The 228,760-nt window shown below is 65.5% G+C and carries 207 protein-coding genes, 2 tRNA genes, 1 pseudogene and 2 riboswitches (2 of these 212 cut by a window edge); of the genes and pseudogenes, 96 read left to right on the top strand and 114 right to left on the bottom strand.

Annotation, left to right across the window (positions count from 1 at the left end):
- The 5 genes from J5251_RS10805 to J5251_RS10785 all read left to right on the top strand — a co-directional run.
- On the top strand, positions 1 to 59 hold the 3' end of the coding sequence (locus J5251_RS10805) for an MFS transporter (RefSeq protein WP_208573948.1). The gene continues 1,306 nt to the left of window position 1, outside the view; only the last 59 of its 1,365 coding nucleotides appear in the window; its start codon lies off the left edge, out of view; its stop codon occupies positions 57 to 59.
- The gene (locus tag J5251_RS10800; RefSeq protein WP_205676812.1) at positions 56 to 448 is read left to right on the top strand and encodes a RidA family protein; all 393 of its coding nucleotides are present in this window, start codon (positions 56 to 58) and stop codon (positions 446 to 448) included. The genes J5251_RS10805 and J5251_RS10800 overlap by 4 nt, the downstream gene beginning before the upstream one ends.
- Positions 449 to 451: 3 nt before the next feature.
- Entirely contained in the window at positions 452 to 1,150 is a 699-nt protein-coding gene (locus J5251_RS10795; protein ID WP_244250629.1) for an RraA family protein, read from the top strand.
- Between the two features lie 34 nt (positions 1,151 to 1,184).
- Positions 1,185 to 2,450 carry an ArgE/DapE family deacylase gene (locus J5251_RS10790; RefSeq protein ID WP_208573947.1) on the top strand — a complete coding sequence of 422 codons (1,266 nt, stop codon included), beginning with the start codon at positions 1,185 to 1,187 and terminating at the stop codon, positions 2,448 to 2,450.
- Between the two features lie 163 nt (positions 2,451 to 2,613).
- The gene (locus J5251_RS10785; RefSeq protein ID WP_208573946.1) at positions 2,614 to 2,967 is read left to right on the top strand and encodes a GNAT family N-acetyltransferase; all 354 of its coding nucleotides are present in this window, start codon (positions 2,614 to 2,616) and stop codon (positions 2,965 to 2,967) included.
- Positions 2,968 to 2,991: 24 nt separating this feature from the next.
- Here the strand turns inward: J5251_RS10785 and J5251_RS10780 are convergent, their stop codons facing one another.
- Complete coding sequence (locus J5251_RS10780) at positions 2,992 to 3,483, bottom strand: hypothetical protein (RefSeq protein ID WP_208573945.1); 492 nt, start codon at positions 3,481 to 3,483, stop codon at positions 2,992 to 2,994.
- 138 nt (positions 3,484 to 3,621) lie between these two features.
- On the bottom strand, positions 3,622 to 5,973 hold the full coding sequence (locus J5251_RS10775; RefSeq protein ID WP_208573944.1) for a hypothetical protein: 2,352 nt from the start codon (positions 5,971 to 5,973) through the stop codon (positions 3,622 to 3,624).
- An 804-nt stretch (positions 5,974 to 6,777) separates the two neighbouring features.
- Here J5251_RS10775 and J5251_RS10770 point away from each other — a divergent pair.
- The 3 genes from J5251_RS10770 to J5251_RS10760 all read left to right on the top strand — a co-directional run bounded on the left by J5251_RS10770 (position 6,778) and on the right by J5251_RS10760 (position 9,158).
- Complete coding sequence (locus J5251_RS10770) at positions 6,778 to 7,209, top strand: DUF1772 domain-containing protein (protein ID WP_244250628.1); 432 nt, start codon at positions 6,778 to 6,780, stop codon at positions 7,207 to 7,209.
- Between the two features lie 400 nt (positions 7,210 to 7,609).
- Positions 7,610 to 7,783: riboswitch (cyclic di-AMP (ydaO/yuaA leader) on the top strand.
- A gap of 2 nt (positions 7,784 to 7,785) precedes the next feature.
- Positions 7,786 to 8,679, top strand: coding sequence for a hypothetical protein (locus J5251_RS10765; RefSeq protein ID WP_208573943.1), 894 nt, complete (start codon positions 7,786 to 7,788; stop codon positions 8,677 to 8,679).
- A 107-nt stretch (positions 8,680 to 8,786) separates the two neighbouring features.
- Entirely contained in the window at positions 8,787 to 9,158 is a 372-nt protein-coding gene (locus tag J5251_RS10760) for a hypothetical protein (RefSeq protein WP_208573942.1), read from the top strand.
- A 16-nt stretch (positions 9,159 to 9,174) separates the two neighbouring features.
- Here J5251_RS10760 and J5251_RS10755 read toward each other — a convergent pair whose 3' ends face one another.
- The 4 genes from J5251_RS10755 to J5251_RS10740 all read right to left on the bottom strand — a co-directional run bounded on the left by J5251_RS10755 (position 9,175) and on the right by J5251_RS10740 (position 14,473).
- Positions 9,175 to 10,155 (bottom strand): ribose-phosphate diphosphokinase, encoded by a 981-nt coding sequence (locus tag J5251_RS10755; RefSeq protein ID WP_139005256.1) that lies wholly within the window; start codon positions 10,153 to 10,155, stop codon positions 9,175 to 9,177.
- A complete protein-coding gene (glmU, locus tag J5251_RS10750) occupies positions 10,152 to 11,648 on the bottom strand; it encodes a bifunctional UDP-N-acetylglucosamine diphosphorylase/glucosamine-1-phosphate N-acetyltransferase GlmU (RefSeq protein ID WP_208573941.1) in 1,497 nt (498 codons plus the stop codon). Before glmU ends, J5251_RS10755 begins: the two co-directional genes overlap by 4 nt.
- Positions 11,649 to 11,748: 100 nt before the next feature.
- Positions 11,749 to 11,820, bottom strand: a tRNA-Gln gene (locus J5251_RS10745).
- Between the two features lie 145 nt (positions 11,821 to 11,965).
- Entirely contained in the window at positions 11,966 to 14,473 is a 2,508-nt protein-coding gene (locus J5251_RS10740) for an FdhF/YdeP family oxidoreductase (protein ID WP_244250627.1), read from the bottom strand.
- Positions 14,474 to 14,668: 195 nt separating this feature from the next.
- Between J5251_RS10740 and J5251_RS10735 the strand changes: the two genes are divergently transcribed.
- Positions 14,669 to 15,337, top strand: a complete 669-nt coding sequence (locus J5251_RS10735) for a haloacid dehalogenase type II (RefSeq protein WP_208573940.1) — start codon at positions 14,669 to 14,671, stop codon at positions 15,335 to 15,337.
- A gap of 25 nt (positions 15,338 to 15,362) precedes the next feature.
- Here the strand turns inward: J5251_RS10735 and J5251_RS10730 are convergent, their stop codons facing one another.
- The 3 genes from J5251_RS10730 to J5251_RS10720 form a co-directional block, all read right to left on the bottom strand.
- Complete coding sequence (locus J5251_RS10730; protein WP_348272912.1) at positions 15,363 to 15,809, bottom strand: cupin domain-containing protein; 447 nt, start codon at positions 15,807 to 15,809, stop codon at positions 15,363 to 15,365.
- 128 nt (positions 15,810 to 15,937) lie between these two features.
- Positions 15,938 to 16,315, bottom strand: coding sequence for a nuclear transport factor 2 family protein (locus J5251_RS10725; RefSeq protein ID WP_208573939.1), 378 nt, complete (start codon positions 16,313 to 16,315; stop codon positions 15,938 to 15,940).
- A 177-nt stretch (positions 16,316 to 16,492) separates the two neighbouring features.
- Positions 16,493 to 17,350: an NAD-dependent epimerase/dehydratase family protein gene (locus J5251_RS10720; protein WP_208573938.1), complete on the bottom strand. Its 858-nt coding sequence runs from the start codon at positions 17,348 to 17,350 to the stop codon at positions 16,493 to 16,495.
- 219 nt (positions 17,351 to 17,569) lie between these two features.
- On the opposite strand from J5251_RS10720, the gene J5251_RS10715 reads away from it, so the two are divergent.
- The 4 genes from J5251_RS10715 (at position 17,570) to J5251_RS10700 (ending at position 21,136) form a co-directional block, all read left to right on the top strand.
- Positions 17,570 to 18,484: an AfsR/SARP family transcriptional regulator gene (locus J5251_RS10715; protein WP_244250626.1), complete on the top strand. Its 915-nt coding sequence runs from the start codon at positions 17,570 to 17,572 to the stop codon at positions 18,482 to 18,484.
- A gap of 18 nt (positions 18,485 to 18,502) precedes the next feature.
- On the top strand, positions 18,503 to 18,700 hold the full coding sequence (locus tag J5251_RS10710; RefSeq protein ID WP_139005252.1) for a helix-turn-helix domain-containing protein: 198 nt from the start codon (positions 18,503 to 18,505) through the stop codon (positions 18,698 to 18,700).
- Positions 18,701 to 18,869: 169 nt separating this feature from the next.
- Positions 18,870 to 20,435, top strand: a complete 1,566-nt coding sequence (locus tag J5251_RS10705) for an HNH endonuclease signature motif containing protein (protein ID WP_208573937.1) — start codon at positions 18,870 to 18,872, stop codon at positions 20,433 to 20,435.
- Positions 20,436 to 20,680: 245 nt separating this feature from the next.
- Complete coding sequence (locus J5251_RS10700; protein ID WP_208573936.1) at positions 20,681 to 21,136, top strand: NUDIX hydrolase; 456 nt, start codon at positions 20,681 to 20,683, stop codon at positions 21,134 to 21,136.
- A 111-nt stretch (positions 21,137 to 21,247) separates the two neighbouring features.
- Here J5251_RS10700 and J5251_RS10695 read toward each other — a convergent pair whose 3' ends face one another.
- The 3 genes from J5251_RS10695 to J5251_RS10685 all read right to left on the bottom strand — a co-directional run bounded on the left by J5251_RS10695 (position 21,248) and on the right by J5251_RS10685 (position 29,133).
- On the bottom strand, positions 21,248 to 24,073 hold the full coding sequence (locus J5251_RS10695; RefSeq protein ID WP_244250625.1) for a helix-turn-helix transcriptional regulator: 2,826 nt from the start codon (positions 24,071 to 24,073) through the stop codon (positions 21,248 to 21,250).
- 2 nt (positions 24,074 to 24,075) lie between these two features.
- Positions 24,076 to 26,889, bottom strand: a complete 2,814-nt coding sequence (locus tag J5251_RS10690; RefSeq protein ID WP_208573935.1) for a helix-turn-helix transcriptional regulator — start codon at positions 26,887 to 26,889, stop codon at positions 24,076 to 24,078.
- 726 nt (positions 26,890 to 27,615) lie between these two features.
- Positions 27,616 to 29,133 carry a SulP family inorganic anion transporter gene (locus J5251_RS10685; RefSeq protein ID WP_244250624.1) on the bottom strand — a complete coding sequence of 506 codons (1,518 nt, stop codon included), beginning with the start codon at positions 29,131 to 29,133 and terminating at the stop codon, positions 27,616 to 27,618.
- A 225-nt stretch (positions 29,134 to 29,358) separates the two neighbouring features.
- Here J5251_RS10685 and J5251_RS10680 point away from each other — a divergent pair, with 225 nt between their 5' ends.
- From J5251_RS10680 to J5251_RS10665, 4 genes are all read left to right on the top strand, one after another.
- Positions 29,359 to 30,327: an ATP-binding cassette domain-containing protein gene (locus J5251_RS10680; protein WP_208573934.1), complete on the top strand. Its 969-nt coding sequence runs from the start codon at positions 29,359 to 29,361 to the stop codon at positions 30,325 to 30,327.
- Between the two features lie 62 nt (positions 30,328 to 30,389).
- The gene (locus J5251_RS10675; RefSeq protein ID WP_432264425.1) at positions 30,390 to 31,142 is read left to right on the top strand and encodes an ABC transporter permease; all 753 of its coding nucleotides are present in this window, start codon (positions 30,390 to 30,392) and stop codon (positions 31,140 to 31,142) included.
- 90 nt (positions 31,143 to 31,232) lie between these two features.
- Positions 31,233 to 31,784 (top strand): hypothetical protein, encoded by a 552-nt coding sequence (locus J5251_RS20360; protein ID WP_244250623.1) that lies wholly within the window; start codon positions 31,233 to 31,235, stop codon positions 31,782 to 31,784.
- A 74-nt stretch (positions 31,785 to 31,858) separates the two neighbouring features.
- On the top strand, positions 31,859 to 32,797 hold the full coding sequence (locus tag J5251_RS10665; protein WP_244250622.1) for a DMT family transporter: 939 nt from the start codon (positions 31,859 to 31,861) through the stop codon (positions 32,795 to 32,797).
- 103 nt (positions 32,798 to 32,900) lie between these two features.
- Here J5251_RS10665 and zapE read toward each other — a convergent pair whose 3' ends face one another.
- Complete coding sequence (gene zapE, locus J5251_RS10660) at positions 32,901 to 34,040, bottom strand: cell division protein ZapE (RefSeq protein ID WP_208573932.1); 1,140 nt, start codon at positions 34,038 to 34,040, stop codon at positions 32,901 to 32,903.
- A gap of 70 nt (positions 34,041 to 34,110) precedes the next feature.
- On the opposite strand from zapE, the gene J5251_RS10655 reads away from it, so the two are divergent.
- On the top strand, positions 34,111 to 34,773 hold the full coding sequence (locus tag J5251_RS10655; RefSeq protein ID WP_171059349.1) for a TetR/AcrR family transcriptional regulator: 663 nt from the start codon (positions 34,111 to 34,113) through the stop codon (positions 34,771 to 34,773).
- Here J5251_RS10655 and J5251_RS10650 read toward each other — a convergent pair.
- Positions 34,770 to 34,952 (bottom strand): DNA-binding protein, encoded by a 183-nt coding sequence (locus J5251_RS10650; protein WP_139005243.1) that lies wholly within the window; start codon positions 34,950 to 34,952, stop codon positions 34,770 to 34,772. The two genes, J5251_RS10655 and J5251_RS10650, sit on opposite strands and share 4 nt — an antisense overlap.
- Positions 34,953 to 35,460: 508 nt before the next feature.
- On the bottom strand, positions 35,461 to 36,039 hold the full coding sequence (locus tag J5251_RS10645) for an NADPH-dependent FMN reductase (RefSeq protein WP_139005242.1): 579 nt from the start codon (positions 36,037 to 36,039) through the stop codon (positions 35,461 to 35,463).
- A gap of 103 nt (positions 36,040 to 36,142) precedes the next feature.
- Between J5251_RS10645 and J5251_RS10640 the strand changes: the two genes are divergently transcribed.
- A complete protein-coding gene (locus J5251_RS10640) occupies positions 36,143 to 36,637 on the top strand; it encodes a MarR family winged helix-turn-helix transcriptional regulator (protein ID WP_208573931.1) in 495 nt (164 codons plus the stop codon).
- 43 nt (positions 36,638 to 36,680) lie between these two features.
- On the opposite strand, the gene J5251_RS10635 is transcribed toward J5251_RS10640, so the two are convergent.
- Positions 36,681 to 37,493: a class I SAM-dependent methyltransferase gene (locus J5251_RS10635; RefSeq protein ID WP_208573930.1), complete on the bottom strand. Its 813-nt coding sequence runs from the start codon at positions 37,491 to 37,493 to the stop codon at positions 36,681 to 36,683.
- A gap of 136 nt (positions 37,494 to 37,629) precedes the next feature.
- Here J5251_RS10635 and J5251_RS10630 point away from each other — a divergent pair, with 136 nt between their 5' ends.
- The gene (locus J5251_RS10630; protein WP_208573929.1) at positions 37,630 to 39,306 is read left to right on the top strand and encodes a helix-turn-helix transcriptional regulator; all 1,677 of its coding nucleotides are present in this window, start codon (positions 37,630 to 37,632) and stop codon (positions 39,304 to 39,306) included.
- A gap of 14 nt (positions 39,307 to 39,320) precedes the next feature.
- Here the strand turns inward: J5251_RS10630 and J5251_RS10625 are convergent, their stop codons facing one another.
- The 5 genes from J5251_RS10625 to J5251_RS10605 all read right to left on the bottom strand — a co-directional run bounded on the left by J5251_RS10625 (position 39,321) and on the right by J5251_RS10605 (position 46,025).
- Positions 39,321 to 41,216: an ABC-F family ATP-binding cassette domain-containing protein gene (locus J5251_RS10625; RefSeq protein ID WP_208573928.1), complete on the bottom strand. Its 1,896-nt coding sequence runs from the start codon at positions 41,214 to 41,216 to the stop codon at positions 39,321 to 39,323.
- Positions 41,217 to 41,277: 61 nt separating this feature from the next.
- Positions 41,278 to 42,213 carry a 4-(cytidine 5'-diphospho)-2-C-methyl-D-erythritol kinase gene (locus J5251_RS10620; RefSeq protein ID WP_139005237.1) on the bottom strand — a complete coding sequence of 312 codons (936 nt, stop codon included), beginning with the start codon at positions 42,211 to 42,213 and terminating at the stop codon, positions 41,278 to 41,280.
- A gap of 29 nt (positions 42,214 to 42,242) precedes the next feature.
- Positions 42,243 to 43,133 carry a 16S rRNA (adenine(1518)-N(6)/adenine(1519)-N(6))-dimethyltransferase RsmA gene (rsmA, locus tag J5251_RS10615; RefSeq protein WP_208576124.1) on the bottom strand — a complete coding sequence of 297 codons (891 nt, stop codon included), beginning with the start codon at positions 43,131 to 43,133 and terminating at the stop codon, positions 42,243 to 42,245.
- Between the two features lie 470 nt (positions 43,134 to 43,603).
- Positions 43,604 to 44,740 (bottom strand): resuscitation-promoting factor, encoded by a 1,137-nt coding sequence (locus J5251_RS20495; protein WP_279633586.1) that lies wholly within the window; start codon positions 44,738 to 44,740, stop codon positions 43,604 to 43,606.
- Between the two features lie 337 nt (positions 44,741 to 45,077).
- Positions 45,078 to 46,025: a TatD family hydrolase gene (locus J5251_RS10605; protein ID WP_208573926.1), complete on the bottom strand. Its 948-nt coding sequence runs from the start codon at positions 46,023 to 46,025 to the stop codon at positions 45,078 to 45,080.
- Between the two features lie 114 nt (positions 46,026 to 46,139).
- Here J5251_RS10605 and J5251_RS10600 point away from each other — a divergent pair, with 114 nt between their 5' ends.
- Genes J5251_RS10600 through J5251_RS10590 form a run of 3 tightly spaced genes read left to right on the top strand, consistent with a single transcriptional unit; the run spans position 46,140 to position 50,981 of the window.
- Positions 46,140 to 47,222: an AAA family ATPase gene (locus J5251_RS10600; protein WP_208573925.1), complete on the top strand. Its 1,083-nt coding sequence runs from the start codon at positions 46,140 to 46,142 to the stop codon at positions 47,220 to 47,222.
- Positions 47,223 to 47,232: 10 nt separating this feature from the next.
- Complete coding sequence (locus tag J5251_RS10595) at positions 47,233 to 48,630, top strand: DUF58 domain-containing protein (protein WP_208573924.1); 1,398 nt, start codon at positions 47,233 to 47,235, stop codon at positions 48,628 to 48,630.
- A complete protein-coding gene (locus tag J5251_RS10590) occupies positions 48,627 to 50,981 on the top strand; it encodes a DUF3488 and transglutaminase-like domain-containing protein (protein ID WP_208573923.1) in 2,355 nt (784 codons plus the stop codon). The genes J5251_RS10595 and J5251_RS10590 overlap by 4 nt, the downstream gene beginning before the upstream one ends.
- 93 nt (positions 50,982 to 51,074) lie before the next feature.
- Here the strand turns inward: J5251_RS10590 and J5251_RS10585 are convergent, their stop codons facing one another.
- Entirely contained in the window at positions 51,075 to 52,562 is a 1,488-nt protein-coding gene (locus J5251_RS10585; protein ID WP_139005231.1) for an NAD-dependent succinate-semialdehyde dehydrogenase, read from the bottom strand.
- A gap of 168 nt (positions 52,563 to 52,730) precedes the next feature.
- Positions 52,731 to 53,597, bottom strand: a complete 867-nt coding sequence (rsmI, locus tag J5251_RS10580; RefSeq protein ID WP_244250621.1) for a 16S rRNA (cytidine(1402)-2'-O)-methyltransferase — start codon at positions 53,595 to 53,597, stop codon at positions 52,731 to 52,733.
- Between the two features lie 179 nt (positions 53,598 to 53,776).
- On the opposite strand from rsmI, the gene J5251_RS10575 reads away from it, so the two are divergent.
- Both J5251_RS10575 and J5251_RS10570 read left to right on the top strand, forming a co-directional pair.
- Complete coding sequence (locus J5251_RS10575) at positions 53,777 to 55,420, top strand: dolichyl-phosphate-mannose--protein mannosyltransferase (protein WP_208573922.1); 1,644 nt, start codon at positions 53,777 to 53,779, stop codon at positions 55,418 to 55,420.
- Positions 55,421 to 55,494: 74 nt separating this feature from the next.
- Positions 55,495 to 57,306 carry an AMP-dependent synthetase/ligase gene (locus tag J5251_RS10570; RefSeq protein WP_208576122.1) on the top strand — a complete coding sequence of 604 codons (1,812 nt, stop codon included), beginning with the start codon at positions 55,495 to 55,497 and terminating at the stop codon, positions 57,304 to 57,306.
- Between the two features lie 43 nt (positions 57,307 to 57,349).
- Here the strand turns inward: J5251_RS10570 and J5251_RS20605 are convergent, their stop codons facing one another.
- Together J5251_RS20605 and J5251_RS10560 are read right to left on the bottom strand one after the other, a co-directional pair.
- Entirely contained in the window at positions 57,350 to 59,167 is a 1,818-nt protein-coding gene (locus tag J5251_RS20605) for a TIGR01906 family membrane protein (protein WP_348272911.1), read from the bottom strand.
- A 161-nt stretch (positions 59,168 to 59,328) separates the two neighbouring features.
- Positions 59,329 to 60,321, bottom strand: a complete 993-nt coding sequence (locus J5251_RS10560) for a stage II sporulation protein M (protein ID WP_208573921.1) — start codon at positions 60,319 to 60,321, stop codon at positions 59,329 to 59,331.
- Between the two features lie 91 nt (positions 60,322 to 60,412).
- Here J5251_RS10560 and J5251_RS10555 point away from each other — a divergent pair, with 91 nt between their 5' ends.
- Positions 60,413 to 61,216, top strand: coding sequence for an RDD family protein (locus J5251_RS10555; RefSeq protein ID WP_139005229.1), 804 nt, complete (start codon positions 60,413 to 60,415; stop codon positions 61,214 to 61,216).
- 48 nt (positions 61,217 to 61,264) lie between these two features.
- Here J5251_RS10555 and J5251_RS10550 read toward each other — a convergent pair whose 3' ends face one another.
- From J5251_RS10550 to J5251_RS10535, 4 genes are all read right to left on the bottom strand, one after another.
- A complete protein-coding gene (locus tag J5251_RS10550) occupies positions 61,265 to 62,374 on the bottom strand; it encodes a pyridoxal-phosphate-dependent aminotransferase family protein (RefSeq protein ID WP_208573920.1) in 1,110 nt (369 codons plus the stop codon).
- Between the two features lie 408 nt (positions 62,375 to 62,782).
- The gene (ahcY, locus tag J5251_RS10545; protein WP_208573919.1) at positions 62,783 to 64,285 is read right to left on the bottom strand and encodes an adenosylhomocysteinase; all 1,503 of its coding nucleotides are present in this window, start codon (positions 64,283 to 64,285) and stop codon (positions 62,783 to 62,785) included.
- A gap of 19 nt (positions 64,286 to 64,304) precedes the next feature.
- Positions 64,305 to 64,559 carry a Trm112 family protein gene (locus J5251_RS10540; protein ID WP_139005226.1) on the bottom strand — a complete coding sequence of 85 codons (255 nt, stop codon included), beginning with the start codon at positions 64,557 to 64,559 and terminating at the stop codon, positions 64,305 to 64,307.
- A gap of 104 nt (positions 64,560 to 64,663) precedes the next feature.
- On the bottom strand, positions 64,664 to 65,053 hold the full coding sequence (locus J5251_RS10535; RefSeq protein WP_139005225.1) for a DUF3499 domain-containing protein: 390 nt from the start codon (positions 65,051 to 65,053) through the stop codon (positions 64,664 to 64,666).
- Between the two features lie 90 nt (positions 65,054 to 65,143).
- On the opposite strand from J5251_RS10535, the gene J5251_RS10530 reads away from it, so the two are divergent.
- Complete coding sequence (locus J5251_RS10530) at positions 65,144 to 65,635, top strand: metallopeptidase family protein (protein WP_208573918.1); 492 nt, start codon at positions 65,144 to 65,146, stop codon at positions 65,633 to 65,635.
- Between the two features lie 36 nt (positions 65,636 to 65,671).
- Here the strand turns inward: J5251_RS10530 and J5251_RS10525 are convergent, their stop codons facing one another.
- The 3 genes from J5251_RS10525 to J5251_RS20490 all read right to left on the bottom strand — a co-directional run bounded on the left by J5251_RS10525 (position 65,672) and on the right by J5251_RS20490 (position 71,696).
- Positions 65,672 to 67,507, bottom strand: a complete 1,836-nt coding sequence (locus tag J5251_RS10525) for a DUF5719 family protein (protein WP_244250620.1) — start codon at positions 67,505 to 67,507, stop codon at positions 65,672 to 65,674.
- Positions 67,508 to 67,509: 2 nt separating this feature from the next.
- Entirely contained in the window at positions 67,510 to 71,025 is a 3,516-nt protein-coding gene (locus J5251_RS10520; protein WP_432264396.1) for a glycosyltransferase, read from the bottom strand.
- A gap of 116 nt (positions 71,026 to 71,141) precedes the next feature.
- The gene (locus tag J5251_RS20490) at positions 71,142 to 71,696 is read right to left on the bottom strand and encodes a WhiB family transcriptional regulator (protein WP_139005223.1); all 555 of its coding nucleotides are present in this window, start codon (positions 71,694 to 71,696) and stop codon (positions 71,142 to 71,144) included.
- A gap of 398 nt (positions 71,697 to 72,094) precedes the next feature.
- Between J5251_RS20490 and J5251_RS10510 the strand changes: the two genes are divergently transcribed.
- Entirely contained in the window at positions 72,095 to 72,799 is a 705-nt protein-coding gene (locus J5251_RS10510) for a TIGR03089 family protein (RefSeq protein WP_244250619.1), read from the top strand.
- A 185-nt stretch (positions 72,800 to 72,984) separates the two neighbouring features.
- On the opposite strand, the pseudogene J5251_RS10505 reads toward J5251_RS10510, so the two are convergent.
- A pseudogene (locus J5251_RS10505) lies at positions 72,985 to 73,491 on the bottom strand (GtrA family protein); the annotation flags it as partial.
- 172 nt (positions 73,492 to 73,663) lie between these two features.
- On the opposite strand from J5251_RS10505, the gene J5251_RS10500 reads away from it, so the two are divergent.
- The 5 genes from J5251_RS10500 to J5251_RS10480 are packed head-to-tail and all read left to right on the top strand — an operon-like array spanning position 73,664 to position 79,452.
- The gene (locus tag J5251_RS10500) at positions 73,664 to 74,857 is read left to right on the top strand and encodes a 5-(carboxyamino)imidazole ribonucleotide synthase (protein ID WP_208573917.1); all 1,194 of its coding nucleotides are present in this window, start codon (positions 73,664 to 73,666) and stop codon (positions 74,855 to 74,857) included.
- Complete coding sequence (purE, locus tag J5251_RS10495) at positions 74,854 to 75,366, top strand: 5-(carboxyamino)imidazole ribonucleotide mutase (RefSeq protein ID WP_074699217.1); 513 nt, start codon at positions 74,854 to 74,856, stop codon at positions 75,364 to 75,366. Before J5251_RS10500 ends, purE begins: the two co-directional genes overlap by 4 nt.
- Positions 75,363 to 77,039, top strand: a complete 1,677-nt coding sequence (locus tag J5251_RS10490; protein WP_208573916.1) for an LCP family protein — start codon at positions 75,363 to 75,365, stop codon at positions 77,037 to 77,039. The genes purE and J5251_RS10490 overlap by 4 nt, the downstream gene beginning before the upstream one ends.
- A gap of 56 nt (positions 77,040 to 77,095) precedes the next feature.
- Entirely contained in the window at positions 77,096 to 78,370 is a 1,275-nt protein-coding gene (gene manA / locus J5251_RS10485; RefSeq protein ID WP_208573915.1) for a mannose-6-phosphate isomerase, class I, read from the top strand.
- 32 nt (positions 78,371 to 78,402) lie between these two features.
- On the top strand, positions 78,403 to 79,452 hold the full coding sequence (locus tag J5251_RS10480; protein WP_208573914.1) for a lipid II:glycine glycyltransferase FemX: 1,050 nt from the start codon (positions 78,403 to 78,405) through the stop codon (positions 79,450 to 79,452).
- A gap of 236 nt (positions 79,453 to 79,688) precedes the next feature.
- Here J5251_RS10480 and glpX read toward each other — a convergent pair whose 3' ends face one another.
- Positions 79,689 to 80,726, bottom strand: coding sequence for a class II fructose-bisphosphatase (gene glpX, locus J5251_RS10475; protein ID WP_139005217.1), 1,038 nt, complete (start codon positions 80,724 to 80,726; stop codon positions 79,689 to 79,691).
- 196 nt (positions 80,727 to 80,922) lie between these two features.
- On the opposite strand from glpX, the gene J5251_RS10470 reads away from it, so the two are divergent.
- The 5 genes from J5251_RS10470 (at position 80,923) to J5251_RS10450 (ending at position 86,309) form a co-directional block, all read left to right on the top strand.
- Positions 80,923 to 81,534, top strand: a complete 612-nt coding sequence (locus J5251_RS10470; RefSeq protein WP_208573913.1) for a DUF4245 domain-containing protein — start codon at positions 80,923 to 80,925, stop codon at positions 81,532 to 81,534.
- Positions 81,535 to 81,594: 60 nt separating this feature from the next.
- Complete coding sequence (locus J5251_RS10465; protein ID WP_208573912.1) at positions 81,595 to 82,209, top strand: carbonic anhydrase; 615 nt, start codon at positions 81,595 to 81,597, stop codon at positions 82,207 to 82,209.
- Positions 82,210 to 82,231: 22 nt separating this feature from the next.
- Positions 82,232 to 83,662 carry a class II fumarate hydratase gene (locus tag J5251_RS10460; RefSeq protein WP_208573911.1) on the top strand — a complete coding sequence of 477 codons (1,431 nt, stop codon included), beginning with the start codon at positions 82,232 to 82,234 and terminating at the stop codon, positions 83,660 to 83,662.
- 208 nt (positions 83,663 to 83,870) lie between these two features.
- Positions 83,871 to 84,524 carry a TetR/AcrR family transcriptional regulator gene (locus J5251_RS10455; protein WP_208573910.1) on the top strand — a complete coding sequence of 218 codons (654 nt, stop codon included), beginning with the start codon at positions 83,871 to 83,873 and terminating at the stop codon, positions 84,522 to 84,524.
- A 60-nt stretch (positions 84,525 to 84,584) separates the two neighbouring features.
- Entirely contained in the window at positions 84,585 to 86,309 is a 1,725-nt protein-coding gene (locus J5251_RS10450; RefSeq protein ID WP_208573909.1) for an MDR family MFS transporter, read from the top strand.
- A 50-nt stretch (positions 86,310 to 86,359) separates the two neighbouring features.
- On the opposite strand, the gene J5251_RS10445 is transcribed toward J5251_RS10450, so the two are convergent.
- Both J5251_RS10445 and J5251_RS10440 read right to left on the bottom strand, forming a co-directional pair.
- Complete coding sequence (locus J5251_RS10445; RefSeq protein WP_139005211.1) at positions 86,360 to 86,830, bottom strand: NUDIX hydrolase; 471 nt, start codon at positions 86,828 to 86,830, stop codon at positions 86,360 to 86,362.
- A 10-nt stretch (positions 86,831 to 86,840) separates the two neighbouring features.
- The gene (locus tag J5251_RS10440; RefSeq protein ID WP_139005210.1) at positions 86,841 to 87,353 is read right to left on the bottom strand and encodes a prepilin peptidase; all 513 of its coding nucleotides are present in this window, start codon (positions 87,351 to 87,353) and stop codon (positions 86,841 to 86,843) included.
- Between the two features lie 60 nt (positions 87,354 to 87,413).
- On the opposite strand from J5251_RS10440, the gene J5251_RS10435 reads away from it, so the two are divergent.
- The 5 genes from J5251_RS10435 (at position 87,414) to J5251_RS10415 (ending at position 92,766) form a co-directional block, all read left to right on the top strand.
- Entirely contained in the window at positions 87,414 to 88,262 is an 849-nt protein-coding gene (locus tag J5251_RS10435) for a hypothetical protein (RefSeq protein ID WP_208573908.1), read from the top strand.
- A 377-nt stretch (positions 88,263 to 88,639) separates the two neighbouring features.
- Positions 88,640 to 89,581 (top strand): AfsR/SARP family transcriptional regulator, encoded by a 942-nt coding sequence (locus J5251_RS10430; protein WP_240793059.1) that lies wholly within the window; start codon positions 88,640 to 88,642, stop codon positions 89,579 to 89,581.
- Between the two features lie 191 nt (positions 89,582 to 89,772).
- Positions 89,773 to 90,438: a response regulator gene (locus J5251_RS10425; RefSeq protein WP_139005208.1), complete on the top strand. Its 666-nt coding sequence runs from the start codon at positions 89,773 to 89,775 to the stop codon at positions 90,436 to 90,438.
- A 244-nt stretch (positions 90,439 to 90,682) separates the two neighbouring features.
- On the top strand, positions 90,683 to 92,023 hold the full coding sequence (locus J5251_RS10420) for a sensor histidine kinase (RefSeq protein WP_208573907.1): 1,341 nt from the start codon (positions 90,683 to 90,685) through the stop codon (positions 92,021 to 92,023).
- An 86-nt stretch (positions 92,024 to 92,109) separates the two neighbouring features.
- Positions 92,110 to 92,766, top strand: a complete 657-nt coding sequence (locus J5251_RS10415; RefSeq protein WP_208573906.1) for a GNAT family N-acetyltransferase — start codon at positions 92,110 to 92,112, stop codon at positions 92,764 to 92,766.
- Positions 92,767 to 92,790: 24 nt separating this feature from the next.
- Here the strand turns inward: J5251_RS10415 and J5251_RS10410 are convergent, their stop codons facing one another.
- Together J5251_RS10410 and J5251_RS10405 are read right to left on the bottom strand one after the other, a co-directional pair.
- Positions 92,791 to 94,197 (bottom strand): PhoH family protein, encoded by a 1,407-nt coding sequence (locus J5251_RS10410; protein WP_244250942.1) that lies wholly within the window; start codon positions 94,195 to 94,197, stop codon positions 92,791 to 92,793.
- A 267-nt stretch (positions 94,198 to 94,464) separates the two neighbouring features.
- Positions 94,465 to 95,226, bottom strand: coding sequence for an isoprenyl transferase (locus J5251_RS10405; protein ID WP_139005205.1), 762 nt, complete (start codon positions 95,224 to 95,226; stop codon positions 94,465 to 94,467).
- A gap of 161 nt (positions 95,227 to 95,387) precedes the next feature.
- On the opposite strand from J5251_RS10405, the gene trhA reads away from it, so the two are divergent.
- Entirely contained in the window at positions 95,388 to 96,131 is a 744-nt protein-coding gene (gene trhA / locus J5251_RS10400; protein ID WP_208573905.1) for a PAQR family membrane homeostasis protein TrhA, read from the top strand.
- Here the strand turns inward: trhA and J5251_RS10395 are convergent.
- The 3 genes from J5251_RS10395 to mca all read right to left on the bottom strand — a co-directional run bounded on the left by J5251_RS10395 (position 96,128) and on the right by mca (position 99,659).
- Positions 96,128 to 98,248: a thioredoxin domain-containing protein gene (locus J5251_RS10395; RefSeq protein WP_208573904.1), complete on the bottom strand. Its 2,121-nt coding sequence runs from the start codon at positions 98,246 to 98,248 to the stop codon at positions 96,128 to 96,130. The two genes, trhA and J5251_RS10395, sit on opposite strands and share 4 nt — an antisense overlap.
- Positions 98,249 to 98,254: 6 nt before the next feature.
- The gene (locus J5251_RS10390) at positions 98,255 to 98,644 is read right to left on the bottom strand and encodes a hypothetical protein (protein ID WP_205676810.1); all 390 of its coding nucleotides are present in this window, start codon (positions 98,642 to 98,644) and stop codon (positions 98,255 to 98,257) included.
- Positions 98,645 to 98,726: 82 nt separating this feature from the next.
- Positions 98,727 to 99,659: a mycothiol conjugate amidase Mca gene (gene mca, locus J5251_RS10385; RefSeq protein WP_432264395.1), complete on the bottom strand. Its 933-nt coding sequence runs from the start codon at positions 99,657 to 99,659 to the stop codon at positions 98,727 to 98,729.
- A gap of 84 nt (positions 99,660 to 99,743) precedes the next feature.
- On the opposite strand from mca, the gene J5251_RS10380 reads away from it, so the two are divergent.
- Both J5251_RS10380 and greA read left to right on the top strand, forming a co-directional pair.
- Entirely contained in the window at positions 99,744 to 100,196 is a 453-nt protein-coding gene (locus J5251_RS10380) for a DUF4307 domain-containing protein (protein ID WP_244250618.1), read from the top strand.
- Positions 100,197 to 100,479: 283 nt separating this feature from the next.
- A complete protein-coding gene (gene greA / locus J5251_RS10375; protein ID WP_139005202.1) occupies positions 100,480 to 100,971 on the top strand; it encodes a transcription elongation factor GreA in 492 nt (163 codons plus the stop codon).
- Between the two features lie 63 nt (positions 100,972 to 101,034).
- On the opposite strand, the gene J5251_RS10370 is transcribed toward greA, so the two are convergent.
- From J5251_RS10370 to J5251_RS10355, 4 genes are read right to left on the bottom strand one after another with little or no spacing between them, the layout of a single operon-like run.
- On the bottom strand, positions 101,035 to 101,646 hold the full coding sequence (locus J5251_RS10370) for a rhomboid family intramembrane serine protease (protein WP_208573903.1): 612 nt from the start codon (positions 101,644 to 101,646) through the stop codon (positions 101,035 to 101,037).
- Positions 101,647 to 101,648: 2 nt separating this feature from the next.
- Positions 101,649 to 102,887: a threonine ammonia-lyase gene (ilvA, locus tag J5251_RS10365; RefSeq protein WP_074699237.1), complete on the bottom strand. Its 1,239-nt coding sequence runs from the start codon at positions 102,885 to 102,887 to the stop codon at positions 101,649 to 101,651.
- The gene (locus J5251_RS10360) at positions 102,884 to 104,290 is read right to left on the bottom strand and encodes an AI-2E family transporter (protein ID WP_208573902.1); all 1,407 of its coding nucleotides are present in this window, start codon (positions 104,288 to 104,290) and stop codon (positions 102,884 to 102,886) included. Before J5251_RS10360 ends, ilvA begins: the two co-directional genes overlap by 4 nt.
- Before the next feature lie 19 nt (positions 104,291 to 104,309).
- Positions 104,310 to 105,245 carry an aldose 1-epimerase family protein gene (locus J5251_RS10355; RefSeq protein ID WP_208573901.1) on the bottom strand — a complete coding sequence of 312 codons (936 nt, stop codon included), beginning with the start codon at positions 105,243 to 105,245 and terminating at the stop codon, positions 104,310 to 104,312.
- Positions 105,246 to 105,284: 39 nt separating this feature from the next.
- On the opposite strand from J5251_RS10355, the gene galT reads away from it, so the two are divergent.
- Positions 105,285 to 106,394 carry a galactose-1-phosphate uridylyltransferase gene (gene galT, locus J5251_RS10350; RefSeq protein WP_208573900.1) on the top strand — a complete coding sequence of 370 codons (1,110 nt, stop codon included), beginning with the start codon at positions 105,285 to 105,287 and terminating at the stop codon, positions 106,392 to 106,394.
- Positions 106,391 to 107,569, top strand: a complete 1,179-nt coding sequence (gene galK, locus J5251_RS10345; RefSeq protein ID WP_208573899.1) for a galactokinase — start codon at positions 106,391 to 106,393, stop codon at positions 107,567 to 107,569. The genes galT and galK overlap by 4 nt, the downstream gene beginning before the upstream one ends.
- Before the next feature lie 84 nt (positions 107,570 to 107,653).
- Here the strand turns inward: galK and J5251_RS10340 are convergent, their stop codons facing one another.
- Positions 107,654 to 108,496 carry a Bax inhibitor-1/YccA family protein gene (locus J5251_RS10340; RefSeq protein WP_171059346.1) on the bottom strand — a complete coding sequence of 281 codons (843 nt, stop codon included), beginning with the start codon at positions 108,494 to 108,496 and terminating at the stop codon, positions 107,654 to 107,656.
- Between the two features lie 265 nt (positions 108,497 to 108,761).
- Between J5251_RS10340 and J5251_RS10335 the strand changes: the two genes are divergently transcribed.
- The 5 genes from J5251_RS10335 to J5251_RS10315 all read left to right on the top strand — a co-directional run bounded on the left by J5251_RS10335 (position 108,762) and on the right by J5251_RS10315 (position 113,421).
- Entirely contained in the window at positions 108,762 to 109,058 is a 297-nt protein-coding gene (locus tag J5251_RS10335) for a GroES family chaperonin (protein WP_240793075.1), read from the top strand.
- Between the two features lie 233 nt (positions 109,059 to 109,291).
- On the top strand, positions 109,292 to 110,620 hold the full coding sequence (locus J5251_RS10330) for a branched-chain amino acid ABC transporter permease (RefSeq protein WP_208573898.1): 1,329 nt from the start codon (positions 109,292 to 109,294) through the stop codon (positions 110,618 to 110,620).
- A 10-nt stretch (positions 110,621 to 110,630) separates the two neighbouring features.
- Positions 110,631 to 111,611: a branched-chain amino acid ABC transporter permease gene (locus J5251_RS10325; RefSeq protein WP_139005194.1), complete on the top strand. Its 981-nt coding sequence runs from the start codon at positions 110,631 to 110,633 to the stop codon at positions 111,609 to 111,611.
- A 65-nt stretch (positions 111,612 to 111,676) separates the two neighbouring features.
- On the top strand, positions 111,677 to 112,669 hold the full coding sequence (locus J5251_RS10320; protein WP_171059357.1) for an ABC transporter ATP-binding protein: 993 nt from the start codon (positions 111,677 to 111,679) through the stop codon (positions 112,667 to 112,669).
- Entirely contained in the window at positions 112,666 to 113,421 is a 756-nt protein-coding gene (locus J5251_RS10315; RefSeq protein ID WP_139005192.1) for an ABC transporter ATP-binding protein, read from the top strand. Before J5251_RS10320 ends, J5251_RS10315 begins: the two co-directional genes overlap by 4 nt.
- A gap of 63 nt (positions 113,422 to 113,484) precedes the next feature.
- Here the strand turns inward: J5251_RS10315 and J5251_RS10310 are convergent, their stop codons facing one another.
- Complete coding sequence (locus J5251_RS10310) at positions 113,485 to 113,934, bottom strand: HNH endonuclease (protein ID WP_208573897.1); 450 nt, start codon at positions 113,932 to 113,934, stop codon at positions 113,485 to 113,487.
- A gap of 145 nt (positions 113,935 to 114,079) precedes the next feature.
- Between J5251_RS10310 and J5251_RS10305 the strand changes: the two genes are divergently transcribed.
- A protein-coding gene (locus J5251_RS10305) for an IS3 family transposase (RefSeq protein ID WP_139007412.1) occupies positions 114,080 to 115,269 on the top strand; the annotation gives its coding sequence in 2 pieces (ribosomal slippage) (positions 114,080 to 114,350 and positions 114,350 to 115,269; 1,191 coding nt in all).
- A 30-nt stretch (positions 115,270 to 115,299) separates the two neighbouring features.
- Here J5251_RS10305 and J5251_RS10300 read toward each other — a convergent pair.
- From J5251_RS10300 to J5251_RS10200, 21 genes are all read right to left on the bottom strand, one after another.
- Positions 115,300 to 116,463 (bottom strand): DUF222 domain-containing protein, encoded by a 1,164-nt coding sequence (locus J5251_RS10300; RefSeq protein ID WP_244250617.1) that lies wholly within the window; start codon positions 116,461 to 116,463, stop codon positions 115,300 to 115,302.
- 213 nt (positions 116,464 to 116,676) lie between these two features.
- Positions 116,677 to 118,059 (bottom strand): ABC transporter substrate-binding protein, encoded by a 1,383-nt coding sequence (locus J5251_RS10295; RefSeq protein ID WP_208573896.1) that lies wholly within the window; start codon positions 118,057 to 118,059, stop codon positions 116,677 to 116,679.
- Between the two features lie 194 nt (positions 118,060 to 118,253).
- Positions 118,254 to 118,326, bottom strand: a tRNA-Leu gene (locus J5251_RS10290).
- 86 nt (positions 118,327 to 118,412) lie between these two features.
- Complete coding sequence (locus tag J5251_RS10285) at positions 118,413 to 118,925, bottom strand: GNAT family N-acetyltransferase (RefSeq protein ID WP_208573895.1); 513 nt, start codon at positions 118,923 to 118,925, stop codon at positions 118,413 to 118,415.
- Positions 118,926 to 119,097: 172 nt separating this feature from the next.
- Entirely contained in the window at positions 119,098 to 120,534 is a 1,437-nt protein-coding gene (locus J5251_RS10280) for an NAD(P)/FAD-dependent oxidoreductase (protein ID WP_139007311.1), read from the bottom strand.
- Between the two features lie 102 nt (positions 120,535 to 120,636).
- Complete coding sequence (locus tag J5251_RS10275) at positions 120,637 to 122,142, bottom strand: S8 family serine peptidase (RefSeq protein WP_208573894.1); 1,506 nt, start codon at positions 122,140 to 122,142, stop codon at positions 120,637 to 120,639.
- Positions 122,143 to 122,252: 110 nt separating this feature from the next.
- Positions 122,253 to 123,197: a Ppx/GppA phosphatase family protein gene (locus J5251_RS10270; RefSeq protein ID WP_208573893.1), complete on the bottom strand. Its 945-nt coding sequence runs from the start codon at positions 123,195 to 123,197 to the stop codon at positions 122,253 to 122,255.
- The gene (locus tag J5251_RS10265) at positions 123,194 to 123,883 is read right to left on the bottom strand and encodes a DUF501 domain-containing protein (RefSeq protein ID WP_139007314.1); all 690 of its coding nucleotides are present in this window, start codon (positions 123,881 to 123,883) and stop codon (positions 123,194 to 123,196) included. Before J5251_RS10265 ends, J5251_RS10270 begins: the two co-directional genes overlap by 4 nt.
- Positions 123,884 to 124,064: 181 nt before the next feature.
- Positions 124,065 to 124,781, bottom strand: a complete 717-nt coding sequence (locus tag J5251_RS10260) for an FtsB family cell division protein (protein ID WP_244250616.1) — start codon at positions 124,779 to 124,781, stop codon at positions 124,065 to 124,067.
- A 179-nt stretch (positions 124,782 to 124,960) separates the two neighbouring features.
- On the bottom strand, positions 124,961 to 126,241 hold the full coding sequence (eno, locus tag J5251_RS10255) for a phosphopyruvate hydratase (RefSeq protein WP_139007316.1): 1,281 nt from the start codon (positions 126,239 to 126,241) through the stop codon (positions 124,961 to 124,963).
- A 96-nt stretch (positions 126,242 to 126,337) separates the two neighbouring features.
- Positions 126,338 to 127,009 (bottom strand): MazG nucleotide pyrophosphohydrolase domain-containing protein, encoded by a 672-nt coding sequence (locus J5251_RS10250; protein ID WP_208573891.1) that lies wholly within the window; start codon positions 127,007 to 127,009, stop codon positions 126,338 to 126,340.
- A gap of 7 nt (positions 127,010 to 127,016) precedes the next feature.
- A complete protein-coding gene (locus J5251_RS10245; RefSeq protein WP_139007318.1) occupies positions 127,017 to 128,162 on the bottom strand; it encodes an adenosine deaminase in 1,146 nt (381 codons plus the stop codon).
- Positions 128,163 to 128,241: 79 nt separating this feature from the next.
- Positions 128,242 to 128,940 (bottom strand): DedA family protein, encoded by a 699-nt coding sequence (locus J5251_RS10240; protein WP_208573890.1) that lies wholly within the window; start codon positions 128,938 to 128,940, stop codon positions 128,242 to 128,244.
- Between the two features lie 374 nt (positions 128,941 to 129,314).
- Positions 129,315 to 130,601, bottom strand: a complete 1,287-nt coding sequence (locus tag J5251_RS10235) for a thymidine phosphorylase (protein WP_208573889.1) — start codon at positions 130,599 to 130,601, stop codon at positions 129,315 to 129,317.
- Between the two features lie 30 nt (positions 130,602 to 130,631).
- Entirely contained in the window at positions 130,632 to 131,117 is a 486-nt protein-coding gene (locus J5251_RS10230) for a cytidine deaminase (protein WP_139007325.1), read from the bottom strand.
- 10 nt (positions 131,118 to 131,127) lie between these two features.
- Entirely contained in the window at positions 131,128 to 132,417 is a 1,290-nt protein-coding gene (locus J5251_RS10225; protein WP_208573888.1) for an ABC transporter permease, read from the bottom strand.
- Positions 132,414 to 133,781, bottom strand: a complete 1,368-nt coding sequence (locus tag J5251_RS10220; RefSeq protein ID WP_139007322.1) for an ABC transporter permease — start codon at positions 133,779 to 133,781, stop codon at positions 132,414 to 132,416. The genes J5251_RS10225 and J5251_RS10220 overlap by 4 nt, the downstream gene beginning before the upstream one ends.
- A complete protein-coding gene (locus J5251_RS10215) occupies positions 133,778 to 135,331 on the bottom strand; it encodes an ABC transporter ATP-binding protein (protein WP_208573887.1) in 1,554 nt (517 codons plus the stop codon). Before J5251_RS10215 ends, J5251_RS10220 begins: the two co-directional genes overlap by 4 nt.
- Positions 135,332 to 135,485: 154 nt before the next feature.
- Positions 135,486 to 136,592 carry a BMP family lipoprotein gene (locus J5251_RS10210; protein WP_240793278.1) on the bottom strand — a complete coding sequence of 369 codons (1,107 nt, stop codon included), beginning with the start codon at positions 136,590 to 136,592 and terminating at the stop codon, positions 135,486 to 135,488.
- Positions 136,593 to 136,832: 240 nt separating this feature from the next.
- The gene (locus J5251_RS10205) at positions 136,833 to 138,011 is read right to left on the bottom strand and encodes an amidohydrolase (protein ID WP_240793281.1); all 1,179 of its coding nucleotides are present in this window, start codon (positions 138,009 to 138,011) and stop codon (positions 136,833 to 136,835) included.
- A 105-nt stretch (positions 138,012 to 138,116) separates the two neighbouring features.
- A complete protein-coding gene (locus J5251_RS10200) occupies positions 138,117 to 139,265 on the bottom strand; it encodes a mannose-1-phosphate guanylyltransferase (RefSeq protein ID WP_208573886.1) in 1,149 nt (382 codons plus the stop codon).
- Between the two features lie 355 nt (positions 139,266 to 139,620).
- On the opposite strand from J5251_RS10200, the gene sdhC reads away from it, so the two are divergent.
- The 5 genes from sdhC (at position 139,621) to J5251_RS10175 (ending at position 144,103) form a co-directional block, all read left to right on the top strand.
- Positions 139,621 to 140,004: a succinate dehydrogenase, cytochrome b556 subunit gene (gene sdhC, locus J5251_RS10195; RefSeq protein WP_139006899.1), complete on the top strand. Its 384-nt coding sequence runs from the start codon at positions 139,621 to 139,623 to the stop codon at positions 140,002 to 140,004.
- A 2-nt stretch (positions 140,005 to 140,006) separates the two neighbouring features.
- Entirely contained in the window at positions 140,007 to 140,477 is a 471-nt protein-coding gene (locus J5251_RS10190) for a succinate dehydrogenase hydrophobic membrane anchor subunit (RefSeq protein ID WP_139006898.1), read from the top strand.
- A gap of 135 nt (positions 140,478 to 140,612) precedes the next feature.
- Positions 140,613 to 142,400 (top strand): succinate dehydrogenase flavoprotein subunit, encoded by a 1,788-nt coding sequence (sdhA, locus tag J5251_RS10185; RefSeq protein WP_139006897.1) that lies wholly within the window; start codon positions 140,613 to 140,615, stop codon positions 142,398 to 142,400.
- Complete coding sequence (locus J5251_RS10180) at positions 142,400 to 143,188, top strand: succinate dehydrogenase iron-sulfur subunit (protein ID WP_139006896.1); 789 nt, start codon at positions 142,400 to 142,402, stop codon at positions 143,186 to 143,188. Before sdhA ends, J5251_RS10180 begins: the two co-directional genes overlap by 1 nt.
- Before the next feature lie 135 nt (positions 143,189 to 143,323).
- The gene (locus tag J5251_RS10175; RefSeq protein ID WP_208573885.1) at positions 143,324 to 144,103 is read left to right on the top strand and encodes an alpha/beta hydrolase family protein; all 780 of its coding nucleotides are present in this window, start codon (positions 143,324 to 143,326) and stop codon (positions 144,101 to 144,103) included.
- Between the two features lie 75 nt (positions 144,104 to 144,178).
- Here the strand turns inward: J5251_RS10175 and J5251_RS10170 are convergent, their stop codons facing one another.
- The 10 genes from J5251_RS10170 to J5251_RS10125 form a co-directional block, all read right to left on the bottom strand.
- A complete protein-coding gene (locus J5251_RS10170) occupies positions 144,179 to 145,324 on the bottom strand; it encodes a YihY/virulence factor BrkB family protein (protein WP_208573884.1) in 1,146 nt (381 codons plus the stop codon).
- On the bottom strand, positions 145,266 to 145,895 hold the full coding sequence (locus tag J5251_RS10165) for a 2'-5' RNA ligase family protein (protein ID WP_208575998.1): 630 nt from the start codon (positions 145,893 to 145,895) through the stop codon (positions 145,266 to 145,268). Before J5251_RS10165 ends, J5251_RS10170 begins: the two co-directional genes overlap by 59 nt.
- Positions 145,896 to 145,897: 2 nt before the next feature.
- A complete protein-coding gene (gene trpS / locus J5251_RS10160) occupies positions 145,898 to 146,968 on the bottom strand; it encodes a tryptophan--tRNA ligase (protein WP_139006892.1) in 1,071 nt (356 codons plus the stop codon).
- A gap of 15 nt (positions 146,969 to 146,983) precedes the next feature.
- The gene (locus J5251_RS10155; protein WP_208576113.1) at positions 146,984 to 147,805 is read right to left on the bottom strand and encodes an exodeoxyribonuclease III; all 822 of its coding nucleotides are present in this window, start codon (positions 147,803 to 147,805) and stop codon (positions 146,984 to 146,986) included.
- A gap of 86 nt (positions 147,806 to 147,891) precedes the next feature.
- Complete coding sequence (locus J5251_RS10150) at positions 147,892 to 148,422, bottom strand: hypothetical protein (protein WP_208575997.1); 531 nt, start codon at positions 148,420 to 148,422, stop codon at positions 147,892 to 147,894.
- Between the two features lie 134 nt (positions 148,423 to 148,556).
- The gene (locus J5251_RS10145) at positions 148,557 to 148,916 is read right to left on the bottom strand and encodes a VOC family protein (RefSeq protein WP_139006902.1); all 360 of its coding nucleotides are present in this window, start codon (positions 148,914 to 148,916) and stop codon (positions 148,557 to 148,559) included.
- A gap of 121 nt (positions 148,917 to 149,037) precedes the next feature.
- A complete protein-coding gene (locus tag J5251_RS10140) occupies positions 149,038 to 149,889 on the bottom strand; it encodes an ABC transporter permease (RefSeq protein WP_208575996.1) in 852 nt (283 codons plus the stop codon).
- Positions 149,886 to 150,812 carry an ABC transporter permease gene (locus J5251_RS10135; RefSeq protein ID WP_208575995.1) on the bottom strand — a complete coding sequence of 309 codons (927 nt, stop codon included), beginning with the start codon at positions 150,810 to 150,812 and terminating at the stop codon, positions 149,886 to 149,888. Before J5251_RS10135 ends, J5251_RS10140 begins: the two co-directional genes overlap by 4 nt.
- Positions 150,805 to 151,758 carry an ABC transporter ATP-binding protein gene (locus tag J5251_RS10130; RefSeq protein ID WP_240793245.1) on the bottom strand — a complete coding sequence of 318 codons (954 nt, stop codon included), beginning with the start codon at positions 151,756 to 151,758 and terminating at the stop codon, positions 150,805 to 150,807. Before J5251_RS10130 ends, J5251_RS10135 begins: the two co-directional genes overlap by 8 nt.
- A gap of 36 nt (positions 151,759 to 151,794) precedes the next feature.
- Positions 151,795 to 152,733 (bottom strand): LysR substrate-binding domain-containing protein, encoded by a 939-nt coding sequence (locus J5251_RS10125; protein ID WP_244250899.1) that lies wholly within the window; start codon positions 152,731 to 152,733, stop codon positions 151,795 to 151,797.
- Between the two features lie 139 nt (positions 152,734 to 152,872).
- Here J5251_RS10125 and J5251_RS10120 point away from each other — a divergent pair, with 139 nt between their 5' ends.
- From J5251_RS10120 to J5251_RS10110, 3 genes are read left to right on the top strand one after another with little or no spacing between them, the layout of a single operon-like run.
- On the top strand, positions 152,873 to 154,072 hold the full coding sequence (locus J5251_RS10120; protein ID WP_208575994.1) for a cytochrome P450: 1,200 nt from the start codon (positions 152,873 to 152,875) through the stop codon (positions 154,070 to 154,072).
- A gap of 47 nt (positions 154,073 to 154,119) precedes the next feature.
- Positions 154,120 to 154,446: a 2Fe-2S iron-sulfur cluster-binding protein gene (locus tag J5251_RS10115; RefSeq protein ID WP_139006887.1), complete on the top strand. Its 327-nt coding sequence runs from the start codon at positions 154,120 to 154,122 to the stop codon at positions 154,444 to 154,446.
- 30 nt (positions 154,447 to 154,476) lie between these two features.
- Positions 154,477 to 155,808, top strand: coding sequence for an NAD(P)/FAD-dependent oxidoreductase (locus J5251_RS10110; protein WP_208575993.1), 1,332 nt, complete (start codon positions 154,477 to 154,479; stop codon positions 155,806 to 155,808).
- 7 nt (positions 155,809 to 155,815) lie between these two features.
- On the opposite strand, the gene J5251_RS10105 is transcribed toward J5251_RS10110, so the two are convergent.
- Positions 155,816 to 156,724 (bottom strand): LysR family transcriptional regulator, encoded by a 909-nt coding sequence (locus J5251_RS10105; RefSeq protein ID WP_208575992.1) that lies wholly within the window; start codon positions 156,722 to 156,724, stop codon positions 155,816 to 155,818.
- Between the two features lie 169 nt (positions 156,725 to 156,893).
- Here J5251_RS10105 and J5251_RS10100 point away from each other — a divergent pair, with 169 nt between their 5' ends.
- A complete protein-coding gene (locus J5251_RS10100) occupies positions 156,894 to 158,300 on the top strand; it encodes an MFS transporter (protein ID WP_139006884.1) in 1,407 nt (468 codons plus the stop codon).
- An 88-nt stretch (positions 158,301 to 158,388) separates the two neighbouring features.
- Here J5251_RS10100 and J5251_RS10095 read toward each other — a convergent pair whose 3' ends face one another.
- The 5 genes from J5251_RS10095 to glyA all read right to left on the bottom strand — a co-directional run bounded on the left by J5251_RS10095 (position 158,389) and on the right by glyA (position 163,112).
- Positions 158,389 to 158,676: an SHOCT domain-containing protein gene (locus tag J5251_RS10095; protein WP_074699276.1), complete on the bottom strand. Its 288-nt coding sequence runs from the start codon at positions 158,674 to 158,676 to the stop codon at positions 158,389 to 158,391.
- A gap of 192 nt (positions 158,677 to 158,868) precedes the next feature.
- The gene (locus J5251_RS10090) at positions 158,869 to 159,552 is read right to left on the bottom strand and encodes a response regulator (RefSeq protein WP_208575991.1); all 684 of its coding nucleotides are present in this window, start codon (positions 159,550 to 159,552) and stop codon (positions 158,869 to 158,871) included.
- The gene (locus tag J5251_RS10085; protein ID WP_208575990.1) at positions 159,549 to 160,712 is read right to left on the bottom strand and encodes a sensor histidine kinase; all 1,164 of its coding nucleotides are present in this window, start codon (positions 160,710 to 160,712) and stop codon (positions 159,549 to 159,551) included. Before J5251_RS10085 ends, J5251_RS10090 begins: the two co-directional genes overlap by 4 nt.
- Positions 160,713 to 160,876: 164 nt before the next feature.
- Positions 160,877 to 161,776 (bottom strand): bifunctional methylenetetrahydrofolate dehydrogenase/methenyltetrahydrofolate cyclohydrolase, encoded by a 900-nt coding sequence (locus tag J5251_RS10080; RefSeq protein WP_139006881.1) that lies wholly within the window; start codon positions 161,774 to 161,776, stop codon positions 160,877 to 160,879.
- A 52-nt stretch (positions 161,777 to 161,828) separates the two neighbouring features.
- A complete protein-coding gene (gene glyA, locus J5251_RS10075; RefSeq protein WP_074699280.1) occupies positions 161,829 to 163,112 on the bottom strand; it encodes a serine hydroxymethyltransferase in 1,284 nt (427 codons plus the stop codon).
- 163 nt (positions 163,113 to 163,275) lie between these two features.
- Positions 163,276 to 163,353: riboswitch (ZMP/ZTP riboswitch) on the bottom strand.
- Positions 163,354 to 163,585: 232 nt separating this feature from the next.
- On the opposite strand from glyA, the gene J5251_RS10070 reads away from it, so the two are divergent.
- The 11 genes from J5251_RS10070 to J5251_RS10020 all read left to right on the top strand — a co-directional run bounded on the left by J5251_RS10070 (position 163,586) and on the right by J5251_RS10020 (position 174,217).
- On the top strand, positions 163,586 to 164,707 hold the full coding sequence (locus J5251_RS10070; protein ID WP_208575989.1) for an FAD-dependent oxidoreductase: 1,122 nt from the start codon (positions 163,586 to 163,588) through the stop codon (positions 164,705 to 164,707).
- Between the two features lie 449 nt (positions 164,708 to 165,156).
- Positions 165,157 to 165,618, top strand: coding sequence for a DUF6153 family protein (locus J5251_RS10065; RefSeq protein WP_208575988.1), 462 nt, complete (start codon positions 165,157 to 165,159; stop codon positions 165,616 to 165,618).
- Between the two features lie 115 nt (positions 165,619 to 165,733).
- A complete protein-coding gene (locus J5251_RS10060) occupies positions 165,734 to 166,348 on the top strand; it encodes a DUF305 domain-containing protein (RefSeq protein WP_139006877.1) in 615 nt (204 codons plus the stop codon).
- A gap of 138 nt (positions 166,349 to 166,486) precedes the next feature.
- Positions 166,487 to 167,365, top strand: a complete 879-nt coding sequence (locus tag J5251_RS10055; RefSeq protein ID WP_244250896.1) for a F510_1955 family glycosylhydrolase — start codon at positions 166,487 to 166,489, stop codon at positions 167,363 to 167,365.
- Between the two features lie 140 nt (positions 167,366 to 167,505).
- The gene (gene purU / locus J5251_RS10050; protein WP_244250894.1) at positions 167,506 to 168,375 is read left to right on the top strand and encodes a formyltetrahydrofolate deformylase; all 870 of its coding nucleotides are present in this window, start codon (positions 167,506 to 167,508) and stop codon (positions 168,373 to 168,375) included.
- An 83-nt stretch (positions 168,376 to 168,458) separates the two neighbouring features.
- Positions 168,459 to 169,070, top strand: coding sequence for a class I SAM-dependent methyltransferase (locus J5251_RS10045; protein WP_139006874.1), 612 nt, complete (start codon positions 168,459 to 168,461; stop codon positions 169,068 to 169,070).
- Between the two features lie 56 nt (positions 169,071 to 169,126).
- Positions 169,127 to 169,645 carry a gamma carbonic anhydrase family protein gene (locus tag J5251_RS10040; RefSeq protein ID WP_139006873.1) on the top strand — a complete coding sequence of 173 codons (519 nt, stop codon included), beginning with the start codon at positions 169,127 to 169,129 and terminating at the stop codon, positions 169,643 to 169,645.
- Positions 169,646 to 169,710: 65 nt separating this feature from the next.
- Entirely contained in the window at positions 169,711 to 170,904 is a 1,194-nt protein-coding gene (locus J5251_RS10035; protein WP_208575985.1) for an ROK family transcriptional regulator, read from the top strand.
- Positions 170,905 to 171,055: 151 nt separating this feature from the next.
- Complete coding sequence (locus J5251_RS10030) at positions 171,056 to 172,336, top strand: ABC transporter substrate-binding protein (RefSeq protein WP_208575984.1); 1,281 nt, start codon at positions 171,056 to 171,058, stop codon at positions 172,334 to 172,336.
- A 91-nt stretch (positions 172,337 to 172,427) separates the two neighbouring features.
- Positions 172,428 to 173,333 carry a carbohydrate ABC transporter permease gene (locus tag J5251_RS10025; RefSeq protein ID WP_139006870.1) on the top strand — a complete coding sequence of 302 codons (906 nt, stop codon included), beginning with the start codon at positions 172,428 to 172,430 and terminating at the stop codon, positions 173,331 to 173,333.
- Positions 173,333 to 174,217 (top strand): carbohydrate ABC transporter permease, encoded by an 885-nt coding sequence (locus J5251_RS10020; protein ID WP_208575983.1) that lies wholly within the window; start codon positions 173,333 to 173,335, stop codon positions 174,215 to 174,217. Before J5251_RS10025 ends, J5251_RS10020 begins: the two co-directional genes overlap by 1 nt.
- A 119-nt stretch (positions 174,218 to 174,336) precedes the next feature.
- On the opposite strand, the gene J5251_RS10015 is transcribed toward J5251_RS10020, so the two are convergent.
- Complete coding sequence (locus tag J5251_RS10015) at positions 174,337 to 174,849, bottom strand: hypothetical protein (RefSeq protein ID WP_208575982.1); 513 nt, start codon at positions 174,847 to 174,849, stop codon at positions 174,337 to 174,339.
- A gap of 310 nt (positions 174,850 to 175,159) precedes the next feature.
- On the opposite strand from J5251_RS10015, the gene J5251_RS10010 reads away from it, so the two are divergent.
- Positions 175,160 to 176,251 (top strand): Gfo/Idh/MocA family protein, encoded by a 1,092-nt coding sequence (locus J5251_RS10010; protein WP_208575981.1) that lies wholly within the window; start codon positions 175,160 to 175,162, stop codon positions 176,249 to 176,251.
- Positions 176,252 to 176,275: 24 nt separating this feature from the next.
- On the opposite strand, the gene J5251_RS10005 is transcribed toward J5251_RS10010, so the two are convergent.
- The 3 genes from J5251_RS10005 to J5251_RS09995 form a co-directional block, all read right to left on the bottom strand.
- Positions 176,276 to 177,259, bottom strand: coding sequence for a bile acid:sodium symporter family protein (locus J5251_RS10005; RefSeq protein WP_208575980.1), 984 nt, complete (start codon positions 177,257 to 177,259; stop codon positions 176,276 to 176,278).
- Positions 177,260 to 177,406: 147 nt separating this feature from the next.
- Positions 177,407 to 179,158, bottom strand: a complete 1,752-nt coding sequence (locus J5251_RS10000) for an LPXTG cell wall anchor domain-containing protein (RefSeq protein WP_208575979.1) — start codon at positions 179,156 to 179,158, stop codon at positions 177,407 to 177,409.
- Between the two features lie 87 nt (positions 179,159 to 179,245).
- A complete protein-coding gene (locus J5251_RS09995) occupies positions 179,246 to 180,271 on the bottom strand; it encodes a hypothetical protein (RefSeq protein WP_208575978.1) in 1,026 nt (341 codons plus the stop codon).
- A gap of 240 nt (positions 180,272 to 180,511) precedes the next feature.
- Here J5251_RS09995 and J5251_RS09990 point away from each other — a divergent pair, with 240 nt between their 5' ends.
- Both J5251_RS09990 and J5251_RS09985 read left to right on the top strand, forming a co-directional pair.
- The gene (locus tag J5251_RS09990) at positions 180,512 to 180,973 is read left to right on the top strand and encodes an Hsp20/alpha crystallin family protein (RefSeq protein ID WP_208575977.1); all 462 of its coding nucleotides are present in this window, start codon (positions 180,512 to 180,514) and stop codon (positions 180,971 to 180,973) included.
- 127 nt (positions 180,974 to 181,100) lie between these two features.
- The gene (locus J5251_RS09985; RefSeq protein WP_208575976.1) at positions 181,101 to 182,582 is read left to right on the top strand and encodes a glutamate--cysteine ligase; all 1,482 of its coding nucleotides are present in this window, start codon (positions 181,101 to 181,103) and stop codon (positions 182,580 to 182,582) included.
- Between the two features lie 8 nt (positions 182,583 to 182,590).
- Here the strand turns inward: J5251_RS09985 and J5251_RS09980 are convergent, their stop codons facing one another.
- Positions 182,591 to 183,841, bottom strand: coding sequence for an AI-2E family transporter (locus tag J5251_RS09980; protein WP_208575975.1), 1,251 nt, complete (start codon positions 183,839 to 183,841; stop codon positions 182,591 to 182,593).
- 94 nt (positions 183,842 to 183,935) lie between these two features.
- On the opposite strand from J5251_RS09980, the gene J5251_RS09975 reads away from it, so the two are divergent.
- Positions 183,936 to 184,322 carry an ester cyclase gene (locus J5251_RS09975; RefSeq protein ID WP_208575974.1) on the top strand — a complete coding sequence of 129 codons (387 nt, stop codon included), beginning with the start codon at positions 183,936 to 183,938 and terminating at the stop codon, positions 184,320 to 184,322.
- 85 nt (positions 184,323 to 184,407) lie between these two features.
- Here the strand turns inward: J5251_RS09975 and J5251_RS09970 are convergent, their stop codons facing one another.
- From J5251_RS09970 to purH, 3 genes are all read right to left on the bottom strand, one after another.
- Complete coding sequence (locus J5251_RS09970; protein ID WP_208575973.1) at positions 184,408 to 186,627, bottom strand: NADP-dependent isocitrate dehydrogenase; 2,220 nt, start codon at positions 186,625 to 186,627, stop codon at positions 184,408 to 184,410.
- 167 nt (positions 186,628 to 186,794) lie between these two features.
- Positions 186,795 to 187,052, bottom strand: a complete 258-nt coding sequence (locus J5251_RS09965; protein ID WP_139006858.1) for a hypothetical protein — start codon at positions 187,050 to 187,052, stop codon at positions 186,795 to 186,797.
- A 109-nt stretch (positions 187,053 to 187,161) separates the two neighbouring features.
- On the bottom strand, positions 187,162 to 188,829 hold the full coding sequence (gene purH / locus J5251_RS09960) for a bifunctional phosphoribosylaminoimidazolecarboxamide formyltransferase/IMP cyclohydrolase (protein ID WP_208575972.1): 1,668 nt from the start codon (positions 188,827 to 188,829) through the stop codon (positions 187,162 to 187,164).
- A 641-nt stretch (positions 188,830 to 189,470) separates the two neighbouring features.
- Between purH and J5251_RS09955 the strand changes: the two genes are divergently transcribed.
- Positions 189,471 to 190,823 (top strand): MFS transporter, encoded by a 1,353-nt coding sequence (locus J5251_RS09955; RefSeq protein ID WP_139007287.1) that lies wholly within the window; start codon positions 189,471 to 189,473, stop codon positions 190,821 to 190,823.
- Positions 190,824 to 190,884: 61 nt separating this feature from the next.
- Here the strand turns inward: J5251_RS09955 and J5251_RS20345 are convergent, their stop codons facing one another.
- The 3 genes from J5251_RS20345 to purN form a co-directional block, all read right to left on the bottom strand.
- Positions 190,885 to 191,733 (bottom strand): hypothetical protein, encoded by an 849-nt coding sequence (locus tag J5251_RS20345; protein WP_244250893.1) that lies wholly within the window; start codon positions 191,731 to 191,733, stop codon positions 190,885 to 190,887.
- A 101-nt stretch (positions 191,734 to 191,834) separates the two neighbouring features.
- A complete protein-coding gene (locus tag J5251_RS09945) occupies positions 191,835 to 192,443 on the bottom strand; it encodes a DUF6318 family protein (protein ID WP_208575971.1) in 609 nt (202 codons plus the stop codon).
- Between the two features lie 231 nt (positions 192,444 to 192,674).
- Positions 192,675 to 193,244 (bottom strand): phosphoribosylglycinamide formyltransferase, encoded by a 570-nt coding sequence (gene purN / locus J5251_RS09940; protein WP_208575970.1) that lies wholly within the window; start codon positions 193,242 to 193,244, stop codon positions 192,675 to 192,677.
- A 40-nt stretch (positions 193,245 to 193,284) separates the two neighbouring features.
- Between purN and J5251_RS09935 the strand changes: the two genes are divergently transcribed.
- Positions 193,285 to 193,701: a hypothetical protein gene (locus J5251_RS09935; protein ID WP_139007283.1), complete on the top strand. Its 417-nt coding sequence runs from the start codon at positions 193,285 to 193,287 to the stop codon at positions 193,699 to 193,701.
- 51 nt (positions 193,702 to 193,752) lie between these two features.
- Here the strand turns inward: J5251_RS09935 and J5251_RS09930 are convergent, their stop codons facing one another.
- The 5 genes from J5251_RS09930 to J5251_RS09915 all read right to left on the bottom strand — a co-directional run bounded on the left by J5251_RS09930 (position 193,753) and on the right by J5251_RS09915 (position 199,233).
- Positions 193,753 to 195,078, bottom strand: coding sequence for a cell division protein PerM (locus tag J5251_RS09930; protein WP_139007291.1), 1,326 nt, complete (start codon positions 195,076 to 195,078; stop codon positions 193,753 to 193,755).
- Between the two features lie 104 nt (positions 195,079 to 195,182).
- The gene (locus J5251_RS09925; RefSeq protein ID WP_139007282.1) at positions 195,183 to 196,361 is read right to left on the bottom strand and encodes a zinc-dependent alcohol dehydrogenase; all 1,179 of its coding nucleotides are present in this window, start codon (positions 196,359 to 196,361) and stop codon (positions 195,183 to 195,185) included.
- A 152-nt stretch (positions 196,362 to 196,513) separates the two neighbouring features.
- Positions 196,514 to 197,881: an FAD-binding oxidoreductase gene (locus J5251_RS09920; RefSeq protein ID WP_208575969.1), complete on the bottom strand. Its 1,368-nt coding sequence runs from the start codon at positions 197,879 to 197,881 to the stop codon at positions 196,514 to 196,516.
- 326 nt (positions 197,882 to 198,207) lie between these two features.
- The gene (locus J5251_RS20485; protein WP_276608416.1) at positions 198,208 to 198,339 is read right to left on the bottom strand and encodes a hypothetical protein; all 132 of its coding nucleotides are present in this window, start codon (positions 198,337 to 198,339) and stop codon (positions 198,208 to 198,210) included.
- Positions 198,340 to 198,480: 141 nt separating this feature from the next.
- Positions 198,481 to 199,233 (bottom strand): sulfite exporter TauE/SafE family protein, encoded by a 753-nt coding sequence (locus tag J5251_RS09915; protein WP_208575968.1) that lies wholly within the window; start codon positions 199,231 to 199,233, stop codon positions 198,481 to 198,483.
- 149 nt (positions 199,234 to 199,382) lie between these two features.
- On the opposite strand from J5251_RS09915, the gene J5251_RS09910 reads away from it, so the two are divergent.
- The gene (locus tag J5251_RS09910) at positions 199,383 to 200,543 is read left to right on the top strand and encodes a glycosyltransferase family 4 protein (RefSeq protein ID WP_208575967.1); all 1,161 of its coding nucleotides are present in this window, start codon (positions 199,383 to 199,385) and stop codon (positions 200,541 to 200,543) included.
- A gap of 104 nt (positions 200,544 to 200,647) precedes the next feature.
- Here the strand turns inward: J5251_RS09910 and J5251_RS09905 are convergent, their stop codons facing one another.
- Together J5251_RS09905 and hpaH are read right to left on the bottom strand one after the other, a co-directional pair.
- Positions 200,648 to 201,475 carry an aldolase/citrate lyase family protein gene (locus tag J5251_RS09905; RefSeq protein ID WP_139007278.1) on the bottom strand — a complete coding sequence of 276 codons (828 nt, stop codon included), beginning with the start codon at positions 201,473 to 201,475 and terminating at the stop codon, positions 200,648 to 200,650.
- On the bottom strand, positions 201,460 to 202,245 hold the full coding sequence (hpaH, locus tag J5251_RS09900) for a 2-oxo-hept-4-ene-1,7-dioate hydratase (RefSeq protein WP_074699314.1): 786 nt from the start codon (positions 202,243 to 202,245) through the stop codon (positions 201,460 to 201,462). Before hpaH ends, J5251_RS09905 begins: the two co-directional genes overlap by 16 nt.
- A 318-nt stretch (positions 202,246 to 202,563) precedes the next feature.
- On the opposite strand from hpaH, the gene J5251_RS09895 reads away from it, so the two are divergent.
- The 4 genes from J5251_RS09895 to J5251_RS09880 are packed head-to-tail and all read left to right on the top strand — an operon-like array spanning position 202,564 to position 207,779.
- Entirely contained in the window at positions 202,564 to 204,225 is a 1,662-nt protein-coding gene (locus J5251_RS09895) for an ABC transporter substrate-binding protein (protein ID WP_208575966.1), read from the top strand.
- Complete coding sequence (locus J5251_RS09890) at positions 204,206 to 205,237, top strand: ABC transporter permease (protein WP_244250891.1); 1,032 nt, start codon at positions 204,206 to 204,208, stop codon at positions 205,235 to 205,237. Before J5251_RS09895 ends, J5251_RS09890 begins: the two co-directional genes overlap by 20 nt.
- Positions 205,234 to 206,151 (top strand): ABC transporter permease, encoded by a 918-nt coding sequence (locus J5251_RS09885; protein ID WP_208575965.1) that lies wholly within the window; start codon positions 205,234 to 205,236, stop codon positions 206,149 to 206,151. The genes J5251_RS09890 and J5251_RS09885 overlap by 4 nt, the downstream gene beginning before the upstream one ends.
- Positions 206,148 to 207,779, top strand: coding sequence for a dipeptide ABC transporter ATP-binding protein (locus tag J5251_RS09880; RefSeq protein WP_208575964.1), 1,632 nt, complete (start codon positions 206,148 to 206,150; stop codon positions 207,777 to 207,779). The genes J5251_RS09885 and J5251_RS09880 overlap by 4 nt, the downstream gene beginning before the upstream one ends.
- Before the next feature lie 86 nt (positions 207,780 to 207,865).
- Here the strand turns inward: J5251_RS09880 and J5251_RS09875 are convergent, their stop codons facing one another.
- Positions 207,866 to 208,447, bottom strand: coding sequence for a dihydrofolate reductase family protein (locus J5251_RS09875; RefSeq protein WP_208575963.1), 582 nt, complete (start codon positions 208,445 to 208,447; stop codon positions 207,866 to 207,868).
- Positions 208,448 to 208,821: 374 nt separating this feature from the next.
- Here J5251_RS09875 and J5251_RS09870 point away from each other — a divergent pair, with 374 nt between their 5' ends.
- Positions 208,822 to 210,240, top strand: coding sequence for a stealth family protein (locus tag J5251_RS09870; protein ID WP_432264424.1), 1,419 nt, complete (start codon positions 208,822 to 208,824; stop codon positions 210,238 to 210,240).
- A 200-nt stretch (positions 210,241 to 210,440) separates the two neighbouring features.
- On the opposite strand, the gene J5251_RS09865 is transcribed toward J5251_RS09870, so the two are convergent.
- Positions 210,441 to 211,346: a phosphodiesterase gene (locus tag J5251_RS09865; RefSeq protein WP_208575962.1), complete on the bottom strand. Its 906-nt coding sequence runs from the start codon at positions 211,344 to 211,346 to the stop codon at positions 210,441 to 210,443.
- 308 nt (positions 211,347 to 211,654) lie between these two features.
- Between J5251_RS09865 and J5251_RS09860 the strand changes: the two genes are divergently transcribed.
- Positions 211,655 to 212,077, top strand: coding sequence for a hypothetical protein (locus J5251_RS09860; protein ID WP_139007273.1), 423 nt, complete (start codon positions 211,655 to 211,657; stop codon positions 212,075 to 212,077).
- 89 nt (positions 212,078 to 212,166) lie between these two features.
- Here J5251_RS09860 and J5251_RS09855 read toward each other — a convergent pair whose 3' ends face one another.
- Genes J5251_RS09855 through J5251_RS09845 form a run of 3 tightly spaced genes read right to left on the bottom strand, consistent with a single transcriptional unit; the run spans position 212,167 to position 215,315 of the window.
- Positions 212,167 to 213,672 (bottom strand): tripartite tricarboxylate transporter permease, encoded by a 1,506-nt coding sequence (locus J5251_RS09855; protein ID WP_208575961.1) that lies wholly within the window; start codon positions 213,670 to 213,672, stop codon positions 212,167 to 212,169.
- Positions 213,673 to 214,227, bottom strand: a complete 555-nt coding sequence (locus J5251_RS09850; RefSeq protein ID WP_208575960.1) for a tripartite tricarboxylate transporter TctB family protein — start codon at positions 214,225 to 214,227, stop codon at positions 213,673 to 213,675.
- A gap of 53 nt (positions 214,228 to 214,280) precedes the next feature.
- Positions 214,281 to 215,315 (bottom strand): Bug family tripartite tricarboxylate transporter substrate binding protein, encoded by a 1,035-nt coding sequence (locus J5251_RS09845; protein ID WP_244250890.1) that lies wholly within the window; start codon positions 215,313 to 215,315, stop codon positions 214,281 to 214,283.
- Between the two features lie 149 nt (positions 215,316 to 215,464).
- Here J5251_RS09845 and J5251_RS09840 point away from each other — a divergent pair, with 149 nt between their 5' ends.
- From J5251_RS09840 to J5251_RS09830, 3 genes are all read left to right on the top strand, one after another.
- Positions 215,465 to 215,854 (top strand): universal stress protein, encoded by a 390-nt coding sequence (locus tag J5251_RS09840; RefSeq protein WP_208575959.1) that lies wholly within the window; start codon positions 215,465 to 215,467, stop codon positions 215,852 to 215,854.
- Between the two features lie 91 nt (positions 215,855 to 215,945).
- Entirely contained in the window at positions 215,946 to 216,551 is a 606-nt protein-coding gene (locus J5251_RS09835; RefSeq protein ID WP_208575958.1) for a GNAT family N-acetyltransferase, read from the top strand.
- A gap of 369 nt (positions 216,552 to 216,920) precedes the next feature.
- Positions 216,921 to 218,540, top strand: coding sequence for an HNH endonuclease signature motif containing protein (locus tag J5251_RS09830; RefSeq protein WP_208575957.1), 1,620 nt, complete (start codon positions 216,921 to 216,923; stop codon positions 218,538 to 218,540).
- Between the two features lie 241 nt (positions 218,541 to 218,781).
- On the opposite strand, the gene J5251_RS09825 is transcribed toward J5251_RS09830, so the two are convergent.
- Both J5251_RS09825 and J5251_RS09820 read right to left on the bottom strand, forming a co-directional pair.
- The gene (locus J5251_RS09825; protein ID WP_208575956.1) at positions 218,782 to 220,536 is read right to left on the bottom strand and encodes an ABC transporter transmembrane domain-containing protein; all 1,755 of its coding nucleotides are present in this window, start codon (positions 220,534 to 220,536) and stop codon (positions 218,782 to 218,784) included.
- A gap of 15 nt (positions 220,537 to 220,551) precedes the next feature.
- Positions 220,552 to 221,652, bottom strand: coding sequence for a DUF1611 domain-containing protein (locus tag J5251_RS09820; RefSeq protein WP_208575955.1), 1,101 nt, complete (start codon positions 221,650 to 221,652; stop codon positions 220,552 to 220,554).
- Between the two features lie 264 nt (positions 221,653 to 221,916).
- Between J5251_RS09820 and J5251_RS09815 the strand changes: the two genes are divergently transcribed.
- Positions 221,917 to 222,459, top strand: coding sequence for a histidine phosphatase family protein (locus tag J5251_RS09815; protein ID WP_139005159.1), 543 nt, complete (start codon positions 221,917 to 221,919; stop codon positions 222,457 to 222,459).
- A 1-nt stretch (position 222,460) separates the two neighbouring features.
- On the opposite strand, the gene J5251_RS09810 is transcribed toward J5251_RS09815, so the two are convergent.
- Entirely contained in the window at positions 222,461 to 222,949 is a 489-nt protein-coding gene (locus J5251_RS09810) for an NADPH-dependent FMN reductase (RefSeq protein WP_208575954.1), read from the bottom strand.
- A 237-nt stretch (positions 222,950 to 223,186) separates the two neighbouring features.
- Here J5251_RS09810 and J5251_RS09805 point away from each other — a divergent pair, with 237 nt between their 5' ends.
- Positions 223,187 to 223,468, top strand: coding sequence for a hypothetical protein (locus J5251_RS09805; RefSeq protein ID WP_139005157.1), 282 nt, complete (start codon positions 223,187 to 223,189; stop codon positions 223,466 to 223,468).
- A 50-nt stretch (positions 223,469 to 223,518) separates the two neighbouring features.
- Here J5251_RS09805 and J5251_RS09800 read toward each other — a convergent pair whose 3' ends face one another.
- Entirely contained in the window at positions 223,519 to 223,962 is a 444-nt protein-coding gene (locus J5251_RS09800; RefSeq protein ID WP_208575953.1) for a hypothetical protein, read from the bottom strand.
- Positions 223,963 to 224,317: 355 nt separating this feature from the next.
- On the opposite strand from J5251_RS09800, the gene J5251_RS09795 reads away from it, so the two are divergent.
- Genes J5251_RS09795 through J5251_RS09785 form a run of 3 tightly spaced genes read left to right on the top strand, consistent with a single transcriptional unit; the run spans position 224,318 to position 226,365 of the window.
- Complete coding sequence (locus tag J5251_RS09795) at positions 224,318 to 224,695, top strand: MarR family winged helix-turn-helix transcriptional regulator (protein WP_139005155.1); 378 nt, start codon at positions 224,318 to 224,320, stop codon at positions 224,693 to 224,695.
- Positions 224,696 to 224,742: 47 nt separating this feature from the next.
- Entirely contained in the window at positions 224,743 to 225,486 is a 744-nt protein-coding gene (locus J5251_RS09790) for a hypothetical protein (protein WP_208575952.1), read from the top strand.
- A gap of 9 nt (positions 225,487 to 225,495) precedes the next feature.
- Positions 225,496 to 226,365, top strand: coding sequence for an MSMEG_6728 family protein (locus tag J5251_RS09785; protein ID WP_348272976.1), 870 nt, complete (start codon positions 225,496 to 225,498; stop codon positions 226,363 to 226,365).
- Here the strand turns inward: J5251_RS09785 and J5251_RS09780 are convergent.
- Together J5251_RS09780 and J5251_RS09775 are read right to left on the bottom strand one after the other, a co-directional pair.
- Positions 226,362 to 227,264 carry a macrolide 2'-phosphotransferase gene (locus J5251_RS09780; RefSeq protein ID WP_208575951.1) on the bottom strand — a complete coding sequence of 301 codons (903 nt, stop codon included), beginning with the start codon at positions 227,262 to 227,264 and terminating at the stop codon, positions 226,362 to 226,364. The genes J5251_RS09785 and J5251_RS09780 overlap by 4 nt on opposite strands.
- An 85-nt stretch (positions 227,265 to 227,349) precedes the next feature.
- Complete coding sequence (locus J5251_RS09775) at positions 227,350 to 227,871, bottom strand: IclR family transcriptional regulator domain-containing protein (RefSeq protein WP_244250888.1); 522 nt, start codon at positions 227,869 to 227,871, stop codon at positions 227,350 to 227,352.
- A gap of 335 nt (positions 227,872 to 228,206) precedes the next feature.
- Here J5251_RS09775 and J5251_RS09770 point away from each other — a divergent pair, with 335 nt between their 5' ends.
- A complete protein-coding gene (locus J5251_RS09770; protein WP_208575950.1) occupies positions 228,207 to 228,674 on the top strand; it encodes a LapA family protein in 468 nt (155 codons plus the stop codon).
- On the opposite strand, the gene J5251_RS20600 is transcribed toward J5251_RS09770, so the two are convergent.
- On the bottom strand, positions 228,662 to 228,760 hold the 3' portion of the coding sequence (locus J5251_RS20600; RefSeq protein ID WP_348272983.1) for a universal stress protein. Its footprint extends 291 nt past the window's final position; the window shows 99 of its 390 coding nt (coding positions 292-390); the start codon falls outside the window, past its right edge; the stop codon is at positions 228,662 to 228,664. The two genes, J5251_RS09770 and J5251_RS20600, sit on opposite strands and share 13 nt — an antisense overlap.

Below are 228,760 nucleotides of genomic sequence, written 5' to 3'. Positions count from 1 at the left end.
CCGTCTACGGCGGCCCGGTCCGTGGCGACGGTTCCGAGAGTGCAGAGGTTGCCCGGTGACCATCCGGCGCATCCACGCGGCCACCGGCTCGATCGAGCCGGTGGGCCCGTACTCACAGGCGGTCGTCGCCAACGGCTTTGTCTTCACCGCGGGCCAGGTACCCGCCAAGTCCAGTTTGGAAGACCAGCCGGACACGTTCGCCGAGCAGGTCCGCCAGACCATCCGGAACCTGGAAGCCGCGCTCATCGAAGCCGGCTCCGGCCTGGAACACGTGGTCAAAGTAAACACGTACCTGACCGAACCGGACCAACTGGCCGAATACAACGCGGTCTACGAGGAATTCTTCGGCCCCCACAAGCCGGCCCGCACCTCGGTGTGCGTCAGCTTGTGGGGCGTAAGCCTGGAGATCGAATGCGTGGCGGTAGTGCCCGCACAGGAGGAGAAGTAACCCATGGAAATGTCCGCCACCGGAACCCTGGCCACCGCCACCCCGGGCCAGCCGGCCGAGCTGCCGGAGTTGCCGGAGCTGGCCGAACTGCTGGACCAGCTGCGCAGCGTCAGCTTCCCCACCCTGGGCCACTTCCTCGAAGAGGGGTTCTGCTCCTCGGAGATCCACGCGATCGTGCCCGGCGCCCGGATGGTGGGCATTGCTACCACGGCCCGGATTCCCGACGCCGATGCGGTGGCGGTCAACCACGCGCTGCTGCGCCTCCACCCGGGCGAGGTGCTGGTGCTGGACATGGACGGCGACCGGCAGCACGCTCCGGTCGGCGCGGTCACCGGTGCTGCCGCCCGTGACCGTGGCGCGGCCGGCATCCTGGTGGACGGCCCGGTGACCGACGTGGTGGAACTCAACGAAGCGAACGACGGCGGGGCGCTGCCTGTGTTTGCCCGCGGCACCACCTGCCTCACCACCAAACGCCACGCATCCGGCCGTGCGCAGTTCGACGTCCCCGTAAGCGTCGGCGGTGTCACTGTACGGCCGGGCGACATTGTCCTCGGCGACGACAACGGAGTGGTGGTGCTGGCACCCGAGGTGGCCGCCGCCGTCGTTCTTCAAGCCGTTGAATCCGATGCCGCCGAACCGAATATCCTCAGCCGGATTGCTGCCGGTGAGCCGCTCGAAGGGATCCTGTACCTTGGCCAGTAACGCGCCCGCGCCAGCCTCGACTGAAGGAGCAACCATGCCGGATCCGGACATCAGACAACGCATCCTGGCCGCCGTCGACACCGCCTTCGACGAGCAGCTCGCGTTCACCGCCGAACTGATCGCCGAACCCTCGCTGCGCGCGGACGAGGCGGACGCGCAGGACCTGCTCTACCGGGCGATGGAGTCCCGCGGCCTGGAGATGGACCGCTGGGAAATCGACTCGGAGGAACTGCGCAATCACGTCGGCTACGGCCCGTCCACTGTGTCCTATGAAAACAGCGTCAACGTGGTCGGCACATACAAACCGCGGACGACGGCGGGGCGCTCGCTGATCCTCAACGGGCACGTGGACGTGGTGCCCACCGGGCCCGAGGACACCTGGTCCCGCTCCCCCTGGCACGCCGAGATGAAAGACGGCTGGCTGTACGGACGCGGCGCCGGCGACATGAAGGCCGGGCTCGTGGCCAACCTCTTCGCGCTCGACGCCGTCCGCGCCGCCGGGCTGGCACCCACCGCCGAGATCATTGTCCAGTCGGTAGTGGAGGAAGAGTGCACCGGCAACGGTTCGCTGGCCGCCCTGCTGCGCGGCTACACCGCCGATGCCGTTCTCATTCCCGAACCGGAAGAGAACATGCTGGTCAGGGCCAACGTCGGTGTGCTCTGGTTCAAGGTGCGGGTGGCCGGCGAGCCCACCCATCCGCGTGAAATGTCCACCGGCTTCAACGCGATCGACTCGGCCTACACAGTGATGGCCAGCCTGCGGAAGCTGGAGGAGAAGTGGAACAAGCAGCGCAGCTCGCACCGCTACTTCGAGGACCTCGAGCACCCGGTCAACTTCAACTTCGGCAAAATCGTCGGCGGCGACTGGCCCTCGAGCGTTCCGGCCTGGTGCGAGATCGACGTGCGCGTGGCCATCTACCCGGGTACGACGGCGGACCAGGCCTGGCAGGAACTGCAGGATTGCCTTGACTCCACGGGACTGCCGCTGACGGCCACGAAGACCGGCTTTTACTCCGAGGGCTACGTACTGGAGGAAGGCTCCGACGCCGAAGCCGTGCTGGCCGGCGCCCACCGGGAGGCTTTCGGCGAGGAGCTGCAGAGTTTCACCACGCCAGGGTACCTGGACGGGCGCGTATTCACGTTGTACGGCAACACTCCTACCCTGGTCTACGGTCCGGTATCGGAGGCGATCCATGGGTTCGACGAGCGTGTGGAGATCGAGTCCGTCCGACGGATCACCAAGGCCATCGCCCTGTTCATTGCGGAGTGGTGCGGCGTGGAAGATGACCACGCAGGCTGAATTTCGGGTACGTCTTTATCACCTTCGGTGTCTGGGCACATAGTTTGAACATCATTTTGACCTCGAAAGACCGGAAACCAGCTCTCTGTGTTGCATGAGGGATAGTAAGCATGCTTGGCTTCAACCTGTAGCAGGATCAATTCTTGAACAGAGGAGAGATGGCATGCAGGTAATCACCAACAACTACGGTGCTTCCCAATACGACGCCTATGTGGACGGAGCGGTGGCCGCGTCACTGCACTACCAGATCCAGGACGGCGAGATGTGGCTTCTCTGGACCACCGTGAGCGCCAGTTGCGAGGTAGAAGGTCTTGCCGAGCGCCTGATCCGCGACGCCCTCGCCGATGCGCACAAGAGGCGGTTGGCCGTGCGCCCGTTCTGCCAAGAGGTACGCAAAATCATTTCCGCGCACCCCGTGTATCTGAAGCTGGTTCCGGCCAACGAAGTCAGGCGCCTTCACCTGACCGCGGTTCCCGCACCGAAGGAATCGAAGGAACTGGCGACCGCCGCCGCCTGAGTCCTTATTGCCGGGTGCGCGTTCCTATTTCCCGGAACCGGCACCCGGCTGCGGAAACCCGGAAGCGGCCAAGTCTGAAACCCATTGCGGCGTCGCCCTGCCCAGTCGCCTATCAGTGGTCACGCACAGCCGGGCGGCGTTGGTCTTGACGCAATGGTCTTCGCTAGCCCGCTGCGGCAGTGCCGCGGGCAGCGCTGCTTCCTGCAGCGGCCTGATGGCTGCAGTGGCCAGGATTTCGATCTCTTCATCTGTGGCCAAATGGCTCTTTGCGAGCAGTGCCAGCACACCCAGTCCCGTGGCCTTGCGCTCCATGTCAGCCGACAAGGAAGCGTCCAGCGCCCATTGCGCACGCGACCACCACTCGGCACGACGGTCCGCCAGCGCCCGCTCCTTCAGGGCCTGCCATGCAATGAAACCCGCGACGGCGGCCGCCAGCAACGTGGCCAGCGGCCCCAAGGCCTCAAGGACGTTCCACCATTCCGACTGCTGGACAATCACTGCGTCCGGTACCGTCATAGGCTCATCCTAGAGCTTGCGGCAGCGTACGGCCGGTTCCGAAACCGCTCCTTCACCGGCATATTTGAGGCCGTTGCCGGCATCAACCGCTGGCAACGGCCTCACGTTATATGGCCCCCAATGATTGGGCCTGGCAACTCAGCCCTTCTTACGGCGCGAGAGGACTGTGGCCGCGGTTCCTGCTGTCATCAGCAGCAGCGCCGCCGAAATCAGTCCCATGGATTCCGTGCCGGTCATGGCAAGGCCACCTGCCTGCGGGTAGAACACTGGTGCCGGTTCCGGATTAGGAGCCGCTGCACCCGGTGCAGGCGGTTCTTCCGGTACCATCGGCGGTTCCTCGGGATTGGCCGGCGGTTCTTCCGTTTCCGGGTTCGGCTTGGCCGGAGTCTCCTCGTCCGGGGCCTCGACCTCGGCACAGGCTTCGGCGGAGTACTTGCCGTTGAGCAGGACCTCGTTCAACAGGCCCGTTCCTTCGTCTTCCTCCAGCCGGCAGTCCAGCTGGTCCTCGGAGGCGTCGGAATCAACGACGACGCGCGCCCAGACGATATAGAGGTCGGTGGAGTCCGGTTCAATGCCGCGGGCGTCTGCCAAGGTGGTTGTAGTGTCCCCCTCGGGATCCTCCCAAACCCCTTCCTCGCCGTCGTTATCCCGAATCCATTCAGCGTTGGTGACCCTGATGCCATCGCCGAACTTCAGCGTGTCGGTCAGGTCGTAGTCGCGCCAGGCGATCTTGGAGTTGTTGGTCACGCTGACTTCGTATTCGATTTCCCAGATGCCGGCACCGACGTCGATCGCCTCGTAGGCGGTTTTGTCGACGTACAGCCCCTCGGGGTCGAGCGAGTTCTCGATAACACAGCGGATGTCCTGGCCGTACGTCGGCGTGATCTTGTCGCCGTCTTGGTGGATCTTGCCTTCGCCGTAGACCAGTTCGCAGACCCAGTCGCCGGCGGTGAACTCGTCCTGGCCTTCGAAGTCCGCTTTCTCGGCGAGGGTGTAGGTGACGTCCGGATCCACGCTGCCGCTCGCCAAGGAAGTGCCCTCAAGCGTGGGCTCATCGTCGCCCTCTGCGGTAGCGGTCAGCGTCCACTTCTCCGCGTAATCCCAGTAGTCCTCGGGGTCGATGTCCTTGGCCAGGGTCAGGTTTTGTTCACACTCAACATGATTTACCACGGTGAAGGCGGTGTCCTCGTGCTCGAGCTGCCGCTCGCCGAGGCCCTGCCGGTCCTCCACCCAGCAGCCCTCAGGGACAGTGACTTCCTCTTTGAGGTAGACGTAGTCGCCCTTGTAGAAGTCCGTGGACTGCGTACCCCATTCTGCGTCCGCGACTTCCTCGCTGTCCGGGCCGAGCTTGAGCCAGGCGTCGAAGCCGTCGGGCTGCTTGCCGTGATTGAAGTACTCCCCGTCGATGACCCACTGCTTGTCCACTTCGAGGCTGGCGCGGTACTTGGGTGCGTGCGGGATGTCGGCACAGGCAGAATCGGCGTAGTTGCCGTCCACATATATCTTGTTCAGCAGGCCGCCGGAATAGCCGTCCTTACAGGTCAGTTCGTATTCGGGGGTGTCGTCTGCGACCTTGACCGTGGCGTACACGTGGTAGAAGTGGCTCTTGCCTTCGCCCAGTTCGACGTCGTCGTCCTTGCTGACGAGTTCGGCCGTGTTGCCCTGGAACTGGTTTTCCTTGTTGCCCTTGCTCCAGGTAGCCCTCTCGACCTCGATGCCTTGGCCGAACGAGAGCGTGTCCGAGAGTGTGTATTCCTCTTCGTCCTTGTAGTCGCCGTCGCCGTTGGGCTGGTTGACTACCTGGATGGTGTAGCTGATGTACCAGCGACCTTCGGACTCGTCGCCGAGGGCCTCCACCGAATTGGCCCTCTTGGTGGCGACGATCGGGCTGGCTTCGTCCTCGTGTTCGCCCTCTTCGTGCTCGGCTTCTTCTTCGTCTTCACCTTCTTCTTCGTGCTCAGTCTCGGCTTCTTCGTCCTCGACCTCTGCTTCCTCGGTCTCTTCCTCGACCTCGGGCACTTCGTCTTCGTGCCCGGCCTCGTCGTCGCTCCCTGCAATCGCGGCCAGAGGTGCGGCGGGCTGGTTGGCCGGCGCGGCAGCCTGGGCGACCGGGGCCGGGGCGGGTTCCTGGCCGGGGGCGGGCGCCGGCTCAACGGGCTGTTCGGCTGCCGGTTCAACAGGTTCGGGGGCCTCCGCGGCTTCAGCTTCAGCCGGCTCGTCTGTTCCCTCCGCGGGGTCTTCCGTTCCGGCCAGTGTGGCTTCGGCAGGGGCCGCCTCGGCCAGCCCCGCGATCTCGGTGGCTGATCCCGGTAACTCTGCTCCGCCGTCGTCCGCTAGAACAGGCAGGGCCAGGCCGGCTGACATGAGCGTGCCGGCGGCCACCGCGGCAAGTCCTCCGCGCAGCCGCCTCACGGCGTCGCGCCTCTTCGGGCGCGCTTCCTTGGGCGGTTTCGGATTGGACGCCGCTGACTGCGCTGGCTTGTCTGTCATCTTGTTCCCCCAAAAAAGGCCGGCACACGTCGGGTGCCAGTGCAGGTGCGAGTGTCGGACCGTCTCCCCTGGTCCGTTATTGCCGTGAGCGCCCATGCGGACGCTGCGGCAGCCCGCTCCCCAACGGGCTGCCGCACGCGCAGTCCCTCATAAAGAAAACTGCTTCCCCCCCAGGGTCCTCGCCATTGAGAACCCGCTCCGCTGCCTTCGTGCCCTGACAGCCGCCGGCAACGGAGGCGGTGGTGGCTGTCAAGTACGGCTAGCCTAGGCGAGGGGTTAGTGCGGGCGCTAGGGATAAACGTTGCTTTCGGCCGGATCGGCGCCGTTTTCCAAGGTATTTGCAAGGTCTCTTGATGAATTCAGGTCCGGTGGTTTGGCATGGGCAGCCCGACCAGACTCTACGGTTTTGCGGGACCTGGCCAGAGGCTCCGCTCTGGCCAGGTCCATCCATCCCGTGCCTTGGGGAGGGTGGCATGCGCTGGGATGACTTATTCAGCCTAGGCGCCCATGGGTGGGACACGCCATGGTTTGGTGAAAAGATTCATCTTGGAATCTGCGGGCATGCTCAACAAGCTGGATGCTTAGAGGCAAGGGCGCGCCGCTTGTCCCGGATCCACCCAACCACCTGGATGTCGAGGATGACGTTGCAAGTGGTCTCCCCGCACCGCCGCACCGCCAGCACGATACCAGCGAGGATTCTCAGACTGTCCTCAACGTTTTTCCAGTGTCGATGCAGACAGATTCAGTTCATGTGCCGGCAACCACCTGTCGCTATGGTTCTCGCATGACAGTGGGGAGCATGGGGTGACACTCGGGGAGATGGCCGGGGTCGGCTCTGCAATCGTGGGCGGTTTTTACGTTGCGTTTTCCCTCACCGTCATGCCGGCACTCCGACGCAGGCCGGACCGTGAAGCCGAGGCCGCGATGGTGTCGATCAATCAACAGGCCGTCCGGCTACCTTTTATGGTGTTGTTCTTCGGCACCGCTCTCTTGTGCGTCGGCACATTTGTCCAGCATCTCGTGAGCCCTCCGACGGAAGACCTGTTTACATCAACGCTCGGCGCCGCCTGCTACCTGGCGGGATGGCTGGCAACGATGGCCATCAACGTGCCCCTTAACGGGCGGCTGGCGCGGTCAGACATCGGTTGGGCTGGATTCGAGCAGTCTTGGAGCCGGGCCAACCTCGCACGGGCCATCCTTTCCGCGGTGGGCGCCGTCCTGCTGATCCTCGGTTGAGGTCAGGAGCAGGATGCCCCCATCATGTAAGCGATCAAAACATTCGGCTACCGACCCGGACATGCACCATTCCGCTGTCCAGGCCCACCTGTCCGGGCAGTACGTCAGGGAACGCGCCCGCAGGTTCATCGCTGCCTTTGAAGCCGCCCGGTAGCACGTCGTCGTCATCATCTTCTCCGCATCCGGCCGAAAGCGTACCGAAAACGAGCATCTCAGGGTCCCCACATGACATATGCGCAGGTCAGGATGCGCATGGGCATGCAGAGCCGGTGCCGCCCATAATGGCGTGACAACAAACACATGTCACGGGTTTGTAACGGTTCAGTGTGGCCGATACGTTTAATCGCGCCGTAGCCCTAGGGAAGGGTTATGGCCGGGTCCGCACGCCGAGCTCTGCCAGCGTACCTGTCCGTTCAAATTCACTGGCAGAGGTGGAGGAACCAGAAGTGGCGCCAGCGGCGCCTTGGGGTGAAGTGCGGCTAGTTGTCCGCGGCGTTCTGCTGCGGTTCCGGCCGCGCCGAGATGCTCCGTCTCGAATCCGACAGCTAACTTCGCAGGCGTGTAGAGAGGAATCCCGTGAAGAACCCTTCAGCCCGTGGACGCCGGCGTGCCGGCCCCACTATCTCGTCGCATGGTGTCACCAGTCTGGTCCGCGGTCGCCGCCGCGCCAAGGACGAAGCCCCATCCGCCGTCTCCTTCCGCGGTGTCGGCGCACTCGCCAGCCTGGCCGTGGTTGCCACGGTGGCTGCTGCGGCTGCCCTGCCCTTGGATCAGGTTGGATCCCAGGAAGCCAGCGCTGGCCGTCCCCAACTGCAGACATCCGTGAAAGCCTGGCCTATTTCAGCGCCGTCCAATGAAGCCGAGCCGACGTTCAGCCGGCCGACAACAGACAGCACGGCGGCCGCGCAGAAGGACACACAGGTCGCCCCGAGTGCGGCGACCCAGCCGACTCTCGAAGGGGACGCTATCGAGCAACCCGTTCCGAGGACAACCGAGTCCGCCGGAGAAGCTGCCGCTCCACTTACCGGCGTCGTCGGGGAAGCAACCGGGGCCGCTAAAGACAAGGTTGCCGACGCTACCGACGCCGCCACGGATGCGGCCGACAAGGCCACAGCGGCTGCAACGGATGCGGCCGACAAAGCCACAGCGGCCGCCACGGATGCAGCTAAGCCGACAGCCTCGCCTACCGCCGACGCCGCGGTACCGACAAGTCCTGCCACCACCCCTCCGGCCAAGCAGAGCGCACGAGCTGTGCCCGAAGACCCCGAACCCACCAGATCAGGCGCCCGCAGCCGCTCAGCGGCGCCCGTCGAACCGGCTCCGACCAGCGAAGCCGCCGATCCGGAGGAAGAGCCCACACCCGAGGCTTCGCCTACTGCGGAGAGAAAGAAGCATCGCCAACACTCCGACCGCACCGTTGACGATGCAGAGTGGCTCTGGATCCTCTTGGGTGAGGACGGCAGCCGGTAGACCCTGACCCAGCTCTCTCCTGGGCTGGCAGGCAAAGAGAGAAGGGTGGCGGAACCCGTGTTCCGCCATCCTTCTCTCTTTTCGAATATGTGTTCTATTCTTGTTGTATGGATCGGGATGCTGCGGCGCGGATGGCAGCCCGTTACGCCAAACGTGCGGAGCCGGTATCGCTGACCGCCGAGGAGCTCGATCTCGAGCACCACAACGTGACGCGGGTCGTCCCGGGTGTGCCGGTGTGGGCCTGGATCCGTTTCCCCGGTGCCGCCGAGCTGGTCCAGGGCGAGGCGTTCGGCTGGACGTCGCGGGCGGTGCAGGTGACCTGGGAAGACGCCGGCATCCGGCGGACAACGTGGGTGTGGGCCTCGGCCGTGCAGCGGCGGACCGATCCGGGGCGCAAGACATCGTTGGGCGAGAGGACTGCGGCCAACGACGACGCAGCGCCGGCCAGGTCTCAAGGAGACCGGCCGACGCCGCGCTGACAGTCAGGACGGAGGCTTAGGCCTTGCCGTCGAAGAGGCTGGTGACGGAACCGTCCTCGAACACTTCGCTGATGGCACGGGCGATCAGCGGAGCGATGGACAGCACGGTCAGCTGCGGGAACTGCTTGTCCGCGGTGATGGGCAGCGTGTTGGTGACCACCACTTCACGGGCGCCGGACTCAGCCAGACGGCGGGCCGCCGGGTCCGAGAAGACGGCATGGGTGGAGGCGATGATGACGTCCTTGGCTCCGGCGTTCTTGAGCACCTGGACGGCGCCGGCGATGGTTCCGCCGGTGTCGATCATGTCATCGATCAGCACGCACTCGCGGCCTTCAACCTGGCCGACAACCGTCTTGGCCACGGCCTGGTTGGGCACGTTGACGTCGCGTGACTTGTGGACGAAGGCCAGCGGGGCGCCGCCGAGGCGCTCGGCCCACTGCTCGGCCACGCGGACGCGGCCCGTGTCCGGGGAGACCACGGTGACGTTGTCCAGGTCCACACGGGTGCGGACATACTCGGCCAGCAGCGGGATGGCCATCAGGTGGTCCACGGGGCCGTCGAAGAAGCCCTGGATCTGGGCGGTGTGCAGGTCAACCGAGATGAGGCGGTCGGCGCCGGCGGTCTTGTACATGTCCGCCACCAGACGGGCCGAGATCGGCTCGCGGCCGCGGTGCTTCTTGTCCTGGCGGGCGTACGGGTAGAACGGGGCAATCACGGTGATGCGCTTGGCGGAGGCACGTTTCAGCGTGTCCACCATGATCAGGTGCTCCATGAGCCATTCGTTGATCGGGGCCGGGTGTGCCTGGATCACAAAGGCATCGGTACCGCGGACGCTTTCCTCGAAGCGGACGTAGATCTCGCCGTTGGCGAAGTCGTATGCGCTGGTGGGAAGCAGATCGATCTCGAGCTCTTTGGCGATCTCTTTGGCGAGTTCCGGGTGTGCCCTGCCTGAGGCAAGGACCAGCCTCTTTTCGCCCTGGGCCTTAATACCGGTCATGAATGGTCACTTTCTGCATTGGTGGGGGTTTGGGAAGAAGTAGCGGCATCGGCCGCCTTTGCAGCTGCAGTACCGGCACGGTTCTGCTGGACCCAGCCTTCGATGTTGCGCTGGGCCGCGACGTTCAGCGCCAGCGCGCCGGCCGGAACGTCCTTGCGGATCACCGCGCCCGCGCCCGAATACGCGCCGTCGCCCACCTGAACGGGTGCAACGAAGACGGTGTTCGATCCGGTGCGGACCTCGGAGCCGATGATCGTACGGTGCTTGGCCACGCCGTCGTAATTGGCGGTGATGTTGCCGCAGCCGATGTTCGAGTTCTCGCCGATCTCGGCATCCCCGGCGTATCCGAGGTGGCTCAGCTTGGAGCCCTTGCCGATGATGACGTTCTTGGTCTCGTAGAAGGCGCCGATCTTGCCCTTCTCCCCCAGCTGCGTGCCCGGGCGCAGGTAGGTGAACGGACCCACCGTCGCCTTCGGGCCGATCCGGCTGTCCGAACCGTGCGTGCGGATGACCTTGGCGCCCTCGCCCACCGTGACGTTTGTCAGGGTGCAATCGGGACCAACGACGGCGTCGCTCGCCACGTGTGTGCTGCCGTGCAGTTGGGTGCCGGGCAGCAGCGTGACGTCCGTGCCGAACGTGACCGTGGAGTCGATCCAGGTAGTGGCAGGGTCGACGATGCTCACGCCGGAACGCATGGCGGCTTCGAGCACGCGCTTGTTGTGCTCCGCGCCGAGCTGGGCCAGCTGGACGCGGTCGTTCGCGCCCTCAACCTGCCAGCGGTCGGTGGTGACTACCGCGGCCACCCGGCCCCCGCCGTCGTTAGCCAGGCCGAGCACGTCGGTAAGGTACTTCTCGCCCTGCGCATTGTCCGTGGTGATCTCCTTGAGCGCATCGCGCAGGACCTTCGCGTCGAAGGCGTAGATGCCGGAGTTGATCTCGCGGATTTCGCGCTGCGCATCGCTGGCATCCTTGTGCTCCACAATGCCCTGCACGGTGCCGTTTTCGGTGCGGACAATCCGCCCGTAGCCGGCGGCGTCATCGAGGACCGCAGTCAGCACGGTCACCGCGTTGCCGTCCTCGGTGTGGGTCCGCACCAGCTCCTGCAGCAGGGCGGTTGTGAGCAACGGAACATCGCCGTAGGTCACCACAACGGTGCCCTCGAGGTCCGCGGGGAGGGCTTCGAGCGCGGCTTCCACCGCGCGGCCGGTGCCGGGAATCTCGTCCTGGTCCACGATCAGCGCCTCCGGATCCAGCTCCTGGATATGGGCGGCCACGCGGTCGCGCTCATGGCGTACGACGGCGGCCAGCACCTTGGGCTCGAGGCCCCGGGCTGCGGCCAGCGCGTGGCCGACCATGGAAATCCCGCCGATTTCGTGGAGGATCTTCGGTTTCTGCGACTTCATCCGGGTGCCCGCGCCTGCGGCGAGAACGATGACTGCGGCCGGCTGGATCACCGGTACTGCGTTGTCTGGACTGTTGTCTTGGGGGCTCACGAAGTGGCACTCCTACCCGGACTGAATCCGTGTCAAAGCTAAGCAAGGGTTAACGCCATGCTACTTGCCGGGACTTGCTCCGTTTACCGGAGGGTCCTCGTTCCGCCCATAGGATTCGAACCTATACTCCACAGCTCCAAAGGCTGGGGTGCTGCCATTACACCAGAGCGGACCGTGCCGGGGGCACAAGAAATCATTTTGCCACGTTTGCCGAGTTCCGCGCGACTTGAGCGCGCCGGAGCCGCAAAGTAGCCCGGAAGCGCATGTCCAGCTGCCCGTCCCAGCACTTGCGGAGGCGGGTGATGGCAATATCAGGACTATTGCCCGGTGCCGGTCCAGCCGGCATCCGGATCGGGAGTCTTCCCGTCGGTGGGGGTCTTGGCTTGCTCGGGCGTCTTGGCCTCGTCGGGGAGCGTGCCACCCTCGGGTTTCTTGGCTTCCTCCGAGGCTGTGCCAACGGTTGGGGCCTTGACGCGACCGGACATCTTGGCTCCGGTGTCTTCCTGCCTGCCACCGTCCGACACGGGCTCCTCCGGCACCGGTTCCAGACGGACGATCACCTGCTTGGAGACGGGCGTATTGCTGACTTCTGCCACGCTGTCCAGCGGGACCAGCACGTTCGCCTCCGGATAGTAGGCCGCCGCGCACCCCTGGGCAGTGGGGTACGCAACAACACGGAACTTGCGCAGCACACGCTCGCGGCCGTCGTCGTGCTCGCCGTGGACGTCAACCAGCTGGCCGTCGTGGATCCCCAGCAAGGCCAGGTCCTGCGGGTTCACGAAGACCACGTGGCGGCCCTTTTTGATGCCGCGGTACCTGTCGTTGTAGCCGTAGATGGTGGTGTTGAACTGGTCATGCGAGCGCAGGGTCTGCAGGATCAGCCGACCGGGCGGGCAGTCCAGCGCCTCCAGGTCACCGACGCTGAACACCGCCTTGCCGGTGGGCGTGTTGAAGGTGCGCGAATCCCGCGGGCCGTTGGTCAGCATGAAGCCGCCCTCCTGCCGGATGCGCTCGTTGTAGTTCTCGCACCCGACCACCACGTTGGAGATATGCCGGCGGATCAGGTCGTAGTCCTGCTCGAAGCCGATCCAATCCACGTTGACCTTGTCCCCCAGCACCGCGCGGGCCAGCCGGCTGACGATGGCAACCTCCGAGAGCAGGCCGGGCGCCACGGGTTCCACATGGCCCCAGGACGGGTGCACCGCGCTGACGGTGTCCTCCACCGAGACGAACTGCTCGCCGGTGGCCTGCCGGTCAATTTCGGTGCGACCCATGGTGGGCAGGATCAGCGCTTCCTTGCCGATGACGGTGTGCGAGCGGTTGAGTTTGGTGGAGATCTGGACGGTCATCTCCGTGTTTTCCATGGCCTCCTCAGCCGCTGCCGTGTCCGAAATGGCGGCCACAAGGTTGCCGCCGAGCGCGATGAAAACCTTGATCCCGCCGTCGCGCATTTTGGCAATGGCCTGGACCGCGTCCACCCCGTGTTCCCGCGGCGGGTTGAAGCCGAATTCCTTCTGGATGGAATCGAGGAACGACGGCGGCATCTGTTCCCAGATACCCATGGTCCTGTCACCCTGCACGTTGCTGTGGCCGCGGATGGGGGATGCACCGGCGCCGGGCTTGCCGATGTTGCCGCGCAGGAGCAGCAGGTTGATGATCTCCTTGATGGTGGAGACCGCTTTCTTCTGCTGGGTCAGTCCCATGGCCCAGGTGATGATGACCTTGTCCGCCTTCAGGTAGCGGGCGGCGAGTTCGTCGATCTCCTCGGCGCGCAGGCCGGTGGCTTCCAGCACGGCCTGTTCGTCCAGCTTGTCCAGGTGCGCCTTGAGCTCCTCGAGACCCTCGCAGTGGGCCTGGATGAACTCGTGGTCCAGCACGGTGCCGGGATGGGCGGCTTCGGCACCGAGCACCCGCTTGGAGAGGGCCTGGAGCAGAGCCATGTCCCCGCCGAGCCGGATCTGCAGGAACTGGTCCGCGATCTCGGTGCCGTGGCCGATGATGCCCTTGACCTTCTGCGGGTTCTTGTACCGGCGCAGACCGGCCTCGGGCAGCGGGTTGACGGCAACAATCTCGCCGCCGTTCTCCTTGCACTCCTCCAAGGCGGTGAGCATGCGCGGATGGTTGGTGCCCGGGTTCTGGCCCATGATGATGATCAGGTCCGCTTTGCCAAAGTCGTCATACTTCACCGTGGCCTTGCCGACGCCGATGGTCTCTCCCATCGCCCAGCCGGAGGATTCGTGGCACATGTTGGAACAGTCCGGCAGGTTGTTGGTGCCGAAGGCGCGCACAAACAGCTGGTAGGCGAAGGCGGCCTCGTTGGATGTGCGGCCGCTGGTGTAGAAGGCGGCCTCATCCGGCGAGGCCAGGCCGTTGAGTTTCGCGGCGATGATCCTGAAGGCGTCGTCCCAGCTGACCGGGATGTAATGGTCCGCGCCGGCCGGCTTGTACACCGGCTCGGTCAGGCGGCCCTGCATGCCCAGCCAGTACTCGCTGCGGCCGTGCAGCTCTTGAACGGTGTGCTCGGCCCAGAACTCGGTGGCGATGGTGACCGGCGTCGCCTCCCAGGTGACGGCCTTGGCCCCGTTCTCGCAGTACTCGAAGGGCTTGCGGTGGTCCGGATCCGGCCACGCGCAGCTCATGCAGTCGAACCCGTCCTTCTGGTTCATCGCGAGCAGGGTCTTCCGGCTGCGGTCCACCCCCATGTGTTTCAGCGCCGGCTGCATGGAATGCACGACGCCGGGGATGCCGGCCGCCCAGGATTTGGGCTTCTCCACCTCGAGATCGTTCTCGTCGGCTTCCTGAACCTCAGGATTGTTGCGCGTCATTTGCCGCACGTCCCTTCTTCACCACAAACGCAGGTCCGATTGATGTGCTCATAGCAGGAGTTTTGCGAGTACCTTAGGCCTAACAGTTATCCCACGGGGCCGCAAGCATTTTGGCTGATTCCAGCAATACTCTGGATGGTCCGGGTGCCCTCCCGTAGGGTCGTGAGCGTAAGTCGTCAGCAGAAAGGAGTTGCCATGAAACCGTCCATTGTCGTTTTCGATGTCAACGAAACGCTCTCCGACCTTTCTGCCCTGCCGGCCAAATTCACCCAGACCGGAGCACCGGCTTTCCTGGCGAAAGTGTGGTTTGCCGGGCTGCTGCGCGACGGCTTTGCCCTGGCCGCCGCGGGCAACAACGAGAAGTTCGCCCGCATCGCAGCGGAATCCCTGCGCGGCCTGCTCCAGGACACTCCGCTGAACCGCGACCTTGACGAGGCCGTGCAGCACATCATGGACGGCTTTTCTGCCCTGTCCCTTCATCCCGATGTGGCCGAGGGCATCAGCGCTCTCCGCGGCGCGGGGCTGCGCCTGGTCACGCTGAGCAACGGTTCGGCGGACGTGGCGAGGAACCTTCTGGATTCGGCGGGCCTGCTGGAGCAGTTCGAGCAACTCCTGTCCGTGGAGGACGCGCCCGCGTGGAAGCCGGCCCGCGCTGCCTACGACTACGCCGCGTGGGTCTGCGAGACGGACCCGGACCAGATGATCCTGGTGGCCGTTCATCCGTGGGACATCCACGGCGCCAAGCGGGCCGGCCTGCAGACGGCCTGGCTCAATCGAAGCGGCTCCGCTTACCCGGGCTACTTCGAAGCACCGGACTATACGATTACCAGCCTGGGGGAGCTAGCGTCCGCCCTGGAGCGGTGACATCCTGATCCCCAGCGTTCTGCCGCTAGCTTTTCTCCGACAGGGCCGGGGCGGCAGTCTCGTCCAGGTCAGACCCGGAAACCGGCAGATCGCCCTCTTCTTTGGGCTCCAGCATCTCCCGGACGGCTGAGCCGGCATCCGGACGCTGGTGCAGCCGGTCCGTTTTGGCCACGGTCAGCAGGACCACCGAATCCTCCGTCGCCATGACCGAGTACAGCCCTGGGGGAACCACGAGGAGATCGCCGTCGCGGCCGTCCCATCGGTCGGCCTGCGTCGCCAGGCGGATGCGCCCGGTGAGCACCAGGACGGTAGCCTCACCCGGGTTCAAGTGTTCGTTCAGCTCCTGGCCGGCGGCGAGCGCGATCACGGTCTGGCGCAGGACGTGTTCGTGCCCGCCGTAAACCGTGCTGGCGCTTCTGCCGCTGGTTACCCGCCGCGCAGTGTCGAGATGACGGCGTCCGATTGCGGTCAAAGAAAACTTCTTCACATCTGCCTCCCGCACTGCGTGACCATGCTGTCCGCTCAGGATCCTGGACAGCGGATTCCCACCATCCTAGGCCTTTTCGACGCAGCTTGTGGGATGGGTCACAGGCTGAGCGGTCAGCGCCGGGTGGAATAGTGGATGGTCTGCGCAGTGATCCGGCCATCGCGGACCACGAAGCTGTCCACGCCGTCGTGAATCTTCAGCTCGTCTGTCGAACCGGTCCATACCAGCATGCCGATCTCGCCGTCGGTCAGCAGCTTGTGGAACTGGTACGACCCGTCCTGAATGTAGCTTTGCAGAATGTCAGCGAGGTGGCGCACGCCGTCGTGGCCGCGGTGCACCCCCTCGGCCGACAAAAGTACGACGTCGTCCGCGTAGTTTTCGCGCAGGTCACCTTCCAGATCCCCCACGGTGCGGTGGTGGAGATGCGAGTTGAGCACCTCCTGGATCGTGCGCGGTGCCTCTGCCCCGTACCCGGATTCTTGCTGTGTCATGAACATCCCCTCGCTGCTCGCAACTCTCGCCCCGCGGCTTCGGCTTTCCGCACCGGCTTTCGGCCTCGGATCCGGACTATTCGCAGGGCCTCTCTCATATTCTGTACCCGCACCGGTGACTATCCAGACATGCCGACAGCGCATTTTCTGCAGGGCGCGCCTCGCAGAAAATGCGCTTCAGGAGTGGCGCATGCCCTCGCCCGCGAGGACGGCGCGATAACCCTCGCGGAATGACGGATAGCGGAACGGAAATCCGGACGCGACGAGCCTGTGGTTGCTGCAGCGCTTATCCCCGCCGCGCGCAGTGTTCGCGCTCTGCGAGGCCGCGCCGGTGGGCGGTGCCGCCACACGCAGTTCGGCGGCCAGGAACCGCAGCACTTCCCCCAGTTCTGCCGGTTCGGAGTCGACCCCCAGATACAGCGGCTCCGGTGCTTCGACGGCCGTGGTCAGGTGCACGATCGCTGCGGCGGCATCGTCCCGATGGATCCGGTTGGTCAGCCGGGGCGGATCCGGAATCACCGCGGTCCCATTGCGCACCTGGTCGATCAGCCGCGTCCGCCCCGGGCCGTAGATCCCGCCCAGCCGCAACACGATTGCGGAGGGCTGCCGGGCGTGCAGCAACTCCTCCGCCTCGCGCAGGATCCTGCCGGTCGCCGACGATGACCGGGCGGGCGTATTTTCGTCGACCTCGCCCCCGTCGTTCTCCCCATACACCGCAGTGGAAGACACGAACAGCACCCGGCGCGGCCGGACGCCGTCGCGCTCCAGTGCATCCAGCAGGTTGGCCAGAGCGTCAACATACGCGCTCCGGTAGGCCGCCTCCGTCCGCTCGGCGGCCGCCGTTGCCATGACCACAACCTCCGTGTCGGCCGGGATTGCGGGCAGCGGCCCGGTGAGGTCGACGGCGGCGCCCTCCAGTTGCGCGGGCAGCTTCTCCGGCGAGCGGCGCCAGCCGATCACGCGGTGGCCGGCGGCCGCGAAACGCAGCCCCGCTTCCGTGCCCAGGTCGCCGCATCCTGCTATCAGCACTGTCATCTTCAGCTACCTCTCCCTTGCTTATGCCTCAGCATCTTTATTCGGGCAACCCCCAATTTTGGGCGCCCGACATGCCTCAACTGCACCATTGAAACTCAATCGTTACCAGTCATGATGGATAAAGCATTCGTGGGGAATGCGCGCATTGGGGGATGCGAAGTGCAAGGGGGATGTGTGGAGCAATTAACAGCCGGGCACGCCACGCCCATATCGGTACAAATGATTGGCAACCTTGAAGTCCGTCGGGGCAAAACCGTCCTGACGTCTTCCACCCTCGGCAGCCCGAAGGCCAGGCAGATCTTCGAAATTCTGCTGCTGAGACTCGGCTCGCCCGTTTCCAAAGGCGAGCTCATCGAACTGCTCTGGGGCGACAGACCGCCTGGGAAGGCGCAGGCCACGTTGGAAAGCTACGTCAGCCTGCTGCGGCGCAGCCTGCAGCCCGGCGACGCCAAAACCGGCCCGCTGCGTACCGCAACGGGCAGTTATGTCCTCGATCCAGACCTGGTGGAGGTGGACTTGGTCCGCTTCAACCAGCTGGTCGCGCAGGCCGACGACTGCTCACCGGCGGAGGCCTATCCCCTGCTGGCGCAGGCGCTGAAGCTCGCGTCGGCACCGCTGCTCGGTGACGAGTTGGCGGCGGAATGGGTTGACGAGGCGCGTGTCCACCATGCGTCGCTGGTGACGTCGGTGCAGATCCGGGCGGCCGAAACCGCTGAGTACCTGGGACGCACACAGGATGCGCTTCACTGGGCCGGGCAGGCCGTGGCGTCGGAACCGCTGAACGAACGGGCGTGGTCCACTCTGGTCACCGCGCTTGAGTCTGCCGGCCGCTACGCCGAGGGCCTCCAGGCCTACGACAAGTGCCGTCGGCTGCTGGACCGGGAGCTGGGCTGCACGCCGGGGCCAACCCTGCGCGACGCCCACGCCCGGCTGCTGCAGAAAACCGTAGAGGACGACGGCGAACTCTCCGAAGTTCTCGCGGCCCTGCTCTACCTGAACGACCGCATGCGCTCGCAGCCGGCGCACCAAAACACGCGGGCCGTCACCAAACGCGTGCAGGGGGCGTCGTCGTACACAAATACTGCAGGCCGGGTCATCAGCGCCTTCCTGAACAAGGCGTTGACCGTCGGCTGACACTAGGAGGGGATCCACATGGATAACCAGATCGACAGCAACAAGACATTTCTATCCGTCGCCCAGGTCGCCGGGCACCTGAACGTCTCGAAAATGACCATCTACCGGCTGGTCCACACCGGAAAGCTGCCGGCCGTCCGGATCGGCCAAAGCTACCGGGTCAGCGAAGACGCGGTAGCCAAGTATCTGGAAGGCGGAACGGTGCGGGCCACCTAAAAGGCGGCCTCACCTACCCCGGCCCTACAGGAGTGACATATAAGGCCGTGGAGTCGCCGTCGGCGTGGATTTCAGCTTGCCGGCGGCACTGCCCCTCCACAATGGGAACTTATACACATAAGCCAGAAGAACCATCCTCATCGAACAGACGTTCTAATAACGTTGATGTATGGCCATTGGAATGCTGGCGGAAACGGACGGAGCAGGCAGCTCACTCGTCGCCCTGCGCTCCGAAGTGCTCCGGATCGCCGAGGAGTTCGTCCAGGATTCCCTGCTGATGTCCCGCCGCGACCTCGCTGACAATGTTGCCGCCATTGAAAGTGTGTCCAAGACCGTCGAATTTCTGCAGCTGGCCGCTGCCCGTGCGGTGGAAGACCAGAACGTTGCTGCGCTCGGCGAATCCAGCGGCCACCTTGGCTGGTCGGAACCTGCCGCGTCTGCGGACACGTCCGCTTCCACCGCCGCTGCATCAGTCGAAGCATCGGACACTGCAACTGCCACTGGTCGGAAGAAGCCGTGCCCCGAGTTCAAAGACACAGCCGACTATCTTCGGAGGCGCCTCGGCATCAGCCGGACGGAGGCGCGCCGCCGGCTCCGGGTAGCGGCGGACACTTTGCCACGGCGCCAATTCAATGGCGAGCCGCGGGCAGCGAAACTGGAACATCTCGGCGAAGCGCTGGCCGAAGGAGCCATCAGCGGCAAGGCTGCCACGATGATCCGCGATGCGGTGGACCGCGTCAGCCAGGTAGCGGCCCCTGAAGCCCTGGTCGCCATGGAGGAGAACCTCACCCGTCAGGCCCAGGAGACTAATGTAGACGTGCTGTTTACCCTCGTGGCCACTTGGGAAGCAGCGCTGGATCAGGACGGGGCCGAGCCGTCCCCCGAACTGCTCAAGGCTCGACAAGGCGTGTTCTACAAGGGCAAGCGAAACGGTCTCCACAAACTCGAGATCGCGGCCACCGACGAACAGCATGAGTACATCGCCACGGTCATGAACGTAGCCACCAATCCGCGCATTGCCGCAAACCGCGCCCCTTCAGAACACGGTGTGTCCCCTGAAAACCCTGAAGCTATCGGAGCCGAGCCGGAGAACGGACAAGACAACGGCCACGTATGGCAGGACCCGCGCACCAGAGAACAGCAATTGCTTGACGGCCTCGTCGCAGGCTGCAAACTGGCGCTGGCCACCGACGAGCTACCGGACACAGGCGGGCACCGCCCCCAGGTCATGGTCACGATCGGATACCAGGAACTGTGCAGCGAAATCGCGGGAAGCGGCCATGCCGTGTTCGGCGGGCTGGTCACTTCCAAGACAGCCCGCCGGATCGCCTGCGACGCGGATATTATCCCGGTGGTGCTCGGCTCAAAGGGCGAGATTCTCGACGTCGGCCGGAAGCAGCGGTTCTTCAACCGCGCGATGCGCCGTGCACTTGTCGCAAGAGACAAAGGCTGTGCCTTCCCCGACTGCTGCATACCCGCTGTCTGGGCCGAGGCCCACCACATCAAGCCTTGGTGGGATGGCGGCCTTACGGAGGTCGCCAACGGAGCCTTGCTATGTTCGTTTCACCATGCCCTTATGGACAACGGGAACTGGGAAATCGAGGTCCGGCAGGGCATCCCTTGGTTCATTCCGCCGGCCTATCTCGACCCGGAACGAAGAGCGCGACGCAACCTGTATTGGCACGCGGGAATCCCCGAGGCGCTGTCAGCCGCCCAAGCCGCCGTACGCACCTAACGCTCACCCTGAGTGGTGTTCATGGCATCTTTGTCGCTATTCCTGACGAACTTTTCCCTGGCGCTGCTGTGGGCCACAGCCTCGGCCGCCGCTTGGCTGCCACATCTTCACCGACCTACAAGGTCGCCCCGCTGGGACTGGCCCGAAGCGGGACGGGATCTGGCGTGCCAAAGTGGAGGCACGGGCTTGGGCAGTCATGATCTGCTCTGCGGCGAAGGGGCAGGCAGCGGCGATACGATTTGCAGGTGCCCACCGTACTGACGCTTTCTGCCCTGGTTATCCGTGACGACGCCGGCCGGCTGTTGTTGGTCCGCAAGCGCGGCACTTCCAAGTTCATGCAGCCAGGCGGCAAGCTGGAGCCGGGCGAGAGCTTCGCAGCGGCGGCCGTCCGGGAACTGAAGGAGGAGCTGGGCATCCGGGTGGCCGAAACGGAACTGACCGACATGGGGCGCTGGTACGGGGCCGCGGCCAATGAAACAGACACCTTTATCGACGCCGGTATCTTCAGCTGCGAGACACACCAACCTCCGGTAGCGGCGGCCGAGATCGAAGAAGTTCTTTGGCTGCACCCCGATGAAGCGAGGGCACGGAACGATCTGGCTCCGCTGTTGACCGACCATATCCTCCCGCTCCTGGCAGAGGCGACTGCCTGGGCCGCTCATGGCGATGCCAACTCGGCTGCAGGCGGCGCGCGGGACTGACCCACACGCCGCTGGTTTTCCGGGGCCGGGCTTGCACGGCGGTAACCAGGCAAACCGTGGCATCAACCAGCCGCACCAGCGGAAAGACCAGTCCCAGCAGAAGCAGGCCGGTCAGTCCAGGTGCTCCGCGATCAGGTCCTCGCGGTTGCTGATCTGCAGCTTGGCGAACATCCGGTAGATGTGGCCCTCCACGGTGCGCACCGACAGGCTCAGCCGCGCGGCGATGTCCGAATTGGCCAGCCCATCCACCACCAGGCGGCCAATTTCCCGCTCACGCCTCGTCAGCCTGGCTGGCACGGTGGCGGCGCCGGCCTGGCCGCCGTTCGCCCCACCCATTGCCCAGCCGGCCCCGGCGGCAGGCAGACCGAAAGCCGACGGTCCGGACCCGGACGATCCACCGAAGAGTCCGCCGGCCGGTAGTCCGCCCCCAAGCAGTCCGCCTGCCCCGCCCGGCTGCGGCCCGCCCGCGGAATCCGTCACCAGGGATAGTTTCTGCAGCTGCCGTTTGACCTGCTGCAGGAAGTCCTGCCGGCCGGCGGCTCCCCCGGTGTGCTGGGGCAGCAGGTCCCGCTGCTGGAGACTCTGCAGGGTCAGCCGCAGGCCGTGCCCGGCCGAGGGATCGCGGCTGATCCGCAGCACGGCGTCCATGTCTTCGTCCCGCAGGGCCCGGGCGAACGCGGTCAGTTGTGCGGCGGGCGTTCCCTCGGTCAGGTCCGCGGCTTTCACCAGTTCGTCCAGCTCCGTCAGGTCGCCCAACCGCAGGCTCAGCTGCCGCAGGTCCAGCTCCGTGCTGGCCAGGCCGCGCTTCCTGGCGTCGCGGCTGAGCGATCGCAGCTTCCCGAGTCCGCCGTCGTCGTTTTGAATGAGGTAGCCGGCAGCGGCCACGTAACCCCGGCTCAGCAGCTGCAGCTGCGGCACGGATGCGTACGGCACGGCGGCGTACGCGGCCAAGTACTCGCCGGCGAGCGCGGCCAGGCCGGCCATGGCGGAGGCATATGCCCCGGACGCGAGGGCGATGGGCAGCAGGTGTTCCAGGTCGGACTGGCGCAGTCCCTCGATGGCGGCATTGAGCATCTGCAGCCCGCTGGCCGTGCGGCCCTGCAAGATCTCCCGCATGGCATAGGCATAGCTGACGGCGCCGCCGAAGTAGAACAGCCCGCGGTGCCCGGTGCCGGCGTAACGCTCCAGTTCGATCCGCACCTCATCCCATTCGGCAAGCCGCACGCAGGCCGTGATGTGCGTGGTCAGGACGTATTCGTAGTACCCCAGCAGCTCTTCTTCGTTCCGCTGCAGCAGCGCCAGCGCCCCGCGGGTCAGCGCCGCCCCACTGACGAGCCGGCCGGTGGCGGCATAGACGTCGCCGAGCAGGGTTTTGATGACCAGCTCGGTCTCGGGAAAGCCGTCCGAGGCCGCCTGCAACTCACGCAGTTCGGCTTCGGCTTCGGCCAGCTGGCCTTCGGAGAGCTTGGCATGCACGCGCATCAGGCGGTATCCCTGCTCCGCAATAACGACGGCGCGGCTCGCCTGCAGCCTCGGATTCGCGCCTTTGATCCGCTCCACCGCCCGCGACCATTGGTCGGCCAGGTCATACAGCCCGGTGGGCCCGCCATGCAGGTGCAGATGCAACTGGGCGGCCAGCAGTGCTGCCTGTTTGGCCGTGCCCAGATCACCGGTCCGGGCCAGCACGCCGGCCAGCATTTCGCCGGCTCGTTCATAGTCGCCGGAGTGGAAATGGGCGCGGGCCAGGGCCATCTGCGCCGCGGGCCGGTATGCCGGATCCCTGACCGCTCCGGCGGCGCGCAGGGCAAAGCGTGAATGGAACAGGCTGTTGGCTACCTGGGCAGCCTGCAGCAGCTGCTGGTCCGGCACCGGCACGCCGCAATCAAGCGACCAGTCCACCGAGCGCAGCAGCGTCTCCACGCGGAACGGCCGTGAGGCCAGCCGGCCGAGGTAGGCAGCCATGCAGCGCCGGATCCGCAGGCTGCGCCCGGCGGGCACCATGGCCCGCAGCACCTGTGCGTAGATCGGGTGCGCCACGCGGACCAGCTGTTCGGCGTCATCGCCGATGGTGATCAAACGGGCTTCCACCAGCGCGTCGACCTGATCCCCCGCGCCGGTCTGCAGCAGGACCTGCAGCGGCACCGGGTCCACCAAGGCCACCGTCTCCAGCAGCTCGCGTTCGGTCTCCGTGCAGCGGCTGAAATGGCCCTTGATCAGATCGGTCAGGCGCAGATCCGGCGGCAGCGGCTCGCCGCCCAGCAACCACACACCGTTGCGTTCCACCAGCGTGCCGTCCCGGCGTACCTGGGCCAGCAGCGCCAGCAGGAACATCGGGTTACCGCCGGAAGACTGGACCAGGGCTTCGCTGATGCTGGGCAGGATTTCGCCGTGCAGCATCTGGCGGCAGAGCTCATGGGCCTGCGCCCGGTCCAGCGGCTGCAGGGTATGCCGCAGGATCAGCCCGTCTGTGGCCAGCGACTGGATTTCGGGCGGCGGGGCCTGGCTGGTCCGGCTCATCGCCAGCAGCCTGACCGCTCCGGACGCCACCAGCTGCGCCGCCAGCAGGGAGCTGGACTCGTCGAGTTCGTGGACATCGTCGATCACCATCAGCACGGGCGCCTTGCCGGCTGACAGCCGGTGGATGTGCGCGAGCACGGACCGCATGGCCGGCAGCACGGAGTCCTTCCGCTCCACCTGCAGGGAGGACAAGTACGGGGCCAGCGCGCCGAACGGAATGCACGCGAGGCTGGGGCTGGCGTAGACCAGCAGCGGGGTCATCTCGCCGCCTAGCTCCGCAATGACCGCGCGGGCCAGCGCGCTTTTGCCCAGGCCCTGGTTCGCCACCAGCAGGGCGCCCCCGGTGGTCCGGATGGCGTGCAGGACTATGCTGAGGTCCCGGTCCCGCCCCACCAAGCCGATGCTCCCGAATCCCTCCATGGTCAGATGAGCAGTTCGGCAAGCTCGGTGCGGCTGGAGACATGCAGCTTGCTGTAGATCTTCCCCAGGTGCCAGTCCACCGTGCGCGGCGAGAGGTTCATTTGCTCGCCGAGCTCCACGCTGCTGCGGCCCCGTGCGGCAGCCACGGTCAGTTCCTGTTCGAACCTGCTCAGCGTTTCGAAGCTGCGGTGCAGATCGTGGTGCCGACGCAGCCTGCGGTAGCTGGTGTTGGCCAGCTCCCGCGCCTGCCGGGCCGTCAGCGGATCCGGTGCCGCGGCGTGGGCGGCGGACGCGGCCTCATAGGCGAGCAATTCGTTGCCGTTCCCGCGGGCAAGCTGCGCGGCCTGAAGCAAGGCGGCGCCGTCGTTGTTGAGCATTCCCGCGGCGAAAAGCCTGCCGGTCCTCGCCAGCTGGCCCGCCGTCTCCGGAATCCGATCCAGGATTATGACGGCGGCTTCGCGGTCCCCCAGCCTCGCGGCCGCGGTCAGGAAGAGCGCACTGTGGGCGACCAGGCCCCGGCCGGCGGCCTCCTGGGCAAGCCGTTTCAGCTCGGCGAGCGCAGCGTCCCGGCCGCCCAGCAGGGCCTGGGCGGTGAGGCGGAAGTAGGCCGCGACCACGCCGATGTTCCAGGGCGGCTGTTCCCCGATGGCAGCCAGCTCGTCGAGGTAACTCCTGGCGCGAGCTGTCTCGGCCTGCAGCGCGCTGCAGTAGGCGGCGGCAGCCAAAGCGGCGGGCTTCGCGCCAGCTGGATCGCGATGCCTGAGTTTGGCCAGCGCCGGCAGCAGATGGTCCAGCGCCTCGTCGGGCAGACCGCTGGAAGCGTGCAACAGACCGGCGGCCAGCTCCCCGCCGGTGCCGGTCCCGGAGCTGCGGGCGAGACTGACTAAACTGGCCCCGCGCCGGGGCGACAGCAGGTCCGCAGCGCGGTGCCAGAGTCCGCAGTTGAAGTAGATTTCAAAAACCCGCACCAGCACGGTATCGCGCAGGGCCGGCGAGAGATCGGGGTCCGCGGTACCGGTTTCCAGCCACGCGACGACGGCGAGCGCGTCCTCGCTCCGCCCGGTGAGGGACCAGCCTTCGGCCAGCAGGCAGCCTGCGTAGAGGCGCATTCCCAGCGGCAGGGTTTCGTCGCCGTAAATGTCTTCGAGCTCGCGGGGCAGCTGTGCGTGCCGGCCCTCGAAGGTGGCGTACTCGGACTCGATCAGCACCGCTTCCCAGCGCAGCGGCGGGCCGCCGTCGTTGTTGGTGGTTCCGCCTTGTTCGGCCTGGCAGTCCCTGCCGATGACGGCCTTGAGCTGCTCGATTACGGCGTGGGCCTCGGCGGCGCGGCCCGGGAGACGGCGGAGCACGCGGTGCCGCTCGACGCACAGCAGGGTCCAGAGCCGCAGGTTTCCGCGTGCCGCCTCGAGAACCGATTCCAGCGCCTCGGCCGCCGCGTTAAGTTCACCCAAGCTGCGCAGGGCGTTGGCTTCCTGGAGCACCATTTCGGGCCGCTTCCGGTGGTCCGGCACGCTGCGGACAAAGCGGAGGGCACCAGCATGGTCGTAGAGCCGGTTGGCCAGCTGCGCGGCCCGCAGTGCGGCCTCGGGCGGGAGTTCGACGCCGCAGTCGATGCTCCAGGAGGCAAAGCCCATCAGCGTGCCGCCGGGAATTGCGTTGAAGTCAATGGTGGCAGCCACGGCCTCCCGCAGTTCCCGGCTGCGCCCCGGCGGCACGGTTTCGCGCACGGTCTCGGCGCTGAGCTGGTTTTGCAGCCGGGCGATCGGCGGCGAGGTGGCAAGCACCCGCATCACGCCGTGCTCCTCCAGGACGTCCAGGTCCTCCGGTGCGGCCAGCCGCTGCAACGCCTCGAGGGGCAGTTCCACCGCGAAAGCCAGCAACTCGATGATGCGGCGCTGCTCGGGGCGGTAGCGGTCCAGCCGGGCACGGATGACCTCCGCAATCTCGCCCGAGCGGACCAGCGGCGCCACCAGGTCCCAGCTGCCGTCCTGCTCAACTAGGGTGCCAGCGTGGCGCTGCTCCGACGCGAGCATGCGCAGGAAGCCCGGGCTGCCGGAAGTGTGGCTGTGAAGAGTTGCGACGGCGGTGCGGACCACCCGCCCGCCGAGCAGTGCCTCCAGGTAGCCGGCGCTCTCCTCCATCGTGAAGGGCGCAAGATCAATCCGCCGGACATGGCCATCGGCCCAGAGCCGGATGAATTCCTCGGCCGCCCCGGTCAGTTCGCGCGCGAGGATCAGCAGCTTCGCTTGCCCGGAGACCGCCATTTGGGTCACGGCCATGACGGACATCGGATCCAGCTCATGGGCGTTCTCGACCAGCAGGACCGGCGTCCGGCCGTCGGCCTGTTCCGTCAGGAGCCGGGACAACCCCTGCATCGCCAGCACCGGGTGGTCCAGCACGTGTTCGGGCAGTTCGCTGAGCAGATAGCCCAGGGCAGCGTAGGGCACTTTGGCGGAGATGGCACTGCCGCGCACCGGGACAATATGGTGGTTGCCGTAGAAGGTCTTGAGCGCTTCCATCGCCAGTGCGGTCTTGCCCACCCCAGGCTCCCCCACGAGCATCGCACCCACCCGCAGGTTGTCCTGCAGTGCGGAACGGACTTCCTCGATCTCTCGCTGCCGGCCCACAAAAACGTTAGCCGGCGCCGCGAGGCCCACCGCTGATACCGGGTTGCCGCCGTCATTTGTCAGGCCGATGGGCGACACCGTTCCTACGGCGAGCCCTGCTAGCTCCGGAACATGGCCGGCCTGGTCCGGCTCCCGCGGAATCCTCGCACCCGGATGCACTGTAGCCGCCCCCAAAACGCGGCCGCGCACAGATCCTTTAACTGGTTCACGCCTCACACCTGCCACACATTCCCCAACGTCGGCGTTCCTGCATTGGGAATCAGCATACTGACGGCGGGCAGAAGTAACCAGTGTCTAGGAAAAACCTGTAACGCCAAATAACGCCCGGCTGTGTAGCAACGGACGGATCCTGACCTGGCTGCGTGGGTGGTGCCAGATCAGGGCGGGCTGATAGCGGTGAACAATGCCCAATTCCGGGGTGCTTTCCTGCGCGCTGATATCAAGTTCAAGGGTTGCTAAACAAGTCCCGTCCTGTCGGTTAAAGCTATCAATTTCCGTAACAAAAACTCGTACGTCGACGCCGGGGACTTATGCATTATTCGAGATCTGCCGGGCGGAGCGGTGGATGGGAGCGTAACCGGCTGGAAGTTGCCCGTTTACGTAGCCCGGTGCCGCACCGAGGGTGCGGCACCGGGCGGTGCGAGGAACTGATTCCGCTGAAGCAAGCGGATTCCTCTTTTCGGGACGGGTAGTCATCGGACCCGGCCACGTCTGGAAAGTGGGCGCATCAGCTACCGCCGCACATTAGTAAACCCCAATGAAAAGATTCTGACGGAACGTTGTACATAGGCAACTTTCCGATGAGAAAAGACTACTCCTGCCCGACGCCAGGGGCCAATAACTATTGGATAAACGCACCGTTCCGGAATGCAACGGTGCGGTCACCGGCTGATAGCGCCTCAGCGGCCGGGCGGGTCAGCCGTTGAGTTTGCCCGCCAGACGCTCGCGCATCAGCACGGACGCTTCGTTCAGCCCGATAATCTCCAGGCTTTTCCCAAGGCTTCGGTACTTCTCCGCGATGGAATCCAACGCGGCGACGGTGGAGGCATCCCACAGATGCGAGGCGTGCATGTCGATGATGATGTGCTGCGGATCCGTGGCGTAGTTGAACTGCGTGTAAAGGTCGTTGGACGAAGCGAAGAACAGCTCGCCGTCCACGCGATAGGTAGCCGTCTCCTCCCCGTTGACCTCCAGCACGGTGCGTTCCACGGTCACGAAGTGCGCCACCCGGCGGGCGAAAAGGACCATGGCGACCAGCACGCCGGCTCCGACGCCGGTGGCCAGGTTGTGTGTCCACACGGTCACGACGACGGTGCTCACCATCACCCCCGTCTCCGACTTGGGCATGTGCTTGAGGGTTGACGGCTTGATGGAGTGCCAGTCGAAGGTCGCTATGGACACGTAGATCATCACGGCTACGAGCGCTGCCATCGGTATCAGCGCCACCACGTCGCCAAGCACGACCACCAGCAGCAACAGCAGCGCGCCGGCCAGGAAGGTGGAGATTCTGGTGCGCGCACCGGACGCCTTCACATTCATCATGGTCTGGCCAACCACCGCGCAGCCGCCCATCCCGCCGAAGAAGCCGGTGACGATGTTCGCCACGCCCTGGCCCCAGGACTCGCGTGTCTTGCTGGAGCGGGTGTCGGTAATGTCGTCCACCAGCTTGGCGGTCAGCAGGGATTCGAGCAGCCCCACGAACGCCATCGCCAGCGCATACGGTGCAATGGTCCGGAAGGTGTCCAGCGTGAGCGGGACGTCTGGGATGAACAGGTTCGGCAGGCTGTCGGGCAACTGCCCCTTGTCCCCCACGGTGGGCACCTGGATGGCGGCCAGCACGGTCACCAGCGTTAGGGCGACGATCGCGACCAAAGGCGCGGGCACCGCCGTCGTTAGCCTGGGCAGCCCGAAGACGATCAGAAGGCCGGCGGCGGTGATGGGGTAGACGAGCCACGGCACGCCCAGAAGTTCCGGCATCTGGGAACCGAACACGAGGATCGCGAGCACGTTCACGAAGCCGACCATGACCGAACGCGGGATGAAGCGCATCAGTCTGGCCACGCCCAGCACGCCGAGCAGCACCTGGAAGATGCCGCCCAGGATCACCGTGGCGATCAGGTATTCCACACCGTGGCTGGCCATCACCGGGGCGATGACCAGCGCCACCGCGCCCGTCGCCGCCGAGATCATCGCGGGCCGGCCGCCGACGAACGAGATGGTCACCGCCATGACGAAGGACGCGAACAGGCCCATGCGCGGATCCACGCCTACGATCACCGAGAAGGCGATGGCCTCGGGAATCAGCGCCAGCGCGACCACCAGGCCGGCGAGCACCTCGGTCTTGAGCAGCCGCGGGGACTTGAGCGTGCGAAGTACGGACTGCCGCTCATCGGGAGTCAGTGCTGGCTTCGTGGCAGGGGCCGGGGCGGGCATGGCTGTTCCTTATATGTGGTGACGTGAGCATGGAGAGGGATGCTTGTGTACAGCAGCGGCCGCGGCATCCACGCCGTTCAACTCTAACCGCCGGAGAGACTATGTCCTTGACCCAGCGCAGGCTGCCGGACGGTTGTTGTCCACATGTGCGCTCGCGTGCATGGACTGGCTCCTGCCGCAGGCGTAGCGTTTTCACATCGCGCATCCCACCAACCAGGGGTCATTGTGATCCACACGAGCAAGCTCACCAAGACCTTTACCGTCAAGAAAGAGAAGATCCAGGCCGTCAAGGGCGTGGATATCGATGTCGAGCGCGGCGAACTGGTCGCGTTCCTCGGGCCCAACGGCGCGGGTAAATCGACAACTCTGCGCATGCTCACCACACTGCTGGCGCCGACCTCGGGAACTGCCCGGGTGGCAGGGGTTGATGTCGTGGCGGATCCCGCGGGTGTGCGCTCGCGCATCGGCTACATCGGGCAGGGCAACGGCGGCGGGCACAGCTACCGTGTGATCGACGAGCTCATCATGCAGGGCCGCTTCTACGGGATGAACACCACCGATGCGCGCGCACGGGCGGACCAGCTGCTCAAGTCGCTGGAACTGGAGGACCTGAAGAAACGCACCGTCAACAAGCTCTCGGGCGGCCAGCGGCGGCGCATGGATGTGGCGCTGGGGCTGATGCACTCCCCCAGCCTGCTGTTCCTCGACGAGCCGTCCACCGGCATGGACCCGCAGAACCGCGCGAACCTGTGGGAACACATCATGCGGATGCGCCACGAGCACGGAACAACCATCGTGTTGACCACCCATTATCTGGAGGAAGCGGACACGATGTCCGAGCGGGTCATCGTCATCGATCACGGCGAGATCATCGCGGACAACACGGCCGGCCGGCTCAAAGCGGAACTGGCCGGCGACCTGCTGGCGGTGGAAGTCTCGGCTGCCGCGGCGCCGGAGGCGCGGGGTCTGCTCGGCCGGGCAGCGGCCGCAGGCGAGCTGGAAGAAACAGCGTACGACGGCGTCATCCGCTTCCGCCTTCGGCTCCCCGACGGCGCCCGGCTGGCACCGGGACTGCTCAAGGACATGGACGATGCCGGTGCGCCGGCCCTGCGGCTGGAGCTGAAACCGCCCACGCTGGACGATGTTTTCCTCGAACTGACCGGCCGCAGCCTGCGCGAAGGAGGCAAAGTCTGATGCAGCTCCAGCAAGCCACCGAGGCCGGCACTGCCGTGAGGAAACCCGGGGTCGGGCGGATCATGCAGGACACCAAATACGTGTTCTGGCGGGAAATGCTTCTGGTCATCCGGGATCCGTTCTCCCTGATCTTTTCACTGGTGCAGCCGCTGGTGTTCCTGGCCCTCTTCGGGCCACTCCTCGGGGCGGCAGTAGGTACAGAGGCCTTCGGCGGCGAGTCCTCGCTGCAGTGGTTCCTGCCCGGCGTCGTCGTCATGATCGCGCTGTTCGGCACCTCCATGACCGGCTCGAACCTGCAGTACGAGCTGATGACCGGCTCCTACGAGCGGATCCTGGCCACGCCGCTGTCCCGTTCCTCGCTGCTGATCGGCCGCGCGCTGAAGGAATGGGCGCCGCTGGTCCTGCAGGGCCTGGTGATTGCGCTGGCCTCCATCCCGTTCGGTTTCGTGTTCTATCCGCTGCACGTGCTTTTCGGACTGGTGGTGATCGGGGTCTTCGGCATCGGCCTCGGCGCGCTCTCCTACGCGCTGGCGCTGGTGACGCGGGGTAAGGAGTGGGTGTTCTGGGGCGTTCAGCAGACACTGCTGTTCCCCCTGATGATCCTTTCCGGCATAATGCTGCCCATCGAAGCGGGTCCGCGCTGGATGCAAGTGCTGAGCCTGTTCAACCCGCTGACCTATATGGTCAACGCCGAGCGGGAGCTGTTCGCCGGCGGGCTCGGCTGGGACACCTTGTGGGGCGTCGTAGCGGCGGTGATTACCGCCGTCGTCGGTCTGGCTGTGGGAGTGAGGGTGATCAAGCAAAGTACCGTGTGAACGTTCGCCAGGTGAAACATTCAATTGGGACGCCGGATTCAACACGCCCGGTCATTGTGACCTTTTCGTGATGGGCTCTACTCTGTATCCATGTCTCAATCAGTCTCAGCGACCAGTTTCTCGGATTTGCCCGACGGCCAGGCGAAATCGGACGCAGGATTCCCTCCGGCCGAGGACCAGCCGGCCACCGCCGTGCCGGGCACCGGAGCTGCAAAGGTCGAGTCCGGTGAAGCCGCCGACCCTGTGAAGGACACCGAGGCCGAGCCCGAAGAAGCGGCTCCCGATCCCGCGGCAGTGAAAGCCGTCCTTGACGGGAAAGTCTTCGCCGCCGTGGCCAACACCGCATCGGGCGAGGTCGGACGCACCACGCGCTTCCACTACCGCCAGGACGGCAGGATGATCTGGGCGGAGTACTCCGGCGGCGCCGTCGTCCGCGGTTATCTGGTGGGAACGCGCGACGGGGACCGGCTGGATTTCCGCTACTCGCACCTGAACATCAACCTGCAGACCGCCAACGGAGTGTGCGCCAGCAAGCTGGAGGTACTTAAGGATGGGCGCATCCGGCTGCACGAAACCTGGCAGTGGGAATCACGCCCGGAACGAGGCACCAGCGTGGTGGAAGAAATCCCCGCGAGAAGCTGACAACTTTCGGCAAGGAACTGCCATCCTCGCCGCCGGCCGGTGTGCCGTCCGGAGGAGTCGGATAATCTGACGGCGTGAGCTCCCCTACGCCTTCCGTGCCGGTCAAACCGCTGACGAAAACGCTGACCCCTCTCGTCCTGGTTGCCGTCGCGGTGACAGTGCTCGCCTGGGCCAGCGCTTTCATCGTCATCCGTGGCGTGGGAACGGACTTCACGCCTGGCTCCCTCACCTTGCTGCGGCTCGGCGTCGGCGCCGCCATCCTGGCCATAGGACTGGTCGGCCGGCCGTGGGTGAAGCCAAGTCCACGGGAATGGCTGCTGATCATCGGCTGCGGCGTGATGTGGTTCGGCGTTTACAACGTGGCCCTCAACACTGCGGAGCAGACGCTCGACGGCGGAACCACGGCCATGATCGTGAACTTCGCACCGATCCTGATCGCCCTCGGTGCGGGCGTTTTCCTGCATGAAGGCATCCCGAAATGGCTCGCGATCGGCGCCGGTGTAGCGTTCATCGGCGTACTGTTGATCGGCTTCGGCACGAGCGCAGACAGCGCAGCGGGCAGCGGAACCGGCGTCATCTGGGCGCTGGTGGCGGCGCTGACCTATTCGGTAGGCGTACTGCTCCAGAAACCGGCCCTGCGTAGAGTACCCGCGACGCAGGTGACGTGGCTGGCCTGCGCTATCGGCACCGTGACCGCCCTGCCGTTCACCGGCGAACTCATCGTTGACCTGCAGGATGCTTCGGCCGCGTCCATCCTGGGCGTCGTCTACCTCGGCGTGGTTCCGACGGCCATCGCCTTCAGCACCTGGGGGTACGCGCTGACCAAGATGCCGGCCGGGCAGCTCATCGTTTCCTCTTACCTGGTGCCGCCTGCCGCCATTGCGCTCGGGCTCCTCTTCCTGGGCGAAGTGCCAACGCTGATCGCCGTGGTCGGCGGGGCGGTGTGCCTGTTCGGCGTTGCACTCTCGCGCCGCCGGAGCCCGGAGCCCGGAGCCCAGAATCACACGCAGTGAAACCGTGAACCAGGAATCGCTGGAATGATCAGGCGCAAAGGCCAAGAGTACGGCCTCCGGGATGGCGCCGGCCGCTGCCTTCAGCTCGAGGAACTGGCGGCCCTCAGCTCATCGCGGCTGCTACCTTCAGTTGGCCTAGCCGGCTGGCGATGCGGGCGATATCGATGGCGGAAGGACTTTCCGTTGGGCTCAGATCCAGCGGTGCCTCGCTGATCAGCGTGAGGGGAAGGTCCGCGTCGTAGAGGATGTCCACGATGTTGCTGAAGCGCTGCCAGCCGTTCATGCTGATCTCCCCGCGGGACGGCACGGCGGTAATCACCCAGTGCCGCCGGTGCCGAACCAACGCCAGGTAGTCCTGGGTGGCGGTGGGCGTCTCGCAGAGCTGCCGGAAATCAAACCAAAGTTCCGTCTCTGTTGCGCGCAGCGCCGCCAGCGGCCACGTGGTGGGCCGCAGCTCCACCGCCTCGTGCGGTTCCGGCATGCACACGCCTGTGCCGTCGAGTGCGCGGGCCAGATCGTCCGCTCCGGCGCTGATCACACTGCCGTCGCTGAACCGCGGACCTTCACCGCCGCCGTCGTTGTTTGAAGGCAGGGAGCGGTAGTCCACCGGGCCCGCGACGCCGGCCACCTGCATGTGTTTTTCGATCAGGGCGATGGTGGGGGCGAACAGATCGTGGAAGAGGCCGTTGGGCATCAGGGAACCCGGCGGGTAGTTGGAGGTGGTGACCAATGCAATGCCGCGGGAGAAAAGTGCGCGCAGGAATCGGGCCAGCAGCTGGCCGTCACCGGGATCGTGCACATGGAATTCGTCCAGGACCAGCAGGGTGCAGTCCTGCAGCAGCGAGTCGATGGCCAGGTCCACGGCGCTGGTACCGGCCGGCCGCGACGGCGAATCCTGGGCTTCGCGGCGGCAGGCATGCAACTCGCGGAAGAAGTCGTGGAAATGCCAGCGTTTCTTGCCTTCCAACGGCAGGGCAGCGAAGAACTCGTTGACCAGCCAGCTCTTGCCTCTGCCAACCGGGCCCCAAAGGTAGAGATTCCGCCGCTTCTTATTGCTCGATGCCAGCGCGGAGGCTACGTTGGGAGCGTGCGCGGTGGAAGCATTAACTGTCATGGCGGCAACCTCCGCCAGTCGCCGGATGGCTTGGAGCTGGTACTCGTCGAGAGCGAAACCAGCCGCTGCCGCACGATGCGCAAAGTGCGCCAGAATTTCCTGCTTGGTCTGCGACTTGCCCCTCAACACGTCATTCCTTTCCCCTCAGACAGGGTACTCTACATCTGTAGAGTACATCGAACGATCAGGAGCCTCCCCCGTGGAAGCAGCATTACCGCAGGTCCATCAAAGCCCGGCACCCTCCGCGCACGACGACAAGGCGCAGCGCCGGACCCTGATGACAGAAGCAGCCACGGAAATCATTGCCCACGAGGGCCTACGGGCCTTGACCCACAGGGCAGTGGACGCGCACCTGAACCTTCCCACGGGCTCTACCAGCTACTACTTCCGGACCAAGGACGAACTGCTGGCAGGCGCCTTGGAGTATCTGCGCGAGCGTTCGGTGGCGGACTTCGAGAACTCGCATCTGGAAGCGCCGCGGACCGTCGAAGAGGGCATGGATATTGAGCATGTGGCCACCCGGATTGCCCAGTACCTCGACCTCCAGCTGAGGACCCGCCCGCATCACATCAAGGCGCGCGTGGCGCTGGCCTTGGAACTCTCCGAGCGCGAAGAGTTCAGGGGAACAATTTCGGACGCACTGTTCTCCCAGTCGCGGGCGCTGGAGCTTTTCGAAGCGCTGGGCTCCACGGAACCGGCCAAGCTCGCCAGCGGCTTTACGGCACTGATCGAGGGCCTCGCCTTCCGCAGCCTGCTTGAGGGGAATTCGTCCCTCGTTCCGGGCAGCCGGCGGGTCGACGTCTTCCACGAGGCCATCGCGTCCTACTTGCTGGGCGTGGGCGACCCCGAACCGCTGGACTAGGCAAAGTCCAGACCGTGCTCCGCGAACGCCTCGCGGAGCACTCTTATGGCTTTTGGCCCCACGCCGTGCATGGCCAGCAATTGGGCCTCCGTATAGGCGGCCGCCTGCTCAAGACTCGTAATGCCCTCGCCGTTCAGCGCACGGGTAGCCGGCTGGCCGATTCCACGGGGTAGCTCCATGGTGGCTCAGCGCCCGAGGAGCACGAAGGCCCAGGCCAATGCCGCGATACCGAAGACGATCAGGACCACCCCCACGGCCAGCACCAGCCGCCGTCGTGCTTCCTGCCGCTCATTCACAGGGACACCTTCCCAGCCGCGCGCGCCGCTGGCCCGAGAGCGCGGGTTGCCTGGCTGAGCTCGGTCGCGCCGGTTGCTGGCGCCGGTACGGAACCGCCCTGTCCTGGTCCTTGCCGCATGCGTGGTTCCTCCCCGTCGAATTCTTCTTCAGCCCTGTCGGCAGTCGGCACGGCCCTCCCCGACCATGACGTTACCCGGTCTGACGCATCGATCGTATCCAATCGATCGGTATGAGGACACGGGCAGCACCGCACGGTGGATTAATAGAAGGGGTGGATTAAAAGAACAAGCGCTCCGCTTCCCCTCATGGGCAGGTGGGGAAACGGAGCGCTTGTGGCTTGGGAGTCCGCAGCACAGGCCAAACGGCCGGCGTACGGAGGGGCCGTCAGCCTTAGCTGGCGGCGACTGCTGCTTCGGCGCGCACGGCTTCCATGGCGCGGGTCCACGGGATGAGCTGATCGAGCATCGGGGCCAGGGTGCCGGCGTTCTGCTCGGTCGGCTTGAACTCGGAGAAGTTCTCGAAGTCAGTGAACAGGGAGAACATGACCTGGTTGCGGACGTGGGCAATCTGCAGCTCGGAGAGCACGTTGCGCAGGTGCTCGGCGGCGCGGGCGCCACCCATGGAACCGTAGGAGACGATGCCGGCTGCCTTGTTGTTGAACTCTACGTTCAGGTACGACAGTGCATTGGCCAGGGCCGGGGTCAGAGTATGGTTGTACTCGCCGGTAACGAAGATGAAGCCATCGAATTCGTTGATCTTGGCGGACCAGGCCTTGGTGTGGTCGTTCTGGTAGTTCTGGTACATGGCCGGGTAAGCCTCGTCCAGCAACGGGAGGTTGAAGTCTGCGATGTCGACAAGCTCGAATTCGGCGTCAGTGCGGCCTGCGGTCTGGGACAGAACCCAGTCAGCCACGCCCTTGTTGTTGCGGCCCGGACGGGTGCTGCCGGTGACGATTGCAATCTTGGTCATGTGGATAACCCCTTCAGGTTGTTGACACGTCATTGATTTGTTGACATGTCAATCATGCACAGGGGACACTTGAAATGTCAACCAAACCGGAGGGGGAAGTATTGTGAGCTCGGACACACGGTGGCTCGATCAGCACGAGCAGGACGTTTGGCGCGCGCTGCGCGAACTGATCTGGGGTTTCGAATCCGCTATGGACCGCCAGCTGATCCGCGACTCTGAACTTTCCGGTGTGGAGTATTCCGTGCTCGCCGCGCTTTCCGAAGCCGAGGGAGGCATCATGCGGGCGCGCGACATCGCCCAGGCGCTGGACTGGGAGCGGAGCCGGCTCTCCCATCTGCTCAAGCGGATGGAGGCCAAGGGCCTGGTGGTGCGGACGGAGTGCGAGTCCGATGCACGCGGATTCAACATTTCAATGACCGACGCCGGACATAAGGCCATAGTGCAAGCGGCCCCGGGACACGTGAGCTTTGTCCGCGAGAACGTGTTCGACCCGCTGACTGCTGAAGAGCGCGAGGCCCTGCACTCTGCGGCCACGAAGATCCAGGCTTCAATCCGCGCGGCCGGACTCTGGGAGAACCGCGGCGCGCCCAAGGGCTAGAGGCATGCGCCGAAGGCGTTGCGCGCCGCGGCTTCCTGGCTTGCTATGGCTTGCGCACCTTCGCCTTGCACCCAATGACTAGGTGTCCCTGCAACGGCACTGTCAGGGAACCGTCGGTTTCGCTGAAAGGTTGCAGAACGGCAGCCGCTTCCGTACGGATGCTGGCAAACTGATCCTTGGTCAATCTCTCCATCAGCGGCGTGCTCTCTACTTCAACCGCCACGAAATCCGCGGCCGAGGAATACTTGGCCTTACCGATGTGCGTATGGGATCTCACCTCCAACAATCCCGCCTCGGCAAAGAGCCGCTCGAGTTTTTCAAGGTCACCACAGGCCCAATAAACGCCTAGAAGGGACATGGCACCGGAACCCGCATGCCGCGAGACCAGCTCCACGAAAGGTCCGTAACCCGGCTGGTCCTCCAGGCGCCCAGGCACCACAACCGCAACTGTTCCGCCGTCGACCGCCGCCCTGCACATCTCCCTCAGCGCCGCCACCGCATCCGGAAAGAACATCAGCGCCATCTGGCAAAGCACGACGTCAAAGGCGCCGTCCTGCACAGGCAGCGCGGACGCATCACCCTGTAGCCAGCTGATCTCCGGCTGGACCCTCGCAGCCACGGCTAGCATGGCGGGGTTAATGTCCACGCCGGTCACCGCTCCCGCACCGGCTATCTCCGCCGCCGTGCGGGCCACAATCCCGGTTCCGCAGGCAACGTCAAGAATGCGTTGGCCAGGCGATACTCCTGCCACGGTCACCACCTGCTGCGCCCACTCCGCGAACATCGCCGGAACGAACTTTGCTTCATAAGCCTCGGCCGCTGCTTCTTCGAGCTGGAAGCTTTCTGTCCTGGCCATAGCCCTCACCCTTTCGCCCGCTCTGTTGTCCACTGCCTTATTGCTACAAGGATGGTCCCGCCCGGGCGCGCCCACATCGGTGCGTGCACCTATCTTCCGGCCCTTTCCTCCCCGCCGGCCGGACGTAAAATAGGTCATGGCTTCCACCCTGGAGCAGCTTCTCGAGGACGGCCGCGCCGCACTCGACGGCGGGGACTGGAGGCAAGCGCAGTCATTCTTCAGACTGGCGTTTGAGCACGGGGCGACTGCCGAGGCCGCCTACGGCTTGGCCAGGGCCATCGAGTGGGCCGGGGACTTCGAGACTGCCATAGGGCTCTACGAAAAGGCCTTCACCCTGTTACGCCGGCGCGGCGAATTCCGGCTTCCGGCTTTGATCGCCGGTCGCGAGCTCAGTTTCCTTTACGATGCGGTCTACGCAAATGCGGCTGCCGCGGACGGTTGGCTCGCGCGGGCTACCTCCCTCATCAGCGACGCGGATGATTGTGTTGAGGCCGGTTGGGTGCATCTGGCCCAGTGCCTTGGCACCCTCGACCCTGACCGGATGCGCGCCCATGCCGCGGCCGCCACCGAACTGGGCCGGCGTTTAAATGAACCCGACTTGGAGTTCTGTGCCCGCAGTTACGAAGGCCTGGCGCTGGTACTCGGCGGGCGTATCGCCGCGGGCTTGCGGCTCATTGATGAAGCCGCGGCGGCTGCCACCAGCGGCGAGGTCCGCGACTACCAAGCTGCAGGCGAAATCTACTGCAAAATGCTGCTCTGCTCGGAGCTGACCCTCGATGTCAGGCGGGCTCAGCAATGGATGGAGGTTGCTGCCGGTTTCGGCCACAACCGGCACGCGGCATGGGTACCGGCGATCTGCGGGATGCATTACGGCGGCATCCTCACCGCCGCGGGCCGCTGGGTCGAGGCCGAGCACCGGTTGGTGCGTGCGATCGAAGATTACGACGGCGGCTTCCGGGCTTTGCGCGGCGGTGCGGTAGTGCGCCTGGCTGACCTGCGGCTACGCCAGGGCAGAGCGGAAGAAGCGGCAACCCTGCTGCGCGGCTACGAGTCGGATCCCGCCGCGGTCCAGCCGCTCGCCCGGCTCCGGCTGATGAACGGCGACGCCGAGTCCGCGGCGGCCGTGCTGCGCCGGCGTCTCCAGGCGGCCGCCGGATCTGTCCTGGTGGCACCGGAAATAGCGCTGCTCGCTGAGGTGCATTTGGCTGCACGGCGTCCGGACGAAGCATCCGGTCTCGGCTGCGAACTGGGCGTTATCGCCGCAGCAACCGGCCTTGGGCAGTACGGCGCGCTTGCTGAATACACCATGGGGCTGTGCCGCCTGGCCACCGAAAGTGCTAACGGCGCTGGTGCCGGGGCGAGCACTGTTGCCCGCGGACATCTGGAGACGGCGCTGGTGGCTTTTGGCGCTGCCGGTCTGCCGCTCGAACAGGCCCGCTGCCGCTTGGCCCTGGCCCGGGCCGTGGCCACAGACCAACCAGAGCTTGCCACCGCGGAAGCGCTCACTGCTTTGCGCGACTTCCAGCAGCTCGGCGCTCATTACGACGCCGATGCAGCTGCCCAGACCCTCCGCTCCCTAGGGCACCGTTCCCAGCATCTCCGCCGGGCGGGCGCCGAGCTGACCACGAGGGAAGACCAGGTGCTTCAACTGATCGCCGAGGGCTTGTCGAATAGCCAGATCGCGGCGCGGCTATTTATCAGCAAGCGCACGGTGGAACACCATGTAGGGAGTATTCTCGCGAAACTGGGGCTCACCACCAGGGCTGAAGTCCAAGCCTATGCAAGCCGGGGCCACACAAATCAGCCCGTCTAAACCCTGTTTGGGACCTACTCGAGGACTTCGGACGCCTCAAGCCACTCCATCTCGAGTTCTTCCTGCTCGGCGCTGATCTCCTGTAGCTTCTTGTTCAGCTCGGCCAGCTGCTCGAAGTCCGCGTCAGCTTTGGAGCCGGCGGCCGTCATCTGTTCCTTGACCTTGTCCGCCTGCTGGGTCAGTTTGGTCAGCTGGCGCTCAATCCGATTCAGGTCTTTCTTGGCCTGCCGCTTTTCCGCTTCGCTGTGCGTAGAGGACGGTGATGAACCGCCGGAACGGTGCTGGGCAGCACCGCTCTCGCCGGCGGGCACCGTTGCCGATGTGGCTCCAGCGGACGACGACGGCCCCACCTTCCCGTCGCCGGCGGCGAGTGCTTCCTCCCGCAGTTCCAGATACTGGTCCACCCCGCCGGGCAGGCCCCGGAGCTTGCCGTCGCCCAGCAGCGCCATCTGGTGATCGGTCACGCGTTCGAGCAGGTAGCGGTCGTGCGAGACAACCACCAGGGTTCCGGGCCAGCCGTCCAGCACGTCTTCCACCGCCGCGAGGGTGTCGGTGTCCAGGTCATTGGTCGGCTCGTCCAGCATCAGCACGTTCGGCTCCCCCACCAGCAGCCGCAGCAGCTGCAGCCGGCGGCGCTCGCCACCGGAAAGATCCCGCACGGGGGTCCACTGCTTCTCCTTGTTGAAGCCCAGCTGCTCTACGAGCTGGCCGGCGGACACTTCCTTGCCGCCCACATTAAAGACCTGGCGTTCGCGCTGGATGACCTCGATGACCCGCAGGTCCGCAACGTCGTCCAGTTCGCGCACTTCCTGCGTGAGGATGGCGGTCTTCACGGTCTTGCCGCGCTTGGCCTTGCCGGAATCCGGCTCGATCTCGCCGTTGAGCAGCCGCAGCAGCGTGGTCTTGCCCGCGCCGTTGACCCCCACCAGGCCCAGCCGCTCGCCCGGCGCCAGCCGAAGGGTGATGTTGTCGAAAAGCGGTCTGCCGCCGTCGTTCTTTGCCTCGACGCCTTCCCGGGGCGGCGGCGTGTAGGAGATGTGCTCCAGATCCAGCACGTCCTTGCCCAGCCGGGCGGTGGCCACCTTGTTCAGCGCCACCGTATCGCGCGGCTCCGGAACATCGGCGATCAGCTCGTTGGCCGCCTCAATCCGGAACTTGGGCTTGGCCGTGCGGGCGGGTGCGCCACGGCGAAGCCAGGCCAGTTCCTTCTTGACCAGCTGCTGGCGTTTGCTTTCAACGACGGCGTTCATGCGGTCGCGTTCGGCGCGGGCCAGGACGTAGGCCGCGTACCCGCCGTCGAACGGGTCCACGATGCCGTCATGGATCTCCCACGTCCGGGTGCACACTTCATCGAGGAACCAACGGTCGTGGGTGACCACCAGGAACGCGCCCTCGGTGGGACGCCAGCGTTCCTTCAGGTGCCGGGCCAGCCAGGCCACGCCCTCCACGTCCAGGTGGTTGGTGGGCTCGTCCAGCATGATGACGTCGTGGTCTTCGATCAGCAGCTTCGCCAGGGCAACGCGGCGCCGCTGCCCGCCGGAGAGCAGGGAGACCTTGGCGTGCCAGTCCACGTCGCCGACGAGGCCGCCCATGATTTCGCGGATGCGCGGGGTGGACGCCCACTCGTGGTCCGCCTGGTCGCCGACAATGGCCTCGCCCACGGGCAGGTCGCCGTTGAGCACGTCCTGCTGGTCCAGGTAGCCGATATTCACGTCGCCGCGCTTGGTTACCCGGCCCTCGTCCGGCGTCGTGCGCTGCGCGAGCAGCCGCATCAGCGTGGATTTGCCGTCGCCGTTGCGGCCGACCATGCCGATCCGGTCGCCCTCGTTCAGGCCAAGGGAAACCGAGTCCAGGACGGTGCGGGTGGCAAAGGAGACGCTGATGTTTTCCGCGCCAAGCAGGTGGGCCAAGGTGAAGATACTTTCTGTTGCTGTGTAGGTGAAGTTATCGGGGCGGGGCCGGCCGGCCGGTTCAGGCCATGATGCGCGCGCCGTGGACCGGGCCGTGGACGGGCAGCGCCGCCACGCCGGCAACGTCGGAGAGCCGCTGGGCAAGGTCCTCGGCTTCGAGCCGGTCCGGCACGAGGAAGGCCAGCGTCGGCCCGGACCCGGAGACCAGCCCGGCCAGCGCACCCTCGGCGACGCCCAGTTCAAGGATATCGGCCAGCTCCGGCGCCAGCGCCATTGCGGCAGCCTGCAAATCGTTGCCCACGGCGTTCGCCAGCGAGTCCACGTCCCCGGCATGCATGGCCTTCAGCACTGCCGGGTCCACGCCCTCCGGCTCGGTGGCCTCGAATCCGGCCTCTTCGCGCAGCTGGTCTGCCATGGCGTAGACCTTTGGGGTGGAGAGTCCGAAGCTCGCTGGCACCAGGACCCAGTTCATGTCCTTGCGGGCCAGCGCCGGCGTCAACTGGTCCCCGATGCCAAGCCCGACGGCGACCCCGCCGAGGATGGCGAAGGGCACATCGGCTCCGAGGTCCGCGGCAACGCGGACGAGCTCTTCGCGGGAAAAGCCCGTATCCCAGAGCGCGCTGCAGGCGACCAGCGCGGCCGCGGCGTCCGCCGATCCCCCGCCCATGCCGCCGGCGATCGGAACGCGTTTGGTGATGTCCAGATGCACGCCGGTGGGCCGGTCGGCCATGGACCGCATCAGCTGAGCGGCCTGGACGGCGAGGTTGGACTCATCCAGCGGGATGTCGTCGAGTTCCAGCGGCAGCGTGGAGCCGTTGCGCACGCTCACGGTGATCCGGTCGTCGTCGCGCACCGTAGCGGTGACTTCCTCGTAGAGCGACACGGCCAGATAGACACTGGCCACGGAGTGGTAGCCGTCCAGGCGCTGCGGGCCCATCCGGAAGGACACGTTGATCTTGCCCGGGGCCATCACCCGAACCGAACGCTTTCTGGACATGCTCATTGCCTCCTCCACCGGGTCTTAGCTCACGCCATCAAGGGCTGTTTGAATTCGGCAATCCGTGCGAAGGCCTGGACATCCAGCACCTCGCCGCGCGCGCTCGGGTCCACGTTCGCCGCGCGCAGGGCATCCTCGGCAGCGGCCGGGCTGCCGGCCCAACCGGCGAGGGCGGCGCGCAGGGTCTTGCGGCGCTGGGCGAAGGCTGCGTCGATCACGGCGAAGACTTCCTTGCGCGTGGCCCTCGTTTCGGGCGGTTCGTGCCGGGTGAACTCCACGAGTCCGGAGGCGATCTTCGGCGCGGGCCAGAACACGTTCATGCCGATCACGCCGGCCTTGCGCATCTGCGAGTACCAGGCGGCCTTGACGCTGGGCACGCCGTAAATCTTCGAGCCCGGTTTCGCCGCGAGCCGGTCCGCCACCTCGTCCTGCACCATGACCAGCCCGTGCTCCAGCGAAGGGAAATGCTCCAGCAGGTGCAGCACCACAGGCACGGCCACGTTGTACGGGAGGTTGGCCACTAAGGCCGTGGGCTGCTGCGGCAGCTCGGTTACCTTCATGGCATCCGCAAGTACGACGTCGAGCCGGGAGGCCGCATTCGGACGGAGCCGGCCGGCGGTGTCCGGCAGCTTGGCCGCAAGTTTGGGATCAATCTCGACGGCGACCACATGCTTGGCCGCGTCCAGCAGGCCCAGCGTCAGCGAGCCCAGGCCCGGGCCCACCTCCAGCACGGTCTCCTGCGGATCGATATGTGCTGCGGCAACAATCCGGCGAATGGTGTTGCCGTCGATAACAAAGTTCTGTCCAAGGGTCTTGGTGGGACGGACATCCAGTTCGTCCGCGAGCCGCCTGATGTCGGCGGCCCCCAGCAAAGGTGCCGTGCCCGCAGCAGCCGGGCGGTCGCCGTCGTTGGCGGACATTGCCGAACCCTCGCGGGTTGGCGACGCCGAGCCGTCGTCGGCCAGCCCTGAGGAAGAATTCGCTTCTGTCACTGTGCCATCGTAGCCGCTGATCTGTGCCGCACCTTAAACGCCCGGCGGCACCGTGACGGATCCGGCCGCCCCGGGGAGACGCTCGAGCATCGATGAGACAGTGGCCGCAGCCCGCGGCGAGCAAAGCAGGGGCTTCAAACCCATGTTCTGAATCGGCCGGCAACATCGGCCCACGTCAGGGCGTTACTTGAAAGCTAAAAACCGCACGAAGCGCCTAAACGTGGGTCCGAACGCCTGAACGTGGGTCTCACCCTGCGGCATATGGGCCTGCTGGAGCGGGGAACAGACGCTGGCCGGCGGGATTTGCAAGGGCTGGACCGGAGCGTCGCCCGCCCTTAAAACGCCGGCAGGACCCGGGTTAGTGCCCGGGTCCTGCCGATGGAGTGATGCTGCTGCGGTTAGAGCAGGCCCAGCTTGGCTGAGCAGGCCGGCCAGTGGCCCCAGCCGCCGTTGCTGCGCAGGACCTCTGCGGTGGCAATCTGCTCGGAAGCGCTGGCCATGTGCGGCAGCGGGGCGTACTTGCCGCCGCCGGCGCCGATCCAGGAGCTCTGGCTGAACTGCAGGCCGCCGTAGTAGCCGTTGCCGGTGTTGATGGCCCAGTTGCCGCCGGACTCGCACTGGGCGAGGGCCTGCCAGGTGCCGCCAACGTTGGTGTTGTTGCTGCCGGAGGATGCCTTGGGCTTGGGCGCCGGGCGTTCCTTGGTGCCGACGCTGACCTGCTGATTGACAGGTTCGCGGGTGATTTCGTTGCTGACCAGCTCGCGCTCGGTTTCTTCGCCGTCAACCAGGACCAGGGCGTAGGTCTTGGTGCGCTCACCGGTAACGCCGGAGCGGGTGATCTCCTGCTCGCCCTCGTACATCGAGGAGTCCTTCTTGGTCTCGGTCTCGAACTCGATCGGCTCGGTGACCTCGATCTTCTGGTCCCGGTCGATGCGGGTGATCTTGAGCTTCAGGTTGTCCTTGATCTCGGTCGACTTCGGGTCGGAGAGCTCGTCGTCCTTGCCCAGCTTGATCTTCTGTTCCTTCAGCAGATCACCGATGGTGGCCGCCGTCGTAATCTTCTTCTTGGTGTCGCCGTCCACCGTGATGGAAACGGTCTTCGGGGTGGTGATGGTCACCGTGCTCACGCTGGCCAGTTCGGCATCCAGCGGGGCGGAAAGTTCGGAGTCCTCTTCGACGCCGAGCTCGTGGAGGAGGTCCTCAACGGTGGCGGAGGTGGAGTGCACTGTCTTGCTGGTGCCGTCCAGGGTCAGCTTGACCGGCTTGGCGGTGATGACCTGGATGGTGCTGCCGTCGGTGATCTCGGCGCTGGCGGACGGAGTGATTTCGTCCAGCTCGCCCACCTGGACATCGGCGTCGTTCAGGACGTCCTGAACGGTGCTGCCGAAGGTCGAGACGCTGCTGGCCTGGCCGTCCACGGTCAGGGTCACCGACTTGTTGTTGCCGACGAAGGCCACGAGCCCCAGAACGAGTGCGGTCATCACGACCATTTGCCCGGCAATTTTTACCCAGCGGTTTTTCAGTGCGTTTGCCACGGTACCCAACTTTTTTAAAGTTCCCCGGGCACGGGGACTTGGACACGAGCAGTCGCGCGCCGAATCGCACGGCACGATGCTTTGTGCAGGCAGCACTAGACGAGAGGGTTTGGGCGTACGAACGGAACGTCCAACTTGCCTCAAGCGAGTGATTTCATGTCCGGTTGCCTTCCCCGACCCCGGCCATTAGCTCCCCACCGTAACCGAACCGTGATGCATCTCCAACTCGAGTGCGGCCAAAATCTCGTTTTGGTGACGCCGGAACGCCCCAAGTCAACCCCGGTGAAACGTCGGAAAACCGGGGCTGACTAGGAAAAATACTTGGCAGTAACTTAGCTCACAAAGTGCCGTAAATTTTTTCTGTGTTTCGTGACACTTCTGTGCATAACTTCGCCAAATCCTTGTCCAAAACCTCGGCCATAGCACGCATTGTGTAGGGAATCATGTAGCTCGCGTTGGGCCTGCCCCGGTAGGGGTGCGGGGTCAGGAACGGAGCGTCGGTTTCCACCAGAACCAGGTCGGGATCGGCGATGGCCAGGGCCTCGCGCAGGTCGCCGGCGTTCTTAAAGGTTACGGTCCCGGCGAAGGACATGCTCCACCCGTTCTCGTTGCAGATCCGGGCCAGTTCCGCGTCACCGGAGAAGCAGTGGAACACCACCTTTTCGGGCGCTCCTTCCTCGCGCAGGACCCGGACCACATCATCGTGCGCGTCGCGGTCATGGATCTGCAGGGCCAGGCCCAGCCGCTTGGCCATGTCGATGTGCCGTCGGAAGGAATACTCCTGCGTTTTCAGGCCCGGCCCCTCCGTGCGGAAGTAGTCCAGGCCGGTTTCGCCGATGGCCCGCACGCGCGGATGCGCAGCCAGCGCTTCGATCTCGGCAAGCGCGTCCTCAAGGGTGCCCGCCTCCCCCAAAGCCGGGGCGTCATTGGGATGGAGCGCGACGGCGCCCAGCAGCCTTGCGTCTGCTTCTACCGCTTCGATGGTGAACCGGGAGGACTCCAGGTCGCAGCCGACCTGGACGGCACCGTGGACGCCCAGGGCCTCCGCGGCGTCGAGTGCCTCCGTGACGCTGACCTGTACGTCGCCGTCGCGGAAATCCAGATGCGTGTGGTTGTCCATCACCGGCACCGGCAGGGGTTCGGGCGCCGGCGGATACTGCAGCTGCCGCCGTCGTCCGCTGTTTTCCTCTTCAGCGCTGCGGGCGCGTCCTTCCGCCGGCTGCTGTGCTTCGGCGACATATGAGGCGGGCGTTTCTCCGGGCTGGACTGCGGGGTTGTTCGGCATGCATCTAGGTTATCGCCGGCGCCCGAAAGAAACGTTTCAGGCCCTACCGTCCGGAAAGTTCTGCCAGTAGTGTTGGTACATCCGGCCCCGGGGGAAGGCTAGCGGAAGGTTTCCATGGACATCCAGCAGCAGGCGGCAGTATCGGACCCCGCGCGGCAGGCAGGTGCAGGCGGGGCAACCGCTGCTGCTGCTGGCACGGCCCCCAACGGACAGGTGAATAACGACGTCGGCCGGTTGGCGCTGGTGGACTTCCACGAGGCGTGCGGGCGCATCCTTTCGGCGATCAACACGGTGATCGACGGCAAGGAAGAGGCCGCCCGGCTGGCGCTGACCGTACTGCTGGCCCAAGGCCACCTGCTCGTGGAGGACGTGCCCGGCGTCGGCAAAACCATGCTGGCCAAAACGCTCGCGCGCACCATCGACTGCAGCGTGCACCGCATCCAGTTCACGCCCGATCTGCTGCCCTCGGACGTCACCGGCGTCTCCATCTACAACCAGGACAAGCACAGCTTTGAGTTCCGGCCGGGGCCGGTTTTTGCCAACATCGTCATCGGGGACGAGATCAACCGCGCATCGGCCAAGACGCAGTCCGCGCTGCTGGAGTGCATGGAGGAACACCAGGTCACCGTGGACGGGCGCTCCTACCGGTTGGAGCCGCCGTTCATGGTGGTGGCCACCCAGAACCCGATCGAGATGGAAGGCACCTACCCGTTGCCGGAGGCCCAGCGCGATCGCTTCATGGCGCGGATTTCCATGGGCTACCCGGACCCGCGGGCGGAGATGGACATGCTGGAAAACCACCAGTCCACCTCCCCGCTGGCCGACGTCCGCCCGGTGGTAGGCATGGCGGACGTACGCGCCATGGTGGCCACGGTGCAGGACGTCTACGTCTCCCCCGCCGTCAAGGAGTACACCGTAAACATCGGCCGGGCCACCCGCGAGCACCCGTACCTACGGCTCGGCGCCAGCCCCCGCGCACTCCTACAGCTGCTCCGGGCCGCGAAGGCCGCCGCGGCACTGGATGGCCGCGACTTTGTGCTCCCGGATGACATCGCAGCGGTCTCCGAGGCGGTGCTCTCGCACCGGCTGATGCTGGACCGCAAAGCCGTGACCGCCGGCGAGGACGCGCCGGGGATCGTGGCGTCGATCCTGGCCAAGGTCCCGGTCAACGGCGAATCCCGCCGTCCCGCTGTGTAGGTAAAGCGCCATGGACCGGTTCGGCTGGCTACCCACCCGCTATGTGACGATGCGCGGCTGGGGACTGCTCGCCGCCGGCGTCGTCGCCCTGCTGCTGGCCCAGATCTTCGGGCGCCGCGACCTGCTGAGCCTAGCGGTCTTCCTTATTGCCCTCCCCCTGCTCGCCGCGGCGGTAATGGTGGTGCTCAAGCCGCGCTTCGCCGTCGAACGCAAATTCCGGCCAGCCTCCGTGGAAACGGGGCTGATCACGCACGTCCAGCTCTCCGTCCGGCGCACCGGCAGCTTCGGCGGCATCGCGTATATGGAGGAGCAGCTGCCGCACCGGTTCGGCCGCTCCCCCACGTTCCGCTTCCCGGCGCGCTACCCCACGCGGACAGGCGAGAGCATCTACGAATACCGGTTGCGCTCCGGCAAGCGCGGGATGTTCGGGATCGGCCCCGTCACCGCGGACTTCGAGGACCCGTTCGGGCTGGCCCGGCACCGGCACAACCTGGGCGAGGTCTCCGCGCTCATCGTCACGCCGGCCCCGTTAGAACTGCCGCCGACGTCGTTGACGGGTGCCCGCGGCACGGACGGCACGGCCAGCACCCGGCGGCAGGCGAACCCGAGTGACGACGACGTGATGACGCGCGAATACCGGCACGGGGATCCGATGCGGCGGGTGCATTGGGCGGCCACCGCGCGGCAGGGCGAGCTCATGGTCCGGCAGGAGGAATCGGTCACCACCCCGCAGGCCACCATCATTCTTGACCAGCGGGTGCATACATTCGGCAGCGGGCTGCTGCCGTCGCTGTCCGCGGAGCACGACGGCGGAGAGCTGCTGCACAGCTCGCCCGCATTCGAATGGGCAGTCACGGCGGTGGCCTCGGCCGCGCATGACTTCATCCAGCGCAACTACACCGTGCGGTTGCTCGACGTCCATGCCGAACCCGGCCTGCTGCGCTCCCCTTCGGCGTCGTGGCCCGAAGACGAAAGCTTCGTCGGCCCTGCCGGCTACCAGAACCTCGCGGAGGGCCTGGCCGCGCTGGGGCTCGCGGAGGACCCGCACCGCAGGTCGGACCGGCCGCAGCCGGGATCGGAGACGTTCGGGGACCGGCTGATGGACAAGCTCGCCGCGCACAAACTCAAGGGCCCGCTGCTGGCCCTGCTGGGCAATATCTCCGCGGCCGAAGCCCGCCTGCTGGCCCCGGCCGCCGAGTTCGGCTCGCATGCCTTCGCTATCCTGGTCACCGAGCACCCGCACGATTCCTCGCCGGTGCTTGAGGCCCTGCGCAATGGCGGCTGGCGAGCGGTGGCGGTCAATGCCCAGGCTTCGCTGCCGGCGGCGTGGAGCTACTTCGATGCGCAGGCACCGGTCACGGCGTCCACCGCCCGGTCCGGCCCCGCTTCCCGGGGAGGCCGGCGATGACCGCCACCTTGCACCGCGGCCGGGGAGACGGCACCCGCTCCGGGAGGCCGGAATACCTCGCACCGGACAACGGCTCACGACGGCGGCTCCCAACCGGCTCCGGGCCCTGGCTCATGTCCGCCGCAATCGCCGCGGCCGTGGTTCTCACCGCCGCCAACCTGAACGGCGTCATCGAAGGCTGGGCCTGGCTGGGCAATATCTTTTTCACCGTCCTCTGCATCGAAGCCGGCACGGCGCTGGGACGGGTGCTGAACTGGCCGGCGGTCGCAGCCACGCTGTTGGGGCTGGCGGGCCTGATTGGTTCCGTTACGCTGATGTTCTTCGCGTCCACGGGTTTCCTGGGAGTGGTTCCCGGCCCGGGAACCTTCCGGGCCTTGGGCCCGATGGTCGACCAGGCGCAGGAGACCGTCATCTCGCAGGTGGCGCCAGTGCTCGCAACGCCCGGCATCGTCATGGTCGCGTGTGTCGGCGTCGGGCTGGTCGCGCTGCTCGTCGATACCGTGGCGGTCCCGCTGCAGATGCCTGCCACTGCCGGGGGCGGCCTGCTCGCCGTGCTGATGGTGCCGGCAATCATCAAGCCCAACAGCCTCGGAGCGGTGGGCTTCGTGGCCGCAGCCATCGGCTTCCTGCTGATCCTCGGCTGTGCACAATGGCTGGCCGGCGACGACCAGGCTCCCGCGGGCACCGTCCGGGCCGGGCAGTTCACCCGGGCCGCTTCCATTGGCGCCGCGGGCCTGGCCGTGACACTGCTGCTGCCGCTGGCCATTCCGGGCTTCACCAGCGGAGCCTTTCCGCAGGGCTCCCGGTTGAACTGGCTGGGCGCGCCCACCGGGCTCAATCCCATCGTCAGCCTGGGCGACAATCTGCGCCGGCCCGGCGCCTTCGGCCGGATGACCTATGCCACCGATTCCGAGGACCCGCTGTACATCCGGTCCGTGACGCTGGAGAACCTTGCCGGCGCCCGCTGGCGGCCCACCGATTCCGACGGCGTACAGCGCCCGGGGGTCGAACGGATCGGCACGCGGAGCACCCGCGACCTGATGGAGCGCGGCGAGGTGACCACCACCATCATCAGCACGGGCTCCTTCACCAGTCCCTGGCTCCCGGCCCCCTACGCGCCCGCCGAAGTGGACGGGCTGAGCGGCAACTGGACCTGGGATCCGCGCACGCTGGCCATCCGCGGCACCGGCAACACCACCAGCGCGGACCAGGAGTACACCGTTCGCAGCGTCGAACCAGTATTGACCAGGGAAGGCCTGGAGTCAGCCGATTCGATCGACGCCCCGGTGGTGGATAACATTTTCATCGAGCTGCCGGACAGTATGCCGGACATCATCGAGGAAACCACCGCCAGTGTGCTCGACGGCCTGACCGAACCCTATGAGCAGGCCATGGCGATCCAGAGCTACCTGCGCGGTCCTGATTTCGTCTACTCCGAAGACGCCCCGGTGGACGGCGGGTACGACCAGAGCGGCTTCGATGTTGTGGGCGCCTTCCTGGAGGAAAAGTCCGGCTACTGCACGCACTACGCCTCGACCATGGCGATCATGGCACGCACCGCCGGCATCCCCAGCCGAATTGCCGTCGGCTACGCGCCCGGTGATGAGACCGGCGAAGTTGTCGAGATGGACGGCCGGGAGCTGACCGAATACGAGATCGATTCCCGCGACGCCCATGCCTGGCCCGAGCTGTACTTCGAAGACCTTGGCTGGGTGGCGTTCGAGCCGACGCCGGGGCGCGGCGCCGTGCCTGACTATGCGCAGGCGGAAGCGGCGCCCGTTCCGAATCCGGCGGAGCAAGAAAACCTCAATCCGCGTGCCGGGCCCACCTTGCCGCTGCCCTCGGCAGGCGCCGAACCGGAAGCCGGAACCGGCACCGAGGTGGAAAGCCTGGCGCCGCGGCTGTGGAGTGCAGCCGGCGCGGCCGCACTGCTGCTGGCCCTCTTGTCCCCGATGCTGCTGCGCACCTCGCGCACGCGGAAACGCCGCAACCAGCTGCTGGCACCGGCCGTGCCGGAGCGCCAGTCGGCCCTGCTCGCCTGGGAGGAAACCCTCGACGTCGCCGCGGACTATGGAGCCCCGTCAGCGCCGGAGGAATCCGCCCGGGCCTTCAACCAGCGGCTGGCTGTCAGCGGCACCCTCGACGGCGAACCTGCGGCAGCGCTGGAACGGCTGCGCACCGGGTACGAACACGCGGCCTACGCCAATCCGCAAACTCCTGCCCGGCCGCCGGTGAACAGCCGCCGCTGGGAGGACGTAACGGCCGTGTCAGAGCAGCTCAAGGCCAGAAGCTCGTGGCAGCAACGCCTGCTGGGGCGGTTCCTGCCGCAGTCGCTCTTCCGCCGCCGGTGACATGCCCCCGTCGTCGTTGGTATTGACGGTACGGGCAGTTAAAGCGCAGCGGGGCGGCAGGCCAACCGGCCTGCCGCCCCGCTCTAGAGCAGGTTAGAGCTGGTCCGCGTACGGATCGGCGATGCCGACGTACTGGGTGTAGAGGTATTCCTCGATGCCCTCGGAGCCGCCTTCGCGGCCGAGGCCGGACTGCTTAACGCCACCGAAAGGAGCGGCGGCATTGGAGATGACGCCGGCGTTGAGTCCGAGCATGCCGGTCTCCATCTTTTCGCTCACGCGCAGGCCGCGGTTGAGGTCCTTGGTGTAGACGTAGGCAACCAGGCCGTACTCGCTGCCGTTGGCCAGGGCCACGGCTTCGTCCTCATCGCGGAACGTGACGATGGGAGCCACCGGGCCGAAGATTTCCTCGGCGAGGATGCGCGACTTCGGCGACACGTTGGTGAGGACGGTCGGCTGGTAGAAGTAGCCGGGGCCGTCCACCGGAGCGCCGCCGGTCACGGCAGTCGCACCGTTGGCAATCGCGTCCGTCACAAGCTCGTGCACGCCGTCGCGGGCCTTGCCGTCGATCAGCGGACCGACCTTGGAGTGCTCCTCGGTGCCGCGGGCCGGGGTTAGCTCGGCGATGCGGGCGGCGAACTTCTCGGAGAAAGCCTCGGAGATGGTGTCCTGCACGATGAAGCGGTTGGCTGCGGTGCAGGCCTCGCCCATGTTGCGCATCTTGGCGGCGAGCGCGCCTTCGACGGCTTTGTCCAGATCGGCGTCATCGAAGACCACGAACGGGGCGTTGCCGCCGAGCTCCATGGAGGTGCGCAGGACCTTGTCGGCGGAGTCGCGGATCAGGGCCTGGCCCACCGGGGTGGAGCCGGTGAACGAGAGCTTGCGCAGGCGGTCATCCTTGATCAGCGGACCGGTGACCTTGCCGGCGGTGGAGGTCTGGATGACGTTCAGCACGCCGGCAGGCACGCCGGCCTCGATCATGACCTGGGCGAAGAGCAGGCTGGTCAGCGGGGTCAGGGTGGCCGGCTTAAGGATGGCCGTGCAACCGGCGGCGATCGCGGGTGCGATCTTGCGGGTTGCCATGGCCAGCGGGAAGTTCCACGGGGTGATCAGCAGGCAGGGGCCCACCGGCTTCTTCTGCACCAGCAGGCGGTTCTTGCCGTCCGGGGCGGTGGCGTAGCGGCCGTTGACGCGCACGGCCTCTTCGGAGAACCAGCGCAGGAACTCGGCGCCGTAGGTAACCTCGCCGCGGGCTTCAGCCAGGGGCTTGCCCATTTCCATGGTCATCAGGAGGGCGAAGTCTTCGGTGCGCTCGGTGACAAGCTCGAAGGCGCGGCGCAGGATCTCGCCACGCTCGCGGGGGGAGGTCTTGGCCCAGTCGGCCTGTGCTGCTGCGGCGGCATCCAGTGCGGCGGCGCCGTCTTCGGGCTGGGCGTTGGCGATGGTGAGCAGGACCTTGCCCGTGGCGGGATCCTCAACGTCGAGCGTCTGGCCGCCGGCGGCGTCGCGCCACTCGCCATTGATCAACAGACCTGTGGGAACCTTGGCGAGCAGTTCTGCCTCGCGGGTTGCGGTTTCACCCATAGCGGTGCCTCCAATTTTTCAGCATTGAATCGACGGGCGAGCTGCCCAACTGTTTTTACGGTAGGTGTTGGCGCTCACGGCTGTAAATGCAGGACTGCACTAGGTCACTTTATTACGTCTGTGCAGGTGTACAAGGGTGATTAGTTCGATAGCTCCGGCAGGGCCTGGTCAGGAACGCGCAGCCAGGACCGCCGAGTAGAGCTCGCGCTTGCTGATCCGCGCGTCCGCTGCGACCGCCGCGACGGCGTCCTTCAGGCGCGAGCCCTGGCTGATCAGCTCATTCACTGCTGCAACATGGCCTTCCGCCTGCTCGGGCTCTGCGTCCGGAGCTCCGGCGACAACGACGGCGATTTCACCGCGCACCTCGGAGGACTCCGCCCACTCCAGCAGCTCGCGCACCGGGCCTCGGAGCACTTCCTCGTGCAGCTTGGTCAGTTCGCGGCAGACTGCCACACGCCGGTCCGGCCCGAACGAGGTGTCCAGCGCCCGCAGCATTGGCTCAAGGCGGTGCGGCGCTTCGAAGAACACCATGGTCCGCTTTTCGTCCGCCAGGTCAGAGAGTCTGGCGCTGCGCTCCCCTGCCTTGCGCGGCAGGAAGCCTTCGAATGTGAAGCGGTCCGTCGGCAGGCCCGACAGGGCAAGCGCCGTCAGTACTGCGGACGGCCCCGGGATGGCAGTGACCACCACACCGTCCTCTACGGCGGCTTCGACCAGGCGGAAGCCCGGGTCCGACACCGCCGGCATGCCGGCATCGGTCACCATGATCAGCGTTTTGCCCCCGCGGATTAGCTCCAGCAGCTCGGCGGTCCGGGTGGCTTCGTTGTGCTCGTGGTAGCTGATGATTTTCCCGGCGGCGGTGATGCCCAGGGCGTGCAGGAGTTTGTGGAGCCGGCGGGTATCTTCCGCGGCCACGATGTCGGCGGTCTGCAGCAGCTCGACCAGGCGAGTCGAGGCATCCCCGATGTTGCCGATGGGCGTGCCCGCCAGCACAATTTGTCCGCGGCCCGCGCTGTCCGGCTTTTCCTGCTCATTCACGCTACAACCCTACCGCCCCGCCAGCAAAGAGACGGAACCTTCACATGTGCACAATGGCGACGTTTCACAGCCCGGTAGATAAGGTCAGTATGTGGCTTCATTGAACAGTCAGCCCTGCCCACAGCGCCCACAAGGTCGCACCACACTGACCCGCACCCCGCAAGTTACCAGCAGGTAACATGTTCGCCGTGACGCAGACCACCAGCCAGCCGCTGCAGGTGCCGGACCGCCCGGCGCACTGGCTTCAGGCGCCGGCGTATGCCTTCAAAGAAAAAGTGCTGAAGCGGCGTCTGCTGGGCGCGCCCGCAGTCTTCGGGATCTGGGGCTGGCTGGTCCCCGTGCTGGCCGCGGCGATCGGCGGAATCCTGCGGTTCTACCGCTTGGGCGAACCCGGCTCGCTGGTTTTCGACGAGACCTACTACGTCAAAGACGCCTACTCCTACCTGCAATCCGGCTACGAGCGGGAGTGGCCGGAAGACGCCAACGATTCATTCAACGCGGGCAACCCGGACATCCTGCTGGACTCCCCCGAGTATGTGGTTCACCCGCCGGTCGGCAAGTGGATGATCGCGTTCGGTATGTGGCTGTTCGGCTCGGACAACGGCTTCGGCTGGCGGTTCGGCGCGGCGCTGGCCGGCACGCTGTCCATCCTGATGATCGCGCTGATCGCCCAGAAACTGTTCAAGTCCCCCGTCCTGGGCGGCATCGCCGGCCTGCTGACCGCCGTCGACGGCCACCATCTGGTCCATTCACGCACCTCGCTGCTGGATATCTTCCTCACCTTCTGGGTGGTCGCGGCGTTCGGCGCGCTGCTGCTGGACCGCGACTACGGACGACGGCGGCTGGCCGGCAAAGTGGCGGCCCTCGCCGGGCCGTCCGGCGTACCTAATAAACTGCAACTGCTCTACGGCCCGTTCGTGCTGTGGCGGCCGTGGCGGCTGGTGGCCGCGGTCTGCATGGGTCTCGCCGTAGGAACGAAGTGGTCAGCACTGTCCTTCGTCGCGGTGTTCTGCGTGATGGCCGTGCTGTGGGATGTCAATGCACGCCGCGTTGCCGGAATCCGCGGTTGGCTCTCCGGCGGGGTCTTCCGCGACGGCGTCCCCGCGTTCTTCACCATGATGCCGCTGGCGGCCGCAACCTATCTGGCCACCTGGACGGGCTGGTTCCTGTCCGAAGACGCCTACCACCGGCAATGGGCCCGCGACAATGCCGGCGGCATCTGGGGCTGGGTGCCGGATCCGCTGCGCTCCCTTGCCGAGTACCACCGCAGCGCCTACACCTTCCACAACGGGCTGGATTCCGAGCACCCGTACCAGTCCAATGCATGGACCTGGCTTTTCATGGGCCGGCCCACCTCTTTCTACTACCACTCGGATGAAAACGGTGTGAACGGATGCGCCGTCGACACCTGTTCCACTGCCGTGACCGTGGTGGGCAACCCGCTCATCTGGTGGGCTGCGGCGCTGGCGCTGGTCGCCGTCGCCTTCGCCTGGCTAGGCCGCCGTGACTGGCGCGCCGGCGCGATCCTGGCAGGCCTGGCCGCAGGCTATCTCCCGTGGTTCCTGTTCCCGGACCGCACCACGTTCTTCTTCTACGCCATCTCCTTCCAGCCGTTCCTGGTCCTGGCCCTGACCTATGTGCTCGGCCTCTTCCTCGGCAGACGGACCGATCCGGTCTGGCGGCGCCGCCAGGGGCTGGTTGTCGTCGGCGGATTCATCATTGCCGTGCTGCTGGTCTCGGCGTATTTCATGCCGGTCTGGACGGCTGAGCAGATCCCCTACGATCAGTGGCGGTGGCGGATGTGGATGCCCAGCTGGGTATGAGCAGACGGGCCGGACCACAGGGAACCCGGGCAACAAAAAACTCGAGCAACACCAACGAGGAAAGCGAGAACGCGGTGCGCGAAGCGTCAACCGAACTGCTGGAGCGCATGCCGGACGGCTCCAACATCACGGACATTCTCATGGCGCGGCACAAGCGCAATCCGCAGCATGCCCTGTATGCCGTGAAGCGGGCCGGCGTGTGGACGGATGTGTCCGCCGCCGAACTCCTCGGCCAGGTTTCCTCGTTGGCCAAGGGGTTGATCAACGCGGGCATTCGGCCCGGGGACAAGATCGCGGTGATGTCCAAAAACCGTTTCGAATGGACCGTGGTGGACCTCGCGGGCTGGTTTGCCGGCGCCGTCGTGGTCCCCATTTACGAGACGTCCTCGGCGCACCAGGTGCAGTGGATCCTCTCCGATTCCGGCGCCAAGCTCGTCTTTGTGGAGGACGAGTCCAAGGCCGCCGTGGTCGGTACGGCCATGCAGGAGCTGCCCGCCCCGCTGCCGGTCTGGACCATGGCCGGAGCCAGCCCGGGCCTGGCCGAACTGCGGGCGCAGGGCGCAGCCGTATCGGATGAGGAACTGGAGCAGGCCCGCACCTCGCGCACCCTGGAGGATGCGGCGTCGTTGGTTTACACCTCCGGCACCACGGGACGCCCGCGCGGCTGCATCATCACCCACGGCAACTTCGCCGAGCTCGCCCTGAACACCACCGAGTTTCTGCCCGCCATCCTCAAGGAGCCGGGCGCCAAGTCGCTGATGTTCCTGCCGCTGGCCCACGTCCTCGCCCGCGCCGTCCAGGTCATCTGCCTCGCCGCCGGCGTGAAAATGGGCCACACGGCCAGCATGGCCGACCTGATCGATGACCTCCGCACGTACAACCCCACCTTTTTGCTGGTGGTGCCGCGCGTGTTCGAGAAGGTCTACGCATCCGCCAAGCAAAAGGCGCACGACGACGGCAAGGGCCGGATTTTCGACGCGGCCGCCGACACCGCCGTCGCCTATTCGCGGGCGGCCGACGCGCGGGACTGCGGCATCGGCTCCGGCCCGGGCACGGTCCTGAAGCTCAAGCACGCCGTCTTCGACAAGCTGGTCTACGCCAAGCTGCGCGCGGTCTTCGGCGGCCGGGTCGGCTTCACGGTCTCCGGCGCGAGCGCCCTGAATCCGCAGCTGGCGCACTTTTTCACCGGCATCGGCATTCCCGTGCTCGAGGGCTATGGGCTGACTGAATCCACCGCGCCCGCCGCCGTGAACCTGCCGGGCCGCAACCGGATCGGCACCGTCGGCCTGCCGCTGCCGGGCACCACCATCCGCATCGCGGACGACGGCGAGGTCCTGATCAAGGGCATCGGCATCACCCCGGGCTACCACAACAACGAGGTCGCCAACCGGGCGAACTTCACGGACGGCTTCTTCCGGACCGGCGATCTGGGCACGATTGACGACGACGGCTTCCTCACCATTTCGGGGCGGAAGAAGGACCTGCTGGTTACGGCCGGCGGCAAGAACGTGGCCCCGGGTCCCCTGGAGGATGCCCTGCGCGAGCACCAGTTGGTGTCGCAGGCCGTGGTGGTCGGCGAAGGGAAACCCTTTGTGGCAGCGCTGCTGTGCCTTGATCCGGAGGGTCTGGCTGCCTGGTGCAAGTCCCGCTCACGCGCTGGCCTCAGCGTTGCCCAGGCCGGTGCGGACCCGGAGATACTGGCGGAACTGCAGGGAGCGGTGGACTATGCCAACAACCTGGTCTCCCGCGCCGAGCAGATCCGGAAGTTCACTGTGCTCCAGCAGGAACTGACCGAGGCCTCCGGACACATGACCCCGTCGCTGAAGCTCAAGCGGACCCAGGTCATCGAGGACTTCACCGAAGAGATCGAGCGTCTCTACAGCTGATCTGACGGCTGATCTGGCGCCCCGCGTGTGGGGCGCCAGATATTTAGAAGTCCTCGCGCAGGTCCTGCAGGTAGCGGGCGCGCGCGGCTGCGAGCTTCTCGGAGCTGCGTTCCCGCCTGGACTTGGTCGGCCAGGTGAAGGCCAGCACCAGCGAGGACACCATCAGCACCAGCACCGCGATCACGATGCCCGCATCCATCCAGAACTGGGCGGGGAACAGCCGGATCAGCGTGTCGTCCACAAAGAACGTCCAGGTACCGTCCGCGAAGAAGACCCCGTGGAACGCGGTGAAGAACCCCTGCCAGTTCAACGCGCCCAGCACGCCGAGCACGATAATCAGGATCAGGGTAGCGGCGGAGCCGGCGAACAGGCCGCGCCGGATGCCGCCGGGATACTTGCGCGCCAGGTAAATCACCGCGAGCACGCTCAGGACCAGCATGGCCGCTCCCGCAATCCACGCGCCCATGATCACGGTCTTCACGTCCGCCATGTGCCCGACCTCGCTGTCGAGGAACAACTGTTCCCCGTCCGGCCCCACGAGCCCGCCGAGGTAGCGCGGCCCGGCCCAGTTCAGCAGGTAATCCACCGCGTACGAGCCGTAGGTCATCCGGTCCTCGGTGCTGAACCCGAAACTGTCCGCCGGGAACCCCGGCCGGTTGTACTCGATCCACAGAAACAGCGGCGTGCACACCGCACGGATTGCCCCGATGATCAGCAGGAACGGGAATAAGACGGCGAGCATCACCTGCAGGATCCGGCCCGCCGGAGGCTTCGCGTTGACGGCTTCCTCGCGCTCGGCCGCCCGGCGCTCCACGTCTGAAAGCACCGGCCGGTTCGGTTTCGAGGCGGCCTGCTTCCCGGCGGCATGCTTCGCGCCGGGCCCGTTGCCAGCTCCCTTGGCAGCTCCGCCTTCGGCCCCGCCCACAACCGCGGACGACGCCGCTGCTGCCGCCACCGAGGTTGCGCCGCCACCTTTATCTCCGGGACGGGTGCGGGTCTTCTCCGCCCGCACTGTCTCGGCTGGGCTCGACTGCCATTCCGACGCCCGATCCGCCCGGGGGTTCGCAGGGTTCTGCTCCGGGGTCGGTTCGGGGGCCGGCTCCGGGTTCGGTCCGGGGGCCGGCTCTGTTGAAGACTGCATGTCTTCCTGCTGTTCGTCCTGGGAGGCCGGCGGAACAGCGGAGTCGGGCGGGACCGCGGCGGTAGCTGTGCTTGGCGAAGCCTTGCTATCAGCAGGTGTCGCAACCGTCGGGGCCACCTTCGTCGAGGGAGCAGCTTCATCCGCAGACACCGGGCCCGCCGAGGGAGCCGCGCCGTCAGTGGATTTTCGCTCTGCCTGGGCAGCCGCGCCGATAACCTGAGCGGCCCGCGGCTCCGGCTCCTTCCCATTCTTTGACTCTGCGATACGGGTTGAGCCTGTCCGCGGCTTGGCTGGCGCCGGTCGATCTGACCGGGGCTGTTCTGCTCCGGAGTGCTCTGTCGCTATCCGATCTGCTCCCGGCTGGCCCGGCTTCGGGGAAGCGTCGACCTGCGCCGAGTCAGTCGGCTTCGGCGCGGGGCTCCCCCAGCCGGGGACGGCGTCCGGTTTGAAGCGCGAGGCGGCTGGAACACCGCCGTCGTTATTCGCTGAGGAGGCACCGCCGTCGTTATTCTTTGCCGTGCCGCGGGATTCCTTGTTGAAGGCGCTCAGATCGGGCAAGCGGCTGGCCTTGCGCATCGGCAGCCGGTTGGACTCGTCAAGGAACCGGCCGCTGGCCGGGACCGGAGGCGCGGGCACCTCGACGGGGTCGCTGTCGGTATCCGGCGTACGATCCGTACGGGGGTTCTCAAAGTTGCCGGAGATCCGGTCCTCGCCTGCCACGTTCTCCCTCTTTCCTCGCGCTGGGCACGTCTGTTAAAGACAGTACCGCCGGTAGGGTTCCGGCTGCGGATGCCACCCCGACGGCACCTGATGAGTCGCCGGGTTACCGGCGGCTCCGGCGGAAGTCGTCGCTGGCGGCCGGACCCAGTTCAGGGAGCGGCTCAGCTGGTCCGGGCAACCTCGCCGGCATCGAAGCGGCCCAGATCGCCGCGTTCCCCGGCGTTGTAGGCGCGGCGGCCGAGCACCAGGGTGTAGGTCCAGTACGCGGCGAGCACCAGCGCGCCGATGCCGATGCGGGCCCAGTGCGGCAGGTCGCTCGGCGTCACGAAGCCCTCCACGAGGCCGGAGATGAACAGGACCAGCACCAGCCCCAGGGCCACGGTGATCAGCGAACGGCCTTCTTGCGCGAGCGACGCGGCGCGGGTCATCCGCCCGGGCGAGATCCAGGACCAGAAGATCCGCAGGCCAGCGGCGCCGGCAATGAAAATGGCGGTCATCTCCATCAGGCCGTGCGGCAGGATGTAGAGGAAAAAGGTGTCCAACTGGTCGTAGGCGGCCATCATTCCGCCGGCCATGCCCACGCCCTGGGCGTTCATGTAGAGCACGTACGGGACCCAGAGACCGGTCACGCCGAAGGCAACGCACTGGGCGGCGATCCACGCGTTGTTGGTCCAGACCATGCCGGCGAAGGAGGCGTTGGGGTTTTCCTTGTAGTAGTTGACGAAGTCCTCTTCGACGTACTGGCGCAGCTCTTCATCGGAACCGATGGCCTTGATGACCTCGGGGTTGCCGGTAACCCAGGCGCCGAAGAGCCAGGACACCAGGATAAAAACGACGCCGATGACGACCGTCAGCCAGCGGATCCTGTAGAACGCCGCGGGCAGCGAGAGCACAAAGAATCCTGCAACATCCTCGGCGAAGTTGGAACGCGCGCCGGTAAATTTGGTGCGCGCGCGGGACAGCCGCGTGGAGAGCGCGCCGGAGATCTGGCTTTCGGGCGCGATCGAGCGGATCATCGACAGGTGCGTGGAGGTGCGCTGGTACAGCACAAGCAGCTCGTCGGCTTCCTCGCCGGTCAGGCGGCGCTTGGCGCTGAGCTCGTCCAGGCGTTTCCAGTCATGCTGGTGCACCGCGGTGAAGGCATCGATATCCACGCCTCCAGCCTATCGGTCTACGGCCGCGCGAGAGCTGGGTTTGGCCGCCGGGCGCTCGGTTGGCTGACCGCGTGCTCGGTAGAGTGGTGGCATGAGCAACATCGTCACGGGCGAGGCCGTCGTCCTGGAACTGCGTCCGGCGTCGTTCGGGGTGCGCGCGCTGAGCTCGATGATCGATTGCATCATCAACTTCCTGCTGCTGATCCTCACCACCGCGTTCCTGGCGGAAACCGTGCAGATCGGCTTCGACCCTGCGGCGGCGCAGGCCCTGGTGCTGACCATGGTGGTGTTTTTCCTCGTGATCGTGCCCGTGACCTTTGAGACGCTCACCCGCGGCAAGTCGATCGGCCGGCTGATCATGGGACTGCGGATAGTGCGCGACGATGGCGGCTCCATCCGCTTCCGGCATGCCTTGATCCGTGGGCTGGTGGGCGTGTTCGAGCTGTACCTGCTGCTCGGTTCCGTGGCGTTCGTCGTCGCACTCTTCAATGACCGGTCCAAGCGGCTGGGCGATCTGCTCGCCGGGACCTACAGCATGCGCGAACGCGTGGGAGTCATCCCGCAGGAACTTCCGCACATTCCGCCCCAGCTGGTGCCGTGGGTGAAGCTGACCGACATGGGGCGGCTGCCGGAGCCGCTGGCCCGCCGGATCTCCCAGTTCATCGTCCAGTCGCCCAAGATGATTCCGGCCTCGCGGGAACGGCTGGCGATCGATCTGGCGAACGAGACCTCGGGCTTTGTTTCTCCCCCGCCGCCAGCCGGGACCGCGCCGGAAATGTTCCTGATCGCGGTCATGGCCGAACGCCGGGAACGCGACTTCGTCCGGCTCAGCCGCCAGTACGAACGGTCCCAGGCCCAAAGCCGGCGGCTGCACTCGCTCCCGTTCCAGGACTGAGCGGTTTCGGTTCCGGACCAACGGCTTGGAACCGAAACCGCAATCAGGTCAGGCCTTGGCGATGGCTTCCTTGAGGGCGCCCAGCAGCAGCGCCACGGAGGCCGGGTTGGCGTTGGGACCCATGAGCCCGATGCGCCAGACGGTAGACGTGAACTCGCCGGCCCCCGCACCGATCTCGACGTTGAAATTCTCCAGCAGGTAGCCACGGACCGCCGCGGCGTCGACCCCCTCGGGAACCTTCACCGTGGTCAGTTGCGGCAGCCGGTGACCCTCGGCCGCGAACAGCTCCAGGCCCATCTCCTGCAGCCCGTCCTGCAAAGCCTTGCCGGCCGAGCGGTGGCGTTCGGTCACCGCGTCGAGCCCCTCCGCCAGGATGCGGTTGATGCCCGCTTCGAGGCTGGCAACCATGCCCACCGGAGCGGTGTGGTGGTAGGCGCGCTGTCCGCCGGGTGCACCATTGGCATAGCCGCCGAGCAGCCCCAGATCCAGGTACCAGGACTGCGGCTTGGGCACACGGCGTTCGAAGGCGCGGTCCGAGATGGTGAACGGTGCGAGTCCCGGAGCCACGCCGAGGCACTTCTGCGTGCCGGCATAACCGACGTCGATGCCCCAATCGTCCGCGCGGAGGGGCATGCCGCCGATGGATGTCACGGCATCGGTAATCAGCAGGGCGTCACCCTTGATGGCGCCGAGCGCAGCGATATCGCTCAGGACGCCGGTGCTCGTCTCTGCGTGGACGGCACCGATCACCGTGGGGTTCGGATACGCAGCGGCAACCCGCTCGGCGTCCACCGGCGTGCCCCATTCGTGGTCTACGCGCACAACCTCGGCGCCTGCGCGCGAGGCGACCTCGCACATCCGCTCGCCGAAGAGGCCGTTCACCGCGATGACGGCGACGTCGCCCGACTGCACGGTATTGACGAAAGCGGCTTCCATGCCGGCCGAGCCGGTGGCGCTCAGCGGCAGGGTCCGGGCGTTCCGGGTTCCCCAGAGCACCCGCAGCCCCTCGTTGGTCCGGTCCATCCGTGCGATGAATTCCGGGTCCAGGTGCCCGATCAGCGGCAGGCCCAGCGCCGCGGTCGCCTCCGGGTAGGGGTTGCATGGCCCCGGCCCAAACAGATGACGGGTGGGAATGATCCGATCCGGACTCATGGTCATGACGTCTGCATCCTAACGTTGTGAGCGGTTCTCGGTGCAGCCTGGCTGCACGCCTCACTTCATCATGCCAGCCGGTCCGGCTTTCGCCCGCCACGGGGAACGGGCGGCACGGCGCAGCGCTGCGAGCGGTGATTTCGGTGGTTCGGTCCTTCGGGAGTCCGTTCGCGCCCACGTTTAGGCACTTTTTCTCCGCTTTAGCATTCAAGCAATGCTCTGACCTGCGGCGATGCCGGCGGCCCGTTTAGTACCTGGGCTCGAAGGGGCTAGGGCAACTTCACATGGGATCGGGCGGCTACAGAAACGTCGCACCGCCGTCAGCAGCAGCAGGGCCCACGAAAAACCGCGGGCCGGGCACCCGAAGGTGACCGGCCCGCCGTCGTTCGCTGGAGAGCGGTGGTGCGTTGGGACTTAGTAGCGGTAGTGCTCCGGCTTGTATGGCCCCGCCACGTCCACGTCCAGGTACTCCGCCTGCTCCTTGTTCAGTTCCGTCAACTCCACGCCAAGGGCGCCCAGGTGCAGGCGGGCAACCTTCTCGTCCAGGATCTTCGGCAGCACGTAGACCTGCTTGGCGTATTCCGGTTCGCCGGTGGTCGAGTCCGCGGCAGGCTTGCCGGCCTTGGTGAACAGCTCGATCTGCGCGATGGTCTGGTTGGCGAAGGAGTTGCTCATGACGAAGGACGGGTGGCCGGTGGCGTTGCCCAGGTTCAGCAGGCGGCCCTCGGAGAGCACGATGATGGAGCGCCCCTCCTTGCCTGCGGCGGGGTCAGCGTCGAAGACCCACTCGTGGACCTGCGGCTTGATCTCGACCTTCTGCACGCCGTCGATCTTCTCGAGCCCGGCCATGTCGATCTCATTGTCGAAGTGACCGATGTTGCCGACGATGGCCTTGTTCTTCATCTTGAGCATGTCGGAGGCCATGATGACGTCCTTGTTGCCGGTGGTGGTGATGAAGATGTCGCCCTGGTCCACCACCTTCTCCAGCGTGGTGACCTGGTAGCCGTCCATCGCGGCCTGCAGCGCGCAGATCGGGTCGATCTCGGTGACGATCACGCGCGAGCCCTGGCCGCGCAGCGCCTCCGCGGCACCCTTGCCCACATCGCCGTAACCGCAGACGACGGCGACCTTGCCGCCCATGAGGACGTCGGTGGCGCGGTTGATGCCGTCCGGCAGGGAGTGGCGGATGCCGTACTTGTTGTCGAACTTGGACTTGGTGACCGAGTCGTTGACGTTGATGGCCGGGAAGAGCAGCTTGCCCTGTTCGGCCAGCTGGTACAGGCGGTGAACGCCGGTGGTGGTTTCCTCGGTCACGCCCAGGATGCCGCCGGCAATGCGGGTCCACCGCTGCGAGTCCTCGGCCAGCGACTTGCGCAGCACGTCGAGGATGATCGTGTACTCGTGGGCATCATCGGCGGTGGCGTCCGGAACGGCGCCGGCGGCCTCGAACTCGACGCCCTTGTGCAGCAGGAGGGTGGCGTCGCCGCCGTCGTCGAGAATCATGTTGGGGCCGAGCTCGGGGTTCTCGGCAGCGCCGGGCCAGTTGAGGATCTGCGTGGCGGTCCACCAGTATTCTTCGAGCGTCTCGCCCTTCCAGGCGAACACGGGCACACCCTGCGGATCTTCAACAGTTCCCTTGCCGACGACGATGGCGGCCGCGGCCTCGTCCTGCGTGGAGAAGATGTTGCACGAGGCCCAGCGGACCTCTGCGCCGAGCGCGGTCAGCGTCTCGATCAGCACGGCGGTCTGCACGGTCATGTGCAGGGACCCGGCGATGCGGGCGCCCTTGAGCGGCTGGCTGGCGCCGAACTCCTCGCGCAGGGCCATCAGGCCCGGCATCTCGTGCTCGGCGAGGCGGATCTGGTGGCGGCCGGCCTCGGCCAGGGAAAGGTCCTTGACCTTGTAATCGAATGACATGTGTTCTCCTGGGCGTTGGTTAGGCGTCGGTTGCCGGGGTATTCGGGGAATTGTCGGTGGCGGGCTGCTCTTTGGCGGGCTGGGCGCCGGCCTGGCCGGCTTCCTGCAGCGCCGGCGGAAGCAGGACGGGGATGCCCTCGTCGATGCGGTAGCGCAGCTGCCGGCCGCTGGCGTCCTTCGCGCTGGAAACCAGTTCCTCGCCTTCCTGGACCAGCGACGAGCCGGTCACCGGACAGCGCAGGACGGCAAGCAATTCAGGGGAAAGATGGGCCATGGTGATAGTTCCTTTGATCCTGTGATCCTGGCGTCAGGACATACCGGCACGCAGACGGCCCGGGCTGGCCGGCGGCGCGGATTTCTTCACTTCAGGTTATCGCCCTACTGCTGTCCGCGCAGAATGCGCAGGTGACCGCGGCGGGCTCCGCCGGGCTCGGCCGGCGGCTCGATCGGTTCGCGCAGGCCGCGCTGGGCCGGAGCTTCGTCCGGACCGGCGGGCACGGTTCCTGCCTCGCGGACCGCCTTGGCCAGGGCCATCAGGTCATCGGTGTTCGGGACCGGAGGCTGCTCGGGCAGGGCCAGCCGCATGACTTCCCAGCCGCGCGGTACGGTCAGCCGCTCCGCGTGCTCGGCGCACAGGTCGTAGCAGTGCGGTTCGGCATAGGTGGCCAGCGGCCCGAGGACAGCCGTGGAATCGGCATACACGTACGTCAAAGTAGCGATGGCCGACCGTTGACAGGCCGAGCGTGAACATTGGCGTATGGATCCCACGACTATGCATCCTACCCGCCTCAGGCCTGAAGAACGTGCAACGGCACGCTTCGCCGTGCTTTTGGCGGCGCACAGGATTAGAGTCAATATATGAAAAACGGACCATCGCTCGACGTCAGGCTGAGTGGTGCAGCGCAGTCCGGCGGCAAATCAAAGCCGTTCGAACAACGACGGCGGAACCGCCACGGGCGCGGACTGCGCGGTGAGCTTCTGCCCGCCCACCTGCCGGGCAACCACACCCGGGAAGAGCGCTTTGAAGGCTGGGTCTCGGACTCCGCGGAACGGCTTCATTATTTGTGGGGGGACCCCATCGAAGCCACCCAATTCGTGGTCGCCGAAATCCCGCCGAACCTGGAGGAACTGGTTGCTGCAGGCGGCCCCGCGCCCCTTGGCAGCTTCACTCCTGCGGCTCCGGGACGGCCCGCCGTCGTTACTGTCTTCCGGCGTCCGGTGGAACGGGAGGCGGACAGCAGGGAGGAGCTGCCGGAACTGGTTCACGATGTCGTGGTGGAACAAGCCGCCGAGCTGCTCGGCATGGCGCCCGAGGCCGTTGACCCCAGCTACGGCCGCACCCGCTCCTGACCTGGTCGGCCCAACTGCCTCAGCAGGCCAGCCGGCTCAGTAGCCCAGGAAGACCGGCACGCTCTGCCGGCCCTGCGTTCCCGGCGGAACAGGCAGCACCGAGACGTTCGGCGAGCTGCCGTTGAAGACCACCAGCGAGCCGTAGACCGGGTCCCCGGTGGCGCCGATCAGGAGGGCCGCCGGATCCGCACCGTTAGCCTTCGGATCCAGCGAGACGGTGCTTCCGCCCGGCACATCGACCACCCGTTCGGTGCCGAGCCGGCCGTTCGCGCTGATCGGCGTCAGGCTGACCTTTGCGTTGCCTTCCGGGGCGATGAAGGAGAACCGGGAGCTGACGCCGCCGGGCACGAGGGCCAGGTGTTCGCTGCCCAACCGGTCGGTGGACGGAGCCCAGCCGAAATCGACGGGGTCGCCCTCGCCCGTGCCCCGGCTCGCTCGTGCCGAAGCCACCACGGAGACGTCCGAGGTCACTTCCACCGAGTACGTTCCCTGCGGAAGCGAGTCGAGCGGGATAGCCGACACCGTTCCCGCCGCCGCGTTGAACACTCCCCCGCCGGGAAGGGCCACCTGGCCCTTCGGACCGAAAACCCGTACTTGAACCGTGGCGTCACTGGCGCCCGGAACCACAACGTTCAGCGCAGGCGAGGCATTCTCGTACCCGGCCTGCCCGCGGATCTGCTGCGCAGTTTTTTCGTCCTGCACGGCAATCCCGGTGAGCACCTGGCTCAGGCCCGCTCCGGCCGACGGCTGCAGCAGTTCCACGCCGCCAGGGGTCAGTTCGCGCAGGATGCTCTGCTGGATGGTCCCGACAATCGGACCGCCGGAGGAACTGACATGCACGGCCAGCGATTCCTGGTTGGCGGCCAGGCCCGCCAGCACAATGGACTTCGATTCGCCCGGGGCGATGAGCAGCCCCCGGCTGCCGGCGGCCTGGATCGGCCCTTCGGCGCCGACTAGTTTAAGGTCCACCGTGGACGCGGTTTCGGTGGCGTTGTAAAGGTTCAGCACGGCGCTGCTGCCCACCGTGGTGGAGGCGCCGAGCAGCCAGAAATCGTTCGATGGCGTCATGCAGTTGGCCGCGGCCAAACCGCGCAGGTCACCGTCTTCGGCGGTGTAGGTCATGGTCGCCCCCGCCTGCGGGTGCTGCTGCCCCATCGGCTCCACCGTCAGTACGGTAGCCGCAGAAATGTCCTGGCTCGGCACCACTTCGGCCAGGACCTTGGTCTCCCCCGCTTCGCTTCGGCCGGTGCTGCCGGCCTCACCGGTGAACTCCGCGATTTCGCGCAGCGGAGAGTCGGAGCCGAGTTCATACAGTGCGCTGCCCGGCACCGTTCCACCCAAATCACTAAGTACGACGGCGCGTGCCCGGGTTTCCGCCGTCGTGGAGAGAGGGCTGAACTCGGGATCCACCTCTTCGGCCGAGCTGTCCAAGAGTTTCAGCGGCTCGGGGCAGACGCCGGTGTACTCGCCCGCCGGAACGGCAGCCGAAACCGGCGGCAGTTCGGCGGCAGCCCGCGGCGGCTGCATGACGCTGCCGGCTACGACGCCACCGGTGCCGAGAACGAGGATGCCTAGCCCGGCGGCAAGGCCAACCAGGCGGCCGTTCTTCTTCCCGACTGCAGGATTGTCTTCCCGGCTGTCCGGGCGCGGCGTTGCATCCGCCGTCGTACCGGCAGCGGGAGCCGCAGCCTTCTTGGTTGCCGGGGACGAATTTGCAGCCGATGACTTTGCTGCCGCGGCTGCTTCAGCCTTGGCGGCCCTCGCCGCGCGGGGCCCCTTGCGGGTCCCGCGTTTGGCCTTGCCGGGCACAGCGTCCTGCGGATCCGCAGGGGCGGAGTGCTCGTCGGGCTGGTTGTCAGGCGTGTCTGCCATGGCTACGGTTCCTTCCCTGCCGTGGCAGGTGCCGCGTCGGCGTGGTGACTGTCGGCGCGGTCGATCTCGTGTGCGGCGATCCGCAGTTCTTCGGGGCTGCTGTCCGTGCCGGTGGTTCTGATGTGGTCGACCCGCCGGGGCACGAAGCGCTGCCGGGACGGGATCGGAATGGCCAGCAGGACGGTGATGCCGAGGAAGATGATCTGCACAATGGCTACCCAAATGCCCCACGGGTTGGTGTAGCTGATCCGCAGTTCGCCGCCGGTTTCGGGCACCTTGAACGCCTGCGCCCAACCGTTCTCCGCCTGCTCGAGCGGCTGGCCGTTAAGGGTTGCAGTCCAGCCCGGGTTCATCCGTTCGGCCAGGACCACCATGCGTCCGGCATTGCCTTCGGGAATGGTGGTTCCGGCGCTGGTCCAGGAGGACGGCACCGTCTGCAGCAGCGCTCCCGTACTGTCGATCACGCGCACGCGGCTGGTCAGCGTGCTGCTGGTGTCGTCTTCGCCGCTCCGGTCCGGAACCACGCGCCACAGCCAGCCCGAATCCGTGCGTCCCACGGCGCTGAGTCCGGGCACGGCGTCGATCCTGTTGGCCAGCAGTTCGGCGGAACTGTCCGTCTGCTGCAGCACCACGAAGCCGACGCCGAGCCGTGCCAGTTCCTCCCGCGGGTCCACTCCGGTGCCGGCGGCGATCACGGCGACTGCGTTCCGTGCGGCCGCGGTGGCGTCGTCGTCCTCCCGCCGTTCAGCGTCGAAGAGGCCGCCGGTAATGGACCGGGCCGCGTAGATCGGGGACAACTGATCCATGGTGGTCCCGCCGCTGTGCATCACGGCGGCGCTGATCGAACCGCTCTCGCTGCTCAGCACCAGCGAGCGGGTGCGTTCGGGCCCGGTGCCCCGGTCCGTGGCCGTGGCCGGAAGGATCCGAGCCTGGCCCGGCTCGAGCTGCATTTCAGCACCGAAGTCGGTCAGGGCGCGCCCTTCGGCGGCAACTGTTTCCTCGGCGATCAGCTGCGGCAGGAGCCAGTGCGCCAGATTCAGCACCGGGCCGGCAGCCAGAACAACGACGGCGGCAACGGCTATGGCGCGGAAGGCACCCTTGCGTTCCTTCCGCGGCTCGTTCAGGGTGTGCAGGCGCTGCATGCCGCTGTCCCCGCCGACCAGGGCCGCGGCCAGGAGCAGGAACAGCGCCAGCGAAACGAACGGGCCGGTGAACGGAGGCACCATGGCACCCGGGGCGATTGCGGTAGCGATCATGGCGGAGACCCAGCTGGCGGCCAGAGTCACGATCGCGCCCAGCCAGGACAACCGGGCAACGCCGGCGCTGCTGCCGGGAAGCAGCACGCCGACGGCGGCCAGCACCAGCATCGGCACGCCGGTGAGCAGTGCGAAGACCAGTGCCCATGGGCCTTGGCCCAGCGACTCGAGGAAGCCTAAGGCACTCAGACCGGCGAAGGTGTCGAACGCCACGGGGAAGCCCATGATCTGCTGCCAGAGCGGGGCGCCGTCGAAGGACAGCGGCACGCCCGGGTCGCCGAGCAGTGCCCGAGGGTTGTCCATCGCAGTCAGGAGCATCGGCAGGGCGAGTACCAGGGGCGGCACCAGCGACCACCACACGGTTTTGGCGCGCCGGCCGCGCTTGAGGCAAATAATGCCGACGAAAATGATAAAGACCGGCAGCAGTGCCGGAGCGGAAGCGGTGATGACGGCCAGGCAGAGACCTGCGGCAGCGGCAGCGGTCCAGGATGGAATGCCGTTGATGCCCGGCTTGTGGATGACCTCGGGCCGCGGCTTGAGCGGATCCGGATTCAGCCGCTGTACCGCAGAGCCGGTTGCGCGGACCAGCCCCAGCACGGCCCACGGAATCATCAGATGGGCGATCAGCGCGCCGAGCCGGCCTGAGCCGAGAGCCACTTGGAGAACCGGCAGGCTGGCCCAGAAGAAAGCGGCCCACAAGCGCAGCGAGCGGCGCTGGGTGAAGGCACCGGCAGCCACCCACGCGGCGAGACCGGCCAGCGGCATCGCCAGCAGGATCAGGGTGAGGACCGCGGCGGAGCCGTTGCCCAGCGCGAGGATTGCCAGTACGGCCAGCACATAGCCGAACGGGTCGCCGTGGCCGGGCATGCCCGAGCCGAGACTGATCCACCAGGCGGAGGCGTTGTGCCAGATCTCGGCCAGATCCGCGGAGACCGGAAGCAGGGCGCCGCCGGCCAGCGCCGGAACGCCGAGGAAGCCGAACATGCCGATGATGGACACGAGCGCCAGCACCAGGGTGGCAACCACGGCGCCGGTGCCTACCCAGGTCCGCAGCGGCGAGGCCATGGACGCGAATTCGTCCGAACCACCCGTGGGTTCGTAGCTGCCGATGGTGTCGGTGCCCGTACCGTCCCCGAGCACATGCTCGGCGCTGACGGATTCCATCAGCGAGCGGCGGTAGGCGAAGACATCCTGCCGCTTGACCATCAGCGGCTTGATGATGCTTCTGGATGACCTGCGGGTGGCGCCGGCCTGCTTGCGCGCCTGCAGGAATTCCCGTGGCCGGAACAGGGCGGACAGCGTGGCCAGGAGTTGCCGCAGGCCGTGGCCGGGGTCCTTGGCAACGGTGCTGATAATGAAGCTGAAGAAACCGCCGAGCAGCGTACCGATCCACAGGAGGGGTAATTGCCACCACGCCGCGTGTTTGAGCCGCAGGTGGATCTGGGAGCGCCGGGCTGCCATGGCCGCAGCATGCGGGTTGCCGCGTGAGGTCGCATGCCGCATTGTCGCCGTCGGCACCACGACTACGCGGTTGCCGGCCAGCCTGTTGCGCCAGCAGAGGTCTACGTCGTCGCCGATGCCGGGCAGCGCCGGGTCGAACCCTCCCAGTTCCTCGAACGCATCGCGGCGGATGAGCATGCCCGCGGAGTTCACGGCGAAGAAGTCGCTGCGGCCGTTGTACTGGCCCTGGTCCATCTCGTCCAGGTCGATCATGGTCAGCCGTTCGGCGCCGCGCGTTACCGTCAGCCCGACGTCGATCAGCTTGCGCGGATTCTCCCAGTCCACCTGCTTGCAGCCGGCGATGGTGACCGACGGGGCGGTCTCCACGGCGAGCAGCAGTTCTTCCAGCGCATCCGGTTCCGGCGCGGAGTCATCATGCAGCAGCCACACCCATTCCTGCACGCGGCCGCCGGCAGCAGCCATGGCCGCGGGAGCGGTAGCGCCGGAAGCGGTTGGGCGTGTAGTGGCGCCGCCGGCAGTCCCCGCCGCAGCACGGGAATCCCCCCGGCCTGTGGCGGCCGGGCGGGAAGCCTCGGCCAACTCGTCCGCCTGGCCCGAAGCCGGGGACGGAACGGAGACGGAGACGGCAGGCGCAACGGAGGCCGGCACGCCGTCGCCGTTCTTCTGGTTCTTGAGCTCGTCCAGGGCAACGCGCACCGCCGTGCCGAATCCGGCCCGCGCAGAGGTCTTGACCACGGGACTGCCCGCCGGCAAGGTCTGTTCCAGGAGCGAAACCGAGGTGTCGGTGGAGCCGGTGTCCACGCCAATATGGAAGTCAGCCGGCCGGGTTTGCGCGTTGAGGGCAGCGAGCGTCTCGGACAGGTATTCGGCGCCGTTGTGGGCGACTACAACGGCGGTAACGCGAACTTGCTGGTGAATTAGACTGCCCGCTTCCTCAGGCGTCGGCGCTCGCGCTCCGAAAGGCCGCCCCAGATTCCAAAGCGTTCGTCATTGGCCAGGGCATACTCCAGGCACTGGGCGCGCACGGTGCACGCTCCGCAGACCTTCTTGGCATCCCGGGTTGAGCCGCCCTTTTCGGGGAAGAACGCCTCCGGGTCCGTCTGGGCGCACAAGGCATCCGCCTGCCAGCCCAGCTCGCCCTCATCGTCAAAGTCCGAACCGAATCCGGGCAGACCGATCCAGACGGGCTGTTCCTTCGGCGGCGCGACCTCATGCAGCATGCGCGGCGCGGCCACTTCGTGTGTTTCGTCGGCCTGCAGATCCTCGACATCGGCAGCAAGTGCCTGATGCGCGGCGAGGAATGCGGTGGCCTGGTTTTCCAGAGACTGCTGGCTTGTTTCGTGGTAACGCTCTGCCGCTGCGGGATCAGCCGGATCCACATACCAGTCCGCTGGTACGCCGCGGGAACCGTACCGGATTGAAGCCTGTGCCTCTAATTCCGTACGGTCCGTTATACGCTCTGCCTGCCCCATGAGCCCTCCCGGTGTCGTTGTCCCAGCGTGTGCCAGAAATGCAATGGCCTGAACAGCCGCTGCGTCTTCATTGCTGTTACAAATCCGATACCTAATTACATTGGTGTAAGTCGTGCAAGTCAAGCCAAAGCGGGAATCTTATCGACTCCGACGGCAAAAAAGCGTGTACGCCACGCCCGAAAGCGTGGGTGGGTTTGCCCGGCGCGCCGGAAGGCCCGTCAGCTCAAGGAATACGCAAGCTGCAGCCCAATTTACTACTCGTGGCTTGTGGTGTCAGCGGGGCGGATGTGATGTGTGGAAAGCGGGCGGTGAAGCAGTCCCGCCCCGATGCCCGCTCGAGTGCCTGCAGATACGCTGGAAGCAAGCCCAACCGTACCGACCCACCTTCAGGAGCACCCGTGCATTCAGTGAGCACCATCGACCAACTGCTGGCAGTCCTGCGCCCGGACTCCTCCCCCGCGCTCATCTGGTACGGCCCGGATGGCGAACGAGTGGAGCTCTCCGGCCGGGTGCTGGACAACTGGGTTGCGAAGACGGCGAACCTGCTCTCGGAGGAACTGGACGCCGAGCCCGGGACGGTCATCCGGCTGGCCATGCCGCCGCATTGGCGGTCCGTGGTGTGGGCGCTGGCCGGCTGGCAGACCGGCGCCACGCTGACCGTGGACGCAGCCGGAGACGACGGCGGCACGGAGCCCGACGTCGTCGTAAGCAATGAGTTGGACCGGCTGGGCGGCGGCCCGGCGTACCAGGTTGCTGTGGCCGAGGGCGCGCTGGCGCTGGGCTGGCCGGGTGCGCTGCCCGAGGGCGTGCTGGATTACGCAGCCGAAGTGCGTTCCTACGGCGACGTGTTTATGGGAATGGGCTCGGCCGAGAACTCGGCAACGGCCTTGGAGTACGACGGCGGCTCGCTCACCTTTGATGCGCTGCTGCACCGCGAGCCTGTCAGCCGCAACATCCTGATTCCCACGAAGTCGGACTGGTTCACCACCTTGACCGAGGCCGTGGCCACCTGGCTCGGCGGCGGAACCGTGGTGCTGTGCCACCAGTCGGTGCACGACACGGCGAAGCTGGTGGCCAACGAACGGATCACCGAGCAGCTCTAGATCGGCGGCTGGGGGCGCCGGGGGCCGGGGCCGGCCACGTGTCCATCGCGGGCCTGGCTGTCGAGTGACTGATCGTCAGAGCTGAATCCGCGACGCTCATTCTCGCTTGGGCTGATTCCACCGGTGGCGGTTCCGCCGCCTGCAGCTCCGCCGTGCCCGCGGCCGCCGCGTTCTTCAACGCGGTCATGCCCTGCACCGGCATGCTCGTGCTCGAAGATCTCGTGGTCGTGCGCAAACTCCGGCTCGGCATCCAGTTCGGCATTGAAGACCAGGAAGCGGTAGGCAAAGAAGCGCATGACCGTGGCGACCACGGTGCCGAAGATGCCGGCGATGAGCAGCTCGGTACGGCCTTCGATGTCCAGCGGGTACTTGGCGATCCAGACACACCCGGCCGAAATGAGCATGCCGATGACGTTAATCACTACAAACATGATCAGTTCGCGGACGGGGTTGGGCTGGCGCCGGTCGCGGAACGTCCAGTAGCGGTTGGCCACCCAGGAAAACAGTGTGGCCACCGACGCCGAAACCAGGCGCGCCTTGACCTCGCTGTCCGACATGGGGCCGTTGATCAGCCACCAGTAGAGGCCGTTGTCGATGACGAAAGCCACGCCGCCGACGGTCCCGAACTTCGCCACCTCCCGCCAGAACAGGGAGATCAGGCCCCGGATACGGTCGGCGATCGTTATCTGCATGAGCTTCAGCGGGATCCTTTTCCTCAACGGGCAGCACCGGATGGCACCGAGGCCCCATTCTAAGTCGGGCGGCTGAATGTTTCCTAGGACATCGGGCCGGGTCAGCGAAGGTTAGCAGTGCCGCACGGCCGGGGATAGGGCTATCGGGGATGTGGTTCGGTACGCTAACTACGTGACTTTCCCAGTAATTGGCGTTGTTGGCGGCGGCCAGCTAGCCCGCATGATGGCCCCCTGTGCAGTAGCCCTTGGCTTCGAACTCCGTGTCCTGGCCGAGGCAGAAGACGTCTCCGCGGTCGCGGCCGTGGCCAACGCTCCGGTCGGCGACTACAAGGATCTGGACACGCTGCGCCAGTTCGCCCAGGGCCTGGATGTGATGACCTTCGATCACGAACACGTCCCCACCGAGCACCTGCAGACCCTGATCGGCGAGGGCGTCAATGTCCAGCCGCAACCGGATGCCCTGATCCACGCACAGGACAAGCTCATCATGCGCGGCGTCGTCGAAAAGCTCGGCCTGCCCAACCCGGCCTGGGCAGCAGTTTCCACCGTCGAGGAGCTGGTCGCGTTCGGCGAGCAGACGGGCTGGCCTGTGGTGCTCAAGACTCCGCGCGGCGGCTATGACGGCAAGGGCGTGCGCATGATTGACGACGCCAGCGCTGCCGCGGCTGCCGCTGACTGGTTCACCGGGACACCGCTGCTGGCCGAGGACAAGGTGGATTTCAGCCGCGAGCTCTCCGCGCTGGTGGCCCGCACGCCTTCCGGCGAAGCCAAGCCCTGGCCGGTGGCCCACACCATCCAGGTGGACGGCGTCTGCGACGAGGTCATCGCCCCGGCCCAGGAACTTTCCGCCGAGGTGGCCGAGGCCGCCCAGCAGGCCGCGCTGCGCCTCGCCGAGGAGCTCGGAGTCACCGGCGTGATGGCCGCCGAACTGTTCGAGACCCCCGGCCAGGGCCAGGGCTTCGTCATCAACGAGCTGGCCATGCGCCCGCACAACACCGGCCACTGGACGATGGACGGCTGCGTGACCAGCCAGTTCGAGCAGCACCTGCGCGCGGTCCTGGACCTGCCGCTGGGCGATACGACGGCACTGGGCGCCGTCGTCGTTATGAAGAACTACCTGGGCGGAGCCAACACGGATCTGTTCGGCGCCTACCCGCAGGCGCTGGCGGCCGAACCGGACGTCAAGGTCCACGGCTACGGCAAGTCGGTGCGTCCGGGCCGCAAAATCGGACATGTTAATGTGGTGGGCCGGCACGCTTCGGACGTAGACGTGCTGCGCACCAAGGCCGCAAGGGTGGCCGCGATCATCCGCGACGGGGTAGACCCGCAGCGCGCCGGGGCAGACCCGCAGGAAGGCAACTTATGAGCGAAAACCCGATTGTCGGCGTCGTAATGGGCTCCGATTCGGACTGGCCCGTCATGCAGGCTGCAGCCGCGGCGCTGGAAGAATTCGGCATCCCGTACGAGGCCGATGTGGTCTCCGCGCACCGCATGCCCGAGGACATGATCCGCTACGGCAAGGAGGCCCAGGGCCGCGGGTTGCGCGCCATCATCGCCGGGGCCGGGGGCGCCGCGCACCTGCCGGGCATGCTGGCATCGGTCACCACACTGCCGGTCATCGGTGTCCCGGTGCCGCTGAAGATGCTGGACGGCATGGATTCGCTGCTGTCCATCGTGCAGATGCCCGCCGGTGTTCCCGTGGCCACCGTCTCGATCGGCGGTGCCCGCAACGCCGGGCTCCTGGCGGTCCGGATGCTGGCCGCCGGAACCGATGACCTTGCCGCCCGGCTGCAGCCGCAGCTGGCTGACTTCGCCGCTGAGCTGCGCCAAAGCGCGTACGACAAGGGTGAAGCCCTGCGGGCAAAATTGTCATGACGCCGCGCATCGCCCCACAGGACAGTCCGCGCCGCGGCAATCGCGGCGACGATGGCTACGGCGTCACCGATCCGGTCCGCTACCCGCAGAGCGCGCCCGCCCCGGTCCGGACCAAGCGCGCGTTCATCCTGCTGCTGCTGACTCTGTTCATCCCGGGCAGCGCGCAGCTGGTGGCGGGCAACCGCAATCTCGGCCACAAAGCGCTGCGGGTGACCTTTACCGTGTGGGCGCTGCTGATCGCCGCGGGCATCGTGGCCCTGGTGAATTGGCCGACGCTGGTCAACATCGCCACCCACCCCTGGGGCTCGCTGGTACTGGTCATCGTGCTGGCGGCGCTGGCGCTGTTCTGGGGGTTCCTGTTCCTGGACACGCTGCGGATCATCCGGCCCGGCCTGCTCGCGCCGGGCATGCGTCCCATTGTGGCGGTCTGCCTGGTGGCGCTGATGGCGCTGACCACCGGCACGCTGGGCTACGGCGCCTACCTGATGAACGTGGGACGCAGCACGCTGGGCACCATCTTCGAGACCCGCCCGGCTTTCGATCCGGTGGACGGGCGCTACAACTTCCTGCTGATGGGCGGCGACGCCGGGGCCGGCCGTGTGGGCCTGCGCCCGGACAGCATCCAGGTGGTGAGCGTGGACGCCAAGACCGGCCAGACCGTCATGTTCGGCATCCCGCGCAACTTCCAGAACGCCCCGTTCCCCGAGGACTCGCCGATGCATGCGGTCTACCCGGAGGGCTTCAACTGCGGCGACGAGTGCATCATCAACGCGCTCTACGTGGACGTGGAGCAGAACCATGCGGACCTCTACCCGGACGCCAAAAACCCGGGTGCCGAAGCCATGAAGGATGCGGTCAGCGGAATCCTCGGCATCGAAATCCAGGCTTACGCGCTGGTGGACATGGGCGGCTTCGAGGCCCTCGTGGACGCCATGGGCGGCATCACCGTGGACGCCGGCGGCTGGGTGCCCATCTCTGACCGCACCATCCCCGGCACCAACCAGCACTACCCGCCGAAGGGCTGGATCGCCCCCGGCGTGCAGGAGCTGGACGGCTACCACGCGCTTTGGTACGCCCGCTCGCGCGAATTCGCCACCGACTATGACCGCGTGCAGCGCCAGCAGTGCGTGATGTCCGCGATGGTCAAGCAGCTTGACCCTGCCACCGTGCTGACCCGCTTCCAGCAGCTGGCCTCCGCCGGCGAAGAGGTCGTGGAGACGGACATTCCCAGCGAACAGCTCGGCAGCTTCGTATCCCTGGCGGCGGACGCCAAGGGGCAGAAGATCAAGCGGCTGACCATCGGCCCGCCGGACTTCGGCACCCCCTCGGACAACTTCGTCACCTTCCCGGACTTCAGCCAGATCCACCCTCGTGTTCAGGAGATGTTCATCCAGGAAGAGGAGACTAAGGAAGCTGGCGGCGACGCGGGCTCCAAGCCGGACAGCGGTTCGGACTCCGGCGCCGGGGAAAACAACGACGGCGGCGCGGATTCGGGCGGCACCGCGGAGGACACTTCGGCTAACGACGGCGGCGCCGAAGCCGCCCCGGCCGAGACACCGGCTGAACAGACTCCGGAGATCACCGAGGAGTACCTGCAACAACTGGCCGTCATCGGCGACTCGGCAACGCTTTCGTCGATCGTGCGCGGGAACGGGGAATGCTCGGTGCCCTAGCATCGAAGACGCCGCACCAGCACGTTCAGGTACCTGCATAGAGAAGAGGCTCCACAATGTACCGGCTGACCAATGTTCTGCGGCCCTATGCCTGGGGATCGCCGATGGCGATTGCCGAGTTGTTCGGCCGCGAACCCTCAGGCAGTCCCGAGGCGGAGTTGTGGATCGGAGCCCACCCGGACTCGCCGTCGTCGGTCCATTTGCCCGACGGCGATGAGCAGCCCCTCACGGACTTCATAGACGACGGCCCCGGGTTGGCGCTCGGCCAGAACGCGCTCGCCCTGTTCGGCGCCAAGCTGCCGTTCCTGACCAAGGTCCTGGCCGCCGATGAGGCGCTCTCGCTGCAGGTCCACCCCACGCTGGAGCAGGCACGCCAGGGCTTCGCGGCCGAGAACGCCGCCAAGGTCCCGCTGTCATCCCCCGAACGCAGCTACCGCGACGACAACCACAAGCCGGAAATGCTCTTCGCCCTGACTGAGTTCCAGGCCCTGTGCGGCTTCCGGCACCCGCAGGATTCCGTCCGGTTTTTCCGTGGACTCCATGGCAAGCTCAGTGCCGCGGACGCGGACACCGCCCTGCTGGAACGGGTGATCAAGTCGCTCGAGGGCCCGGATGAATCCGCGGCCATCCGCGGCGCCTTCGTGACACTGCTCGAAGGCGGCGCCGAGTCCGCTGCCTTGGTCGACAACACGGCCGCGGTGCTGGCGGCCGTCCCCGAAGAGCAAACCGGGCCGGAATTCGCCGCGGTACGCTGGCTGGCCGAGCTCTACCCGCAGGACCCGGGCACGCTGATTTCGCTGCTGCTGAACCTGACCACGCTGCAGCCGGGCCAGGCCCTGAGCCTGCCGGCCGGCAATGTGCATGCCTACCTGCGCGGCCTCGGCATCGAGGTCATGGCCACCAGCGACAACGTGCTCCGCGGCGGGCTGACTCCCAAGCACATCAACATCCCCGAGCTGCTCAAGATCACGGATTTCCGCCCGATCGAACCTCCCCGGGTGGAACGGAAGCTGACGGACGCCGGCCAGGAACTCTACTGCCCGCCGTTCGCCGAGTTCCAGCTCCAGCGCATCGAGATTAACGACGGCGACACGCCCGTACCGCTGGCCCAGCATGGTCCCGTTGTGGTGCTGGCCGTCAGCGGCAGCGCACTGCTGGACTCGCCCGTTACGGATCTGACCCTGCACCGCGGAGATTCGGCGTTCATCCCGGCTTCGGAACAGCCCGTGCTGGTCCATCCGGTGCTCAACACGGACTCCCCCGCCGTCCTTTTCGCGGTCACCTGCGCAGGTAATGCCAGCGAATTCGCCGAGTTTTATGAAAGTCTATGAAGTTCAGTGAATCAACGAACGGATATCGACGCATGAGTTCCTCCATCCTGCAGTCCGCCGCCTGGGCCGAGTTCCAGCGCAGTCTCGGGAAGAAAGTCTTCGAGTCCACCGGGGACGGCTACTCCTTTCTGGCCATCCACGAGAAGACCCCGCTGGGCAGTTACCTCTACGTGCCGTACGGACCCGCCGCCGAGGACAAGCAGGCCCTGACCCGCGCGCTCGACGCCCTGGCCGCGCTGGCAAAGGCCGAGGGCGCCCACTACGTGCGCGTGGAACCGATCCACTCGGGTCTGGCCTCCGGCCCAGGCACCGACGCCGAGGCCGAGCTGGCAGGACTGGGACTCGTCAAGGCGCCCACCGACGTCCAGCCGCACCTGACTTGGATGGTGGATCTGACCCAGGACGAAGACAAGATCCTGGCCGACATGCGCAGCACCAGCCGGAACCTCTACCGGAATATCCACAAGAAGGGCGTGACCTTCGAGATCTCCACCGATCCGAAGGACATCTCCATCCTGCTGGGCTTCCTGCATGACGTGTCGGAGCGGGCCGACTTCAAGGCGCAGTCCGATGACTACCTCACCCGCGCCGCCGAGGCCCTGGTCCCGGCCGGCAATGCCAAGCTTTTCATCGCCAAGCTGGAGGGCACTCCGATCGCCGCGGCCCTGTCCTACGACACGGAGACTACGCGCGTCTACGCCCATGCGGCCGCCGACGACACCTACCGAAAGCTCAACGCGGGCATCCCGCTGGTGGTCACCATGATGATGGACGCCAAGGCCTCCGGCATGACCCGCTTCGATATGTGGGGCGTTTCCCCCGAGGACGAACCGGACCATGCCTGGGCCGGCTTCTCCCGCTTCAAGCGCTCGTTCGGCGGTTTCGAGGTGGCTTACCCGGGCTCCTGGGACCTGCCGGTCAACAAGCTGATGTACTCCGCCTACGGCCTGGCCCGCAAGCTGCGCGATACCGCAGTGCCGGCCCTGCACAAGGCACGCACCGGAGCCGGCCCCGTGCTGGAGAAGGCACGTTCCGCAGCCGGTCCGGCGCTGGACAAGGTGCGCGCCAAGCTCGGCCGCTGACTGCCGTCCGCTGACGGGGCTCCCGGCCCCTCAGCTCCTGCGCTGGGCGGCCGCTACCCCGCTAGCGACCCATGTTTAAAACGGCGCCAAAACATCGCTGCAGGTCAGCGCGTTGCTTGAAGCCTAAACTTGGACAGTTAGGCCTAAACGTGGGCAGATAAGCTCCGCCACCATAAGAAAACCCGCCCCGGCCTGAGCCGGAGCGGGTTTTCTGGGTGCGGGAGCGCCGTGGCAGCCTAGTGCTTGCGCTCGTAGCCTTCCCACTTGTCGGCGCGGTGCTCCCCGTCGATAAAGCGGATGGTGCCGGACTTGGAGCGCATCACGATGGACTGGGTGCGCACGGTGTTGGGCGCGTAGCGGACGCCGCGCAGCAGGTCGCCGTCGGTGATGCCGGTGGCGGCGAAGTAGCAGTTGTCGCTGGTGACGAGGTCATTGGTGGTCAGCACGCGGTCCAGGTCGTGGCCGGCGTCGATCGCCTTCTGCTTTTCCTCGTCGTTGGTGGGCCACAGCCGGCCCTGGATGACACCGCCGAGGGACTTGATGGCGCACGCCGTGACGATTCCCTCCGGGGTGCCGCCGATGCCCATCAGGACATCGATGCCCGTGCCTTCGCGGGCGGCCGCAATACCGCCGGCCACGTCGCCGTCCATGATGAAGCGGGTGCGGGCGCCGGCTGCGCGGATCTCTTCGACCATCGGCTTGTGGCGGTCGCGGTCCAGGATCATCACGTTGATCTGGTTGACCTTCTTGTTCTTGGCCTTGGCGATCAGGTGCAGGTTCTGCTTGATCGGCAGGCGCAGGTCCACCAGGTCCGCGGCCTCGGGACCGGTGACCAGCTTCTCCATATAGAACACGGCCGAGGGGTCGAACATGCTGCCACGCTCGGACACGGCCAGCACGGACAGCGCGTTGTTGATGCCCAGCGCGGTCAGGCGGGTGCCGTCGATCGGGTCCACGGCCACGTCCACCTCGGGACCGGAGCCGTCGCCGACCTTCTCGCCGTTGTAGAGCATGGGTGCTTCGTCTTTTTCACCCTCGCCGATCACCACAACACCGTTGAAGTGGACGGTGGAGAGGAAGGAACGCATGGCGTCCACGGCGGCGCCGTCTGCGGTGTTTTTGTCCCCGTAGCCAACCCAGTGGCCGCCGGCGATGGCGGCGGCTTCGGTCACGCGGACGAGCTCCAGGGCCAGGTTGCGGTCCGGCCCATCGTCGGCGACAGCCAGGGACGGGGAAAGCGTTGAATACTGGGCGGCCGGTGCGGCTTTGGACACGAGAACCTCATCTTCGAGTGGCTTGGGCGCAGTTCCGATCGGGACTGCATCGGTTTTCCTGTACTTCTGATCATAGTCGCCGGGGCGCCCGCCGACTCTGTGATGACAGGCACGTCCGACTTATCCAGCGCAGCCCAAACCCCTTCAAAGCACGACGGCGGTGCGAGGGTGCCGTAGTTTAAGAGACGATAGAGGGGTGAGTGAAGTACGCCCCGAAGATTCAGCCCAGCCTGCCGCAACCCCGGTTCTGACGGCAAAACAGGCCAAACGCGCTAATGCCACCGTGACCGGCATGCTGATTGCCCTGGGCCTGACCATCGCGATCTTCCTGCCGATCTTCTTCCTGAACCCGGCCAGTAAGTCCGAGGTTTACGAACGTAACATTGACGTTCCCGGCACGGCATCGCAGGCCGCGGCCACCGCAGGCTACGAGCCGCTGGCGCTCGAACTGCCGGAGCCATGGCGCGCCAACTACGCCCGCTGGAGCACCGGCGGCACCGGAGCAGTCCCCGCATGGGAGGTCGGCTACCTCACGCCCAAGGGCCAGCACATCGCCCTGACCCAGACGGACAAAGCCAATCCCACCTGGATCGCGCAGACAACCGACAACGCGCCCATCACGAGCGATCGCCAAGCCGGCGGGGAAAGCTGGGAACTGCGCGACCGCGGCGACGACCGCAAGCACCTGGTGCTGGAGCAGAACGGTTTCACCGTGATCCTCAGCGGCGGTGCGGACCTTGACGAGTTCGACACCCTCGGCACTGCCGTCGTGGAGGAGCTGGCCCAGAGCGAGCCGGCCGAAAAGTAACCGGCGTAATGCACTGCAACGGAACCACCCCCTCGGGCTCGGGTCAGTAAAGTAAGCAGGGTGACTACTGACCTCACCCCCGCATTGGCGTGGCAAAAGCTCCGCGAAGGCAATGAGCGCTTCGTTTCCGGCTCCTCGAACCACCCGAACCAGGACGCCTCCCGCCGCAGTTCGCTGGTCAACCAGCAGCATCCCTTCGCCGTAATATTCGGTTGCTCGGATTCCCGGCTGGCCGCCGAAATCATCTTCGATCTGGGCCTCGGCGACGCGTTCGTGGTCCGTACCGCCGGCCAGGTCATCGACGACGCGGTCCTCGGTTCGCTGGAGTACAGCGTCAGCCTGCTGGATGTCCCGCTGATCGTGGTGCTCGGCCACGACAGTTGCGGCGCGGTGACCGCCGCCAAACAGACCGTGGACACGGGCGAAATGCCTAAGGGATTCCTGCGTGACCTGGTCGAACGCATCACTCCCTCGGTCCTCGCCGCCCGGCGGAACGGCTTCGAGGAAGTCAACGACATAGTGGTCGAGCACGTGCAGCAGGTGGCGGAGCGGCTGGTGGACAGTTCGCGCGTCATCTCCGAGTCCGTCGACAAGGGCGAAGTTGCCGTCATCGGCGTCACCTACCGGCTCGCCGAAGGCCGGGCCGAGCTTGTCTCAGGATTTGGTGCGCTCTAACGCCGTGGGAGAAACTGAGGGCATGACTTCCACTACTGCCGACTCCGTTGAGTACCGCATTGAACACGACACCATGGGCGAGGTCCGCGTCCCGGTAAACGCTCTCTACCGCGCGCAGACCCAGCGTGCCGTCGAGAACTTCCCGATCTCCGGCAAGACGCTCGAGCGCGCACACATCGAGGCGCTGGCCCGGATCAAGAAGGCCGCCGCTACCGCCAACGCCGAACTCGGCGTGCTCGACGGCGAGCTGGCCAAGGCGATCGAAGCCGCTGCCGACGAGGTCGCCTCCGGCAAGTATGACGGCGACTTCCCCATCGATGTGTTCCAGACCGGTTCCGGCACGTCCTCGAACATGAACACCAACGAGGTCCTCGCCGAGCTGGCTTCGCGCTCGCTCAAGGAGTCCGGCAGCGACAAGGTGGTCCACCCCAACGACCACGTCAACGCCTCGCAGTCCTCCAACGACGTGTTCCCCACCTCGGTGCACGTTGCCGCCACGTCCGCACTGATCAATGACCTGATCCCGGCACTCGACTACCTGGCCGCTTCACTGGAGCGCAAGGCCGTGGAGTTCAAGGACGTCGTCAAGTCCGGCCGCACCCACCTGATGGACGCCACCCCGGTCACCCTGGGCCAGGAGTTCGGCGGCTACGCCGCGCAGGTCCGCTACGGCATCGAGCGCATCAACGCCTCGCTCCCCCGTGTCGCCGAGGTCCCGCTGGGCGGCACCGCCGTCGGCACCGGCATCAACACCCCCGCCGGCTTCTCCGCCCGCGTGATCGAGCTGCTCGCTGCCGACACCGGCCTGCCGCTGCTCGAGGCCCGCGACCACTTCGAGGCCCAGGCCAACCGCGACGGCCTGGTCGAAGCCTCCGGCCAGCTGCGCAACATCGCCTACTCGTTCATGAAGATCAACAACGATCTGCGCTGGATGGGCTCCGGCCCCAACACCGGTCTCGGCGAAATCGCCATCCCGGATCTGCAGCCCGGCTCCTCGATCATGCCCGGCAAGGTCAACCCGGTCATCTGCGAGGCCGCCATCATGGTTTCCGCCCAGGTCATCGGCAATGACACCACCATCGCCCTGTCCTCCACCAACGGCGCCTTCGAGCTGAACGTGGGCATCCCGGTCATGGCGGCCAACCTGCTCGAGTCCATCCGCCTGCTGACCAACACCAGCCGCGTCATGGCGGACAAGATGATCGACGGCCTGACCGCCAACGTGGAGCGCGCCCGCTTCCTGGCCGAGGCTTCGCCGTCCATCGTGACCCCGTTGAACAAGTACATCGGTTACGAGAACGCTGCCAAGATCGCCAAGCACGCGGTCAAGGAAGGCCTGACCGTCCGCGAGGCCGTCGTGGCCCTGGGCTTCCTCGAGCGCGGCGAACTGACCGAAGAGCAGCTGGACAAGGCCCTGGACGTACTTTCCATGACCACCCCGCCCCAGAAGTAAGCTCAAGCAAGCACAACAGATAGCGCCACCGGCGCAACCTGGCAGCGCCCCTGGTCCACACCGGACCGGGGGCGCTTTGCTGTGCCGCCTGACGCCCTATAGTGCTGCCCGACCCCCTGCTGTACTGTCGCGTGCTTCGCTCTTTCACTGCTGTTGTGGCGCATCCCACTAAATTGCACTATCACGCTAAAAGTGCAAAAATTTGACGGTGGCAGAGAGTACAAGGGACGACGGCGGCGGGAGACGCGAGCGCAAACGCGCGACAACGCGCATGGCCATCACCGACGCCGCGCGCTCCCTCACCGCCGCGCACGGCGTCAACGGATTTACCATCGAGCAACTCTGCGAAGACGTCGGCATCTCCCGACGCACGTTCTTCAACTACTTTCCTGGCAAAGAGGACGCCATCCTCGGCGACCCGATGGACCACATCCCGGAAGCGCTGGCGCGTGTGTTCGTCGAAGGTGGAGCCGGTTTTCCCGCCGACGAAATCTCGCCGACCATGCTGCCCGATTTCATCGAACTCGCCTGCGCCATGATGGACCGCCTGGCCATGAGCCGGGATGACGTCGTCCGGCTCCGGGAGGCCATCACGGCCGAACCTAAACTTCTGGACAAGGCCGTCCACGGGTCCCAGAAGGCCGAGGAAGCCTTCGCCCAACTGCTGGCAGCGCGGGAACGCCTGCTGCCTCAAGACCTGCGGATCCGGCTCGCCGTCGGCGTAATGACCGCCATCTCCAAGCAGGCCGGCGAAGAGTTTTTCGCGCCCTGGAACACCCGCAGCTACCGCGAGGTCCTGACCGATGCGGTAGACGCCGTCCGCGCAATCATCCACCCGGCAGCCCACACGACAACCACCTGACCGCCCAGTCGCCGCAGGCAACCCTGAGTCTGCAGCCACTATCCTCACCAAGGAACCTTCATGACCGCAACCGCTGCACGGACCGAGGGCCCGCTGCTGCTGACCCAGAAACGCATCTGGATCATCTTCTCCGCGCTGATCGCCGGCATGATGCTGGCCAGCCTTGACCAGACCATCGTCTCAACGGCGATGCCCACCATCGTCGGCCAGCTTGGCGGCGTGGAACACCAGACCTGGATTACCACGGCGTATCTGCTGGCCACCACGATCGTGATGCCGATCTACGGTAAGTTCGGCGACGTTATGGGCCGACGCAACCTGTTCCTCTTTGCCATCGCGCTGTTTACGCTGGCCTCGGTGGGCTGCGCGTTCGCCCCGGACTTCTGGACCTTTGTGGTCTTCCGCGCCATGCAGGGCCTGGGCGGCGGCGGCCTGATGATCCTCTCGCAGGCCATCATCGCCGACATCGTCCCGGCCAATGAACGCGGCAAGTACATGGGCCCGCTCGGCGGCATCTTCGGCCTTTCAGCCGTTGCCGGTCCTTTGCTCGGCGGCTACTTCGTGGACCATCTGACCTGGCAGTGGGCCTTCTACATCAACATTCCCATCGGCATTATTGCCTTCCTGATCGCCTACTTCGCGCTGACCTTGCCGAACAAGAAGGCTGAGAAACGAATCGACATTGCCGGCGTCGTACTGTTGTCCGCAGCCACCGCCTGCATGATCTTCTTCACCGACTTCGGTGGCCGCAACGACTACGGCTGGGGCGCCCCGCTGACCTGGCTCTTCGGTGCCGGGATGCTGCTCGCCGCCGTCGCGTTTGTCCTCGTGGAGCGCAAAGCCGAGGATCCGATCATCCCGCTGAGCTTGTTCAAGAACCCGATCTTCATCAACAGCACGGCCATCGGCTTCACCCTAGGCGTGGCCATGTTCGCCGCGCTGGCGTTTGTTCCGACGTTCCTGCAGATGTCCTCCGGCACTTCGGCCGCTGTCTCCGGCCTGCTGATGCTGCCGATGATGGTCGGCATGATGGGTACTTCCATCTGGTCCGGCCTGGCGATCACGAAGTCCGGCAAGTACAAGGCATACCCAATCGCCGGCAGCGCCGTGGTGATCGCCGCGATGCTGTGGATGACGACGCTCGAGGCAGCTACCCCGATCTGGGTCGTCTGCGCCCAGCTGTTCCTGTTCGGCGCCGGCCTCGGCCTGATCATGCAGGTAGTGGTCCTCGTGGTCCAGAACTCGGTCCCGGTGGACCAGATCGGCACCGCCACCAGCTCCAACAACTATTTCCGCGAGGTGGGGGCGGCCCTGGGCGTGGCGATCTTCGGCGCGATGTTCACCTCCCGCCTGTCGGAGTCGTTGACCGACGTGTTCACCGGCTCCGGAGCCTCGCCCGAAGCTGCGGCGAACGCCACGTCAACCCTTGAGCCGGCGGCAATGAGCCAACTGCCCCAGCAGGTCCAGGACGGCATCGTCACCGCCTACGCCGAGTCCCTTGCGCCGGTTTTCTGGTACCTGGTGCCCTTCCTGGTCATTGCCCTCGTGCTGGCCATCACCATGAAGCAGATCCCGCTCTCCGACGTGGCCGGCATGGTCGCCCGCGGCGAGGCGATCGGCGGCGAGGAAGCCGTGCGCCTGGAGGCCGAGCGGGAAGCCGCCCAGGCCGGGCGCAAGGATCCCGGCGCTTCCAAGGATCCCAACGACGACGCCGGGGATCTCGTCGACGCCGGAAACCGCGCGAGTGCGGGTTCATCTCCGGACAGCAGCGAGCCCAGCCGGTAACACGGGCCGGGCTCGCCGCCGGACGGCCTGCGGCCCAACGGCCAGCACGCTCAGCGCACGAATTCCGGCACGCCGTTAGCCCGCATGGCAGCTCTCAGCCGGGCACGGTGGTAGTCGGGCAGCTCCGGCAGGTCATCCAAGGCGAACCAGCCCACTTCGGAGGACTCGTCGTCGTTCACCCGTGCCTCACCCGAGACGTACCGGCAGCGGAAATTCAGTGTCAGGAACTGGGCCTGGTCGCCGTTGACGAACTCCATGGGACCGCCGGCGAACACCTCGGCCAGATGCTCCACTTCCGCCACCACGCCGGTTTCCTCGAACACTTCCCGGACGATCCCGACAGCGGGCTGTTCCCCCGGCTCCAGGATCCCGGTGATCAGCGTCCAGATGCCGTTATCCGCGCGCCGCCCTAGCAGCACCCGGTTGTTGTCATCCAGCACGACCGCGGTGGCGCCGGGCAGCCACAACAGGTCCTGGCCGATTTTTTCGCGCAGTTGCAGAATGAAGTCCGGTGTAGGCATGGTTCCAAGCCTATAAGCCGAGCGGGACCGCCACCGCCGCGAGGGCGCCGAGGATCATGAACGGGCCGAAGGGGATGTTGGACTTCAGGGTTCCGCGCCGGACCAGCAGCAGGGCCACGCCGTACAGGCTGCCCAGCAGGAACGCGGCGAAGGTCCCGCCCAGGAGGTGCCCCCAGCCGAAGTAGCCCAGATACAGCCCCAACACCCCGGCCAGCTTGACGTCACCGAACCCCATCCCTGAGGGGTATACGAAACGAACCGCGAAGTAGAAGATCCACAGCAACGCTCCCCCGGCGAGCAACCGCACCAGCCGGCCCGGCTCGCCCGCGGCGAGCGCCGCCGTCGTTAGCAGTATTCCCGCCACCCCGTAGGCCGGGAAGACGATGCGGTTGGGCAGCCGGTGGGTGCGCAGATCGATCCAGCTCAGCAGGGCGCCGGTAGCCACCAGGTAGACCGCGGCAACCAGCAGCGCGGCGAAAGCCAGCGGGTGGACGCTCCACAGCCGGGCCAGTTCCTGGATCATAGCTCCCAACGTACTTCACCGCCCGGCCCGCGGTGCAGTGTGAAGTCTTACACTGTGGATATGGATGCCGGGGAGATTCTGAACCGTGTCGACGATGTCTCTGCCGAGGGCGCGGAGCTTTTCCGCTGCCTGTGCCGGTCCTCGCCGTGGAAATGGGAAACGCTGCGCTTCGAAGTCTTCGCGCATGACCCCGCGGTACACGCCAACGACGACGCCGAAACCCCCGACACAGGCACCGCGACCAGTCCCACTACTGCCGACGACGGCACCGGCTCCGGGCTCCGCGCCTGGACCCGCCGACCGTCCGCCCTCCGGGTGGAGACGACGGATGGCCGGTTGCTCTTCAGCACCACGGGCATCAACGACTCCAAGGGCGGCTTCTACGTCAGCGCTACCCGCAAGTCCTGGTTGCTGCCGCCGCATCTGGTGACACCGGTGTACAACGACATCAACCTCGTCCGACGGCGACCGGAGGCCGCTTATGGTGAGCCGGTGTTCGGCAACGGGCGCTGGTCCGCGATGCTGGATCCGGTGGAGCTGGCAGGCAATGCACCCGTGTCGTTCGAAGTCCCCTACGCCAACGTCGTGGAAATACTCTCGCTTGCGGAAGTGGACTACAACGGCCGCAAGGCGCTCGAAGCCGTCGTCTCGCCGAACCGGACCTACAAGCCCTTTGACCCTGCGCACCCGCTGATCGGGCCGGGCCGCTCGCTGGTACGGATCGACTGGCAGACCGGTGTCTGCGTTTCCGCGGCGGCACTGGATGGGCCGGATGCCGGCAGCGGCCACACCCTCCGCATCCTTGGCGTCGACGAATACATGCTCGATGACCTTTTCGTTGAGGTCAGCATGAACCTGACCGATGTGCGCGAGCACATCCCTTGGCCGCTGCAACCGCACACCGCGTGACCGCACGCCTGGCAGGCACTGCCAGATCTTGGGGGGTCGCCTGCCGTACAGGCAGGCCCGGACCCCGGCTGTTGGGGGCGGGCAACCGGGGTCCGGGGTCTTACCAGGATGGCGCTCTCAGGCGCCGCACCCTGAGCCGGCGCCGGGCCATCCGTGGGCCGTTTGCAGGATCAAGGTGTAGAGCCACTCTCGCTGGACAGGCTTGGGAAAAACCTCGAAACGGGATGTGACGTACACCACCCCCAAAATTGGGGTAATGGACTAACCCCAATCAGGGCTGTTGCAGAATAGGGACGCACTGGAGGATGGAACCAGCATTCGTTGGGGGTGCTACCTACGAGGGGGACATCGTGGAGCAAATGTTAGCCGGGCATTGCATGCCCATTTCTGTTCGGATCATCGGTAATCTTCAAGTCCGCCGCGGCGACGCCGTTCTGACGGCAGCCACGCTGGGCGGTCCGAAGCCCAGGCAGATCTTCGAAATTCTGCTGTTGAAACTGGGTACTCCGGTTTCCAAAGACCGACTCGTTGAGCTGCTGTGGGGCGGCCGGCCTCCGGGCGAGGCCCTGGCCACACTCGAAAGCTACGTCAGCGTCCTGCGACGCAATCTGCAGCCAGGCTGCGCCAAGACCGGCCCGCTGCGTACCGCCAACGGCGGCTACCTGCTGGAACCGTCCCTGGTGGAACTCGACCTGGCTCGTTTCAATGACCTGGTGGACCTCGCTGAGCACAGCAGCCCGCAGCAGGCCTACGCCGCGCTGACGCAGGCGCTGAACTCCGGTTCCGGAACGTTGCTCAGCGACGAGCTCACCCCGGAATGGGCCGAAGACGCACGCGACCACCACACGGCCGCTGTAACCGCTGCCCAGATCCGGGCGGCCGAAATCGCCGCCGGCCTGGGGCAGGCACACGAAGCTGTCCAGTGGTCCGAACACGCGGTGGCATCGGAGCCGCTGAACGAACGGGCCTGGTCCGCATTGGTCACCAGCTTGGAAAGCGCCGGCCGTTACGCCGAAGGCCTGCAAGCCTACGACAAGTGCCGGCGGCTGCTGGACCGTGACCTCGGCTGCGCCCCTGGCCCCGCCCTCCGGGACGCGCACGTGCGGCTGCTGCAGAAAACCGCAGAGACCGACGGCGAACTGTCCGAGGTCCTGGAGGCTCTGCTGTACCTGAACGAGCGGATGCGTGCCCAGTCGTTGCGCGAGAGCGCGATGGCAGCGGCGAACTCGCGGACGCGCGGCTTCAGGACCGGCAGCAACCACGAATCGGCCAGCAGGGTCATCAATTCGTTCCTGAACAAAGCACTCGCGGTTAGCTGAGCACCAGGTCCGCACCGCTGACGGTGCGAGCGCGGCAACAGGCAGGCTGCGCCGTCGTCAAAGTCTGTAACAGACCCCTGGCGGCGGTGCAGAACCACGGTGCTGCCGCAAAGAAGCTATGTACAAGCGCACGCTGATAGAGCATACTCACTCTATGACCGTGTCGGGGGGCTTGGGTTGGGGACACTGCTATGACCGAAGAAAAAGCACGGGATATAGCCCGTGTTGTAGTTGTTGATGATCACACAACATTTGCGGAACTGTTGTCGGATGCGTTGGACCGGCAGGAAGATCTGGAGAACGCGGGCATCGCGGGCAGCGCCAAAGACGGCGTCGAACTGTGCCGCTCGCTGGAACCAGACGTGGTGGTGATGGATTACCACCTGCCGGATGGCAACGGGCTGGACGCTGCAGAGCAGATACTGGCGCACAATCCTTTGACGCGCGTTATCGTGCTCACAGGGGATCCGTCACCGGAAATCCTCGGACGTGCGGCCATCACCGGAATCTGCGGCTTCCTGCCGAAGGACGGCTCGCTGGCCACCTTGCTGGACACCCTGCGGCATGCCCGCACAGGTTCCCTGGTGATCCATCCGTCCCTGCTGGCGATCGCCAGCAGGGCTTCCACTTCCCAGCCCGCGGACACGCCGTCGCTGACCGAGCGGGAGCGTCAGGTACTGGGGCTGATGGCGGCCGGCCACGACGTGCGGGCCAACGCGAAGCATCTGGGCATCACGGAAAACACGTGCCGCGGCTATGTGAAATCCATCCTGGCCAAGCTGGACGCGCACACGCAGCTTGAAGCCGTGGCCGTCGCCGGACGTCTGGGGCTCCTGACGGCGGACAGGGATGGCTAGCCGGGCCCGCGGGGTAAGCGACGCAGCCTCCGCGGACGAGATCAGTGCTGAAGTCCCGTTCTCGGCGGAGTCCGCTTCGACAGAGTCCGCTCCGACAGAGTCCGCTCCGACGAAGTCCGCTTCGGCAGCGCCGCCATCACCAGCGCCCGCTTCCGTGAGCCCTGCTTCGGCAAGACCGTTTTCGCCCGAGCGCGTTACCGTTGCGCCCGCTTCCGGCCGCCGGACGAGAATACGGCGATGGCCATTGGCGGCGGCGGCCTTGGGCGCCACCGGCACGAATAACCCGGAGGCGCCCCATCTGGTTCCGGAGAACTCCGAGATGCGGCGGGCGATCTGGAAGTTCCTCATCGGCAGCCTGGCGACGCTGCTGATTGTGGTGGTTCCCGTGGTCATCGGCGCCAGCGCCATCTCACGCCAGCAAGCCATCGACCATGCGATCGAAAGAACCCAAAGCACGGCTGACTTCGCCGTGGCCCCGTTCATCGATGAGCGGTTGCTGGCCGGCGAGCCCGGTGCGCTGGACCGGCTGGACCGGCTGCTTCAGCCACGGTTTGAACGCCACCGCATACTGCGGATCAAGGTGTGGAGTTCCGATGGCCTCATCATCTACTCGGACGAACGCTCGCTGATCGGCCAGCAGTTCGATCTGCAGCCCTGGCAGCAGGAGCTTCTCGCCGGTAGCCACCCCGGCATCGCCCACTTCGAACCCCAGACCGGTTTTGAAAACACCTTCGAGAGCGGTCAGGGCGAGATGCTGGAAGTCTATGTAGCCACCGGGACCGCCGGCAGTGAGCCTGTGCTGTACGAGACGTACTACCAGCCCGACGAAGTGCGCGCCGACGAGCGGGAGATGATGCTCGGAATCCTGCCGCCGGTGCTCGGTGCCCTCGCAGTGCTCCAGCTCGTCCAGCTGGTCCCGGCTCTGCGGATGGCCCGCCGCCTGCAGCGGGACAGCGCCACGCGACGTCAGCTGCTCCAGCGCGCCATCGAATCCTCTGAACTTGAACGCCAGAGGCTCGCCCGCGACCTGCACGATGATGTCATCCAGGATCTGTCCGGCGTGGCCTACGCGCTGGAGTCCTTCGAACTGCAGGACCAGCCGCCGTCCAAGGAGTTCCTCGCCCGGACCCGGGCGCTGGTCCAAGACAACATCAGCGCTCTGCGCGGCATCACCACCGAGCTGTACCCGCCGGATCTTGCCGACCTGGGTCTGGCCGGCGCCCTTGAACGCCTCGGTGATCCGGTCCGTGCCCGCGGGCTCGAGTGGCACCTGCGGGTCGTCGGCGACCCCGCACCGGACGCGCAGCAGGCGGCCCTGCTGTACCGTGCGGCACGCGAAGCCATCACCAATGCCATCAAACATGCCCGTGCCAGCGTGATCAGCGTCGAACTCAGCCTAAGCGGTGACCGGCTCCAGCTGGCGGTGTACGACGACGGCGAAGGCTTCGAGCGGGCGGCCGGAGCCCCGGAAGGCCACCTTGGACTGCAGATCCTGCAGGACACCGTGTCGGCCGCCGGTGGGCGTCTGGATCTGCGCACCGCTCCGAGGCAGGGTACCGAGGTCCTGGTCAGCCTGCCCGTCTAAGCCGGCCGCCTCCCGTCTGAATGGGCAGCCTGGACACCTGGCGGAACTGGGCGGCCGCGGAAGGACCGGTGTGGTAGACAAGACCAATGACGCAGCTGACCGATATCTGGCCCGTGCTCGGCCTGACTCTGACCACGCCTCGGCTGCAGCTGCGTCCGGTTGCCGATGAGCACATCCCGGCGATGGTCGACGCGGTGTTGAGCGGGATCCATGATCCGGATGTCTCGCCCTTCTCCTTCCCCTGGACAGATGCGCCGCGCGAGGAGCTGCCGCGCACTACTGCTGCGCATGTCTGGCACCAGCGGGCCAAGACCACGGCCGGCAGCTGGTCGCTGCTGTTCGGCGTCTGGCAGGGGGACGATTTTGCCGGCTGCCAGGAACTGCTGGCCACCAGCTTCGCCGAAACCCGGACCGTGAGCACGGGTTCGTGGCTCAAGCAGTCCGCGCAAGGGCAAGGGCTCGGCAAGGAGATGCGCAGCGCCGTCGTTCTTTATGCCTTTGATTTCCTCGGCGCCGAGGTGGCCGAGTCGGAGGCCTTCGACTTCAACACCGCGTCCCTGGGTGTCTCCCGGTCGCTGGGTTATGAGCCCAACGGCGTCTGGCGGCATTCCTCCGGCCGGGACCACGTGCGCACCATGCAGCGCATGCGACTGACACCGGATCTATTCCGCCGCCCGGATTGGAGTCTGGAGACAGCGGGCCACCGCGCGGCGGCCCGCTTCCTCGGACTCGAAGACGCCTGACACGGCGGCCTCGCAGGTACTCCCCTAGATCTCCGCCCCTTCCAGCAGTTCCGTGACCAGCGCCGCGATCGGCGAGCGCTCGGACCTGGTCAGCGTGATGTGGGCGAAGAGCGGGTGGCCCTTGAGCGTCTCCACCACAGCGGCGATGCCGTCGTGGCGGCCAACCCGCAGATTGTCGCGCTGGGCCACATCGTGGGTGAGGACGATCTTGGAGTTTTGCCCGATCCGGCTCATCACCGTGAGCAGGACGTTCTTCTCCAGCGACTGGGCCTCGTCCACTATCACGTACGAGTCATGCAGCGAGCGTCCCCGGATGTGCGTCAGCGGCAGCACCTCCAGCATGCCGCGGTCCATCACTTCCTCCACCACCTCGGTGGAAACCAGGGCACCGAGCGTGTCGAAGACAGCCTGCGCCCACGGGTTCATCTTTTCCGACTCGGAACCGGGCAGGTAACCCAGTTCCTGGCCACCCACCGCATACAGCGGCCGGAACACCACGACCTTGCGGTGCTCGCGCCGCTCCAGCACCGCCTCCAGCCCGGCGCAGAGCGCCAGCGCCGACTTGCCGGTTCCGGCCCGCCCGCCCAAAGAGACAATGCCGACCTCCGGGTCCATCAGCAGGTCGATCGCCAGCCGCTGCTCCGCGGACCGGCCGTGCAGCCCGAAGACGTCACGGTCCCCCTTGACCAGCCGGACCTGCTTGTCCGCCCCCACCCGGCCGAGCGCCGAACCGCGGTTGGAGAGCATGACTAGGCCGGTGTTGGCCGGCATTTCCGCGGCCGCCGGAATGAACACCGGTTCATGGTTGTAGAGGTTGTTGACGTCGTCTTCGAGCACGTCCAGCTCGGCCACCCCGGTCCAGCCGGAGTCCTTGACCAGCTCGTTGCGGTACTCGTCCGCCTGCAGCCCCATGGCCGACGCCTTGACGCGCATCGGCAGGTCCTTGGAGACCACAGTGACGTTCTTGCCTTCGTCCGCCAGGTTCTTGGCCACCGCCAGGATCCGGCTGTCATTGTCCCCGCCCCGGAAACCCGCCGGCAGCACTTCGGGGGAAATGTGGTTCAGCTCCACGCGCAGCGATCCGCCCTCTTCCCCAAGTGGGATCGCCGTATTGAGCCCGCCGTGTTCAATCCGCAGATCATCCAGCAGCCGCAGCGCCTTGCGGGCGAAGTAGCCCAGCTCGGGGTCGTGCCGCTTACCTTCCAGCTCGGTAATGACCACTACCGGCAGGATGACTTCATGTTCGGCAAAGCGCATCAGCGCCCGCGGATCGGACAGCAGAACGGAGGTGTCCAGCACAAAGGACTGCGCAGGTTCCGGTGTTCCGCCGGCCGGTTCTGCCGCCGTCCGGGCAGCAACAGAAAGACCGTCCGCCGCAGCAGAAACATCTGTTTCGTTTGCCTGGCGTCCGGTCTCGGCGACTTGACTCATGTTCTCAGTGGTGGCCACTTTAGCTCCCGTCCGGAGCGCTGGCGCTCCGAATGATCTGGGTCAGGGTGAGACGGTCCGGCCACCTGGCCGTTACCGGCCTCCCCCGCTGCTTCGTGAAAAGCGGCATATGGTGGCCTCCCGATCAATCTGCGGTCTTGCTGACTGATAGGTCAAAACTACGCCCCTGTTATTTACCGCACAACTACTTGGGGCAACCTGGTGGATAACTCAAAGTGAACGAACGACGACGGCGCGCGGCCGGCTTGTTTATGCGCCGAAACGGCGCTGCCGGCTCGCGTAGTCGCGCAGTGCGCGCAGGAAATCCAGGCGCCGGAAATCGGGCCAGAGTGCCTCGCAGAAGTAGAACTCGCTGTAGGCGCTCTGCCACATCAGGAAGCCCGAAAGCCGCTGTTCGCCGGAGGTACGGATGACCAGATCAGGGTCCGGCAGCCCGCGCGTGTAGAGGTAGCGGGAGATGTCATCCACATCGAGCCCGTCCGCCACGGTGTTCAGGTCCCGGCCGTCCCGGGCCGCGGTGTAGAGCAGGCCCTTGACCGCGTCCACAATCTCCTGGCGGCCACCGTAGCCGATGGCAACATTGACGTGTACGCCGTCGACGTCCTTGGTTTGTTCCGCCAGCCGGCAGACCTTGTCGCTGAGGTATTCCGGCAGCGTTTCGAGCGCGCCGACCGGGCTCACCCGGACGTTCTTCCCCTCGCCGAGCCGGTCCAGGGTGTTGGCGATGATCCCCATGAGCTGTTCCAGTTCCTCACCGGAACGGTTCATGTTGTCGGTGGAGAGCATGTAGAGGGTCACGACTTTGACCCCGAGCTCATCGCACCAGCCGAGGAACTCGAGAATCTTCTCCGCACCGGCCTGATGGCCTTCGCGCGTGGGGGTGCCGGCGAGCTTGGCCCAGCGGCGGTTGCCGTCCACGACGACGCCGATGTGGCCTGGAATCCGCTCCTGTGCCAAGGTTCGCTGGAGCTTGCGTTCGTAGAGGCGGTACACCACAGCCGGAAGTCTCAACTGTGCACCCGCCCTTTCCTCGTCAGCAACCAACGGAGAAAATACTATCGCTTCCGCTGCCGGTCCACGTTCCAGGTTGCCTGCGGCGGGGCTTTCATGCAGCGGCAATGCTGCTCCACGTGGCGGCGAGGTGACACATCCCACTGGAATAGAATGCGCATATGACTCCTCGCGGTACCTTGCCTCCCGACTCCTACGACCGGGATCCGGAACAAAACGACAGACCCCTCGAGTCTGCCGTCGAAGAAGTCGCCGATGCGCTGAACATCAAGCCCAAGCTTCGCGGCTGGCTGCACGCCGGAGCCACGCCGCTCGCGTTGATCGCAGGCATCATCCTGGTTAGCATGGCGCCCACATCGGCCGGGAAGCTGACCTCCGCCATCTACGCTGTGACGGGCCTACTGCTGTTCGGTGTCAGCGCCGTCTACCACCGGGGCAACTGGGAGCCGAAGACCAAGCTGATCCTCAAGCGGATGGACCATACCAACATCATGCTGGTCATCGCCGGCTCCTACACCCCGCTGGCCTGGGCATTGCTGGAACGGCCCAAGGCCACGCTGCTGCTGTGGCTGATCTGGTGCGCAGCCCTCGCCGGGGTCGCCTTCCGGGTGCTGTGGCCACATGCGCCCCGCTGGCTCTATGTGCCGGTCTACATCGGCCTTGGTCTGGCCGCGCTTTTCTATCTCCCGGACTTCTACGCCGCGGACCCCACCGCCGCCATCCTCATCTGTGTGGGCGGTGCCTTCTATATTGCCGGCGCGGTGTTCTACGGTTTGAAGAAGCCGAACCTTTCGGCCGCGTGGTTCGGCTTCCATGAACTGTTCCACGCGTTCACTGTGGTCGGCTTCAGCTGCCACTTCGCCGCCATCATGATGGCCGTCATGGGCAACGGCGCCGCTTCCTAGCCGGCGAGTTCCGCGACGAGCTCCTCCGCCGTGCCGACCGGCCGGCGGCACACCATGCCCCGGCACACGTAAGCCAGGGCGCCCTCCGCGGGCGCCGGCCGATCCACCAGCAGCGGCACAACGGTTTCTGCCCCGGCGGCTCCCCCGCTCCGGCCAGTCCCGCCAGTTCCCCCGCTTCCCCGGGCGACCACCATGCCCGGCTGCCCGGTCTTTCGTGCGGCCCGCACCAGTTCAGCTACCGCATCCGTCTCCCCCACGACGGCAAGTTCCACCGGTCCGGCGAGCATGGCCTGGGCCACGGCCATGCCCCAGCCTGCCGCCCGCGGCACTTGGGGAGCGGCTCGTTCGAGGTACCGCAACAGGTTCTCCGCCAGCCTGCGGTGCCCGGTCGATCCGCTATAGGCGGCATAGGTCAGCAGCACTCCGGCGAAAAGATTGGCCCCGCTCGGGGTGGCGCTTTCCAGTGGATCCGCCGCACCTCGCTCCCCTGCGGCCGCCGAGAGCTGTGCAGGACGGGCCGCGGAATCGCCGAGCACGCCGTCGCGCAGGAAAAGCTCGCGGGTCCGCAACACCAAATCCTCTGCAGCCCGGTACCAGCGTTCCGCTCCCGTGACCGCGTACAGCGCGAAGAAGCCTTCGGCGCAGCCCGCGTAATCTTCCAGCAGCCCCTCGATGCCCTGCGCCGCGCCGTCGTGCGATACCCGGGCCAGCCGTCCGCCGTCGTCAAAGTGAACCCGGAGCAGGTAGTCCGCCGCGGCCTCGGCCGCAGCCAGCAGGTCGGACCGGTCCAGCAGTTCGGCCGTTTCGGCCAGGGCTGCGATCGCCAGCCCGTTCCAGCCGGCGACGATCTTCTCGTCCCGGGCCGGCTGCGGACGGCGGTTGCGCACCTCCAGCAGCGCCGGTTTGAGCGCGTTCCACCGCTTGCGTTCCGCCGGGTCCAGCCTGCGTCCGGGATGCAGCGGCGAGCCCGTTTCGCTGACCGTGCCCCGGACGCCGACGTTCATGGTTTCCGCCGCCCAGGCCCCGTCCGCGCCGAGGACGTCCTCGAGCTCGGCCATCGACCAAAGATAGGTGGCGCCCTCGTGGTGCACCCCGTCCACTACCGTGTCCGCGTCCAGCGACGAGGCGAACCCGCCGCCGGGCAGGCCGAGCCGCGCCACCATCCAGTCCGCCGTCTGCGACGCTACCGCGGCGGCCAGCTCCCGGTCCGGCCCCCGCCCGGACTGCATCGCCCACTGCGCATAGGCCCGCAGCAACTGCACGTTGTCGTACAGCATTTTCTCGAAGTGCGGCACCGACCACTGCCGGTCCACGGCGTAGCGGGCAAAGCCGCCGTCCAGCTGGTCGTAGAGCGCCGAGCCGGCCATGGTTTCCAGCGTCCGCCCAGCGAGCTCGTCCGCCAATCCCGCCGTGGAACTGCCGCCGGCCGCGTGCCGGAGCAGGAACTGCACAACCGACGACGGCGGGAATTTAGGCGCATCGCCAAAGCCGCCGAACTGCCGGTCTTCCTGCTGCGCCAGCAGCCGGACCGCCTGCTCAAGGTGGGCCGGCAGTTGTCCGGTCCATCCGCCGTCGGGCACCTGGACCAGGTCTCCCAGCAGCTGCCGGTTGCCGTCTTCGGCCCGTTCCAGCGCCTCCGCCAGCGCCGCGGCGCTTTCCTCGACGCCGCTGCGCCGCTCTGCCCAGGCCTCCGAGACCGCGGCGAGGACCTGCCTGAAGGAGGGCATGCCGGACACCGGCCGCGGCGGGTAGTACGTGCCCGCGTAGAACGCGCGGCCATCCGGCAGGGCGAAAACGCTCATCGGCCAGCCGCCCTGGCCGGTCACCGCCTGCGTCGCCGCCATGTAGACGGAGTCAACATCGGGGCGCTCTTCCCGATCCACCTTGATGCTGACGAAGTGTTCGTTCAGGTCCTCCGCGGTGGCCTGATCCTCGAAGGATTCGTGCGCCATGACGTGGCACCAGTGGCAGGCTGCGTAGCCGATGGAAATGAAAACAGGCACGTCGCGCAGACGTGCCTGTTCAAAAGCCTGGTCGCCGAACGGCCACCAGTCCACCGGGTTGCCGGCATGCTGGCGCAGGTAGGCCGAGGCCTCGCTGCGCAGTCTGCCGGCCATGATCAGCTACCCCACGCGATCCGGGCCGGACTTGTCCCCGCGGGATTCATCCGGACGCTTGCTGCCGGTGATCCTTTCGTCGAGCCCGTCCTGCAGCCGGAACTCGCGTCCCGTGTCCGCAGCCGAGCCACGCGGCCGGCCTTCGCCGTCGTCGTTCTGGTCTGCTGCCTTCCGCTCCGCTGCGTCGAGCACGGCGGCTTCCTCTACCTGCTGGCGGTAACGCACCCGCCGGATCCGCCGGGCCATATCCCAGATCAGCAGGATGATGGCGGCAGCCAGGAAGAAAGTGGCGAAAAAGCCCCAGGCACCGGGTGTGACCTGGTCGGGGTCAAGGCCCGGACGCAGCGAGGGCTCGTCGTTCGGGGCTGCGGCGGCAAATACGTGCAACAGGTGCAAAGGTCAGTCTCTTTCTGGCAGAACCCGGGACATGTTCCCCGGAATAGGCACAAGGTGCCCGGAAAATCAGGTTGCGCTGTCTCTATCGTATGCCAGCAAAGAAGTCCGTTTCAGGTACCGAGGTTTCCACCCGGGCGTCAACCAGCGTGTAGTCCTCCCATGGCCACACCTTGCGCTGCATATCCGGCGACACCGCGAAGAAGAAACCGTTGGGCTCGATCTGCGTGCGGTGGGCCAGCAGGGCGCGGTCGCGGTGCTCGAAGAAGTCCCCGCAGTCGATCTGCGTAGTGGTCCGGTGAACCGGCATAGGCGGCTGATGCCCCTCGGCATCCGCCTCCTGCCAAGCGGCAATGCGCGCGGCATACGGCGACTGCAGGCCAGCCTCTTCGAGGGCGAAGTGCAGGGCGCGGAACCGCTCGGGGTTGAAGGCACGGTCGAAGTAAAGCTTCAACGGGGTCCAGGGTTCGCCGGCCTCGGGATAGCTTTCGGCGACGCCGGCGGCGTTGTAGGCCTCCACCGCTACCTTGTGCGCCATGATGTGGTCCGGGTGCGGATAGCCGCCGTTTTCGTCGTAGCTGATGATCACATGTGGCTGGAACTCGCGGACCAGGCGGACCAACGGCGCCGCGGCACGCTCGAGCGGCAGCGTGGCAAAGCTGCCGAAGGGCAGCGGCGGCAGCGGGTCGCCCTGCGGCAGACCCGAGTCGACGAAGCCAAGCCAGCGATGCGCGACGCCGAGCTCCTTGGCGGCGTCGGCCATTTCCAGCCGGCGCAGGCCGGGCAGATCGCGCAGGGCGTGCGGGACCGAGGCGACCTCCGCGTTCAGGATGTCGCCGCGCTCACCGCCGGTGCAGGTGACGACCATGACATCGACGCCGGCCGCGGCGTAGCTGGCCATCGTCGCCGCACCCTTGCTCGACTCATCGTCGGGGTGCGCATGGACCGCGAGCAGGCGAAGCCGGCTCCCGGAACTGCTTCCCTTGGGGGCCACGCCGGGCTGTGCGGGGATGCTCACGAAAAACTCCTGATGATCTACGAACGGACTATGACTGAATTCTGAAGGGACCGGGGCGACCCCGGGACACGATAAAGTGGTGGTGTGAGCACCACCGGACCCACTCCCACGGACACCTCGTCCGGGTTAAGCGTAGCCAATCGCTACGGCGCCCCAAAGCGCGGGCTCAGTGGGAAAGCCAAAAAGTGGATGGCCGTCGCCGCGCTGGCTGTCGCCGTCGTCATCGCTGGATGGATGTCCTTCTCCATCCAGGGCTCCGACGACGTCTCTAGCACCGACGTCGGGTTCAATCTTAGCGACGACGGAACAGTGGTGGTGGACTTCCAGGTCATAAAGGATCCGGACGCCACGGCGGAGTGCGCGGTCCAAGCCTTGAGCGAAACCTACGCGATCGTCGGCTGGAAGGTAGTCACCGTGGGCCCCAACGCCGAGGACGAGGGAGCAGCCAGCGGCCGCACGACGGCCCATCGCATTGAACTGCGAACGGAATCCCCCGCGACAACAGGCGGCGTCAACAGCTGCTGGATTGTGGACTGACCGCGCCGGTAGCTCTCCGATGCCCCTGCCCAAACGGGGGTCGAAGTCCGAAGCGAATGTTGCAGCTCGGTCTCGGTTATTGGGATTTGCTTCTGTGATTGACTAGACTTGTTCAAATACATTCCGCCCCGCCCATCAGGTGACTAAGGAAATTCGCTAGACGAGTCACCCGTATGGCGGGGTCTTTGCATGGAAGCGGCTGCCAACCCGGCGGCCGTTTCCTGCAATAAGTAACCGTGCCGGAGTCTCAGCTTTGAAACCGGCAGTAACTAAGGAGAAGTACGTGTCTACATCCAGCGCATCCGTCGCCTGGCTCACCCAGGAGTCCTACGACCGCCTGAAGGCTGAACTGGATCATCTCTCCGGCCCCGGCCGTACGGAGATTGTTGCCCGTATTGAGCAGGCCCGTTCAGAGGGAGACCTCAAGGAAAACGGCGGTTACCATGCAGCCAAAGAGGAACAGGGCAAAGCAGAGGCACGCATCCGGCAGCTGACCGAGCTGCTTCGCAACGCGCACGTGGGGGAAGCACCTGCCGATGACGGCGTTGTCGAACCCGGCATGGTTGTCGAAGCCAACGTCGCCGGCGACAAGGAAACCTTCCTGCTTGGCAGCCGCGAAGTTGCCGGCGATGCCGACATCGACGTCTACAGCGAGCGGTCCGCCCTTGGCGCCGCTATCCACGGTCTCAAAGCAGGCGACAAGACCAGCTACACAGCACCGAACGGCAAAGAAATCTCGGTGGAGATCATCTCCGCCAAGCCGTACAAGGGCTAAAGCAGCTTCCGGCCAGGCCGGATTCGAATGGCGGGTTCCCCTCCGGGGAGCCCGCCATTTTCCTCAGCTGCCCACGCGGCTGTTCCGACGCCGGGAATCCTTGCGCAGCAGGACCGCCGCCAGCACTCCCCCAACCGCGCCGAAAAAGTGGGCCTGCCACGAAATGCCGGACCCCGGCGTCGGCAATACGCCCCACAGGACCGAGCCGTAGAACATGAAGATCACCACGGCCAGCAGAATCTGCTTCCAGCTGCGGTTGTAGAACCCGCGCACCAGCAGGTACGTCAGGAAGCCGAAGACCAGTCCGGACGAGCCGACCGTCAGGCCGGCGCCGGTGAGCCAGACGCCGACGCCAGATACCAGCCAGCTGGAGGCGAGGACTGCGACAAATCGGCGCACACCCTCCAGGAACACCAGGAAGCCCAGCACCACCAAGGGCAGATTATTGCTGAGCAGGTGGCTGAAGTCCGCGTGCAGCAGCGGCGAAAAGATGATGCCGTCCAGCCCGTAGAGCGAGCGTGGAATGTTTCCCAGCAGGAAATTCAGCTCGAGGCCGGTCGACACGTTGACTATTTGGATGCCCCACAGCACGGCGGTGAGGAGACCCAGCACCACCAGTCCCCGCCGGGCCCGCGACGCTTGGGTCCGAGGCGCCTGCCCGCGGTAGCCAGCCATGGCTAATGCACGACGATGGGCTGAAAGCCCTCCGCCCGCAGGTTGTCCAGCACCTGCTTGCAGTGTTCGTGGCCCTTGGTTTCGATGTCGATGGTGATGGCCACGTCGCCCATGCTGATGGACCCGCCGATGCGGGTGTGGTCCACGCGGGTGACGTTCGCGTCCGATTCGGCGATGATGCGCGAGATCTGGGCCAGCGAACCAGGCCGGTCGTCGAGCATGATGCGCACGGACATGAACCGCCCCGAGGCGTACAGGCCGCGCTGGATCACCTTGAGCATCAGCATCGGATCGATGTTGCCGCCGGAGAGAATGACTGCCGTGGTACCGGGATTCTCGATGACCCCTTCCATCAGCGCGGCCACGCCCACGGCACCGGCCGGCTCCACCACCAGCTTGGACCGCTCGATCAGGAAGATCAGGGCCCTCGCGAGGGCATCCTCGCTGACGGTGACCACGTCGTCGACCAGTTCGCGGATGATGGAAAACGGCACCTGTCCGGGCCTGCCCACGGCAATGCCGTCCGCCATGGTGGATACTTTCTGCAGCGGCACCAGGGCGTCAGCGGCCAGCGACGGCGGGTAAGCCGCGGCGTTTTCCGCCTGTACGCCGATGACCCTGATCTCGCGGCCCAGCTCCTTGGCCCGGGCCTTGATCGCCGTCGCCACGCCGGCCAGCAGCCCGCCGCCGCCGACACCCATGACAACAGTGTCCACGTTGGGGATCTGCTCCAGCACTTCCAGGCCGACGGTCCCCTGCCCGGCGATGATGTCAGTGTTGTCGAAGGGGTGGACGAAGACGGCGCCGGTTTCATCAGCGTAACGCTGGGCCTCGGCCAGGGCTTCGTCAACATTGTGGCCGTGCAGGACAACTTCCGCACCGTGGCCGCGGGTGGCTGCCAGCTTGGGCAGGGCGACGCCCATGGGCATGAAAATCCGGGCCTTGATGCCAAGCCTGGCCGCAGCCACGGCGACGCCCTGGGCGTGGTTTCCCGCGGACGCCGCAACCACGCCGCGCGCCCGCTCCTCTTCGTTCAGGCGGGCCATGCGCACATACGCACCGCGGACCTTGAACGAACCCGCGCGCTGCAGATTCTCGCACTTGAAGTAGACGTCGGATCCGGTCATCCGGCCCAGCGCGCGCGACTGTTCCACCGGGGTCAGCTCGATCACGCCGTCGAGCAATTCGGCGGCATCCATGATGTCGTCAACGGTCACGGGAAGTGCTTTGAGATCTATCATTTCCGCAGTTCGTTCCTATCCTCCGGGGCATTACCGCCCGGTTCCCCAATATCAGTCTTTTCGGGCTTTGTATTTTCGACGACGGCGCCCTCCGCAGCCCCGTCCCTGGCATCAGGTTTCACCGCGGTGCCCTGCTTTGCGGTGGCCCCGGCGTCGTTCTTCGCGGTGTCCCCGGATCCGTCATCGCTGTCCGGCGCAGACCCTCCGGCCCCGCGTGCGCCTTTCGTGCCCGGTGGCTCGGCCAGCGGTTCAGTGCGCCGCTGCTGCCCGCCGACTGCGATGTCATGTTCCCAGTCCCGGCCGGCTATGTACTTCACCACCGTGTTGACGATGGCTAGCAGCGGAACGGCGAACAGCGCACCGGGAATGCCCGCCACCATGGTGCCGCCAGCAACGGCGATCACCACGGCCAGCGGATGCAGGGATACCGCTTTACCCATGATCAGTGGCTGGAGGACGTGGCTTTCCAACTGCTGGACGCCCAGCACGATGGCCAGCATGATCAGCGCGTTGACCCAGCCGTTGGCGACAAGGGCCAACAGCACCGCCACGAAGCCGGTGACCAGGGCACCGACAATCGGGATGAAGGAGCCGATGAACACCAGCACGCTCAACGGCAGCGCGAGCGGGACGCCGATGATGGCTGCGCCGGCACCAATGCCGACGGCGTCCACGAACGCCACGAACACCTGGACGCGGATGTACTGGACCAGCGAGTACCAGCCCTTGCGGCCGGCACCGTTGCTTGCCGCGCGGGCCCGCTTGGGCAGCAGACCGACGACGAACATCCAGATCCGCTCGCCGTCGAGCAGGAAGAAAATCAGCGCGAAAATTGCCAGCAGCAGACCGGTCACAAGGTGGCCGGCGGTGGAGCCAACGGAGAGGGCGCTGGAGAGGATGGCGCTGCTGTTGTCCTGCAGTTGGTCCAACAGTTCGTTGATGTAGTCGTTCAGCTGGGCCGATGTCAGCGCCAAGGGACCGTCGGTTAGCCAGCCCTGGATCTGACGCACACCCTCAAGCGCCTGGTCCCACAGTTCGCGGAAGCCGAAGAACAGTTGGCGCCCCACCAGGGACAAGGCCCCGCCCATCAGGCCCAGGAAGCCCAGGATCGTGATGGCGACGGCCAGGCCGCCGGGCACCTTGGCCTTGTGGAGGAACCGGACCACGGGCTGGAGCAGGCCAGCCAGCAGCGCGGCGACCATCAGCGGGATGATGATGAGCGAAATGTAGCTGAGCAGCCAGATCAGCACCCCGATCACCACTATGATCAATCCGAGCCGCCAGGCCCAGGCAGCACTGATCCTCAGGGCGTACGGCACGTCCTCGCGGACATGGTGCGGACCACCGGTTCCGGCGCGCGGACCGGCGGCCGGTGGACGGTTGTCGGGGAAGGGCCGGGTCATAGTGTCAATAGTTTCATATTCACGCCCCGACATTCGTCGAACCGACCTTGGCACTGATGCCCCAGCTGCCGCCGAATTCGGCGCCGGGCTCCAGCCAGACGAGTCCATCCCCGGAGTTGAGCGCATTCGCCGGCGCCGTCATCGGTTCAATGGCCACCGCCTGCACCCGTCCCGGGTACTTGTCTGTCACGAACACATGCGTGTAGGGGAATGTTTCGTCCTGCCACAAAGTCACGGATTTGCCGTCCGGGGCACTCAAGGTGCTCTCCACCCGGCCGCTGGCAGAGGGAACCAGATCGGTGTAGGCACAGTCCATGTCCAGCGAACCCACCTCTCGTCCGGCACGCAGGTCTACCTCTTCTGCTGCGGCTGCTTTGTCCCGGGGAATCAGTGTCTCGTCCGTGATCAGGTACGTCTCGCCGGGGACCGTCAGCGTCAGGCCCGAGGTATCTTCCTGACCAAGCCGCAGGTAGGGATGCGCGCCGAGGGCCACGGGTGCGGCCTCCTCCGAATGGTTGACCAGTGACTGCGTGACCAACAGGTCGCCGTCGTTATCCAGCTCGTAGCGGACGCGGTGGGTGAGGTGGAACGGATAGCCGTGCTGCGGGAAGATCCCGGCCTCCAGCGAAACGGCGGATTCGGTGTGTTCCACCTTGCGGTAGCCGGTGTTCCGCAGCAGCCCGTGGGTGGCATGGCCGCGCTTGAGTTCCGTGATGTCCAGCCGTTGTTCCTTGCCGTTGAGTGTCCAGACCGCTTTGTCCACCCGATTGGGCCACGGCGCCAGCAGGATCCCTACGGCTCCCGGCGGAATCTGGTCGTCGCCGAAAGTCTCGGTCAGTTGCACGGAGTTCTTCTCGAACAACCGCAGGCAAGCGGCCAGTTCCGTAATGACGGCGCGTGAGTCTCCGCGGACAATCTCGAACTGTTCTCCGGTGGCAAAGGTAGGGTGGCTCATAGCTAAAACGTACCGGAGAATGCATCCTCAGGAGCCGCCATGACGACCATGACTTCCACGCGGCTCGCGGACGGGCGGGAACTGATCTATTTTGACAGCGCCCCTGACGCAGCCAAGCGGCGCCGTGACACCGCCCCGAGCGACGGCCGGCAGCTGGATCCGCGCGGCGGCGGGACCGGCGAGGCGCGCTTCGATGTGCTGACCGGCGAGTGGGTGGCCGTGGCCGCGCACCGGCAGAACCGCACCCACCTGCCGCCGGCGGACGAATGTCCGCTGTGCCCCTCCGACGGCGTACGGCAGACGGAGATTCCGTCAGGCTACGAGGTCGCGGTCTTCGAAAACCGCTTCCCGTCCTTCGGTCCGCGGCTCGGCGCCCTGCCCGCCCCCGACGATGCCCCTGCCGTCAGCGCCCCGGCGTACGGACGCTGCGAAGTCATCTCTTTTACCGAAGACCATGTCGGTTCCTTCGGTTCGCTCCCGTTCGAGCGGGTGCGCACGGTGGTGGACGCCTGGGCGCAGCGCACCGAGGCCCTGTCCGCGATGACCGGCGTGCAGCAGGTTTTCTGCTTCGAAAACCGCGGAGCCGAGATCGGCGTGACGCTGCATCACCCACACGGCCAGATCTATGCCTATCCGTTCATAGCGCCGCGCAGCGCCGGCATGGCGAAGCTGGCCCGGCGGCATTACCTTCGCTCCGGCGGCCTGGAAACCTTGACAAGTTCGGCACTGGCGGCCGAGCGGACCGACGGCGAGCGCATGATCGTCGAGGGTAACCACTTCAGCGCCTACGTTCCCTTCGCCGCCCGTTGGCCGCTGGAAATACACCTCGTTCCGCACCGCCAAGTCCCCGACCTCGCCGCCCTGACCGGGGAGGAACGCGACGAACTCGCGGAACTTTACCCGCAACTGCTGCGCCGACTGGACAATCTCTACAACTCCCCCACTCCCTATATCGCCGCATGGCACCAGGCACCTGTCGCTCACGACTTCCGACCCTCCGGCCATCTCCACCTGCAGCTGACCTCCCCGCGCCGAGCCGAGGACAAGCTCAAGTACCTTGCCGGCTCGGAAGCCGCCATGGGCGCCTTCATCAATGACACGGCGCCCGAGGACACCGCCGCGCGGCTTCGGGCGGCGGACACGGCATGACCGGCCGGACAACCGCAGCCGCCGACGCCTTCGCCCAACACTTCGGCCACGCTCCAGACGGCATCTGGGCCGCCCCGGGCCGCGTCAATCTCATCGGCGAGCACACCGACTACAACCTTGGCTTCGCCCTTCCGCTGGCCATCGACCGCTCCACCCTCGCCGCGGTTTCCCGGCGGAGGGATTCAACCGTCCGCGCCACCGCCCTAAATACCGGGTACGACGACGTGACGTTGGCTGCCGCTGACATCGCACCTGGCGCCGTGGCGGGTTGGGCTGCCTATCCGCTCGGCGTCGTGTGGGCGTTCGCCCAACGCGGAGTGGAAATTCCCGGCCTAGAGCTGCAACTGGAGTCCGACGTTCCCATCGGGGCCGGGCTCTCTTCCTCGGCTGCGCTGGAATGTTCCGTGGCCGTTGCCCTCAACGACCTGTTGGGAGCCGGCTTCGAACCGCCGGAGCTGGTCCAAATCTGCCGGCAGGCCGAGAACGAGATGGCCGGCGCACCGACCGGCATTCTCGACCAGACGGCGTCCCTCTTGGGCCGCGGCGACCATGCACTGCTCCTTGACTGCCGCAGCCTGGCAACGCAGCCGGTCCCCCTGCCGCTGCGCGCGGCGGGGTTGCAGCTCCTGGTGGTCGACACGAAGGTCTCGCACTCGCACTCAAGCGGCGGATATTCCGCACGGCGCGCCGACTGTGCCCGGGCTGTGGAGGCTTTGGGCGTGGACTCCCTGCGGGATGTGGAGGAAGGAATGCTTTCGGAGGCACGAGGCCGGTTGGACGAAACAACGTTCCGCCGCGTGCGGCACGTCGTCACGGAGAACCAACGAGTGCAGCAGACAGCCCACCTGCTGATGTCTCGGGGTGATGCATCCGGCCCGACATCCGGGCCCGCAGGAATCGGTGGCCTCTTGACAGCCAGCCACGTCTCCCTGCGCGATGACTACGAAGTGTCCTGTGCCGAGCTGGATCTGGCCGTCGACACTGCACTCCAGCACGGCGCCTTGGGCGCCCGGATGACGGGAGGCGGGTTCGGCGGCTCGGCCATTGCCCTGGTGCCGGAAGAAGCGGCAGAAAAGGTGAGCACCGCCGTCGTCAGTTCTTTCCGCATGGCTGGATTTAAGCAGCCCGATATCTTTCCGGTTGCCCCGGCCGACGGCGCCAGCCGGTTGGCCTGACCACCGCCTGCCAATTCGCCCGTTAAACACAACAGGCCCCGGCATTGCTGCCGGGACCCGCTGGACTCAAACTATGGAATGCGGCTACTCCGTGCCGCGAAGGATCGCGAGCAGGCGCAGGATCTCCACATACAGCCAGATCAGCGTCACGGTCAGGCCGAACGCAGCGGTCCAGGAGTATTTGCGGTCCACACCGGCACGAACGCCCTGCTCAATGGAGGTGAAGTCCATGATCAGCGAGAACGCGGCCAGGCCGATGGCGAACAGGCCGATGATCACGCCGAGGGGAATGCCGATGCCCATGATGTTGATTTCGATGCCGCGGACGCCCCACGGGGTGTCCATTACACCGAACATCTGCAGGCCCAGGTTGACCAAGGAGAACACCGCGTAGCCGATGATGGCGATCATGAAGAACTTCATCGCCTTCGGCGTCGCGCGCACCTTGCCGCTCTTGAAGAGGAGCAGGGTCACGGCGAACACGCAGACGGTGCCGAGCACTGCCTGAGGTGCGACGCCCGGGTACATCGAGTCGAGCACCATGGACAGGCCGCCGACGAACACGCCTTCGGCTCCGGCATACGCCAGGATCAGGGCCTTGGACGGCTCCTTCTTGAAGGCGTTGACCAAGCCGAGCACCAGGCCGACGAGCATACCCGGAATCATCAGGGCCGGAATCATCCAGCCCACGGCTGCACCGGCGAGGACCAGAGCCAGGCAGGCCATGGTCTTCATGATGACGTCGTCGTAGGTCATCCGGCCGGTCTGTGCGGGCCCTGCCGACGGCTGGTTGTACAGATCATTGAGCTGCTGGCTGGACATCTGCGACTGGCCCGCGAGCATGGCCGAGCCGGCGTTCGCCGAGCGCTGTGGCTGGCTGCGGAACGCATTTGGATTGTTGAAGACCGGATTTCCACCCATGGCCATTGTTGTTGTCCTCCATCTAGGGGGTACGAGCTGACTAAACCCTATCAATCACAACGTTTGAAGGTCCGAAATTTATCCCGTTGGGTGAATAATGTCCCGATCGTCCGTTGCAGCGTGCCGAATCGACGTCCAAGTAGGCGCGGGCCTGCAGTGATTCCCGGCAACAGCGGTCGGCGCAGGCTGGCACCATGGCTAGAATACTGGGGTGACCACGCGCCCCGATTCCTCCTCCAGCCGCACCGCCGCAACCAAGCTGCCCCTGCGGATGCTCCATGACCGCATTCTCGTTGCGCTGGACAAGGACAGCAGCGAGCGCCGTTCTTCATCCGGCATCGTGATTCCGGCGACCGCTGCCATGGGCAAGCGTCTGGCCTGGGCCGCCGTCGTCGCCGCAGGTCCCCACGTGCGCCAGGTCAGCGTCGGCGACAAGGTGCTTTTCGATCCGGAGGACCGGGCCGAGGTGGAAGTCAACGCCACGGACTACGTGCTGCTGCGCGAGCGTGATATCCATGCGGTGGCCGAGCCGGAAGAGCAGGACAAGCGCACCGGGCTGTACCTCTGACCTGAGGTTCGTATTCTCCGGCCTTCTCCACGCCCTTCAGGCAGATCCGTTTCACCAAACCTGCACAAGTGTTATCCGATTGCGATGAAAAGCAAGCATTTCGCAACATGTTGAACGGATTCCCCGAGTAACATAAACGACACGTCCGTGATAGAGATCACAGACGACGTCAGCTGCCTGCCGCCGAAAACGTCAGGCCACCCCACACTGTGGAGGTTTGTATTTTGAGAACTATGCCGAAGCTCGCTCGGCTCTGGGGGAAGTTACTCGCAATTCTGGCCATGACGGCGGCAATGCTGTTCATCGCCTCACCCTCGCTGGCTGCCACTACTGCGCCCGCGCCCGCGCCGGCGCCGGATACAACGACAAGTGCTCCGGCCGAACCGTTCCGGGATACCATCAGCGGTGTTCTGCGCAACGCCGAAGGCCCGGTCCCTGGCGTCAGAATCACCGCCACTGGTGAAGGATTCACGGGGGAAGCCGTCACCGGAGAGAACGGTTCCTGGTCCATCGGGGTTCCGGAGCGGGGCACGTATCAAGTGGAAGTGGATGTCTCCACCTTCCCCGAGGGCGTGGAGCTTGCGGAAGGAACGCCCAATCCGCGCGAAGTAACGTTCACCAACACCTCCAACGCGGCAGCGATCTTCCCGCTCGGCGAAGGCATTGTCTTCCAAGGCGCCAGTTTCGGAGAACAGCTGGTGGAACGCCTGATCGCGGGGCTGAGCTTCGGCCTCCTCCTGGCCCTCGCCGCCGTTGGCCTGAACCTGATCTTCGGCACCACCGGCCTGACGAACTTCGCCCACGGCGAGATGGTGACCCTCGGAGCCGTGCTCGTTTTCGGCTTCAACGCCGCGGGCCTGCCTGTCTGGCTCGCGATAGCTCTGGCGATCGTCGGCGGAGCCGTCTTCGGCTACACGCAGGATGCGTGGCTGTGGAAGCCGCTGCGGCGCCGTGGTTCGGGTCTTATCCCGATGATGATCGTCAGCATCGGCCTCGCTCTCGCCAGCCGCTACGTCATCCAGTTCTTCTTCGGCGGTGCAACCCAGCAGCTGCCCGGTGCCAACAGCCCCATTCTCGAATTCGGCTCCATTTCCATCAGCCGCAACACGCTGACGTCCCTGGTGGTCAGCGCCATCGTCATCATCGCCATTGGTCTGCTGCTGCTCAAGACCCGTCTCGGAAAGGCCACGCGGGCCGTTTCCGACAACCCCGCTCTCGCAGCGGCGTCGGGCATCGATGTGGACCGCGTCATCCGGATTGTCTGGACCGCCGGCGGCGTGCTGGCTGCTCTCGGCGGCATCCTCTGGGCCTACTACCGCCCGGGTGTGACGTTCAATATGGGGCAGCAGATCCTCCTGCTGATCTTCGCCGGCGTCGTTCTCGGTGGTCTGGGGACCATTTTCGGCGCCCTGCTGGGTTCCGTGCTCGTGGGCCTTTTTGTTGAGCTGTCCACCCTCTGGCTGGAAGCCGACCTGAAGTACGTAGGCGCCCTCTTGATCATGATCGTCGTACTCCTGTTTAGGCCCCAAGGCATTCTGGGCCGTAAAGAGCGAGTGGGATAGGAGCTTCGATATGGACTTTCTCAATATTCTCGCGAACGCCTTCGGCGAAATCATCAGCCCGACGACGGCGGCGTACGCCCTCGCGGCCCTCGGCCTCGCCGTACACTTCGGCTACTCCGGGCTACTCAACTTCGGCCAGGCCGGCTTCATGGCGGTCGGCGCCTACGGCTTCGCCATTCCTACGATCCTTTGGGACGTGCCATTCGTCGTCGGCCTGTTGATCGCCCTCATCGGCTCTGTCCTTTTCGCACTCCTGCTCGGTATTCCCACCCTCCGGCTGCGCGCGGACTACTTGGCCATCGTGACGATTGCGGCGGCGGAAATCCTGCGCTACATCGTCACAACCAACCAACTTACCCCTATCACTGGTTCCGCCAACGGCCTTGCCGCATTCGAAGGCGGATTCTTCGCTATGAACCCCATCCCCCCGGGCCAGTACGACCTCGGCTTGGTGGACTTTAATGAGCGGGACCTGTGGATCCGGATCGTGGGCTGGGGTGTTGTCGCCGTCTGCTGTGTGATCGTCTGGCTACTGATGCGCAGTCCCTGGGGACGCGTGCTCAAGGGTATCCGCGAGGACGAAAACGCTGTCCGTTCCCTGGGCAAAAACGTGTATTCCTACAAGATGCAGGCCCTCATCATCGGCGGCAGCTTCGGTTCGCTTGCGGGCATGATCTTCACGCTGCCTCGCGGCGCCGTGCAGCCGGCCAACTACGCCACGGAACTGACGTTCTTCCTGTGGACCTGTCTGCTGCTGGGCGGCATGGCTACGGTACTCGGTCCGGTCATCGGCGCCATGATTTTCTGGGTGGTCCTCTCACTGACCCAGGGCGTACTCTATGGTGCAATCGGGGCCGGTTACATCACCTTCCTCACAGCCACCCAAGCCGGGCAGCTTCGCTACATTCTGGTAGGTGTGGCGCTGATGCTGTTGATGATCTTCAGGCCCCAAGGCGTCATGGGCAATAAGAAGGAGCTGGCGTTCGCATGACCGACAACAACACCGCAGTCCCGGCGCCCGTGGGCGGTGCACCGGAGCATGCAGCCTCCGAATTCATGACTGACACCAGGCCCATCGCGGCCGGCGAAACCGCGCCGGGCTGCAAGAAGCGGGATCCGATCCTGATCGCCAAGAACGTGACCCGGACCTTCGGCGGACTCAAGGCGGTCGACGTCGAATACCTGGAAGTCCCGCGACACAAGATCACGGCGTTAATCGGCCCCAACGGGGCCGGCAAGACCACCCTGTTCAACCTCTTGACCGGATTCGACGTTCCGCAAAGCGGCGAGTGGAAGTTCGACGACCACTCTCTGGCGGGCGTCCCGTCCCACAAAGTTGCCCGCATGGGTATGGTCCGTACCTTCCAGCTCACCAAGGTGATGGGCAAGCTCACGGTGATGGAAAACATGCGGCTCGGCGGGGACAGCCAGCCCGGTGAGAGGCTGAGCAAGGCACTCTTCAAAGGCATGTGGAGCGGCCGGGAAAAGGAGATCACCCGACAGGCTGACGTCCTGCTGGAGAAGTTCAAACTGGATACGAAGAAGGATGACTACGCAGCCTCCCTTTCCGGCGGACAGCGCAAGCTCCTGGAGATGGCCCGCGCCCTGATGGTGCGGCCGAAGCTGGTCATGCTCGACGAGCCGATGGCAGGCGTGAACCCGGCTCTCACACAGTCGCTGTTGGACCACGTCAAGAACCTGAAGGCTGAGGGCATGACTGTTCTGTTCGTGGAACACGACATGCAGATGGTTCGCCACATTGCCGACTGGGTTGTCGTCATGGCGGAAGGAAAAATTGTTGCTGAAGGTCCACCTCAGGACGTCATGAAGGACCAGGCAGTAATCGATGCCTACCTTGGAGCTCACCACGACGTGGACCTGGGCGATGCGGAAGGAATCGAAGCACTGGAAGAACAGCTTTCACACGATCAGGAGTCGGTTGTTGGGACAGAGGACGAAGGCGTGATCGGGCGCCATATCACCGAGCTCGACGGCGGAGCTGAACGCCCGGGCGAGCCGGGCTCCGGAGACAGTAAGGATCAGCGATGAGTGAGCAGAGCCGCGAGGCTGCGTCGCAGGAAGCTGTCGTCAAGGTCACGGACCTCGTCGCCGGTTATCTGCCCGGCGTCAATATTCTCAATGGGTGCAGTATTGAGGCCCGACCCGGTGAACTGATCGGCATAATCGGTCCGAATGGCGCCGGCAAGTCGACGCTGCTCAAAGCCATGTTCGGCTTGGTACGGGTGCATTCCGGGACCGTGGTCGTCCGCGGCAAAGACCTGACGGGCCTTAAGGCGAATAAGCTTGTCACGCAGGGCGTTGGCTTCGTGCCCCAGACAAACAACGTCTTCGCTTCTTTGACCATCGAAGAGAACATGCAAATGGGAATGTTCCAGCAGCCCAAGAATTTCAAGGAACGCTTCGACTTTGTCACGAGTCTGTTCCCTGAGCTCGGCAAGCGCCGCACCCAGCGTGCGGGTTCGCTCTCGGGCGGCGAGCGGCAGATGGTGGCCATGGGTCGGGCCCTGATGATGGAACCGGCCGTATTGCTCCTCGACGAGCCCTCCGCAGGCCTCTCCCCCGTTAAGCAGGACGAGACGTTCCTCCGGGTACATGAGATCAACCGCGCCGGGGTCTCCGTAATCATGGTCGAGCAGAATGCGCGCCGGTGCCTGCAGATTTGCGACCGTGCATATGTGCTCGACCAGGGTAAGGACGCGTACACGGGAACCGGCCGTGAATTGATGAAGGATCCCAAGGTCATCCAGCTGTATCTAGGGACTTTGGCTGATACCGCTTAGTTGCAGCGGGGTTTCGGACTTACGCCTGAACCCCGCTTGTCACGCCAATTACTGACTTATAGCTCAGGCGGCGGGGCGGTAGAGGAAGTCGATGCGGCCGAGTGCCTGTTCGAAGACTGACAGCGGCCCCGGCAACTCGTCCGGCTGCTCTGTTGCCGGTGCCGGTGGTGTGCCGGGCAGCGCTGGTGCGGTGGATTGGTAGGTGTGCCCGGTCGGCGTGGTGGTTTCCACGGTGTGCCGTGGCCCGGGCACGGTTTGGGCGTGCCAGCCGTCGGCTTCCTTCGCGAGGTTGCACGCTTCGCATAGGCCTTGCCCATTGACCTCGCTGGTCTGCCCGGCGTTGCGCCAGGGCACGACGTGGTCGTGGTGGCGGATCGGCGCGTCGCACCAGGGGGTGCGGCAGAGCTGGTCCCGGGCCTGGATGACCCGCTGCATTCCGGCCGGCATCGACCGCGCCCGCGAATCCATCCCGAGCAGCTGCCCGGTACCGGGCGCTGTATACAGCCGGCGCACCCACACTTCCACATCTTCCGCATCGGCGGAGGCTCTTCGCCTGAAACCAGGCGGCCCGATCGCCGAACCTGCTGGGGAGCCTAGAGATTTCGGACAGTGGACCCTCATAAAATTAGAGGGACTACTGAAATGAGGAACGTGCAGAATGTCTGCATCACAACGACGGTTCACCCAGGAATTCAAGGACGATCTGTGCCAGGAGGTCATCACAACCTCCAAGACAATCAAATCCGTTGCCGAGGAGAACGGCGTCGGGGCCGAGACTCTGCGGACCTGGCTGAAGAAATACCGTAACGCCGGAAACGTGCCCGATGAGGACGAGGCCCTGAGCGTCTCCGAACGAGCAAGGCTCAAGGAACTCGAGCGCGAAAACCGCGAGCTGAAAGCCGAGGCCGCGTTCCTAAAAAAAGCCGCAGCATACTTTGCACGGGAGCCACGGTAGTGGCGAAGTATGAATTCATCGACTCCCAGCGCAACGACCCTGCCGGCACCAGTCCGGTGGTGAAGATGTGCCGGTGGCTTGGCGTCTCCGCGTCCGGTTTCTATAACTGGCTCTCCCGCCCGCTCTCGGCCACCGCGGCCCGCCGGCAGGCGCTCACCGCCCGCGTGCGGCACTTCTTCACACGATCCGACGGCACCTACGGCTACCGGCGGATCCACGCCGATCTGGCCGACGAGGGCACCGGGTGTTCGCCGGAGCTGGTGCGCCAGATCATGCGCGATGAGAACCTCATCCCGTGCCAGCCGCGCCCGTTCAGGACCACGACCGAGGCCGATGCCGACGCTGCGGCAAAGATCCCGGATCTGATGAAGCGGGACTTCAGCGCGGACCGGCCCGGGACCAAGTTCGTCGGCGACATCACCTATATCCACACCTGGCAGGGCTTCGTCTATCTGGCCACCGTCATCGACTGCTACTCCAAGAAAGTCGTGGGCTGGGCCATCGCCGACCACATTCGTGCGGAACTGGTCGAGACTGCCTTGCGCAACGCCGCCGAGACGAGCGTGATCGAGCCCGGCGCGATCTGGCATTCGGACCGCGGCAGCCAATACACCTCCGCCTCGTTCCGGGCCCTGGTCGCGGGACTGGGCATGCGGTCCTCGATGGGCCGGACCGGGGTTTGCTGGGATAACGCGATGGCCGAATCCTTCTTTTCCGCTCTGAAAAACGAGCGTGTTTACCGCACGGTCTACGCGACGAAGACTCAGGCCCGCAGGGACGTCATCCGCTATATCGAGGGCTTTTACAACTCCCGCAGGAGGCATTCCGCACTCGATTACCGGTACCCCAACAACGTCCACTACAGTTACCAGCAGCCAGCCCTGGCAGCATAGGAAACCGCTAATTCCGCTGTCCGAAATTCGCTAAGCAGCCCATGCTTCCCTTGTGTTTCCGGCGGTTCGGGTGTCTCCGTTCGCGCCAGCAGCATCGGCGACCGGTACCGGTTCGCCTGCGCCTGGCGGACCGGAACCCGTAACACCGGTCCCGTTGCCGGCATCCGCGGGGCCGGCAACGGCTTCGCCAGACCCATTTGCGGCACCTTTGATCAGGCTGCCGACGGTATGTTCCTCGCCGCCGTTCGCGTACTCGTGGTCCGTGTTCTCGGTGCGGAGCAGGTCGCGGGCCCAGTGGGCGGGGACGATGCCGTACCCGGTGAGGTGGGCGGGCTCGGAGTCGCCTTGGAACAGGGTGCGGTCGGTCATGACCAGTTGCACCTCGATTTTCGCCGGGCTCTGGGCGGGCTGGCCGGTGACGCGTTCGACGAGGATGTCGGCCATCAGCTGGCCCCGGCCGCGTTCATCGCCCTGCGCCTTCAACCGGTCTGCCGCCTTGACCAGCGCGGCGGTAACGGCCACGCCCTGCACCACCGGGAGCAGGGCACTCACGTAGGCCATGGTGTCCGGCGCCGGACGGCAGGAAACATGGCGTCCGGTTTCGGCTTTCGCGGCCCGGCGGACCACCGCGTGCGGGTCCAGCCGCAGCGCGGCCTGCTTCGCCAGCGCCCCGATCCGTTGATCCCCGCACCCTTGCAGCGTCGTCGGATCAGCACACAGTTCCCGGTCCACCGCGGCACGGTCCTCCACCCTCAGGCAGGCGGTCTCGCGGACCAGGATGGTCGCCCGCCATTCATTCAGCCGGCCCTGGGCCAGCGCCTGATAGGTGTACGGCATTTCCCTGACCAACGTGGTCGCCAGGCCCAGATGCTTACCGCCCCGGTTCGGGGAGTCCTTCCGGGCCAGGCCGACCTCCTTCGCCAGCCCCCGGCCCCGTTTCTCCGCGGAGATCCCGGCCGCGGCCCGGGCCTCCCGGCGGGAGGCAACAAACGCTTCCGTCTCCCGGGCCTGCGCGGCAGCCAGGGCGGCCTTGAGTTCCTCCATCGCGGTGATCCGGTCAATCCGCACCCCCTCGGAAACCTCCTGATCCAGGTCCGAAAGCCCGGCGGCCCAGCCGCGGACCAGCACTGCACCCGCGTCGCCGGGAACCGGCGTCACCGGACCCATCTCCGCTGGAACGATTGACTCGAACATACATTCGATTTTACCGGGGCGTGATGCAGACCTCAACAGGGTGCTGCGGGGGATGTGGACAAGGAAAAAGCGCTTATCGAAGGGCGGGCTTGCTTGATCGGCTTGGCCCTAGGTCTAGCCTCATGGACCCGGGCCCCGCACGCGAGGAAGCCCCCGCCAAGAGCGGGGGCTTCCTGCGTCAGTGCGAGTGACTGCGAGTGACGTTGTTCTATTTTATAGCTGGCCAAACTCCTCGCGCATCGGCTGCGGCCGGTTCTCAGCGTCGTATTCGTAGATACCGACGTAAGCTTCGGTCGGATCGCCGTTTTCATCGAAGGAGATCGGGCCGGAGATGCCGTCGTAGTCGATATCGGCACCCTCGCGGAGCAGGGTCACGCAACCGGCGAAGTCGTAGCACTTCTCGCCGTCTCGGGACACCGACTGCATTTCTCCGGCGATGTCTTCGCCCTTGGTGCTCCCAGCAGCTTCGGCGGCCAAAGCCACGAGGTTCACGGCATCGTAGGATTCACCGGCATAGGCGTAGGAAGTCAGTCCGTCATCGATCTCCGCGAGAGAGGTCTTGAACTCGTCCTTTGCAAAGGTGCCGGGAATGGTGCCTTGTGCGCCTTCCATAGCGCCCGGGTCCAGATCCTCGCTCAGGTCGGCGGTGTTGCCGTCTACCAGGAACAACTGATCCGGAGTGATGCCCTTGGCCAGCAGAAGCGGGGCAATGGATTTCACCTGATCAAACGTAATCAACGCGATGGCATCCGGGTTCGCCGCTGCGACGGCGTCAACCTGCGAGCTGAACTGCGAATCGCCCTCGTTGAACATTTCCGTAGCGACGATCTGGCCGCCAGCGCCTTCAAACGCGGTCTTTACGTTATCCCGCAAGCCCGTGCCGTAGGCGTCGTTCAGGACGATCATACCCAGCGTCTGAGCTCCACAGGAGACCATGTAGCTGCCCAAAGTACGGCCCTGGAGCACGTCCGAGGGGGCTGTACGCCAGTACAGGTTATTGTCGTCCCAGTCAGTGAAGTCCGGCGAGGTATTCGCCGGCGAGATCTGCAAGACGCCAGCCCCGGTGATCTGGTTGATTACGGTCTTCGAAACGCCAGAGGATGCTGCACCGACAATGGCGTTGACGTCCTGGCCAAGCAGTGCGGACACGGATTGGGTGGCGATATCCGTGGTGGTGTCGCCCGAATCCCGGTGCACGACGTCGACGTCTTCACCGAGAACGCCGCCTGCCTCATTAATCTGCTTGATGGCCAGATCAACGCCGGCAATTTCGGGCGGGCCAAGGTAGGCCAGCGCGCCCGTGGTGGGCAGCAGTGAGCCGATCTTCAGCGGTGTATCCGTGGACCCCTTTGTCTCCGGTACGGCTGCCGGATCCCCCTTGGTTCCGGTGGTCGGACCCGCGCCTTCGCCGCCCTCGGGGCAGACAAGCCCGGCGGCTGCGGGTGCAGAGCCGCCGTTTCTTTCGGTTTCGGTCGAAGTGCCGCCCCCACAGGCTGACGCGAACAGTGCGACGCCGAGACCGAGTGCCGCGAATCTGGCCGCGCGCGCGGTGTTACCGCCGGCGCCAAACAGCACTGCGTTACGTGTTGCAGTCATGAATTTTTTCTCCTCGATCCAAAGGTCCGCGAACCTTCGATGCGAATATCAGGGTTTCCTGATTAGAAGAAAAGCTAGTGCACAAATGGCCGAAAAATAAGACTATTCGGTTACATCCTTGTAACGCTCATCACAGTCGGGGTCTTTTGTCCCGAATGAACCCTTCCGGGACCATTGAGGAACGTGAGGAGTTGTACCCCCGGTGGGACTCGAACCCACACTGGATCGATTTTAAGTCGACTGTCTCTGCCATTGGACTACGGGGGCGTGCCGTGAAAATGCACCTCCTAAGCCTACTCGATACGCCCGCGCCAGGACGAGACGGGTACGAAGGCTTACAGCGGAGCGACGGGTTACAGCCGTGCGAACGGCTCCGCGTAGCGGAACGTTCCGGCAGGAACCTCGCTGCCACCAAGCGGCAGCGCCATAAAATAGTCTCCCCATTTCGAGTCGGGCGCTTGGATCCCGAGCTCGGAGGCCGGCCGGTAACCGAATCTCGGGTAGTAGGACGTGTGGCCAAGAAGCACGATCACTGACTCCCCCATCCCCTTGGCCCGGAGTCTGGTTTCCTCCAGTAGCGCCGCCCCGATTCCCTGCCGCTGACGTTCGGGCAGGACAGAAATCGGGCCCAATCCGAGCGCCGGCTGATGCCCGATAAAACCGCGCGTGGTGATGGAATGCCCGACAACCTTGCCCGCATCGACGGCAACGATCGAGAGCCCGGGCAGATAGCCGTCGCATTCGAACAACTCGTCCAGCAGTGCAACCTCGACCGGCGGGTTGGACCCTTCCTCGGAGGCGAAAGCACGGCCGGTCAATTCCAGGATCGCGGGCCTGTCGCTGATATGTTCGCTGCGAAGTTCCATCATTGCAGTCTAGATCCCCAGCCAACCATCGCCGTCCAAGCAGCCAACCAAGCTAACGACGGCGGGAGCCGGGGGTTCCGTACGAAACCCCGGCTCCCGCCGTCGTTAGGTCCTGCTGCCGCCGCCGTTCGACCCGGATTCCGGATCGTTAGCGGCGGAGGTTGGGCGCGTGTTAGCGCGAATCTGCAGGCGCCTGCTCGTCGGCCTTGTCTTCCGCCTTCTTTTCGGCTGGCTTCGGCTTTGGCGCCGGGGTTGCCGCCGTACGGAAGGCGCGGTACGGAGTTTCCAAGTCGGCGATCTCCGTGGTGTCGCGGCCCAGGACAGCGTTCAGCAGCCAGTCGGCGATAACGCGGATCTTGCGCTCGACGGTCGGCATGGCGAAGCCGTGGTAACCGCGGTGGGCGAGCCAAGCCAGCGGGCCCTTGAGCTTGACACCCATGACCTTCGCCACACCCTTGTTGATGCCGAAGCCAGCCACGGCACCAAGGTTCTTGTGCTTGTACTCCTCGACCTGGCCCACGCCCCAACGCTCGGCGTAGATGTTCTTGGCCAGGTGCTTGGCCTGGCGCACGGCGTGCTGGGCGTTCGGCACGCAGAAGCCGCCCACCCCGCCGCCGGTCAAGTCCGGCACGGCCGCGACGTCGCCGGCAGTCCAGGCGCCTTCAACCGGCTTGCCGTCCGCGTCGATGATCCGCAGTTCCGCATTGGCCTTTACCCGGCCGCGCTCATCCAGCTCGAAGCCGAAGTTGCGCACGACGGGGTTCGCCTGAACGCCGGCCGTCCACAGCAGGGTGTCCGTTTCGAAAGACTGCGCCGGGGTCTTGTCCGGCATGTTGATGAGATCCAGCTTGCCGTCCACGGCGGAGGCGAGGGAAGTGTTCAGCAGCACCTCGATGCCGCGGGAGCGCATGTGCTCCACGACCCATTCGGCCTGGTGTTCAGTAACCTCGGGCATGATGCGGCCCATGGCTTCTACCAGCACAAAGCGCAGGTCAGAGCGCTTCAGGCGCGGGTTGTGCTCCGCAGCGTGGCGCGCCATGTCCTCGATCTCGGTCATGGCCTCGATGCCGGCGAATCCGCCGCCAACACAGACGAAGGTCAGCGCGCGCTTCTTCTCCGGGCCGTCCGGCATGATGGAGCCGGCTTCGATCCGTTCCAGGACGGTGTTGCGCAATTCCAGCGCTTCTTCAATGGTCTTCAGCCCGATGCCCTCTTCGGCGAGGCCCGGAATGGGGAAGGTACGGGTCACCGCACCGGCGGCAATCACGACGTCGCGGTAGGGAACATTGAAGCTGACTTCGCCGTCTTCGGATTCAACCACGGCGGTCTTGTTGGCATGGTCGATCGAGGTCACGCGGCCGGTGATGACTTCGGTCTGCTTCAGGTGCATGCGGTGGGAAACCACGGCATGGCGGGACTCGATGGAGCCGGCAGCAACCTCCGGCAGGAACGGCTGGTAAGTCATGTAGGGCAGCGGATCCACCAGGGTCACGATGCCGCCGTGGGCCTTAACCTTCTTCTGGAGCTTAAGGGCCACATAAAGGCCGACGTAGCCACCGCCGACTACGAGGACGCGAGGACGGTCTGAAAGAGCAGGAGTGTATGCCATACGCAATAGTGTAAACCCTTTTGTGAAAGTTTTCACTAAGTAGCCGGCGCAGGCGCGGAACCGCGTGATGCAGGCGCTGCACGCGGTCAGGCTCCCCTCTGGTCAGCGGTTCTGCGGACCGCTGCCTTTGCCGGTTCCCTGGCCCACGCTCTTGCCCGATTCCTTGAGCAGCGGCTCGCGGATCGGCGGCAGGAAACCCGTGTCTTCGCCGTCGTCGGCCCCACCCTGTTCAGCTGCTGCCACCTGACGGGCGCGCAGCGTCTGCTGGACGCCGAGGCCGATGACCAGGATAAACACGAGGCTGAACCCGATCACGATCACCGCGGGAAGCACGTCCCCTTCAAGCCGCGGCGCCTCTGCCACCGGAGTGGTGGGCTCGGGCACGGCTGGTTCTTCCTCCACCCGGTTGGCGGGGGCCTTGGTTTCAGGTGGGGCCACCTGTCCCCTGCGGTGCACGGTGATCCACTGGGCGATCGAACCCACCGGATTCGCGCCGACAACCGCCACGTCCGCGGTCAGGGCCGCTTCGGCGTCGAGAATTCCGAAACCGTAGATCGGGTCATGACCCGGCACGCCCGCGTCTTTGGCCGTGGAGATGATGCGGTTGACCACCTGCGCCGCACTCATCTCCGGGTACTCGGCACGGATGAGCGCCGCAACGCCAGAGACCAGCGGGGTGGCACCGGAAGTGCCGGACCAGTCAGCGTAGAGGCCGTCGGGCAGGCCGCCCACCAGGTCCTCGGCGGGGGCTGCCACGCCAATCACGATGCTCTGTGCCGAGGCGCCTTCGCTCGCTTCGCCTTCGCGGTTCAGCCCGGCGACCGTCAGCACACCGGGAATGGTGGCGGGGGCGCCGGACTGCTCTGTTCCGCCGGCGCGGTTGCCCGCAGCGGCCACAATAACGACGTCGTTCTGCTCGGCATAAAGGAACGCTTCGTCCCAGTTTTCCGGCCAGGACGTGCTGGAGCTTGTCAGCGACATGTTGATGACCTTGGCACCGTTGTCCACGGCCCACTTCACCGCAGCGGGGATCTGTTCTTCAATGCTCACACCCGCCGGATTCGGCGAGCCGAGCCAAGTGGAGACGGTCAGCAGGTCGGCCTTGGGCGCCACCCCGATAACGCCGTCGGTACCGGCGCCGATGCCCTGGTCCTTGGGCTCGGGCGCCTTCTCGTCGTCGTCCTTCTTGTCTTTGTCCTTGTCGCCTGCTTCCTTGTCCGCATCCTTCTCTTCGGATGCGTGGCCGCGGCCGGCCAGCAAGGTGGCAACGAGGGTGCCGTGTTCAGTAGTCTGGCCGATGCCGCGCTGCCCGTTGGGTGAACCGGCGCCGGAAACATCCGTACCGCCGACGACGGCGCCCTTGAGATCCGGGTGGCTGGCGTCCACGCCGCTGTCGATGACGGCGACCTTGACGCCTTCGCCCTGCGAAGTCTTCCAGGCCTCGCGGATGCCGTAGGAGTCCAGCCAGTACTGCTTGTCCCGGGTGGCATCGGCCATCGCCGCCGGGGCGAAGACTGTGCCGCCTACCAAGGCCAGCACGGAGACCACAGAGAGTGCGGCGGCTCGGACCGTGGCCCGACTGCCCGGTCTTCCGGCCCTGCTGTGCATGCGTGTCCTCTTTCCTGGGTTCCCCGGTGTCCTGCCAGTCCCCTTTACGGGGGCATGGCGGACTATCCTACCGTTGATCGGACCGGCGGCCCTTGTCGGTTACTTCGTGCTTACCCGCGGGCGGCGCTCATGGCGATGCCGTCGAGGATATCGTGCTCGCTGGCGGTGGCCCCGTTGACCCTGCCGGCGGTCAGTTCATTGACACGATTGTTAATGGTGCGCCAGATCAGTGCCCCGGCGCCAATCACGTCCACCCGGCCCGGATGCATGTAGGGCAGCGCGGCGCGTTCAGCGCGCGACATGGACAGCAGCGACGTGCAGGCGGCGGCGGTTTTGGCCGTATCCAGCTCCGCACCGTGGATGGTGTTGGGCTGATATTCGGTCAGCCCAAGGGCATGGGCCGTCACTGTGGTGATGGACCCGGCCACGCCGACCAGCCGGTCCGTGTCAGCGAGCGGGACGTCCGCCAGCACAGCATCGATGTAGGCGTTGATGTCCGTTTCCGCGGCGGCGATTTCGACGGCGGTCGGTGGATCCGATTGGAGGTGCCGTTCGGTAAAGCGCACGCAGCCCATGTCCGTGCTCAAAGCGGCCTGGACTCCCTCGGACGTGCCGAGGACGAACTCGGTGCTGCCGCCGCCCAGATCGACCACCAGCACCTTCTTCCCCGGTGCCGTGGCCAGCACGCTTGCCGCACCGGTGAAGGACAATTCGGCTTCCTCGGCGCCGGTGACGACTTCCGGTTCCACTCCGAGGCGCTCCCGGATCCCGTCGACAAAGACCTGCCGGTTGCCGGCGTCACGGGTGGCGGACGTGGCTACGAAGCGCAGGCGCTCGGCACCGTGCTCCTGCAACAGGCCCGCATATTCCTCCGCCGCGGCGAAAGTACGTGCAAGGGCTTCCTTGGCGAGCATGCCGGTGGCGTCGACGCCCTGGCCAAGCCGGACCACCTTCATCAGGCGCACCACGTCGGTCAGCACGCCGTCGTCGTCGATATCGGCAATCAGCAGGCGGATGGAGTTCGTTCCGCAGTCAATGGCACCTACGCGGCTCATCGGGCTCCTTCTTCCTGATCCGGCGCGCCGTGTTCGCCCGCCGGTTCCTCTTCGGCAGCACGACGGCGTTCGGCCTTCTTGGCCTCGAGCTCTTCCGGGCTGAGGCCCTGGGTCTTGGTGTGGCGGCTCAGGTCCCTTGAGGGGGCCGGAGCCGCGACGTCCCAAGCGCCGTCGCAATAGCAACGGTCCTTGGTCCACCATTCGGCGATCCCGTCCAGAGCCTCGTCGCCCAGCGGGTTCACGCCCGGGCCGACGGCCAGCGAATGGCCCACCAGCACGTGCAAGCACTTGACCCGCGTCGGCATGCCGCCGGCGGAGACACCGGCAATCTCGGGAACAGACCCGACGCCTGTGCGGGCGCCGATTTCATCGCGGACGCGCAGATAGTCCTCGTGCGCTTCGCGGTAGGCGGCAGCCAGTTCCGGATCGTGTTCGAGCCGTTCGGTCATTTCGGTCATGACACCCGCGGCCTCGAGCCGGGACACTGCCGAGGTGATGATCGGATGGGTCAGGTAGAACGTCGTGGGGAACGGGATGCCGTTGCCCAGCCGCGGCGCGGTGGTGGCCACCAGGGGGTTGCCGCAGACACAACGCGCTCCTATTTCCACCACGTCACGCACAGGCCGGCCGAGCTGCCGGCTGAGGGTCTCCAGATCCTGGGGCGTGGGTGTGCGCGGGTCTTCCATGGCGCGGTCCTTCCTGACTGTGCGGACATGCTGGTGCGGGCTGTTTGGTGCGGCGGGCGGGCAGACAGACCGGGCCGGCTTGAATGCTGCCCCGGCTTCCCGACCATGTCCTGTCCCGATGCGGACGACGCTTCGGCGCTGCCTCGGTTCCGTCGGCCGCCGCTGCAGCCGGGCAGACCGGCTATTCCGCTGGTTTCCCGGCCTGTTTGTCCGGCTTTTCCTCGGCCTTTTCTGCGTTCTCTTCCGCCGGCACGTCGGTAGCTGCCCGCTTCACCGAGTCCCACAACGCGTCCACCCACGGCAGGTTGGACGGCGCCGCCACGGACGCATGCTCCTCGGATTCGCTCAGCCCCTCGGTCCCGGTCACCAGATAACGTGTCTCACCCGGCATTACATAGAATATGCGATCGCGGGCCTGTTGTTTGATGTACTCAGGGTCTTCCCAGCGTGCCAGCTCCCGCTCCAGCTTGCTCTGGGTCTTCTGCTCGGCTGCAATTTCGCGTTCCAGCGCGGCGATTTCGGAGCGTTGCTCGATGAAGATCCGCACCGACGGGGCCAGCAGAATGGTGATCGTCACCAGCACGACGGCGAGGGCCAGCATACGTCCGGAGAAACCCCTTGCCGGAACCGGCGTGCTTCCGGTGCCGTCACCGCCGTCCTCCGGCCGATCCTGCGGCGTCGTCCTGCTGATGATGGGTTGCCGGATGGCGCCGGACAGCTCGCGACGTTCGGCTGCACGGGCTTCCGACGGCGACGGCTTCTTTTTGGGGCCTTCGGCTTTGGCTCCGTGGGACTTCGCCTCGGAGCCGCCGAAGTCTGCACGGATGACCTTCGCTTCGGACGGGGCGCTTTGATGCCCCGCTGCACCGCTGTTGGTCCGTCCTGCATTCCCGGACATGGAACCACCCGGCACCCCTGAACCGGAACCTGTTTGCACAGGCCCGTTGCCACTGGCCGGGCGGCCGGCACGTGGCACTCTGGGGCGTCGGGTGGCCATGGAACTCCTAAATCATTCGTCGTCGGGAGGAAATGAGGTTATCAGTCCCCGCTTAAGACGATACAGATTCAGGGGCAGGTTCAGGCTTTGAAACGCGGGAAAGCGCCGGCACCTGCGTAGCGCGCGGCGTCGTCGAGCTCTTCTTCGATGCGCAGCAGCTGGTTGTACTTGGCCACACGCTCGGATCGGGCCGGGGCACCGGTCTTGATCTGGCCCGCGTTGGTGGCCACCGCGATATCCGCAATGGAGGTGTCCTCGGTCTCGCCGGAGCGGTGCGAGGTGATGGTGGTGTAGCCATTGCGCTGTGCCAGCGAGACGGCTTCCAGGGTCTCCGTGAGGGAACCGATCTGGTTGACCTTGACCAGCAGCGAGTTCGCGGTGTTGGCGTCGATACCCTGCTGCAGGCGCTCGGGGTTGGTGACGAAGAGGTCGTCGCCCACCAGCTGCACCTTGTCGCCAATTTCGGCCGTGAGGGTGGCCCAGCCTTCCCAGTCGTCCTCGTCCAGCGGGTCCTCGATGGAGACCAGCGGGTAGTCGGCCACGAGCTGCTTGTAGTACTCGCTCATCTCGGCCGCGGTCAGGGACTTGCCCTCGAACTGGTAGGCGCCGTCGGAGTAGAACTCGGAGGAGGCGACGTCCAGAGCCAGTGCGATTTCCTTGCCCGGAGTGTAGCCGGCCTTGTTGATCGCCTCGGTGATCAGGTCCAGCGCGGCGCGGTTGCTCGGCAGATTGGGGGCGAATCCGCCCTCATCGCCCAGTCCGGTGGACAGGCCCTTGTCCTTCAGCACGGTCTTGAGGCTGTGGTAGACCTCGACGCCCCAGCGCAGGCCTTCGGAGAAGGTGGCGGCACCCAGGGGCACAACCATGAATTCCTGGATGTCGACGTCGGAGTCGGCGTGGGAGCCGCCGTTGAGGATGTTCATCAGCGGAACGGGCAGCACGTGCGCGTTCGGTCCGCCCAGGTACTTGTACAGCGGCAGGTTGGCCGACTCGGCGGCAGCGTTGGCCACGGCCAGCGAAACGCCCAGGATCGCGTTGGCGCCCAGGTTGGACTTGTTGGAAGTGCCGTCCAGGTCGATCATGGTCTGGTCGATCAGGCGCTGGTCGGTCGCATCGCGGCCTACCAGGGCGGGCTGGATGGTGTCGAGCACCGCGTTGACGGCCTGGCTGACGCCCTTGCCCAAGTAGCGGTTCTTCTCGCCGTCGCGGCGCTCGGCCGCTTCGAACGCACCGGTGGATGCCCCGGACGGGACAGCAGCGCGGCCCATGGAGCCGTCCGAGAGCAAGACCTCAACCTCAACCGTGGGATTGCCGCGGGAATCAAGGATTTCACGCGCGTGGATGGCATCAATAAGCGCCATTGATTGCTCCTGTTCATTGGAACGAAAGATGAAACTCTTTACAACAGGCCGCCGGACAGCGCTGTCGGTCTAAGCGTAATCGAGAACGAGGCGTGCTTATGCGCCCGTTACGCTGCGTTGAAACCGGCGGACCGCGCCCCGCAACGCCTGCTCCGCGTCCAGGCCTGCGGCCGAGGCTTGGCGGACGACGGCGAGCAGCAGGTCTCCGAGTTCGGTTTCCGACGCCGGTGGCCGGCTACCTGCCTCGAAGCTTCCCGGCTGCTGGTCCACCGGAAAGCCCGCGCGCCTGGCGCGGTCGATCGACTTCGCCGCCAGGGTCAGTGCGGGCAAGGTCGGCGGGATGCCGTCGAACGGGCTATCCCGTTCGGGGCGCTCACCTTGCTTCACCGCATCGTAGCTGGCGACGATCTCCTCGATGCTTCCGGGGAACGACTCCTGCAGCGAACCATCGGGCTTGAACACATGCCGGTTCCGGCGGACCAGCTTTGCGCTCAGGTACTCGGCCACATCCTCGAAGTTGAAGTTGCCGGCCTCCTCCTGGATCCGGGCATGCAGCAGCACCTGGAAGAGGACGTCGGCCAGTTCGCCTTTGAGTTCGGCGGCTCCAGTGCCCGGCCCGGCCTCGATGACCTCGGCCAGCTCGTGGGACTCCTCGATCAGGTACTCAACCAAGGACTCGTGGGTGAGCGCAGCTGTCCACAAGCAATGCTCGCGCAACTGCGCCACCACCTGCACAAGCCGGCCGACCGCCGTCGTGCTTTCAGCCATGGCAGGTTCAGCCTTGGTAGGCCCTGAATCCTTCGGCGATGTACTCGACGAGCGCTTCACGCTCTTCCAACGGCAGGAAGGCTGCTTCCGCCGCGTTGAGCGTGATTTCGAGGAGGTCATCGAGGTCATAGTCGAAGGTTTCGACCAGCAGTTCGTACTCGTCCGTCAGCGTAACGCCGCTCATCAAACGGTTGTCGGCGTTGATCGTGACCTTGAAGCCGGTCTGGTAGAGCAGGTCGAACGGGTGGTTTTCGATGCCCTCGCCAAAGGGCGCGGTGGCACCGGTCTGGAGGTTCGAGGACGGGCTGCATTCCAGCGCGATGCCCCGGTCCCGAACCCAGGCGGCAACGCGGCCCAGCGTGACGAGGCCCAGGTCGGCGTCGTTCTCTTCGTTCGGCGTGAAGTCCACCTGGATGTCCTCAGCGATGCGCACGCCGTGGCCCAGGCGCAGGGCGCGGCCGCTGACCAGGGCGTCGATGATGCTGTCCAGCCCGGCGGCCTCGCCGGCGTGGATGGTGACCGGGAACTGGTTTTCGGCCAGGTAGGTGAAGGCATCCTTGAACCGGTAGGGGGGAAAGCCGTCCTCGGCTCCGGCGATGTCGAAGCCGACGGCACCCTTGTCCCGGTGCCGGATGGCGAGCTCGGCGATTTCCTGGCCGCGGTCCGCGTGGCGCATCGCTGTAATCAGCTGACCGACCTGGATGGGGCGGCCGCTGGCCTCGACCGCGTCCACGCCTGCTTCAAGCCCGGCCTGGACGGCTTCGACTGCCTCGTCCAGGGTCAGCCCCTTGGTGAGGTGCTGCTCCGGTGCCCAGCGCACCTCGCCGTACACCACGCCGTCGTCCGCCAGATCCTCGACGAACTCCTTGGCGACCCGGTGCAGGCCTTCCTTGGTCTGCATCACGGCCACGGTGTGGTCGAACGTTTCCAGATAGCGGACCAGCGAGCCGGAGTCCGCGGATTCCCGGAACCATTCGCCCAGGGCGACGGGGTCGGTGGACGGCAGCTGGTGGCCGATTTCGGCGGCCAGCTCGATGATTGTCCCGGGGCGGAGACCGCCGTCGAGATGGTCGTGCAGCGAAACCTTGGGCAGGCTGCGGATATCAATGTCGACGTCGGCGGCAGGGTCAGCAGTGTAATTAGGCTCAGTCACAGGCACCACCTTACGTGAGACATCCGAACGGATGCACGCCTCGGCGGCCGTTGTGCAGAGGTCGTGGAAAACGGGGTGTTCAGTGCGAGACCGGGGTGCCGGTGCGCGGGTGAGCGCTCTTGGAGGCGTCTGCTGTATCTTCCGTGGCGGAGGCGGTGTCCTGCGCCTCGTGGCTCTTGCGCACCTTGCGCTTGTAGAGCAGTTTCAGGCCATGGTCCACGACGAGACCCATGGCCAGGGCGATGACGATGGCCAGGCCGGCGGCCAGCAGGCTGTGGTCGTGGAACCACTGGCCGGCGAGGGCGCCGATGCCTACGGAATAGAGCGACCAGGAGATGCCGGCAATGATGCTGAAGAAGACGAACCTGCGCTGGTGGAAGCCTGTTGCGCCGGCGGTCATGTTGACGGCGACACGGCCGATGGGAATGTAGCGGGCGCTGAGGATCAGCAGGGCTCCGCGCCGGTCGAGTTCCTTCCGCGCCCAGGCGAAGGCGGATGCGACGCGCGGCCGCTGCATCCACTTGAAGCGGTTCGAGCCGATACGCCGGCCGATCAAATACGCAATGTTGTCCCCCGCCATGGCGCCGGCGGCGGCGATGGCGATGATCAGCCAGATGTTCGGCACGCCCGCGGAAACGGCCAGCGCGGCCAGGGCAACCACCACGGATTCGCTCGGCACCGGCGGGAAAATTCCGTCAATCAGGCAGAGCGCGAAAAGCAGCGGATACACCCACCATTGGGCGGCCGCATCGATGATGAAGACGTTAAGAGCGTCCATAAAAGCCTGCACGTGAAAGATCCTGTTCGCCGGTTGGTTATTCCAACGATGTCACGTTGCAATAAGTGCCGCTATGGGGTGTTGCCCTGATCAACCCCCTGGGACAACGGTACGGGCCCGCGACCCTGCACGCACCATCCCCGCGTCCATAACGGCAGGTTCTGCGCTGCTGATCACCGCGGCTGCCTCACCCCCCGGTCGAGACAGCCGCGGCTCCGCCACTCCCCCCGGGCGCCGGTATGGCAACAATTATCCTCGCGGCTTGGCAGCTGCGGAAGAGGTTTGTCCATCCGATGTAGTTATCCTCACCCCAGTTTCCGCGCACTGGGGTAGGTGCAGCCTAGAGCGCGTCCGCTCAGGGCCGGCCTGCGGGTTCAGGCGATGCGGTCGGTGACCAGTTGCTGGGCGGGCCTGTCCCCTTCGGGACCGATAACGACGGCGTCTGCCAGCGCCTCCTTCGCCCGGTCGAATTTTTCCGGGATGTCCGTCAGCAGGGTCATGAGCGGCTCGCCCGCCCGGACCAGCGCTCCCGGTTTCGCATGCATCCGCACTCCGGCACCGGCCTGGACCGGGTCTTCCTTGCGGGCGCGGCCGGCGCCCAGTCGCCAAGCGGCGACGCCGACGGCGAGGGCATCCAGTTCCAGCAGAACGCCGTCCGCCGCCGCGTAGACCACTTCGGATTCCTTAGCGACCGGCAACGCGGCCCTCGGATCGCCGCCCTGCGCCTCGATCATGCGGTTCCAGACGTCCATCGCCCGCCCGTCCTTGAGCGCGGCGGCCGGGTCCGCGTCCGACACACCGGCAGCCTGCAACATTTCTTCGGCCAGCCGGATTGTCAGTTCTACCACGTCCTGGGGGCCGCCGCCGGCCAGCACCTCCACCGACTCCGCCACCTCGATAGCGTTGCCGGCGGTCAGCCCCAGCGGAGTCCTCATGTTGGTCAGCAAGGCCACCGTGTTCACGCCCGCATCCTTGCCCAGACCCACCATGGTTTCGGCCAGCTCGCGGGCCATGTCCTCGTCCTTCATGAACGCCCCGGAGCCGACCTTGACGTCCAGCACCAGCGAACCGGTGCCCTCGGCGATCTTTTTACTCATGATGGACGAGGCGATCAGCGGGATGGCCTCGACAGTGCCGGTGACATCGCGCAGGGCGTAGAGCTTCTTGTCCGCCGGGGCCAGGCCGGCGCCCGCGGCGCAGATCACCGCTCCCACATCGGCCAACTGGGCCATCATTTCGTCGTTGGACAGGTCCGCGCGCCAGCCGGGGATCGACTCCAGCTTGTCCAGGGTTCCGCCCGTGTGGCCGAGCCCGCGGCCGGAGAGCTGCGGGACGGCAACGCCGAAGACGGCGACCAGCGGGGCCAGCGGCAAAGTGATCTTGTCCCCCACGCCGCCGGTGGAGTGCTTGTCACTGGTCGCCTTGCCGAGCGAGGAGAAGTCCATCCTCTCGCCCGAGGCGATCATCGCCGTCGTCCATTGGGAGATTTCCTCGCGGCTCATGCCGTTGAGGAGGATGGCCATGTTCAAGGCGGACATCTGCTCGTCGGCAATGGCGCCGCGGGTGTAGGCATCGATGGTCCAGCTGATCTGCTCGGGACTCAGCGTGCCCTTGTCGCGTTTGATCCGGATGATGTCGACGGCGTCGAACTTCTCACTCACGTGGCTCTCCTTCTTTCAGCGTGCCAGGACTCAGCCCAGGTTTTCGGGACCGAAGGCGTCCGGCAGGACCTCTTCCATGGACTTGATGCCGGAAACGGTCATCAGCTGCATGCCAGGCGCCCGGAATTCGTGCAGCAGCTGGCGGCAGCGCCCACACGGCATAAGGATGTTGCCGGCGCCGTCAACGCAGCTGAACGCCACCAGCCGCCCGCCGCCGGACATATGCAGCGCGCTGACCAGAGAACATTCCGCGCACAACGTCAGTCCATACGAGGCGTTTTCCACGTTCGCCCCGGAGACAATCCGGCCGTCCTCGGTCAGGGCGGCCGCTCCCACCGGATACTTCGAGTAGGGCACATAGGCGTGCGCGGAGGCCGCGCGCGCCGCATCCTGCAGGCCCGCCCAGTCCACCTCGGCGCGGTCCGCGTGGGCGCGGCCTGCCTTGGCCCGGTCAGCCTGAGGCGACCCGCCATCGTTTGGTGACGTTCCGCCGTCGTTAGTTGTATTCGCGGGCATCTCCGTCATGTCAGCCCTTGATGTACGGCACGCCGTTGGCGGCCGGAGCCCGGGACCTGCCGACTAAGCCGGCAACGGCAAAGATGGTCACGATGTACGGCAGCATGGCCAGGAACTGGTTGGGTACCGGGGTGCCCAGGAAGCTGAGCACGTACTGCAGGTTGGTGGCGAAGCCGAACAGCAGGGCCGCGAAGAAGGCGCCGATCGGGTTCCAGCGGCCGAAGATCAACGCGGCGAGGGCAATGTAGCCCTGCCCTGCGGTCATGTCGCGGCCGAAACTGGAGACGGACACCAAGGTGAAGAACGCGCCGCCGAGTCCGGCCACCACACCGGCCAGGGACACGTTCATAAAGCGCATCCGGTTGACCTTGACGCCCAGGGTATCTGCCGCTTTAGGGTGCTCGCCGACCGCCCGCGTCCGCAGGCCCCACTTGGTGTGGAACAGGCCCACGTAGATCACCGCGACGGCGACGTACATCAGGTAGCCCACAATGGTTTGCTCGAACAGGATGGGTCCGATGATGGGAATGTCTGAGAGGAACGGAATGGAAATGACCGGCAGGCGCGGCGGGGAGTTCCAGGTTCCGGCATCGGCGCTGAGCACTGTGGAGAACAGGAAGCCGGTCAGGCCGGACACCAGCACGTTGAGCACCACGCCGACAATGACCTGGTTGACCAGATACTTGATGCTGAACACCGCCAGCACCAGCGAGACCAGGACACCACCGACGGCGGCGGCGAGCAGGCCGACAAAGGCGCTGCCGGACAGGGATCCCGCGACCGCCGCGGAGAACGCGCCGAAGAGCAGCTGTCCCTCAATCGCAATGTTGATCACGCCGGAGCGTTCACACAATACGCCCGAGAGCGAACCGAAGATCAACGGCACGGCCAGCGTCACGGATCCGGCCAGCAGACCATAGAGCGCCACGTTGGGAGTGCGCGCGCTGCCGACAATCCAGCTCAGGAACGCCGCCACAAAGACGACGGCGAAGACGGCGATCAGCCAGCCCGGGACCGGCCGTCCGGCCCGGACCTGCACGAAGGCCAGGGCGGCCGCGGCCAGCATGATGACCGCACCGATCCAGCCCATGACCGGGGCGAAGATGACAATCGGCGGGAGCACGATGGCATCCCCCGGGTCGGACAGGCGGAAGGTCACCTCGTTGCCGGGCGCCCCGATGGCGAAGACCAGCAGTGCGAAGACGGCCAGCACCGCCAGCGTGATCGGGGTCTTCCAACTCCGCACCGCGCCGGCGCGGGTGGTGCTCTGCTCGGGCGCGGTGGACACTGCCGTGCTCATGCTGAACCTCCGGTCGTGGCGGGCTTGCGGGATTTGGTTTCCTTGGGGCTCCTGGGCCCCTTGGTCTTGCCGGGTTCGGGCAGGTGGAACAGCGCCCTGACCAGCGGCGGGGCCGCGATGAAGAGCACGATCAGGGACTGGACCACCAGCACAATGTCGATGCTGGTCCCGGTGCTGATCTGCATGTCCACGCCGCCGGCCCGGAACGCGCCGAACAGCAGCCCGGCAAAGAACGTTCCCCACGGCGTCGAACGTCCCAGCAACGCCACGGTGATGGCGTCGAAGCCGAAGCTGGCTGCCACGCCGGAGGACAGGACCTTTTCGGTGCCGGCAACCTGGGCCACGCCGGCGAGTCCGGCCAGCGCCCCGGCAATCAGCATGACGACGACGTAGCCCTTGGTCACGCTGATGCCTGCGGTGCGCGCCGCCACGGGGTTCGCACCCACCGCGCGAAGTTCGAAGCCGATGATCGACCGCTTGAGCAGCCACCAGACGAACACCGTTGCCAGCAGCGCCACGATGAAGCCCCAGTGCAGCCGGAAGGCGTCGCCGAACAGCGGCGGGTACATGGCCGTTTCATCCAGCTGCGGGCTGATCGGGTTGGAGGACCCGGGCCGCTGGAAGGCGGGGGTGGTCAGGAGATAGGTGACCAGGTAGATCGCCACGTAGTTGAGCATGATGGTCAGGATGACCTCGTGCGCACCGGTCTTCGCCTTGAGCAGGCCCACCAGGCCGCCCCAGATCGCTCCGCCGATGATGCCGGCCACGATCACCAGCAGCAGGTGGATGCCCACCGGGAGGTGCAGGCTGAAGCCGACCCACGCTGCGAGCGTGGCACCGATGATGATCTGGCCCTGGGCACCGATGTTGAACAGGCCTGCACGGAAGGCCAGCGCCACGCCCAGGCCGGCGCAGATCAGCGGCGTCGCCACGGTCAGGGTCTGCATCAGCGGAGAGATCATCCGGGAGAAGGTCTCGCCCTCGAAGTCGAAGACGGACCCTTGGAAGAGCGCAAGGTAGGCCTCGGACGCGGCCGACCAGGCCGCCAGCAGCATGTCCTGCGGCCGTGCGAAGAAGTAGGAGGCTGTCTGCGCGACGTCCTCGTCCGTCAGGGCGATCAGGATTCCGCCTGCAATCAGCGAAAGCACGACGGCGAGCACGGCCACCAGGGCATCGCCGCTCATGATGCGCTGGACTACTGTCTGCGAGCTGGCTTCGGGGTGGAGGTCTCCGCTTTGCGCGGTGGCGGGTACGGGCGGCGGAGCAATCCGGCCGTCCTCTGTGTCGACCATGGCTTCAAGGCGTACCTCGGAGGCGTGCTCGTCGGTTTTCTTCCGGGCGTGCTTGTGCTCGTCCTCGCTCATTTGTCCCCGCTTTCAGGATCAGTGCGTGCCGGATCAGTGCCTTGCGCTTCTTCCGCGCCCATCCCCGCCATCATCAGGCCGAGCGTGTCACGCGAGGTGTTGCCGGGAACTATCCCCATCAGCCGCCCCTGGTACAACACGGCAATGCGGTCCGCCAACTCCAGAACTTCGTCCAGTTCCGTGGACACGATCATCACCGGCGTGCCCTGGTCGCGTTCGGCGACGATCCGCTTGTGCAGGAATTCGATCGAACCGACGTCGACGCCGCGGGTCGGCTGCGAGGCGATGAAGAGTTTGAGCGGCCGGGACAGCTCGCGGGCCATCACGACCTTCTGCTGGTTGCCGCCGGAGAGCGTGCCGGCGGCGGCAGTGGCCGATTGCGTGCGGACGTCGAACTCGGCGATCCGCTCGGCAGCGTTCGCCGCTACGAGCGCCGGCTTCATGGCAAGCCCTTTGGCGAACGGCGCTTGGTCGTAGCGGTTCAGAATCATGTTCTCGGCTACCGAGAAGGGACCGACCAGTCCCTCCACGCTGCGGTCCTCCGGCACAAAGCCCACGCCGGAGTTGATGATCTCCTTGGTACCGCGCCCCACCAGCTCCTTGCCCTCAAGTTGGATGGAACCGGACACGTGCTCCTGCAGGCCGAGGATGGCCTCGGTGAGTTCGGTCTGGCCGTTTCCTTGGACACCGGCGATGGCCAGGATCTCGCCCCGGGCGATCTGCAGGGAGATGTTATCCACCACCCGCTGGCCCGTCGGCGACGTCACGGTCAGGCCGTCAATGACAAAGGTTGCTTCGCCCGGCTGGGCGGGTGCCTTGTTAAGGGACAGGCTCACCGAGCGGCCCACCATCATGGAGGCCAGGTCCGTGGTGGAGGCGTTGGGATCCGCATCTCCGACCACCTTGCCGCGGCGGATGACCGTGATCAGGTCGGAGACGGCTTTGACCTCGCGGAGCTTGTGGGAAATGAAGACAATCGATTTACCATCCGACTTCAGCTGGGCGATGATTGCGAGCAGTTCGTCGGTTTCCTTCGGCGTCAGGACGGCCGTGGGCTCGTCGAGGATCAGCACCTCGGCGTCTCGGACCAGCGCCTTGATAATCTCGGCCCGCTGCTGGACACCGACCGGCAGGTCCTCCACCACGGCATCCGGGTCGACTTGGAAGCCGTACTGCTCCGAAATCTGCCGGATTTTGGTCCGGGTCTCGTCCAGGTTGAGGATCCCACCCGCTTTCGTCGCCTCGTTGCCCAGTGCGATATTCTCCGCCACGGTGAACACCGGTACCAGCATGAAGTGCTGGTGCACCATGCCGATGCCCGCTGCCATGGCATCGCCGGGGCCGTTGAAGTCAACCGGTTTGCCGTCGATCAGGATCTGCCCCTCGGTGGGTTCGTACAAACCGTAGAGGACGTTCATCAACGTGGATTTCCCTGCGCCGTTCTCGCCAAGCAGGCTGTGTACCTGTCCCGGTTCGACCACGAGGTCAATGTGGTCGTTGGCAACAAAGGAACCGAATTTCTTGGTAATTCCCTTTAGCTCGAGCTTCAAAACCCCAACCAACCTGTTCTTTGTAGGTGTCAGCGGAACGTTTTAGTGCAACGGGCGAACTGTCTACAGCCTAAACCGCTCGCACCGATTACAGAACGAACCGCCGCCCCATGCGGATGAACGCACGGAGGCGGCGGTCCGGCCGGTTCAGCTGCTACTTGGGGCTTGCCTCGGACTCAACGGTGATTTCGCCGGAGATGATGGATTCCTTGATGGTCTCCAGCTCCTGCTTCAGCTCATCCGGAACGTTGGCTTCCTGATCGTGGAACGGCGCCAGCGAGACACCCTCGTTTTCCAGTGTGCCGACGTACGGGGTGCTGTCGAAGTTGCCCTCGAGATCGGTCCGGAGAACGTCCTCGACGGAGGCAGCCATGCCCTTCATGACCGAGGTAAGGATGAATTCTTCGCCCTTGCCGGCGCTTTCGTAGCCGTCCGAGTCAACCCAGACGACCTTGGCTTCCTTGCCTGCTTCGTTGGCTTCGATCACGGCATCCAGAGTGCCCAGGCCCACCGGGCCGGCGACGGGCATGATGATGTCCGCGCCCTCGTTGATGAAGTTCTGGGTATTGGTCTTGCCCTTGCCCTGGTCTTCGAAGTTGCCGACGAAGGTACCGTTCTGCCGCTCCTTGTTCCAGCCGAGCAGCTGGACGTCCTCGCCCTTCTGCTCGTTGTAGTACTTCACGCCATCGGCAAAGCCGTCCATGAAAATCGTGACGGTGGGAATCTGGATGCCGCCGTACGTGGCGACCTTGCCGGTCTCGGTGACACCGGCGGCCAGGTAGCCGGCCATGAAGGCGGCCTGGGCCGTGTCGTAGACAATCGGCTTGACGTTGTCGGTGAACTCGGGATCCGAGTAGTCGACAATCGCGAAGTTGGTCTCGGGGTTATCAGCAGCGGCTTCCTTGGTCACATCGCCAAGCAGGAAGCCGACGGTCAGGACCATGTTGCAGCCGGACTGCACCATTTCGTCCACGTTCGGCACGAAGTCGGTTTCCGCCTGGGACTCCGCCTGCTGGATCTTGATGCCCAGATCCTCTTCGGCCATCTTCAGGCCTTCGTAACTGGACTGGTTGAAGGAACGGTCGTCGAAGCCACCGGAGTCGGAAACGATGCAGCCGAGGTAATCGGCTCCTTCCGCTCCCGGGCTGCCTTCGGTTTCGGCCGGAGGCGCGCCGCAGCCGGCGAGGACGAGGGCAGATGCGCCGAGCATGGCGGCGGACAGGCCGGTGCCGCGCTTGATGGTGCGCAGTGATTTCTTCAAGGTTCCTCCAAAAAAGAAAGATTGCCCCACTGCCGTAGACCACTGAGTGCATCAGGATCGTGTCCTGTCACCACTGGCGTCCGCGCGGCGGGCGCACCCGTCCTGCAGGTGCGTTACGAGCCTACAATAGTGGCCGCGAGCAGGGCAGAGTATCAATTTCCGGTGCTTGGCCGAACATTGTTGAAAATTTGTTACTTACCGGTATCGCCACAGGACAACGACGACGGCGGGGTCAGGCTGCTAGCCCTGGTCCTTGCCGCGGCAGGCCATGACGGCGGCTGCGGCCATGACGCGCACTCCTACGCCAATGGCGTGCTCATCCGGCGTGTAGTCGCCGCGGTGCAGGTCGAACGTCTCGCCGCCCTTCGTCCGCGTTCCCAGCCGCATCATGGCGCCGGGAACTTCCTGCGTCATCCACGCGAAGTCCTCACCGCCCATGGATTGCGGCGTGAGTATGACGGAACCGGGCCCAAGCTCCAGCCGTGCGGCGGCTTCGATCAAACCGGTTTCCCGCTCGGTGTTGATCACCGGAGGCACGCCGCGGATGTGTTCAAGCTTCACTTCGACGCCGAACGGTGCCGCCACCTGCGTGACCACCTCATCGAGCAACTCCCCCGCGGCATGCCAGGCCTCGCCGTCGAGACACCGCATGGTGCCGGCCATGAACCCGTGCGCGGGAATGGCGTTCGGCGCGGCGCCGGCGCGGATCTGGCCCCAGACCACGGAGACCGCGCTGCGCACGTCGATCCGGCGGCTGAGCACTGCCGGGACGTTGACGGCAATCTCGGCCAGCGCAAAGACCAGGTCCTCGGTCAGGTGCGGCCGCGAGGTGTGGCCGCCGCGTCCGGACAGCTCGATCCGGATGGTGTCCGACGCCGACGTGATCGCGCCGATCCGGGTGCCCACCTGGCCCACATCAACACGGGGGTCGCAGTGCAGGGCGAGGATGCGGGGAACATCCACCAGGACGCCCTGTTCAATCACGGCCAAGGCGCCGCCGGGCATGGTCTCCTCGGCGGGCTGGAAGATGACGCGCACCCGGCCGCCGAGCTCGCCCTCCATTTCCAGCTTGCACAGCACCAGGGCCACGCCGAGCATGACCGTGGTGTGGATGTCATGGCCGCACGCGTGGCTGATGCCCTTATTAACGGAGGCGTATTCCAGGCCGGTCTCTTCCAGGATCGGCAGCGCGTCGATGTCGGCACGCAGACCGATGGCAAGCGGCCCCTCGCCGATGTCCACGTACAGCCCGGTACCTTCGAGCGGCACCGGTTCCAGCCCTGCCTCCCGCAGCCGGGCAATGAGGTTGGCCGTCGTGCGGAACTCCTTGTGGGACAACTCCGGATGCTGGTGCAGATCCCGACGGAACTGCCGCAACCCGTCCACGAACGGGGCCGTCCACACACCTATGCGGGGAATGCTGTCCGAAGTCTCTGAAATAGTCTGCACAGACAAACTCTACCCAGTTGCCGCCGGAAGAGGCGTGTTCAACGTACCCGCGTTAAGCGGATCGAGCGGCCCGGCTCAAAGGACGTCGGTGTCGCCGCTGGCGCGGAGGGATTCGACGGCCTTCTTGACCTGCTGGGCGTGTTCCTTGGTGGTGATCAGCAGCGCGTCCGGGGTGTCCACCACCACGACGTCGTCAATGCCGATCAGCGCGATCACGCGCTTGGTATCGGAGACCACCATCCCGGTGGAGTTCTCCGCATACACCCGCGCACCCTCGCCGAGCACGGTCAGGTTGTTTGTCTCGGACGCGGCGTTCAGCCTGCCGATCGCGGCGAAGTCCCCCACATCGTCCCAGGAGAAGTCGCCCGGAATCATCGCCACGTCCCCGGCCGCGGCCGCCGGCTCCGCCACCGCGTAATCGATCGCGGTCTTCGGCAGCCCCGGCCACACCCGCCGCACCACGTCGCGGCGCTTGGGGGTATCCCAGGCCGCGCCGATCTCCATCAGCCCGGCGTAGAGCAGCGGCTCGTTCGTCTCCAGATGCTTGAGCAGCAGCTGAACCGGGGCCACGAACATGCCCGCGTTCCACGAATACCCGCCCTCGGCCAGGTACGCCTGCGCGGTGTCCGCGTCGGGCTTCTCCACGAACTCGGTCACCCCGAGCGCGTTCGGCGCCGAGCCGATGCCCAGGTTCCCGTTGGTGCGGATGTACCCGAACCCGGTCGAGGGGTGGGTGGGGGTGATCCCGATCGTGACGATGTAGCCCTCGGCCGCGGTATGGATCGCCTCGCGCACCGCGTCCTGGAACTTCTCCACCGGGTTGATCACCTGGTCCGCGGCGAAGGAACCCATGATGATCCGCGGATCCCGGTGGTACAGGATCGCCGCGGCCAAACCGATCGCAGCCGCCGAGTCCTTCGGCTCGGACTCCAGCACCAGGTTGTTCTTCGTCAGCTCCGGCAGCTGCGCCAGCACCGCCTTGCGGTGCGCGGTACCGGTGACCACCATGGTCCGGTCCCCGCACAACGGCTCCAGCCGCGAATACGTCGCCCGGATCAGCGTGGACCCGGACCCGGTCAAGTCATGCAGGAACTTCGGCGCCGCCGCCCGCGAGAGCGGCCACAACCGGGTCCCCACCCCGCCGGCCGGAATAACACCGTAAAAACGGCCCAGCACATTGTCTTCGTTGGCCGGGCCATTGCCCAGCGGCTTATCAGTAGTCATCACTTCAAAGGTAGACCAGTCAGGCGCCGGGTGTACTCATCCTGTGGAGGGATCTGGCGCATGCAGCTGTCAAGTGCCGTCCGCAGGATGAACGCCTGGCCGGAACGCTGCCGGCTGTTTGCGAGCCCGGGAATAGGGCACGTTTTAATGGCCTAAATGCCCGAATTTGCCCCTATTTCGCGCGGATCGGGCGTACATGACAGCCCCGCTGTTAAAAAGCTCACATGTCCATGTCTTCAAATTGAATAAGCCCTGAGCGAAGCCTAGATTAGTCTTGAACGAAGAGCGCTCTCGCATGGCGTAACTCTGCGTGGAAACCACGCTAGCGCCCTTGCGATGCAGGGAGGTTAATTCAGTGTCGAAGACACCAGCAGGCACCCTCTACCGCGGCCGAGAAGGCATGTGGTCATGGGTAGGACACCGCGTCACCGGCGTCGCAATTTTTTTCTTCCTCTTAGTACACGTACTGGACACCGCGCTGGTACGCGTATCGCCGGAGGCATACAACGTCGTTATAGCCACGTATAAGAACCCGTTCATGGCCCTTCTGGAAGCGGGGCTCGTAGCAGCCATCGTCTTCCACGCCTTCAACGGTTTGCGTGTCATCCTCGTGGACTTCTGGAAGAAGGGCCCGAAGTACCAGGCACAGCTGCTGTGGGGCGTTGTCGGGCTGTGGGTTCTCGTCATGGTTCCGTTCCTGATCCGTCACCTTACGCTCGCATTCACCGGGGGTCACTAATCATGGCAGTTACATCTGAAATCCAGGCACCGCGCTCCGGTCGCATTGCACCGAAGTACACCCGCCATGGCAGCTCCCGCGGCAACTTCGAAATGCTCGCATGGCTGTTCATGCGCGTTTCGGGCCTCGTGCTGGTTGTCCTGGTCTTCGGCCACCTGTTTGTGAACCTCATGGTCGGCGAGGGCGTCCACGCCATCGATTTCGGCTTCGTGGCCGGCAAGTGGGCCGACCCGTTCTGGCAGATCTGGGACCTGGCCATGCTGTGGCTGGCCATGCTGCACGGCACCAACGGTGTCCGCACCATCATCAACGACTACGCGGACAAGGACGGCACGCGCTTCTGGCTCAAGTCCGTTCTCTACGCGGCCACGGCCGTCATCATTGTGCTTGGCACCCTGGTGATCTTCACCTTCGATCCGTGCCCGCCGAACGCCGCTGCTGAACTGCTGCCTTCCTTCTGCCCCGCACCGTAGCCCGGTGCCGGCCGCCTCGGAAACGCGGCCGGCAGAACATCCAGCAGGGCGCCGCGGGCGCTGCCGACGAGGCAGCGCCCAAGGCAGCATCAGCCCCGTGAAGAACATTTGGTTTCAACAGAAAGAGCATCTGGTATGCAGGTCCATAAGTACGACGTCGTTATTGTCGGTGCCGGTGGCGCCGGTATGCGCGCCGCCATTGAATCCGGCCAGCGCGCGCGAACAGCAGTACTGACCAAGCTTTACCCCACCCGTTCCCACACCGGTGCGGCCCAGGGCGGCATGTGTGCCGCACTGGCGAACGTGGAAGAAGACAACTGGGAATGGCACACCTTTGACACGGTCAAGGGCGGCGACTACCTGGTAGACCAGGACGCCGCCGAAGTCATGGCGAAGGAAGCCATCGACGCCGTGCTGGACCTGGAAAAGATGGGCCTGCCCTTCAACCGCACGCCCGAAGGCAAGATCGACCAGCGCCGCTTCGGCGGACACACGCGCGACCACGGGAAGTCCCCGGTCCGCCGCGCCTGCTACGCCGCTGACCGTACCGGCCACATGATCCTGCAGACCCTGTACCAAAACTGCGTCAAGCACAACGTTGAGTTCTACAACGAGTACTACGTTCTGGATCTGCTCCTGGTCGACGAGGAAGCACTCCGCGAAGACGGAACCCCCTACATGCAGAAGCGTGTTGCCGGCGTTGTCAGCTATGACCTCGCCAGCGGCGAGATCCACGTTTTCCAGGCCAAGTCCGTCGTCTTCGCCTCCGGCGGCGTGGGCAAGGTCTTCAAGACCACCTCGAACGCCCACACCCTGACCGGTGACGGCATGGGCATCGCGTTCCGCCGCGGCATCCCCCTGGAAGACATGGAGTTCTTCCAGTTCCACCCGACCGGCCTGGCCGGCCTGGGAATCCTGCTCTCCGAAGCCGCGCGCGGCGAAGGCGGCATCCTGCGCAACGCCGACGGCGAACGCTTCATGGAGCGCTACGCCCCGACGATTAAGGACCTCGCACCCCGCGATATCGTGGCCCGTTCAATGGCCAACGAGGTCCGCGAGGGCCGTGGCTGCGGCCCGAACAAGGACTACGTCCTGTTGGACCTGACCCACCTGGAGCCGGCGCACATCGATGCCAAGCTCCCGGACATCACCGAGTTCGCACGCACCTACCTGGGTGTGGAGCCGTACACCGAGCCGGTGCCGGTTTTCCCGACCGCGCACTACGCGATGGGCGGCATCCCGACCAACATCAAGGCCGAGGTTCTGCAGGACAACGACACGGTTGTCCCCGGCCTCTACGCCGCCGGTGAGGTAGCCTGCGTCTCCGTCCATGGGTCCAACCGACTGGGCACCAACTCGCTGCTGGACATCAACGTCTTCGGCAAGCGCGCCGGTATCGCCGCCGCCGAGTACGCCAAGGTTGCGGAGTTCGTGGAGGTTCCGGAAAACGCGGACCAGTTCACAATCGATCTGATCGAGCAGGTCCGCGCGGCCAACGGCACCGAACGCGTTGCCCAGCTGCGCAAGGAACTGCAGGACACCATGGACGCGAATGTCCAGGTCTTCCGCACCGAGCAGACCCTGAACGAAACACTGAATGTGATCGCGTCCCTGCGTGAGCGCTACAAGAACATCGGCATTCAGGACCGCGGCCGCCGCTTCAACCTGGATCTGCTCGAAGCTGTGGAACTGGGCTTCCTGCTGGACATGGCCCAGGTCATGACCGTTGCCGCCCTGCACCGCGAGGAATCCCGCGGCGGGCACTTCCGGGAAGACTTCCCGGACCGCAATGACGAGAAGTTCATGAAGCACTCCATGGCATACAAGGATGACTTGGCCACGTCCGAGTCCGTCGCCGGTATCCGTCTGGAAACGAAGCCGGTTGTATTCACGCGCTACGAACCGATGGTGAGGAAGTACTAATGAGCACCCCGACCGAAATTCCCGAAGGACCATCAAAGGTCGAGCTGGCCCCCGGGGTCGGCGGCGGAGGGGAAGTCCCGAGCTTCGACATCACGCTGAAGGTTCGCCGGTACGATCCCGAGGTTTCGGAAGAAGCCCGCTGGGATGAGTTCAAGCTGACCATGTTCGGTACGGACCGTGTGCTGGATGCCCTGCACAAGGCCAAGTGGGAGCACGACGGCTCGGTTTCCTTCCGCCGTTCCTGCGCCCACGGCGTTTGCGGTTCCGATGCCATGCGCATCAACGGCCGCAACCGCCTGGCCTGCAAGACGCTGCTGAAGGACCTGGACACCTCCAAGCCGATCCTCGTCGAGCCGATCAAGGGCCTGCCGGTGGAGAAGGACCTGATCGTGGACATGGAGCCGTTCTTCCAGTCCTACCGTGAGATCATGCCGTTCCTGATCAACTCCGGCCACGAGCCGACGCGTGAGCGCCTGCAGTCCGCCGAGGACCGCGAGCGTTTCGACGACACCACCAAGTGCATCCTGTGCGCTGCGTGCACCTCGTCCTGCCCGGTCTTCTGGACCGACGGTCAGTACTTCGGCCCGGCAGCCATTGTCAACGCGCACCGCTTCATCTTCGACTCTCGCGACGACGCCGGCGACATGCGTCTGGAAATCCTCAACGATAAGGAAGGCGTGTGGCGCTGCCGCACCGTCTTCAACTGCACCGAGGCCTGCCCGCGTGGCATCCAGGTGACGAAGGCGATCGCCGAGGTCAAGAACGCCGTGCTGAACCGCAAGATCTGATCCGTCCCGGCTTGCCGGGTCCGTCAGGTCCTTGCGACCTGCCAGCATACGTAAGGTGCCGATTCGTCAGGAATCGGCACCTTACGCTTTTAACCATCCGCCCGCATTCCGGCTTTACGGCCAGACAGGAGCACCATGACCACGTTCGAGAAAGTGAACTTCCCAGGGGTTGGCGGCACCACGCTGGCCGGGGTCCTGGATATTCCCGACGGCGAAGTGCGGGCCTGGGCGTTGTTCTGCCACGGTTTCACGCTGGGCAAGAACAGCGCCGCCGCGGCCCGGATCTCCAAGGCACTGGCCCGGCACGGTATCGGTGTGCTGCGTTACGATGCCGCGGGCCTGGGCGGCTCCACCGGGGACTGGTCGGCGGCCACATTCTCCACGAAAATGGCGGACATCAGCAGTGCGGCGGCGTTCATGCGCGAGAGCGGGCGCCGGATCTCGCTGCTGATTGGCCATTCCCTCGGCGGGGCGGCAGTACTGGGCGCCGTTGGCGGCCTCGATGAGGTCAAGGCCGTGGCCACCGTGGCCGCCCCGTTCCGGCCCGACCATGTCACGCACCTATTCGACGAGGAGATTGACGACGTCGAACGCACCGGCTCGGCCGAAATCACCTTGGGCGGCAAACGGCTCGAAATCCGCCGGCAACTCGTGGAAGATCTGCGCCGGACCGATCTGACCGGCTGCATCAGCAACCTGGACCGGCCACTGCTGGTCATGCACTCCCCCACCGACAACACTGTGGGCGTGGAAAACGCCGGCGAGATCTTCGCGGCGGCCAAGCACCCCAAGTCATTCATCTCGCTCGAAGGCAGCAACCATATGCTCACCGACCGGGATCAGACGGACCGCGCCGGCCTCCTGATCGCCGCCTGGGCAAACCAGTACCTGGATACGGAAGACCCGCTGAGCTGATCCAGCCCGGGGAAGCCAGCGGGGCGGAACCAGCGGGGCGCACCGCCAGGGCGGAACCGGCGGAGCGGAACCGGCTCAGGGAACGCTGGCGCCGCCGAGCACGTGCTCGAGGTTGCCATCCTGCTTCAGCTGGGCGCGCCGGCGCAGGGAAAGGAAGCCGCGTGTCCGGCCGCCGGATTGTTCCCGTGCGTGCAGGTCCGCCTTGCCGATGGCGCCCCACGCCGTCGCTAGCAGGTACACCTGGCTGAGGAAATAGAACCAGACAAACAGGCCCAGGATCACCGCGAACGGCGCCAGCAGCGGGTTGTTTCCCACGGTACCCAGCAGATCCGACGCAAAGTACCGCAGCACGGTACTGCCGATCCCCGCGATCAGCGCGGCCTGGAACATGATGCTGCGCGGCATGCGGACACCCGAGGCGATCCGGAACAGCACCACGGCGGCCACCATGTCCAGCAGCAGCATGACCAGCACTGCGGTGATCTTCGTCAGCGGAACCACTGCGCCGCCGTCGAAATGGAGCAGGTTGATGATCAGATCCAGCGCGGTGTTCGCTATGCCGGCCACGGCCGAGGTCAGCATCAGCGCTACCCCCAGCAACAGCAGCGTGCCGACGTCCTTGAGCTTGATCATGACTGGGTTCCCCTGCAGCGGCGGCAGCCCGAAGACGCCGCGCATCCCTTCGCGCAGGCCCGCAATCCAGCCTAGGGAGGTCAGGATCATGGCGGCCGTGGAAATGATCAGCGTGATGCCGAACGCCCCGCTCTGGGAGAAGAGCTGTTCCGGCGTGGCCAGGCCGCCGTCGCCGGTATTGATCAGCCCGGGCGTGGAATCGTTGACCACTTCCACCACGGCCAGCTGCAGGTCGCGGTTTCCGGAGGCAATGAGGCCGAAGATGGAGAATCCCGCTACCAGCATCGCTGCCACGGAGAAGAACATGTTGTAGGCGCTGCCTGCGGCCATGAGCGGTCCATGGCGCATGCTGTAGAGCATCCAGACCCGCATGACCCGCCGCGCGTGGGCTTTCGCCAGCAGGTACTGCATGGCGGCCATCAGGGTCTTGCCCGTGGGGCCTTGACGCCGGGCCCGGACGAAGGCACGCCGCTTTTCCAGCTCGGCGACCTTCAGCTTCTGCCGTTCGAGCGGATGCGGTGTTTCGGTTTTACTTCCGCTGTTGCCCGTCGCCTTGCGCGCTGCCCTCTGCGCCGATTTCTGTCCCAAAGTTCAGCTCTTCCCGCAGTATCCAGACTCCTGACGAATCGTGCTCGTACAGGCCCATGCTACTGACGGTGAAGGACGCGTCATAGTCTGCAAGCTTATTTTCCGCCGCGTCCATGCCGGCGTCGCTGACATCGTGGGCCACGGTGATGTGCGGGTGGAAGTCGAATTCCAGCTCCCGGGCCAACGGTCCCGTCTGCAGCTTCCGGTGCAGTGCAACGATTTCGTCGAAGCCCTCGGCAATGTTGAGGTAGACCACCGGCGACACTGGCCGGAAGCTGCCGGTGCCGCGCAGGGCCACGGTGAAGGGCTGCTGGTTGCGGGCAATCCGGCGGACGTGCTCGGTAGTCGCAGCCCAGTCCGCTACCGGCGTCGTCGTCACGAGCGTGACGTGTGGCGGGATGACGGCGGCCATCGGATCGCCGAAGGAGGCACGCCAGCCCTCAAGGTCGCCGGCCAGCGGCTCCGGAATGCCGATTACGACGCCGGCACAGCCCACCTCGGGCAGGGCAGCCGGACGGACGCCGCTGTCCGGAGCGACGCCAGGGTCCACCTGCAGCCGGTGCTGGCACATTGCTAGCGCCGTGCTCCTGCGGGCAGGAAACCGACCTTGTCATACACATCGGCCAGTGTAGCCGAGGCGATTCCGCGGGCCTTTTCGGCGCCGCGGGCCAGCAGCCGGTCCAGCTCAGCTGGATCGTCCAGCAATTCCTGGGCACGGGCCTGGATAGGCGCGAGCCGCTCGACCACGAGTTCCGCCAGATCCACCTTCAGGTGGCCGTACATCTTGCCCTGGTAATCCGCGACGATCGAGTCGATGTTCTTGCCGCTGAGCGTGGAGTAAATGGTCAGCAGGTTGGACACGCCGGGCTTGGTGTCGCGGTCGAAGCGGATCTCGGTGCCGTCGTCGGTCACCGCGGACTTGATCTTCTTCGCCGCCGTCTTCGGATTGTCCAGGATATTGATCAGGCCCGCCGGGGAATCGGCAGACTTGGACATCTTGGCGTTCGGGTGCTGCAGATCGTAGATCTTCGCCCCCTCCCGCGGGATCACCGCCTCCGGGACCACGAAGGTCTCCCCGAAGCGGTGGTTGAAGCGCTGGGCCAGGTTGCGGGCCAGTTCCAGGTGCTGGCGCTGGTCTTCGCCGACCGGCACGCCGTACGGACGGTAGAGCAGAATGTCCGCGGCCATGAGGACCGGATAGGCGAACAGGCCCACGCTGGAGTGCTCGGCTCCCGATTTCTGCGACTTGTCCTTGAACTGGGTCATCCGGGAGGCCTCGCCGAAGCCGGTAATGCAGTTCAGTACCCAGGCCAGCTCGGCGTGCTCGGGCACATGGGACTGGACGAAGAGGGTGGACTTCTCGATGTCGATCCCGCCGGCAATGTACTGCGCGACGGTCACCCGGGTGCGTGTGGCGAGCTCGGCCGGGTCATGGTCCACCGTGATGGCGTGCATGTCCGGGACGAAGAAGATGGAGTCATATTCGTCCTGCATGCTGACCCAGTTCACCAGGGCGCCGAGGTAGTTCCCGAGGTGGAGCGAATCCGCCGAGGGCTGCATGCCGGAGAGCAGCCGCCGGCGCGAAGTGCTTCCGGCGGCCTTGGTGGTCTCGGCGTCGTCGGTGGTCTGGGTTGTGCTGGTCATATGAGCAGGATCTTTCTAGAAGCGGTAGTCCACTACCAAGGGTGCGTGGTCTGAGAAACGCGCGTCGTACGTCTCGGCGCGGTCAACGACGGCGTCGGACGCGAGGGCAGCGAGTTCCGGGGTGGCCATGTGGTAATCGATGCGCCAGCCGGCGTCGTTGTCGAAAGCCTGCCCCCGCCACGACCACCAGGTGTACGGACCGGGGACTTCGCCGGCGAGGGAACGGTGGACGTCCTGCCAGCCGACCTCGTCGCCGAAGAAGCGGTCGAAGTAGGCCCGTTCCTCCGGGAGGAAGCCGGACTTCTTGACGTTGCCCTTCCAGTTCTTGATGTCCAGGGTGGTGTGGCCGACGTTGAGGTCCCCGACCACCAGCGCGTAGTCCTTGGTGGTCTTCAGCTCCGTCAGGCGCTTGCCCATGACGTCCAGGAAGCGGTACTTGTCCACCTGCTTCGGCGTATCAGCCTGGCCGGCATGGACGTAAGCACTGACCACGGTCAGGGTCTGGGTGCCGCCATCGGACGGGATCTCGAAGTCGGCTTCGACCCAGCGGCCGGAGGTGACGAAGTAGTCGTCGCCGATGTGGTCCCGGGTGGCCACCGGTGCGGTGCGGGAAGCAATTGCGACACCGGCTCGGCCCTTCGCTTCGGCTTCGGCGTGCAGGATGTGCCAGCCGTCGCCGAGCAGTTCGCGCACAATCGCGTCAGGAGCCCGGACTTCCTGCAGGCACAGAATGTCCACGTCGCGCTCCGCCAGCCAGGCTTCCATGCCGCGCTTGTAGGCGGCCCTGATGCCATTGACATTGACGGTGGCGATCCGCAATTTTTGCCTGACCGCGATGCCTGCTCCGCCTGCTGCAGTACCGGATTCCTGAACGATGCCCTCGGGTGCCAAACTCACTCGACTACCTTACCCAAGCCCGCAGCTCAGTTGACAACCGTGCCCGTAACCGGAGCTTCGCCGTCGTTCTTGCGGATCATGCCGCGGCCGTTGTGGGCAGTCACCTCGATGGTATCGAGCGCGCGCTCCACCATGCCCTCGTCCTTGCCCAGATAGTCCCGGACGACCTTGGCCTGGACCTGGACGATCTTGAAGCTGTGGTCCAGCTTCTCGTCCCGGACGGCGTTGGCCTTGGCCACCTGCTCCTCCACCACGGCGGTGCCGCCGGCGGTGCCCTTCGGCATTTGCTGGGCCGCGAAATCTGCCTGGGCCGTGGCGAACTTCTCCTTGGCCTTCTTGGTGGCGCCCCGGACACTGAACACCACGAAGGCAGCCAGCAACAGCCAGCCGAGCGCGATGATGGCCACGATCCAGCCGATCACATCGTTCTGGTTGGCGGCGAAAACAACCGCAAAAAGAAAAACCAGCACCATGACGGCGATGCCGAGATTGCCCGCCTTGAACGGCATGATGCGGTTGGCAGAGGTATTCGCTGAGGGGTTCCCAAGGGATTGCATGGAGCTATTGTCTCAAATCCTGACCCTGCGCGCGGGCTGCTTCCACCGCAGGCGAACGACCGGCCAGCGGGCGATCCCCCCGGTCCAACCTCAGCGCAACAGCAGGCCAACTTGCAGGGGCATGTCAGACAGCGTCACCAGAGCACCAGGCAGAAGGGATGGCCCGCCGGATCAAGATAGACCCGGAAGGTTTTCGTGCCTGACTCCATGCTGGTGGCACCGAGCCTGAGGGCCAGTTCTTCGGCGATGTCCAGGTCCTTGACCCGCACGTCGACGTGCATCTGCTGCGGGTGCTCGCTCCCGGGCCACTGCGGCGGCACGTAATCCTCCACCTTTTGGAAATCAAGGCCAGGGCGGCCCGTCCCGTCGCCAATGCTGATCCAGCCGTCTTCGTCATGCTGGATGCGGATCATGCCCAGCAACTGCTCATAGAACGTGGCCAGGGAATCCGGATCCGGACAATCAATGACCAGTGACTGCCATGTACCTATCATCGCCAACTCCTGAACTTCGTGTAAGCGTTCCATTGGGCACTTTCCATGATCACCCGCCCCCGAAGGGATGGCTACCCTCAGGGGGCCTGTCGGCCGTCCGCTGCAGAAAACAGGCGAACCTTTACTTCAGGAACAGTTTGCGCAACCTCGCCGTGGTCAGGATCAGGCCGAGCACAATCATGACCAGGTAGTAGAGCACGTGGATGCCGGTGGCTGCGGTGAACGTGCCGACGCTGAGCTGGCGCAGCAGCTCCACCCCGTGCCACAGCGGCAGTGCCTGGATCATCCACTGGATGGCCTGCGGGTACACCGACAGCGGGTAGAACGTCGCGCTGAACAGGAACATCGGCAGCATCAGGAAGTTGATCCAGTCCATCTGCTGGAAAGTCTTCATGAAGCTGGTGATGCCCATTCCGAAGGACGCGAAACCGAAAGCTATGACCACCGACGCCGGAATCATCAGCAGCGCCCAGGGCGTGGTGATCAGCCCCATCACCCCCAAAATGGCTGTGAAGCCGGTTGCGTAGAGCGCGCCGCGGAGCAGCGCCAGCGTGATCTCGCCGAGTGCGACATCCAGCGGGCCCAGCGAGGTGTAGAGCATGCCCTGGTACAGCTTGGCGAAGTTCAGCTTGAAGAACACGTTCCAGGTGGAGTCGTACACCGCGCCGTTCATCGCCGACACGGCCAGCAGTGCCGGGGCGATGTAGGCGATGTAGCCGATCTCCTGGCCGCCCGGGCCTTCCACGGTTCCGACCAGCGAGCCGAGCCCGATGCCCATGGCAATAAGAAAGAGCACCGGCTCCACAAAACCGCTGGCCATGATGGCCCAGTTGCTGCCCCACGTCGCCTTCAGACCACGTGCAACGACGGCACGTACGTTCCCCGAGTACAGGGAACCGAAGGGGCGCCCGGACGGCAGGAGCTGGAGTTGCTCTCCGGAGGACGTTTGGCCGCTGCCGGCGGTCGCGCTCATTTGCCCAGCCTCCGTTCATAGATCCGCTGCGCGAAGGCCCAGCCCGCGAGGGCCAGCACCGTCAGGTACAGCACGTGGGTGATGGTCAGCCAGACAGGCTCCCCGTATCCGTAGCTGAGCACCCGGCCCAGCTCCGCGGAATGCCACAGCGGGGAAACCCAGCCGATCCACTGCACTGCCCATGGCATGGAGGCCAGCGGAAAGAACGTGCCGGAAAACAGGAACAGCGGCATGACGATGAACCGCTGGACCATCGCAAACTGTCCGCGGTCCTCCTGGATGCTGGCGGCATAGGCCATCAGCGGCAACCCGAAAGCCATCCCGCCCAGGGCAGCCGTGAAGATCATGATCCAGCCGGTGGAGCCCGGCACTGCCTCGAACAGGAGCAGGAACGCGAAGTAGATGCCGGTAGTCAGCAGCAGCCGGAAGGAAACTCCCAGCGCGTGGCCGTTGACCAGCTGATGGCTGCCCAGCGGGGACGCGTTGGGCCCGTAGTACGTGCGCCGCCATTTGAAGCCGGACATTACGGGATACGTGTTCTCCTCGCTGGCCACCATGATGCCGGCCGTGGCCAGCAGGGCCGGGGCCACAAAGGTGAGGTAGGAAACCACGGCGCCGTTGCCGGCGTCGAGCGTTGCATTGGTGTTGGCATCGACCAGCGAGGCCAGGCCGACGCCCATGGCATACAGGTAGACCAGCGGCGTGCCCACGGCCGTCATGGCCACCGTCCAGCCATAGCCGCGCATGGTCCGGATCCAGTGCTCGGCGAAGTAGAGGGAGCCGTATTTCCGGGCCTTCGCCGCGGACTGCTCCGGGGTCAGGGGAACACGCAGGGACAACAGCGGCGTGGCCGCGTCTGCCTCGCGGGCACTGGCAGATCCCGGGGACGGGGTTGGCCCGGGCTGGAGGTGGTCCTCAGTCAACGAGGCTCCTGCCGGTCAGGCGCAGGAACACGTCTTCCAGGCTCGAGCGGCGCACCAGCGAGGTCACCGGGTGAAGGCCGCGCCCACTGACCTGCTCCAGCGATGTTTCGCCGTCGTGCGTGTAAATCAGCACGCGGTCCGGCAGGATTTCCAGGCGCTCGCCGATCCCTTCGAGCTGGGCGGCCACGGTGGCGTTGCGCTCGGAGCCGAAGCGCAGCTCGAGTACCTCCCGCGTGGAGTATTCGCGGATCAAGGCGGCCGGGGATCCCTCCGCCATGATCCGGCCTTTGTCCACCACGATGAGGCGGTCGCAGAGCTGCTCGGCCTCGTCCATGTAGTGGGTGGTCAGCACCAGGGTCACGCCCTGTTCCTTGAGCCGGAACAGCCGGTCCCACAGGATGTGCCGGGCCTGCGGATCCAAGCCGGTAGTGGGTTCATCCAGCAGCAGGATCTTCGGCTCGTTGATCAGCGAGCGCGCGATGGTCAGCCGGCGCTTCATACCGCCGGAGAGCGAATCCACCTTGGCCTTGGCCTTGTCCGAGAGCTGGGCAAACTCGAGCAGTTCATCCGCCTTGGGGCGCAGGTAGCTGTGCGGCAGGCCGAAGTAGCGCCCGTAGACAATCAGGTTGTCCCGAACCCGAAGGTCCTCGTCCAGATTGTCCTGCTGCGGAACCACACCCAAATGGGCGCGGACCTCGGGGCCATGCTGCTCCGGGTCCAGTCCCATGATGGCAAGGTCGCCGGAGGTGCGCTGGGAGACGCCGCCGATCATCCGCATGGTGGTCGATTTACCGGCGCCGTTGGGACCGAGCAGCCCGAAGGATTCACCGGCGGGCACGTCGAAGGAGATGCCGTTGACCGCAGCGAAGTCCCCGTACTTCTTGGTGAGCCCGCGGGCGGAAATAACAGTTTTGGTCAGCTGCTTCGGCGCGGCAATGTTAGGCACGTCACAAGCTTAATCGAGTTCAGTGATTGAGCAAAGTCAATCACGGCTGCAAGCTGAGGCAGGCGGCGGATTGCGGGCATTCCGTGCGGCGCTGGCGGCGAAGCCAACCATGGCCTCCGCGCGGTCAGTCAGCCTGATCGATTCGGGCCAGACCATCTTCACGGCCACGGGCTTCACCGCCGGCGCGATCGGCTTGGGCACCACCGGCAGCCCCTCGTAGGACGAATCGATCGCCGGCCGCTGCACCAGTACCGAATAGCCGACGCCGCGCCCCACCAGCGAACGGGTCAGCTCGAAGTCCGTAGTGCGGTAGCGGATGGCCGGGCTGACGCCGGCTTGCTCGAACAGCGACATGGTGTGGTGGCTGCTGGGCGGGGCGCCCAGCAGGATCATCGGATCCTCGGCCAGTTCCTGCAGCGAAACCTCCGGCTGGCCGGCCAGTCTGTGGGCCTGCGGCAACAGCACGTAGCCCCGCACGTCATAAAGCTGGACGGAGCCGAGTTCTGGACTCAGGTCCATGTCGTACACGATGGCCAGGTCCAGCTCACCGGCGAAGAGCCGCTCCTGGATCCGATCCTGCGGCCCTTCCACGAAGTCCAGCAGCACCTTCGGATGGTTCACAGTGAAGCCCTCGATCAGCACCGGCAGGATGGTCGGCGCCACGGTGGCATAGCAGCCGATCACCAGCGGCCCGGCCAGCTCCCGCCCACCGCTGCTGGCGTTGAGCTCCAGTTCCTCGGCGGAACGCAGGAGTTCGGCGGCCTGCGTGTAGAGGTACGTGCCGGCCGGCGTCAGCGACACCCCGTGGGCCTTGCGCCGGACCGTCAGCTGCGTCCTGAAAATTCGTTCCAGTTCGGTCACCGCTGCAGCGACGGCGGTCTGGGACACATGCAGTTTGGCCGCGGCTCCGGAAATGGTTCCGGCTTCCGCCACGGCGGCAAAGTAGGAGAGCTGCCTCAGCGTGTAGCGCGCCACCGTTTCTCCTATCCCCCGCTTTTCTGCGGATAAATCAACTATTTATGAACTTTACCCGGGGATATGACTCCTGCCACACTCAAACGAAAGACAGCTGACCTACCTAGCCGGCCCAACCGGCAGCAACAAGGAGTGGACGATGACCGCCGAAGCCATTGCAGCCCGCCCGGTGCCCACCGCGGACTGGGTGACCATCGAGGACCTCTACCGCAACCCCTTCCCGATCTACCGGAAGATGCGTGCAGAAGCGCCGGTCCACTGGGTGCCCGCCGTGAACCGCTACATGGTCACCAGCTACGAGGCCTGCCACACCGTCGAGAATGACCAGGAAATCTTCTCGGCTAACGAAACCAACTCGCTGATGAAGCGAGCCATGGGCCACTCCATGCTTCGTAAAGATGACCCGGAACACGACGTCGACCGCAAGTCCTATGGTTCGGTCTTGCGGCCAAAGGCGATCAAGGAGCACTGGAACGCGATCTTCCAGGCCAACCACGAGAAATACCTGGCCCGGCTCAAGGCCGCCGGCCCCGGCTCCGACCTGATCTGGGAGTACGCCGCTCCGTACGCCGCGGAAAACCTCCGCCTGATCATGGGCTTCCACAACGCCACCCAGGAAGACATGCAGCGCTGGTCCCAGACGATGATCAACGGCACGGGCAACTACGCCGATGACCCCGACGTCTGGGCCGCCTCCGAGCAGTCCTACAACGAGGTCGACGACGCGATCGATGAGATCCTGCCTTACCTGCGAAAAAACCCGGACTCCAGCCTGCTCTCCGGCATGACCAGCATGCCGATCCCGCTGGAAGCCATCCGGGCCAACATGAAGATGACGATCGGCGGCGGCCTGAACGAGCCGCGCGACGTGCTCGGCGTGGCAGTCTGGGCCCTGCTCTCCCATCCGGACCAGCTGGCCCAGGTCCTGGCAGACCCCGCGCTCTTTCCCACCGTGTTCGAGGAGTCCATCCGCTGGGTCGCGCCCATCGGCATGTACCCGCGCGAAACCACCCGCGACACCGTCCTGGAAGGCGTGCAGCTGCCCAAGGGTGCCCGCCTCGGCGTCGTTGTTGGTGCTGCCAACCGGGACCCGAAGGCCTTCGAGGATCCGGAGAGCTTCAACATCAACCGCCTCAAGAAGCCCCACCTGGCCTTCGGCGGCGGCAACCACTACTGCGCCGGCGCATGGGTCGCCAAGGCCTCGGTGTCCGGCATCGCGCTGCCGCAGCTCTTCGCCGAACTGCCCAAGCTGCGCCTGGATCCGGAACGGCCGGCCGTCGACGAAGGTTGGGTGTTCCGCGGCATGACCGCCCTGCCGGTCCGCTGGGACGCGAAGTAACCGGCATATCATCAGACCAGACCACACTTTCACGAAGGAAACCTCCCATGGCTAAAGTCAGCTTCCACCACAATGACGGCAGTGTAGACGTGCTCGACGTCGACCCGGGCACCTCGCTGATGCGCGCTGCCGTGACCAACGGCGTCGCCGGCATCGTCGGCGAATGCGGCGGCCAGGCTATGTGCGCCACCTGCCACGTCTACGTCCGCCCGGAGTACCTCGACGGGCTCCCGGAAATCAGCGAGGACGAAGAGGAAATGCTCGAATGCACGGCGGACCCGCGCGACGAGGACCGCAGCCGGCTGGGCTGCCAGATCAAGGCGGGCGAAGGGTTCGACGAGATCGAGGTCGACGTCCCAGCCAGCCAGATCTAGGAATTCCGCCACCTGTAGAGAAGGGCCACCATGACCGCCGCACCCAGCACCCCGCAGGACCCGCAGGACCCGCAGGACCCGCAGCACCCGCAGCACCCGCAGCACCCGCAGCACCCGCAGAACATTGTCATTGTCGGCAACGGCCAGGCCGGCATCCAACTGGTCGACTCGCTGCGCAAGGAAGGCTACGCCGGAACCATCACCGTCATCGGCGAGGAAACGCACTTCCCGTACCAGCGCCCGCCGCTGTCCAAGGACTTCATGGCCGCGGACAAGGAGCCGAAACCGCTGCCGCTGCGCGCGGAAAAGTTCTTCACCGATAACGACGTCGACTCCCGCCTGGGCGTGCGGGTCACAGCCATTGACCGCGCCGGACATACCGTCAGCTTGTCCGACGGGTCAAGAGTCGGCTACACCACGCTGGTCCTGGCGACCGGCGCCGCGAACCGTGAACTGAACGTCCCGGGCAGCGGCCTGGAAGGGATCTACGGTCTGCGGACCCTGGCCGACGCCGAAGCCGTCCACGCCCGCCTGGACACGGTGCGTTCCGTCGTCGTTATTGGTGCCGGCTTCATCGGACTCGAATTCGCCGCCGCCGCGCGCAAACGCGGACTGGACGTCACGGTGCTCGAATACGCGGACCGGCCGATGGCCCGCGCGCTCTCCCCTGTAATGGGTAACTGGTTCGCCCGGGCCCACCGGGCCATGGGCGTGGACCTGCGCCTGGGCGAAGGCATCGCCTCCTTCACCGGCGACGACAGCGGGCACGTGGCCGCCGCGGTGAGCACCACCGGGGACACCTACCCTGCCGACATGGTGCTGGTGGGCATCGGCGTCATCCCCCGCACCGAGCTCGCCGAGCAGACGGGCCTCGCGGTCGCGAACGGCATCACGGTGGACAGTGCCATGCGCACCGACGATGAGGACATCTACGCCCTGGGCGACTGCGCGAACTACCCCAGCCACCACGCCGAGGCACGCACCAGGCTCGAATCCGTGCAGAACGCCACCGACCAGGCCCGGCACACCGCCAAGTCCATCCTCGACACGCACGACGGCGGCCGCGACTACACCGAGCTGCCCTGGTTCTGGTCCACCCAGGGCGACCTGCGGCTGCAGATCGCCGGCATCGCACACCCTGAGGACGAAACCGTCCTGCGCGGCAACCCGGACGACGGGAAGTTCTCCGTCTTCTGCTTCCGCAGCGGCCGGCTGGTGGCAGTCGAATCCGTGAATCAGCCCGCCGACCACATGGCCGCCCGCAGGGTCCTCTCCCAGGGACGCACCCTCACCCCGGAACAGGCCGCCGATCCGGAGTTCGACTTCAAGACCTACTCCAAGGCCGCCGCGGCAGGCGTCTAACCGGTTCTCAGTCCAGGCCGCCCAGAACCCGCACGGCCAGGTCCACCACGGCTTCGGCCCGCGGGCTCAGCGACATGTCTTCGGGCCAGATGGCGCAGACGGTGGTCCGGGTGGCCGGCGGAGACAACGGCCGGATGGCCACCGGACGACCTTCGACGGTCAGTCCCGGAGAGTTCGGCCTGGACATCAGCAGGGCATACCCAAGTCCGCGGCCGACCATCGCCTGCACGAGGACCATCTGGGGCATCGAGGAGACTACGTTGGGACGCAGGCCGCGTTCGGCGAAGACGTGGTGGGTGTTGGCAGTGCTGGGGCTGGAGTCGTACATGATCAGGGACTCCTCGGCCAACTGCGCCAGATCCACCGTCTCCTGCGCCGCCAGCTTGTGGTCCGGCGGCAGGACGGCCTCGAGTTCCGTCCGGTAGATGGTCCGCTGGTTGTACCCTGCGGGCAGCTGCATGTCGTAGACGATGGCCATATCCAGCAACCCGGCATCCAGGGCAGGCAGCAGTTCGGTGTGCGTGCCCACGGTGACGTCCACGTTCAGCTGAGGATGCGCGGAAGGCAGGGCTTCGAGGATGCCGGGCAGCAAGTTGTGGGCCAGGCTGCTGAAACAGCCCAGCTTCACCGGCCCCTTGAGCGTGCCGGTTTCTCCGGCCAGGTCGTTGACCAGGTCGTCGGCATCGCGGATGAGCCGGCGCGCCCGCTGGGCAAAGAACTGCCCGGCAGGAGTCAACTGGAGCCCGCGCGCCTTGCGCCGCACGCACAGCTGCTCCCCCGCCACCTTCTCCAAGGCGGTAATCGCTTGGGAAAGGGCTGACTCCGAGATGCGCAGGCTGGCGGCGGCCGCACTCAGGGTCGGGAAATCCGGCAGGGCAGCAAAAAGCTCCAGCTGGCGGAGTGTGAAGTTAGCCACGAATCTTCAGTCCAATCAAGGAAGTTATGCAGTTCTCTGAAGTTTACTGGAGGAAGTTTTCCTGTGATACTCGTAACAACTGTGGACTAGTTCTACTTTTCAACCGTTCAGAAATTCAACCGGCCTCGTGCCGGCCAGCTTGCAGTAATCGCTCGATCAAGGAACAACTATGAGCACTAACACGCAGCCCCGCTCCGCGGCTTCGAACCAGCGCCGGGTGGCCTTTGCCACCATCATCGGCACCACCATCGAGTGGTACGACTTCTTCATCTATGCCACGGCCGCTGGTCTGGTGTTCGCCGACCTCTTCTTCAAGCCGGCCGGCGACTCGATCGGCCTGCTGCTTGCCTTCGCCTCCGTGGGCATCAGCTTCCTCTTCCGGCCCCTGGGTGCGTTCCTGGCCGGCCACTACGGCGACAAGATCGGCCGCCGCGCCATGCTGGTGCTCACGCTGATCCTGATGGGCGCGTCCACTACGCTGATCGGCTTCCTGCCCACCTATGCCACCGCCGGCGTGCTGGCTCCCATCCTGCTGCTCCTGCTGCGCATCGTCCAGGGCATCTCCGCCGGCGGCGAATGGGGCGGAGCCGTCCTGATGGCCGTCGAGCACGCTCCGCGGGACCGCCGCGGCCGTGCAGGCTCCTTCCCGCAGTTGGGTGTTCCCCTGGGCATGCTGCTGGCATCGGGCGTCACCGCCCTGATGACCGGTGTCATCTCCCCCGGCGAAGCCTTCGTCGAATGGGGCTGGCGCGTACCGTTCCTGCTGAGCTTCGTGCTCATTGTGGTCGGTTACATTGTCCGCCGGACGGTGGAGGAAAGCCCGGTCTTCCAGGAAATCGCGGAGAAGAAAGAGCAGCGCTCGGTTCCCGCCGTCGAACTTTTCAAGAAGCACTGGCTGCTGGTCATCCTTGCCGCCTTGGTTTTCGCAGGCAACAACGCCGCGGGCTACATGGCCACCGGTGGGTTCATCCCCAGCTACGCCACCGACCCTGACGGCCCGGTGGGACTGGACCGCACCTCGGTCCTGGTAGCCATCACCTTCGCCGCCGCGATGTGGTTTGTCTTCACCCTGCTGGCTGGCATCCTGGCCGACAAGATTGGCCGCAAGAAGACGTACCTGATTGGCTTCAGCGCCCAGGTACTCACCGTGTTTCCACTCTTCTGGCTGATCAACACCGGCGAACTCTGGGGTCTCTACCTGGCGCTGGGACTGTTCTCGGTGGGCCTCGGCCTGGGCTACGGACCGCAGGCTGCCTGGTACAGCGAAATCTTCCCGGCCTCCGTGCGCTTCTCCGGCGTCTCCATCTCCTACGCACTCGGCGCCATCCTCGGCGGCGCCTTCGCACCGACCATCGCCCAGGCGCTGGTGCAGGCCACCGGATCTTCTACGGCAGTCTCGGTCTACCTGCTGATCATGACACTGGTTTCCATGGGCGCTGTGCTGGTCCTGCGTGACCGCCCGGGCATCGACCTGAGCATCAACAACCAGGCCGAGCAGGAAGTCGGAGCCACCATCTTCGATAAGCGCCGCGGCGCCTCCACCGACGACGTCGACGTCGTGAAGACCACCGTCTAAAGCGCTCCTGCAGAACCGACCGAAGAGGCCCCGGATTTTTTCCGGGGCCTCTTCGTTTGCGTCGAAGCCGGGGCCGGTTCGGCCTAGGCTAGCGTTGCGGCTGGGCGCGAAGGACCTCCAGCCGCTGGCGGAACTCCGTCTCATCGATCTCCCCGCGGGCATACCGCTCGCGGAGGACGCCTTCGGCCCCGAGAACACTTTCCTGCCTGCGATTGCGCCACATGGTGCGGCGGATCAGGAAGACGGCGAAGCCGATAACAAGGATCCAGAAGAGCGGAACCAGCAGGATCCACCAGCCGGGCCCGCGCCCGTCGTTCCAGGGTCCTTGGGCGACAAGGCTGCTGGCGGCGATGGCGCCGGTTGCTGCGGTCAACATGATTGCTCCAAACTTTCGTCCGTGACCGTCTGTCGATCACAGTTCAAGTCTTCCGAGCGCGGCGCCGCCGGTCGTCGCCCCGATGGAGACACTTCTGCACCGCCGGCTACTCTCGCTGGAGTGCCCGGCAGTACTCCCAGGTGACTTGGCTGGCCGGGCGGGCTGAAGACTACGGCTGGCCACTTTCGCTGCTTACCGCTCCGGCGCCGCGCCAGTCCAGCCCGGCCGCACCAGCCCGGACTCGTAGGCCAGGACCACCAGCTGCGCGCGGTCGCGGACCATCAGCTTGGTCATGATTCGCGAGACATGGGTCTTTGCTGTCAGCGGCGTAATGTACAGCTTCTCGGCGATCAGCGCGTTGTTCAGCCCGGCGCCGACCAGAGCCAGGACCTCCCGTTCCCGCGCGGTCAACTGCTCCAACGACGACGGCGCTGCCGGCGCGGGCCGGGACTCGGCCGCCACCTTGGTCAGGAGGCGGCGGGTGACGGACGGCGAGAGGAGGGCGTCGCCGTCGGCCACTGCACGGACAGCGCGGATCAGCTCTTCGGGCTCGGTGTCCTTGACCAGGAAGCCGCTGGCGCCCGCCCGGATGGAGTCGATGATGTAGTCATCCAGTTCGAAGGTGGTCAGCATGATGACGCGCGTACCGGAGAGCTCGGTGGAGGCCAGAATAGTTGCGGTGGCGTCGATGCCATCTCCGCCGGGCATGCGGATGTCCATCAGGACCACATCCGGCTTCGCTGCCTTGGCCAGGCGGACCGCTTCGGTACCTGTGCCGGCCTCCGCGACGACTTCCATATCGTTTTCGGCGTCGAGCAGCGCCCTGAAGCCGGCCCGGATCAGAGTCTGGTCATCCGCCAGCAGCACCCTGATCATTGCTCTGCCCCGCTTGAGTCGGTCCCGCCGCCAGTTGCGGGCCGGTCCGCAGGCAATGGAATGCGGGCGTGCACGCGGGTACCGGCAGGCTCGCGGGTTCCTACTGCCAGCTCGCCGTCGAGCGAATCAATCCTCTCTCTCATCCCGCGCAATCCGTTGCCTTCCGGCGCATTACCCAGCCCCACGCCGTCGTCCTCCACTGTCACTTCGAGCGTGGCAGCGGTGACGCTGATGCCCACCCACGCCTGGTTGGCGTGCGCGTGCCGGACGATGTTCGTCACGGCTTCCTGGACCACCCGGTACGCCGCGCTTTCTGCGGGGCCCGCGCTTTCGGGCAGCTGGCCGGCTCGGTTATCCAGCCGGACCCGCAGGCCGCCCTGCTCGGCGCGCGCCAGCAGTTCCGGCAGCTGGTCCAGCCGCTGGGCCGGAGCCCTCGGCGCGTCCTGGCGCAGCACCGCAAGGACGTCGCGCACCTCGGCGAGGGCGTCCTTGGAACCGGACTTGATGGCTTCCAGCGCCTGCCGCATTTGCTCCGGATCCGGATCCTTCCGTGCCAAGTGCAGGGCGACCGATGCCTGCACATTGATCATCGAGAGGGAGTGCGCAACGACGTCGTGAATATCGCGGGCGAGGACCAACCGCTCTTCATTCCGCCGGCGCTGCTCCGCCTCGAGTTCGGAGCGCCGGCGTTCGGCGCGTCGTCCGGCACGGGAGGCCAGCAGCTCCCCCATCATGACAACGATGACCAGCCAGGCGACGCCGGCGCCGGCACGGGCGGTATCGGCCAGCCCGCCCATGGACAGCGCGGTGACAAGGAACAGCAGAGCCAGTCCGCCAACGGCTCCCCAGGCCCACCAGCGTGCCCTGGAGCGCACCGCGATGAAAAGCGCCACCACCAGGGAGAGCCAGATGGGTCCGCCCGGATAGCCAGCCGCGAAGTAGGTGCCCGTTGCCAGGGCTGCCCCGGCGGCCATCGGGCCGGGAGCCTTGCGGCGCAGTGACAGCAGTGCGGGACCGGCCAGCAGCAGCATGTAGGCCAGGGGGTCCAGCGGACGCTGGGAGATCTGGTGGGCGGCGGCAAAGCTGGTGCCCACCAGCTGGATGACGGCCGTCACCGCAATCAGGACGGCAGGGGGCGGCCCGCGGAAGCCCGGGTTCATGATCCGAGCGTACCCGCGCGATGGGGTGCTGCGCTTCCGCCCACGGCTGTAGCGGGCCTACTCCGCCGGGAGTACGCGCACCTCGAAGCGGGGTTTAACCGCGAAACGGGACCCCGCTGCCGCCGTCAAGCGGAGCAGAATCCCGAAACGCAGCAGAACCGCGGTCAGCGCGCCTGGCGCTCGGCTGCTTCAACCACGTTGGCCAGCAGCATGGCGCGGGTCATCGGGCCTACCCCGCCCGGATTGGGCGAGAGCCAACTGGCCACGGACTTGGCCGCGGGCTCCACGTCGCCGGTGACCTTGGCCTTGCCTGTGTCCTCATCCTCAACGCGGCTGACACCGACGTCGAGCACAATGGCACCGGGCTTGAGGTCTTCGGCCTTGACCATGTGCGGCATGCCCGCGGCGGCAATCACCACATCCGCGCGGCGCAGCTCATCGGCCAGGTCCACGGTGCCGGTATGGGCCAGCACCACGGTGGCATTGATGGACTTGCGCGTCAGCAGCAGCCCCAGCGGGCGGCCCACGGTCACACCGCGGCCCACCACCAGCACGCGCTTGCCGGCCAGCTCAATGTCGTGGCGCAGCAGCAGTTCCACGCAGCCGTGCGGGGTGCACGGCAGCGGCGAATCCAGCGGCGCGTTGACGTTGAGCACCAGCCGGCCCAGGTTCATCGGGTGCAGGCCGTCCGCATCCTTGGCCGGATCAATCTTCTCCAGGATGGCGTTGGTGTCGATGTGCTTGGGCAGCGGCAGCTGGACGATGTAGCCGGTGCAGGCCGGATCGTTGTTCAGCTCATCGAGGACCGTTTCCAGTTCCTCCTGCGAGATGGTGTCCGGCAGGTCGCGGCGGATGGATTCGATGCCCACCTCGGCACAGTCCTTGTGCTTGCCACCGACGTACCACTTGCTGCCTGGGTCCTCCCCCACCAGCACCGTGCCGAGCCCGGGCACGATCCCACGGGTCTTCAGCGCGGCTACCCGCTCGGTGAGCTCTTCCTTAATGCGTTTGGCCGTGGCCGTTCCGTCCAGCTTCTGCGCGGTCTGGGTGGCTTCAGAATTCATCGGGCTCCTGTTCGGAATACGTGTGGACTGCGGGAACCGGCCGGAGCCGGCGTTACCACTGCTCGTGGCCGGGGTACAGCGGGAACTGCTGGGCCAGCTTCGTCACGCGCGTGCGCAGCGCCTCGACGTCGGCCCCGCCCTTCAACGCTGTGGCGATGATATCCGCAACCTCGGTGAATTCGGTAGAGCCGAAGCCGCGGGTAGCCAGTGCCGGCGTGCCGATCCGCAGGCCGGAGGTAACCATCGGCGGGCGCGGGTCGAACGGCACTGCGTTGCGGTTCACGGTGATGCCCACCGAGTGCAGCAGGTCTTCGGCCTGCTGGCCGTCCAGTTCGGAGTTGCGCAGGTCCACCAGGACCAGGTGCACGTCCGTGCCCCCGGTCAGCACCGAGACGCCGGCCTCGGTGACGTCGGCGGCGGTCAGCCGTTCGGCCAGAATGCGGGCGCCCTCGAGCACGCGCGCCTGCCGGTCCTTGAACTCCTGGCTGCCGGCGATCTTGAAGGCCACTGCCTTGGCAGCGATGACGTGCATCAGCGGCCCGCCCTGCTGGCCGGGGAAGACATTGGAGTTGATCTTCTTGGCGAAGTCCTGCTTGCCCAGGATGACGCCCGAGCGCGGTCCGGCCAGCGTCTTGTGCACGGTGGAGGTCACGACGTCGGAATGCGGCACCGGGTTCGGGTGCAGCCCGGCGGCCACCAGGCCGGCGAAGTGCGCCATGTCGGTCCAGAAGTAGGCGCCGACCTCGTCCGCGATGGAGCGGAACGCCTCGAAGTCCAGCTGCCGCGGGTAGGCGGACCAGCCGGCGATAATGACGTTCGGGCGCTCGGCCAGGGCCTGCTCGCGGACCTTGTCCATGTCCACGCGGAAGGTCTGCGGGTCCACCTCGTACGCGGCGACCTTGTAGAGCTTGCCGGAGAAGTTCAGCTTCATGCCGTGGGTGAGGTGACCGCCGTGGGCCAGGGACAGACCCATGATCTTGTCGCCCGGATTGATCAGGGCGGCGAGCGCGGCGGCGTTGGCCTGCGCTCCGGCGTGCGGCTGGACGTTGGCGAACTCTGCGCCGAACAGGTTCTTGACCCGTTCGATGGCCAGGTTCTCGGCCACGTCCACGTGCTCGCAGCCGCCGTAGTACCGGCGGCCAGGGTAGCCCTCGGCGTACTTATTGGTCAGGACGGATCCCTGGACCTCCAGCACGGAGCGCGGGGCGAAGTTTTCGGAGGCAATCATTTCCAGCGTGTCACGCTGGCGCCCGAGCTCGGCATCGAGAACGGCGGCGATTTCGGGATCGACTTCGGCCAGAGGCTGGTCGGTGACTGACGGGGTGGAAGACGTCACGGGGGTTCTCCTGGAGATAAGGGATTTGCTACAGGTCAGGCTACCGGTTGCGGGCAGACTCACGCATTGTGTGTCCGGTCTGCAAAATTGCACCGCAAGGCGCATCCGGTTGAAACTTGACCCTCGGCCCAGGCGTGCGATCCGTGGTCTGCACTGTGCAGTGCCAATCAACCCACGGGTCGGTTGGCCCTGCCGCCGCTTCCTGATGGTGGTCCACCTGACGCCAGTCGCGACGATAGGAATTCTACGGCCCCTTCGGCAGACACTGAAAAGTACGACAACGGTGCCCTCCTTCGCTGCGGGCGTCACGACTTTTTTCGACATGTTTCGACACGTTCTCGACACATTCTCGGCACCACCCCGACTCCAGTACGGCCGCCGGACCCCATCCAGGCAGGCTTGGAATACAAAGGCCCCCCGGACCGTTGGACCCTAAAGAAGTTGACATATCAACCAATTCGGGCGGGAGCAGCATGGACAAGGTACTGGACGCAGTGATTATCGGCGCTGGCCAGGCCGGCCTCAGCGCCGCCTACCACCTGCAGCGGCGCGGCCTGGTTCCGGAACAGGACTACATTGTCCTGGATGCGAACGAAGGCCCAGGCGGAGCGTGGCGGCACCGCTGGCCCTCCTTGACTTTCGACGCCGCACACGGGCTGCACGATCTCCCTGGCCTCCCGCTCGGGGTTCCGGACCCAGCGGAGCCGGCGTCCGCCGTCGTTAGCCGTTACTACGGTGCCTACGAGCAGAAGTTTAACCTTCCCGTCCACCGTCCCCAACGCGTCGAGTCCATTACCAACGACGACGGCGCCGCCGGGCAGCTGCTGCGGGTCATCAGCACCTCGGGCCGCGAATGGCTGGCGCGCACGGTCATCAGCAGTACGGGCACGTGGGACCGGCCGTACTGGCCCTACTACCCCGGGCGCGAGACGTTCCGCGGCCGGCAGCTGCATACCCATGATTTTTGGTCGGCCGACGAGTTCCGCGGCAAGCGCGTACTGGTGGTCGGCGGCGGGACATCGGCCCTGCAGTTCCTGCTCCAGCTGGATGCTGCCGGCGCGCAGACCGTCTGGTCCACTCGGCGGGAGCCGGACTTCATTACCGAACCCTTCGACGCCAGCTGGGGCATTGAGGTGGAGCGCAAAGTCAACGAACGCACCCGCGCCGGGCTGCCGCCGGTGAGCGTGGTCGGCGTGACGGGCCTGCCGCTGAACGAGACCTATAAAGCAGGTATCGACTCCGGCGTCCTGGTCTCCCACGGGCGGCTTGCCCGGATCACCAAGGACGGCGTGGTGTTTGCGGACGGGTCGGCCGAGCAGGTGGATGTCATCCTGTGGGCAACGGGCTTCCGTCCCTCGCTGGACCATCTGACCCCGCTGCAGCTGCGTGAGCCAGGCGGCGGCATCCGCATGGGTACGGACGCCGTCTCCGTAGTCAAGGAACCGCGGCTGTTCCTCGTGGGGTACGGCTCCACCGCCTCGACAGTCGGCGCCACCCGGGCCGGCCGGGCGGCGGCGATGGCAGCACTGCGGCAGCTGAAGGCTGCCACGGTGCCGGACCGGGGACCGCGCTCGCTGGCAACGGTGGTCGGCTGACGCCTCCCCTTCGTCGTCGTCCGGACCGCTTCCTTCCCCCGTCTGCCGTTGCCGACGATGATCTACCCAGGACGTTTGCCGGACGAAGTAATTGTTGCCGGTCGCGGCCCGGTTCGGGCTTGCGAAGCAGCAGGTTCATGAAGCGCCGCGATGAAACGCGCCGATCACTTGCCGGCCCTGCCGGGCTTCGCGAGCGCCGTCCGGTTCTACAGTGAGTCCGCGGAGGGCATCAGGCCCGAGAGCGTGACGGCGACGAGCCGCCGGACAGCTTCTGCGGAGGACAGAGTGGCCGCCGCGGTGAGCGCGTGCAGACAGTACGCTGTCCGGCCCGGTTCAATGACCGGTCGGCCGGAGGCAGCTGCGCCGCATTGGGCAGATTCGGCGCAGCATACACCCTTTCGATACCCTTGAAGACGGGGACAACCTCATCCGGCGGGAGGCAGGCAACGATGAACAAGGGCACCAAGCCTGGTTCCTTCCTGCCCCTCCGCCGCTCTTTGACACTGTTTCTGGGTTTGGTTGCGGTCATCATCGGCATTATCGGGATGCACATCCTGAACGTTTCCCACCACAACCCCGGTACCGGCACCGCCGATCACGCCGTCGCCGCGGCCCCGGCCCATTCAACTGACCATGGCCCGGGAGTGGACTCCGCCGCAGCCTCGTCGTCCCCGGCTGCGGAGTCGCTGCATGCGGCTGCCTGTGCCGGGCCGTGCGGCGGGGACCACGACACCATGACTGCCGTGTGCATGCTGATGATCGTTGTGGGCGGCTTCGCCCTGCTCTTCGTCCCCAGGCAGCTCCGGATCCGCGGCCGGGACGGGCTGCGTGCGCCGCCCCGTGGGCTCAGCCTCGCTTTACCGGCACTTCGGCCTCCTTCACTCGTTCAGCTCTCTATCAGCCGCACCTAGAATCCCGCTGCCCTCTCCCATACGGGGAAGGCATGTTTCGCGTGACCTGCAGCATGAGCAGGGCACTGCGCCTCTGATAGCCACGCAAATTTTTGAGCACACGAAGGAACCCGCCATGAAGCGCTTTACCGCCATTTCGGCAACCGCAGTCGCCGCCACCCTTTTCCTGGCTGGCTGCGGCTCAGACACAGGATCGGAGACCACCGAAGGGACCATGCCCGGCATGGACCACGGCAGTATGTCCGCGTCCCCCTCGGCCGCCGCTTCCGACGCCGCCGACCATAACAGCGCAGACGCCATGTTCGCGCAGATGATGATCCCGCACCACGAGCAGGCCGTGGAAATGAGCGACATCATGCTCGCCAAGGACGGGCTGGATCCACAGATCATCCAGCTGGCAGAGGACATCAAGGCCGCCCAAGGACCGGAAATCGAGAAAATGACCGGCTGGCTGCAGGCTTGGGGCGAGCCGATGGAAATGTCCGGCGATCACGCCATGGAAGGCATGATGAGCCCAGACGACCTCGAAGCACTTGAGTCGGCCCAGGGTGATGATGCCGCCCGGATGTTCCTGACCCAGATGATCGCCCACCACGAAGGTGCCGTCGCGATGGCTGAAGAGGAATCCGCCAATGGCCAGAACGCTGACACCGTCGCTCTCGCCGAGACGGTCATAGCTGACCAAAGTGCAGAGATCGAGAAGATGAAGGATCTTCTCGCCAACCTCTGATTCTTCCTCTCCACGTTGCCGGGGCACCCGGTTTGATCCTGTGCCCCGGCAGCGTGCTGTTCCTTTCCCAGACCTCCCGCGTACGCGCGGGCATGCCTTCCCTTACTGGAGACCTTTTCCCTGATGAAGCCCGGACTCTTGACTCCCACACCCTCCCGTTTGCGCACCCGGAAACGCGCAGCCCGCACCGCTGCTGCCGTATTCGTGGCGCTGCTCGCCGCCGGCTGCGCCCAGCCGGCCGCCGAAACCTCCGGCTCTGCCGCCGATACCGGCGCCGCCCCCTACGGGCACGTCCACGGCATGAGCGTCGATCCGCAGTCAGGCCAGGTTCTGCTGGCCACCCACGACGGACTCTTCGACGTCACGACGGAGAACCCTGAAAAAATCGGGCCGACCATCGACCTGATGGGCTTCTCTCCCGCCGGTAACGATCATTTCTACGCCTCCGGCCACCCCGGCCCCGGTTCGGACCTGCCCAACCCCGCGGGCCTGATCCACTCAACCGACGGCGGGAAAACCTGGGAACCGCTCTCCCGGCAAGGCGAATCCGATTTCCATGCCCTGACCATGACACGCGACGGAATCATCGGTTACGACGGCGAGCTCCGGATCACCGGGGACCTGGAGAGCTGGACCACTGCCGATACCGACCTCCAGCCGCACAATCTGGCCGGCACGTCCCTGAGCCCGGTGGTCCTGGCGACGACCGAACAGGGCGTCCAGCGCTCGGATGACGGCGGGAAAACCTGGGATACACCAGCCGATGCACCAGTACTGCTCCTGACCACGTTCGCTGACGAGGCCACCGCGGTCGGCGTGGCACCGGACGGCTCGGTACAGGTCAGCCGCGATGCAGGCAAGACGTGGCAGGTATCCGGCGGGACAGTTTCCGGCCAGCCGGCAGCCATCGCTGCGGCACCCGGCGACGATGGGAAGCCACAGATCTGGATCGCTACGACCGCGGGCGTCGAGCATTCGATAGACGGCGGCGCGACATTCAGTCCGCCTGCAAGCTGACCGGTCCTGGCCAGAGTTTCCGCGACCTGCCGGCCCGGCTCCGGTCGGGCCGGCAGGTCTGCAGCTGCATGGGCCTCAACGGTTTCGCGCCATTTGACCGCGTCCTCGGAAGAACTCGTTGCACAGGTAACCTTGGAGCTGTGAGTGAAGCTTCCCTGCCCAGCACCGATTCCATCTACAACCTGACGCTCTCCTGCCAGGACCGTCCCGGCATCGTGTACGCCGTGACCGGAGCGCTGGTGGAAGCCGGCTGCAATATCGTCGATTCGCAGCAGTACGGGAACCCGAATTCCGGCCGGTTCTTCATGCGCGTTGCCGTCACCACCGGCACGTCCCACGCAGACTTGCAACGGGCGCTGCGGCCCGTGGCCGAAACCTTCAGCATGCAGTGGAGCCTGAACCCACAAGGCGCCAAGATGCGCACGCTGCTGATGGCCTCTAAATCCGCGCACTGCCTCAACTCGCTGCTGTTCCAGCAGCGCTCGGGCACGCTGCCCATCGACGTCCCGATCATCGTCTCCAACCACACGGACCTGGCAGACATGGCGGCGTTCTACGGCATCGAATTCCGCCATATTCCGGTCACGCCGGACACCAAGGGCGAAGCCGAACAAGCGCTGCGCGACCTGGTGGCCGAGTACGACATCGAGCTCGTGGTGCTCGCCCGCTACATGCAGATCCTGAGCAATGAACTCTGCACGGACCTGCAGGGCAAGGCGATCAATATCCACCACTCCTTCCTGCCGTCCTTCAAAGGTGCCAGACCGTACCACCAGGCACATGACCGCGGCGTCAAACTGATCGGCGCCACGGCGCATTACGTCACGCCGGACCTGGACGAGGGACCAATCATCGAGCAGGAAGTCATCCGCGTGGACCATGCGAAGTCCGCCGAGCAGTTCGTGGCCATGGGCCGCGACGTGGAGGCCCGCACGCTGGCCACGGCCGTCCAGTGGCATGCCGAGCACCGTGTCCTGCTGGACGGGCAGCGGACCGTCGTCTTCAACTGACCGGGTTCCAGAACGGCCGCCCTTGCCTGCCGCCCCCTTCGTGCACCCTTCTCCTCGCCGCCGTCCCCACGTAGGGTCGGAGCATGGGCAACTATGAAAGGGATCTGACAACGTACTACGACCGGCAGGCCGAAATCCGCGATGCCCGGACGCCGGATCCGCAGCGGGTGGCCAAGCGCAGCGAGTTCATCGAGCACCTCAAGGCGACCCGCCGGCATGACCTGCTGGAAATCGGCTGCGGCACCGGCGTGGACGGTCTGGCATTCAAGGCCGCCGGAATCCGTTACACCGGGGTGGACCTGTCCGAAGCGAGCGTGCGGATCGCCCGGCACAAACAGCTCGAAGCCTCGGTCGCCTCTGCCCGCGAGCTGCCGTTCGCCGACGAAACCTTCGACGCCGCCTGGACCATGAGCATGCTGCTGCATGTGGCCAACGCCGACCTCTACGGGGTCCTGACCGAAATCATGCGCGTACTCAAACCCGGCTCCCCACTGGCCGTGGGCCTCTGGTCCGGCTCCGACAGCGAGGGCATCAACGCCGCCGACGATCAGGAACCGCAGCGCTTCTTCAGCCGCCGCTCCGACGAGACCCTCTTGAGCCTGTTCGAACCGCACGGCACCATCCGCGACTTCACCACCTGGGAACACGGTCAGGATCCCGGGCATTACCAGTACTTCCTGATCTATAAACCCTGATTTACGACGGCGGTGCGCACCCCGCGCTGCCACCTCGGCTTGGGTAGGCTGGTGCCATGGCCCACATCATCACACTCGCCGGCAAAACCCCGGCCACCGACCCGTCCGCCTTTATTGCTCCCACGGCCACCTTGAGCGGCGATGTGGAGCTGGCCGCCGATTCCAGCGCCTTTTACGGCGTCTCGGTCCGCGGCGATAGTGCCCCGATCCGGGTGGGAGCAGGCAGCAACCTGCAAGACAACGTGGTGCTTCACGCGGACGAGGGCTTCCCGTGCACTGTGGGCGCCGGCGTCAGCATCGGACACACCGCCGTAGTCCACGGCTGCACGGTGGAGGACAACTGCCTGATCGGTATGAGCGCAACCATCATGAACGGTGCTGTGGTCGGTGAAGGCTCCCTGGTTGCCGCTGGGGCGCTGGTACTGGAGGGCACGCAGATCCCGCCCCGGTCTTTGGTGGCCGGAGTACCCGCAAAGGTCCGCCGCGAACTCAGCGACGAGGAATACCAGTCCGTCCTCGACAACGCATCACACTACGTCGAGCTCGCCAAGCTGCACCGGGACGCCAACGCGTAAGCTCCACGAAGCCGTCTTGCGTTAACTTCTTGACTACAAAGGGTGGCGGGCGCACCCTGTAAGGTATGCCAGCCGAACCAGCCACAGTGACGGGAACCGACCAGCGGCCCGGCTCCCAGAGTGCACTGCGCAGGCGCAACAGCCAGCGGATCATCCGGGCGCTTATGACCAGCGGCCGGCTGACCCAGGCCGAGCTGGCCCGGCAGACCGGTCTTTCCACGGCCACCGTGTCCAACATCGTCAAGGCCATGGTCGAGGACGGCCTGATCCTGACCTCACCGACCACCAGCTCCGGCCGCCGGGCGCTCTCCGTCACGCTGAACGGCCGTGGTGCGGTTGCGGTGGGCGTGGACTTCGGCCGGCGCCATGTCAATGTGGTGCTGGTCAGCCTCGACCACCGGGTTCTGGCCGAAGACGGCGTCGAACTGCCCCTCGGCCATCAGGCGGAGGAAGGCATCGAGGCCGCCGCAAAGCTGGTCCGGCGACTGCTGGCGGACACCGCCGTGGACGCCGGTTCGCTCCTCGGCCTGGGCGCCGGCATCCCGGGCCCGATCGACCACCGCACCGGCAGAGTCATCCACGGAGCGATCCTGCCCGAATGGGTGGGCATCGACCTGCTGGGCCGGCTCCGCCAGGCGTTCGGCATTCCGGTCTTCATCGACAACGACGCCAATCTGGGTGCGTTGGCACAGATCAGCTGGGGTCCCTACCAGAACGTGCAGAACCTCGTTTTCCTGAAACTGGGATCCGGCATCGGTGCCGGTCTGATCCTCAACGGCGCGCCGTTCTACGGCAACATCGGAGTGACGGGCGAAATCGGCCACGCCACCGTCGCCGACCACGGCCTCATCTGCCGCTGCGGAAACCGCGGCTGCCTTGAAACGGTGGCCTCGACCTCCACCATGATCGATCTGCTGAGCCGCGGCAGGTCCGAACCGGTCAGCACCGAAGACATTGTCCGGATCGCCCTCGACGGCGACCCGGCGGCACTGCGCGTTATCGACGACGCAGGGCTGGCCGTCGGCCGGGCGCTGGCGAACGTGTGCAATCTGGTTAACCCGGAAGTCATTGTCCTCGGCGGCTCCCTCACCGGGTTGGACGCCATCCTGCTCGACCCCGTCCGCCGGGGTCTGCTGCGCCACGCGGTGCCCGCCGTGGGCGAATCAACCGAGCTGGCCATGTCCGGTCTGGGCAACCGGGCAGAAGCCCTCGGCGCTGCGACGCTGGTCCTGCAGCAGGCGGAACTGCCCTCGTTGTAAGAACATCCAAACTACGCCGGACAGAAGTTTTGCGTTCAACTCTTGACGGCAACGTGTGTGACGGAGTTAACTGCAAGGCAAGCCACGAACCCGTGCGCCCACTTCAGGCAGACGACAAAGTAGTCAATGACTGCTCAGTAATGGAGGCGTTATGCGACGCGTATCTTTGCTCGCCAGCGTTGCGGCAGCAGGCTTGCTCCTGTCCGCATGCGGCGGAGGAAGCTCGGTCGAAGAAGCGAACCCGACGGAGGCTACCGGCTCGGTCGGGGTCTTTACCTGGTGGGCCGACGGCTCGGAGAAAGTAGGCCTGGATGCGCTCGTGGACATCTTCAACGAGCAATACCCGGATCTGACCTTCGACAACCTGGCCGTAGCCGGAGGAGCGGGCAGCCAGGCCAAGAGCGTCCTGGCGGCCAACCTCAAGTCCGGCAATCCGCCGGATTCCTTCCAGGCCCACGCCGGAGCCGAACTGCAGGACTACATCAACGCGGACCAGCTGGAGGATCTGAGCTCCTTCTACGAGGAAGCCCAGCTCAATGAGGCTTTCCCGCAGGACCTGCTGGACCGCCTGACCGTGGACGGCAAGATCTACTCGGTGCCCTCCAACATCCACCGCGCCAACGTGGTGTGGGCTAATGTGGAAGTCCTCAAGGAAGCAGGCCTGGATCCGAACAGTCCGCCCGCCGATCTCGACGCCTGGTTCGCGGACATGGACAAGATCAAGGAAAGCGGCACCACCCCGCTGGCTGTCGCCGGCACCTGGACGCAGGTGCAGCTGTTCGAGAACATCCTGCTGGCAACCCTCGGCCCCGAAGCCTACAGCGGCCTCTGGGACGGCACCACGGACTGGAAGAGCCCAGAGGTGACCGAGGCGATCGAGAACTACAAGAAGGCGCTCAGCTACACCAACTCGGACCGCGACACCCTCAGCGACTGGGGCCCTGCCACGCAGCTGGTCGAAGACGGAGCCGCCGCCTACAACGTGATGGGCGACTGGGCCGAAGCCAAGTTCGCGCAGGACGGGCTAAAGCCGGGCACGGACTACGTCTACTTCCCGACACCCGGAACGGACGGCGTCTTCGACTTCCTCGCCGATTCCTTCACCCTGCCGAAGGGCGCCCCGAATCCGGCCGGCTCCAAGGCATGGCTGACCACCATTTCAAGTGTCGAAGGCCAGCAGGCGTTCAACGCGGCAAAGGGATCCATCCCCGCCCGCACCGACGTGCCAAGCGATGAATTCGGCGAGTACCAGCAGAGCGCCATCGAGGACTTCTCCTCGGACACCATCGTCTCCTCGCTCGCCCACGGCGCTGCGGTGCCGGTGGCATGGCTGAACGAACTGAGCACCGCCGTGAGCAAGTTCGGCGGACCGCAGGACGTTGCCGCCCTGCAGGAATCTGCCGCTTCGATAGCGGAAAAGTTCGCGCAGTAGTTCCGGACAAACCGATGGGCGGGTGCGGCTCAGGCCTGATGCACCCGCCCACCGCGTTCGTTCCACTGCTGCCTGAGGAGAGTTAGGGTTCGTGTTCGCGAAAATCAGGACCTGGGGCCCGGCGCTGGCCTTGATATCCCCCACCATCATCCTGCTGGGCATCTTTGTCTACGGACTGATCGCCCAGAACGTCCAAATCTCCATGACCAACCAGCACACGTCCCTGCCGCGCGCGGACTTCGTCGGTCTGGACAATTACTTCCGCCTGTTCGGAGACGCCGACTTCCAGCACTCACTGCGCAACCTGCTGCTGCTGACGGTTGTCTTCCTGGCCGGCACACTGATCTTCGGTTTTCTCTGGGCCTGGATTCTCGAGCGCCCCGGCTTCGGCGAAGGCTTCTTCCGCTCCGTCTACCTCTTTCCAATGGCCGTATCCTTCATCGCCTCCGGCGTGGTCTGGCGCTGGCTGCTCTCCAGCCTGCAGACCGACCAGCCCGGCGGCGAGCGCGCCACCGGCCTGAACCGCCTGCTGGAGAGCGTTGGGCTGGGTTTCCTGCAGAACAGCTGGTGGTCGGACCCCAACTGGGGTGTGGCGGCCATCGCCGTCCCCGCGATCTGGCAGCTCTCGGGCTACGTCATGGCGCTGTTCCTGGCCGGTTTCCGCGGCATTCCGGACGAGCTGCGCGAGGCCGCCCGGATCGACGGCTGCAGCGAATGGAAGCTGTACCGACATGTCATTTTCCCGCAGCTGAGCCCGGTCATGCTTTCCGCCGTCATCATCATCGGCCACATGTCGCTGAAGCTCTTCGACTTGATCCGCGCCATCGTTCCCGATGCCAACACCTACGACATCCAGGTGCCCGCCACCATGATGTGGGTTAAGTACATCGGCAGCGACTACGCCGATTCCGCCGCCATCGGCACCATCATGCTGATCCTGGTGGCCCTGGTGGTTGTCCCCTACCTCGTCTACACCTCCCGGCAGGAGAAGCGCTGATGGCGACCGCCACCGTACCGCCCCCGGTCAAAGTCTCGACCCCCCGCGCGCCCGCCCGCGGCGGCGGCCGGCAGAAAATCAACCGCACGCTCAAGTACGCGTTGCTGCTGGTGTTCGTCGTCGTCGTCCTGATTCCGGCCTACGTGCTGGTCATTACCAGTTTCAAAGGACCCGCCGACGCGGATCCCTCAACGGCCTGGCTGCTGCCGACGACGTGGGAAACCGCCGGCTGGGCCAAGGCCTGGGAGACGCTGGCGCCTGCGCTTGGCCGCACCTTTGCCTTGGTCATTCCGGCGTCCATCATTTCTGCCATGCTGGGCTCGATGAACGGCTTTGTCCTCTCGCGCTGGCGGTTCCCCTATGCGAACGTGGTCTTCACGCTCATCCTGTTCGGCATGTTCATCCCGTACCAGGCGGTCATGATCCCGCTGACCCAGCTGATGCAGGGGCTCAACATCCCCAATGGGATCCCCTCCCTGCTGGTCCTGCACATCGTTTATGGCCTGCCCATCTGCACACTGATCTTCCGCAACTACTACGAGTCGGTTCCCAGCGAATTGATCGAAGCAGCCAGAATGGACGGAGCCGGCCTGCTGCGGACCTACGCCTCGGTCATCCTGCCGGTCTCCGCGCCGGGCTTCGTCGTTGTCTTGATCTGGCAGTTCACCTCTGCCTGGAACGACTATCTGTTCGCCGCCTTCTTCTCCTCAGGCAGCAACGGACCGGTCACCATTGCCCTGAGCTTCCTCGCCGGCGGCCAGCTGACGGATTATGCCGCGTCCATGGCCGGTGCGCTCATCGCATCGTTGCCCACCCTGATCGTCTACATCATCCTCGGCAAATACTTTGTGGGCGGCCTGATGAGCGGATCCGTCAAGGGGTAGCAGGGCATCCTCAACGGGACACAAAGCAGCGGCCGGCATCTTGGTGGAATGATCTTCCCTCAAGATGCCGGCCGCTGAGCAGTTCCTGACGAAGTACCTTCAGGAAGGTGCCGCGGCTGTCACGGGCGGCGCTGGTCTCCGTCCGCGTCGCGGGCAACGTGGCGGCCCTCGTCGTCGCGGTTCAGGTCAGGGCCGCGGTTTTCGTCGCGGTCACCGGCACGCCGGTCATTTCCGCGCCCGCCCTTGCGCTTGTCGTCGGTATTGACATCCGGGTCCAGTTCGTCTGCCTTGCGCAGCTGTTCCTGCGATTCATCGCGGATGCCCTGGGCGTCAGCCTTGCGTTCATCGGCCTGCTGCCGCATCCGGTCCGCTTCCATCCGCGCGCGCTCGGCCTCGATGTCCGCTTGCTCCGCTTCAACCTGGACGCGGTGTGCCTCCGCTTCGCGTTCACGGGCGCCCAGTGCAGTAGCCTGGGCCGATTGACGGACTTCGGCGGCTTTCGCCCGGTCCGCTTCCTGCCGTTCATGCAACTTGGCCTTGTTGCGCTTCTTCGCGAAGAAGGCAATCAAACCGATGATGATCAGAAGAACTACAACTGCAACAATGATCCATACAATCTGGGATGTTTCCATGGGTATAGCGCCTCTTTCCTGCTGAACGGGAATATCAGCCTACTTACTTTGTATCACTCATGGAGTAGCAGTAACAGGGGCGCAACACGGGAACCGCAGGTCAGCGGCAAGGTGCACTACTGCCGCGGGCGCCGAGAGCCGGGCCAGGACCCGTTTTGCGCCAGCGGCAATCACGTCCTGCACCCGCTGAGCTCATGATGACGGCCACATGGATTCGAGCACCAACAGCACGGGACCACCGTGAGGTGAAAAACGTTGGAACTTGCCTGGCTTGATGGACGTTCGCATTTGCAGCGGCAATGATGGATTCATGACAACGCCCCCGCGAATTATCACGCCTCCCTGCGCCGCCCCCGGGGCACCCTCCCCGCTAGCCGCGACCGGCCGGCCGTTGCGCTGGGGCGTGGTTTCCACGGGCAAAGTCGCTGCCAAGGTCAGCGGTGACATCGCGCTGCTCGAGGATTCCGTGCTGCAAGCGGTGAGCTCGCGGGTGGAGGAAAATGCCCTCGCCTTCCGGGACCAGTTCGGCTTTTCCGCGGCCTATTTTGATAACGATGGCGGCAAAGGCTATGAGCAGCTCTTCGCGGACCCGGACGTGGATATCGTGTACGTGGCCACCCCGCACGGCCAGCATTATGAAATCGTCCGAAGCGCGCTGGAAGCCGGCAAGAACGTGCTGTGCGAGAAATCCCTGACCATTAATGCGCGTGAGGCCCTTGAATTGGCCGAACTGGCCCGCAGCAACTCATTGTTTTTGATGGAGGCAGTGTGGACACGGTTCCTGCCGATCGTCCACCGCGCTTGGGAGATCCTCCACTCCGGGGAACTCGGCGAGATCGCGTGGCTGCAGGCCGACATAGGCTTTCCCGCCCCGTATGATCCGGCTACCCGGCTTTGGAATCCCCATGCCGGCGGAGGTGCCTTGCTGGATCTAACCGTCTATCCGCTCACCTGGGCCCTCGGCACGATGGGATTCCCGCAGACCATTTCCGCCGTCGGCCATATTAACGACGACGGCGTGGACACCCAGAACGCGCTGACCCTTACCTATAGCTCGGGAGCCCAGGCGCAACTGACTTCCTCGCTACTCGCGTCCTCGCCGCGCACCGTCACCGTCTGCGGCAGCAATGGCTGGCTGCGCACCAACAGCCCGCTGCATAACCCAACCGAACTGATCATCCGGGAGCACAACGGATTGCCGCGGATCGAGACCTTTGAGCCCGTAGGCCAGAACTATGTGTACGAGCTGCGCGATGTCACCCGCTGCATCCAGCAGGGCCTGCTGGAAAGTCCCACCATGCCGCTGGACGACACGTTGAACACCATGCGCCTGTTCGACGGCGTGCGCGCCCAACTCGGGGTCAGCTATGTCAACGATCGGGCCGTGCCGGTAGCGGATTGACCTGACCGCCCGCTGCTTCCACCGTTAGGACTTGGCGGCATCCCGCCGGCGCCAGAACGCTGCAATGAGAGCGCCGGAGACGTTGTGCCATACCGAGAAGATGGCGGCAGGCAGCGCGGATTCGGCCGTCAGGTGTTGGGCGGCCAGTCCCGCAGCGAGGCCCGAGTTCTGCATGCCGACCTCGATGGCCGTGGTGCGGCGCGAGGAGACCGGTAGCTTGAACAGGCGTGCGGCACCGTAACCGAGCGCGTAGCCGAGGCCGTTGTGCAGCACCACCGCGACAAACACCAGCAGCCCTGCTGCCGCGATGGCCGCCGCGCTGCCGGAGACGACGGCGATTACCACATAGGTAATAGCCAGGACCGAGACCCAGGGCAGCAGTGGCAGCGCCTTGGCCACGATCCCGGGCAGGAAGAAGCGTGCCACCAGGCCCAGCACCACGGGGATGAGCACAATCTGCACGATCGATCCGGCCATGGAGGCGGCGTCAACGGGCATGTACTGGTTGGCCAGCCACAAGGTCAGGACCGGTGTGAGCAGCGGGGCCAGCAACGTCGACACCGAAGTCATCGCCACCGACAAGGCGACATCGCCCTTGGCCAGATAGGACACCACGTTGGAGGCGGTCCCGCCGGGGCAGCAGCCCACCAGGATCACGCCCGCCGCCAGCGCCGGCGGCAGGCCAAGCGCCATGCTGATCAGCAGGCCCAGCAGCGGCATGATGACAAACTGCGCGATGACCCCGAGCACCACGGGAATAGGCCGCTTGGCGATCAGCGCGAAGTCCGGCGGCGTCAAGGTTAGCCCCATTCCGAACATAATGATGCCCAGCGCCGGTGTCACCAGTGCTCCCCAGCCGGTAAAGGCCGAGGGGAACAGGAAAGCTACGACACCGCCCGCCAGAATCAGGATGGGGAACAGCGTGACCGCGATTGTCGCGGCCCGGTCCTCCCTAGTGGTATCGATGCTGGCGTTTGCTGTCCGCGGTGGCTCAACTGGCGAGGTCATTGCGCAAGCCTATAAATGCCCCGCACCGAGCGTCCACTATGTGGAGTGTTATATCAATATACGGACAAGGGTGGATGCAGCCTCTTCCGGCGTCTGGCTCCCGCCAAGTTCCCAGTGAAGAGGCCGCACCCCTTGCCTGTCCTTCCGCTAGCTCCTCATGGGAGCAACTTCCTTCCGCCTCATGACCAGCAGGCCACCGAGCAGAATCATCGCCATCCCGCCGAACAGCAGGTGTGCCGTATTGGCTCCTGTCTGGGCGAGGGTTTCTCTTCCGACGGCACCTGGCGTGCCGGCTTCTGAACTACCAACAACGACGCCGGCCGCCAGCGTTCCGCTGTTGGTTCCGGTCGCGTCGCTACCTGCGATGCGGTTAGCGGCGGCCGACACTTCCACGCCGTTGGCCGCCGGCTCGCCCTGCGTCCCTATGGTTGCCCCGCCGCCGTTAGCACCAGCAACGAAGGCAGAATCCAGGGTTCCTTCCGTTCCGGGAGTTCCTTCACCGCCGGCGAGGACCCCTCGGTCTCCGGCGATCCCTGCAGGCGTATCCGTTTGCGATTCTGCTGCATCCGTTCCGGCATCATTCCCGGTAGCGGACTCGTCTCCAGGAATGCCGACATTCCCCGGCCCCTGAACTCCAGCTACGGCATCGCCGTCGTTATTCTCAGTTCCGGTTGCGTCGTCACCGATTGCGACACCACCACCGCCGGCTGCTCCCGCGGCACCGTCACCGCGTGTACCCGAATCTGTTGCACCAGAATCCGATCCGGCGGCTCCATCGGTGTCCTCGGCATCACCGGTGCCATTGCTCGCCGTCGCGGCCAGGCAGCCATTGGGATCAGCCGCCGAACCGCCGAGGGCCAGCGCGGCATCCAGGCAAATGTCGGCCACCACACCAAGTCGGTCGCCGGAGCCAGCAGTTGCCACCGGATCCGCCTCGGCAAGGACAGCTCCGGCAACATCAGCGTCGATGGCGTTGCCAAAATTATCGGTACCGAGCACTTCGCCGATCATGACCGTTGCATCCGCAAGCAGGTCTGCATCGGCGACAATAACGCCGCCGTCGGTACCGCTGCTGGTGTCCGTTGTGCGGCACGGAAATCCGTTTGCCGACAGCCCATCACCCAACAGAGCAACATCAGCATCAAGGCAAATGTCAGCGGAAACGTCGACCAGGTTGTCTTCGTCAAGCGCCACATTCACATCCGTGGCGGCCTCAACGTCTGCAGCCGCAACATCCTCGACCACCACATCGGCAGCGGGGGCCGCATCGGCCTGTGCTGCTGGGGTTTCGGCATCATCGGTCGCATCGGTTAGGGCGCCTTCCTCGGTAACTACCGTGGCTTCTGCCATCACGTCCGCATTAGTCTCGACGGTATTGTCATCAGCCACCGCGTCAGCATCGGCGAGTACAACATCGGCTTCGGCTTCTACATCCGCAACGGCATCCACGTCCGCTTCCGTCGCCTGGGGCTCCTCGGCAATCGCATCATCTTGTTCTGCTGTCCCGACGGCAACGTCAGCGTCCGCAACCACAGTCGCCTCAGCTTCGACAGCTTCCGCCACGGGCTCTGCTTCCACAGGAGCGGCATAGCCAACCGCGTCGGCTCCGAGTTCCACATCGGCCACAACATCGGCCTCCGCCTCCGCTTTAAGCAGTTCGGCGTCGAGATCCGCGTCTGCCTCAAGACCGAGGACCTGTGCGTCCACAGCCGCTACGGCATCGAGCTCGACGTCGTCGGTGATTACATCCAGATCCGCTGCAACTGACACTGTGCTGTCCGGAGCAACCGCAGACTCCGGTGTTTCAGGTTCCGCGGCTGAAGCAGCCGCGGTACCGAGGACGAGAAGTCCTCCGCTAAAAACGACGCTGCATAGCGCCGTCCGCATTGTTCTACGCATGATTGTTCTCCTGATTGAATCTGTAGCCGCCCTGTTGCGGGTGGCAGTGGTCTTTGTGCTGCCGGTAAAAGGGCAGCGTGGACCAGATCAATCAGGAGAGGAGCCGGGATCCGAAGAACGTGAAGCGGGCAAACTCCAAGCCGAGCCATCGGCAGTCCCCGAATTTGCTAACGGCGGGAGCAGATGAGAAAAAGGCACGTCAGCGGCACCCTGGCCGGCGGAGGCACTTCCGCCAGCGGTAGCAGTGCCGCTTCCGCCAACACCTGCTGGGACGGCGGTCGGAGTAGCCGCGACGGGCTGGCCTGGATACGAATCCCTGGCGGCACTATGGGCATGCTGATCCGTGACCGCCGAAGGAGCGTGGGCAATTTGGGCCAAGAACTGCGCCGGAGGTGGTGGGAGCTCCGTCGGAGCGGGCGCTGCTTCGCGCTCTTCCTGGCGGCTGTCCGATGTCCCAGCGGCGGTATCAGCGGGAACGACCTCGGCAGTGCTATCCGCCAGCTGGATGCTGGGAACCTCAGCTACCGCAACGGAGACAGATGATGCATCCGCGGTAGGGCCGTCCTCGTCCACCGTAATCGTTTCGTTCGAGCCAGTAGTTTCGCCGACCAACCCACCGGCTTCCGCTGCGTCAACGATAGGTTTAGCTGCCGCTTCGACGACAGGTGCCGCGGCTTCGAGCACCGGTTCGGCTAGGGGCGCGACTGATTCAAGGACAGGATCGGACACGGAGGCCACAGCGCCGGCCACCTCGTGCGCTGCCGCCGTAACCGGCTGCGCGGCCTGGACAACTGTCTCCGAAACAGCGCTGACAGGGGCGGCGGCCTCTTCGACAACCGGGGCGCCATCCTCCGTGGCCGCAAGTTCGCCGGCAACGGGCGCCGGCTTCCCTGTCAATGCACCCACGTTGTCGGTAATGGGTATGAGCTCCCCGGTGAGCGCCGCCGTCGTGCTTTGAGCTTCTGAACTGAGCATTTCGGGCAGAAGGCCGTCATCAGCATCCGCGGCACTCGCGCCAGCGATCCCGAAAAGGGCGAATCCGGCGGTGGCAGCAGCTGTGAGCACGAGCTTGCGCACCACGACGGGCACACGGGACAGTCGCTCAACGCGCACTGCGACCACCCCCGTGACAACCAGTTTTGCTTCCGAATTTCAGGCTACGTCTGTTGGGAGCACCCGTCCAGAGAATTGGGTGAATCGGTTAGTCATCTGTTCGCTGACAGCATGCAAAAAGTGTTAGCACTCTTCCCACCTGACTGCTAATCTATGAAAGTAGTTGAGCGAGGGTGACTCAACTATGGAAGCCAGGACAACCGCTCCGTACGGGGCGTTGATGCGAAGGAGTTGATGACAATGGCCATGAAGTTCGACCCATTCCGTGAACTGGACCGCGTCGCCGGAGCCCTGCTGGAAAACCGCCCGGGCCTGCGCCTGATGCCGATGGATCTGTACCGCGACGGGGACCACTACATTCTGAACGCTGACCTGCCTGGGATTGATCCTGGATCCGTCGACATCGACGTCGACGGGCAGCTGCTGACCATCCGGGCCGAGCGCACGGTCCGCGGTGCGGAAGGCGTCAAGTGGCTCACCCGCGAGCGCGAAGGCGGCTCGTTCCTGCGCCAGCTCAACCTGGGACAGGGTATCGACATCGATGCCATCTCCGCCCGATACGAGAATGGCGTGCTCTCGGTGTCCATCCCCGTCAGCGAGAAGGCCAAGCCGCGCAAGATCGAGGTTGTCACCGGAGCAGCTGAAACGGTGGCGGTCGATAGCGCCGAAGCTACCGATGACCAGAAGTCGGTCGAGGCGTAATCCCCGATTGGCGTGACGTGCGGCCCCTTGCCCTTCTTCCGGGTGAGGGGCCGTCTCTTGTCCGGCGGCCGTCGGCTGATGGCACGCCGCTCTATACAAGGTGCCCTAGTGATGGTTACCTTCAAACATGGGCGCAGAAGTCAAAACCAAGACGTTCAGCCGTGAGCAGCGCACCCGTTACCGTGAACGTCTGCTGGAAAATCTGGAAAGCTTCGGGCAATACCTGGCCACGGCCGACTTCGCCGGCACTGGCTCCATTGGAATGGAGATGGAGCTGAACCTGACCAACGCGGACTGCTCCCCCGCGTTGCGCAACTCCGCCGTGCTCGAAGCCATCGCCGATCCGGCTTTTCAGACCGAGATCGGGGCCTTCAACATTGAGCTCAACCATCCGGCCCTGGCCGTGGCCGGCCGCGGGCTTGAGGAGCTCGAGAACGGCCTGCGCGACCAGTTGAACCATGCGGACGAACGCGCCGCATCGGCGAAGGCCCGCATCCTCATGATCGGCATCCTGCCCACGCTCAAACGCGCCCTGGTGGAAGACATGTCCTGGCTCAGTGCCGGTAAGCGTTATGCCGCCCTGAACACCTCGGTACTGCAGGCCCGCGGCGAAGATGTGCTGATGGACGTGCGTGGAATCGAATCGCTGTCCTTCTATGCCAAGAACATTGCGCCGGAAGCCGCCTGCACCAGCGTGCAGTTGCACTTGCAGGTCCAGCCATCCGAATTCGCACCGGTATGGAACGCGGCCCAGATCGTTGCCGGGCCGCAGGTGGCGCTGGCGGCGAATTCGCCGGTGTTCATGGAGAAGCTGCTCTGGCATGAGACGCGGATCGAAGTGTTCAAGCAGTCGATCGATACGAGGCCACCGGAAATGCGCAACCAGGGTGTCCGGCCCCGCGTGTGGTTCGGGGAACGGTGGATCACCTCGATCTTCGACCTGTTCGAAGAGAACGTGCGCTACTTCCCGGCCCTACTGCCGGAACTCTCGCGCACCAGCGGCAAGCAGACCAAGGCCGGCGCGCCGCTGCTGCCGGAACTTCGCCTGCACAACGGCACCGTCTACCGCTGGAACCGCCCCATCTACGACCCCGGTGAAGACCTGCCGAACCTGCGGCTCGAAAACCGGCTGCTTCCTGCCGGACCTACGGTGTTGGATACCGTTGCCAACGCTGCCTTCTTCTTCGGGTTGGTCCGGATGATCAGGACGGCTGACCGACCGCTGTGGTCCCGGCTCGCGTTCAAGAGCGCGGCCGATAACTTCATCAACTGCGCCAAGCAGGGGCTGGAAGCGACGGTCTATTGGCCGGGCATCGGAGATATCCCGGTGGTAGAGCTGATTATCCGCCATCTGCTGCCGCTGGCCGCCGAGGGCCTGGCCGATCTTCGTGTGGCCCCGGATCTGATCGACCGGTACGTGGAGATCCTGCGCGCCCGCGCCCAGACGGAACAGAACGGTGCCAACTGGCAGATCAAGACCCTGCGGCTGCTCGAAGCAGGAGGGCTGGACCGTCCCGCAGCGCTGGCCGAGATGACACGGCAGTATTCGCACAACATGCACACCAACCAGCCGGTACACACTTGGCCGCTGGAGGGTGCGGCGGGTTAGATCTGGACTTAGCCCTGCTCGGTCTGGACGCCCGCCACCGATGCCTCGGCTTCCGGCACGCTGCCGTCGGAAACGTCTACCTCTGCGTCCCCTTCCGACTGGACGGGGAAGACCACATCCCGCAGATAACGCAGCACCACAATTCCCACCGCTGTTGTTGGTACCGATAGGAAAGCTCCGACGATGCCGAACAGGGTGCCGCCGACCGTTACCGAGGCCAGCACCACGGCCGGGTGGATCTTCAGCTTGGTTCCCACCAGGAACGGCTGCAGCAGGTTGCTCTCCAGTTGCTGAACCACAATCACCACGCCGAGCACGATCAGGGCCGTGACCCAGCCGTGGGAGATCAGGGCGATCAGGGCGGCCAGCAAACCTGTTGCCACCGCTCCGACCACCGGGATGAAGGCCGCAATGAAGATCAGGACGGTCAGCGGCAAGGCGAGCGGAATGCCCAGGATGAACAAGGCGGCGCCGATGAAGACCGCGTCGACCAAAGCGACCGCGGCCTGCGCCGCAATGTAGCCGGACAGGGTTTGCCAGGCCCGTGAGGTCACGGCAGCGGCGTGGACGTAGACCTTGGCATCCGTCCACCGACTGGTCCAGGCGAGGAAACGGTCACCGTCTTTGAGGCAGAAGAACGTGAACACCAGGACCAGCACAAAGATGACGGTGCCCGAAGTGATGGCCCCCAGTCCGGTGGTGATTCCCGAGGCGATATCGCCGGCATGCTCACGGATCTGGTTTATTGCACTATCGACCAGGGAGTTCAGGTCCGCGTTTTCAAGGTTGAACGGCGGCCCGGCCAGGAATTGGGTGATCTGCCCGAGGTTCTCGCGTGCCTTTCCGGCCAGCCCCGCGGTTCCCGAAGCCAGCGACGGAATCACCAGCATGAGGACCCCGGCGATGGCCGCCAGCGCTGCGAGCACTGTGACAAACGCCGCAAGAGCCTTGGGCATGACGCGGCGGGCCAAGCGGTTCACCGGCCACAAGATGCTGGCCAGCAGCAAGGCCAGGATCGTCGGGAAAACCACCGACCACAGCGAACGCACCAGCCACCAGGCCAGTACCAGGCCGATTGCGATGACAACGGCCCGGCCAGTCCATAGAGCCGTGCGATCAACGCCGGCGGTAAAAATCCCCCGTGGTTCCTGCGGATTCACCCCGGATCCGGTGGCGGACTCCACAGCGTCCGGGTCGGCTTTGAGAGTGCTCGACACCCACCGGGCGGTTGATGTCTGGCGCTTCGGAATAAATCGCATGCTTCCTATCCTGCCCCACTTGGGCAACGGATCCGACCGAGACCCCAACGAAGACCTGGACGTGGTTGCGCCCTCCAGGCTTATCGTGTAGGCCATGAACACTTCCCACGAAGAAGTCATCATTCAACTGGTCGACGAAGTGCTGGTGGGCGGGGATCTGGACGCCCTGGAACGGTTCTACGTCCCCCGGATGGTGCCGGTCGCGCGCCGCTGGATCGAACCGTTCCGGGTTTCGTTTCCGGACGTCCGGATGTCTGTAGTGCAGCTGATCTCGGACGGCTCCTCGGTGGCCGCCCGGTTCCGCTGCTCAGGCACCCACCTCGGGACATGGCGGGGCCACGCTCCCACCGGACGTCGCTTCAACAATGTTGATGAAGTGTATTTCTTCACCTTCGAAGACCGCCTGATTGTGCGGGCTTGGGGACTGGAAGACTCGCTGAGAAGGTTCCGGCAGTTGGGCCTTAATCCCTGGGGACCTTAAGTACGACGACGGCCCGCACCTTTCGAACGAAAAGGTGCGGGCCGGCGTCGTACGCTTCAGGCTTTTGGCTGTCCCTGCTCGGTGCCTAGCTCAGCGTGGCCAGAACCTCGTTGAACTTAGCCGAGGGGCGCATGATCTGGGCGGCCTTGGCGTCGTCCGGCTCGTAGTAGCCGCCGATGTCAACCGGCGAGCCCTGCACACCGTTCAGCTCGCCGACGATGGCTTCCTCGTTGGAGGTCAGGGCCTCGGCAACGGCTGCGAAGGACTCCGCCAGCTCAGCATCCTCGGTCTGCTTGGCCAGTTCCTCGGCCCAGTAGCGGGCGAGGAAGTAGTGGCTGCCGCGGTTGTCGAGTTCGCCGACCTTGCGCTTGGGCGACTTGTCCTCCAGCAGGAACGTGCCGGTGGCACGGTCCAGCGTGTCGGCCAGGACCTGGGCACGCTTGTTGCCGGTGGAGTTGGCCAGGTGCTCGAAGCTGACGGCCAGAGCCAGGAACTCGCCGAGGCTGTCCCAGCGCAGGTGGTTTTCCTTCAGCAACTGCTGCACGTGCTTCGGAGCAGATCCGCCGGCGCCGGTTTCGAACAGGCCGCCGCCATTGATCAGCGGAACGATGGAGAGCATCTTCGCGCTGGTGCCGAGTTCGAGGATCGGGAACAGGTCCGTCAGGTAGTCGCGGAGCACGTTGCCGGAGACGGAGATGGTGTCCTCGCCCTTGCGGATGCGCTCCAGGGTGAAGGCGGTGGCCTCTACCGGGGACATGATCTCGATCTGCAGGCCCTCGGTGTCATGGTCCTGCAGGTATTCCTTGACCTTGGCGATCAGGTTGGCGTCGTGGGCGCGGGTTTCATCCAGCCAGAACACGGCCGGCGTGTTGGAGGCGCGGGCACGGTTGACGGCCAGCTTGACCCAGTCGCGGACCGGCACGTCCTTGGTCTGGCAGGCACGCCAAATGTCGCCCGGGGCAACCTGGTGCTCGATCAGCACGGTGCCGGAGCCGTCCACAAGCTGGACGGTGCCGGCGGTCTGGATCTCGAATGTCTTGTCGTGGCTGCCGTATTCCTCGGCGGCCTGGGCCATCAGGCCGACGTTCGGGACGGTGCCCATGGTGGTCGGATCGTACGCGCCGTTGGCACGGCAGTCGTCGATGACAACCTGGTAGATGCCGGCATAGGAGCTGTCCGGGAGCACGGCGAGCGTGTCCGCTTCCTGGCCGTCCGGACCCCACATGTGGCCGGAGGTGCGGATCATGGCCGGCATGGAAGCGTCCACAATCACGTCGCTGGGAACATGCAGGTTGGTGATGCCCTTATCGGAGTCCACCATGGCCAAAGCCGGGCCCTCTTCCAGACCCTTCTTGATGGCAGCCTGGACGCCTTCGCGGACGTCGGCCGGCAGTTCTTCAAGACCGTTGAGGATGGAGGCCAGGCCGTTGTTGGGGCTCAGGCCCGCGGCAGCGAGCTGCTCGCCGTAGGTATCGAACAGTTCGGGGAAGTACGCCTTGACCACATGGCCGAAGATGATGGGGTCCGAGACCTTCATCATGGTGGCCTTCAGGTGAGCGGAGAGGAGCACGCCCTCTTCCTTGGCGCGGGCAACCTGTGCGGCGAGGAACTCGTCGAGTGCGGCGGCGCGCATCACGGTGCCGTCGATGACCTCGCCGGCCAGAACCGGGAAGTCCTTCTTCAGGACGGTGACGGTGCCGTCTGCGGCCACAAGCTGGATCTTGATCGTGTCGTCGGCCGGGATGACCACGGACTTCTCGTTAGAGCGGAAGTCATCGGCGTCCATGGTGGCTACGTTGGTCTTCGAATCCGCCGACCAGGCACCCATGGAGTGCGGGTTCTGCCGGGCGTAGTTCTTCACCGAGAGCGGTGCGCGGCGGTCCGAGTTGCCTTCACGCAGGACCGGGTTCACGGCTGAACCCTTGATCTTGTCGTAGCGGGAGCGGATGTCCGTCTCCTCGTCCGAGGAGGGGTTGTCCGGGTAGTCCGGCAGGGCATAGCCCTTGCCCTGGAGCTCGGCGATGGCGGCCTTCAGCTGCGGAATGGACGCGCTGATGTTCGGCAGCTTGATGATGTTGGCTTCGGGCGTCTTCGCCAGCTCTCCGAGCTCGGCCAGCGCGTTGCCGGTCCGCTGGTCTTCCGTGAGGTAGTCACCGAAGACGGCGATGATGCGGCCAGCCAGCGAGATATCGCGGGTCTCCACCTCCACACCAGCTGTCGAAGCGAAGGCCTCGACAATCGGCAAGAACGAATACGTGGCCAGCATCGGCGCTTCGTCGGTGTGGGTATAGATAATCTTGGCCATTGGTGAGGCGTCTCCCTAAGGTATACGGAACTCTGTAAATCCTGTTGAATTCACCCTCTAACTTACCCGAGGAGGCCGGTTCGATCCCTATCGCAGCCCGATATACGCCTTTTCATGACCGTGCTCCTGCCACGCCCGGCAAGGGCGTCACCCGCGTTCCTCCCGTGTCAGAACCCGCTACCCGGTCCGGATCTCTGGCCCCGGTGCGCCGCATCGCCGTGCTCCAGGTGCGTTTCCCGCATGGCGCCGCCGGGTGCTTCGGCCTCGCGGACCATGGCCTGCTCCTGCGCGGAGCGGGAACGTGGCTTGCTGAACCGCGGCACCAGCCAGAAGGCCAGCGCGGCCGCCACGACAATGATTACGACGGCGAAACCAATCCACACGTTGGACGAGTCGGCGGACTCAACGGCCTGCAGCGGAAGCACGGCAACCCCCTTAAACGCCGTTGCCGGGCACAACGGTTGCTTTGAACCTAGGTGCCCGGCACAGCGCTGGCAAGGGGGTATCCGGCTGAGGTTGCCAGCGGCGGAACCTTTAGTGGAAGAAGTGGCGCGCTCCGGTGAAGTACATGGTGATGCCCGCGGCGTTGGCTGCGGCAACAACTTCCTCGTCACGCACCGAACCACCAGGCTGGACGACGGCGCGGACGCCGGCATCGATCAGGATCTGCAGTCCGTCCGCAAACGGGAAGAACGCATCCGAGGCAGCCACTGCACCGCGGGCACGCTCCGGCGCACCGGCGCTTTCCACGTTGGCGGCTCCCCCGGCGGCGTCAGCACCGCCGTCGACGGCCACGCCCAAAGTGTTGGCGCGCTCCACGGCGAGCTTGCAGGAATCCAGCCGGTTAACCTGGCCCATCCCGATACCCACCGCCGCGCCGTCGTTGGCCAGCAGGATCGCGTTGGACTTGGCGGCGCGGATCGACTTCCAGGCGAAGGCCAGATCGGCCAGCGTCTTCTCATCGGCAACCTCGCCGGCGGCAAGCCTCCAGTTGGCGGGGCTGTCGCCGTCGGCCTCCAAAGTATCGGACACCTGGACCAGCACGCCGCCAGATACCTGGCGGATTTCGGCCGGGTCGCGGCGGTAGCCGTCCGGCAGGGTCAGCAGGCGGATGTTCTTCTTGCGCGAGAGGATTTCCACGGCCTCCGGCTCGAAGTCCGGTGCGATGACCACCTCGGTGAAGATGTCCTTGACTGTGTTGGCCATGCCCGCGGTCACGGCGCGGTTGGCAGCAATTACGCCGCCGAAGGCGGAAACGGGATCGCAGGCATGGGCCTTGGCGTGGGCGTCCGCAATAGGATCGGCGGCGCCGGCCGTGGCCACGGCCACACCGCACGGGTTGGCATGCTTGATGATTGCCACGGCGGGTTCCGCATGATCGAACGCGGCACGCAGGGCAGCGTCGGCGTCGACATAGTTGTTGTAGCTCATGGGCTTGCCGTGCAGCTGGTCGGCCTGGGCAATGCCCGGCGTCGCACCCTTCTCGACGTAGAGGGCAGCGCCCTGGTGCGGATTCTCGCCGTAGCGCAGTACTTCCGAGCGCTCGAGGGCCAGGCCGGCGTACGGCGGCCACTGGTTGGACTCATCCGTATCGTCGCCGAACTGTGCGGCGGTCCAGGACGCCACGGCGTTGTCGTACGCAGCGGTGTGGGCAAAAGCAGCAGCCGCCAGCCGGCGTCGTGCGGTCAGATCAAAGCCGCCTTCGGCTGCGGCAGCCACCACGTCGGCGTACTTGGTGGGGTCGACAACGACGGCGACGCTGGGGTGGTTCTTCGCGGCCGCGCGCACCATGGACGGTCCGCCGATGTCGATCTGCTCGACTACCTCGTCCTGGCCGGCGCCGGACTTCACCGTGTCGACAAACGGGTAAAGATTGACGACGACGAGGTCGAACGCCTCCACCCCGAGCTCCTTGAGCTGCTGGATGTGGTCCTCGCGGCGGCGGTCGGCCAGAATGCCGGCGTGGACCAGCGGATGCAGGGTCTTGACCCGGCCGTCCAGGCACTCCTGGAAGCCGGTGACCTCGGACACCTCTGTTACGGGGATGCCCGCCGCGGAGATCTTCTTGGCCGTGGATCCGGTGGAGACAATGCGTACGCCTGCCTGGTGGAGTCCCTGCGCCAGCTCCTCCAGTCCGGTCTTGTCGTACACCGAGATCAAGGCCCGGCGGATGGGAACACGGTCAAGCTGCTTTAAGCTCACGCAAATCTCCAAGGATGCAAAGTATGGGGGATGGCATCAGTTTAGTTCACGGCTGCCTTGCGCGGAGACTATGAAGTGGCGCGGGCAGGCCACTCCCCCGCGGCCATCATTCCGGACATGGAAATTAAATGCGCCGAGCCCTGGCGGATGGAGAACATCCGGGGCTCGGCGAGTTCGTTGAACCGACTTCCGGCTGGCTCAGCCGGCGCTAGCTGCGCTCTGAGCCGAGGCCGGGCTTACTGAAGAGACCGGGCTTGGCGCCGACGCTGGAGTAGCCGGAGACTGCGCCGCCTCCGCGGGCGAAACTGCCCGCTCCACGACAGGCGCGGTTGCCGAAGCTTGGGCCTGTGCGGTGATGCTGCTGCCGAGGTCCATTAGACTGGGCACGCTATCGGCAACTGCTGCCCCCATGCCGAGTGCCATCACTCCGAGTGAGCCTGTTGCAATCCAGATGTTCCGCTTGTTCACGATGTGGCCTTTCGATGCGAGCCCGGTGTTTGCTGGTAGCAACATTGCGCCTGGAACGTGAGAAAAACAGGAGAACCCGATGAGAGAGTTCTCATTTTGATGGTTCGGCTCACGCGGCGCACCTCGAGACCGGGCGCAGTAGAGTTTTTATAGGTGTATCAAGGGAAGGCGTCATGACCGAAACCCAGAGGATTCCCACGGGCGACCACATCGTGCAGGAACTCCCCTGGCGCTGGCGGGTGCAGGGGAAGATCTTCATCATCGGCGGCCTAGGGTTCATGTTCGACGCGTGGGACGTCACCCTCAACGGCGTGCTGATCCCCCTGCTGTCCGACCATTGGAGCCTCGAACCGTCACAGGCAGCATGGATCGGAACCGCCAACCTCATCGGCATGGCAGTCGGAGCGTTCGTCTGGGGCACCATCGCGGACATCATCGGACGGAAGAAGGCCTTCACAGCGACGCTGCTGGTCTTTTCCATCTTCACGGTCTTTGGCGCCTTCGCCCCAGACATCGTCTGGTTCTGCATCTTCCGCTTCATCGCAGGCTTCGGCCTCGGTGGCTGCGTGCCCGTGGACTACGCCCTTGTCGGGGAGTTCACGCCGCGGAAACTACGAGGGCGCGTCCTCACCGCGATGGACGGCTGGTGGCCCCTCGGCGCAGCCCTGTGCGGTTTCGTCTCCGCCGGCATCATGGCCACCTTCGCGGACTGGCGCTACACCATGCTGATCATGGTGCTCCCGGCGCTTCTGGTCTTCTGGATCCGCCGATCCGTCCCGGAATCTCCCCTGTTCCTGATCAGCAAGGGCCGCGGCGAAGAAGCAGCCCACGTCATCAACGATCTGGTCAGACGCACCGGCGGCACACCCACCGAATGGCGGCTGCCCGAGCCCGAAGCCGTTCCGAAGCTTACCGTCGGCAACATCTTTGAACAGTTCCCGGCCATCTGGAAACACAACTGGAAAATAACGACGGCGGCGTGGGCCTTATTCTTCAGCATCCTGTTGGTCTACTACTTGGCCCTGACCTGGATGCCACGCATCCTGATCGAGTCCGGCTTCGCTGAAATCCGCGCCTTCATCACCACCGCCGGCATGGCAGGCGTTGGTCTGCTGGGCGTCATCGTCGCCGCGTTTTTCGTGGAAAAGACGGGCCGGAAGTGGATCCTCGCGGTTACCGGACCGCTGTCTGCTCTGATCCTGGTGACTGTGGCGCTGGTGATTGAGGTGCCCGCGGCAGTGATCACCTGGCTGCTGGTCTACGGCTTCGTCGTCCAGATCGCCATCCCGGTGCTCTACGCGTACGTCTCCGAGCTCTATCCGACGGAACTGCGGGGCTCCGGTTTCGGCTGGGCCTCAACGTTCTCCCGCATCGGCGCCGGCTTCGGACCGCTGATCTTCGTCTCGATCATGTGGCCTTACCTCGGCCTCGCCTGGTCCTTCGCCATCGCCGGCGGCCTAGTGCTGATCGCCGTGCTCTGGATGGCCCGGTTCTCCCCCGAGACCAAAGGCGCAGAGCTGCATTAAGCTCTCACGGCCGGCCGCGGCCTGCCTCTGTCAGGGCGGACGTCCTATTCTGGTCCAACGATCAACAGCCAGCCCCGTTTGGATTCTCGAGACAATTATCCGCAAAGTTGTTCACAACTGAGCGCCATACACTGACACTGACGGACGGACTCATAACATTGGCTTCGCCGGCGATGCCAATCCAGTCTGTGCCGTTAAAAGAGTACTCACCCCGGTACGTCGTCGTCAGTGAGATTTGAACGTCCCCTGTCCTGACGAATCTATGGCTTGTCGCAGTTGCCTCCCCAATCCGGTCAGTTGCAAGCGGACCTCCCGGATCGTCTGTCGGGCCCAGAATGGTTCCATCTCCATAATCCCATGTATACGATGTCGGGATGGCTCGAACAGCGACATCATGCCCGTCAACTACCTCATCGAAACGTTGGGGATTGGGATCCGCAAAGACGTTCGTTTCGGCACCGATCAGCGTGTGTGGTACAGGTTCGACTCCTAAATGAGACGGTGCGATAGGTAGACGACGAAAGAACTCGACAGTAATCGTGGGCAAGGGATCTTCATCCGCTTCTTCCGCGGTGTCGATCGGCCGATCTGGATACTGACAAATGGTCTCGTTCGTATCCCTCCATTGAGGGGGATCTTGGCCTGCTGGGGCTTGAAGGATTCTCATAAGTGTGCCGTTTACGCCGACCGAGCATTGGTCATTGATAGTCACACAAGTAATGGAAATGTTGTTGAAGTCTGCAATGCACACGGGCTCGTACTTTCTCTGCGGCTTTGGCTCATAACCGCCCATAAGCCTGGAGGGCTTTCTGCCGGAGCCAGCCGGCTTCTGCTGAGATTCACTGCTCGTTTCTCGCTCCCCGCTGATCACAAAATCGTTGTCGGTGACGTCCGTGATGAAATCCGGCATCTCATTCTTCCGGGACTGCTGCGAATCTATCGGCAGGGTAGGCCCGAACCCCAGCAATCCGACGATCGCTAGCGCTAAAACTCGCCCTGGGATTCCTAGCACTACGACGCGTCCTTGGGGCGCTCAAAATCCAGCATCTTCCATTGGCCATCCGCGTACTCAATAGTCGCTACCCAAAGAAGTGGTTCAGAAAATCCTTTTGCAGTTCCCAGCAACTCACCGCTTTCGTAGTAGTCGAGGGGTTGCTGTGTCAGGAAAACTATTGGCGCGTAGTCACCATCAATTGTCTCAATGAATCGATCTTCAATCTCAACGACGTCGAGTCGGCCACCTACAATCCATCTATTGTTTGCGTTTCCCTCAACTACGGATTTGGTAAACTCGCCGCAGATCAGACAATCGGGGCCGGTGCTTTTCTGCAGTGGAGCCAGATCTCCTGTTTCGTATGCATATGACAACGTCTCGAACCAATAAGGAATGAAAGCTTCAAGACCCTGCTGTGATTTTAATTTCGCTTCGCTGGGCATATCCGGGAGTGGAACATTCTCTGCAGGACCGTCAGCCGAAGCTGGCTTGTATTCGGGAGTGGCACTCGGGGTAGGCGTCGGCGTTGCAGCTTCAGAAGCAACAGCCGAAGTTGCGGGCGAGGCAGAACTGCCGGGCTCGCCCTCGGCGTCGCCGCCGCAGGCCGTGAGGCCGAGAGCGGCCACAGTCAGCAGGGCAAACACCGAGGATCGGGCACGCGTGGAAGTAGCGAATTTGGTCCTGCGGTTCACCGAGACCCCTATGCACTGGTCGGGTTTCTAACGGATGCGTTCGAGCCAGTGTAATCACACGTTTAACTGGGCAGGAAGGTTATCCACAGGAAACCGGGCGCGGGGAGCGCAATAAGTCGTGGAGACAGCAGCGCAAACGCAGCCGCATCATCGCCACCAGAAAAGCTAGCCGGTGCGTGTGCTGAGGTCCGCCAGCGTCTGCACCAGGAGCTTGCGCTCCTCCACCTTGATGCGCTCGTGCAAAACTTCCTCGGTGTCTTCCTCACGAACGGGCACTGCCGCCTGCGCGAGAATCGGCCCCGTATCCACGCCGGAATCGACAATGTGCACGGTGACGCCGGTGATCTTCACGCCGTGAGCCAGTGCGTCCCGCACCCCGTGGGCACCTGGGAACGAAGGCAGCAGCGCGGGATGGGTATTGACCATGCGACCCTCGAAGGCCTCGACGAATTCAGCGTCCAGGATGCGCATGAAACCGGCGAGCAGCACAACATCCGGGGCATAGGATGCGACGGCGGCCTGCAGCGCGCGGTTCCATTCCGGCCGGCTGCCGAAGTCAGCCGGCGCCACCACGAACGTCTCGATACCGGCGCCCTCCGCCCGCTCGAGCCCCAGGCAGCCAGGAACATCGGAACCCACGGCGACGATATCGGCGTCAAGCTCCCCTGTTTTCACCGCTTCGATGACTGCCTGAAGGTTGGTGCCGGAGCCGGAGACGAGTACCACGATGCGCATGCGTCAACTTTATGCTCCCGGCTCGCCTAGGCTTAAACCCATGGAACATGACACACGGCCGCGGCCCAGCGAGGAACAAACAAAAAACGCCAGTCTCTATCTGCGGGTTCTGCTGTTGCTGGTGCTGGCCACGTTCCTGGCGGCGGCTCTGCCGCTGCCCTGGAAGATTGCCGCGCTCGTCCTGGCCGTCGCTACCGTGGTGGTTTCGATCGTTGGCCTGGTGAAGTCAGTCCGGCACGGCCTGCCGGGGACGCTGCGGATCACGTTTATTTTCGGCATCATCGTCGGTGGTTTTTTCGCGCTGACCGCCCTGGCCCAAATGGTCTTCTGGCCGCTCACGGCCCAGTACGAGGAGTGCACGCGCCTGGCTGTCACGCAGAGCGCCCAGGAGCAGTGCACCAACGAGTACTCGGAAAAGCTGCTCGACTACAACAACCTGTTCAACCCGCAGAGCTGACGGATCCGCCGTCGTTATGACGGCAGCCATGCGTCGCCGTCGCTGCGTCAACTAGTCTTTCTTGCCGCGGCTCCCCGCCGTCGTTGTTGCAGCGCGGCGCGGTTCGCGCTCCAGCCAGGGGCCTACGGCGTAACCAATAACGACGCCGGCAGCGACTTCCAGCGCGATCCAGAGTGCCGTCCACAGCGGGTCCGGTCCCAGCTCAACAAAGCGGCCGATGCCCAGCGAACCGCGGGACAGCCAGGCCAGGCCGGCAGTGCCGGCCCCGGCGGCGGCGCCTATCAGCAGGCCAAGCACCACGGTGGAGGCAGCGGCCGTAAACCAGCGGGTCTGGACCTTGATGGACAGCCATTCGTCAAAGTGGTTTTCACCCTCGCGCAGGAACCACCAGCCGGCCAGCACACCGGCAACCACAGGCAGCAGCAGGGCGGCCATGCCGTAAGTCAGTTCACCGGTCGGCAGGGCGCCGAGCAGCGGGAACGCTGGCAGCGGGCCCACCGTGGTGGCGAGCGGGCTGATTGAGCTGCCGGTGCCGACGGCGAACCCGGCACCGGATGACCATGCCAGTGTCCAGCCAACGAAGTTCGGCAGCAGACCCAGCTGCGCGACAGTGAGCACGATGCCACCGACCACGCCGGTGTTCAGCTCCTGGTAGATCTCGATGATGTCCGCCCAGTGCAGGGCAATGTCCACGGCCAGCAGCAGGGCCGCCAGGCAGACCGCGGCGGTGACGGCCAGCAGGCCCGCCCGGATGACGGACCAGACGTAGGAGCCGGCCCAGCGAGAGTGTTGGCTGGTCTTCGCCACCCAGGCCGCCGCGTCGACGCCGATCAGCCGGCCCCATGATCCGGCCGCGCGGTACGCTCCGATGATCAGGCCGGCCCCGGCCGGGATCAGCGGTATCAGGGCGCCGGCCACCATGGAAATTTCCACTTCCTCGGTCTGCACCAGATAAGCGGTGGCACCGCCGACAAAGGCATACACGCCGAGTGCGCCGAGCAGGGCCTGCCAGAGCTGGTCGGTATATGCGGCGCGCGCCAGACGTCGTCCCGCCCGCCAGGACAGGAAAAAGGGCAGCAGCGTCAGCCCCAGCGGAACAAGGGACAGCGTCCCCCGTTCCATGTCCGCGGACGTGGTACCCATTAGGATTTCCAGTTGCAGCGGCACGCCATGGATCAGCAGCCAGGCCTGTCCGCCAAGCCTGGCCAGCGAATCGAAGCTGCGGTCTTCAAACCCGTCCGCGAACCACACTCCAACGAGCGGCAGCAACACGACGATCGCCGAGAGCAGCGCGCTCTGGAAAAGTTCGAAACCACCTTGCAGCCAGAGAGGCATGGGCAGTCCGCTTTGCCCGCCCGGGCGCCATTTGAGTTTCATTGTCTCCATGGTGCCAGTTGACAGGCCACCGTCCGGACAGCGACGCGGCGGAGCAGCCAAAAGCGGCGGCCCTAACAGTTCCGCCGCCCGCAGCCAGCGCAACACTAAGGCTGAAGCACAACCTTAATGCAGCCGTCCTCCTTCTTTTGGAACATCTCGTACATGGCCGGCGCCTCGTCCAGGGAGACGCGGTGGGTAACCAGATCGGACAAAGCCAGCGGGTCGGTGTCGTCGTCCACCAAGGGCAGCAGGTCGGTGATCCAATGCTTGACGTTGCACTGGCCCATCCGCAACTGGAGCTGCTTGTCGAACATCTTCAGCATCGGCATCGGATCCGCTTCTCCGCCATAGACTCCGGAGAGCGAGACGGTACCGCCGCGCCGAACCGAATCAATCGCCGCGTGCAGGGCGGCAAGCCGGTCCACCCCCGCCGTCGTCATGGCCAGCTTGGCCACGGGGTGCGGCAGGACCCCGACGGCGGCCTGAGCGGCGGCTGCCACCGGCGAACCGTGCGATTCCATCCCGACCGCGTCGACCACCGAATCCGGCCCGCGTCCGCCGGTCATGTCGCGCAGGTCATCGGGACAGGTCCGGGTCCAGTCCAGCGTGGCGATGCCGTGCCGCTCGGCCATCTGGCGGCGCTCGGGAATGCGTTCGACGGCGATGACGCGGTAGCCCAGGTGTTTGCCGATCCGGCTGGCCAGCTGCCCAATGGGGCCAAGCCCAAAGACGGCCAGCGTGCCGCCGCCGGGGACATTGGCATAATCCACGGCCTGCCAGGCGGTGGGCAGGATGTCGGAAAGGAACAGGTAGCGCTCGTCCGGAATGCTGGTGTTAGCCACCTTGATGGGACCGTAGTCCGCGTGCGGCACCCGCAGGTACTCGGCCTGGCCGCCCGGCACGGAGCCGTAGAGTTCGGTGTAGCCGAACATCGCCGCGCCGGACCCTTTCTCCCTGACCTGGGTGGTCTCGCACTGCGACTGCAGGCCGAGGCCGCACATGAAGCAGTTCCCGCAGGCGATGTTGAACGGAATGACCACCTTGTCGCCGGGCTTGATGTTGGTGACGGCGCTGCCGACTTCCTCCACAATGCCCATGGGCTCGTGGCCGAGGATGTCGCCCTTGTTCATGAACGGGCCCAGCACCTCGTACAGGTGCAGGTCCGAGCCGCAGATGGCGGTGGAGGTGATGCGGATGATGGCATCCGTGGGGTCCTGGATGGCCGGATCCGGGACCTCCTCGACGGACACTTGACGTTTGCCTTGCCAGGTCAGAGCTTTCATGTCTGGAACTCCTGTCAATGATTCGCGTGCCGGGCCGCGTGATTTCTCGACGGCGGGAACCTTTTCAACGCTACGCGCCGGTTCTGGTTCGGGCCAGAGGTTGACAGGCCCGCGGCGGCATAACGCGTCAACGTACGACGGCGGCACGTACCTCAGGGGGCAACGGCACCTTCCCTTTCGGCCGGCTCTCCGGCGGCGGGCAGGATGTTCTGGTTCCCGCGGAAGACGTTGTCCGGATCGAAGTCCCGTTTGATCCGGGCGAGCCTGGCGTAGTTCTCAGGCCCGAAGGCCGCCATGATCCGTTCCTGCCCCTCGTGGCCGATGAAGTTCAGATACACGCCGCCGCTGGCATAGGGAGCAATGTCGCGACGGAAGCCCTTGGCCCAGCCGATCGCGTCAGCGGTCTGCGCCGGGTCCTGCCACACGGCGAAGGGGTGGGTGATCCACTGGGCAGTGCGCCGGGCCATCGGTGTGGAGTCCGGGTCAACCCTGCCGGCCCGGCCGCCCCATGGTGCCAGCAGCATCTGTGAGGATTCATGCGGCAGCGCTTCCCCGAACCGGAGGAAGACATCCAGTGCTGCGTCCGGAAACTCGTCATGGTAGTCCGCCGTCCAGTAGTTCAACTGCCCCGGAGCGTCATCGAGCATGCACTGGAAATCCGCGTACGGGCGGGGCTCGACAATATCGGCCGCGGGCTGCAGCGACATGAGCGGCCGGACCGCTTCCCTGCCCTCGTCCGGGTCGCCCGCATAGACCACCACGAGGCCCAGGGCCGGGTGGCCCTGCAGTTCGGCCGGTACGAACTCCTCCGGCGGAGCGATCACCGACAGCAGGCAAGAGCCCAGGGCCTCTGGCGAGCCAGGCGCGAAGTCCCGGTAGGCGCACGCCACGTCCCGGGCCTGTCCGGCCGGCCACAGCAGCAGGCCGCACAGAACCTGCTCGCCGACGTCGTACATTTTGAAAGTAAAGGAGGTGGCTACGCCGAAATTCCCGCCGCCGCCGTGCAGCGCCCAGAACAGCTCCGGGTTCTCATCGGCGCTGGCCGTCACTTCCTCGCCTGCCGCAGTCACCAGATCCACGGAGATCAGGTTGTCGCAGGCCAACCCCCAGCCACGGTCCATCCAGCCGGATCCGCCGCCGAGGGTGAAACCGGAAACGCCGGTCGTCGAGACCCTGCCGCCGGTGACCGCGAGGCCATAGGGCTGCCCGGCGCGGTCGAATTCTCCCCAGGTCGCGCCGCCGGCAACGGTTGCGGTGCGGGCCTGAGGGTCCACGGTGATGTCCTTCAGCCCGCGCACGTCGATGACCAGTCCGCCGTCGTTCATGGACATGCCGGCAACGGAGTGGCCGCCGGATCTAACGGCGACCTCGAGGCCGTGCTGCCGCCCGTATAACAGCGCTTCGCGGATGTCGGCCGCGCTCGAACATAGGGCGATCACGGCTGGCCGCCGGTCGATCATCGCGTTGAAAAGTGTGCGCGCTTCGTCGTAGCCGGCGTCTTCCGGCCGGATCCATTCCATGGTCTGCTCCTTCGCACCATGGGCCACCCGAGACAGATGTTACGCCGGGCAGCGACGGGCAACCAGCACCAAAATTGAGCGGGGGCACGGGACAATCCGGCACTTTCCTCGCCGGAAAAGGTAAATCCGCTCTTCGGGAAAGGCTGTTTCCGGCAATCAATCTTGATGGAATTTCCGGAATGCGGCCGTTAAATGGAAGCGGGCGGCTGGTTCAAAAAGAACCAGCCGCCCGGAAAGGCGGAATATTCCGGGAAATCAACACGGCAAGAATGCCGCGGACTGCCTCCGGATTTCCGCCAGCCTAGGTTTCTTTATCCAGCCCTACCTTAGGCGCCCTTGCGGCGCTTGGGAATGAGCTCCTCCTCAGCCGCGGACTTCGAACGCTTCTCGGCGCGCTTTTCCTTGATAGATTTACCCTGTTTCTTGGTGTTAGACCCCTGCGGGGACTTTCCTGCCATTCCAGCTCCTTTTTCAAGGCGAAATACAACGGTATGAGAGACCATACCTGCTTTAAAATAAAAAGCCAGTACGGGCACGAAACAGCCGGAAAAGGGGCGCGACGGGAACAACGGCACCGTTTTAACCGTTGAAGTCCAGCTTTAGCCGTTAAGGTCCAGCAGTCCCTTGATCAGCGCAGCGAGCGCGCCCACGAACGCCATGATGATGACGGCCACCCGCGCGTGGTCGTCCTTGATGTGCCTCAGCAGCTTCTCCCCCGTGAAGATCCCGACGACGATCATGACCGCCAGCGCTGCCCACATCCACCAGTCCAGTTGCGGCAGGTGGGAGGGATTGAGCCAGGTCCTGACGCCAACGGTGATCAAGCAGATGACCAGGAAGTAGGGCTGCAGCGTGCCGGCGAACTCCCGCTGCGGCCAGCGGGCCAGCACCGCGTAGGCGCTGACGGTGGGGCCGCCCACCCCGGCCAGCGAGTTGGTTAGTCCTGACCCCAGCCCCGCCAGCGCCTTCGGCGGGTTGCCGCTCACCGTCACGGAAGCGCGGTGGAGCATCACGGACAGGCCGAGGGCGAAGATGACGACGGCGCCGACTGTCACGACAAGCGGCGCGGACGGGACGTTGACCGCAATGAAGGAGCCGCCGATGGTCCCAAGTGTGGCCGGGATGGTAAGCCACCAGAACATGTTCCAGTTGATGTCCGCCCAGACCCGCGGCACGATCAGGCCGCACGAGACCACCGAACAGATATTGATCATCATGATCCCCGTGTGCGCGCCGAGCAGCATCACCAGGATGGGCGAGAGCAGCAACGCGAAGCCCACCCCGGCAATCCGCTGGGCTACCGAGCCGAGGAAAATCGCCACCAGAATCACGCTCAGAAGTCCAAGAGTCACCCGACTACCCTAGCCGCCTCCCGCCGCCTGCCCGGACCGCTTCTCCCGCCATCGGCCCGGACCGCGCCGTCGTGAGTCTTCTGCAACTGTTCATCGGGGCGAAACCCTGTCCTCGCCGGGAGTCTGCGCCCGGCCGCCACGGTAGAAGCGTGAGGATCGCCATTGTTGCTGAATCGTTCCTGCCGCATATGAACGGCGTCACCCACTCGCTGCTGCAGGTCATTGCGCATCTGCGCCGGCGGGGCGACGACGTGCTGGTCGTCGCGCCGACCTCGTCGTGGCTCGATGATGAGGCGCCGGCCGAGGTGGAGGGTTATCCGGTGCACCGGCTGCCATCCGTCGCGCTGCGCGGCTACGCCAATGTGCGGGTCGCCGCCGGGACGCCGGCGCGGCTGCGGCGGATCTTCGCGGATTTCATGCCCGAGGTAGTGCACGTGGCCTCGCCGTTCGTCCTCGGTTGGCGGGCCGTGCAGGCTGCGCAACAGCTGGGCATCCCCGCAGTGTCCATCTACCAGACCGAGGTTCCCGCTTACGCCGCACGGTACGGCGCCCCGTGGCTGGAGCAGATTTTGTGGCAGCACGTGGAGAACATCCATGAGCTCTCGACCCTCACTCTGGCGCCGTCCAGTTTCGCCGTGAACCAGTTGCACAACCACGGCGTGCGCCGGGTGCATTTGTGGCGGCGGGGCGTGGACACCTCACGTTTCAACCCGCAAAAGTACGACGCCGGGTGGCGGGGTTCCGTGGCGCCCAACGGCGAGCGGATTATCGGCTTTGTGGGCCGGCTGGCCGCGGAGAAGCAGGTGGAGGATCTAGCCGTGCTCGCCGACCTGCCCGGCACACGGCTGGTCATCGTGGGGTCAGGGCCGCTGAAGGGCTCGCTGCGGGCCAAGCTGCCCGGCGCGCATTTCGCCGGCTTCCAGGGCGGCGAGGACCTGGCGCGGATGGTGGCCAGTTTCGACCTGTTTGTCCATCCGGGCGAGTCCGAGACGTTCTGCCAGACCATCCAGGAAGCGCAGGCCTCCGGAGTGCCGGTGGTGGCGGTGGGACGGGGCGGTCCGCTGGATCTGGTGGACCAGTCGCGGACCGGCTGGATCTACACGCCCGGCCAGCTGGATGAACTGCGGGCCCGCGTGCAGGACTTGATCGGCGACGACATCAAGCGCCGGGCCTTCGGCCAGGCGGCGTTCGAGTCCGTCCAGGGCAGGACCTGGCCGGTGCTGTGCGAGCAGCTCGTGGGCTATTACGCCAAGGCGATCTCGGTGAAGCGTCGGGCGCTGAACGTCCAGGCCCGCGAGTACCTGCGCTGAGCAAGCCTGCCGGACCAGACCGGCAAGGGGCAAGGCGTATCCATTGTGCAGCTGGCGCCCTTTCCAGGACGTTCAAAAGGGCATCAGCTGCACAACAGCGGAGATCAGTAGCTGGCGCGGGGCGCCTGTGCCTCTGCTCCGACTCCTGCCTCTTCGGGAATGTACTTGGCGGCGAGCGCCTCGGTCCCGCGGGCCAGCAGGGCCACGTCGGCGCCGACATTGACGAAGTCCGCCCCGGCGTCGATGTAGCGGCGGGCTGAGGCTTCGACGAAGGCGTTGACCCCGACGAACTTGCCGGCGGCCTTCACGTCCTCGATCGTCTTGACCACGGAGGCCACCACGTCCGGATGCTCCTGCTGGCCGAGCACGCCCATCGAGGCGGCCAGATCAGACGGGCCAATGAAGATTCCGTCGATCCCGTCCACCGCGGCGATTTCCGCTGCGTTCTGGACTGCCTCGGCCGCTTCGACCTGCACCACGAGGGTAACCAGGTCCTCGGCACGGTTGAGGTAGTCGGGGATGCGGTTCCAGCGTGCCGAACGGGCCAGCGCCGAACCCACTCCACGGATGCCGCGCGGCGGGTAGTGCATGGCCGCCACGGCGGCCCGTGCCTGCTCCGCGTTGTTGACCATGGGCACGATCAGCGACTGCGCACCGATGTCCAGGAACTGCTTGATCAGCACCGGATCGTTGAAGGGGACGCGGACCACGGGGATGGCCGGGTAGCCGGCGATGGCGCGCAGCTGGGCCAGGACCGTCTCCAGCCCGTTGGGCCCGTGTTCGGCGTCGATCAGAAGGTAATCAATGCCGGAGCCGGCACAGATCTCGGCGATGCCGGCGTCGCCGGAGCACACGAACATGCCCGCGATGGTGCGGTCGGCGTTGTTGACGAGGTCCTTGAAGGACGGCGCTGCTTCTACTCGAATCGGCATGTGATGGATCCCAGCTGTCCGTAGTCGGCGTGCACGGTGTCGCCTTCATAGACCCACATCGGGCGGGTGAAGGAGCCGGCGAGGATGGTTTCGCCGGCCTTGAGGTGGTCGCCGTGGGGGGCGATCTTGTTGGCCAGCCAGTACACGCCGGCGGCCGGGTGGTTCAGGACGCCTGCGGCGACGCCGGTCTCCTCCACGGTCTGGTTCTTGTACAGGATCGCGGCGATCCAGCGCAGGTCGACGTCCTGCGGGCGGACCGGGTTGCCGCCGATCACCATCGCACCCATGGCGGCGTTGTCGGAGATGGTGTCCACGATGGTGCGGCCTTCCATCTCGATCCGCGAGTCCAGGATCTCCAGGGCGGGGACCACGTATTCGGTGGCATTCAGGACGTCGAAGATGGAGGCGTTGGGGCCCTTCACGTCACGGTTCAGCACGAAGGCCAGCTCCACCTCGACGCGCGGGTGCGTGTACTGGTCCCACTTCACGGTGCAGCCGTTTTCGAGGATCATGTCGTCGAAGATGATCCCGTAGTCCGGTTCGGTAATGCCGGTGGCGGCCTGCATCGCCTTGGAAGTCAGACCGATCTTGCGCCCGGCGAGCTTGCGGCCATTGGCTTCGCTGCGCTCCCGCCAGAGGTTCTGCACGGCGTAGGAGTCCTCCACCGTCATCTCCGGGTACCGGGCCGTCAGCCGAGGCACCGGCGTACGGGTGCGCCCGGCCTCCACCAGCTCATCGGCAATCTTCTCAATGGTCGTCTGATCAAGCACGCGACAGGCTCCAGTCCAAAAGTCATCAGCTGCGGGCAGCCGGACGGAACCCCCGTCCGGTCTGGTGGCCCTCCCTACGGCGGCGGTGCCGGGCGGCCACAGCACCATAGTACGTTTCCCCGCTCAGTGACGAGACTTCCATTACAGCCTGTCCGCCGGTCGGCCCGCCGGAGAGCTTGCTCACATTGTGCGGCGCGTCATGCTCCGGTTTGCGCTGCTGACCTACCCTTAATGGGTACAAACCTGCGCCGGCGCCCGTCCGGCCGCGCAACACCGCCGCAGGCTACCGCCGGGCGGATCCAGTTGAGGAAGTATCCTATGTCGTTTGCCTTCCGTACCCCGCGCCGTGCCGTCATGACAGCGGCAGGCGCCGCGGCCGCCGTCGTACTTCTGGCCGGTTGCAGCGCCGGCGGCACCGGTTCCGAAGAGAACGCGGGCGAGCCGGTCAGCGGCGGAAACCTGGTTTACGCCACGGGCGACGCCGAACCGACCTGCTTGGATCCGCACGTCGGCGGCAACTACCCGCAGGCCCTGGCGGCGAGTCAGTACCTGGAACCGCTGGTTTCCAAGAACGTCGACGGCGAGTTCATCCCGTGGTTGGCCAGCGAATGGCAGGAGAGCGAAGACGGCCTCAGCTGGACCTTCACGCTGCGCGAGGGCGTGCAGTTCACCGACGGCACCCCGCTCAACGCCGAGGCCGTGAAGGCCAACATCGAGCACGTCCAGGATCCCGAAACCGCGTCCTCCACCGGCTATCTGGCGCTGCAGAAGATTGAGAGCGCCGAGGTGGTCGATGACCTCACGCTCAAGCTGAACCTCAAGGCTCCGGACAGCGCGCTGCTGGAATCCTTCAGCATGCCGTGGGTCGCCCTCCAGTCGCCCAAGGCACTGGAGCGCAGTCAGGAAGAGAACTGTGCGGCGCCGGTCGGCACCGGTCCGTTCATGGTGGAGGACTGGGTCAAGCAGGACTCGATCACCATGGTCCGCAACGAGAACTACAACTCCCCGCCGGCCGACGCGGCCCATGGGGGCCCGGCTTACCTGGAGTCCATCACCTGGAAGTTCATTCCGGAATCCGCCACCCGGTATGCCGCACTGCAGGCCGGCGAGGTGCACGTGATCGACAACGCGCAGCCGGACACCATCGCCGCGGCCGAGAACAACGACGTCATCAAACACCTGGACGCGCCCCGGCCCGGCGCCTCCAACCGGCTCGAGCTGAACACCAGCAAGGCGCCCTTCAATGACCCGCTGGTGCGCGAGGCGTTTGTCCGGGCGGTGAACGTAAACGACGGCGTATCCTCCTTGTTCTTCGGTACTGCCGAACGGTCATACTCGCCGCTGTCCAGCGTCGAGCCGCTGGGCTACTCGGACGAGTCCCTGTTCGGCCACGACCCGGCCGAGGCCAACCGGCTGCTGGACGAAGCCGGCTGGACCGAGCGGGATGCCGAAGGCTACCGGGTGAAGGACGGCGAGCGGCTGAGCCTGGAATTCCCCGTGAGCACCAACCAGTCCATCCCGGCCGAGCAGTCCCTGTTCGAGCAGCTGCAGGCCACGGCCAAGGAAGCCGGCTTCGAGATCAAACTGAACTTGCTGGACCTGTCCAGCTGGTACGGTGCCCTGGCCGAGAACGACTACAACCTGGTCAGCGCCCCGTACACCAAAGTGGGCCCGGACGTGCTGCGGATCCTGTTCCACTCGGACAGCACCGTCCCGGCACCCAGCGGCTACTTCGCCAACCTGTCCCAGGTGAAGCTGGACGAACTCGATGAGATCCTGACCAAGGGCAGCGAAACCTCCGACCCGGCCGAGCGCGCGGCGCTGTACGAAAAGGCGCAGCAGATCGTGCTGGAGGGATACTACATCCTGCCGCTGTACGACCAGCAGAACCACTTCCTGTACCGCTCGGAAGTCTCCGGGCTGCGGGCGCTGCCCACCGTGTCCACGCCGACGTTCTACGATGCCTGGCTCAACTCCTGAGCAACCGGTTCCCGGCCGGCCTACGGTAACCGACGGCGACCGGGGGCCAGCGCGGATACTGGGTGACAGTGTCCGCCTCCCCACAACCGTCCGCTGGCTGCTCGCCAAGGTACTGGGCGCGGTCTTCGTGCTCTGGGCCGTGGCCACGTTGATCTTCTTCGGGATCCGGCTGATCCCCGGCGACCCGGCCGAGGCCATCCTTGGCGGGCCGGGATCGCAGGCGTCGCCCGAGGCGCTGGAGCAGGTCCGCCGGGACTACGGGCTGGACCAGCCGCTGCTGGCCCAGTACTTTACCCAGTTGGGCCGCCTGCTGCAGGGCGATCTGGGCGAGTCCTATTCGCTGCGGATGCCGGTAGCCGAACTGCTCGGCAACCAACTGCCCGGCACCCTCCTGCTGTCCGCTCTGGCTCTGCTGGTTGCCTGGCTGCTGGCGCTCGGGCTGGCCTGCTGGTCCACGCTGAACGGCAAGGCGGCCGCCGTCGTTGCTTCGGGGCTGGAGATCGCGGCAGCCGCGGTGCCGCACTTCTGGCTGGCCAGCATCCTGATCCTGCTGTTCAGCAACACGCTCGGCTGGCTGCCGCCGGTCAGCACAAACTCCGCCGACGGGCTGGTGCTGCCGGTGCTCGCGCTGGCGCTGCCGCTGGCCGGGTTCCTGGGCCAGGTGATGCGCGAATCGATGCTCAACGCCATGACGTCGCCCTTCGCCCTTTCCGCCCGGGCGCGCGGGGAAGGCGAGACCGGTGTGCTGTTCCGCCATGCCCTGCGCCATGCCGCGCTGCCCGGCATCGCGCTTTCGGGCTGGGCTTTCGGCAGCCTGCTCAGCGGCGCCGTCGTCGTGGAGTCCATCTTTGCCAGGCCGGGCCTCGGCCGGACGCTGCTCAATGCCGTCACGCTCCGCGACATTCCTCTGGTCACCGGTGTCGCCCTGGTCTCGGCACTGGCATATGTGTTGGTCATGGCCGCCAGCGACGTGGCCGAGCGCGCCGCCGATCCACGGTTGCGGGCCGCATGAGCATCTTTTCCAGCAAGCGCAATCACCAGGACCCGGTCCTCGCCGGCACCCCGGGCACGCCGGGCGCCCCGGGCGCCCCGGGAATCCTCAGCGGCCGCAGCCTGCGCCGGGTGTCCGGCCTGCGCGCCGTCGAACTCGGCGCCGCCGCCGTCGCTCTGTTCCTGGTCCTGGCCGCCTGCTTCCCTACGCTGCTGGCGCCGTTCGACCCGCTGGCCATCAACCCGGCCGATTCGTTCCAGGGCCCGTCCCCGAAGCACTGGTTCGGCACGGACGAGTCCGGCCGGGACATCTACTCGCGGGTGATCCACGGTGCCCGCCCCTCGCTGCTGATCGGCGCCGCGGCCACCGCCATCGGCGTAGGACTGGCGCTGGTGCTCGGTACCCTGGCCGGACTCGGCGGCCGCTGGCTCGACTTCGGCGTGGGCCGGATCCTCGAAGTCCTGTTCGCGCTGCCGGGCCTGCTGCTGGCGCTCGTGTTCATCGCGCTGGCCGGTCCGGGCATCACCACCTCGGTCATCGCCGTCGGGCTCTCCACGGCACCGGGCTATGCGCGCATCATCCGCGGCCAAATCAGCCAGGTGCGGTCGTCCGCGATGGTGGAGGCCGCCGTCGTACTGGGCCGCCGGCCCGCGCAGGTGCTCTTCCGCCACATCCTGCCCAACGCCCTCTCCCCCGTCTTTGTGCTCGGCACCCTCGGACTGGGACAGGCCGTGGTGTGGGCGTCCTCGCTCAGCTTCCTCGGCCTCGGGGCACCGCCGCCGGCCGCCGAGTGGGGCGCGATGCTGGCGGCCGGACGGACGTACCTGGGCCCGGCGTGGTGGATGACGTTCTTCCCCGGCGTCGCGATTGTCCTGACGGCGGCGTCCTCGACCGTGCTCGGGCGGGCCCTGCAGCGAAGGGTGGCCGGACGGTGAATGCGAAGAACGACGTCGTGCTGCGGGTGGAGAACCTGAACGTCGGCTTTGGTGCCGTCCCGGCGGTGCGCGGGGTGTCTTTGTCCATCGGCCGCGGGCAGTGCCTGGCGCTGGTGGGCGAATCCGGTTCCGGCAAGTCCGTGACCGCGCGGTCCCTGATCGGCCTCGCCGGGGACACTGCGGACGTTTCGGCGGAGCGGATGGAACTGGGCGGTGAATCCTTGACCGGGCTGGGCCGGCGCGGCTGGCGGCAGCTGCGCGGGAGCAAGGTCGGCTTTGTGCTGCAGGATGCGCTGGTCTCACTGGATCCGCTGCGGACCATCGGGCGTGAGATCGAGGATTCGCTCCGGCTGCGCACCCGGCTGAGCCGTGCCGAACGCAGCCGGCGGGTGTTGTCGCTGCTGGCCGATGTGGGCATGGACGATCCGCAGCTGCGGGCGGGCCAACGCTCCGGCGAACTCTCCGGCGGCCTTCGCCAGCGTGCCCTGATCGCCTCCGCCATCGCACTGGATCCGACGCTGCTCATCGCCGACGAGCCCACCACCGCGCTCGATGCCACGGTGCAGGCGCAGATCCTGGACCTGCTGGCCTCGCTGCGGGAGCGGGGAACGGCGATGCTGCTGATCAGCCACGATCTGGCCGTGGTCGGTTCGGTGGCGGACCAGGTGGCGGTGATGACCGGGGGCAGGATTGTGGAGCAGGGCCCGGTGGCTCAGGTCCTTGGCTCCCCTCAGCACGACTACACGAAGAAGCTGCTGCGCGCCGTGCCCTCCGCCCATCCCCGCGGCGCGCGCTTGTCCGGACCAGCGGCCGCGAAGCCAAAAGCTGCGGACCGACGTTCCCCCCAGTCCTACACACCCGTCCTGCAGGCCACCGATCTGGCCAAACGGTTCCGCAACCCGGACAAGACCAGCTTTACCGCCGTCGACAATGTGTCCTTCGAACTGGCCGCCGGGGAGACGCTGGGGCTGGTGGGCGAGTCCGGTTCCGGAAAAACCACTATCGCCCGCATCGCGCTCGGGCTCACCGCACCGGATGCCGGCGAGCTCCGCCTGTTCGGTGAGCCTTGGAGCTTGCTTACCGAGAAGGAGCGGCGCGGCCGGCGGCCGTTGATCGGCACCGTATACCAGGATCCGCTCAGCTCGTTCGACCCGCGGCTGACCGTCGGCCAGACTCTCGCGGATGCGGCCACCAGAGGCCGGACGCTGAATCCCCGGGGTTCCGGATCGCAGGTCGACGAGCTGCTGGAGATGGTCGGGCTGCACGCGGATTTTGCCCGCCGCGGCCCGCGCACGCTTTCGGGCGGACAGCGGCAGCGCGTCGCCATTGCCCGGGCCCTGGCGCGGCGGCCCCGGATCCTGATCTGCGATGAACCGGCCTCGGCGCTGGACGTCTCCATCCAGGCCCAGATCCTGGACCTGCTTGATGACCTGCAGCGGGAACTAGGGCTGAGCTACCTGTTCATCTCGCACGATCTGGGGGTGGTGCGGCACATGAGCGACCGGGTTGCCGTCCTTCGGCGCGGCCGGATCGTCGAACAAGGCCCGGCCGAGCAGCTCTTCGCCGCGCCCCAGCATCCCTACACACAACAGCTCCTCGCATCCTCCCCGGCCCTCGAGGCGCGCTAAGCCCGCCGCCGTGCTAAGGCCGCGGTACAGCTGAGAGTTGGTTTGATGCAAGTCGGCGGGGAGTCTCCCGTACCCGCTCAGGTCGGTCAACGGCGCAACTGATAGCGCAGGTGAAGCACCCGGCTGCCCTGAATCACCACGTCGGGATCCTCCAACAGGTGCTGCGCGTGGACCGACCCGAAGTAGCGCTTGCCGGACCCGAACACGACGGGTACAACGTCCATCCGCACCTCGTCGACCAGGCCCGCGGCAAGCACTTGGCCACCGACGTCGCCAGCGGCGACCTCAACGATGCGCTCACCCGCGAGTTCCTGTGCCTTGGCCACGGCTGCCTCGACGCCGTGGACGAAATGAAACGGCGCCTCGGCGTCCCAGCCCTCAGGCTTCGGCCGGTGCGTCACGACGACCACGTGGTCGACCCCGCTCGGAGGCTTCCCGTCCCAGCCGTCCGTCATGTCGAAGACGTGGCGGCCGGCGATTGTCACCCCGATCTGGTCCCAGTACGGCCGGGTGTAGTCGTAGGACGCCTGCGACACCTTCAACTCGCCGCTCTCGTCCAACGGCACGTCACCGCTGGACAACCAGTCGAACAGCGGGCCGGGCTGGTCGTTCTCGTCCGCGATGAAACCGTCCACCGATACCGAGCCGTACATGACCACCTTGCCCACGGGGCGCTCCTTTGCTTTGGGGGGCCCATAGTAGCAGCGTCAATAGGCCTAAAATCAACAGAAGCGAGATTCACGGGGGCGGCGCTCTTGTCCTCCCGCAGCGACAGGCTATCGAGCCCGTTGCATGAGCAGGCTTACTATGGAGTAGGTACGCCCTGCCCTCAAACTAGAAGGAGACTTCCATTACCGAATCGCTTGCCCCCAGTGACATTTCGGATGCCTACTTTGGTGCCCCCGAACCGGAGGAAAGCCAGCGCGACGTCGTTGAGGTAACCTCTCCTGCCGCCGTCGCACGCTTGAGTGACCGCGAGGATGTCGTCAAGGTCAAGCGCCGGTATGCCCTCATCAACCAGGACCGCACCCAGCATGAGGCGATGGTGGAGGACCTGCTGTTCATCCGCGGCGTACTCGATGATGCAGGCCTCGGCTACCTGCTGGTCCGGGGCAATGACGCCCGGCCGGTCATCGCCATCAACTGGGATGACCGCCGGGATCTTCAGGACGCGCTGGCCGAGGCCTGCCGGGACGAACCGTTCTACTCCATGACGGTGGACGCCAAGAAAAAGCGCGCGCTGCTGGTCGGCGACGGCCGGCTCGCCGAGGGCAACCAGGCCCGCATCTTCCGGCTCTACCGTCCCCGCATCGAACCTAACGGCGGACTGGTCTACGGGCAGTCGGCCGGCGTCCAGCTGGAACTGTGGATGTGGCAGGACGAGAAGCTGATCCTGCCCATCGAAAACTCGCTGACCCGGCGCTCGCTCCCTGCCGCCGAAGCCGTCCGCGGGACCGTGCGCAGGTACGGACTGGACTGGCCGACCATCGAGAACATGTTCGCCGACCACGCCACGGACATCGACTTCGAGATCGACATCGTCTTCTCCTGGGTGGACGGGAACGATCCGGCCTACCAGGCCGCCCGCCGCAAGCGGATGGAAGGGGTCATCCTCGGCGAGGGCGACGACGCCGATGCCCGTTTCCGCCAGATCAACGAACTCAAGTACGCCCTGCGCTCGGTGTACATGTTCGCCCCGTGGATCCGCAAAATTTACATCGCCACCGACTCCCCCGTGCCGGAGTGGCTGAACGCCGAGCATCCGGCCATCAACATTGTGCGCAGCGAAGAGCATTTCAAGGACCCCTCGGTCCTGCCCACGCACAACTCGCAGGCGGTCGAGGCGCAACTGCAGCACATCGAGGGCCTGAGCGAGCACTTCCTCTACTCCAACGACGACATGTTCTTCGGCCGCGCGGTGGGTCCGCACGTGTTCTTCTCCCCCGGTGGCATCACAAAGTTCATTGAGGCCTCCACCCGGATCGGGTTGGGCGATAACCACTTGGACCGCTCAGGCTTCGAGAACGCCGCCCGTGTGAACCGGAAGCTGCTCTACGATCGCTTTGGCCGCATCACTACCCGGCATCTGGAACACTGCGCCGCGCCGCTGCGCAAGAGCGTGCTGCTGGAAATGGAGAAGGAGTTCGCGGCGGAGTTCGAGGCCACCGCGGCGAGCCGCTTCCGGGCCAAGGACAACATCTCGGTCACCAACTCGCTCTACCACTACTACGCTCTGCTGACCGGACGCGCCGTCACGCAGACCGAAGCCAAGGTGAAGTACATCGACACCACTATGTACTCGGGGCTGAAGTCGCTGGCGAAGCTGCTCAAAAAGCGCAACCATGACTTCTTCTGCCTCAATGACGGCAGCTTCCCGGAAGTTCCGGCCCTGGAGCGGCAGGAAGTCGTCACGGACTTCCTCGAGAAGTACTTCCCGATCCCCGCGCCCTGGGAAAAATAGCGGCTCCTGGGAACCAAGTGGCTAAAAAGCCACGGGAACCTAACGACGGCGGGCGGGCGCCCGCCGTCGTTAGGTTCGTTGTATGGTTACCTGCGGCAGGCCTTGACTACCCGCGCCACCGAGTAGCCGGCTGACCACTTGTCGGCGATCGCCACAACCTGCAAAAGCCATAGCCGCCAAGGTGAGTGCCGCCGTCGTTGTCAGACTCGGGCGAGCAGGCGGCGGCTTTCCGGGATCCGGATGCCGGCCGCGTCCAGCCGGCGCTGGGTTTCTTCCGGGGACACGTACTCGCCCACGGTGGCGTAGTCACCCATCGGCACGACCGAGTGGACGATCGTCTCGTCGTACACGTGGACTAGGTTGTAGGCCTGGGCGCCATCGCGGCCGCGGGTGCCGCCCACGGGAACATTCAGGTCCTGGGTGTAGCAGGTCGCCGAGGCTACCGACACCGGGATGCCCGCGAACATGGCGGTGGTGGAATAGTGCAGGTGTCCGGCCAGAATGGTCCGCACATCCGTATCCTCGAGCGCCGCGGCCAGCCGGCTCTGGTCCCGCAGTTCCACCAGCACGGACAGGTCCTGCACGGAAGGCACCGGAGGATGGTGCAGAGCCAGAATGGTGCCGTGCGGCGCGGACACGGCCAGCTCCCCCTTTAGCCAGTCCAGCTGGCTGTCGCTGAGCTCGCCGTGGTGGAACCCGGGCACGGTGGAATCCAGGGTGATCACTCGCAGGCCATCGACGTCGTACGCCTTGTCCAGCGGCGACATGTCCGCCGGTTGATCCAGCAATCCGGTGCGCAGATTGGCGCGGTCGTCATGGTTCCCCATGGCCCAGATGACCTGCGCGTCCAACCGTTCCGCGGCGGGCTCGACGATGCCGCGGAGCTTGGTGTAGGCCTCCGGCTCGCCCTTGTCCGCCAGATCTCCGGTGAACACAATGGCCTGCGGACGCGCGCCGGAGGCCTCGAGTTCGGTGAAGATCTGCTGGAGCCGGGCCTCGCTGTCCACCTGTCCGTACAGGGGATTTGGACCGCCCACCAGATGGGTGTCGCTCATGTGCAGTATGAAATGGTGAGGCCGTGGATGCTCGGCGTGGATGTAATCCATCACTAACCTTCTGCTGTTTCGGAACCGGGATACCCGTTTCCTATTACATTCCATCCAAGCAGACGAGACTCAAACCGCAAGTTAACGCACGGCGGCATTTCAGTTTGTTTCGCTTAACTGAGTCTCAGCGGCCTATGCATTAGCAACGGAAAACAGTGCGAAGTGTGCCGGAAACAAACTCTAACCTGCGCCGCTGCCCAGCGCGGTCGTCCCTTGTGCGGCAGAAGCCGCCCCGCCGAACACTGGCAGGAGCGGGCCCCCGGAAGTACGCTCGAAGAGACCGAGCCTGACTACCGGAAGGACCTGACATGAAGCTCAGCCACATTCCCCTGCGCCTGACCACCGGCGGATTTATCCTCAATTCCGGCATAGGCAAAATGAACCTGGACAAGGAAAGCGCCGCGGGCCTGCAGGGCATGGCCGGCAACCTTCTGCCCCAGGTGAAGGACATGGAGCCCGAGCAGTTCGGCAAGTATGTCAGCTATGGCGAGCTCGCCCTCGGCAGCGCGTTGCTGGCTCCGTTCATCCCCAGCCGGCTGGTGGGCCTGGGCCTCGCCGCGTTCTCCGGCACGCTGATCGGCATGTACCTCAAGACCCCGGGCATGACGCAGGATGACAACATCCGCCCCACGGCCGAGGGAACGGGCCTGGCCAAGGACATCTGGATGTTCGGCATCGCCCTGGCCCTGATCCTGGACTCCAAGGGCAAGCAGAAGTCGCTGAAGGTCTAGCCGGCCACCGTCTTTACAGCCGGGATCGACGGCGGCGCCCCACCTTCAAAAGGTGGGGCGCCGCCGTCGTCCGCTGGGTAAGTATCTTGCTAAACATCGGCCTTGGCACGCGCACGGATCCGGCTGAACGCCGTGATACTCAGCGCGACGGCCAGCAGGATGTACAGCGTGACGGTGATCGGGCTGTCCACGAAAACGGAGTAGTCCCCGTTCGAGGACAATAGCGCCGAGCGCATAGAGGTTTCGGCCAGCGGACCCAGCACTATGCCGATCATGATCGGCGCCAGCGGGACGCCGTAGCGGCGCATCAGGAAGCCCAGCACCCCGATGCCGAGCACCATCAGCAGGTCGAACACCGACGCCGACGTCGCATAGACGCCCAGTCCGCAGAAGACCGAGATTCCCGCGTACAGGTACTGCTTGGGGATCAGCAGCAGCTTGGCCCAGAAGCGCGCGAAGGGCAGGTTCAGGATCAGCAGCACGATCAGGCCGAGGAAGAAGCTGGCCAGCAGCGCCCAGACCAGATCCGGGGCCCGGTCAAAGAGCAGCGGGCCCGGCTGCAGCCCGTACTGCTGGAACGCGGCCAGCATGATGGCCGCGGTGGCCGAGACCGGCAGGCCCAGCGCCAGCAGCGCTCCCATCGCGGTACCCGTGGTCGCGTTGCCGGCCGCTTCCGGGGCGGCCAGCCCGCGGATGGCACCCTTGCCGAACATCGGCTTCCGGCGGCGGCGGTCCAGCGAACGTTCGGCCCCGTAAGCCAGAAACGTGGGCACTTCCGCGCCACCCACGGGAATGACCCCGAAAGGTACACCGATCGCCGTGCCGCGCAGCCAGGCCGGCAGCGCCTCACGGAATTCGGCTTTGGAGAGGTACGGCCGGCCCGAGGACGGCGTGGCCACGGCGGCCGGATCGCGCCGGATGCGCGAGGCCACGTGGAACACCTCGCCGAGGGCCAGGATGCCCACGGTGACGGTGATGATGTTGACGCCGTCGAAAAGTTCCGGCACGCCGAAACTGAAGCGCTCGGCACCGGAGATGCTGTCGATGCCGAGCACGGCAATGCCCAGGCCGAAGACCAGGGAAACCAGTCCCTTGATCACCGAGTCCGAGACGACCGAGGAGGTGGCCAGGAACGCGAAGACAGCCAGCGCGAAGAATTCCTGCGGGCCGAAGTTGGCGGACAGATCGGCCAGGACGGGGGCGAAGAACACCACCAGCAGGCTGGCAATGATACCGCCGATGAAGGCGCCGATGGCAGCGGTTGCCAGCGCTTGCGGTGCCCTGCCGGCCTTGGCCATCTTGTGGCCTTCGAACGTACTGGCGATCGAGGAGGCTTGTCCGGGTGTGTTCATCAGGATGGCCATGGTGGAATCGCCGAAGAGCCCACCGAAGTACACCCCGGCGAACATGATGAACGCCCCGATCGGATCCAGCGCGAAGGTCATCGGCAGCAGCAGCGCCACTGCCATGGAGGACCCGAGTCCCGGCAGCACCCCGACTGCGGTGCCGAGGAACGCGCCCACGACTACCCAGAGCAGATTCATCGGCGTCAGCGCCAGGCTGAAGCCTTCCATCAGATTGGCCAGAGCATCCATTCAGAACACACCTCCCAGGATCCCGGCGGGCAGATTGAGGCCCAGCGCGGCACCGAAGGCAAGCTGGACAAGCGAGGCGACTACCAGCGCCAGGCTGATATCGAACAACGGCCGCTGGCTCCCCATGGCGCGGGCCATTCCCCAGAACAGAACAGCGGCGGCGATGATCCAACCGAGCGGTTCCATCAGCAAAGCGAAAAGCAGGAAGCTGCCGATAGCCACCGCAACCGAGGACCAGTCGGAATACGTTGCGTACTTCCTGGCCGCTGCCTTTTCGGCCGTGGCCCGTACGTCCGGATCGAGATCCTCTTCGAATTCGTAGTGCGGCGGCTTGGGTGGATCCGGATTCTTGATCGTGAAGACGGCCAGGAGCACTGAAAGAAGGTAGCCGGCCGCCACGATCAGTACGGGGAAGAACGTCGGTCCGGGGAAGGCCGCCCCCGAAGGTACGTCCATGTCGAATATGCCGACCAGCAAATAGGTGCTGAACGCCGCCAGTATGACGGCAATGACGATTCCGCTGCGTCCGTGCCAGAAGCCCCGGGCAGCAGGCACAGCATCCCCGGCCGGGGGCGCTGTACCCGTGTGCGTATGATTGTCCGGATGTGTCACAGGTCCAGCCCTTCCAGGATCTCGGCGACTTCCTTTTCCTCCACGGCGATGAACTCCTCGAATTCTTCGCCGACCATAAAGGTGTTATCCCATTGGTTGCGGGCCAGAGCGTCTTCCCACTCCTCCGTCTGCGACATCTCCGTGATGATACTCAGCAGTTCCTCGAAGTCCTCGTCGCTGGTCCCCGGTGCTGCGACCATCCCGCGCCAGTTGCTCATCTGCACGTCGTAGCCTTCCTCCAGCAAGGTGGGAACGTCGATGCCTTCCAGCCGTTGCGGTGCCGAGATGGCCAGAACCTTCACTCTTCCCGCCTCGATCTGGTCCGCAAACTCGTTGTAGCCGCTGATGGCTGCCTTGGCAGTATCGGAAAAGACTGTCTGCAGGGCTTCGCCGCCACTGGTGTTGGGGATGTATGTGGTCTGCGAGGCATCAATCCCGGCTTCCATGGCCAGTTGCGCCATGACCAGATGGTCAATGGAGCCGATGGAACCGCCGGTGAACGGGAATCCCCGTGGATTCTTCTTCCACTCGGCGATCAGGTCATCGATGGAGTTGAATGGCGAATCGGCAGGCACCACGATCGCGTCGTAATCATCGGCCAGCCGGGCCAGGGGGCGCACGTCGTCCATTCCCACCGGGGAGTCGTTGAGCTGGATGCCACCCAGCATCACGGTGCCCGTAGCCATCAGGGTCGAGGACTGTCCGTGCATGGTGGAAAACTGTCCCAGGCCTATGGTGCCCGCGGCGCCGGGAACGTTGACAACCTGAACGCTGTTCACAATGCCGTTGGAGCGCAGGGCCTGCTGCTGCTCACGGGCGAAAGTGTCCCACCCGCCTCCGGCACCAGCAGGGGCAATAAGGGTCAGCTTGCTGCGGAGTTCTGCATCGGCTGCACTGCGGGAGGAGGTGAAGACTGCTCCCGCGATGACAAGGGCGGCGAGTACCCCGTAGACAGTCAGACCGACGGTCCGTTTCCTGGAACGGCCACTCGCGGCCATGGAGTCGCCGGGTTGGGGCTTCGGGGATGCCATGATTCCCGACCTTCCTTAGAATTGCTGTTTGCGGCGCATTCACCTTGCGAACGTAGGTGCGTTGGAAGAACCGATCCAATTTAGGCTATTTCACGCGGCCAGAGTGACCTAAACCCGTCGCAACTGGCGAATGGCGAAAGGTAACACTTATGACTATTCTCGTTGGTCGATCCCGCTCCCGGGAAGGAACCGCAGCCTTTACCACTGCCGTCGCGGAAGCCAGGCTCCGCGGTCAGGACCTGGTGGTTTTTGATCTGGACCGGACCGTTCATGATGAAGAAGTTGTCAGCGGCAGCCAGCCAGACTTCCCTGCCGAGGTTGAGGGTGTGGCCGTCAGCTATCGGCTGCCTAACGAGCGCAGCCGCGATGCCGTGGGTGATCTTCTGGACATGGCGGAGGCACTGGATCCGTCGCTGATCATCATTGGGATCCGGCACCGCAGCTCCGTGGGCAAGTTCCTGCTCGGCAGCAGCGCCCAGCAGATCCTGCTGCAGGCCAACGCCCCTGTGCTCGCGGTGAAGGCTGTGTACAGCGCGTGATCACAACGGAGCGTTGACGCCCGCTTAGGATTGTTCCGTGAACCATTCGATCCATCCAGACGCGGGATTATTGTCAGTGGAATCTGCAACCATGCCCGGATCTGCGACCGGCAATCCCGCACCGCCAGCCGACGCTTCGATCCGCCAAGCCACAGCTGAGGACGTCACCGTCCTCGCTGAACTGGCCGCGGTAACTATCCCGCTGGCGTGCCCTCCGATCATGACCGAGGACGACATCAACGGCTACATCGCAGAGCATCTTACCGAGGCCCGATTCAGCAGCTATATTGCTAATGCGGAACGAACGGTAATGGTGCTCGAAGAGCCGAATGCTGACGCAGGCGACGCATCCAGTCCTCGCACGGACCAGAGGTTGCTGGGCTACAGCATGCTCATCCACACCCCTCCGTTGGATGTCGAAGTCCAGGCGGCTCTGACGTTGCGGCCCACCTCTATGCTGAGCAAGTTCTATATGCGGGCCAACGCCCACGGCAGCGGCCTGTCCCATCAGCTCATGAACGCCACCCTGTCCGCCGCCGCGGAAAACGGTTCGCGCGCAGTGTGGCTCTCCGTCAGCGAGGAAAACGTGCGTGCCCAGAAGTTCTACGCCAGGAACGGCTTCCGGATCGTTGGCGGCATGAACTTTCCCACCGGCCGCTTGGTTTTGCGTGACTACGTGCTCGAACGAGCTATCTAAAATCCCATACTCAGGCAATTCACAGGTTGCTCCCGGCTAACAATCAAGTACAAGCCCTACTGTGAAGTTACCTCATAAAGGTGCGAGTGATGCGGCGCCGGCCGGTCGGAGTTTTCCCCCAACCTCCAACCAGCCGGCGCCAACTCTTTAACTTCCGTCAGCAAGCGCCGCTGCCCCTGCGTCCCACGCCCCTGCCAGCCTGTCTCTCGCCGCTGCCGCCCACCGCTTCACGAGCTTCGGATGCCTAGGGCATCACGCCGCCTTGACCGCCCTTGCAGGCTCAGCTGTGGGAACGTTTTCCGCTGTTTCCCTCACGTCTTGGTGTGTGCGCGCTCACAAACTGTCATAGGCGGTTCGTAGGGTGGGTGTATGGATGGCTTCCAGTTTGATTTCATACCGGCGCCGGAGCCGGACCGGGACCGTGGTTTGCGGGCGCTCGGTTTGGCGGGGAGTTCGCTGTTGGAAATCATGCTGCATAAACTCCTGCTCGATGCCTGGGCCGGGGAGAACCTGGCCTTCGGCGGCCGTCTTACCGGGCCGTTCGACGAAGCGGCCGAGGAAGCCGCCGCGGTGCTGGCGGCGGCCGCGGTCCTGCCGGAGGTGCCGGGTCTGCCGGAGGGCTGGGAGACCCTGGCGCCGGCGGCGCTGGCCGCGGTGCTGGAGCGGATTGATCCGGAAGGCCTCGATGATGTCGGGACCATTGATTACCTGCAGGCGTCGGCGAAGGCCGTGGCGTGGCTGCAGTCGGGCCGGGTGAAGGCGTTGAACCGGTTCACCGAGCTGCGTCCGGCCGAGGGCGCCGAGACCGGCAACGCGCACGGGTTTTCCTCCTGCGCGGCGACGGAGATCGCCGCGGCCCTGGCCCAGCCCCGCGGCAGCGCGCTGAAGGACATGGCCGAGGCCGCGCAGCTGTCCGGGCATCTGCCGGCCACGGTGGAGGCGATGGCCGCCGGGAACCTGGACCTGCCGCGGGCCACCGCGATCGCCCGCGGTTCCCAGGACCTGCCCGAGGACCTGCTGCCGGCGTTCGAGGCCGCCGTCCTGCCCCAGGCCGGCAAGATCACGGTGGAGAGTGTGCAGGCCCGTGCCCGCAAGGCCCGTGAACGGCTGCACCCGGAAACCCTCACCGTGCGCCACGAACGCGCGGACCGGTCCCGCAATGCCGGTCTCGTGCCGCAGGATGACGGGATGGCCGAAGTCTGGTTCCGCTGCGCCGCGGACAAGGCAGTCATGGTGTTCAACCTCGTCCAGGCCCTCGCGAAGAAGCTGCAGGGCCCCGAAGAAGCCCGGACCCTGCCCCAGCTGCGCGCCGACGTCATCACCGACCTGCTCCTCAACCCCGGCACCCGCACCGGCGGCTGCACCTGCAACGGCAGCACAGTCACCGGGAACGGAACCTGCAAGGGTACCGGGAGCGGCACGGGCACCTGTGCCGGGACGGGGACGGGTGCTGGGGCGGGGATCACGGCCAGTGTCGCGGTCACGTTGTCGTTGGAGACCGCGGCGGGGTTGAGCGAGGAGCCCGGCGAACTCGCCGGGTACGGGCCGATCCCGCCGGACATGGCCCGCAACCTTGCCGGCCTCGCGAAATCCTGGTTGCTGGTCCTGACCGATGAGTACCGCAACGCGGTCGCGGCCGCGAAAGACCTGCGGCACCCGCCCGAATGGCTCAAACGCCTCGTCCGGTTACGTGACGGGCACTGCAGCGGCCCCGGCTGCCGCGTGGAAGCCCGGTTCTGCGAGGTCGACCACACCGTCGCCTGGGAAGACGGCGGTAAAACCGTGCTCGGAAATCTCAAAGCGCTCTGCAAACCCGAGCACATGTCCAAGCACGCCGGCGGCTGGACAGTCACCCAGTATCCCGACGGCAGCACCACCTGGAAATCGCGGACCGGCCACGAATGGACCAGCACCCCCGAAAACAGCTGGTCCATCCGCCCACCAACCGAACCACCACCACCTGACCTCTACACCCCACCACCCTTCTAACACCCTCCACCTAGCGGCGGCACCGCACCCCAGAGGTCAGACGCCGCCGTCGTTAGTCAAGGTTCCAAGACAGGGAGCGACGACGACATGCTCGTTGTCAGGGAGCGACGACCACGTGCTCGTTCGGCACGCAGTACTTCATGGGGAGCCCTCCGACGTTCCGCGGGCCGTTCTTGCCGAGGTTCTTCATTCGCGGCACCGCGGCCTCCGTGCGCCTGGGACAGGCCATCGATCATCGAAGTCAGTACGCATCATGAACGACGGCGGGACGCGCGGCTACCCAGGTCAGGTCCAATCCGGCATGGGGACAGTCAACGGACCATTCGGTGAAACCGGCGGCGAGCGCGTCCGGATCGTCCGAGGCGAACAGCACCACTCCGGGATAGTCGCGTACAACCGATGCCAGCATCTTTCTGCCGTCCCGGTCCAGATCCGCGTCCAGCCGGTTGATCACAAGCACCGGCGGCTCCCCCAGCATTGCCCGGGCCAGCACCAGCCGTGCCCGTTCCGAGGTGGACAAGGGCTCGCCGCCGCGCTTGAGCAGGGTCTGCTCGCCCCGCTCCAGCCGGGCAATAGGGCCGGCCAGTCCCACCTGTTCCAGGGCGGCCGTTCCTTCCGCCACGTCCAGATCAGGCCTGCGGTAGCGCACGCTGCGGGCGATCGATCCCCGCTCCAGATAGGCTCCGGCAGCGGCGTAGCCGACCAGCCGCCGCCGGTCCCGTCCGCCGCTGTCCAGCAGCGATATGCCATCGACCTGAGTAAACGCATCGGGATCACTGCGCACACCGATCAGCGTTTCCAGCAGCCTGGTCTCCACTGCCGGATCCGCGGAGCGAATGCGCACCCGTTGGCCCGGCCCGGCCCGAAGCTCCGGGACGGGGCAGTTCCGGCACTCGGACATGCCCGCTACCAGGAGCGTGCCCGCATCCTCAGCGTTCAGCGGCTCTCCGTTCACCACCTCCCCGTTTGAAGCCACTTCATTCACACCCACCGCAGTCGCACCCACCGCAGTGGCGTGGCCAGCGGAGGCGGCCACCCGCCGTCGTCGTTCATTTCCTTGCGTTGCCGAGACGGCGAGGGCGGGACCAAGGATCCGGCGTGCGGCCTTGAAGTTCTGCCGGTATTCGACGGCGCGGCCCATGTCAGCAATGGGGGCCGCGATGATGCCCACGATGGTCAGCGCGGCGGCCACAGTCGCCGTCGGAATGGCTTGCCAGCTGCCTACGGCGGCGACGGCAGCGGTGCCCAGCGAGGCGGCGGCTGCGGCGGCACCACGGATGGAACCGGAAGCGGCGGCGCGATGCACTGCCGCGTCGACCACACTGCGGCCGGCCTTGTCCACCTGCTTGACCTCGCGCGCCTCGCCACCTGCGGCGCGGATCGTGCCGGCTGCCATGACCGTATCGGCGAGCCGTGCCGCGAGCCGCCCGCGTTGCCGCCGCAGGGCACGCGCCCGTTCAAAGGCCGGTCTGGCCAGCATCGCCAAGCCTGCAGCCAGAACGGCCAGGGGAACGACGACGGCGAGGGCAAGTCCCGGTGCGAGCAGCCATAGTGCCACTGCAGTACCGAGGATGAGCGGGATGCCTACGGCCAGCGGCGCGATTCCCATCGCAATCCAGTTGCGCACGCTGGAGAGGTCGTTGGTGCTACGCGCGATGGTCACGCCCGGCGACGGTCCCCGGTCGGTGGCGAGCGCGGATTTCACCAGGCCCTTGCGGATCTGATGGATGTAGTCCTGGCCGAGCATCTCGCCCAGCACACGCTCGAGAGCCCGCAGGCCGCCGATGGCCAGCGCGGCCGCGGCCAGCCCGGCGACGAGGGGGACGATATTCCCGGCACCTGCTGGGGCGTCGTCGAGCAACCACATCATCAGCAGCGCGCTGGCACCGGTCACCGCCGCCATGGCCAGGCCGGTACCGACCAGCATCGCCATCAAACCACGCCGGCGGCCACTGAGCAGCCTGGGCAGGCCTGGCGGAAGTTTCTTGCTAGGCATGTTTCACACCTGCCCTTACTTGCGTGCAGGCAACAGTTCCAGGGCGGTTGCCGGGTTGCACAGATCATAGGTGTTGATCACGCGGGTAGTGATGACGCCGGCGGCTTCCCGGGCGGCAAGCGGCGAGGCTGTGAGCAGGCCCGAAACCGCCGGCACGGAAACGCCGGCATCCTGCAGGACTCCGATGCCCGCCGTGGCGCCCAGCGCATCCGCGGCGGCGAACACTACATGGTCGACGGCGGCGTGGAAAACCGGGTCATGGAGCAGTCTGCTCGTTTCGCCCTGGTAGACGCCGTCGGCAATCTCCACCACGATCACATCGGACTCGGCCGTGGTCAGGGTGTCGATGAGGCTGGTCAGCAGGCCGCGCACGGTTTCGTAGTCCAGCAGGTAAGTGGTGGGGAAACCGAAGTCGGTAAAGTCGAGCACCAGGCGGGCACCGGCGTCCGTGAAGAGGCGCGGATCGTTGCCGGAGCCGGTCCCGGTCGCCTTGCCGGCGGAAACCCGCAGGCCCGCTGCGTCCAGCCCGTTTACCAGACAGCCCAGCGTGGTCGACTTGCCCGAATTCATGGAGGTACCCAGCACCGCAATCACCGGCGGCCGGCCGGGCAGTTCCGTAGCGTGATTGACGGCGTGCGGCGCCAGGTCCTGCAGGTTGACCACCACGCCGTCCTTGGCGAGCAAGCCGATCGGCTGGATGGTAGTGGCCTTGTCGATGTCCGCGTGCTGTTCAAGGACCCGGGCGGCCAGTCCGCCGCCAGCCACCAGGCTGCATTCGCTCAGGTCATCCGGCACCACGGCGAGGAACTGGTCCGGCGCGTAGCGGTTCCCGAAGGAGACCAGGATTTCGTCGCCGGGGAACATGGCCTGGCGGCGCGAGGCCGGGCTTTCCAGCTTCGTGTGACTCCCGATTTCCACCACTTTGGCCAGCACCACATCGCCGGCGGCCGGGGCAATGTCCAGCAGTTCGTACCCTGACGGATCGAGTGCCAGCCGATCCGCGAGGAAACGGGTGGTGTAGGCCTTCTTGGCCCGCTGCAGCCGCAGGGGATCCGCGGCTACCGCCGTACTGGTGGTGAGGGAAAGTGCTTCGCTGGGGTGGGCGACGAGTGTCATGGTCTTCTCCTGAGTCGGGTTTTGCTGCCAGTTACGACTAAACGCGACCCATATGAAAGGGACATGATGTACCGATGAGAGTGCTCTCATGAACCGTTTACCCTGCCGTCATGTCACGTGCCCCGGCATTTCAACTGGTTCTGCTGCCGGGCCGGAAGCCCCGGACCGCTGCCCGTCGCTCGCGCGCCAGGCGCCGTCGTCGTTTCCTATTGGCACCGCATTGGGGCAGGATTGATGCAGACAACTGGACATGAGGAGGCCTAAGTGCTGGCACTGGTGCGACACGGTGAGACCGACTGGAATTCGGCCGGACGGCTGCAGGGGCATACGGACATCCCGCTGAATGAGTTGGGCCGCAGGCAGGCTAACGACGCCGGCGCTAAGCTGGCAACGGAGGAATGGAACCTTCTGGTTTCATCCCCTTTGCGCCGCGCCCGCGAAACCGCTGAGATCATCGGCAAGCACGTCGGGCTGTCTATTTCCGGCACTCTGCCGGGCCTGATCGAACGGGACTTCCGCGACGCCGAAGGGACCGTCCTGCTGGGCATGGACCGGCCCGAGATCGACAAAGTGCTCCTCGCCTCCGAGCCGGAAGCCGAAGTAGCGGCACGCAGCATTGCCACGCTGCAGGAACTGGTCCATGCGAACCCGGATCAGCGCATCATCGTCGTCGCGCACGGCACGCTCATCAGGGTGACTATGGGACTCCTGCGGGGCGAAGCCCATGCCCATGTCATCAACGGCGAAGCCATCGAGCTGGATCCGGACTTGCTGCTGGGCTTCGAGGCGGAGCAAGTCGCCGGCTAGCCTAGAGCAGCGACTGGATCACCAGCGTCCACCGGTCCAGCCATTCGCGCGTGCTTTCCGGGTCGTCCCAGGACTTCTCGTCGAGGTACAAACCCTGCACAGGAACCGTGGCACCGAGCTCAACAAGTACCGGCTTGAGCAGCAGCTCCGGGGCCAGCGCGTGGGCCGGGCCCGCACCGAGCATCAACGGTACTGCGACAACGCCTTTGAGCCCGTCGCCGGTGGCGAACTGATCAAGGAACAGCTTGAGCACTCCGGTGTATGTGGCCTTGAAGGTCGGCGATGCGAAGATCACCAGATCGCTGGACTGGACTGTCTTCACGGCCGCCGCGACGGCGTCGTCGCCCCACCCCAGCAGGCCAGGGCCCAAAGTGATGACGTCGACTGCATTGTCCACCGGCGCTCCGGTGATCTGCTCGGCCAGGAGCCGGGCCGCGGCAAGGGTTCGGGAGTCCGGCTTCGGGTTTCCTGCAACTACGGTAACGGTCATACAGGGACGCTACCCCTCTCCCCCGGCCGTTGGGAGCACGTGTCAGGACGTTACAAAGCCGGTTTCGCTGGCGCCTGTTCGCATGATGGACGAATGCTTTCCTTCGGCGTTACACTGAATGACCAAATCAGCACCCTTAGCAACTGAATAACGCATGTCCCCTCAGACGCTGCGTCGGGCGGACGAATCATCAGGCTTTCCAATACGCCCATCCCCAGGACCGTTAGGACATCTGCCATGCGTGAGAAAAGGTACACGGCCACAGCCAAAGCCAACAGCAAGCATCCCTACGACTGGGGCCGCGCCATGGCCCTGGCCGTCTCCAAGCTATTGCACCAGGCAGAGGATGACGGCCTTGTCACCCAGCGCAGGAACCTCTACGACGAGGATCTGCGCTTGAGGATCAGTGAACTGGCTGATGGCATCCAGATCACGCTCTCCTGGTCCCCCATGGCCGCACCCGCCGCTGACCCCGCAGCCACCGCCCAGTTGGCCGTGGAGCGTGTCACAATCGCCTGATGCCAAGAGCCGCGCCGAATGCCGGTGCGGCTCCTACCATTCCTGCCGGCTCAATTGCCTTCCGAATAGCTCTCCGCCGGCACTGCAATCTGGAATCCGCAGGCACAGCGCAGCACCAGCGTGTCTACTTCGACATGCGGCAATGCGTCCTCCGGATCATGGTTGAGCACCGGATCATAGATAGGCCGTTGAGCGGAATCGAACGGTCGCATCGGCTCGCCGCAATGGATGTAGGCGGATTCGACCGCCACCAGCCAGTCTGCCTCATCAGGCTCGCCCAGCCATGGCTTCCGGGTCTGATGCCCATAGAAGCTCTCACACTCGGCGCACGAGTAGCTGATGTTCCACAACGGATGCCCGCTGAGGTTCTGCTCTTCGGCGGGCTCGACCTCTTCAATAATCAAATAGTCGTCCGTGGCACAGACGGAACACCAAGGATCAGAGACGTCGTCATCCCTGCCGGTGGGCCGATAGCGCTGTTTGTGATTGGGCATTACCACTCTCACTCCCTCGCAGAAGATCAATCTGGACTTTGCTAGCCAACCCCAACTAAATCTAGTCTAGCTAAACTAAGTATACTTACCAAACGAGTTTACACTGTAAATTCCTGCACTGCACCCCGCTTCCGCAAGTACGTACACGCCAACCCTTCCTCCCAATTTAGTTTGATTGGCACAATCAAACTTTAGGACGTATCCTCATCATGTGCAAAAGATTCAAGGGGCCGGAAGTCAGGACGACACCGGCCCAACCGCGGGTGACCAAGTGAGGTCCAGCGTCACCCAATTGATCCGCTGGGCCGCGCGTTCGCAGGTCCGCAAAGAACTATTTGGGCCCGCCGCTTCGGACATGTCTCCCAACGATGTGGCGCTGCTGGACTACATCAGCAAAAACGGTCCCGTGCGCGTCTCCGAACTTGCCGTCCAGCACGGCGTCGACAAATCCACCATGACCCCGCAGGTCCGGCGGCTCGACGACAAGGGGCTGGTAGACCGCCAGTCAGATCCAGGCGATGCCCGGGCAACGCTGGTCAGCACCAGCGAAGAAGGCCGTGAGATGCAGCGCCAGATCGGTGCGGCGGGAGCCGGTCTCTTTGACGAAGTCCTGTCCACCTGGTCCGCGAAGGACCGCGAAACACTTGCGCGTATGCTGGACCGCTTCGTCCAGGAACTCGCTGACCACCAAGAATCCGCTTTCGAATCAGTCGCCGAAGGAAACACCGAGTGAGCGTCCCCGCCCCCACCAGGAACATACAGGAGTTCAAGACCAGCCCTATGACTCGATTGCTCCTTGCCCTGGATAACTGGCGACGCCGTGCCTCTGATGCCGGCCTTGGCCTGCCGCTGGGAATCCTGGCCGTCACTGCGACCTTTTGGCTTGTGGTCTGGCTGGCAGACCATGCGCTGCAAGGGTCGATCTCCCCCGTGGGCGCGCTGACCCGGATCTACGGAACGGGCGCCGTCGTCCTGTTGACGCTGCTCATGGTCGCGATCGCGGTCTGGATGCTCGTTCAGCGGTTGGGTTACCGTGACGTATTCTTCGACGGGCAAGGCGGCAGTACAGAAGATCAGTCACCGGCCCCGAAATGGGATTCCTCCATCCCGGACTTCACCGGTCAGATCACCAAACTGGTTTCATCCATGGACGCTCCCGCCTCGCCGCGGCCTCCCATGGCTCCGGCCGCTGGCAACCCGCAGCGGAACGGCAGCCCAGCCGATGAGGGCACGCTTTCCACAGACCAGGCTGTACCTGTGGCCGATGGAGAAAACGGGCACAAGGTTGCGTCCGAGCCAGGGCCCACGAAGCCTGAGGCTTCCCCGGCAGCCGATGCCCCTGCTGCGGCCAAGTCCGCGACCCAGCCCTCGGCTCGACCAGCTGGCACGTCCCCGGCAGGCAAGAGCGCCAAGGGCAAGAGTGCCCCCGGAAAAAGTGATCCCAGCAAGAATGCCCCGGGCAAAAAGGCCCAAGCGAAGTCCTGTGCCTCAAAGCCGCTGCTGAAACGTAAAGGCCGAAAGTAATACCGGAGCGTGATCGGATCCGGACTCGAACGTTACGATCTGATCATGCAGACTTTCCTGCCGTTTCCTGACTTTGCTGCCAGCGCGGCGGTCCTCGACGGGCCACGCCTGGGCAAGCAGCGGGTGGAGACGTTACAGGTCCTGCGCGCCTTGGTTTTTCCGGATTACGGGTGGCAGCGGCACCCTGCGGTACGGATGTGGATGGGACACGTGCCGGCTTTGGTCTGTTATGGATTGGCGATGACGGACGAATGGCTGGCCCGCGGTCATGCGGACAGCACCCGCGGGTCCATCCTCGAATTCGCGCCCGAAGCAGAACGAGCGGCGCCGGCGCTTCCACCTTGGCTCGGCGACGAGGACTTTCACCGGTCCCATCGTTCCAACCTGATCCAAAAGGATCCTGCGTTCTACGGCCCCCGCTTCCCCGGCACGTCGAATGCGCTCCCCTATATCTGGCCCGAGCCGGCCACCGAACTAGTCCCCGCTGAAGTCACCGGTCCGCGCTTGTGGATAGCCCGGGCCCAAGGCGGGCAAGGCGAAAAGCCGGGCACCGCCGTCGTTAGTCTTCCTGCCTTGACGCCCGCCGGAGTGCCGGTGCGGGGGAAGAAGGCCCGGCAGGTGGATGCCATGCTGAATGAAGCGAACGACGGCGACCCGGTCGCCCTACCGCTCGACGGCGGCCTGCGCTTTGCTACCGGTACGCTCGGTCCAATCACCGGGGCGGCGGACACGCTCGCGCGGACGTTGGTGCTCAGCGGCGAGATCCGCCGGTCGGACTTTGACTGTCCCGCCTTGCTGCAGGACCCGCGGCTGTTCTTCGCCGTCCCGCTGCCGGCAGTTCTCCGCGGCAGTCCAGGGGCACGCTCAATACACCGTTAATCCGCCGGGTTCAGCTGCGCGGCAGCCGCCGCCTGATGGTCCGGATTCCCTGTTGTCATTGCATACACGCCATAGCTGATCGGTGCGGCCGCCATCAGCTCCGCACATTGGTCGGCCAGCCGCGGTGGTACGCGTCCGCCGTCGTCAAGATAGCTGCGCACGGTGAGGTCGAAGGCCTCCGGGGTGGAAACCATGTAGTGGAACATGAAGTCCAGCGCCGGATCCGCTACCTTGGCCGTGGTCCAGTCGAGGACGGAACGGATTTCGGCGTTTTCGTCCAGCAGCAAGTGTGCCGGGTAGAGCTCCCCGTGGGTGAAGACTGTGAAGTCCGGCCAGTAGCTGTCCTCGGCCAGCCAGACGTTCCAGCGTTCCAGCAGGGCATCGGCGATCTGGAATTCGGCCTCCACCTTGGCCAGGTTGGTGCGCCATTCCTCGCGTACCTCCTCCGGGGTCAGCGTGGGAATGCCCGCGGCGTGGGCCTGCTCGGCGTCAATGCGGTGCAGCTGGGCGATGATCCGGCCCAGCGACGCGCAGTAGGTTGGGGATTCGCGGTCGAAGTGCCAGACCGGCTGGCCGTCCTCCACCGTCAGGCCGGGCTCCCCCGGCAGCGCCGGATATGCAATCAACGAGCGGCTCCGGATCCGCCACTCCGGCACCGCCGCGGAGAGCCTGCCTTTGACCAGCTTGAGGATTTTCGCTTCGTCGGCAATTTTGGCGGAGACGTCCGGCCGGCGCGGAATCCGCAGGACCCAGTGCTTGTTGTCCCGGGCGACGGCGAACGCCACCAGGTAATCCAGGCCGGCCTCGTTGAACGTGACGTTGGTGGATTGGATATCCAGTCCGTGTTCCTGGGCCAGCTCCGCGACCGAGGCGGCAGTGAATTCCGGTTCGTCTGACATGGCGGTCCTCCTAGCGTTGGTGTCACTGTACCGAACTTGCACCGCGGGCCCGGCGGTGAGGAGCGCCGTAGCGCCCAGACGCGGGTTACCGTTCCTGGGTTTGTTCGAGATCGGCCTCTATCCGGTGCGCAGCCTGCCTAACGGCGTCGCCGAAGTCCGAGCCGGGCGATTCCCTGACCCGGCTGAGCGGCATGGCGAGACAGATCGTGGCAATTACCTGGCTCCGTGACAGCACCGGGGCACTCACGGAGCCCAGACCGGGCGTCCTCCTCCCGGCGGACTCGACCCAGCCCTTAGCCGCCAGTTCCTCCATGGCCTCGGCCTCTCTTGCCAGGAGACGTCCGCTCGATCCTGCCGGTAACGCCAGCCGAGCGCCTGCCGGCAGAGTGGCCTTCAGCTCATGCTGGCTGTCTACGCTGAGCTGGCAGATACGTTCATCACCGCGGCGGATCCACAGCTGGGCGGTCTCCCCCGTGGTATCACGCAATTCGGTCAAAACCGGCAGCGCCGCGTTCTCCAGCGCGGTACGGACAAATCGATGGCCTAACTGGAAGCCGCCGCTTTCGTTACGGCGCAGGAAGCCGTACTCCACCATCGATAGCGCCAACCGGTGGAAGTTGACACCGAAAGTCCGGTTCTGCGGGCAAGTTCGCTGGCCGAAGCTGAGGTGCCCTCCACAGCATCCAGGATCGCGGCAATCCGCTCAAGCATTCTGTTACCAGTGGAGGTCTCGGGCGAGGGCATGGCATTAGCCTAATATCTTCGGGCTGCGGGCCACGACGCACTGGCGCACCTCGCCCATCTGCGTGTTGCCAGTGCCGCCCCTTCCCGATTATCCGCAGCCGATCTGCCTGCCGCTCCTGACTACGGAGTGCAGGCGGGCCTATGCTGAAGGACAAGCGCCCTTTGTCACGAGACTGCTGCCAAGAGAAGAGAGAAACCATGGCCTCCGATCCGCGCACGCCCGATAACGTTCCCGCCCGCGACGAGCCCGGGCACGAGGAGCCCGGGCTGCCCGGCGCTTCCAGCGCTTCCGGCGGTGCAGTGGTGCCGACGGGTAAAACCGGGGAGGAGAAGGGCCAGGCCGAAACGGAAGAACCCAGGCGGCCCGCGCCGGCGGACAGGGAAATTGAGGACAAGCCGCGGATAACCCGGGCCGGCATGATCTGGACGGCCACGGTGGCGGGCCTGATTCTGCTGGTGCTGCTGATTATCTTCATCGCCCAGAACCAGGACCAGGTCACGTTGCGCTACTTCGGTTTCGAAGGCGCCGTCAACCTGGGCCTGGCCCTGTTCATTGCGGCCGTCGGCGGCGGACTGCTGACTGCCATGGCCGGTGCCGCCCGGATCATCCAGCTTCGGGCCTTTGCGCACAAGGACCGGAAGCGGAAGCGGGATCAGACCCGCTGACCCACATCGTCGGCAGCGGTTCCGCGGCGTATGTAGTTGCGCGGCACCACGACCATCGGCACCGGGAGTGCCCGGAGCACCCTGTT

This window comes from Arthrobacter crystallopoietes, from assembly GCF_017603825.1.
Classification (GTDB): domain Bacteria; phylum Actinomycetota; class Actinomycetes; order Actinomycetales; family Micrococcaceae; genus Crystallibacter; species Crystallibacter crystallopoietes_B.
The sequence above is the reverse complement of the archived record's forward strand: the minus strand, read 5'-3'. Positions and strand labels throughout refer to the sequence as shown.

What these genes read in the sequence shown, in the direction of transcription:
- J5251_RS10795 (WP_244250629.1), top strand. Translation starts at nt 452, where the DNA reads ATGGAAATGTCCGCCACCGGAACCCTGGCCACCGCCACCCCGGGCCAG.
- J5251_RS10790 (WP_208573947.1), top strand. Translation starts at nt 1,185, where the DNA reads ATGCCGGATCCGGACATCAGACAACGCATCCTGGCCGCCGTCGACACC.
- J5251_RS10785 (WP_208573946.1), top strand. Translation starts at nt 2,614, where the DNA reads ATGCAGGTAATCACCAACAACTACGGTGCTTCCCAATACGACGCCTAT.
- J5251_RS10780 (WP_208573945.1), bottom strand. Translation starts at nt 3,483, where the DNA reads ATGACGGTACCGGACGCAGTGATTGTCCAGCAGTCGGAATGGTGGAAC.
- J5251_RS10775 (WP_208573944.1), bottom strand. Translation starts at nt 5,973, where the DNA reads ATGACAGACAAGCCAGCGCAGTCAGCGGCGTCCAATCCGAAACCGCCC.
- J5251_RS10760 (WP_208573942.1), top strand. Translation starts at nt 8,787, where the DNA reads ATGGATCGGGATGCTGCGGCGCGGATGGCAGCCCGTTACGCCAAACGT.
- J5251_RS10755 (WP_139005256.1), bottom strand. Translation starts at nt 10,155, where the DNA reads ATGACCGGTATTAAGGCCCAGGGCGAAAAGAGGCTGGTCCTTGCCTCA.
- J5251_RS10740 (WP_244250627.1), bottom strand. Translation starts at nt 14,473, where the DNA reads ATGACGCGCAACAATCCTGAGGTTCAGGAAGCCGACGAGAACGATCTC.
- J5251_RS10735 (WP_208573940.1), top strand. Translation starts at nt 14,669, where the DNA reads ATGAAACCGTCCATTGTCGTTTTCGATGTCAACGAAACGCTCTCCGAC.
- J5251_RS10725 (WP_208573939.1), bottom strand. Translation starts at nt 16,315, where the DNA reads ATGACACAGCAAGAATCCGGGTACGGGGCAGAGGCACCGCGCACGATC.
- J5251_RS10720 (WP_208573938.1), bottom strand. Translation starts at nt 17,350, where the DNA reads ATGACAGTGCTGATAGCAGGATGCGGCGACCTGGGCACGGAAGCGGGG.
- J5251_RS10715 (WP_244250626.1), top strand. Translation starts at nt 17,570, where the DNA reads ATGATTGGCAACCTTGAAGTCCGTCGGGGCAAAACCGTCCTGACGTCT.
- J5251_RS10710 (WP_139005252.1), top strand. Translation starts at nt 18,503, where the DNA reads ATGGATAACCAGATCGACAGCAACAAGACATTTCTATCCGTCGCCCAG.
- J5251_RS10705 (WP_208573937.1), top strand. Translation starts at nt 18,870, where the DNA reads ATGGCCATTGGAATGCTGGCGGAAACGGACGGAGCAGGCAGCTCACTC.
- J5251_RS10695 (WP_244250625.1), bottom strand. Translation starts at nt 24,073, where the DNA reads ATGGAGGGATTCGGGAGCATCGGCTTGGTGGGGCGGGACCGGGACCTC.
- J5251_RS10685 (WP_244250624.1), bottom strand. Translation starts at nt 29,133, where the DNA reads ATGCCCGCCCCGGCCCCTGCCACGAAGCCAGCACTGACTCCCGATGAG.
- J5251_RS10675 (WP_432264425.1), top strand. Translation starts at nt 30,390, where the DNA reads ATGCAGGACACCAAATACGTGTTCTGGCGGGAAATGCTTCTGGTCATC.
- J5251_RS20360 (WP_244250623.1), top strand. Translation starts at nt 31,233, where the DNA reads ATGTCTCAATCAGTCTCAGCGACCAGTTTCTCGGATTTGCCCGACGGC.
- J5251_RS10650 (WP_139005243.1), bottom strand. Translation starts at nt 34,952, where the DNA reads ATGGAGCTACCCCGTGGAATCGGCCAGCCGGCTACCCGTGCGCTGAAC.
- J5251_RS10645 (WP_139005242.1), bottom strand. Translation starts at nt 36,039, where the DNA reads ATGACCAAGATTGCAATCGTCACCGGCAGCACCCGTCCGGGCCGCAAC.
- J5251_RS10635 (WP_208573930.1), bottom strand. Translation starts at nt 37,493, where the DNA reads ATGGCCAGGACAGAAAGCTTCCAGCTCGAAGAAGCAGCGGCCGAGGCT.
- J5251_RS10630 (WP_208573929.1), top strand. Translation starts at nt 37,630, where the DNA reads ATGGCTTCCACCCTGGAGCAGCTTCTCGAGGACGGCCGCGCCGCACTC.
- J5251_RS10620 (WP_139005237.1), bottom strand. Translation starts at nt 42,213, where the DNA reads ATGTCCAGAAAGCGTTCGGTTCGGGTGATGGCCCCGGGCAAGATCAAC.
- rsmA (WP_208576124.1), bottom strand. Translation starts at nt 43,133, where the DNA reads ATGTCCGCCAACGACGGCGACCGCCCGGCTGCTGCGGGCACGGCACCT.
- J5251_RS10605 (WP_208573926.1), bottom strand. Translation starts at nt 46,025, where the DNA reads ATGCCGAACAACCCCGCAGTCCAGCCCGGAGAAACGCCCGCCTCATAT.
- J5251_RS10600 (WP_208573925.1), top strand. Translation starts at nt 46,140, where the DNA reads ATGGACATCCAGCAGCAGGCGGCAGTATCGGACCCCGCGCGGCAGGCA.
- J5251_RS10595 (WP_208573924.1), top strand. Translation starts at nt 47,233, where the DNA reads ATGGACCGGTTCGGCTGGCTACCCACCCGCTATGTGACGATGCGCGGC.
- J5251_RS10590 (WP_208573923.1), top strand. Translation starts at nt 48,627, where the DNA reads ATGACCGCCACCTTGCACCGCGGCCGGGGAGACGGCACCCGCTCCGGG.
- J5251_RS10585 (WP_139005231.1), bottom strand. Translation starts at nt 52,562, where the DNA reads ATGGGTGAAACCGCAACCCGCGAGGCAGAACTGCTCGCCAAGGTTCCC.
- J5251_RS10575 (WP_208573922.1), top strand. Translation starts at nt 53,777, where the DNA reads ATGTTCGCCGTGACGCAGACCACCAGCCAGCCGCTGCAGGTGCCGGAC.
- J5251_RS10555 (WP_139005229.1), top strand. Translation starts at nt 60,413, where the DNA reads ATGAGCAACATCGTCACGGGCGAGGCCGTCGTCCTGGAACTGCGTCCG.
- J5251_RS10550 (WP_208573920.1), bottom strand. Translation starts at nt 62,374, where the DNA reads ATGACCATGAGTCCGGATCGGATCATTCCCACCCGTCATCTGTTTGGG.
- ahcY (WP_208573919.1), bottom strand. Translation starts at nt 64,285, where the DNA reads ATGTCATTCGATTACAAGGTCAAGGACCTTTCCCTGGCCGAGGCCGGC.
- J5251_RS10540 (WP_139005226.1), bottom strand. Translation starts at nt 64,559, where the DNA reads ATGGCCCATCTTTCCCCTGAATTGCTTGCCGTCCTGCGCTGTCCGGTG.
- J5251_RS10530 (WP_208573918.1), top strand. Translation starts at nt 65,144, where the DNA reads ATGAAAAACGGACCATCGCTCGACGTCAGGCTGAGTGGTGCAGCGCAG.
- J5251_RS10525 (WP_244250620.1), bottom strand. Translation starts at nt 67,507, where the DNA reads ATGGCAGACACGCCTGACAACCAGCCCGACGAGCACTCCGCCCCTGCG.
- J5251_RS20490 (WP_139005223.1), bottom strand. Translation starts at nt 71,696, where the DNA reads ATGGGGCAGGCAGAGCGTATAACGGACCGTACGGAATTAGAGGCACAG.
- purE (WP_074699217.1), top strand. Translation starts at nt 74,854, where the DNA reads ATGAGCGAAAACCCGATTGTCGGCGTCGTAATGGGCTCCGATTCGGAC.
- J5251_RS10490 (WP_208573916.1), top strand. Translation starts at nt 75,363, where the DNA reads ATGACGCCGCGCATCGCCCCACAGGACAGTCCGCGCCGCGGCAATCGC.
- manA (WP_208573915.1), top strand. Translation starts at nt 77,096, where the DNA reads ATGTACCGGCTGACCAATGTTCTGCGGCCCTATGCCTGGGGATCGCCG.
- J5251_RS10480 (WP_208573914.1), top strand. Translation starts at nt 78,403, where the DNA reads ATGAGTTCCTCCATCCTGCAGTCCGCCGCCTGGGCCGAGTTCCAGCGC.
- J5251_RS10460 (WP_208573911.1), top strand. Translation starts at nt 82,232, where the DNA reads ATGACTTCCACTACTGCCGACTCCGTTGAGTACCGCATTGAACACGAC.
- J5251_RS10450 (WP_208573909.1), top strand. Translation starts at nt 84,585, where the DNA reads ATGACCGCAACCGCTGCACGGACCGAGGGCCCGCTGCTGCTGACCCAG.
- J5251_RS10445 (WP_139005211.1), bottom strand. Translation starts at nt 86,830, where the DNA reads ATGCCTACACCGGACTTCATTCTGCAACTGCGCGAAAAAATCGGCCAG.
- J5251_RS10440 (WP_139005210.1), bottom strand. Translation starts at nt 87,353, where the DNA reads ATGATCCAGGAACTGGCCCGGCTGTGGAGCGTCCACCCGCTGGCTTTC.
- J5251_RS10435 (WP_208573908.1), top strand. Translation starts at nt 87,414, where the DNA reads ATGGATGCCGGGGAGATTCTGAACCGTGTCGACGATGTCTCTGCCGAG.
- J5251_RS10430 (WP_240793059.1), top strand. Translation starts at nt 88,640, where the DNA reads ATGCCCATTTCTGTTCGGATCATCGGTAATCTTCAAGTCCGCCGCGGC.
- J5251_RS10425 (WP_139005208.1), top strand. Translation starts at nt 89,773, where the DNA reads ATGACCGAAGAAAAAGCACGGGATATAGCCCGTGTTGTAGTTGTTGAT.
- J5251_RS10415 (WP_208573906.1), top strand. Translation starts at nt 92,110, where the DNA reads ATGACGCAGCTGACCGATATCTGGCCCGTGCTCGGCCTGACTCTGACC.
- J5251_RS10410 (WP_244250942.1), bottom strand. Translation starts at nt 94,197, where the DNA reads ATGAGTCAAGTCGCCGAGACCGGACGCCAGGCAAACGAAACAGATGTT.
- trhA (WP_208573905.1), top strand. Translation starts at nt 95,388, where the DNA reads ATGACTCCTCGCGGTACCTTGCCTCCCGACTCCTACGACCGGGATCCG.
- J5251_RS10395 (WP_208573904.1), bottom strand. Translation starts at nt 98,248, where the DNA reads ATGGCCGGCAGACTGCGCAGCGAGGCCTCGGCCTACCTGCGCCAGCAT.
- J5251_RS10370 (WP_208573903.1), bottom strand. Translation starts at nt 101,646, where the DNA reads ATGGCTGGCTACCGCGGGCAGGCGCCTCGGACCCAAGCGTCGCGGGCC.
- ilvA (WP_074699237.1), bottom strand. Translation starts at nt 102,887, where the DNA reads ATGATAGATCTCAAAGCACTTCCCGTGACCGTTGACGACATCATGGAT.
- J5251_RS10360 (WP_208573902.1), bottom strand. Translation starts at nt 104,290, where the DNA reads ATGACCCGGCCCTTCCCCGACAACCGTCCACCGGCCGCCGGTCCGCGC.
- J5251_RS10355 (WP_208573901.1), bottom strand. Translation starts at nt 105,245, where the DNA reads ATGAGCCACCCTACCTTTGCCACCGGAGAACAGTTCGAGATTGTCCGC.
- galT (WP_208573900.1), top strand. Translation starts at nt 105,285, where the DNA reads ATGACGACCATGACTTCCACGCGGCTCGCGGACGGGCGGGAACTGATC.
- galK (WP_208573899.1), top strand. Translation starts at nt 106,391, where the DNA reads ATGACCGGCCGGACAACCGCAGCCGCCGACGCCTTCGCCCAACACTTC.
- J5251_RS10340 (WP_171059346.1), bottom strand. Translation starts at nt 108,496, where the DNA reads ATGGCCATGGGTGGAAATCCGGTCTTCAACAATCCAAATGCGTTCCGC.
- J5251_RS10335 (WP_240793075.1), top strand. Translation starts at nt 108,762, where the DNA reads ATGCTCCATGACCGCATTCTCGTTGCGCTGGACAAGGACAGCAGCGAG.
- J5251_RS10330 (WP_208573898.1), top strand. Translation starts at nt 109,292, where the DNA reads ATGCCGAAGCTCGCTCGGCTCTGGGGGAAGTTACTCGCAATTCTGGCC.
- J5251_RS10325 (WP_139005194.1), top strand. Translation starts at nt 110,631, where the DNA reads ATGGACTTTCTCAATATTCTCGCGAACGCCTTCGGCGAAATCATCAGC.
- J5251_RS10320 (WP_171059357.1), top strand. Translation starts at nt 111,677, where the DNA reads ATGACTGACACCAGGCCCATCGCGGCCGGCGAAACCGCGCCGGGCTGC.
- J5251_RS10315 (WP_139005192.1), top strand. Translation starts at nt 112,666, where the DNA reads ATGAGTGAGCAGAGCCGCGAGGCTGCGTCGCAGGAAGCTGTCGTCAAG.
- J5251_RS10300 (WP_244250617.1), bottom strand. Translation starts at nt 116,463, where the DNA reads ATGTTCGAGTCAATCGTTCCAGCGGAGATGGGTCCGGTGACGCCGGTT.
- J5251_RS10295 (WP_208573896.1), bottom strand. Translation starts at nt 118,059, where the DNA reads ATGACTGCAACACGTAACGCAGTGCTGTTTGGCGCCGGCGGTAACACC.
- J5251_RS10285 (WP_208573895.1), bottom strand. Translation starts at nt 118,925, where the DNA reads ATGGAACTTCGCAGCGAACATATCAGCGACAGGCCCGCGATCCTGGAA.
- J5251_RS10280 (WP_139007311.1), bottom strand. Translation starts at nt 120,534, where the DNA reads ATGGCATACACTCCTGCTCTTTCAGACCGTCCTCGCGTCCTCGTAGTC.
- J5251_RS10275 (WP_208573894.1), bottom strand. Translation starts at nt 122,142, where the DNA reads ATGCACAGCAGGGCCGGAAGACCGGGCAGTCGGGCCACGGTCCGAGCC.
- J5251_RS10270 (WP_208573893.1), bottom strand. Translation starts at nt 123,197, where the DNA reads ATGAGCCGCGTAGGTGCCATTGACTGCGGAACGAACTCCATCCGCCTG.
- J5251_RS10265 (WP_139007314.1), bottom strand. Translation starts at nt 123,883, where the DNA reads ATGGAAGACCCGCGCACACCCACGCCCCAGGATCTGGAGACCCTCAGC.
- J5251_RS10260 (WP_244250616.1), bottom strand. Translation starts at nt 124,781, where the DNA reads ATGTCCGGGAATGCAGGACGGACCAACAGCGGTGCAGCGGGGCATCAA.
- eno (WP_139007316.1), bottom strand. Translation starts at nt 126,241, where the DNA reads ATGGCGCTTATTGATGCCATCCACGCGCGTGAAATCCTTGATTCCCGC.
- J5251_RS10250 (WP_208573891.1), bottom strand. Translation starts at nt 127,009, where the DNA reads ATGGCTGAAAGCACGACGGCGGTCGGCCGGCTTGTGCAGGTGGTGGCG.
- J5251_RS10240 (WP_208573890.1), bottom strand. Translation starts at nt 128,940, where the DNA reads ATGGACGCTCTTAACGTCTTCATCATCGATGCGGCCGCCCAATGGTGG.
- J5251_RS10230 (WP_139007325.1), bottom strand. Translation starts at nt 131,117, where the DNA reads ATGCCCGCGAATACAACTAACGACGGCGGAACGTCACCAAACGATGGC.
- J5251_RS10225 (WP_208573888.1), bottom strand. Translation starts at nt 132,417, where the DNA reads ATGAGCACGGCAGTGTCCACCGCGCCCGAGCAGAGCACCACCCGCGCC.
- J5251_RS10220 (WP_139007322.1), bottom strand. Translation starts at nt 133,781, where the DNA reads ATGAGCGAGGACGAGCACAAGCACGCCCGGAAGAAAACCGACGAGCAC.
- J5251_RS10200 (WP_208573886.1), bottom strand. Translation starts at nt 139,265, where the DNA reads ATGACTACTGATAAGCCGCTGGGCAATGGCCCGGCCAACGAAGACAAT.
- J5251_RS10190 (WP_139006898.1), top strand. Translation starts at nt 140,007, where the DNA reads ATGGCAGTTACATCTGAAATCCAGGCACCGCGCTCCGGTCGCATTGCA.
- sdhA (WP_139006897.1), top strand. Translation starts at nt 140,613, where the DNA reads ATGCAGGTCCATAAGTACGACGTCGTTATTGTCGGTGCCGGTGGCGCC.
- J5251_RS10180 (WP_139006896.1), top strand. Translation starts at nt 142,400, where the DNA reads ATGAGCACCCCGACCGAAATTCCCGAAGGACCATCAAAGGTCGAGCTG.
- J5251_RS10175 (WP_208573885.1), top strand. Translation starts at nt 143,324, where the DNA reads ATGACCACGTTCGAGAAAGTGAACTTCCCAGGGGTTGGCGGCACCACG.
- J5251_RS10165 (WP_208575998.1), bottom strand. Translation starts at nt 145,895, where the DNA reads ATGTGCCAGCACCGGCTGCAGGTGGACCCTGGCGTCGCTCCGGACAGC.
- trpS (WP_139006892.1), bottom strand. Translation starts at nt 146,968, where the DNA reads ATGACCAGCACAACCCAGACCACCGACGACGCCGAGACCACCAAGGCC.
- J5251_RS10150 (WP_208575997.1), bottom strand. Translation starts at nt 148,422, where the DNA reads ATGCAATCCCTTGGGAACCCCTCAGCGAATACCTCTGCCAACCGCATC.
- J5251_RS10145 (WP_139006902.1), bottom strand. Translation starts at nt 148,916, where the DNA reads ATGATAGGTACATGGCAGTCACTGGTCATTGATTGTCCGGATCCGGAT.
- J5251_RS10140 (WP_208575996.1), bottom strand. Translation starts at nt 149,889, where the DNA reads ATGAGCGCGACCGCCGGCAGCGGCCAAACGTCCTCCGGAGAGCAACTC.
- J5251_RS10120 (WP_208575994.1), top strand. Translation starts at nt 152,873, where the DNA reads ATGACCGCCGAAGCCATTGCAGCCCGCCCGGTGCCCACCGCGGACTGG.
- J5251_RS10115 (WP_139006887.1), top strand. Translation starts at nt 154,120, where the DNA reads ATGGCTAAAGTCAGCTTCCACCACAATGACGGCAGTGTAGACGTGCTC.
- J5251_RS10110 (WP_208575993.1), top strand. Translation starts at nt 154,477, where the DNA reads ATGACCGCCGCACCCAGCACCCCGCAGGACCCGCAGGACCCGCAGGAC.
- J5251_RS10100 (WP_139006884.1), top strand. Translation starts at nt 156,894, where the DNA reads ATGAGCACTAACACGCAGCCCCGCTCCGCGGCTTCGAACCAGCGCCGG.
- J5251_RS10095 (WP_074699276.1), bottom strand. Translation starts at nt 158,676, where the DNA reads ATGTTGACCGCAGCAACCGGCGCCATCGCCGCCAGCAGCCTTGTCGCC.
- J5251_RS10090 (WP_208575991.1), bottom strand. Translation starts at nt 159,552, where the DNA reads ATGATCAGGGTGCTGCTGGCGGATGACCAGACTCTGATCCGGGCCGGC.
- J5251_RS10085 (WP_208575990.1), bottom strand. Translation starts at nt 160,712, where the DNA reads ATGAACCCGGGCTTCCGCGGGCCGCCCCCTGCCGTCCTGATTGCGGTG.
- J5251_RS10080 (WP_139006881.1), bottom strand. Translation starts at nt 161,776, where the DNA reads ATGAATTCTGAAGCCACCCAGACCGCGCAGAAGCTGGACGGAACGGCC.
- J5251_RS10070 (WP_208575989.1), top strand. Translation starts at nt 163,586, where the DNA reads ATGGACAAGGTACTGGACGCAGTGATTATCGGCGCTGGCCAGGCCGGC.
- J5251_RS10065 (WP_208575988.1), top strand. Translation starts at nt 165,157, where the DNA reads ATGAACAAGGGCACCAAGCCTGGTTCCTTCCTGCCCCTCCGCCGCTCT.
- J5251_RS10060 (WP_139006877.1), top strand. Translation starts at nt 165,734, where the DNA reads ATGAAGCGCTTTACCGCCATTTCGGCAACCGCAGTCGCCGCCACCCTT.
- J5251_RS10045 (WP_139006874.1), top strand. Translation starts at nt 168,459, where the DNA reads ATGGGCAACTATGAAAGGGATCTGACAACGTACTACGACCGGCAGGCC.
- J5251_RS10040 (WP_139006873.1), top strand. Translation starts at nt 169,127, where the DNA reads ATGGCCCACATCATCACACTCGCCGGCAAAACCCCGGCCACCGACCCG.
- J5251_RS10035 (WP_208575985.1), top strand. Translation starts at nt 169,711, where the DNA reads ATGCCAGCCGAACCAGCCACAGTGACGGGAACCGACCAGCGGCCCGGC.
- J5251_RS10030 (WP_208575984.1), top strand. Translation starts at nt 171,056, where the DNA reads ATGCGACGCGTATCTTTGCTCGCCAGCGTTGCGGCAGCAGGCTTGCTC.
- J5251_RS10020 (WP_208575983.1), top strand. Translation starts at nt 173,333, where the DNA reads ATGGCGACCGCCACCGTACCGCCCCCGGTCAAAGTCTCGACCCCCCGC.
- J5251_RS10015 (WP_208575982.1), bottom strand. Translation starts at nt 174,849, where the DNA reads ATGGAAACATCCCAGATTGTATGGATCATTGTTGCAGTTGTAGTTCTT.
- J5251_RS10010 (WP_208575981.1), top strand. Translation starts at nt 175,160, where the DNA reads ATGACAACGCCCCCGCGAATTATCACGCCTCCCTGCGCCGCCCCCGGG.
- J5251_RS10005 (WP_208575980.1), bottom strand. Translation starts at nt 177,259, where the DNA reads ATGACCTCGCCAGTTGAGCCACCGCGGACAGCAAACGCCAGCATCGAT.
- J5251_RS10000 (WP_208575979.1), bottom strand. Translation starts at nt 179,158, where the DNA reads ATGCGTAGAACAATGCGGACGGCGCTATGCAGCGTCGTTTTTAGCGGA.
- J5251_RS09990 (WP_208575977.1), top strand. Translation starts at nt 180,512, where the DNA reads ATGGCCATGAAGTTCGACCCATTCCGTGAACTGGACCGCGTCGCCGGA.
- J5251_RS09985 (WP_208575976.1), top strand. Translation starts at nt 181,101, where the DNA reads ATGGGCGCAGAAGTCAAAACCAAGACGTTCAGCCGTGAGCAGCGCACC.
- J5251_RS09980 (WP_208575975.1), bottom strand. Translation starts at nt 183,841, where the DNA reads ATGCGATTTATTCCGAAGCGCCAGACATCAACCGCCCGGTGGGTGTCG.
- J5251_RS09975 (WP_208575974.1), top strand. Translation starts at nt 183,936, where the DNA reads ATGAACACTTCCCACGAAGAAGTCATCATTCAACTGGTCGACGAAGTG.
- J5251_RS09970 (WP_208575973.1), bottom strand. Translation starts at nt 186,627, where the DNA reads ATGGCCAAGATTATCTATACCCACACCGACGAAGCGCCGATGCTGGCC.
- J5251_RS09955 (WP_139007287.1), top strand. Translation starts at nt 189,471, where the DNA reads ATGACCGAAACCCAGAGGATTCCCACGGGCGACCACATCGTGCAGGAA.
- J5251_RS20345 (WP_244250893.1), bottom strand. Translation starts at nt 191,733, where the DNA reads ATGCCGGATTTCATCACGGACGTCACCGACAACGATTTTGTGATCAGC.
- purN (WP_208575970.1), bottom strand. Translation starts at nt 193,244, where the DNA reads ATGCGCATCGTGGTACTCGTCTCCGGCTCCGGCACCAACCTTCAGGCA.
- J5251_RS09935 (WP_139007283.1), top strand. Translation starts at nt 193,285, where the DNA reads ATGGAACATGACACACGGCCGCGGCCCAGCGAGGAACAAACAAAAAAC.
- J5251_RS09930 (WP_139007291.1), bottom strand. Translation starts at nt 195,078, where the DNA reads ATGAAACTCAAATGGCGCCCGGGCGGGCAAAGCGGACTGCCCATGCCT.
- J5251_RS09925 (WP_139007282.1), bottom strand. Translation starts at nt 196,361, where the DNA reads ATGAAAGCTCTGACCTGGCAAGGCAAACGTCAAGTGTCCGTCGAGGAG.
- J5251_RS09920 (WP_208575969.1), bottom strand. Translation starts at nt 197,881, where the DNA reads ATGGAATGGATCCGGCCGGAAGACGCCGGCTACGACGAAGCGCGCACA.
- J5251_RS20485 (WP_276608416.1), bottom strand. Translation starts at nt 198,339, where the DNA reads ATGGCAGGAAAGTCCCCGCAGGGGTCTAACACCAAGAAACAGGGTAAA.
- J5251_RS09905 (WP_139007278.1), bottom strand. Translation starts at nt 201,475, where the DNA reads ATGCCGATTCGAGTAGAAGCAGCGCCGTCCTTCAAGGACCTCGTCAAC.
- J5251_RS09895 (WP_208575966.1), top strand. Translation starts at nt 202,564, where the DNA reads ATGTCGTTTGCCTTCCGTACCCCGCGCCGTGCCGTCATGACAGCGGCA.
- J5251_RS09890 (WP_244250891.1), top strand. Translation starts at nt 204,206, where the DNA reads ATGCCTGGCTCAACTCCTGAGCAACCGGTTCCCGGCCGGCCTACGGTA.
- J5251_RS09885 (WP_208575965.1), top strand. Translation starts at nt 205,234, where the DNA reads ATGAGCATCTTTTCCAGCAAGCGCAATCACCAGGACCCGGTCCTCGCC.
- J5251_RS09870 (WP_432264424.1), top strand. Translation starts at nt 208,822, where the DNA reads ATGGTGGAGGACCTGCTGTTCATCCGCGGCGTACTCGATGATGCAGGC.
- J5251_RS09865 (WP_208575962.1), bottom strand. Translation starts at nt 211,346, where the DNA reads ATGGATTACATCCACGCCGAGCATCCACGGCCTCACCATTTCATACTG.
- J5251_RS09860 (WP_139007273.1), top strand. Translation starts at nt 211,655, where the DNA reads ATGAAGCTCAGCCACATTCCCCTGCGCCTGACCACCGGCGGATTTATC.
- J5251_RS09855 (WP_208575961.1), bottom strand. Translation starts at nt 213,672, where the DNA reads ATGGATGCTCTGGCCAATCTGATGGAAGGCTTCAGCCTGGCGCTGACG.
- J5251_RS09845 (WP_244250890.1), bottom strand. Translation starts at nt 215,315, where the DNA reads ATGGCATCCCCGAAGCCCCAACCCGGCGACTCCATGGCCGCGAGTGGC.
- J5251_RS09840 (WP_208575959.1), top strand. Translation starts at nt 215,465, where the DNA reads ATGACTATTCTCGTTGGTCGATCCCGCTCCCGGGAAGGAACCGCAGCC.
- J5251_RS09835 (WP_208575958.1), top strand. Translation starts at nt 215,946, where the DNA reads ATGCCCGGATCTGCGACCGGCAATCCCGCACCGCCAGCCGACGCTTCG.
- J5251_RS09830 (WP_208575957.1), top strand. Translation starts at nt 216,921, where the DNA reads ATGGATGGCTTCCAGTTTGATTTCATACCGGCGCCGGAGCCGGACCGG.
- J5251_RS09825 (WP_208575956.1), bottom strand. Translation starts at nt 220,536, where the DNA reads ATGCCTAGCAAGAAACTTCCGCCAGGCCTGCCCAGGCTGCTCAGTGGC.
- J5251_RS09820 (WP_208575955.1), bottom strand. Translation starts at nt 221,652, where the DNA reads ATGACACTCGTCGCCCACCCCAGCGAAGCACTTTCCCTCACCACCAGT.
- J5251_RS09810 (WP_208575954.1), bottom strand. Translation starts at nt 222,949, where the DNA reads ATGACCGTTACCGTAGTTGCAGGAAACCCGAAGCCGGACTCCCGAACC.
- J5251_RS09805 (WP_139005157.1), top strand. Translation starts at nt 223,187, where the DNA reads ATGCGTGAGAAAAGGTACACGGCCACAGCCAAAGCCAACAGCAAGCAT.
- J5251_RS09800 (WP_208575953.1), bottom strand. Translation starts at nt 223,962, where the DNA reads ATGCCCAATCACAAACAGCGCTATCGGCCCACCGGCAGGGATGACGAC.
- J5251_RS09795 (WP_139005155.1), top strand. Translation starts at nt 224,318, where the DNA reads ATGTCTCCCAACGATGTGGCGCTGCTGGACTACATCAGCAAAAACGGT.
- J5251_RS09790 (WP_208575952.1), top strand. Translation starts at nt 224,743, where the DNA reads ATGACTCGATTGCTCCTTGCCCTGGATAACTGGCGACGCCGTGCCTCT.
- J5251_RS09780 (WP_208575951.1), bottom strand. Translation starts at nt 227,264, where the DNA reads ATGTCAGACGAACCGGAATTCACTGCCGCCTCGGTCGCGGAGCTGGCC.
- J5251_RS09770 (WP_208575950.1), top strand. Translation starts at nt 228,207, where the DNA reads ATGGCCTCCGATCCGCGCACGCCCGATAACGTTCCCGCCCGCGACGAG.